This is a genomic window from Kitasatospora sp. NPDC093806, from assembly GCF_040683335.1.
Taxonomy (GTDB): domain Bacteria; phylum Actinomycetota; class Actinomycetes; order Streptomycetales; family Streptomycetaceae; genus Kitasatospora.
The window spans coordinates 1-230686 of record NZ_JBFBDO010000001.1 but is presented as its reverse complement, the minus strand read 5'-3'; the positions used below and the strand labels follow the sequence as shown (position 1 = coordinate 230686).

Annotated in this window: 193 protein-coding genes, 1 tRNA gene and 2 pseudogenes (1 of these 196 cut by a window edge); 113 read left to right on the top strand and 83 right to left on the bottom strand. The window is 73.8% G+C overall.

Going from position 1 to position 230686, the window contains the following annotated elements; genetic code table 11:
* Positions 1 to 1640: the 5' portion of a DEAD/DEAH box helicase gene (locus tag AB0N76_RS00980; protein WP_363552148.1), read on the bottom strand. Its footprint begins 805 nt before the window's first position; the window shows 1640 of its 2445 coding nt (coding positions 1-1640); its start codon is at positions 1638 to 1640; the stop codon falls past the left edge of the window.
* Positions 1641 to 1862: 222 nt separating this feature from the next.
* On the opposite strand from AB0N76_RS00980, the gene bldG reads away from it, so the two are divergent.
* The 10 genes from bldG to AB0N76_RS00930 all read left to right on the top strand — a co-directional run bounded on the left by bldG (position 1863) and on the right by AB0N76_RS00930 (position 18074).
* A complete protein-coding gene (gene bldG, locus AB0N76_RS00975; RefSeq protein ID WP_363552146.1) occupies positions 1863 to 2204 on the top strand; it encodes an anti-sigma factor antagonist BldG in 342 nt (113 codons plus the stop codon).
* Between the two features lie 179 nt (positions 2205 to 2383).
* Positions 2384 to 2803 (top strand): ATP-binding protein, encoded by a 420-nt coding sequence (locus AB0N76_RS00970; protein WP_363552144.1) that lies wholly within the window; start codon positions 2384 to 2386, stop codon positions 2801 to 2803.
* A 96-nt stretch (positions 2804 to 2899) separates the two neighbouring features.
* A complete protein-coding gene (locus AB0N76_RS00965) occupies positions 2900 to 3586 on the top strand; it encodes a small secreted protein (protein ID WP_363552142.1) in 687 nt (228 codons plus the stop codon).
* A 222-nt stretch (positions 3587 to 3808) separates the two neighbouring features.
* Positions 3809 to 5341: a methyltransferase gene (locus tag AB0N76_RS00960; protein ID WP_363552140.1), complete on the top strand. Its 1533-nt coding sequence runs from the start codon at positions 3809 to 3811 to the stop codon at positions 5339 to 5341.
* Between the two features lie 169 nt (positions 5342 to 5510).
* A complete protein-coding gene (locus tag AB0N76_RS00955; protein WP_363552138.1) occupies positions 5511 to 5987 on the top strand; it encodes a DUF3592 domain-containing protein in 477 nt (158 codons plus the stop codon).
* Positions 5988 to 6404: 417 nt separating this feature from the next.
* Complete coding sequence (gene topA / locus AB0N76_RS00950) at positions 6405 to 9278, top strand: type I DNA topoisomerase (protein WP_363552136.1); 2874 nt, start codon at positions 6405 to 6407, stop codon at positions 9276 to 9278.
* Between the two features lie 191 nt (positions 9279 to 9469).
* Complete coding sequence (gene tmk, locus AB0N76_RS00945; protein WP_363552134.1) at positions 9470 to 12964, top strand: dTMP kinase; 3495 nt, start codon at positions 9470 to 9472, stop codon at positions 12962 to 12964.
* 231 nt (positions 12965 to 13195) lie between these two features.
* Entirely contained in the window at positions 13196 to 14407 is a 1212-nt protein-coding gene (locus AB0N76_RS00940; RefSeq protein WP_363552243.1) for a DNA polymerase III subunit delta', read from the top strand.
* 211 nt (positions 14408 to 14618) lie between these two features.
* Positions 14619 to 15827, top strand: coding sequence for a hypothetical protein (locus tag AB0N76_RS00935; protein ID WP_363552132.1), 1209 nt, complete (start codon positions 14619 to 14621; stop codon positions 15825 to 15827).
* Positions 15828 to 16538: 711 nt separating this feature from the next.
* Positions 16539 to 18074 carry an alpha/beta hydrolase gene (locus AB0N76_RS00930; protein ID WP_363552241.1) on the top strand — a complete coding sequence of 512 codons (1536 nt, stop codon included), beginning with the start codon at positions 16539 to 16541 and terminating at the stop codon, positions 18072 to 18074.
* 42 nt (positions 18075 to 18116) lie between these two features.
* Here AB0N76_RS00930 and leuE read toward each other — a convergent pair whose 3' ends face one another.
* The gene (gene leuE / locus AB0N76_RS00925; RefSeq protein WP_363552130.1) at positions 18117 to 18788 is read right to left on the bottom strand and encodes a leucine efflux protein LeuE; all 672 of its coding nucleotides are present in this window, start codon (positions 18786 to 18788) and stop codon (positions 18117 to 18119) included.
* 206 nt (positions 18789 to 18994) lie between these two features.
* On the opposite strand from leuE, the gene AB0N76_RS00920 reads away from it, so the two are divergent.
* The 10 genes from AB0N76_RS00920 to AB0N76_RS00875 all read left to right on the top strand — a co-directional run bounded on the left by AB0N76_RS00920 (position 18995) and on the right by AB0N76_RS00875 (position 37965).
* Positions 18995 to 19071, top strand: a tRNA-Thr gene (locus tag AB0N76_RS00920).
* A 547-nt stretch (positions 19072 to 19618) separates the two neighbouring features.
* A complete protein-coding gene (locus AB0N76_RS00915; protein ID WP_363552128.1) occupies positions 19619 to 21082 on the top strand; it encodes an acyltransferase domain-containing protein in 1464 nt (487 codons plus the stop codon).
* 5 nt (positions 21083 to 21087) lie between these two features.
* Complete coding sequence (locus tag AB0N76_RS00910; protein WP_363552126.1) at positions 21088 to 28782, top strand: cytochrome P450; 7695 nt, start codon at positions 21088 to 21090, stop codon at positions 28780 to 28782.
* Positions 28779 to 31313, top strand: coding sequence for a KR domain-containing protein (locus AB0N76_RS00905; protein ID WP_363552124.1), 2535 nt, complete (start codon positions 28779 to 28781; stop codon positions 31311 to 31313). Before AB0N76_RS00910 ends, AB0N76_RS00905 begins: the two co-directional genes overlap by 4 nt.
* Before the next feature lie 136 nt (positions 31314 to 31449).
* Entirely contained in the window at positions 31450 to 32838 is a 1389-nt protein-coding gene (locus AB0N76_RS00900; protein WP_363552122.1) for an NAD(P)-binding domain-containing protein, read from the top strand.
* Positions 32835 to 35012: an MMPL family transporter gene (locus tag AB0N76_RS00895; RefSeq protein WP_363552120.1), complete on the top strand. Its 2178-nt coding sequence runs from the start codon at positions 32835 to 32837 to the stop codon at positions 35010 to 35012. Before AB0N76_RS00900 ends, AB0N76_RS00895 begins: the two co-directional genes overlap by 4 nt.
* Positions 35013 to 35077: 65 nt before the next feature.
* Positions 35078 to 35563 carry a nuclear transport factor 2 family protein gene (locus tag AB0N76_RS00890; protein WP_363552118.1) on the top strand — a complete coding sequence of 162 codons (486 nt, stop codon included), beginning with the start codon at positions 35078 to 35080 and terminating at the stop codon, positions 35561 to 35563.
* Positions 35560 to 36261, top strand: coding sequence for a 4'-phosphopantetheinyl transferase superfamily protein (locus tag AB0N76_RS00885; protein ID WP_363552116.1), 702 nt, complete (start codon positions 35560 to 35562; stop codon positions 36259 to 36261). Before AB0N76_RS00890 ends, AB0N76_RS00885 begins: the two co-directional genes overlap by 4 nt.
* A gap of 110 nt (positions 36262 to 36371) precedes the next feature.
* On the top strand, positions 36372 to 36788 hold the full coding sequence (locus AB0N76_RS00880; RefSeq protein WP_363552114.1) for a YciI family protein: 417 nt from the start codon (positions 36372 to 36374) through the stop codon (positions 36786 to 36788).
* Between the two features lie 31 nt (positions 36789 to 36819).
* Positions 36820 to 37965 (top strand): DUF6596 domain-containing protein, encoded by a 1146-nt coding sequence (locus AB0N76_RS00875; RefSeq protein ID WP_363552239.1) that lies wholly within the window; start codon positions 36820 to 36822, stop codon positions 37963 to 37965.
* Between the two features lie 61 nt (positions 37966 to 38026).
* Here the strand turns inward: AB0N76_RS00875 and AB0N76_RS00870 are convergent, their stop codons facing one another.
* Positions 38027 to 39238, bottom strand: coding sequence for a GNAT family N-acetyltransferase (locus tag AB0N76_RS00870; protein ID WP_363552112.1), 1212 nt, complete (start codon positions 39236 to 39238; stop codon positions 38027 to 38029).
* A 203-nt stretch (positions 39239 to 39441) separates the two neighbouring features.
* The gene (locus AB0N76_RS00865) at positions 39442 to 40773 is read right to left on the bottom strand and encodes an SgcJ/EcaC family oxidoreductase (RefSeq protein WP_363552110.1); all 1332 of its coding nucleotides are present in this window, start codon (positions 40771 to 40773) and stop codon (positions 39442 to 39444) included.
* Between the two features lie 110 nt (positions 40774 to 40883).
* Here AB0N76_RS00865 and AB0N76_RS00860 point away from each other — a divergent pair, with 110 nt between their 5' ends.
* Genes AB0N76_RS00860 through AB0N76_RS00850 form a run of 3 tightly spaced genes read left to right on the top strand, consistent with a single transcriptional unit; the run spans position 40884 to position 43157 of the window.
* Entirely contained in the window at positions 40884 to 41417 is a 534-nt protein-coding gene (locus tag AB0N76_RS00860; protein WP_363552237.1) for a MarR family transcriptional regulator, read from the top strand.
* Between the two features lie 35 nt (positions 41418 to 41452).
* Complete coding sequence (locus AB0N76_RS00855) at positions 41453 to 42691, top strand: glycosyltransferase (protein WP_363552108.1); 1239 nt, start codon at positions 41453 to 41455, stop codon at positions 42689 to 42691.
* Positions 42692 to 42731: 40 nt separating this feature from the next.
* On the top strand, positions 42732 to 43157 hold the full coding sequence (locus AB0N76_RS00850) for a VOC family protein (RefSeq protein ID WP_363552106.1): 426 nt from the start codon (positions 42732 to 42734) through the stop codon (positions 43155 to 43157).
* A gap of 34 nt (positions 43158 to 43191) precedes the next feature.
* On the opposite strand, the gene AB0N76_RS00845 is transcribed toward AB0N76_RS00850, so the two are convergent.
* Both AB0N76_RS00845 and AB0N76_RS00840 read right to left on the bottom strand, forming a co-directional pair.
* The gene (locus AB0N76_RS00845) at positions 43192 to 43572 is read right to left on the bottom strand and encodes a TipAS antibiotic-recognition domain-containing protein (protein ID WP_363552104.1); all 381 of its coding nucleotides are present in this window, start codon (positions 43570 to 43572) and stop codon (positions 43192 to 43194) included.
* A 126-nt stretch (positions 43573 to 43698) separates the two neighbouring features.
* Positions 43699 to 44118 (bottom strand): MerR family transcriptional regulator, encoded by a 420-nt coding sequence (locus AB0N76_RS00840; protein WP_363552102.1) that lies wholly within the window; start codon positions 44116 to 44118, stop codon positions 43699 to 43701.
* A gap of 113 nt (positions 44119 to 44231) precedes the next feature.
* On the opposite strand from AB0N76_RS00840, the gene AB0N76_RS00835 reads away from it, so the two are divergent.
* A complete protein-coding gene (locus tag AB0N76_RS00835) occupies positions 44232 to 45059 on the top strand; it encodes an oxidoreductase (protein WP_363552100.1) in 828 nt (275 codons plus the stop codon).
* 63 nt (positions 45060 to 45122) lie between these two features.
* Here the strand turns inward: AB0N76_RS00835 and AB0N76_RS00830 are convergent, their stop codons facing one another.
* From AB0N76_RS00830 to AB0N76_RS00815, 4 genes are all read right to left on the bottom strand, one after another.
* Positions 45123 to 45863: a hypothetical protein gene (locus tag AB0N76_RS00830; RefSeq protein ID WP_363552098.1), complete on the bottom strand. Its 741-nt coding sequence runs from the start codon at positions 45861 to 45863 to the stop codon at positions 45123 to 45125.
* Between the two features lie 157 nt (positions 45864 to 46020).
* Entirely contained in the window at positions 46021 to 46485 is a 465-nt protein-coding gene (locus tag AB0N76_RS00825) for a hypothetical protein (RefSeq protein WP_363552096.1), read from the bottom strand.
* Between the two features lie 6 nt (positions 46486 to 46491).
* A complete protein-coding gene (locus tag AB0N76_RS00820) occupies positions 46492 to 47118 on the bottom strand; it encodes a GDSL-type esterase/lipase family protein (protein ID WP_363552094.1) in 627 nt (208 codons plus the stop codon).
* 66 nt (positions 47119 to 47184) lie between these two features.
* Positions 47185 to 48096: a S41 family peptidase gene (locus AB0N76_RS00815; protein WP_363552092.1), complete on the bottom strand. Its 912-nt coding sequence runs from the start codon at positions 48094 to 48096 to the stop codon at positions 47185 to 47187.
* Positions 48097 to 48153: 57 nt separating this feature from the next.
* Between AB0N76_RS00815 and AB0N76_RS00810 the strand changes: the two genes are divergently transcribed.
* The gene (locus AB0N76_RS00810; protein ID WP_363552090.1) at positions 48154 to 48666 is read left to right on the top strand and encodes a winged helix-turn-helix domain-containing protein; all 513 of its coding nucleotides are present in this window, start codon (positions 48154 to 48156) and stop codon (positions 48664 to 48666) included.
* A gap of 135 nt (positions 48667 to 48801) precedes the next feature.
* On the top strand, positions 48802 to 49317 hold the full coding sequence (locus AB0N76_RS00805; protein WP_363552088.1) for a DUF6879 family protein: 516 nt from the start codon (positions 48802 to 48804) through the stop codon (positions 49315 to 49317).
* 110 nt (positions 49318 to 49427) lie between these two features.
* On the opposite strand, the gene AB0N76_RS00800 is transcribed toward AB0N76_RS00805, so the two are convergent.
* The 5 genes from AB0N76_RS00800 to AB0N76_RS00780 form a co-directional block, all read right to left on the bottom strand.
* Positions 49428 to 49868 carry a hypothetical protein gene (locus tag AB0N76_RS00800; protein WP_363552086.1) on the bottom strand — a complete coding sequence of 147 codons (441 nt, stop codon included), beginning with the start codon at positions 49866 to 49868 and terminating at the stop codon, positions 49428 to 49430.
* An 82-nt stretch (positions 49869 to 49950) separates the two neighbouring features.
* Complete coding sequence (locus tag AB0N76_RS00795) at positions 49951 to 50190, bottom strand: DUF397 domain-containing protein (RefSeq protein ID WP_363552084.1); 240 nt, start codon at positions 50188 to 50190, stop codon at positions 49951 to 49953.
* An 82-nt stretch (positions 50191 to 50272) separates the two neighbouring features.
* Positions 50273 to 51106: a helix-turn-helix transcriptional regulator gene (locus AB0N76_RS00790; RefSeq protein WP_363552082.1), complete on the bottom strand. Its 834-nt coding sequence runs from the start codon at positions 51104 to 51106 to the stop codon at positions 50273 to 50275.
* Positions 51103 to 51630: a DUF6879 family protein gene (locus tag AB0N76_RS00785; RefSeq protein WP_363552080.1), complete on the bottom strand. Its 528-nt coding sequence runs from the start codon at positions 51628 to 51630 to the stop codon at positions 51103 to 51105. The genes AB0N76_RS00790 and AB0N76_RS00785 overlap by 4 nt, the downstream gene beginning before the upstream one ends.
* Entirely contained in the window at positions 51614 to 51805 is a 192-nt protein-coding gene (locus AB0N76_RS00780; protein ID WP_363552078.1) for a hypothetical protein, read from the bottom strand. Before AB0N76_RS00780 ends, AB0N76_RS00785 begins: the two co-directional genes overlap by 17 nt.
* Before the next feature lie 301 nt (positions 51806 to 52106).
* Between AB0N76_RS00780 and AB0N76_RS00775 the strand changes: the two are divergent.
* Positions 52107 to 52539: pseudogene (locus AB0N76_RS00775) on the top strand (hypothetical protein).
* Positions 52540 to 52557: 18 nt separating this feature from the next.
* On the opposite strand, the gene AB0N76_RS00770 reads toward AB0N76_RS00775, so the two are convergent.
* Both AB0N76_RS00770 and AB0N76_RS00765 read right to left on the bottom strand, forming a co-directional pair.
* Positions 52558 to 52941 (bottom strand): hypothetical protein, encoded by a 384-nt coding sequence (locus AB0N76_RS00770; RefSeq protein WP_363552076.1) that lies wholly within the window; start codon positions 52939 to 52941, stop codon positions 52558 to 52560.
* Positions 52942 to 53033: 92 nt separating this feature from the next.
* A complete protein-coding gene (locus AB0N76_RS00765) occupies positions 53034 to 53456 on the bottom strand; it encodes a hypothetical protein (protein WP_363552074.1) in 423 nt (140 codons plus the stop codon).
* A gap of 59 nt (positions 53457 to 53515) precedes the next feature.
* On the opposite strand from AB0N76_RS00765, the gene AB0N76_RS00760 reads away from it, so the two are divergent.
* Positions 53516 to 53968: a MarR family winged helix-turn-helix transcriptional regulator gene (locus tag AB0N76_RS00760; RefSeq protein ID WP_363552072.1), complete on the top strand. Its 453-nt coding sequence runs from the start codon at positions 53516 to 53518 to the stop codon at positions 53966 to 53968.
* Positions 53969 to 54550: 582 nt separating this feature from the next.
* Here the strand turns inward: AB0N76_RS00760 and AB0N76_RS00755 are convergent.
* Complete coding sequence (locus tag AB0N76_RS00755) at positions 54551 to 55237, bottom strand: hypothetical protein (protein ID WP_363552070.1); 687 nt, start codon at positions 55235 to 55237, stop codon at positions 54551 to 54553.
* Between the two features lie 346 nt (positions 55238 to 55583).
* Here AB0N76_RS00755 and AB0N76_RS00750 point away from each other — a divergent pair, with 346 nt between their 5' ends.
* A complete protein-coding gene (locus AB0N76_RS00750) occupies positions 55584 to 56087 on the top strand; it encodes an N-acetyltransferase (protein WP_363552068.1) in 504 nt (167 codons plus the stop codon).
* A gap of 192 nt (positions 56088 to 56279) precedes the next feature.
* Here the strand turns inward: AB0N76_RS00750 and AB0N76_RS00745 are convergent, their stop codons facing one another.
* From AB0N76_RS00745 to AB0N76_RS00725, 5 genes are all read right to left on the bottom strand, one after another.
* Entirely contained in the window at positions 56280 to 58787 is a 2508-nt protein-coding gene (locus AB0N76_RS00745; RefSeq protein ID WP_363552066.1) for an FtsX-like permease family protein, read from the bottom strand.
* Entirely contained in the window at positions 58781 to 59560 is a 780-nt protein-coding gene (locus AB0N76_RS00740; RefSeq protein ID WP_363552064.1) for an ABC transporter ATP-binding protein, read from the bottom strand. The genes AB0N76_RS00745 and AB0N76_RS00740 overlap by 7 nt, the downstream gene beginning before the upstream one ends.
* Before the next feature lie 90 nt (positions 59561 to 59650).
* Positions 59651 to 60196: a DUF4097 family beta strand repeat-containing protein gene (locus AB0N76_RS00735; protein ID WP_363552062.1), complete on the bottom strand. Its 546-nt coding sequence runs from the start codon at positions 60194 to 60196 to the stop codon at positions 59651 to 59653.
* 307 nt (positions 60197 to 60503) lie between these two features.
* On the bottom strand, positions 60504 to 61148 hold the full coding sequence (locus AB0N76_RS00730) for a response regulator transcription factor (protein ID WP_363552060.1): 645 nt from the start codon (positions 61146 to 61148) through the stop codon (positions 60504 to 60506).
* Complete coding sequence (locus AB0N76_RS00725) at positions 61139 to 62422, bottom strand: sensor domain-containing protein (RefSeq protein WP_363552058.1); 1284 nt, start codon at positions 62420 to 62422, stop codon at positions 61139 to 61141. Before AB0N76_RS00725 ends, AB0N76_RS00730 begins: the two co-directional genes overlap by 10 nt.
* A gap of 238 nt (positions 62423 to 62660) precedes the next feature.
* Here AB0N76_RS00725 and AB0N76_RS00720 point away from each other — a divergent pair, with 238 nt between their 5' ends.
* From AB0N76_RS00720 to AB0N76_RS00680, 9 genes are all read left to right on the top strand, one after another.
* Positions 62661 to 64337, top strand: a complete 1677-nt coding sequence (locus AB0N76_RS00720) for an NAD(P)/FAD-dependent oxidoreductase (RefSeq protein WP_363552056.1) — start codon at positions 62661 to 62663, stop codon at positions 64335 to 64337.
* Between the two features lie 227 nt (positions 64338 to 64564).
* On the top strand, positions 64565 to 64864 hold the full coding sequence (locus AB0N76_RS00715; protein WP_363552054.1) for a winged helix-turn-helix domain-containing protein: 300 nt from the start codon (positions 64565 to 64567) through the stop codon (positions 64862 to 64864).
* Between the two features lie 18 nt (positions 64865 to 64882).
* On the top strand, positions 64883 to 65116 hold the full coding sequence (locus AB0N76_RS00710) for a hypothetical protein (protein ID WP_363552052.1): 234 nt from the start codon (positions 64883 to 64885) through the stop codon (positions 65114 to 65116).
* 228 nt (positions 65117 to 65344) lie between these two features.
* On the top strand, positions 65345 to 66334 hold the full coding sequence (locus tag AB0N76_RS00705; protein WP_363552050.1) for a TauD/TfdA family dioxygenase: 990 nt from the start codon (positions 65345 to 65347) through the stop codon (positions 66332 to 66334).
* 165 nt (positions 66335 to 66499) lie between these two features.
* Entirely contained in the window at positions 66500 to 68071 is a 1572-nt protein-coding gene (locus tag AB0N76_RS00700; RefSeq protein ID WP_363552048.1) for an amino acid adenylation domain-containing protein, read from the top strand.
* A 122-nt stretch (positions 68072 to 68193) separates the two neighbouring features.
* A complete protein-coding gene (locus AB0N76_RS00695; protein WP_363552046.1) occupies positions 68194 to 68394 on the top strand; it encodes an MbtH family protein in 201 nt (66 codons plus the stop codon).
* A gap of 6 nt (positions 68395 to 68400) precedes the next feature.
* Entirely contained in the window at positions 68401 to 69336 is a 936-nt protein-coding gene (locus AB0N76_RS00690; RefSeq protein WP_363552044.1) for an ATP-binding cassette domain-containing protein, read from the top strand.
* 183 nt (positions 69337 to 69519) lie between these two features.
* Complete coding sequence (locus AB0N76_RS00685) at positions 69520 to 70554, top strand: helix-turn-helix domain-containing protein (RefSeq protein WP_363552042.1); 1035 nt, start codon at positions 69520 to 69522, stop codon at positions 70552 to 70554.
* Entirely contained in the window at positions 70548 to 71288 is a 741-nt protein-coding gene (locus tag AB0N76_RS00680) for an alpha/beta fold hydrolase (RefSeq protein WP_363552040.1), read from the top strand. Before AB0N76_RS00685 ends, AB0N76_RS00680 begins: the two co-directional genes overlap by 7 nt.
* Before the next feature lie 94 nt (positions 71289 to 71382).
* Here the strand turns inward: AB0N76_RS00680 and AB0N76_RS00675 are convergent, their stop codons facing one another.
* The 8 genes from AB0N76_RS00675 to AB0N76_RS00640 all read right to left on the bottom strand — a co-directional run bounded on the left by AB0N76_RS00675 (position 71383) and on the right by AB0N76_RS00640 (position 79674).
* On the bottom strand, positions 71383 to 73938 hold the full coding sequence (locus tag AB0N76_RS00675; protein WP_363552038.1) for an FtsX-like permease family protein: 2556 nt from the start codon (positions 73936 to 73938) through the stop codon (positions 71383 to 71385).
* On the bottom strand, positions 73935 to 74717 hold the full coding sequence (locus tag AB0N76_RS00670) for an ABC transporter ATP-binding protein (RefSeq protein ID WP_363552036.1): 783 nt from the start codon (positions 74715 to 74717) through the stop codon (positions 73935 to 73937). Before AB0N76_RS00670 ends, AB0N76_RS00675 begins: the two co-directional genes overlap by 4 nt.
* Before the next feature lie 66 nt (positions 74718 to 74783).
* Positions 74784 to 75581, bottom strand: coding sequence for a sensor domain-containing protein (locus AB0N76_RS00665; RefSeq protein ID WP_363552034.1), 798 nt, complete (start codon positions 75579 to 75581; stop codon positions 74784 to 74786).
* Positions 75578 to 75811, bottom strand: coding sequence for a hypothetical protein (locus AB0N76_RS00660; protein ID WP_363552032.1), 234 nt, complete (start codon positions 75809 to 75811; stop codon positions 75578 to 75580). Before AB0N76_RS00660 ends, AB0N76_RS00665 begins: the two co-directional genes overlap by 4 nt.
* Positions 75808 to 76125: a winged helix-turn-helix domain-containing protein gene (locus tag AB0N76_RS00655; protein WP_363552030.1), complete on the bottom strand. Its 318-nt coding sequence runs from the start codon at positions 76123 to 76125 to the stop codon at positions 75808 to 75810. The genes AB0N76_RS00660 and AB0N76_RS00655 overlap by 4 nt, the downstream gene beginning before the upstream one ends.
* A 160-nt stretch (positions 76126 to 76285) precedes the next feature.
* Positions 76286 to 76798: a flavin reductase family protein gene (locus AB0N76_RS00650; RefSeq protein ID WP_363552028.1), complete on the bottom strand. Its 513-nt coding sequence runs from the start codon at positions 76796 to 76798 to the stop codon at positions 76286 to 76288.
* The gene (locus AB0N76_RS00645; protein WP_363552026.1) at positions 76795 to 78090 is read right to left on the bottom strand and encodes a cation:proton antiporter; all 1296 of its coding nucleotides are present in this window, start codon (positions 78088 to 78090) and stop codon (positions 76795 to 76797) included. Before AB0N76_RS00645 ends, AB0N76_RS00650 begins: the two co-directional genes overlap by 4 nt.
* 30 nt (positions 78091 to 78120) lie before the next feature.
* Positions 78121 to 79674 (bottom strand): tryptophan halogenase family protein, encoded by a 1554-nt coding sequence (locus AB0N76_RS00640; protein ID WP_363552024.1) that lies wholly within the window; start codon positions 79672 to 79674, stop codon positions 78121 to 78123.
* 233 nt (positions 79675 to 79907) lie between these two features.
* Here AB0N76_RS00640 and sbnB point away from each other — a divergent pair, with 233 nt between their 5' ends.
* The 15 genes and pseudogenes from sbnB to AB0N76_RS00565 all read left to right on the top strand — a co-directional run bounded on the left by sbnB (position 79908) and on the right by AB0N76_RS00565 (position 105347).
* Entirely contained in the window at positions 79908 to 80963 is a 1056-nt protein-coding gene (sbnB, locus tag AB0N76_RS00635) for a 2,3-diaminopropionate biosynthesis protein SbnB (protein ID WP_363552022.1), read from the top strand.
* Positions 80964 to 80976: 13 nt separating this feature from the next.
* Complete coding sequence (gene sbnA, locus AB0N76_RS00630) at positions 80977 to 81948, top strand: 2,3-diaminopropionate biosynthesis protein SbnA (protein WP_363552020.1); 972 nt, start codon at positions 80977 to 80979, stop codon at positions 81946 to 81948.
* A 220-nt stretch (positions 81949 to 82168) separates the two neighbouring features.
* Positions 82169 to 84433 carry an MMPL family transporter gene (locus AB0N76_RS00625; protein WP_363552018.1) on the top strand — a complete coding sequence of 755 codons (2265 nt, stop codon included), beginning with the start codon at positions 82169 to 82171 and terminating at the stop codon, positions 84431 to 84433.
* A 179-nt stretch (positions 84434 to 84612) separates the two neighbouring features.
* Positions 84613 to 85407 carry an AfsR/SARP family transcriptional regulator gene (locus AB0N76_RS00620; protein ID WP_363552016.1) on the top strand — a complete coding sequence of 265 codons (795 nt, stop codon included), beginning with the start codon at positions 84613 to 84615 and terminating at the stop codon, positions 85405 to 85407.
* 156 nt (positions 85408 to 85563) lie between these two features.
* Positions 85564 to 85848 (top strand): annotated as a pseudogene (locus AB0N76_RS00615) (LysR family transcriptional regulator); the annotation flags it as partial.
* 24 nt (positions 85849 to 85872) lie between these two features.
* Positions 85873 to 86712, top strand: a complete 840-nt coding sequence (locus AB0N76_RS00610) for a LysR substrate-binding domain-containing protein (protein WP_363552235.1) — start codon at positions 85873 to 85875, stop codon at positions 86710 to 86712.
* Positions 86690 to 86950 (top strand): acyl carrier protein, encoded by a 261-nt coding sequence (locus tag AB0N76_RS00605; protein WP_363552014.1) that lies wholly within the window; start codon positions 86690 to 86692, stop codon positions 86948 to 86950. The genes AB0N76_RS00610 and AB0N76_RS00605 overlap by 23 nt, the downstream gene beginning before the upstream one ends.
* Positions 86951 to 86975: 25 nt before the next feature.
* Positions 86976 to 88208 carry a beta-ketoacyl-[acyl-carrier-protein] synthase family protein gene (locus AB0N76_RS00600; protein ID WP_363552012.1) on the top strand — a complete coding sequence of 411 codons (1233 nt, stop codon included), beginning with the start codon at positions 86976 to 86978 and terminating at the stop codon, positions 88206 to 88208.
* Positions 88205 to 89329, top strand: coding sequence for a beta-ketoacyl synthase N-terminal-like domain-containing protein (locus AB0N76_RS00595; RefSeq protein ID WP_363552010.1), 1125 nt, complete (start codon positions 88205 to 88207; stop codon positions 89327 to 89329). The genes AB0N76_RS00600 and AB0N76_RS00595 overlap by 4 nt, the downstream gene beginning before the upstream one ends.
* Positions 89326 to 90087: a 3-oxoacyl-ACP reductase FabG gene (gene fabG / locus AB0N76_RS00590; protein ID WP_363552008.1), complete on the top strand. Its 762-nt coding sequence runs from the start codon at positions 89326 to 89328 to the stop codon at positions 90085 to 90087. Before AB0N76_RS00595 ends, fabG begins: the two co-directional genes overlap by 4 nt.
* A 46-nt stretch (positions 90088 to 90133) precedes the next feature.
* Positions 90134 to 90844 carry a DsbA family protein gene (locus AB0N76_RS00585; protein WP_363552006.1) on the top strand — a complete coding sequence of 237 codons (711 nt, stop codon included), beginning with the start codon at positions 90134 to 90136 and terminating at the stop codon, positions 90842 to 90844.
* 151 nt (positions 90845 to 90995) lie between these two features.
* Positions 90996 to 102251, top strand: coding sequence for an amino acid adenylation domain-containing protein (locus AB0N76_RS00580; protein ID WP_363552004.1), 11256 nt, complete (start codon positions 90996 to 90998; stop codon positions 102249 to 102251).
* Positions 102248 to 103069, top strand: coding sequence for an ABC transporter permease (locus AB0N76_RS00575; protein ID WP_363552002.1), 822 nt, complete (start codon positions 102248 to 102250; stop codon positions 103067 to 103069). The genes AB0N76_RS00580 and AB0N76_RS00575 overlap by 4 nt, the downstream gene beginning before the upstream one ends.
* Before the next feature lie 39 nt (positions 103070 to 103108).
* Entirely contained in the window at positions 103109 to 104377 is a 1269-nt protein-coding gene (locus AB0N76_RS00570; RefSeq protein ID WP_363552000.1) for a cytochrome P450, read from the top strand.
* Between the two features lies 1 nt (position 104378).
* Positions 104379 to 105347, top strand: coding sequence for a TauD/TfdA family dioxygenase (locus tag AB0N76_RS00565; protein ID WP_363551998.1), 969 nt, complete (start codon positions 104379 to 104381; stop codon positions 105345 to 105347).
* Positions 105348 to 105425: 78 nt separating this feature from the next.
* Here the strand turns inward: AB0N76_RS00565 and trpD are convergent, their stop codons facing one another.
* On the bottom strand, positions 105426 to 106475 hold the full coding sequence (gene trpD / locus AB0N76_RS00560; RefSeq protein ID WP_363552233.1) for an anthranilate phosphoribosyltransferase: 1050 nt from the start codon (positions 106473 to 106475) through the stop codon (positions 105426 to 105428).
* 171 nt (positions 106476 to 106646) lie between these two features.
* On the opposite strand from trpD, the gene AB0N76_RS00555 reads away from it, so the two are divergent.
* Complete coding sequence (locus AB0N76_RS00555; protein ID WP_363551996.1) at positions 106647 to 108101, top strand: PLP-dependent aminotransferase family protein; 1455 nt, start codon at positions 106647 to 106649, stop codon at positions 108099 to 108101.
* Here AB0N76_RS00555 and AB0N76_RS00550 read toward each other — a convergent pair.
* Together AB0N76_RS00550 and AB0N76_RS00545 are read right to left on the bottom strand one after the other, a co-directional pair.
* The gene (locus AB0N76_RS00550) at positions 107995 to 108615 is read right to left on the bottom strand and encodes an aminodeoxychorismate/anthranilate synthase component II (RefSeq protein WP_363551994.1); all 621 of its coding nucleotides are present in this window, start codon (positions 108613 to 108615) and stop codon (positions 107995 to 107997) included. The genes AB0N76_RS00555 and AB0N76_RS00550 overlap by 107 nt on opposite strands.
* The gene (locus AB0N76_RS00545) at positions 108612 to 110126 is read right to left on the bottom strand and encodes an anthranilate synthase component I family protein (RefSeq protein ID WP_363551992.1); all 1515 of its coding nucleotides are present in this window, start codon (positions 110124 to 110126) and stop codon (positions 108612 to 108614) included. Before AB0N76_RS00545 ends, AB0N76_RS00550 begins: the two co-directional genes overlap by 4 nt.
* A 193-nt stretch (positions 110127 to 110319) precedes the next feature.
* On the opposite strand from AB0N76_RS00545, the gene AB0N76_RS00540 reads away from it, so the two are divergent.
* Positions 110320 to 111621: a class II 3-deoxy-7-phosphoheptulonate synthase gene (locus AB0N76_RS00540; protein ID WP_363551990.1), complete on the top strand. Its 1302-nt coding sequence runs from the start codon at positions 110320 to 110322 to the stop codon at positions 111619 to 111621.
* Between the two features lie 60 nt (positions 111622 to 111681).
* Here the strand turns inward: AB0N76_RS00540 and AB0N76_RS00535 are convergent, their stop codons facing one another.
* Positions 111682 to 113202 (bottom strand): MFS transporter, encoded by a 1521-nt coding sequence (locus AB0N76_RS00535; protein ID WP_363551988.1) that lies wholly within the window; start codon positions 113200 to 113202, stop codon positions 111682 to 111684.
* Positions 113203 to 113331: 129 nt separating this feature from the next.
* On the opposite strand from AB0N76_RS00535, the gene AB0N76_RS00530 reads away from it, so the two are divergent.
* From AB0N76_RS00530 to AB0N76_RS00505, 6 genes are all read left to right on the top strand, one after another.
* Complete coding sequence (locus tag AB0N76_RS00530; protein WP_363551986.1) at positions 113332 to 114321, top strand: AsnC family transcriptional regulator; 990 nt, start codon at positions 113332 to 113334, stop codon at positions 114319 to 114321.
* Positions 114322 to 114517: 196 nt separating this feature from the next.
* On the top strand, positions 114518 to 115396 hold the full coding sequence (locus AB0N76_RS00525; protein WP_363551984.1) for a sterol desaturase family protein: 879 nt from the start codon (positions 114518 to 114520) through the stop codon (positions 115394 to 115396).
* 189 nt (positions 115397 to 115585) lie between these two features.
* Positions 115586 to 125239 carry an amino acid adenylation domain-containing protein gene (locus AB0N76_RS00520; protein ID WP_363551982.1) on the top strand — a complete coding sequence of 3218 codons (9654 nt, stop codon included), beginning with the start codon at positions 115586 to 115588 and terminating at the stop codon, positions 125237 to 125239.
* A complete protein-coding gene (locus AB0N76_RS00515; protein ID WP_363551980.1) occupies positions 125229 to 126509 on the top strand; it encodes a cytochrome P450 in 1281 nt (426 codons plus the stop codon). The genes AB0N76_RS00520 and AB0N76_RS00515 overlap by 11 nt, the downstream gene beginning before the upstream one ends.
* Before the next feature lie 62 nt (positions 126510 to 126571).
* The gene (locus AB0N76_RS00510; RefSeq protein WP_363551978.1) at positions 126572 to 128338 is read left to right on the top strand and encodes an NAD(P)/FAD-dependent oxidoreductase; all 1767 of its coding nucleotides are present in this window, start codon (positions 126572 to 126574) and stop codon (positions 128336 to 128338) included.
* On the top strand, positions 128335 to 129393 hold the full coding sequence (locus AB0N76_RS00505; protein ID WP_363551976.1) for an NADP-dependent oxidoreductase: 1059 nt from the start codon (positions 128335 to 128337) through the stop codon (positions 129391 to 129393). Before AB0N76_RS00510 ends, AB0N76_RS00505 begins: the two co-directional genes overlap by 4 nt.
* 42 nt (positions 129394 to 129435) lie before the next feature.
* Here the strand turns inward: AB0N76_RS00505 and AB0N76_RS00500 are convergent, their stop codons facing one another.
* Positions 129436 to 130005, bottom strand: a complete 570-nt coding sequence (locus AB0N76_RS00500) for a TrmH family RNA methyltransferase (protein WP_363551974.1) — start codon at positions 130003 to 130005, stop codon at positions 129436 to 129438.
* Entirely contained in the window at positions 130002 to 130646 is a 645-nt protein-coding gene (locus AB0N76_RS00495; protein ID WP_363551972.1) for a methyltransferase, read from the bottom strand. The genes AB0N76_RS00500 and AB0N76_RS00495 overlap by 4 nt, the downstream gene beginning before the upstream one ends.
* Positions 130647 to 130859: 213 nt before the next feature.
* On the opposite strand from AB0N76_RS00495, the gene AB0N76_RS00490 reads away from it, so the two are divergent.
* Positions 130860 to 131051, top strand: coding sequence for a hypothetical protein (locus AB0N76_RS00490; protein ID WP_363551970.1), 192 nt, complete (start codon positions 130860 to 130862; stop codon positions 131049 to 131051).
* Positions 131052 to 131060: 9 nt separating this feature from the next.
* On the opposite strand, the gene AB0N76_RS00485 is transcribed toward AB0N76_RS00490, so the two are convergent.
* Positions 131061 to 133544 (bottom strand): lysylphosphatidylglycerol synthase transmembrane domain-containing protein, encoded by a 2484-nt coding sequence (locus AB0N76_RS00485; RefSeq protein WP_363551968.1) that lies wholly within the window; start codon positions 133542 to 133544, stop codon positions 131061 to 131063.
* Between the two features lie 290 nt (positions 133545 to 133834).
* Here AB0N76_RS00485 and AB0N76_RS00480 point away from each other — a divergent pair, with 290 nt between their 5' ends.
* The 3 genes from AB0N76_RS00480 to AB0N76_RS00470 all read left to right on the top strand — a co-directional run bounded on the left by AB0N76_RS00480 (position 133835) and on the right by AB0N76_RS00470 (position 135727).
* Positions 133835 to 134101, top strand: a complete 267-nt coding sequence (locus AB0N76_RS00480) for a UBP-type zinc finger domain-containing protein (protein WP_363551966.1) — start codon at positions 133835 to 133837, stop codon at positions 134099 to 134101.
* A gap of 159 nt (positions 134102 to 134260) precedes the next feature.
* A complete protein-coding gene (locus AB0N76_RS00475; RefSeq protein ID WP_363551964.1) occupies positions 134261 to 134533 on the top strand; it encodes a hypothetical protein in 273 nt (90 codons plus the stop codon).
* Positions 134534 to 134704: 171 nt separating this feature from the next.
* Positions 134705 to 135727, top strand: a complete 1023-nt coding sequence (locus tag AB0N76_RS00470; protein ID WP_363551962.1) for a sigma-70 family RNA polymerase sigma factor — start codon at positions 134705 to 134707, stop codon at positions 135725 to 135727.
* Here AB0N76_RS00470 and AB0N76_RS00465 read toward each other — a convergent pair.
* Positions 135614 to 136012 (bottom strand): STAS domain-containing protein, encoded by a 399-nt coding sequence (locus tag AB0N76_RS00465; protein WP_363551960.1) that lies wholly within the window; start codon positions 136010 to 136012, stop codon positions 135614 to 135616. The two genes, AB0N76_RS00470 and AB0N76_RS00465, sit on opposite strands and share 114 nt — an antisense overlap.
* Before the next feature lie 125 nt (positions 136013 to 136137).
* Here AB0N76_RS00465 and AB0N76_RS00460 point away from each other — a divergent pair, with 125 nt between their 5' ends.
* Together AB0N76_RS00460 and AB0N76_RS00455 are read left to right on the top strand one after the other, a co-directional pair.
* Complete coding sequence (locus AB0N76_RS00460; protein WP_363551958.1) at positions 136138 to 136587, top strand: SRPBCC domain-containing protein; 450 nt, start codon at positions 136138 to 136140, stop codon at positions 136585 to 136587.
* A 62-nt stretch (positions 136588 to 136649) separates the two neighbouring features.
* Positions 136650 to 137141 (top strand): NUDIX hydrolase, encoded by a 492-nt coding sequence (locus AB0N76_RS00455; RefSeq protein ID WP_363551956.1) that lies wholly within the window; start codon positions 136650 to 136652, stop codon positions 137139 to 137141.
* Positions 137142 to 137220: 79 nt separating this feature from the next.
* Here the strand turns inward: AB0N76_RS00455 and AB0N76_RS00450 are convergent, their stop codons facing one another.
* From AB0N76_RS00450 to AB0N76_RS00440, 3 genes are all read right to left on the bottom strand, one after another.
* Positions 137221 to 137979, bottom strand: a complete 759-nt coding sequence (locus AB0N76_RS00450) for a Clp protease N-terminal domain-containing protein (RefSeq protein WP_363551954.1) — start codon at positions 137977 to 137979, stop codon at positions 137221 to 137223.
* 69 nt (positions 137980 to 138048) lie between these two features.
* Positions 138049 to 138756 (bottom strand): class I SAM-dependent methyltransferase, encoded by a 708-nt coding sequence (locus tag AB0N76_RS00445; RefSeq protein ID WP_363551952.1) that lies wholly within the window; start codon positions 138754 to 138756, stop codon positions 138049 to 138051.
* Positions 138757 to 138817: 61 nt separating this feature from the next.
* Positions 138818 to 139264 carry a GNAT family N-acetyltransferase gene (locus tag AB0N76_RS00440; RefSeq protein WP_363551950.1) on the bottom strand — a complete coding sequence of 149 codons (447 nt, stop codon included), beginning with the start codon at positions 139262 to 139264 and terminating at the stop codon, positions 138818 to 138820.
* A gap of 30 nt (positions 139265 to 139294) precedes the next feature.
* On the opposite strand from AB0N76_RS00440, the gene AB0N76_RS00435 reads away from it, so the two are divergent.
* A complete protein-coding gene (locus AB0N76_RS00435; RefSeq protein ID WP_363551948.1) occupies positions 139295 to 139867 on the top strand; it encodes a GNAT family N-acetyltransferase in 573 nt (190 codons plus the stop codon).
* Between the two features lie 42 nt (positions 139868 to 139909).
* Here AB0N76_RS00435 and AB0N76_RS00430 read toward each other — a convergent pair whose 3' ends face one another.
* Positions 139910 to 140110, bottom strand: coding sequence for a hypothetical protein (locus AB0N76_RS00430; protein ID WP_363551946.1), 201 nt, complete (start codon positions 140108 to 140110; stop codon positions 139910 to 139912).
* Positions 140111 to 140151: 41 nt separating this feature from the next.
* Positions 140152 to 140601 carry an ATP-binding protein gene (locus AB0N76_RS00425; protein ID WP_363551944.1) on the bottom strand — a complete coding sequence of 150 codons (450 nt, stop codon included), beginning with the start codon at positions 140599 to 140601 and terminating at the stop codon, positions 140152 to 140154.
* Positions 140602 to 140883: 282 nt separating this feature from the next.
* On the opposite strand from AB0N76_RS00425, the gene AB0N76_RS00420 reads away from it, so the two are divergent.
* Together AB0N76_RS00420 and AB0N76_RS00415 are read left to right on the top strand one after the other, a co-directional pair.
* Positions 140884 to 142197: a helix-turn-helix domain-containing protein gene (locus AB0N76_RS00420; protein WP_363551942.1), complete on the top strand. Its 1314-nt coding sequence runs from the start codon at positions 140884 to 140886 to the stop codon at positions 142195 to 142197.
* A 19-nt stretch (positions 142198 to 142216) separates the two neighbouring features.
* The gene (locus tag AB0N76_RS00415; protein WP_363551940.1) at positions 142217 to 142576 is read left to right on the top strand and encodes a hypothetical protein; all 360 of its coding nucleotides are present in this window, start codon (positions 142217 to 142219) and stop codon (positions 142574 to 142576) included.
* A gap of 70 nt (positions 142577 to 142646) precedes the next feature.
* Here AB0N76_RS00415 and AB0N76_RS00410 read toward each other — a convergent pair whose 3' ends face one another.
* From AB0N76_RS00410 to AB0N76_RS00400, 3 genes are all read right to left on the bottom strand, one after another.
* Positions 142647 to 143387 (bottom strand): tyrosine-protein phosphatase, encoded by a 741-nt coding sequence (locus tag AB0N76_RS00410; protein WP_363551938.1) that lies wholly within the window; start codon positions 143385 to 143387, stop codon positions 142647 to 142649.
* Between the two features lie 99 nt (positions 143388 to 143486).
* Complete coding sequence (locus tag AB0N76_RS00405) at positions 143487 to 144182, bottom strand: VC0807 family protein (RefSeq protein ID WP_363551936.1); 696 nt, start codon at positions 144180 to 144182, stop codon at positions 143487 to 143489.
* A gap of 151 nt (positions 144183 to 144333) precedes the next feature.
* On the bottom strand, positions 144334 to 145032 hold the full coding sequence (locus AB0N76_RS00400) for a hypothetical protein (protein WP_363551934.1): 699 nt from the start codon (positions 145030 to 145032) through the stop codon (positions 144334 to 144336).
* A gap of 398 nt (positions 145033 to 145430) precedes the next feature.
* Between AB0N76_RS00400 and AB0N76_RS00395 the strand changes: the two genes are divergently transcribed.
* The 7 genes from AB0N76_RS00395 (at position 145431) to AB0N76_RS00365 (ending at position 153008) form a co-directional block, all read left to right on the top strand.
* Positions 145431 to 146141, top strand: coding sequence for an RNA polymerase sigma factor (locus AB0N76_RS00395; protein ID WP_363552231.1), 711 nt, complete (start codon positions 145431 to 145433; stop codon positions 146139 to 146141).
* Positions 146138 to 147259 (top strand): hypothetical protein, encoded by a 1122-nt coding sequence (locus AB0N76_RS00390; protein ID WP_363551932.1) that lies wholly within the window; start codon positions 146138 to 146140, stop codon positions 147257 to 147259. The genes AB0N76_RS00395 and AB0N76_RS00390 overlap by 4 nt, the downstream gene beginning before the upstream one ends.
* Positions 147260 to 147659: 400 nt before the next feature.
* On the top strand, positions 147660 to 148307 hold the full coding sequence (locus AB0N76_RS00385; RefSeq protein ID WP_363551930.1) for a hypothetical protein: 648 nt from the start codon (positions 147660 to 147662) through the stop codon (positions 148305 to 148307).
* 67 nt (positions 148308 to 148374) lie between these two features.
* Positions 148375 to 150672 carry a bifunctional polysaccharide deacetylase/glycosyltransferase family 2 protein gene (locus AB0N76_RS00380; protein ID WP_363551928.1) on the top strand — a complete coding sequence of 766 codons (2298 nt, stop codon included), beginning with the start codon at positions 148375 to 148377 and terminating at the stop codon, positions 150670 to 150672.
* Positions 150673 to 150686: 14 nt separating this feature from the next.
* On the top strand, positions 150687 to 152210 hold the full coding sequence (locus AB0N76_RS00375; RefSeq protein ID WP_363551926.1) for a protein kinase: 1524 nt from the start codon (positions 150687 to 150689) through the stop codon (positions 152208 to 152210).
* Between the two features lie 91 nt (positions 152211 to 152301).
* Positions 152302 to 152679, top strand: coding sequence for a hypothetical protein (locus tag AB0N76_RS00370; RefSeq protein ID WP_363551924.1), 378 nt, complete (start codon positions 152302 to 152304; stop codon positions 152677 to 152679).
* Positions 152680 to 152783: 104 nt separating this feature from the next.
* On the top strand, positions 152784 to 153008 hold the full coding sequence (locus AB0N76_RS00365) for a hypothetical protein (RefSeq protein ID WP_363551922.1): 225 nt from the start codon (positions 152784 to 152786) through the stop codon (positions 153006 to 153008).
* Between the two features lie 3 nt (positions 153009 to 153011).
* Here the strand turns inward: AB0N76_RS00365 and AB0N76_RS00360 are convergent, their stop codons facing one another.
* The 4 genes from AB0N76_RS00360 to AB0N76_RS00345 form a co-directional block, all read right to left on the bottom strand.
* Complete coding sequence (locus tag AB0N76_RS00360; RefSeq protein ID WP_363551920.1) at positions 153012 to 154016, bottom strand: iron-siderophore ABC transporter substrate-binding protein; 1005 nt, start codon at positions 154014 to 154016, stop codon at positions 153012 to 153014.
* A gap of 72 nt (positions 154017 to 154088) precedes the next feature.
* Positions 154089 to 154967 carry an ABC transporter ATP-binding protein gene (locus AB0N76_RS00355; RefSeq protein WP_363551918.1) on the bottom strand — a complete coding sequence of 293 codons (879 nt, stop codon included), beginning with the start codon at positions 154965 to 154967 and terminating at the stop codon, positions 154089 to 154091.
* Complete coding sequence (locus tag AB0N76_RS00350; RefSeq protein ID WP_363551916.1) at positions 154967 to 156016, bottom strand: iron chelate uptake ABC transporter family permease subunit; 1050 nt, start codon at positions 156014 to 156016, stop codon at positions 154967 to 154969. The genes AB0N76_RS00355 and AB0N76_RS00350 overlap by 1 nt, the downstream gene beginning before the upstream one ends.
* Positions 156013 to 157041, bottom strand: coding sequence for an iron ABC transporter permease (locus AB0N76_RS00345; RefSeq protein ID WP_363551914.1), 1029 nt, complete (start codon positions 157039 to 157041; stop codon positions 156013 to 156015). The genes AB0N76_RS00350 and AB0N76_RS00345 overlap by 4 nt, the downstream gene beginning before the upstream one ends.
* A gap of 99 nt (positions 157042 to 157140) precedes the next feature.
* Between AB0N76_RS00345 and AB0N76_RS00340 the strand changes: the two genes are divergently transcribed.
* Positions 157141 to 157782 (top strand): HAD family hydrolase, encoded by a 642-nt coding sequence (locus AB0N76_RS00340; protein ID WP_363551912.1) that lies wholly within the window; start codon positions 157141 to 157143, stop codon positions 157780 to 157782.
* On the opposite strand, the gene AB0N76_RS00335 is transcribed toward AB0N76_RS00340, so the two are convergent.
* Positions 157779 to 158015 (bottom strand): hypothetical protein, encoded by a 237-nt coding sequence (locus AB0N76_RS00335; RefSeq protein WP_363551910.1) that lies wholly within the window; start codon positions 158013 to 158015, stop codon positions 157779 to 157781. The genes AB0N76_RS00340 and AB0N76_RS00335 overlap by 4 nt on opposite strands.
* A gap of 482 nt (positions 158016 to 158497) precedes the next feature.
* On the opposite strand from AB0N76_RS00335, the gene AB0N76_RS00330 reads away from it, so the two are divergent.
* The gene (locus AB0N76_RS00330) at positions 158498 to 158881 is read left to right on the top strand and encodes a cold-shock protein (RefSeq protein WP_363551908.1); all 384 of its coding nucleotides are present in this window, start codon (positions 158498 to 158500) and stop codon (positions 158879 to 158881) included.
* Between the two features lie 34 nt (positions 158882 to 158915).
* On the opposite strand, the gene AB0N76_RS00325 is transcribed toward AB0N76_RS00330, so the two are convergent.
* The 4 genes from AB0N76_RS00325 to AB0N76_RS00310 all read right to left on the bottom strand — a co-directional run bounded on the left by AB0N76_RS00325 (position 158916) and on the right by AB0N76_RS00310 (position 162584).
* Positions 158916 to 159761 carry a 1,4-dihydroxy-6-naphthoate synthase gene (locus AB0N76_RS00325; protein ID WP_363551906.1) on the bottom strand — a complete coding sequence of 282 codons (846 nt, stop codon included), beginning with the start codon at positions 159759 to 159761 and terminating at the stop codon, positions 158916 to 158918.
* Positions 159754 to 160593, bottom strand: coding sequence for a futalosine hydrolase (locus tag AB0N76_RS00320; RefSeq protein ID WP_363551905.1), 840 nt, complete (start codon positions 160591 to 160593; stop codon positions 159754 to 159756). The genes AB0N76_RS00325 and AB0N76_RS00320 overlap by 8 nt, the downstream gene beginning before the upstream one ends.
* A gap of 10 nt (positions 160594 to 160603) precedes the next feature.
* The gene (locus AB0N76_RS00315; RefSeq protein WP_363551903.1) at positions 160604 to 161137 is read right to left on the bottom strand and encodes a hypothetical protein; all 534 of its coding nucleotides are present in this window, start codon (positions 161135 to 161137) and stop codon (positions 160604 to 160606) included.
* A gap of 97 nt (positions 161138 to 161234) precedes the next feature.
* Entirely contained in the window at positions 161235 to 162584 is a 1350-nt protein-coding gene (locus AB0N76_RS00310; RefSeq protein ID WP_363552229.1) for an MFS transporter, read from the bottom strand.
* A gap of 677 nt (positions 162585 to 163261) precedes the next feature.
* Here AB0N76_RS00310 and AB0N76_RS00305 point away from each other — a divergent pair.
* Positions 163262 to 164149 (top strand): DUF3027 domain-containing protein, encoded by an 888-nt coding sequence (locus AB0N76_RS00305; RefSeq protein ID WP_363551901.1) that lies wholly within the window; start codon positions 163262 to 163264, stop codon positions 164147 to 164149.
* Positions 164150 to 164323: 174 nt separating this feature from the next.
* Positions 164324 to 167644 (top strand): molecular chaperone Hsp90, encoded by a 3321-nt coding sequence (locus AB0N76_RS00300; RefSeq protein ID WP_363551899.1) that lies wholly within the window; start codon positions 164324 to 164326, stop codon positions 167642 to 167644.
* A gap of 28 nt (positions 167645 to 167672) precedes the next feature.
* Here the strand turns inward: AB0N76_RS00300 and AB0N76_RS00295 are convergent, their stop codons facing one another.
* The 3 genes from AB0N76_RS00295 to AB0N76_RS00285 are packed head-to-tail and all read right to left on the bottom strand — an operon-like array spanning position 167673 to position 170783.
* A complete protein-coding gene (locus AB0N76_RS00295; RefSeq protein ID WP_363551897.1) occupies positions 167673 to 167909 on the bottom strand; it encodes a hypothetical protein in 237 nt (78 codons plus the stop codon).
* Between the two features lie 44 nt (positions 167910 to 167953).
* Positions 167954 to 170449 carry an HAD-IC family P-type ATPase gene (locus AB0N76_RS00290; protein WP_363551895.1) on the bottom strand — a complete coding sequence of 832 codons (2496 nt, stop codon included), beginning with the start codon at positions 170447 to 170449 and terminating at the stop codon, positions 167954 to 167956.
* Between the two features lie 52 nt (positions 170450 to 170501).
* Positions 170502 to 170783 carry a DUF2530 domain-containing protein gene (locus tag AB0N76_RS00285; RefSeq protein ID WP_363551893.1) on the bottom strand — a complete coding sequence of 94 codons (282 nt, stop codon included), beginning with the start codon at positions 170781 to 170783 and terminating at the stop codon, positions 170502 to 170504.
* A gap of 247 nt (positions 170784 to 171030) precedes the next feature.
* On the opposite strand from AB0N76_RS00285, the gene AB0N76_RS00280 reads away from it, so the two are divergent.
* Positions 171031 to 172500 carry an NCS2 family permease gene (locus tag AB0N76_RS00280; RefSeq protein WP_363551891.1) on the top strand — a complete coding sequence of 490 codons (1470 nt, stop codon included), beginning with the start codon at positions 171031 to 171033 and terminating at the stop codon, positions 172498 to 172500.
* 76 nt (positions 172501 to 172576) lie between these two features.
* Here the strand turns inward: AB0N76_RS00280 and AB0N76_RS00275 are convergent, their stop codons facing one another.
* From AB0N76_RS00275 to AB0N76_RS00265, 3 genes are read right to left on the bottom strand one after another with little or no spacing between them, the layout of a single operon-like run.
* On the bottom strand, positions 172577 to 173062 hold the full coding sequence (locus AB0N76_RS00275; protein WP_363551889.1) for a SitI3 family protein: 486 nt from the start codon (positions 173060 to 173062) through the stop codon (positions 172577 to 172579).
* 24 nt (positions 173063 to 173086) lie between these two features.
* Complete coding sequence (locus tag AB0N76_RS00270; protein ID WP_363551887.1) at positions 173087 to 174424, bottom strand: putative T7SS-secreted protein; 1338 nt, start codon at positions 174422 to 174424, stop codon at positions 173087 to 173089.
* Complete coding sequence (locus AB0N76_RS00265; RefSeq protein ID WP_363551885.1) at positions 174421 to 174750, bottom strand: hypothetical protein; 330 nt, start codon at positions 174748 to 174750, stop codon at positions 174421 to 174423. Before AB0N76_RS00265 ends, AB0N76_RS00270 begins: the two co-directional genes overlap by 4 nt.
* Positions 174751 to 174975: 225 nt before the next feature.
* On the opposite strand from AB0N76_RS00265, the gene AB0N76_RS00260 reads away from it, so the two are divergent.
* The gene (locus AB0N76_RS00260) at positions 174976 to 175497 is read left to right on the top strand and encodes a histidine phosphatase family protein (protein WP_363551883.1); all 522 of its coding nucleotides are present in this window, start codon (positions 174976 to 174978) and stop codon (positions 175495 to 175497) included.
* A gap of 15 nt (positions 175498 to 175512) precedes the next feature.
* Here the strand turns inward: AB0N76_RS00260 and AB0N76_RS00255 are convergent, their stop codons facing one another.
* Positions 175513 to 175668, bottom strand: a complete 156-nt coding sequence (locus AB0N76_RS00255; RefSeq protein WP_363551881.1) for a hypothetical protein — start codon at positions 175666 to 175668, stop codon at positions 175513 to 175515.
* A 339-nt stretch (positions 175669 to 176007) separates the two neighbouring features.
* Here AB0N76_RS00255 and AB0N76_RS00250 point away from each other — a divergent pair, with 339 nt between their 5' ends.
* Positions 176008 to 176994, top strand: coding sequence for a LuxR C-terminal-related transcriptional regulator (locus tag AB0N76_RS00250; RefSeq protein ID WP_363551879.1), 987 nt, complete (start codon positions 176008 to 176010; stop codon positions 176992 to 176994).
* Between the two features lie 138 nt (positions 176995 to 177132).
* Here the strand turns inward: AB0N76_RS00250 and AB0N76_RS00245 are convergent, their stop codons facing one another.
* Both AB0N76_RS00245 and AB0N76_RS00240 read right to left on the bottom strand, forming a co-directional pair.
* Positions 177133 to 178632 carry a CHAP domain-containing protein gene (locus AB0N76_RS00245; protein ID WP_363551877.1) on the bottom strand — a complete coding sequence of 500 codons (1500 nt, stop codon included), beginning with the start codon at positions 178630 to 178632 and terminating at the stop codon, positions 177133 to 177135.
* Between the two features lie 376 nt (positions 178633 to 179008).
* Positions 179009 to 179452, bottom strand: coding sequence for a VOC family protein (locus AB0N76_RS00240; RefSeq protein WP_363552227.1), 444 nt, complete (start codon positions 179450 to 179452; stop codon positions 179009 to 179011).
* A 139-nt stretch (positions 179453 to 179591) separates the two neighbouring features.
* On the opposite strand from AB0N76_RS00240, the gene AB0N76_RS00235 reads away from it, so the two are divergent.
* Positions 179592 to 180515 carry a DUF4231 domain-containing protein gene (locus AB0N76_RS00235; protein ID WP_363551875.1) on the top strand — a complete coding sequence of 308 codons (924 nt, stop codon included), beginning with the start codon at positions 179592 to 179594 and terminating at the stop codon, positions 180513 to 180515.
* 23 nt (positions 180516 to 180538) lie between these two features.
* Here the strand turns inward: AB0N76_RS00235 and AB0N76_RS00230 are convergent, their stop codons facing one another.
* Positions 180539 to 180955 carry a VOC family protein gene (locus AB0N76_RS00230; RefSeq protein ID WP_363551873.1) on the bottom strand — a complete coding sequence of 139 codons (417 nt, stop codon included), beginning with the start codon at positions 180953 to 180955 and terminating at the stop codon, positions 180539 to 180541.
* A gap of 227 nt (positions 180956 to 181182) precedes the next feature.
* Between AB0N76_RS00230 and AB0N76_RS00225 the strand changes: the two genes are divergently transcribed.
* The 3 genes from AB0N76_RS00225 to AB0N76_RS00215 all read left to right on the top strand — a co-directional run bounded on the left by AB0N76_RS00225 (position 181183) and on the right by AB0N76_RS00215 (position 183943).
* Positions 181183 to 181764: an SUKH-4 family immunity protein gene (locus tag AB0N76_RS00225; RefSeq protein WP_363551871.1), complete on the top strand. Its 582-nt coding sequence runs from the start codon at positions 181183 to 181185 to the stop codon at positions 181762 to 181764.
* Positions 181765 to 181806: 42 nt separating this feature from the next.
* A complete protein-coding gene (locus AB0N76_RS00220) occupies positions 181807 to 182241 on the top strand; it encodes a MarR family transcriptional regulator (RefSeq protein ID WP_363551869.1) in 435 nt (144 codons plus the stop codon).
* A gap of 412 nt (positions 182242 to 182653) precedes the next feature.
* A complete protein-coding gene (locus AB0N76_RS00215) occupies positions 182654 to 183943 on the top strand; it encodes an MFS transporter (protein WP_363552225.1) in 1290 nt (429 codons plus the stop codon).
* 60 nt (positions 183944 to 184003) lie between these two features.
* Here AB0N76_RS00215 and AB0N76_RS00210 read toward each other — a convergent pair whose 3' ends face one another.
* Positions 184004 to 184522: a GNAT family N-acetyltransferase gene (locus tag AB0N76_RS00210; protein WP_363551867.1), complete on the bottom strand. Its 519-nt coding sequence runs from the start codon at positions 184520 to 184522 to the stop codon at positions 184004 to 184006.
* A 46-nt stretch (positions 184523 to 184568) separates the two neighbouring features.
* On the opposite strand from AB0N76_RS00210, the gene thpR reads away from it, so the two are divergent.
* Positions 184569 to 185159: an RNA 2',3'-cyclic phosphodiesterase gene (thpR, locus tag AB0N76_RS00205; protein WP_363551865.1), complete on the top strand. Its 591-nt coding sequence runs from the start codon at positions 184569 to 184571 to the stop codon at positions 185157 to 185159.
* Positions 185160 to 185184: 25 nt separating this feature from the next.
* Here thpR and AB0N76_RS00200 read toward each other — a convergent pair whose 3' ends face one another.
* On the bottom strand, positions 185185 to 185808 hold the full coding sequence (locus tag AB0N76_RS00200; RefSeq protein ID WP_363551863.1) for a TetR/AcrR family transcriptional regulator: 624 nt from the start codon (positions 185806 to 185808) through the stop codon (positions 185185 to 185187).
* A gap of 84 nt (positions 185809 to 185892) precedes the next feature.
* On the opposite strand from AB0N76_RS00200, the gene AB0N76_RS00195 reads away from it, so the two are divergent.
* Positions 185893 to 186660, top strand: a complete 768-nt coding sequence (locus tag AB0N76_RS00195) for an SDR family oxidoreductase (protein WP_363551861.1) — start codon at positions 185893 to 185895, stop codon at positions 186658 to 186660.
* Between the two features lie 182 nt (positions 186661 to 186842).
* Here AB0N76_RS00195 and serC read toward each other — a convergent pair whose 3' ends face one another.
* Both serC and AB0N76_RS00185 read right to left on the bottom strand, forming a co-directional pair.
* Entirely contained in the window at positions 186843 to 187961 is a 1119-nt protein-coding gene (serC, locus tag AB0N76_RS00190) for a phosphoserine transaminase (RefSeq protein ID WP_363551859.1), read from the bottom strand.
* 202 nt (positions 187962 to 188163) lie between these two features.
* Positions 188164 to 189264: a citrate synthase 2 gene (locus AB0N76_RS00185; protein WP_363551857.1), complete on the bottom strand. Its 1101-nt coding sequence runs from the start codon at positions 189262 to 189264 to the stop codon at positions 188164 to 188166.
* Positions 189265 to 189680: 416 nt separating this feature from the next.
* Here AB0N76_RS00185 and pdxH point away from each other — a divergent pair, with 416 nt between their 5' ends.
* The 5 genes from pdxH to AB0N76_RS00160 all read left to right on the top strand — a co-directional run bounded on the left by pdxH (position 189681) and on the right by AB0N76_RS00160 (position 198778).
* Positions 189681 to 190313, top strand: coding sequence for a pyridoxamine 5'-phosphate oxidase (gene pdxH / locus AB0N76_RS00180; protein WP_363552223.1), 633 nt, complete (start codon positions 189681 to 189683; stop codon positions 190311 to 190313).
* Between the two features lie 251 nt (positions 190314 to 190564).
* Positions 190565 to 192097, top strand: a complete 1533-nt coding sequence (locus AB0N76_RS00175) for a TIR-like protein FxsC (RefSeq protein ID WP_363551855.1) — start codon at positions 190565 to 190567, stop codon at positions 192095 to 192097.
* A complete protein-coding gene (fxsT, locus tag AB0N76_RS00170) occupies positions 192094 to 196224 on the top strand; it encodes an FxSxx-COOH system tetratricopeptide repeat protein (protein ID WP_363551853.1) in 4131 nt (1376 codons plus the stop codon). Before AB0N76_RS00175 ends, fxsT begins: the two co-directional genes overlap by 4 nt.
* Positions 196225 to 196311: 87 nt before the next feature.
* The gene (locus tag AB0N76_RS00165) at positions 196312 to 196491 is read left to right on the top strand and encodes a hypothetical protein (RefSeq protein ID WP_363551851.1); all 180 of its coding nucleotides are present in this window, start codon (positions 196312 to 196314) and stop codon (positions 196489 to 196491) included.
* A gap of 4 nt (positions 196492 to 196495) precedes the next feature.
* Positions 196496 to 198778: an FxsB family cyclophane-forming radical SAM/SPASM peptide maturase gene (locus tag AB0N76_RS00160; protein ID WP_363551849.1), complete on the top strand. Its 2283-nt coding sequence runs from the start codon at positions 196496 to 196498 to the stop codon at positions 198776 to 198778.
* Positions 198779 to 198799: 21 nt separating this feature from the next.
* Here AB0N76_RS00160 and AB0N76_RS00155 read toward each other — a convergent pair whose 3' ends face one another.
* The 5 genes from AB0N76_RS00155 to AB0N76_RS00135 form a co-directional block, all read right to left on the bottom strand.
* Positions 198800 to 199645 (bottom strand): GNAT family N-acetyltransferase, encoded by an 846-nt coding sequence (locus AB0N76_RS00155; protein ID WP_363551847.1) that lies wholly within the window; start codon positions 199643 to 199645, stop codon positions 198800 to 198802.
* A gap of 83 nt (positions 199646 to 199728) precedes the next feature.
* Entirely contained in the window at positions 199729 to 199923 is a 195-nt protein-coding gene (locus tag AB0N76_RS00150) for a DUF397 domain-containing protein (RefSeq protein WP_363551845.1), read from the bottom strand.
* 88 nt (positions 199924 to 200011) lie between these two features.
* Positions 200012 to 200209 carry a DUF397 domain-containing protein gene (locus AB0N76_RS00145; protein WP_363551843.1) on the bottom strand — a complete coding sequence of 66 codons (198 nt, stop codon included), beginning with the start codon at positions 200207 to 200209 and terminating at the stop codon, positions 200012 to 200014.
* Positions 200210 to 200291: 82 nt separating this feature from the next.
* Positions 200292 to 200486: a DUF397 domain-containing protein gene (locus AB0N76_RS00140; protein ID WP_363551841.1), complete on the bottom strand. Its 195-nt coding sequence runs from the start codon at positions 200484 to 200486 to the stop codon at positions 200292 to 200294.
* Between the two features lie 2 nt (positions 200487 to 200488).
* Positions 200489 to 201358: a helix-turn-helix transcriptional regulator gene (locus tag AB0N76_RS00135; RefSeq protein WP_363551839.1), complete on the bottom strand. Its 870-nt coding sequence runs from the start codon at positions 201356 to 201358 to the stop codon at positions 200489 to 200491.
* A 207-nt stretch (positions 201359 to 201565) separates the two neighbouring features.
* Between AB0N76_RS00135 and AB0N76_RS00130 the strand changes: the two genes are divergently transcribed.
* From AB0N76_RS00130 to AB0N76_RS00115, 4 genes are all read left to right on the top strand, one after another.
* On the top strand, positions 201566 to 201949 hold the full coding sequence (locus AB0N76_RS00130; protein WP_363551837.1) for an ATP-binding protein: 384 nt from the start codon (positions 201566 to 201568) through the stop codon (positions 201947 to 201949).
* Positions 201946 to 202086 carry a hypothetical protein gene (locus AB0N76_RS00125; protein ID WP_363551835.1) on the top strand — a complete coding sequence of 47 codons (141 nt, stop codon included), beginning with the start codon at positions 201946 to 201948 and terminating at the stop codon, positions 202084 to 202086. Before AB0N76_RS00130 ends, AB0N76_RS00125 begins: the two co-directional genes overlap by 4 nt.
* Positions 202087 to 202151: 65 nt before the next feature.
* Positions 202152 to 203114 carry a D-glycerate dehydrogenase gene (locus AB0N76_RS00120; RefSeq protein WP_363551833.1) on the top strand — a complete coding sequence of 321 codons (963 nt, stop codon included), beginning with the start codon at positions 202152 to 202154 and terminating at the stop codon, positions 203112 to 203114.
* A gap of 268 nt (positions 203115 to 203382) precedes the next feature.
* A complete protein-coding gene (locus AB0N76_RS00115; protein WP_363551831.1) occupies positions 203383 to 204087 on the top strand; it encodes a hypothetical protein in 705 nt (234 codons plus the stop codon).
* Between the two features lie 30 nt (positions 204088 to 204117).
* Here the strand turns inward: AB0N76_RS00115 and AB0N76_RS00110 are convergent, their stop codons facing one another.
* Both AB0N76_RS00110 and AB0N76_RS00105 read right to left on the bottom strand, forming a co-directional pair.
* Positions 204118 to 205062: a DUF4231 domain-containing protein gene (locus AB0N76_RS00110; protein ID WP_363551829.1), complete on the bottom strand. Its 945-nt coding sequence runs from the start codon at positions 205060 to 205062 to the stop codon at positions 204118 to 204120.
* A 154-nt stretch (positions 205063 to 205216) separates the two neighbouring features.
* Complete coding sequence (locus tag AB0N76_RS00105) at positions 205217 to 205981, bottom strand: SIS domain-containing protein (protein ID WP_363551827.1); 765 nt, start codon at positions 205979 to 205981, stop codon at positions 205217 to 205219.
* A gap of 221 nt (positions 205982 to 206202) precedes the next feature.
* Between AB0N76_RS00105 and AB0N76_RS00100 the strand changes: the two genes are divergently transcribed.
* Complete coding sequence (locus AB0N76_RS00100) at positions 206203 to 206895, top strand: metal-dependent transcriptional regulator (RefSeq protein ID WP_363551825.1); 693 nt, start codon at positions 206203 to 206205, stop codon at positions 206893 to 206895.
* A 450-nt stretch (positions 206896 to 207345) separates the two neighbouring features.
* Here the strand turns inward: AB0N76_RS00100 and AB0N76_RS00095 are convergent, their stop codons facing one another.
* Positions 207346 to 208050, bottom strand: a complete 705-nt coding sequence (locus AB0N76_RS00095) for a bifunctional DNA primase/polymerase (protein ID WP_363552221.1) — start codon at positions 208048 to 208050, stop codon at positions 207346 to 207348.
* Positions 208051 to 208378: 328 nt separating this feature from the next.
* Here AB0N76_RS00095 and AB0N76_RS00090 point away from each other — a divergent pair, with 328 nt between their 5' ends.
* Together AB0N76_RS00090 and AB0N76_RS00085 are read left to right on the top strand one after the other, a co-directional pair.
* Positions 208379 to 209755, top strand: a complete 1377-nt coding sequence (locus AB0N76_RS00090) for a transcriptional regulator (RefSeq protein ID WP_363551823.1) — start codon at positions 208379 to 208381, stop codon at positions 209753 to 209755.
* A gap of 174 nt (positions 209756 to 209929) precedes the next feature.
* The gene (locus AB0N76_RS00085; RefSeq protein WP_363551821.1) at positions 209930 to 211063 is read left to right on the top strand and encodes a hypothetical protein; all 1134 of its coding nucleotides are present in this window, start codon (positions 209930 to 209932) and stop codon (positions 211061 to 211063) included.
* A gap of 88 nt (positions 211064 to 211151) precedes the next feature.
* On the opposite strand, the gene AB0N76_RS00080 is transcribed toward AB0N76_RS00085, so the two are convergent.
* Entirely contained in the window at positions 211152 to 212453 is a 1302-nt protein-coding gene (locus tag AB0N76_RS00080; protein WP_363551819.1) for an ABC transporter substrate-binding protein, read from the bottom strand.
* 255 nt (positions 212454 to 212708) lie between these two features.
* On the opposite strand from AB0N76_RS00080, the gene AB0N76_RS00075 reads away from it, so the two are divergent.
* On the top strand, positions 212709 to 213143 hold the full coding sequence (locus AB0N76_RS00075; protein WP_363551817.1) for a hypothetical protein: 435 nt from the start codon (positions 212709 to 212711) through the stop codon (positions 213141 to 213143).
* 103 nt (positions 213144 to 213246) lie between these two features.
* On the top strand, positions 213247 to 214113 hold the full coding sequence (gene purU, locus AB0N76_RS00070) for a formyltetrahydrofolate deformylase (RefSeq protein WP_363551815.1): 867 nt from the start codon (positions 213247 to 213249) through the stop codon (positions 214111 to 214113).
* A 95-nt stretch (positions 214114 to 214208) separates the two neighbouring features.
* Here the strand turns inward: purU and AB0N76_RS00065 are convergent, their stop codons facing one another.
* Together AB0N76_RS00065 and AB0N76_RS00060 are read right to left on the bottom strand one after the other, a co-directional pair.
* Entirely contained in the window at positions 214209 to 215411 is a 1203-nt protein-coding gene (locus tag AB0N76_RS00065; RefSeq protein WP_363551813.1) for a zf-HC2 domain-containing protein, read from the bottom strand.
* Positions 215408 to 216073, bottom strand: a complete 666-nt coding sequence (locus tag AB0N76_RS00060) for a sigma-70 family RNA polymerase sigma factor (protein WP_363551811.1) — start codon at positions 216071 to 216073, stop codon at positions 215408 to 215410. Before AB0N76_RS00060 ends, AB0N76_RS00065 begins: the two co-directional genes overlap by 4 nt.
* A gap of 586 nt (positions 216074 to 216659) precedes the next feature.
* On the opposite strand from AB0N76_RS00060, the gene AB0N76_RS00055 reads away from it, so the two are divergent.
* From AB0N76_RS00055 to AB0N76_RS00030, 6 genes are all read left to right on the top strand, one after another.
* Positions 216660 to 217205 (top strand): ATP-binding protein, encoded by a 546-nt coding sequence (locus AB0N76_RS00055; protein ID WP_363551809.1) that lies wholly within the window; start codon positions 216660 to 216662, stop codon positions 217203 to 217205.
* 617 nt (positions 217206 to 217822) lie between these two features.
* Entirely contained in the window at positions 217823 to 219124 is a 1302-nt protein-coding gene (locus AB0N76_RS00050; RefSeq protein WP_363552219.1) for an MFS transporter, read from the top strand.
* Positions 219125 to 219146: 22 nt separating this feature from the next.
* Positions 219147 to 219674, top strand: a complete 528-nt coding sequence (locus tag AB0N76_RS00045; protein ID WP_363551807.1) for a GNAT family N-acetyltransferase — start codon at positions 219147 to 219149, stop codon at positions 219672 to 219674.
* A gap of 113 nt (positions 219675 to 219787) precedes the next feature.
* On the top strand, positions 219788 to 220162 hold the full coding sequence (locus AB0N76_RS00040) for a DUF4229 domain-containing protein (protein ID WP_363551805.1): 375 nt from the start codon (positions 219788 to 219790) through the stop codon (positions 220160 to 220162).
* 11 nt (positions 220163 to 220173) lie between these two features.
* Positions 220174 to 221244 carry a LacI family DNA-binding transcriptional regulator gene (locus AB0N76_RS00035; protein WP_363551803.1) on the top strand — a complete coding sequence of 357 codons (1071 nt, stop codon included), beginning with the start codon at positions 220174 to 220176 and terminating at the stop codon, positions 221242 to 221244.
* Between the two features lie 132 nt (positions 221245 to 221376).
* Complete coding sequence (locus AB0N76_RS00030; RefSeq protein ID WP_363551801.1) at positions 221377 to 224736, top strand: SdrD B-like domain-containing protein; 3360 nt, start codon at positions 221377 to 221379, stop codon at positions 224734 to 224736.
* A gap of 118 nt (positions 224737 to 224854) precedes the next feature.
* On the opposite strand, the gene AB0N76_RS00025 is transcribed toward AB0N76_RS00030, so the two are convergent.
* Entirely contained in the window at positions 224855 to 226078 is a 1224-nt protein-coding gene (locus AB0N76_RS00025) for an MFS transporter (RefSeq protein WP_363551799.1), read from the bottom strand.
* Between the two features lie 379 nt (positions 226079 to 226457).
* On the opposite strand from AB0N76_RS00025, the gene AB0N76_RS00020 reads away from it, so the two are divergent.
* Entirely contained in the window at positions 226458 to 227804 is a 1347-nt protein-coding gene (locus AB0N76_RS00020; RefSeq protein WP_363551797.1) for a dicarboxylate/amino acid:cation symporter, read from the top strand.
* A gap of 233 nt (positions 227805 to 228037) precedes the next feature.
* On the opposite strand, the gene AB0N76_RS00015 is transcribed toward AB0N76_RS00020, so the two are convergent.
* A complete protein-coding gene (locus tag AB0N76_RS00015; protein WP_363551795.1) occupies positions 228038 to 228241 on the bottom strand; it encodes a cold-shock protein in 204 nt (67 codons plus the stop codon).
* A gap of 357 nt (positions 228242 to 228598) precedes the next feature.
* Between AB0N76_RS00015 and AB0N76_RS00010 the strand changes: the two genes are divergently transcribed.
* Complete coding sequence (locus tag AB0N76_RS00010; RefSeq protein WP_363551793.1) at positions 228599 to 229501, top strand: menaquinone biosynthesis protein; 903 nt, start codon at positions 228599 to 228601, stop codon at positions 229499 to 229501.
* 122 nt (positions 229502 to 229623) lie between these two features.
* On the top strand, positions 229624 to 230686 hold a 1063-nt coding region (locus AB0N76_RS00005; protein ID WP_363551791.1), incomplete at its 3' end, for a serine/threonine-protein kinase.

The window sequence follows — 230686 nt, the reverse complement described above, 5'->3', positions numbered from 1 at the left end:
TAGCTGCGGCCCCGGTGGAGGTGGACGGCCCCGGTGTGGACGGTGGTGTGGGCGGCGGAGGCGTCCACGGTGCCGAGCAGCCGGCCGGTCGGCGCCTCGACGATCTGCACCGGGTTCCCGCCGCTGCCCCGCAGGTCGACGGCGTCGGCGGCCCGTTCACGGCGGGTCCAGTACCAGGCGTCGCCGCGCCGGCGGAGCAGTCCGCGCCGTTCCAGCACCGGCAGCAGCGGGTCGGCGGAGGGGCCGAACAGTTCCAGGTCGGCGTCGGTGAGCGGGAGTTCGGCGGCGGCCGCGCACAGGTGCGGGGCGAGGACGTGCGGGTTGTCCGGGTCGAGGACGGTGGCCTCGACCGGGGTGGCGAACAGCGCCTCCGGGTGGTGCACCAGGTAGGTGTCCAGCGGGTCGTCCCGGGCGATCAGGACGGCGAGCGCGCCCTGGGCCTCGCGGCCGGCCCGGCCGGCCTGCTGCCAGAGCGAGGCCCGGGTGCCCGGGTAGCCGGCCATCAGGACGGCGTCGAGGCCGGAGACGTCGACGCCGAGTTCGAGGGCGGAGGTGGAGGCGAGGCCGAGCAGTCGGCCGGAGTGCAGGTCGCGTTCGAGTGCCCGGCGTTCGTCGGCGAGGTAGCCGCCGCGGTAGGCGGCGACCCGGTCGGCGAGCGGACGGCCGAGCTGGTCCTGGGCCTGCAGCGCGACCAGTTCGGCGGCGCGGCGGGAGCGGACGAAGACGACCGTCCGGGTCTGCCGTTCGACCAGGTCGGTGAGGAGGTGGGCGGCCTCGGCGGTGGCGGTCCGGCGGACCGGCGCCCCGTGCTCGCCGACGTTCTCGGTGAGCGGCGGCTCCCAGAGCCCGAAGACCATCGGGCCGCGGGGGGACGCGTCCTCGGTGACCGCCTCGGCCGGCAGGCCGGTGAGGCGGTGCGCGGTGACGGCCGGGTCGGCGGTGGTGGCGGAGGCGAGCAGGAAGACGGGTTCGGAGCCGTACCGGGCGCAGATCCGGCGCAGCCGGCGCAGCACCTGGGCGACGTGCGAGCCGAAGACGCCCCGGTAGCTGTGGCACTCGTCGACCACGACGTAGCGCAGGGTCTTGAGGAAGGAGGACCAGCGGGCGTGCGCGGGCAGGATGCCGCGGTGCAGCATGTCCGGATTGGTGAGCACGTACGAGGCGTACTGGCGGACCCACTCGCGTTCCTCGGGCGGGGTGTCGCCGTCGTACAGGGCGGCCCGGACGCGGGGCGGGGCGAGCTCGGCGGCCCGGCGGCGCTGGTCGGCGGCGAGGGCCTTGGTGGGTGCGAGGTAGAGGGCGGTGGCGCCGCGGCCGTTGCGAGCCTCGGTGCCGTCGAGCAGGTCGGAGAGGACCGGGGCCAGGTAGCCGAGGGACTTGCCCGAGGCGGTACCTGTGGCGATCACCACAGTATGGCCGGATTTGGCCAGATTCATCGCCTCCGCCTGGTGGGCCCAGGGCTGCCGGACGCCAAGGGCCTGGGCGGATGCGGTGATCTCGGGCCGGATCCAGTCGGGCCACGGCGCATAACGGGCGGGCCGGGCGGGAAGGTGCTCCGTATGGGTGAGCCGGTCCGACCGCCCACGGGTGGTGGACAGGGTCGTGAGCAGTGCCTCGGGCAGGCTGTGACGCGGCGGCATGAGGACCCAGTGTGTCACCGGCGTGACGGAGAATCGTCCTAAGCCATCGTGCGGGCATGGTCGCAGGTGGTTGAATGTGGCCGTGACGGCCGTACGGCCGGGGGTCGCAGCGCTGAGGCTTGCCACGCGTTGGCTGGGCGTGCCCGGGGTTCGCGACCATGCGGTGGCGGCCGTCCGGCCGAGGATCGCAATGACGTAGCAAGGCAAGGTGCTGGAGGTTCCGTGGACCTGTCCCTGTCGACCCGTAATGTCGGCGATCGCACGGTCGTCGAGGTTGGCGGCGAGATCGATGTGTACACCGCCCCGAAGCTGCGCGAGCAGCTGGTCGAGCTCGTCAACGACGGCAGCTACCACCTCGTCGTCGACATGGAGGGCGTGGACTTCCTCGACTCCACCGGCCTCGGTGTGCTGGTGGGTGGCCTGAAGCGGGTGCGCGCCCACGAGGGCTCGCTGCGACTGGTCTGCAACCAGGAGCGCATTCTCAAGATCTTCCGGATCACCGGCCTGACCAAGGTGTTCCCGATCCACAACTCGGTGGACGACGCGGTCAACGCGACCGACTGATCCGCCGACCCGACTGATCCGGCCGGGTCGGCCCTCGGTGGCCGGCCCGTCCGATCCCTACGCGTCCGGCAGCCGGGGCCCACCGGGCCCCGGGCCTGTCCGGCCGTCCCTGGGCCGGTGGACGCCGGCCCGCAGGGGCCGTACCTCCGGCCCCGGTCGGAGCACCCCGAGGGGGAGAGATGGCAACCGTCGAACTTCGATTCAGCGCGCTTCCCGAGCACGTCCGGACGGCCCGGCTGGTAGCCGCGGCAGTCGCCAGACGAGCCGGGGTCGACGAGTCGGTGCTCGACGAGGTGCGGCTCGCCGTCGGCGAGGCGTGCTCCCGCGCGGTCGGCCTGCACCAGCGCGGTGGCGTCACCGGCGCCGTGCGGGTCGCGCTGGTCGACCAGGAGAAGCGTTTCCTCATCGAGGTCGAGGACGAGGCCGGCCTCGACTCCGTGCCGACCGCCGACGCGGCCGACGGCGCCGACCCGGACGAGGACACCCTGGGCCTCGCCGTGCTCACCGGCCTGGTCGAGGACCTGGAGGTCACCAGCGGTGCCGGGGGCGGCCTGATCCGGATGAGCTGGCCGGTCTCGGTCGACGCGCTCGCGCTCTGAGCCCCGGAAAGCGCTCGGAAGTCTTCGGGAACCGGGGTCGAACGGCGGACGTGTAGGTTCGCAGTTCGACGACCGAAACCGAAAGGGCTTCTCCCGGTGAACAAGCGACTGCTGGCCGTACCCGTGCTCGGGGCGCTGCTCGCGTTCGGCGCCGTCGGCTGCGGCGACGACAACAGCAAGCAGCTGGAGTCCTGGGCGGCGAACGTCTGCGGCGCGGCCAAGGACCCGATCGCCCAGGCGCAGACCGCCCTGGCGGACACCGCCCAGGTGAAGACCGGAGAGGTCCCGGCCGACCTCCAGAAGCGCCTCTCGGCGGACATCGGCCGCCTGGCCAAGACCAACCAGGACATCGCCGCCGCGATCGACGCGGCCGGCGCGCCCAAGGTGGACGACGGCGCGACCCTGCAGAAGGACACCGTCGCCGAGCTCAACAAGGCCGCCGACGGGTACCTGGACGTCCAGAAGAAGGTGGACGCGCTCTCCACCGACGACCGGTCGAAGTTCGCGGACGGGCTGCGCAGCGTGTCCGACCAGGTGCGGCAGCTGGCCTCGCTCTCCACCCAGGCCCAGGGCAAGCTGCAGCGCGGCGAGCTCGGCGCGGCGATGGCCAAGCAGGAGGGCTGCAAGCCGGGTTCCGCGGCCGCCGCCCAGACCTCCGCCCCGGCGGACGGCTCGGCAGGCACCCCGACCGGCGGGGCCACGGACGGCGCGAGCCCGGCGGCGGGCGACCCCGCCGCGAGCCAGGCGCCCAGCGCACCGGCCTCCGCACCCTCGACGAGCTGACCGGCCACTACCGGCCACACCTGACGACACCCGCACCCCCTCGGCCAACCGGCCGAGGGGGTGGTCGGCGTTGTCCAGGGAGATGGGGTGGGGTGAGGGCGGGGCTGCCCGGGGGAGCGGGGTTGGGGGCTGAGGGGGTGCTGGCCGAGGGGGACCGGCGGGAGGGGCGGCCGGGTGGGGGAGACGGGGAGCGGGGGAGGTCCGGCGGGGGACAATGGCGGGGTGATCAGTAGCCCCGTTCTCGACCCGACCCGCCTCGCCAAGCTGCGCGAGGCGCTGCTCGCCGCCTCGTACACCGCCGACGGCTGCCTGGACCTGCTCGGGCCCACCGGGTACGCGGCGCTGGCCCGCAGCGAGGCGGTGCCGGCGCTGCGGGCGACCCGTGGCGGCAGCCCGCTGGAGACGCTGGTGCGGCTGTTCCTGCTGCAGCAGCCCGTGCCGTACCAGGCGGCGGCCGCCGCGCTGCCGGTCGAGGACTGCCTGGCCGACGGCTGGCTGCGTCCGGACGGCGATCTGGTGCGCGCCACCGTGGACGTCCGCCCGTACGCCAACGAGGTGGCCGGTCTGCCGAGTTCGGACGCCTGGGTGGTCTCCGACCTGGGCTGCGCGGTCGGCGGCGCGGGCGGGATCGGTTCCGGGGAGACCGCGCACGGGGTGGCCCGCAAGGACCTGGTGCTCGGGGTGGGCGGCGCGTCCACCACCCTGGCCAACATCACGGTGCGGCGGCCGGCCCGGTCGGTGCTGGACCTCGGTTCGGGCTCGGGCGTGCAGGCGCTGCACGCCGCCCGGCACGCCCAGCGGGTGACCGCCACCGACGTCAACGCGCGGGCGCTGCGCTTCACCGAGCTGACCCTGGCGCTGTCCGGTTTCGACAACGCGGAGACCGCCGCCGGCAGCCTCTTCGAGCCGGTGGGGGACCGCCGGTTCGACCTGATCGTCTCGAACCCGCCGTTCGTGATCTCGCCGGGCGGCCGGTTCACCTACCGGGACGGCGGGATGGCCGGGGACGACCTGTGCCGCAGCCTGGTCCGGTCCGCCGCCGCGCACCTGGAGCCGGGCGGCCACTGCCAGCTGCTGGCGAACTGGCAGCACGTCAGGGGCGAGGACTGGCACGACCGGCTGGCGGGCTGGGTGGCCGGCACCGGTCTGGACGCCTGGATCGTCCAGCGCGAGGTCCAGGACGTCGCCCAGTACGCCGAGCTGTGGCTGCGCGACGGCGGTGACCACCGCGGTCCGGGCGGCGACTACCAGGCCCGGTACGGGGAGTGGCTGGACGCCTTCGAGGCGGGCCGGGTCGAGGGCATCGGCTTCGGCTGGATCACCCTGCGGGCGAGCGGCGCCGAGCGGCCGACCGTCCGGGTGGAGGAGTGGCCGCACCCGGTGGAGCAGCCGCTCGGTCCGCACATCGAGGAGTGGTTCGACCGGCAGGACTTCCTGCGCACGCACGACGACGCGGGGCTGCTGGCGGCCCGGTACGTGCTGGCCGACGAGGTCGTCCAGGAGCAGGTGGGCACGCCCGGGGCGGAGGATCCGGAGCACGTGATCCTGCGTCACAACCGCGGCATGCGGCGGGCCACCAAGGTGGACACGGTGGGCGCCGGGTTCGTCGGGGTCTGCGACGGGACGCTGTCGGCCGGGGAAATCGTGGACGCGATCGCGCACCTGCTGGGCGAGGACCGGGTGGTGCTGCGGGACCGGGTGCCGGAGTCGCTGCGGCTGCTCACCGAGCAGGGGTTCATCCGGCCGGTGGTCTGAGGCCGGTTCCCCCGAGGGGCGCCCCCCAAGGTCGGTCGGCCCGGCCCCGGGGCGGCCGGTTCATCTCTCCGTTTCCCCCGGTTCGCCGACCGGTCGCCGAACGGCTGTCCCTCGTTGGCCCTCGACTGTGAGGCTCTGTCCACAGGCTGTGGACAGAGCTGGGGGCAGGGTGGAGACGACGACGGCGACGGTGGGCGGCGCGATACTCGCCCTCTTCGGCGGCGCGCTCCTGCTGTGGTGCGCCGTCGAAGTGCGCCTGCGCCACCGGGTGCGCCGTCGTGGCGTGCCGACGGTCGCCACCGTGGTCGCCGAGTCCGATCCGCGCGGTGAGCTCGACAGCGCGCCGCTGCTCTCCTACACGGCGGGCTCTTCGGCGGGCTCTTCAGCGGGTTCGTCGGCCGCGGAGGGCTGTGGACAGCTGGTGCTGACCCGCCCGCGCGGCCACACCCCCCTGCGCCGTCCGCCCGGGCTGCCGCCCGGCACCCCGGTCCGGATCTCCTACGACCCGCGCCGTCCCACCCTCGCGGTGCTGGCGGCGGTGGACGGGGGACCCGGGGCGGTCGTCGCCGACCTGTGGTGGGCGGGGCTCGGGCTCGGTTGCCTGGCCGCGGGGGCAGTCCTGCTGCTCGCCGCAGCCTCGCGCTGACCCGCCCCCGAGCGGCTGCCCGGGCCGCCGCCCGGCGGTCCGCCCGGTCCGCCCGGTCCGCCGTCGGACCGGCCCTGAGCAGGGATCACGCCCCTACCACCGGTCCGGCCCCGGCCGCACCGATATTCCGTTGACAGCTTTTGAAATCCGTCATTCCATCCTTCGAAACCCGCCGAAGCCCCCCTCCGCAGGGCGCGATGCGTGGTCGTCGGGTTACCGTTCGAGTGGCGTCGGTCGGCCTTGCCGGTGAAATTGCGGGATCCGTCCGTTTGACAAGGGTGGCCGGGGTACGGTCACACTCCGCTGGTGGGGTCGTCGTACAGCGGCAGCCCCGGGACGGTGGAGGGGTCGGGCGGAGCGCAGCCCGTGCTGCCCGCGCCGACCAGCTCACGTAACGACCGGGAGAGAAGAGCGAAGGTGTCCCCGAGCAGCGAGACCGCGCACGGACAGCGACTCGTCATTGTCGAGTCGCCGGCCAAGGCGAAGACGATCAAGGGCTACCTGGGCCCCGGCTACATCGTCGAGGCGAGCGTCGGGCACATCCGCGACCTGCCGAGCACGGCGGCCGAGGTCCCGGACAAGTACACCGGTGAGGTGCGCCGCCTCGGCGTCGACGTGGACCACGACTTCGCGCCCATCTACGTGGTGAACGCGGACAAGAAGTCCCAGGTCAGCAAGTTGAAGTCGCTGCTCGCGGAGTCCGACGAGCTCTTCCTCGCCACCGATGAGGACCGCGAGGGCGAGGCCATCGCGTGGCACCTCCAGCAGGTGCTCAAGCCCAAGGTGCCGGTGCACCGGATGGTGTTCCACGAGATCACCAAGGCCGCCATCCAGGAGGCGGTGGCCAACCCGCGCGAGCTGAACCAGCGTCTGGTCGACGCCCAGGAGACCCGCCGCATCCTCGACCGCCTGTACGGCTTCGAGGTGTCGCCGGTCCTGTGGAAGAAGGTCATGCCGAAGCTGTCGGCGGGCCGCGTGCAGTCGGTCGCGACCCGGCTGGTGGTCGAGCGCGAGCGCGAGCGGATGGCGTTCCGCTCGGCCTCGTACTGGGACCTGGTCGGCACCTTCGGCACCGGCCGCACCGCGGTGGCCGGCGCCGACCCGGAGAACTTCGGCGCCCGGCTGAGCAGCGTCGACGGCAAGCGGATCGCCAGCGGCCGCGACTTCGGCCAGGACGGCCGGCTCAAGGCCGGCAGCACCAACACCCTGCACCTGGACGAGCAGGCCGCCCGCCAGCTGGCCGCCGCCCTGGAGCAGACCGCGTTCTCGGTGCGCGGCGTCGAGTCCAAGCCGTACCGCCGCTCGCCGTACGCGCCGTTCCGCACCACCACGCTGCAGCAGGAGGCCAGCCGCAAGCTGGGCTTCGGCGCCAAGCGGACCATGCAGGTGGCCCAGAAGCTGTACGAGAACGGCTTCATCACCTATATGCGCACCGACTCCACCACGCTGTCGGACACCGCCATCTCCGCCGCCCGGGCGCAGGTCACCCAGCTGTACGGGGCCGACTACCTGCCGGACGCGCCGCGCACCTACGCGTCCAAGGTGAAGAACGCGCAGGAGGCGCACGAGGCCGTCCGCCCGTCCGGCGACCGGTTCCGCACCCCCGCCGAGACCGGCCTGAGCGGTGACGACTTCCGGCTCTACGAGCTGATCTGGATGCGTACCGTCGCCTCCCAGATGAAGGACGCGGTCGGCCAGTCGGTCACCGTCAAGGTCGGCGGCCGCTCGGCCGACGGCCGGGACGTCGAGTTCTCCGCCTCCGGCAAGATCATCACCTTCCACGGCTTCCTCAAGGCCTACGTCGAGGGCGCCGACGACCCGAACGCCGAGCTCGACGACCGCGAGCGCCGGCTGCCGCAGGTGAGCGAGGGCGACCCGCTGGCCGCCGAGCAGCTCACCCCCGAGGGCCACGCCACCAAGCCGCCGGCCCGCTACACCGAGGCCTCGCTGGTCAAGGAGCTGGAGGACCGGGAGATCGGCCGCCCCTCCACCTACGCCTCGATCATCGACACCATCATCAACCGCCGGTACGTCTTCAAGAAGGGGACGGCGCTGGTGCCGTCCTTCCTCTCCTTCGCCGTGGTCAACCTGCTGGAGAAGCACTTCGGCCGGCTGGTCGACTACGACTTCACCGCGAAGATGGAGGACGACCTCGACCGGATCGCGGCCGGCGAGGCCCAGTCCGTGCCGTGGCTGAAGCGCTTCTACTTCGGCGAGGACGCCGGCGAGGGCGCGGCCGCGGGCGGCGCCGCCGAGGCCGGCAACGGCGACGGCGACCACCTGGGCGGCCTGAAGGAACTGGTCACCGACCTCGGCGCGATCGACGCCCGGGAGATCAGCTCCTTCCGGATCAGCGACGACATCACCCTGCGGGTCGGCCGCTACGGCCCGTACGTGGAGCGCGCCTCCACCGTCGAGGGCGAGCCCGGCCAGCGCGCCGACATCCCCGACGAGCTGCCGCCGGACGAGCTGACCGTCGAACTCGCCGAGGAGCTGCTGGCCCGGCCCAGCGGAGACTACGAGCTCGGCCCGGACCCGGTCAGCGGCAACATGCTGGTCGCCAAGGACGGCCGATACGGCCCGTACGTCACCGAGATCCTGCCCGAGGGCACGCCGAAGACCGGCAAGAACGCCGTCAAGCCGCGCACCGCCTCGCTGCTCAAGACGATGGCGCTGGACACCGTCACCCTCGACGACGCCCTGAAGCTGCTCTCGCTGCCGCGCGTGGTCGGCGTCGACCCCGAGGGCGTGGAGATCACCGCGCAGAACGGCCGCTACGGCCCGTACCTCAAGCGCGGCACCGACTCCCGCTCGCTCACCAGCGAGGAGCAGATGTTCACGGTCACGCTGGAGGAGGCGCTGGCGATCTACGCCCAGCCCAAGCAGCGCGGCCGGGCCGCCGCCGCGCCGCCGCTCAAGGAGCTCGGCACCGACCCGGTCAGCGAGCGGCCGGTCGTGGTCAAGGACGGCCGGTTCGGCCCGTACGTGACCGACGGCGAGACCAACGCCACGCTCCGCAAGGACGACGCGGTCGAGACCATCACCCCCGAGCGCGGCTACGAGCTGCTCGCCGAGAAGCGGGCGCGCGGGCCGGTCAAGAAGACGGCGAAGAAGGCCCCGGCGAAGAAGACGGCCGCCAAGAAGACGACGACCGCCAAGAAGACCACCGCCACCAAGACGGCGGCGGCCAAGACGGCGGCCAAGAAGACCACCACCAAGGCGGCCGCCAAGAAGACGACCACGGCCAAGAAGAGCGCGGCGAGCAAGACCACCGCCACCGACGAGGGCTGACACCCGATCGGTCGCACCGGGCCCGCGTCCGCCCCGGCGGCGCGGGCCCGAACCGTTCCCGGCCGGCCCCCGCCCCGGGCCGGCCCGCCGGTCGACCGGCGTGTGCGGAGTCCGTCACAACCCGGCGACGGCGCCCGCCGGGAGCCGCGCTCCCCTCTTTTGCGCCATGCCCCGCCCGCTACGCTGACCGTATGACGAGCGAGGACCAGCCCACCCCCAGCGCCGCCGCGGACGGCAGAACCGGCCTTCCCGGCCTGCCCGAGGTCGCGCCCGCCGGAACCGCCGGCGAGCGGATCCGCGCCCTGCTGAGGCTGCGCCCCTACCGCCGGCTCTGGACCACCCAGCTGATCGGCGGCACCGCCGACCGGCTCAGCCTGCTGGTGCTGCTCGCGCTCACCGTGATCGCCGCCGCGCTCGGCGGCCGCTTCGGCGACCTGCCGCGCAGCCTCGCCTTCGCCGTCACCGCCGTCCTCGCGGCCCGGCTGGCCGCCACCGCGCTGGTCGGCGCCGCCCTGCTCGGCCCCGTCCACGGGCTGCTCACCGGAGTCCTCGACCGGCGCTGGGCGCTGTTCGGGGCGGACGTGCTGCGCGCCGTGCTGATCGGTGTCGCGCCGTGGTGGATCGTCTGGCTGGGCTCCGGCCCCGAGGCCGCCGGCGGGCGGTCCACCGGCGCGGCGACCTGGGTCCTGCTCGCCACCGTCTTCCTGACCGGTGCCGCCGAGCGGGTCTGGGCGATCGCCAAGGCCGCCGCCGTCCCCGGCCTGCTGCCGCCCGCGGACCCCTACGCCCCGGCCGCCGAGCGGCGCCCGTCCGCCGCCAACCTGGCCACCGTCCGCACCCTGGACCACCGCACCGGCTGGGCCACCGTCCCGCTCGCCGCCGCCGCGCTGGTCGCGCTCACCCTGGTCAACAACGTCTTCGCGGCCCTCGGCTCGGACTGGCTGCGCGCCCACCAGACCACCTTCGCCGCGCTCGGCGCCGCCGCCCTGTTCGCCGCCTCGGCCACCCGGGTGTACCTCCAGGAGCTGCCCGGCGGCCCCGTCCAGGCACCCCCGCACTCGCCGCTGCGCGGCCTGCGCGCCCCCACCGACGCCACCCCCGGCCCCGCCCTCGGCAAGGGCCGCACCGGCGCCGCCCCCTACTTCACCTTCGCGGTCGCCGCCGGGTACGCCACGATGGCCGGCGTCACCGCGCTCGCGCTGCTCACCGCCGCCGAGCACGGGGCCGGGCCGATCGGCTACGGCCTGCTGGTGCTCGCCGCCACCGGGGTTCCCGCGCTCGGGGTCCGGCTCACCCGGGCCACCCTGCCCGGGTTCTCCCGCCGCCGGCTGCTCGCGCTCGCCCTGCTCACCGAGGGCGTCGCGCTGATCCTGGCCGGGCTGGTCCTCGACTTCGTGCTGGTCCTGCTGCTCACCGTGCTCGCCGCGCTCGCCGCCGGGATCGTCATCGCCACCGGCCGCGCGCTGCTCGCCCAGGAGGTCGAGGAGCTCCGGCTGCCCACCGTCACCGAGCACCTGTACGCGGTGCTGCGGGTCGTGGTCGGTGCCGCGCTGCTCGGCGTTCCGCTGATCGCCGCCGCCTACGGGGACGTCGAGTACGGCAGCGTCGAACCCGGCTCCTTCACCTTCATCCACGGCGGGGCGGCCCTCGCGGTCGCCACCACCGGACTGCTCACCCTGGTCCTCGCCGCCGTCGTGCTGCTGCGCACCGACGACCGGCGCGGCACCGTGCCCTTCGGCCGCGACCTGGTCGACGCGGTCCGCGGCGGCACCGGCCCGACCCCGCTCCGGGGCGCCGGCACCGGCTTCTTCATCGCCCTGGAGGGCGGCGACGGCGCCGGCAAGTCCACCCAGGCCCAGGCGCTCGCCGAGTGGATCCGCGGCAAGGGCCACGAGGTCGTCCTGACCCGCGAACCCGGCGGCAGCCCGGTCGGGCAGCGGCTGCGCGCGCTCGTCCTGGACGTCGGCAACACCGGCCTCTCGCACCGCGCCGAAGCGCTGATCTACGCCGCCGACCGGGCCGAGCACGTCGAGAACGTGATCCGCCCGGCGCTCGCCCGCGGCGCCGTCGTCATCACCGACCGGTACATGGACTCGTCCATCGCCTACCAGGGCGCCGGCCGCGACCTGGCCGCCACCGAGGTCGCCCGGATCTCCCGCTGGGCCACCGGCGGGCTGCTGCCCGACCTCACCGTCGTCCTCGACGTCGACCCGACCCGGGCCCGGGAGCGCTTCACCGAGGCGCTCGACCGGCTGGAGTCCGAGCCGACCGAGTTCCACCAGCGGGTGCGGGCCGGTTTCCTCGCCCTGGCCGCCGCCGACCCGGCGCGCTACCTCGTCGTCGACGGGAGCAACCAGCCCGGCACCGTCACCACCGCCATCCGGCACCGGCTCGACCGCGAGCTGCCGCTCTCCGAGCAGGAGAAGGCCGCCCGCGCCGAGCAGGAGCGGCTCGCCCGCGAGGAGGCCGAGCGGCGCGCCGCCGAGGAGGCGCGCAAGCGGGCCGAGGAGGAGGCCGCCGAGCGCAAGCGCCAGGAGGTGCTGGCGCAGCTGCGGGCCGAGCAGGCGGAGCAGGAGCGGCTCGCCAAGGAGGAGGCCGAGCGGGTCGCCGCCGAGGCCGCGCGCAAGGCCGCCGAGGAGGCCCGGAAGCGGGCCGAGGAGGAAGCCCGCCGCCGCGCCGAGGAGGAGGCGAAGCGGCGTGCCGAGGAGGAGGCGCGGCTCGCGGCCGAGGCCGCCGAGCGCAAGCGGCTCGCCGAGGAGGCGGCCGCCCAGGCCGAGCTCCAGCGGCAGCGCGAGCTGGCGCGGGAGGAGCAGCGGCGCCGGGCGGAGGAGGCACTGCAGCGGGCCGAGGAGGCCCGGCTGGCGCAGGCCGCCGCGCTGGCGGCCGCTGCGGCGGCAGCCGCCGAGGCGGCGGAGCGGGCGGAGCGGAGCGGTTCGGCCGCTGCGGGCGCTGTTCCTCAGGCGGATGACGCGGCGACCACCGAGCTGCGGGCGGTGCGGGCCGAGGACGGCGAGGAGGCGACCCGGGAGATCTCCGAGCGGGACCGCCGCGCCGCCGTCCGGGCCGCCGGGGCCGCGGGGGTGGCCGATGTGACGACGACGGCGCCGCTGCCGGTGGTGCCGGAGGACGCGGGCCCGCGCGGTGCGGCCGTGGACGAGACGGCCGTGCTGCCCCGGATCCCGGCGGCGGACGCGGACCGGACGGCGGTGCTGCCGCGGATCGAGCCGGGTGCGGCCGGTGCTTCCGGTGCTTCCGGTGCGTCCGCCGCTTCCGACGGTCGGCTGCCGGCGGGGCTTTGGCGGGACGAGCGGCCCGGTGCCGCCCCCCGTCCGACGCCGCCCGCGGAGCGCCCGGTGGACAGCACGCGTGAGCTGCCGGTGATCGACCCGGAGCAGGAGCAGCCGCCCGCCGACGGCCGGCCGCGGCCGGACTGGGCGGAGGAGACCCCGCTCGACGACCTGCCGAGCCTCACCGACACCCTGCTCGGCTCGCGCGACGAGTGGGCCCGCTGGGGCCAGGGCGACCAGGGCGGCCAGGACGGCGCCGGAGCCCGCGGCGGCCAGGCGGGCCTGGACGCCCGGGACGGCTGGGAGGGTCGTGAGGGCCGCGAGGGCGGCGACGGTTCGGACCGTGGCCGGGACGACGGTGGCAAGGGCAAGGGCCGGCGCTGGGGGCGTCGGGGCTGATCGGCCTGATCGGCCTGACCGGCCTGACCGGTGGCGGCGCCGCTCGGGGTGATCCCGGGCGGCGCCGGGGCTCACCGGGGGCGGGTGTCCGGGGGCGCCGGGGGGTGTCGGGCCGGGCACGTATGCTCGACGGCGGGAACGGGAGGCGTACCCGGGGCGCCCGCGGACCTCCGGTCCCCACCGCCGTCGGCCCGTACCGGGGCGGAGTCCGTACCGAGCTTGGGAGCAGCAGTGGCCGTCTGGGACGACCTGGTGGGCCAGGAGCGGGTGGTCGAGCAGCTGACCGCCGCCGCCCGGGCGGCCGGGGCCACCGCCGCCGCCGGCCGCGGCGCCGCGCCGGAGCCCGGCGGCAACGCCTCGCTGATGACGCACGCCTGGCTGTTCACCGGCCCGCCCGGGGCCGGCCAGACCACCGCCGCCCGCGCCTTCGCCGCCGCCCTCCAGTGCACCAGCCCCGACCTCGCGCTCGGCGGCACGCCCGGCTGCGGCTTCTGCGACGGCTGCCACACCGTCCTCGCGGGCAGCCACGCCGACGTGAAGTACGTCCGCACCGACGGCCTGTCCATCGGCGTCGGCGACATGCGCGACCTGGTCATGCGGGCCTCCAGCTATCCGACCGGCGGCCGCTGGTCGGTGATCCTGGTCGACGCCGCGCACCGGCTCACCGAGGCCGCCGCGAACGCCCTGCTCAAGGGCGTGGAGGAGCCGTCCCCGCGCACCGTCTGGCTGCTCTGCGCGCCGTCCGTGCAGGACGTGCTGCCGACCATCCGCTCCCGCTGCCGCCTGCTGGTGCTGCGCACCCCGGCCGCCGAGGCGGTCGCCGACATGCTGGTCCAGCGCGACGGCGTCGAGCCCTCGACCGCCCGGATGGCCGCGCTGGCCGGCCAGGGGGACATCGAGCGGTCCCGCCGGCTGGCCGTCGACGAGCAGGCCCGGACCCGGCGCGCCGACGTGCTGCGGATCCCGCTGGAGGTCGCCGACATCGGCGGCTGCCTGGCCGCCGCCCAGCGCCTGGTCGACACCGCCAAGGCCGACGCCGAGGCGCTCGCCGAGACCCAGGACGCCAAGGAGACCGACGACCTCAAGGCCGCGTACGGCGCGGCGGAGGGCAGCAAGGCGCCGCGCGGCATGGCCGGGGCGGTCAAGGAACTGGAGAAGCGGCAGAAGAGCCGGGCCACCCGCACCCGCCGCGAGACCCTCGGCGTCGCCCTGCTGGACCTGCTCGGCTTCTACCGGGACGTGCTCGCGCTCCAGCTCGGCTCCGCCGGCGCGCTGGCCAACGAGGACCAGCGGACGGCGCTCGACCGGGTCGCCCAGGCCGGCCCGCCGGAGTCCACGCTGCGCCGGATCGAGGCGGTGCTCGCCTGCCGGCGGGCGCTGGACCGCAACGTCGACCCGCTGCTCGCGGTCGAGGCGATGACGGTCGCCCTGCGCGCGGGCTGAGCCCCCCGGCGCTCCGTCGGATGGGGCTTCCCGCCCCGGACGGTGTCCCACCTTCGAGTGAACGAGCGATACGCGCCGGGCACACCCGCGTGTGACACCCGGGTCGTCCCGCACGCTGGGGGCCGACTGTGCCCCGCCGCCGGGGCCGTCGCGTCCCGTACGGCGCCGGGCCCGACCGGTCGTCCGGCCCTCCTGCGAGGTGGTGCGTCCCATGGTCCGTTCGCTTCTGGTCGTCCCCCTGCTGGCCGCCGCCGGAGGCGGGGTCTGGCTGGCCCGCGGCGCGCTGCTGCGCTGGCGTGACCTGCGGGCCGCCGAGACGTACGAGCTGACGGGGGACCAGCGGCCGATGCTGGTGCGGGCGGCCGGGGCGATGGCCTGCGGGGTCTGCGTCACCGTGTTGACGCTGCTGACGGCGCTGGGCGCGTTCGGCGGGCTGGGTGGGGTGGACGGGCGGACCGGGGAGAACGGGGCGGTGGCGGGGGAACCGCTCGGTGACGCCGGGGGTGGGGGCGGGAACGGGAACGGGAGTGAGGACGGGGTCGGGAGCCGGCAGGCGGTTCCGCCGACCGGTGCCGCTGCTCCTGCTGCTGCTCCTGCTGCTGCTCCCGCTTCCGCTTCCGCTTCCGCTCCCGCGACTTCGGCCGCGCCGGCGCCGGTGGTCAGCCGGTTCGACAGCGTCGGGCGCCCGGGTGGCGGCGAGCTGCTGCAGTCCGCCGTGCCCGGCCCGGACGGGCACCCGCGCAACGTCCGGGTCTGGCTGCCCGCCCAGTACGCCAAGGACCCGAACGCCCGCTTCCCGGTCGTCGTGATGCACGCCGCCACGCCGCGCAAGACCGCCGACGCCGAGGTCCCGGACGTGTTCGAGGGCCTGGCCTCCGCCGCCCAGACCGCCAAGTCCCGGCCGTTCATCCTGGTCGCCCCCGAGGCGCCGAACGGCACCGGCTACCCGTGCGACCTGGTCGCCGCCGCCCCGCAGGCCGTCGCCGACGACACCGCGCTGCGCACCACCATCGCCGCCACCTTCCGCACCCTGCCGCCCGGCCCGGCCGGCTGGGGCACGCTCGGCGTCGAGGGCGGCGCGCCCTGCGCGGCGGCCGCCGGACTCTCCCGCCCCGACCTGTACGGCGCGGCCGCCGCCGTCTCCGGCCGGTACGACGCCGCCGCGCTCGTCCAGGCCGGCGCCGAGGCACCCGCCACCGCGACTCCCCGACTGCTGCTCGCGGCCGGCAAGGCCGACACGGCCGGACTGGACGCCGCCCGCAAACTCCAGGCGGCGCTGCGCGCCGGCACGGGGGCGGCGGCCCGCGCGGAGGTGCGGATCTCGGACAACGCGCAGGACTACACGCCGGAGCGGATCCGCCTGCGGCTGGTCCGCCAGGCGGCCCAGTACCTCGGCGAGACGCTCGGCAAGACCCCCTGACCGGCCGGGCGCCGGAGCCGTCGTGTGGCGTGGTCCAGTCGCCTTGACGCCGCGGGCTGACGCCGCGGGCTGACGCCGCGGGCTGACGCCGCGGGCTGACGCCGCGGGCTGACGCCGCGGGCTGACGCCGCGCGCTGATCCGTCGCGAACCGTCGGGGACGCCCTAGGCTTCCCGGTACCCCGGGTGGCAGTGAGGTCACCGGGCGCGGTCGGTCGAGGGGATCCCACATGCGGGCGGGCAGGCGGGTCGACGTGCGGCGGGGTGTGCGGGGGGATCGCCCGGTGGGGGATCGGGTGGAGCCGTGGGTCGAGGCGCGGGTGGGTGCGCAAGGGGATGGCCTGGTGAGGGGCCGGGTGGAGCCGTGGGTCGAGGCGCGGGTGGGTGCGCAAGGGGATGGCCTGGTGAGGGGCCGGGGGGAGTCGGGGGTTGAGGCGCGGGTGGGTGCGCAGGGGGATGGCCCGGTGGGGAGCCGGGTGGAGTCGGGGGTCGACGTCCGGAGGGACGCGGGTGCGGGTGTGCGCGGAGACGGTCCGATGGGGGACTGGGTGGCCGCGGGGGGCGAGGTGCAGGGGGACGGCCCGGCGAGGGGCTGGGTGAGTGCGGGAGTTGGTGTGCGCGGAGACGGCTCTGCGGCGTACGGTCCGGCGGGTCGGCGGGGTGGCGTGCGGGTGGGTGGGGGAGTGGCGGCGCTGGTGGCGGTGGTCGGGTTGATGGCCGGGGGGTGTGCCGGCGGTGGTGCGGGGGCGCAGGGTGCGGACGCCTCCGGCTCCGCCTCGGCGGCGCCGTTCGTGACGGCGGCTCCGGCCGGGGTCACGGCGTTGGAGCCGTTGCCCGCCGCCGTGCCGCCCGGGCTCGCCCCCTACTACGGGCAGCGGCTCGGGTGGCAGCCGTGCGACGACGGCTACGAGTGCACCACCTTCCGGGTGCCGCTGGACTACGACCGTCCCGCCGACGGCGACCTCACCCTGGCGGCCGTCCGCGCCGGGGCGACCGGGGCGGACCGGTTGGGCTCGCTGCTGCTCAACCCCGGTGGTCCGGGCGGCTCCGCCGTCGAGTACGTGGAGGCCGCCGCCCGCGGCTACGACGCCGGGGTGCGGGCCCGGTACGACCTGGTCGGCCTCGACCCGCGCGGGGTCGGCCGGAGCGCGCCGGTCAGCTGTCTGACCGGCGAGCGGATGGACGCGTACACCGCCGTCGACATCACCCCCGACGACCCGGCCGAGGTGGACGCGCTGGTGGCCGCCGCCCGGGAGTTCGCCGAGGGCTGCGGGAAGCAGGCCGGGGCCCGGCTCGGGCACCTCGGCACGGTCGAGGCGGCGCGCGACCTGGACGTGCTGCGGGCGCTGCTCGGCGACGAGCGGCTCAACTACGTCGGCAAGTCGTACGGCACCTTCCTCGGCGCCACCTACGCGGGCCTCTTCCCGGGCCGGACCGGCCGGATGGTGCTGGACGGCGCGATGGACCCCTCGCTCGACGCGACGACCGGGAACCGCACCCAGGCGGGCGGGTTCGAGACGGCCTGGGCGGCCTTCGCCCGGGACTGCGCCAAGCGCGACGACTGCCCGTTCGGCCGTACCGAGCAGCAGGCGGGCGAGCAACTGGCCGCCCTGTTCACGGCGGTCGACGCGCACCCGCTGCCGACCACGGACGGGAACCGCCGGCTGAGCGAGGCGCAGGCGACCACCGGCGTCATTCAGGCCATGTACGCGGACTTCCTGTGGCCGCGGCTGCGCACCGCGCTCGCCGACGCCCGGGCCGGTGACGGCACCGCCCTGCTGAAGCTGTCCGACGCGTACTACGGCCGCGAGTCGGACGGCTCCTACCCGAACCTGATGTTCGCCAACATGGCGGTGAACTGCCTGGACCTGCCCGCGCCGTTCGCCGGACCGGAGGACGCGGCGCGGGCGGTGCCGGACTTCGAGCGGGCCTCGCCCCGGTTCGGCCGCGACATGGCCTGGATGGCGCTGACCTGCACCTACTGGCCGGTCCCGCCGACCGGGGCGCCGCACACCGTCCGGGCCGCCGGGGCCGCGCCGATCGTGGTCGTCGGCACCACCCGCGACCCGGCCACGCCGTACGCGTGGGCGCAGGCGCTGGCCGGGCAGCTGGAGTCGGGGCGCCTGCTGACCTACGACGGGGACGGCCACACCGCGTACGGCCGCCACGACGCCTGCCTCGACGGCGCGGTCAACCGCTACCTGCTGGGCGGCGAGCCGCCGGAGAACGGGAAGCGCTGCGGCCGCTGAGGCGGGCGCCGGGGTGGCCGGTTCCCGACGGGTGACCGGGCGTCAGACGGAGGTGACCGCGAGCTTGGCGGCGAAGCCCGCGAACAGGGCGGCGACCCCGCCGGTGAGGCCGGCCGAGAGGCGCTTGCGGCGCCGGAAGGCGGTGGCCAGGGTCGTGCCCGCGAAGATCAGCAGGGAGAGGTAGAGGAGGCTGAAGGCCTGCAGGATGCCGCCGAGCAGCGCGAAGGAGAGCACCGGCCGGCCGTAGGAGGGGTCGACGAACTGGGTGAAGAAGGAGAGCAGGAAGAGGATCGCCTTGGGGTTGAGCAGGCTGATCACCAGGGCGCGGCGGAACGGGCGTTCGGTGGACTCCGGGGCCGACGCGTCGGCGGCGGCAGCGGCGGAGGCGGCGTCGTCCGGCCCGGTCCGGTGCTCGCGCCACAGCTGCCGGGCGGCCCGCAGCATGCCGACGCCTATCCAGAGCAGGTAGGCGGCGCCGCCGAACTTGACCACGGCGAACACCGCCGGGTTGGCCTCCAGCAGCGAGGCGGCGCCCAGGGCGGTGAGGCTGATCAGGGTGAAGTCGCCGACGAACACGCCCGCCGCGGCGGTGTAGCCGGTGCGGACGCCCTTGCGCGCGGCGACCGACAGGACGTAGAGGGAGTTCGGTCCGGGCAGGAGGATGATGACGAGGGCGCCGAGGACGTAGGTCGCCAGATCGTTGACTCCGAGCACGATGGGCTCCGGGGGAGTGGGAGAGGGGAGGGGCGCTCATCGTAACGTCGTACGAACCGGCGCCCGGCGGCCGCGAGCGGCGCCCGGAGGCCAGGACCGGCGCCCGACGACCGTGACCGGCGCCCGCGGCCACCCGCCCGCCCCGGTACGGATCACCCACGAACCTGTGTAGACTGGCCCGCGTTGCCACTGCTTGTGGCAGCGGTGCCGCCTTAGCTCAGTTGGCCAGAGCAACGCACTCGTAATGCGTAGGTCATGGGTTCGAATCCCATAGGCGGCTCCACTCGGAGGCCCAGACCGGACAGTGTCCGATCTGGGCCTCTTGGCGTTGTTGGGGAAGAAGATCCTTGATCGATTTCGCCCGGGCCCCGGGGTTTTCATATTAGGTAGCTGACGACTTGTCATGGACCGACCGGCGTCGGAATGTTACCGGCCGGTCGCATTGGAAAGTGCTTGACGGCGCTGGCGGCGGATTCCTAGGGTGAATGCGTATGAGTCGCCGCGCCGGGGCCGATGCGTGGCGATTCAGGGGGCAGCGGGCATTTTTCCGGCAGTGACTGACAATTCACTGCCCACCGGCGGGCGCAGGCAGGGGTGGTGACGGCCACCCCCAACAGGCCTGTGCTGCTTGCCGGTTGCCCGTGTCCCGGGCTGCGCCGAAAGGCATTGTTCCTCGGCTGCCGATCGCTTCTCGAGTTAACCGAAGATTTACCGGAGCCGCCTCACTCGGGTAGTGCGGCATGAATACGGTCTTTCTCGGCCGGAGAAATGCGACGGGCTCGGCCGGTACCGCTGATCACGCAAAAAAGAGTATGGGGGAAGTGTGCATCATGCCTAAAACTTCGATTGCCGTCCTCTTTCCGGGGCAGGGCGCCTATTACGGGCGTGCGCTCGCCGACCTGCGGGACGGGTTTCCCGAGGTCGGACCGGTTCTCGCCGAGATCGGTGACGCGGCCCGGCCGCTGCTGGGCGACCGGGCGGTCGACCAGTTGTTCGCGGACGGCACGCCGGACACGGAGCAGTTGCTCCGGGAGGCCCCGGACGCGCTCCAGCTCGCCATCTACGCCGTGTCCACGGCGACTTTCACCGTGCTGCGCGCCCGCGGGCTGCGCCCCGACGTCCTGATCGGCCACAGCCTCGGCGAGATCGCCGCGCTGGTCGCCGCCGGCGCGTTCACGCCGGCCGAGGGCGCGGAGATCGTCTGCCACCGCAGCATCGCGCTGCGCGAGGCGGGCCTCGGTGACGCCTACATGGCCGCCGTGGGCACCGACGCGGACCGGGTGCAGCAGCTGGTCGAGCTGGTCGGCGACCCGCTGACCGGGATCGCGGTCGAGAACCACGACACCCAGACCGTGCTGTCCGGGCGGGCCGAGACGCTGGACACGGTGGGCCGGCTCGCGGCGGTGCTCAAGATCGACTTCGCCCGGCTGAAGTCGCCCTACGCCTTCCACAGCCCGCTGCTCGGCCCGGCGGCGGAGAAGTTCGCCCAGCGCATCGCGGACATCCGGCAGAAGCCGCTGCAGACCGCGGTCCACTCGCCGATCCTGGGCCGCGCCTACGAGGACCGGGACCGGCTGACCGAGCTGCTGGCCGGACACTTCACCAGCCGGGTGCGGTTCGCCGCCGCGGTGCGCGAGTTGGCCGGGGACGGGGTGTCGGTCTTCGTCGAGAGCGGCGCGCTGGACGCGCTCAGCCGGATCACCGGCCGGATCGTCGGGGCGCCCGTCACCACCATCCCCACCCTGCTGCCCGAGGCGGGCGGGGCCGCCGTGCTGCGGCAGGCCGTCGACCGGCTCGCCGCGATCGGCGCGGTGGAGGCCGGTGCGGCCGGCTCCTCGGCCGACCACCTGCGGAACGCGCTGCTGTCCGACGTCCCGGCGGAGGACTTCGAGGCGTTCTGGAACGGGCGCGGCGGGGACGTCCGGGCGTTCGCGCGGGAGGCGTACCTGACCTACCTGGGCGCGCGGCCCGAGCAGAGCGGCAGTGGGAACGTCAGCGGGAACGGTGCGGCGCCGGCAGCGGGGGCTCCGGCGGCGGCCGTGGACCGGGACGGCCTGGTGCGCGAGCTGGCCGACATCTACGCCGAGGCGCTGGAGTACCCGGCGGAGGTGTTCGAGGAGGGCACCGACCTGGAGGCCGAGCTGGGCGTGGACTCGGTGAAGCAGACCGAGCTGCTGGTGCGGGTGGGCAACCGCTACGAGCTGCCGCCGCGGCCGTCGGACGTGCGCCCGGCCGCGTACAACACGCTGGGCAAGATCGCGGACCTGATCATCGCCTCCGGCGGGGCGGCGTGAGGACCGTGTCCCAGGAGCTGAGCGGCAAGATCGCCCTGGTCACCGGAGGGGCGCGGAACGTCGGCAAGGTCATCGCCAAGCGGTTGGCCGCCGACGGCGCCCTGGTCGTCATCAACCACCTGCACTCGCCCGGGCCCGCGCGGGAGACCGCGGCGGAGATCGAGCGGGCCGGCGGGCAGGCGCACGTGATCCGTGCGTCGGTCGCCGTGCGCGGTCAGGTGGACCGCATGTTCGACGAGATCGAGGAGCGCTTCGGCGGCCTCGACATCCTGGTCAACAACGCCGCGAACGGCGCGCTGGTGCCGGGCGAGGAGGTCACCGAGCAGCTCATCGACCGGGCGCTCGACACCAACCTCAAGGGCGGGCTGGCCTGCGCCCAGCGGGCCGCGGCGCTGATGGCCAAGCGCGGCGGCGGCAGCATCGTCAACATCTCCACGCTGGGCGGCGGGCAGTTCGTGATGGCGAACTACCTGGCCTGCGGGCCGGCGAAGGCCGCCGTGGAGGCGATGACCCGCTACCTCGCGGTGGACTACGCGCGGGACGGGATCCGGGTCAACACGGCCGCGGCCGGGCTGCTGTACAGCGAGGTCGTGGACCTCTTCCCGGACGCCGAGCGGATGCAGCGGGCCACCGTCGAGGCGACCCCGATGGGGCGCCTCGGCCATCCGGAGGAGCTGGCGGAGGTGGTCGCGTTCCTGGCCTCCTCGCGGTCGAGCTGGATCACCGGCCAGCTGATCCTCGCCGACGGCGGCCTGTCCACCGGGCAGGCGCTGCTCTCCCCGCCGCGGGCGGAGGTCCGGCCGGTGCCGGCGACGGTTCCGGTGGCGGAGGGGCGCGGGACGGCGGAGGCGGCGGAGGCGGTCATCGAGGCGGCCGAGCGGGTCGTCACGGCGGCGGAGCCGGTGCCGGTCGCCGTAGTCGAGCCGGTGCCGGTCGCGGTCGCCCGAGTGGAGGAGAAAGCGCCGGAGTTCGACGATGACGATGACGAGATCGCCATCGTCGGCATGGGCATCGTCGTGCCCGGGGCCAACGACCTCGACGAGTACTGGCACGAACTCATGCACGGCGCCGAGCGGTTCGTCGAGATCCCGGCCGACCGGTGGGACAACGACAAGTTCCACTCGGCCGACAAGCGCGACGAGGACAAGACCTACTCCAAGCGCTCGGCGTTCATCACCGACTTCGCGCCGCACCCGCAACTGGCCCGGGAGCTCGCCGAGTCGGGGACCGACCCGGACGCCGTGGAGTCGACCACGCTGTGGCTGCGGCACTCGCTGATGCAGGCCATGGAGGGCGTCGCGCACGCCCCCGAGGACCGCTGCTCGTTCCTGGTCGGCTACACCGCGGACGGCAGCCAGCACCTGGAGGAGGCGACCGTCCGGGCCGGGGTGCTCGGCCGGCTGGCGCCGATCCTGGACGGTCTCGGCCTGTCGGCGGCGGACCGCGCCGAGGCGCTCGGCGCCGTCGAGCGGCGGCTGGCCGGGCACTACTCCCGCAGCGGTCCCGAGCCGCTGCAGTTCTTCCCGCACCGGGTGGGGCTCAACGCGATGCGGGACGTCCTGCCGTCGCACGCCGAGCTGCTGCTCGTCGACACCGCCTGCTCGTCCTCGCTCTACGCGGTGGACCTCGGCCTCAAGGGGCTGCTGGAGGGCCGGCACGACATCGCGGTGTGCAGCGGCTCGTTCGCCGTGGGGCCGCGCGGGTCGATCCTGTTCGCCAAGCTCAACGGCCTGTCGGTGAGCGGCGAGGTGCGCTCCCTGGACAAGGCCAGCGACGGGGTGCTGTTCTCGGACGGCGCCGCGACCGTGGTGCTCAAGCGGCTGGGCAAGGCGCGCCGGGACGGTGACCGGATCCTGGCGACCCTGCGCAGCTTCGGGTCGTCCTCCGACGGCAAGGGCAAGGCCATCTACGCGCCCAGCGCGGCGGGCCAGAAGCTCGCCATCCGGCGGGCGCTGGACCGGCCGGGCATGGACGAGGTGCGGCCGGACTGGATCGTCGCGCACGCCACCGGCACCCCGGCGGGCGACCTGGCGGAGTTCACCACCCTGCGCGAGACGCTGGGCGGCTTCCGGCCGGGGGCGGCCCCGGTGGTCGTCACCTCCAACAAGTCCGTGATCGGGCACACCGGTTGGGCCGCGGGCGTGGCCTCGCTGATCGAGGTCGTGCTGGGCTTCCGGCACGAGGTGATCCCGCCGCAGCACCGGTTCACCGAGACGCCGGCGGACTTCGCGATCGGCGAGTCCAACCTGGTGGTGCCGACCGAGGCGGTGCCGTGGCCGCGGGGCGGGCACCGGCGGACGGCGGCCGTCTCCGGCTTCGGCTTCGGCGGCACCAACGCGCACCTGGTGGTGCAGGAGCCGCCCGCGAAGGAGCGGGCCGCCGCCGCGCTGCCGCCGGTGAAGGAGCGGGAGCAGGAGCGGCCGCAGCGGATCGCGATCGTCGCCCGGACCGCGCACGTGCCGGGCACCGAGACCGCCGACGACCTGGCCTCCTGGCTGGGGCGGGCGCCGGCGCCCGAGGTGCTGTCCTTCGGTGACACCTACCCGCTGCCGTCGTTCAAGCAGGTGCGGATGCCCCCCGGCATGATGCGGGGCATCGACCGCTGCCAGCTGATGATCCTCAAGTGCGCGCACCGGCTGCGCGACAGCCTGGGCTCGTTCTGGGAGGACAACAGCGAGACCACCGGCGTGGTGCTCGGCCACCTGGGGGCGACCCGCAACGCCACGCTGTACGCGGCCCGTTGCTACCTGGACGACCTCACCATCGCGCTGCGGGCGGACGCCTCCCTGGCCTCGGCGCCGTGGCTGCCGCAGGCGCTGGACCTGCTCAAGTCCGAGGTGCGGCGGCTGGTCCCGCCCTCCAACGAGGACTCCTTCCCCGGCATGATGCCGAACGTGATCCCAGCCCGGGTCGCCAACTACTTCGACCTCAAGGGCCTCAACATGACGGTCGACACGGGGTTCACGTCGACCCTGAGCGCGATCGACGTGGCGATCCGCTACCTGCGTCAGGGCGAGCTGTCGATGGCCCTGGTCGGCGGCATCAACGGCAACAGCACCGACGAGGTGCGGCAGTTGCTGGACGACGCGCTGGACACCGAGACCGTGCTGGCCGAGGGCGCGTTCCTGTTCGCCCTGGTGACCGAGGAGACCGCCGCGGCCGCCGGACTGGAGGTCCTGGGCTACCTGGACACCCCGTTCACGGACGCGGAGCGGCCCGCGGAGTCGGCGGAGCCGGTCCCGACCATCGAGTGCGGGGCGCTGCGGACCGCGCGGCCGGCCTGCTACCTGGGCGCCGAGGGCGCGATCGGCATCCTGCAGGCGCTGGCCGAGGAGCCGGCCGAGCGGGACGCGCTGGTCGTCTGCCGCGGTGAGGACGGCGCGCCCGACCTCACGGTGCGGGTGTCGGCCCCGGTGCCGGCCGGCCCGTCCGCGGCCAGTGCTGCCTCCGTCGACGACGGCGGCGAGGTCCAGGTGCCGTCCGAGTTCTACGACGAGCAGTTCTACCGGGGCGACGAGCCGCTGCTGATCACCCGCCAGGTGCCCGGGCTGACCGGGACCCCGGGTGAGCCGGTGCGCGCGGAGCTGCCGTTCTGGCCCGCCGCGCCCACCGTGGTGCTGACCGACCGGCCGGAGACGGTGACCGCCGCCGGCGCCCCGGCGGGCACCCTGGTGCTGTCCACCGTGCCCGCCGACGGGCCGGGCGTCCGGTACCTGCGGGACGCGGACGCGGAGGCCGTCCGGGCGGTGCTGGACGAGGCCGATCCGGAGCACCGGATCCGGCACGTCCGGCTGGTCACCGACCTGTCCGGCGGGCAGACGCCGGAGCCGGTCGGGTCCGAGGCGGTCCAGGCGCTGCACGAGCTGCTGTTCCTGGTGGTGCAGCAGCGGCACGCGGCGCTGGCCGACGAGGCCGGGGGCGCCAGCTGCGTCGGGCTGTTCCTCGGCGCGCTGACCGACGGCACCCCGCACCCCTTCACAGGCATGTTCACCGGTCTGTTCAAGGTGATCCACCTGGAGTACGCGCCGCACTGCCTGGCCTACGCGCTGGTCACCGGCGAGCGGGAGGCCGCGGCCGGGGTCGCCCAGGCGACCCGGGAGTCCGCGTTCCGGCGCGGCCTGCCCACCGCGTACTACGACGGCGGCCGGCGGCTGACCGTCACCCTCGCGGAGGAGCCCGGCGAGCTGGTGCCGCCGGGGGAGGCCGCTCTCGGCCCGGACAGCGTCGTGGTGGCGGTGGGCGGCGGGCGCGGGATCACCGCCGAGCTGCTGACCGAGGTCGCCCGGCACTTCCGGCCCAGGCTGTACGTGCTGGGCAGCAACCCGGTGGACGAACACCCCCGGGAGTACCTGGAGCTGGACGACGAGGCCTTCGCCAAGGGCCGCGCCGACTACATCCGCAAGCAGCTCGCGCTGAAGGCGGGCAACCCCGCGCAGCTCAACCGCGCGTACGAGCGGATCGGCCAGGCGCGGGTGATCCGGGGCAACCTCGCCCGGATGGCCGAGCACAGCGGCGCGGGCGCCGTGCACTACGTGCCCTGCGACGTCACCGACCGCGACCAGGTCACGGCGGCGATGGACCGGATCCACGCCGAGGCCGGGCGGATCGACCTGCTGGTCAACGTGGCCGGGCTGAACCGTTCGGCGCCGATCGCGACCAAGAGCCTGGCCGAGTTCCGGCAGGTCCGGGACCTCAAGGTGCGCGGCTACTTCAACCTCAAGGCGGCGCTGCGCGGCCGGCCGCCCAAGGCCTGGTGCAACTTCGGTTCGCTGCTGGGCATGACCGGCCAGATCGGCGAGGCCGACTACGCCTCGGGCAACGACTTCCTCGGGGCCGCCGCGACCTACCACCACCAGGTGCTGGGCCAGCACGAGTTCACCGTGGGCTGGACGCTGTGGGGCGAGGTCGGGCTCGGTGCCAACGAGCTGACCAAGGCGTACTTCGAGAAGAGCGGCCTGTACTCCGCGATGAGCACCGCGGAGGGCGTGCACCACTTCGTCCGGGAGCTGAACCTGGTGAAGCCGTCGCCGCTCACCGTCCACCTGGGCGTGGCGGAACGGCGGGCGGTGGACCGGCTGCTGCCCGGGTTCCTCACGACCGGGAACCGCGTACCGGAGGAGCCCGTTCAGGCCCCGCAGGAGGAGGAGCCGGAGCGGCCGGCCGGGTTCTACCTCGGGGAGGTCGTGGCGCGCACCGCGGACTCGGTCACCTTCGAGCGGGTCTTCGACCTGGAGACCGACGACTACCTGAAGCACCACCGGGTCGCCGACGCGCCCACCCTGCCGGGGACCTTCGTCACCGAGATCGCCTTCGAGGCGGCCTCCTGGCTGGTGCCCGACCTGAAGGTGTACGCCTTCGAGGACCTGCGCTTCCACCACTTCCTCAAGGTCCGCGAGTCGGACCGGGCCGGACTGCGCAAGCGGATCCACGCCGAGCTGGTCGAGCGCCGGGCCGACCTCGGCCAGGCCGTGGTGGCCGTGCGGATCAGCCACGACGTGGTGGCGCCCAACGGCACCGTCCTGGTCAAGGACCGGCTGCACTTCGAGGTGCGGGTGCTGCTCGCGGGCGACCTGCCCGACGCGCCGCACTGGCAGGCCTGGCACCCGGCCGCCGAGACGCCGGTGCCCGACCCGTACCACATCCCGGGTTCGCCGGTGCTGCTCACCGACCTGTTCGTGTCCACCACCGACACCCGGCTGCACCCGGACGGCAAGCGGGCCACGTACACCCTCGAACTGCCCTCCGACCACCGGGTCTTCGCCGGCTTCGGCATCCCGGTGGTGCTGCTCGACGGCCTCGCCCGGACCGGGGTGCTCGCCCTGGTCGACGGCGACCTGATCCCGCTGGCCGCCCCGCTGGGCATCGGCCGGATCGACGTCTACGAGCACGGCGGGGACTGCCAGGTCGCCGAACGGCACGGCCGGGTCGACCTGTACGCCGTGCTGCCGGGGGCCGAGGCCGACGGGCGCGCGGCGGGCGCCGGCAACCGCTTCGTCGCGGTCCGGCCGGACGGGCGGATCCTGCTCCAGATGAAGGACCTGGACTGGACGCTGATGGGCTATCTCGACCGCAGGAACGGGAAGTTCCTGACCCCGGAGGAGGTGGCCGCGGCGGCCTCCGAGGGACCGACCACGAGTACCGGCAGTACCGGCGGTACCGAGAGCACGGAGGTGGTGGCAGCGATGGGAAAAGCTGAGACCGGCGCGGCGAGCGAGCAGCCGACGCCGGTGACCGCCGCCCCGCAGAACGCCCCGCAGAGCGCGGTGCAGAACGCCGTGCAGACCGCGCAGAGCACCCCGCCCGTGCGGCGGCCGGCCCGGCGCCCCGCCGAGGCCGCCGGCCCGCGCACCTCGCGCCCCGCCCCGGGGCCGCGCGGCCTGCGCAGCGTCCCCGGCAACCTGCGGAGGTTCCAGCGCAACGCGCCGGCCCTCTTCACCGACCTGGGCCGCTCCTACGGCGACATGGTCCGGCTGCCGCTGGGCTTCTTCAACGTCCACCTCAACTACCACCCGGACAACATCCGGTACGTCCTGCTGGACAACAACCAGAACTACATCCGCGGCAAGGGCTACGACGCCTTCAAGATCTTCATGGGGATGGGCCTGCTCACCCTCGACGGGGACGAGTGGAAGCAGCACCGCAAGGTGGTCAACCCGCTGTTCCACCGGACCGCGATCGACAACATGGCGACCACCATGACGGACTCCACCACCCTGGTACTGGACCGCTGGGCGCGGGCGGCCTCCGCCAGCCACGAGGTCGACGTGGTGCCCGAGATGATGGACCTGACCCTCGGCGCCCTCGGCAAGGTCATGTTCGACACCGACCTGCACCCGGTCGCCGACGAGGTCGGGCCGGCGATGGTCACCGCGATCGAGGCGATGGTCTTCCGCGGCACCCTCAACCACCTCACCCCCGAGGTCGTCCCGATCCCGTACAACCGGCGGATCCGCCGGGCCCGCAGGGTCATGTACGACGTGGTGGACGGGATCGTCGAGTCCCACCGGGCGGGCCGGCACGAGGGGCTGACCGACCTGGTCAGCCTGCTGCTGCAGGCGCGCGACGAGTCCGACGGCGAGTGGACCCGGCAGCAGATCCGGGACGAGATCATGACCGTCTTCATGGCCGGTCACGAGACCACCGGCACCGGTCTGGCCTGGGCGCTGTACGAGCTCGCCAAGGACCCGGACGCCCAGGAGCGGCTGCACGAGGAGGTCGAGCAGGTCCTCGGCGGGCGCACGCCCGGCATCGCCGACCTGGAGAAGCTCCCGTACACCCGGATGGTCGCCGACGAGACGCTGCGGCTGCACCCGCCGATCTGGGTCTACCCGCGCGACGCGGTGCAGGAGGACGAGGTCAACGGCTGGCACATCCCGGCCGGCGGCAGCGTCTTCATGGTGCCCTACGTCACCCACCGGCACCCGGACTTCTGGGTCGACCCGGACCGCTTCGACCCGGAGCGGTTCACCGAGCAGAACCGGGCGCAGCAGGCGCGCTTCGCCTACTTCCCGTTCGGCGGCGGTCAGCGCAAGTGCATCGGCAACCAGATGGCGCTGGTGCAGACGCACCTCACGCTGGCGATGGTGGCCCAGCGGTTCCGGCTGCGGGTCGTCCCCGACCACCCGCTGACCCTGGGCACGCTGGTCTCGTTCCGGCCGATGGACGGCATCCGCCTGGTCGTGGAGCCGAGGAAGCGATGACCCTGACCGAACCGACCACCCTGGCCGAGCTGCTGGCCCCGCCGGTGGTGGACTACCCGGACGACGGTTCGGTGCGGCCCGTGCAGCGCCACGTGTGGGAGCCGGTGGAGACCGCCGCGCTCCCGCCGGGCGCCGCCCCGGGCCTGCGCGGACGCTCGATCGCGGTGATCGGCGGCCGGGAGGCCACCGCCGCCGCGGTCGGCGCCGCGCTGACCGCGGCCGGGGCGAGCGCGCACCGCCTCGCCCCGCCCGCCGAGGGCGAGACCGGCGGGTTCGGCCCGTCCACCGCGGCCTTCCACGCCGCGGCCGGGCGGCTCGACGGGATCGTCGACCTCAACGTCGAGGAGTCCTTCGACCGGGCCGGCGCGGACAGCTGGGAGGGCGCCTTCCGGCAGACCGTCGCGCTGCTCCAGGCCTGCTTCCCGGACTGGATCGCCGAGACCGACGCGAACCGGCTGTTCTACCTGCCGGTCACCTGGCTCGGCGGCCGGATGGGCTTCGGCCCGGACCGGGTCGAGCAGCCGCTCGGCGGCCTCTGGGCCGGGCTCGCCAAGGGCCTGCCCCGGGAGCTGCCCAACTGCAACATCCGGATCCTCGACCTCACCGCCGAGCACTCGGCGGAGAGCATCGGCGAGCTGGTCAGCCGGGAGCTGTACCGCTGGGGCGCGTTCGAGATCGGCTACCACGCGGGCCGCCGGTACAGCCTGCGGGCCCGGCACGCGCAGCCCGGTCCGCCGCGCCGGGCGATCCGGCCCGGCGACACCGTGGTGATGTCCGGCGGCGGGCGCGGCATCGGCTTCGCCCTCGCCCGTTCGCTGGCCGAGGACTTCGGCGCCCGGGTGCTGGTCAGCGGGCGCGGGGCGGTCCCCGACGCGGCGAGCGTCCCGGCGCTGGCGCTGGACGACCGGGAGTTCCGGCAGCACCGGGACGAGCGGCTGCGCGAGGCGGTGGCCGGGCGCCGGGTGCCGCAGGTGCGGGCCGCGCTGGAGAAGCTGGCCCAGGAGCGCGAGCTGTGGGCCAACCTGGCCGCGGCCCGCGCGGACGGCCTGCGGATCGAGTACGTGCAGTGCGACATCACCGACCCGGAGCAGGTCGGGCGGCTGGTCGCGGCGGCCGGCGACCGGCTGGTCGGCGTCGTGCACAACGCGGGCCTGGACGTCCCGGTGCGGCTGCCCGGCAAGAGCGAGCAGACCCTCTCCCGGGTGGTCCGGGTCAAGGTGGGCGGCTTCCTCAACCTGCTGCGGGCCGTCGCCGACCGGCCGCCGCTCGCGTTCTTCTGCAGCACCGGATCGCTGACCGGCCGCTGGGGCGGCATGGTCGGCCAGCTCGACTACGGGGCGGCCAACGAGGCGCTGAGCCGGCTCGGCCTGTGGGCCTCGCAGGACGGCGAGCAGCCCGGACGGGAGCGGCGCACGCCGGTCTCCACGGTCTGCTGGCCGACCTGGGAACGGCTCGGCATGATCACCAACTACGAGGCGACGCTGCGCTACATGTCGGCGGTCGACGTCCGCGAGGGCCTGTACCACTGGAAGCGCGAACTGCTCGGCGGCGGCAGCGGCGAGTCCACCTTCATCGGCGACGTCGGTCCGGCGATGCTGCCGTCCGTGCTGCGCGGCTACCGGCAGGACACCGGGCTGCCCGGCATCGAGCGGCTCGCCACCAGCCGGCACTACCTGGGCGAGCCGCTGACCTTCCGGCCGTACGGGGCGCTCTCCACGGCCCACCTGCTGCGGGCCGAGGAACTGCCGTGCTGCGAGGACTTCCGGGTCGACGGGGAGCCCGCGCTGCCGGTCTCGCTGGTCCTGGAGTACCTGCGGGCCGCCGGGGAGTGGGTGCTGCCGGAGCAGGGGGACCAGCTGCGGTTCGCCGAACTGCGGGACCTGGCCGTCGAGTTGGCCGAGCTAAGGATGGGTCCGGGGCGGCGGGCGGCGGAGCTGGTCCGGCACGCCGAGGGGCGCTGGGCGGAGGACGGCAGCTGGCGGGTGGCGGTCACCCTGGAACGGTCCGGACGGCGCCTGGCCGCCGCCGAACTGGTCTTCCAGGCCGAGCCGTTGACCGATGTGCTGCCCGAGTCGCTGACCGGCCGCTGGGCCGAGGGGACGGGTCTCTCGGCTGGCACTGAACTGCTGCCGCTGCCCGGCGGCGGGCTCGGCTGGACCGGGCACGCCTTCCGGCTGGCCGCCTGGCGGCGCGACCCGGACACCGGTCGCTGGTGCGCCACCGCGGACCCGGGCCGGATGTCCGACCTGCTGCTCACCTCGCCGGCCCCCGGCTCCGAACTGCCGCTCAACCAGCTGGAGAACGTGCTGCGGGCCGCCTGGCTCTGCCAGGTCCGGGACGAGCCGGGCCTCGCGGACGCCGCCCGGCGGCTCACCGTGGAGCGGCTGCGCGCCGAGCCGCCGGCCCGCACCGGCGGGACCGGCCTGCTGGTCGGCGCGCCGGACGGCCGCGACTGGACCGGGCACCGCCCGGCCGGTGGCGACCGGGTCGGCCGGTCGCTGCTCCAGCTGACCGGCCTGCGCTTCCGCTGACGGCGCGGCGGCCCGCGCCGCCGCGCCGTTGCTCCGTCGCCTCGACCACGACCACGTGCCGGACGGCACACGACTCCACCACCACCGGGGGGAACCGTTGACCACGATCGTTGACCGGTCCACTGCGTATTGCGTCGTGGGCGCCGGGGCGGGCGGCCTGGCCGCCGGCAAGAACCTGCGGGAGTTCGGCATCGAGTTCGACGTGATCGAACGCGCGGGCGACGTCGGCGGCAACTGGTACGGCGGCAACTCCTACAGCGCCGCCTACGACTCGGTCCACCTGATCACCTCCAAGCCCTACATCCAGTACGACGACTTCCCGATCCCCGCGCACTTCCCGACCTACCTCGGCCGCGAGCACGCGTACAGCTATCTGCGCTCGTACGCCGAGCACTTCGGCGTGTACGAACACGTCGAGTTCGACCGGACGGTGGAGCGGATCGAGCGCCGGGACGGCTCGCCGGACTGGTTCGTCACCCTCGACGGGGGCGAAGTACGCCGCTACGGCGGGGTGGTGATCGCCAACGGCCACAACTGGAGCCCCCGGATGCCCGATTACCCGGGGAAGTTCGACGGCGAGACGATCCACTCCTGCGAGTACCGCGACCCGGAGCCGCTGCGCGGCAAGCGGGTGCTGGTGGTCGGCGGCGGCACCTCGGGCTGCGACATCGCGGTGGAGTCCTCGCAGAACGCGGTCTCGACCGCGCTGAGCATCCGGCGCGGCTGCTACTACTGGCCCAAGTACCTGTTCGGGATGCCGACCGACGTGCTCTACGAGAACGTCCTGAAGTGGCGGATGCCGCGGCCGGTGGTGCGGCTCTTCGGCAACCTCTTCCTGCGCCTGAACAGCGCCGGCCGGCCGGAGCAGTACGGCCTGCCGAAGCCCTCGCACAAGCTGCTGGAGGAGCACTTCGTCATCAACTCGACGCTGCTCTACCACCTCGGCCACGGGGACATCGCCGCCAAGCCGGACATCGCCGAACTCCTGGGCGACCGGGTGAAGTTCACCGACGGCACCGAGGAGGAGTTCGACGTCATCGTGTACGCCACCGGCTACCGGATGACCGAGTTCCCGTTCATCGACCGCAAGTACCTGAACTGGAACGGGCGCACCCCGCAGCTGCACCTGAGCGCCTTCCACCCGGAATACGACAACCTCTTCGTCATCGGCTACTTCCAGACCTCCACCGGCAACTGGCCGATCATGGACTACCAGTCCCAGCTCATGGCCCGCTACCTCCACCTGCTGCGGACCGACCCGCAGCGGGCCGTGTGGTTCAAGCAGGCCAAGACCACGCCGAAGTCCGGGGCCGCGCTCAACGGCGGCATCCGGTACTACGACTCCGAGCGGCACTGGCTCCAGGTCGAGCACTTCTCCTACCGGGCCCTGCTGCGCAAGCTGGTCCGGCGGATGGACGTCCGGCCCCCGGCCGGGGCGGCGGCGGTGCCGGCGGGGACGTCGGCGGGGACGTCGGCGGGTGCTGGAGTCGCGTCGGCGGAGACCCGGCTGAGGAGCCACGCATGATGGACCTGATCGCACGGTCGGCGAACCGGCACGCCCGGCTGATGGTGCTGTGCGGCGTCCTGGTCGCCGTCCTGGCCGCCGTCTTCGGCGCGCCCGTCGTCACCTCGCTGACCGGCGGCAACCCGGACTTCGTCACCCCCGGCTCCGGCAGCGTCCGGGCCGACGACCGGATCGGCGCCGCCACCGGCATCCAGGCCGACGGGGGCGTCATCGCCCTTGTCGCCACCGGTGCCCCGGTGGACGACCCGCGCACCCGGGACGAGGCCGAGAAGGTCGCCGCCCTGATGGCCGGCGACCCCACGTTCGCAGACGTCCTGACGTACTACCGGACCCAGGACCGGAACCTGGTCTCCCACGACGGCCGGCAGACCGCCGTCGTCGGCCGGCTCAAGGACGACGCCGGGAGTCGCTACCAGGACGCCGTCGACCGGCTCGCCGAGAAGCTCGACGGGAACCCGAACGTCCGGCTCGGCGGCAGCGAGGTGGTCGGCAACCAGGTCGTCAGCACCGTCCAGCACGACCTCCAGCGAGCCGAACTGCTGGCGTTCCCGCTGCTGTTCCTGCTCTCGCTGTGGATCTTCCGCAGCCTGGTGGCGTCCGCGCTGCCGCTGGTCATCGGCGGGCTGAACGTCGTCCTCACGCTGCTCGGCCTGCGGCTGGTCGACCAGTTCGTCACCCCGATGTCGATCTTCTCGCTCAACCTGGTCACCGCCCTCGGGCTCGGCCTCGCGATCGACTACAGCCTGCTGATCGTCTCCCGCTTCCGCAGCGAGCTGACCGTCGACCCCGACGTCTCGCGGGCCGTCACCGTCACCCTGCACACCGCCGGCCGCACCATCCTGTTCAGCTCGCTGACCGTCAGCGCCGCGATGGCCTCGCTGTTCGTCTTCCGGCAGCGCTTCCTCTACTCGATGGCCGTCGGCGGCCTGCTGGTCTCCGCCTCCGCGCTGCTGGTCGCCCTGCTGGTGCTGCCCGCCCTGCTGCGGCTGCTCGGCCGGCACATCGACTTCCTGGCCCCGGCCCGCTGGCGCCGCTCGCTCGAATCGCCCGAGGACACCACCGGCGGCTGGTTCACCCTGGCCCGCGGCGTGATGCGGCGCGCGCCGCTGGTCGCGATCGGCGCGAGCGTGCTGCTGATCGCGCTCGGCCTGCCCTTCCTCAAGGTCGCCTTCACCTCGGTCGGCCCCGGCTCGCTGCCCACCGGCGCGAGCAGCCGGGCCGTCGCCGACACCCTGCGGGCCGACTTCCCCGCCGACCCGCTGGAGGCCGTCCAGGTCGTGGTCGCCACCGCCCCCGGCGACCCGGCCGCCGCGCAGGGCCGGGTGGACGCCCTGCGCGGCGGCATCGCCGCACTGCCCGGAGCGGCCGCCGTCTCGCCCGCCCTGCCGCTGAACGGCGACACCTGGCTGATCCAGGTCACCCCCAGGGAGCGCGGCCTCAGCGAGACCAGCCAGGACCTGGTCAAGGAGGTCCGCGCGCTGGGCGGCCCGGCCAGTCCGGATGAGCTGCTGGTGGGCGGGCAGACCGCCACCTTCGTCGACCTCAAGGCCAGCCTGGTCGACCACCTCCCGGCCGCCGCCCTGATCGTCTTCCTCACCAGCATGCTGGTGCTGCTGCTGATGACCGGCTCGCTGATCCTGCCGCTCACCGCCGTCGTGATGAACCTGCTCACCCTCGCGGCGACCTTCGGCATCCTGGTCGTGGTCTTCCAATGGGGCCACCTCGCCGGGCTGTTCGGCACCTCCGCGCAGGACGCCCTGGACGCCACCCAGCCGGTGCTGCTGTTCGCGATGGTCTTCGGACTCTCCACCGACTACGGCGTCTTCCTGCTCGCCCGGATCAAGGAGGCCCGGGACGCCGGCGTCGGCGAGACCGAGTCGGTCGCCCAGGGGCTCGGCCGCACCGGACGCGTGGTGACCGCCGCCGCCCTGCTCTTCTGCGTCGCCCTCGGCGCGCTGGCCACCTCGGAGATCGTGTTCATCAAGGAACTCGGCCTCGGTACCGCCCTCGGCGTGCTGCTGGACGCGACCATCGTCCGGGCCCTGCTGGTGCCGTCGCTGATGCGCCTGTTCGGCCGCTGGAACTGGTGGGCGCCGGCCCCGCTGCGGTGGCTGTACGAACGCTTCGGCCTGCGCGAGGGCGGGGCGCCGCCGCTCGCCGTCGAGAAGCCGTAGAGTTCCTGGCGCGTTCCTGATGCGTTCTTGATGCACCGTCACGACACCGACCCGAGGTGGGAAACGTGTACCACGCCATCGTCCGGCGCAACCTCCGCAACTCCTTCGCCGAGGTCAACCGCGGCAACTACGCCGCCATCGTCCGGCAGTTCACGCCCGACGCGGAGCACTGGTTCTCCGGCTCGCACGCGCTGTCCGGCGGGCGGCACCAGGCGGAGCAGGTCCAGCGGTGGTACGACCGGCTCGCGGAGGTCATGCCCGACCTGCGCTTCGAGCTGAAGAAGGTGGTCGCCAAGGGCTGGCCCTGGGACACCGTGGCGTTCGCCGAATGGGTCGACCACCTCACCGACCGCGAGGGCAACCGCTACTCCAACCAGGGCGTGCACGTCGTCCGGATCAAGTGGGGGAAGATCACCGAGCTGCACATCTACTGCGACACCGAGCTGCTGGAGAACGTCTTGGAGGAGCTCGGCCGGCAGGGCGTCGGCGAGGCCGTCGCGCCGCCGGTCGGCAAGCCCGGGCCGTTCCGCGAGGCGCACGCCGGCACGTGACGAACGGGGGAGGGCAGGTGGAGGCGGGGGTGGAGCGGACGGTCGAGCTGTGGCTGCTGGACGCCGCCGAGCTGGCGGTCGGCCCGGCCGAGCTCGGCAGCCTCGACGCGGAGGAGCGGCGGCGGGCCGGGCGCTTTGTCCGGGACGCCGACCGGCACTGCTACCTGGTCGCCCACGTCGCCCTGCGGCGCGTCCTCGGCCGGCGCCTGGCGGTCGACCCGGCGGCGCTGGTCTTCGGCCGCGAGCCCTGCCCCGACTGCGCCGAGCCGCACGGGCGGCCGCGGCTGGCCGACACCGACGGCACCCACTTCTCGCTGTCGCACGGCGGCGGCCTGGTGCTGATCGGCGTCGCGGCGGCCCCGGTCGGCGTCGACGTGGAACCGCACCCGGGCGCCGACAGCGTCGAGGTCCTCGCGGGCGTCCTGCACCCGGCCGAACAGACCGAGCTCGCGGCCGTTCCGGCGGCCGACCGCCCCGGCGCGTTCGCCCGGCTGTGGACCCGCAAGGAGGCCTACCTCAAGGGCCTCGGCATCGGCCTCGGCCGCCCGCCCGCCGCCGACTACCTCGGCACCGCCGACCCCGCCCGCCGTCCGCCCGGCTGGGCCGTCGCCGACCTCCCGGCCGGCCCCCGGCACGCCGCCGCGCTGGCCCTCGCCGCCCCGTCCGCCACCCCGCGGCTGCACCGCGCGCTGCCCTGAGAGAGGGAAAAAGAATTTCCGGCGGTGATGTCGAGAACCCGTGGCCCGCTCCGTCCCAGGGGTGAGCGCGGCCCACAATGGGTCGCACCAGTCCGGAGGAGAGGGTCGACATGGCCAAGTACCTGCTGCTCAAGCACTACCGGGGTGCCCCGGCCGCGGTGAACTGCGCGCCGATGGACCAGTGGACGCCGGAGGAGATCTCGGCGCACATCCAGTACATGCGCGACTTCGCGGCCCGGCTGGAGGGGACCGGCGAGTACGTCGACGGCCAGGCGCTCGCGCCCGAGGGCACCTGGGTCCGGTACGACGGAGAGGGGCGGCCGCCGGTCACCGACGGCCCGTTCGCGGAGACCAAGGACCTCATCGCCGGCTGGATGGTCATCGACGTCGACAGCTACGAGCGGGCCGTCGAACTGGCCGGGGAACTGTCCGCCGCCCCCGGCCAGGGCGGGAAGCCGATCCACGAGTGGCTGGAGCTGCGCCCGTTCCTGTCCGCGCCGCCGACCATCGACGAGTGCCATGGATGAGTGCCGTGGATGAGTGCCGTGGATGAGTGCCATGGATGACGTCCCGCTCCGGAGCCTGGTGCCGGGCGTGCTCGCCGTCCTCGTCCGCCGCGGAGCCGACTTCGCGGCGGCCGAGGACGCCGTCCAGGAGGCGCTGGTCGAGGCCGTCCGCCGCTGGCCCGAGGACCGCCCGCGGGACCCGAAGGGCTGGCTGGTCACCGTGGCCTGGCGGAAGTTCCTCGACGTCGCGCGCGCGGACAGCGCCCGCCGGCGGCGCGAGGACCTCGTCGAGGAGGAGCCGGCCCCCGGGCCGGTGCCCGCCGGGGACGACACCCTGCAGCTCTACTTCCTGTGCGCGCACCCGTCGTTGACGCCCGCGTCCGCCGTCGCGCTCACCCTGCGCGCCGTCGGCGGGCTCACCACCCGGCAGATCGCTGAGGCCTACCTGGTGCCCGAGGCGACCATGGCGCAGCGGATCAGCCGGGCCAAGCGCACCGTCGCGGGCGTGCGGCTCGACCGGCCCGGCGACGTCGCCACCGTGCTGCGCGTCCTCTACCTGGTCTTCAACGAGGGGTACGGCGGGGACGTCGACCTCGCCGCCGAGGCCATCCGGCTCACCCGGCAGCTCGCCGCCGCGATCGACCACCCCGAGGTGGCGGGACTGCTCGCCCTGATGCTGCTGCACCACGCCCGGCGGGCCGCCCGGACCGCGCCGGACGGCAGCCTGGTGCCGCTCGCCGAACAGGACCGCGGCCGGTGGGACGCGGCGGCGATCGCGGAGGGCGTCGGGATCCTGCAGGCGGCCCTGGCGCGGGACCGGCTGGGGGAGTTCCAGGCCCAGGCCGCCGTCGCCGCGCTGCACGCGGACGCGCCGACGGCGGCGGAGACCGACTGGGTGCAGATCGTCGAGTGGTACGACGAGCTGGTGCGGCTCACCGACAGCCCGGTGGTCCGGCTCAACCGCGCGGTCGCCGTCGGCGAGGCGGACGGCCCGCAGGCCGGACTCGCCGCGCTGGCCGCCCTCGATGCCGCCCTGCCCCGGTACGACGCGGTGGCGGCGTACCTCCACGAACGCGCCGGCGACCCGGCGACGGCGGCCCGGCTCTACACCGAGGCCGCCCGGCGGGCCACCAGTCTCGCCGAACGCGACCACCTCACCCGCCAGGCCGCCCGCCTCAACACCCGGCTACGGGGCTGAGGGGGGCGGTGGTAGGAGTGGGAAGTCGGATCGGCCGACTTCCCACTCCGCCTCGGCGGGGTCAGAACCAGTGGACGGTGTGCGGCTGGCGGTCGGCGCGGAAGAGGGTGTCGGCGAGGGGTGCGGCGGCGGGGTGGTGGGCGCGGATGTGGCCCGCGCGGACCAGGGTGCCGGGGGCGGTGCCGCCGAGGTAGATCGCGCCGAGGTCGCGCACGTCGAGGGAGAGGTCGGGCGCCCGGTCCGTCGGGACGCACTCGGCCCTGCCGTCCCGGACGGTCAGCAGGTGGCGGCCCCGTTCGCCGAGGAACGGGTCGTCGACGTCGAGGACGAGCTCGCCGTCGGCGAACCAGCCGCGCGCGGTCAGGGCGCGCGGGACGTCCAGCAGCCGCACCCAGAGCTGGTCGGTGTCGCCGCTCAGCTCGGCGGCGCGGAAGTCCGCGAGCTGCCAGCGCAGCGGGTGGTCGGGCGTGAAGTGCCGGAACACGATCCGGTCGACCAGGTCGTGCCCGAGCAGGCACCGGACCAGGGCGTGGTGGGCCGTGTCGTCGGTGGCGATGGTCTCGTCGACGGTCAGGGCGCCGGAGCCGAGCTCGTAGCTGGCGTAGCCGTCCGGGACGCCGTCGGCGTCCCGGTGGACGGCGACGTAGCGCGGCTTCGGTGCGATCGGGGGCTTCCCCGCGCCCGAGGCCCACCAGCGGTGCGGCCGGGACAGCGCGCCGGGCTGGGTGCGGCGGTACCGGTCGTAGACCTCCTCCAGGATCTCGCCGCAGTCGGCGCGCGGCAGCAGTTCGACCGAGCCGGTGTCCGCCGGGTGCCCCGCCCGGAGCGGGGTGAGGGCGGCCTGCCGGCGCGGCACCGTCAGCCGCGCCGTGTACGTCGCCGGTCCGTAGCCGAACCGCCCGTAGATGGGCGCCTCGGCGGCCAGCAGGACGGCGAGGAAGTCCCCGCGCTCGCGCAGCTGTTCCAGCTGGTGGCGCATCATGGCGGTGAGCACGCCCCGGCGCCGGTGCGTGGGCAGGACGCCGACCGCGGTCACCCCGGCGGCCGGGGCGAGGGCCCCGCCGGGCAGGGTGAGTTCGAAGGAGTAGGCGCCCGCGGTGCCGATCGGCCGTCCGTCCGGCGCCACGGCGAGCAGGTTGCGGTCCATCTCGTAGACCGACCACCAGACTCCGCCGCCGTCCTCGGCCGGCGTCTCCGGGAACAGTCCGAACGCGGCGTGGAGCGTGTCGACGAAGACCTTGAGGTCCTGGTCGGTCGTGGAACGGATCTCCATCGGTGCTGCTGCCTCCCCTGGACGGCCGGCGCCACACGCCGCGGCGCCCCGGCACAGTGCAGCCTCGGGCATGACGCCGGGTCAAACGGTTTACGGGGGCCGGAACGCCGGTGCCGGCCCGGGGGCAGGGTGTGCCCCCGGGCCGGCCGGGTGGGGGTGCGGGTGAAGGTGGGTGCGCGGGTGAAGGGTGGTGCGGGGGTCGGTCAGGCGACGACGGTGTTCTGGGCGGCGCCGACGCGCCAGGCGCCGTCCTCCTTGACCAGGATGTAGAACGGGCGGCCCTCGGGCCGGTCGGTGATCCGGGTGCCGTCCGGGAGGACCGGCTGCTGGCGGACGTTGACCGCGGCGACGTCGGGCCGCAGGAACAGCACGCGCTCGACGTCGTAGACGGCGGTGGACTCGGCCGTCGCGCCGGGCAGCACCTTCCGGGTGAACTCGGCGATCTCGTCGAAGCCCGACAGCCGCTTGCCGTGGCCGGTGGTCCAGACCGGGTCGGCCCGGCGGAAGACCTCCAGGAAGCCGTCGACCAGCTCGTTCTGCTGGGCGTGCTCGACCTCGGCGACCAGGCGGGCGATCGCGGCCACCTCGGCGTCGGTCTCCGGGCCCTCGGGGGCGCCGAACACCTCGACCGGCCGGTACGAGCCCGCCAGCAGGTCGGCCACGATGCCCGGGCGGCTCGGCCGCCAGCCGAGGGCGGTGCGGGCGGCGGCGCCGCTGACGCTCTGGTCGAGGCCGAGCGCCTCCGCGAACAGCGGGCCGAAGGTCTCGGCGGCCTGCTCCACCGGCACCACCCGCGGGGCGGCGAGCACCCCGGCGGCGCGGCCGGCGGCCCGGGCGATGTCGCGCACCGGGACGGTCGACTCGCCGACGCCGTGCCAGAGGCTGCCGGCCTCGGCCCGCTCGACGGCGGCGACGAACAGCTCGGCCAGGTCGTCGACGTGGACGGTCGGCCAGCGCACGCCCTCCTCGCCGTAGTACTCGGGCGCCCCCTGCGTGCGGGCCCGGTCGACCAGGATGGCGGGGATGCCGCCGCCGCGCCCGTACACGATGGCGGGCCGGACGACGACCGCGCGCACGCCCTCGGCGGCCTCGGCCAGCACCCGCTGCTCGATCCGCGGGCGGTAGCCGACGAGGCCGACCGGGTTGGTGGCGGCCTCCTCGCCGACCTCCTGGGCCGCGCCGGTGGCGCCGAGCACCCAGACGCCGCTGGTGTACACGAGGGGGCGGCCGGTGCCGCGCAGCGGGGTGGCGAGCGCCTCGATGGCGGCGGTGTCGACCTCGGCGTCGCCGCTCGGCGGGGCGAGGTGGACGACGGCCTCGATGTCCGGGGTGACCAGGCCGGCCAGCGAGGCCGGGTCGGCGGTGTCGCCGACCAGCTGGGCGTGCCAGCCGCGGCCGGGCTGCGGCTCGGCGCCGCGGGTGACGGCGACGACCTGGTGGCCGGCGGCGGTGAGGTGGTCGGTGACGGCGGTGCCGATGTAGCCGGTGGCGCCGGTGAGCAGGACCTTCATGACGTTCCCCCCTGTGTCGAACATTTCGATGTCGAAACTATAGGCAGCTTCGATCCGTGATGTCAAACATTTCCACGTCGAAATGTTAGGCTCGGGGCATGACGGACAAGACGGATACGGGCAAGGCGGGCGAGATGGGCACGACGGACCAGGTGGACGCGGCGGACGGCGTCGACCGCATCACCGCGCAGTGGCGCGCGATCCGCCCCGACCTCGACACCTCCCCCATGGCCGTGATCGGCCGGATCTCCCGCGCCTCCCGCCTGCTGGAGCGCGGGATCAAGGAGAACCTGGCCCTCCACGGCGTCGAACCCTGGGAGTTCGACGTCCTGGCCACCCTGCTGCGGGCCGGCGCGCCGCACGTCCTCACCGCCGGCGAGCTGAGTTCGGCCGCGATGGTCAGCTCCGCCGCGCTCACCAACCGGATCGACCACCTGGTGGAGAAGGGCCTGGTCGAACGGGCCGTCGACCCCGCCCACCGCCGCCGGGTGCTGATCTCCCTGACCGACAGCGGCCGGGAGCTCACCAACCGCCTCGTCGAGCACCACCTCGCGGGGGAGGAGCGCCAGCTCGCCGGGCTGACCGCCGTCGAACGCGACCGGCTCACCGAGCTGCTGCGCCGCGTCCTCCTCACCCTCGGCGACCAGACGGGGGATCAGGCTCGGTAGGACCGAGGAGGGGTAGGACCGAGGAGAATCGCGCCATGCGGATTCTGATCATCACCGCCGGATCGCGCGGCGACGTCGCCCCCTTCACCGGTCTCGGGCGGCGTCTGCTGGACGCGGGCCATCAGGTCGCCGTGGCCGCCCACCCGTCCTTCGAGGCGCTGATCGGCGGCTGCGGCCTCGGCTACCGGCCGATGCCGGGAGACCCGCAGCGGCTGATCCGGGACTGGTCCCGGGCCGCGTCGCGGGACGAGGTCCGGGCGCTGACCAGGGCGTACGCGGACGGGCTCGCCGACGGTGTGGCGGAGGCCGTCGGCGGCGGAGCCGATCTGCTGCTCACCGCCTACGGCCCGGCCGGGCTCAGCCGGGCGGCCGGCGAGGCGTTCGGCGTCCCGGCCGTCGGCACCTACCTCACGCCGTCGTTCGCCACCAGGGAGTTCCCGCTGCCCAACGCGGGGAACGTCGACGACCTGGGGCCGGCGGCCAACCTCGCCGCGGGCCGGGACGTGCTGGCCCGCGCGGACGGGGTCTTCGCGGGCTCGGTGGCCCGGCTGCGCGACCGCCTCGGGCTGCCGGGCGAGCCGCCCTCGGTCGCCGGGGACGTCCGGCCGGCCTTCCACGGCTACAGCCCGCTGGTGCTGCCGCGCCCCGCGGACTGGCCGGACGGCGTCGAGGTGACGGGCTACTGGTGGCCCGCCCGGCCGGACGGCTGGCAACCCCCGGCCGCGCTGGTCGACTTCCTCCAGGCGGGGCCGCCGCCGGTGTTCATCGGGTTCGGCAGCATGGCGCCGGGCGAGGGGGAGCGGCTGAGCGCGCTGGTGACGGCGGCCGTGCGGCGGGCCGGTGTGCGCGCGGTGGTGCAGGCCGGGTGGGCCGGGCTGGGGGGCTCCGGCGGTGACGAGGTCCTCGCCGTCGGGGACGTCCCGCACGACTGGCTGTTCCCGCGCACCGCGGCCGTCGTCCACCACGCCGGGGCGGGCACCACCGCGGCCGGACTGCGGGCCGGGGTCCCCGCCGTGCCCGTCCCCGTCATGGCCGACCAGCCGTTCTGGGCCGCCCGGCTGCACCGGCTGGGCGTCGCCCCGCGGCCCGTGCCGTTCGGGGACCTCACCGCCGAAGCCCTCGCCGACGCGATCACGGACTGCCTGGCCGACCCGTCCCACCGCCGCCGCGCGGCCGAACTGGCCCGCGGGATCGCCGCCGAGGACGGCGCCGCCGCACTGCTCGCGCACCTCGATCCGGCGGCCGCCCGAACTGGTCAACGGGCGGACATTTAATGGGAGGTGAGCGCCGACGCCCGCTGTTACGGTGCAGCCCATGGCAACGATCAGGCAGTTCCAGGTCACCTTCGACTGCGCGGAGCCCGAGCGCGTGGCCCGCTTCTGGTGCGAGGTGCTGGGGTACGTCGCCCCGCCGCCGAAGGGGTTCGACAGCTGGGACGCCTACCAGGAGACCCGGTCCGCCGAGGAGCGGGGCTCGTGGTTCGCCTGCGTCGACCCCTCCGGTGTGGGCCCGCGGCTGTACTTCCAGCGCGTCCCCGAGGGCAAGGCGGTCAAGAACCGGCTGCACCTCGACGTGCGCGTCGGCACCGGCCTCGTGGGCGAGGAGCGCCTCGCCGTCCTCGAAGCCGAGTGCACCCGCCTACTGGCCTTCGGCGCCGTCCGCGAACGCCTGCTGTACGACGGCACCGACTCCTGCATCGTGATGCGGGACGTCGAGGGCAACGAGTTCTGCGTGGACTGACCACGCGCCGAGTCGGGCCGCCGCGCGGGAAGTCCTACGCGGCGAAGCCGACGCCCCGTTCGGCGAATATCCGCATCGCGGCACCCAGGAATTCCACCATCCCGGGGTGGTAGGCGTTGTGGAACTCCCGCATCGCCTCGTCCTCCGCGTACAGCAACGCCGTGCCGACGTACGCCTCCCGGGTGGGGAGGTAGAACCGGCAGGTGATGTCGAAGTGCCGGCGGACGAGTTCCTGGATCGGCTGGTCCCCGGGCCGGGAATCGTCCAGGTGAGCCGCGATCTCCCGGTACAGCACGTCCCAGTCCCGGTGGACCTGGTCCTTGTCCACGTGCGACCAATTGCCGGTCTCGGCAAGGCTCTTCGCCTGCTCCTCGGCCAGCGCCCGGCGACACTCGTCCTCGTACTGATTTTCCATGGCACCACTTCTCCTGATTCCCGTGCCTCTTCGGTGAATTCCTCAAGAGGCGGACGACCTGCCGACGGTGATCGACTGTCGGTCCAGGCGGAACGGTGACAGGCGCCTCGCCTGGGAGCAAGCCATTTAGTGCTCGGCGGGTCGGGTGCCATGGGACGGGTTCCAGAGTCGGTCGGCCTCGCCGCGGGCGAGGTGGTCCTCGTAGATCCGCACCTTGTACCGGATCACGTCCAGGGCGCCCCGCAGCTCCCGGAGCTGCGCCTCCACGTGCTCCTGGTGCTCGCGCAGCAGTGCGAGCCGCTCGTTCTCGTTGCCCGCGCCCTGGCGGGCCAGTTCGACGTACCGCCGGATCGCGGGCAGGGGCATGCCGGAGGAGCGCAGCTTCGTGCAGACCGCCAGCCACTCCAGATCCTCCTCGTGGTAGATCCGGCGGCCGTTGGCCAGGCGGCGCACGGGGTTGGCGAACAGGCCCTCCCGCTCGTAGAACCGCAGCGCGTGCACGCTCAGCCCGCTGCGCTGCGCCACCTCACCGATGCTCAGGTCCATGGGCGGCCTCCCCGCGTTTCGGCTCTTGATCTAGACCCGACTCTAGGATCTAGCGTCGTTCCGTCGGCCCATCGGGGCGGTTGGGTCATCGGAACATCGGAACAGGGGAGAGCATGGGTATCTGGTTCGTCACCGGGGCGTCGCGGGGGCTCGGCGCGGAGATCACCCGGGAGGCGCTGGACCGGGGCCACAGCGTGATCGCGACGGCGAGGGACGCGGCGGCCGTGCGCAAGGCGTTCCCGCACGGGCCCGACGGACTGCTGGCGGTGATCGCGGACGTCACCGACCCGGCGCAGCTGGCGGCGGCGGTGGAGACCGGACTGGCCCGGTTCGGCCGGATCGACGTCGTGGTCAACAACGCCGGCTACGGTCTGGTCGGCGCGATCGAGGAGACCTCCGACGCCGCCGCCCGGGCGCTGTTCGACGTCAATGTGTTCGGCGTGCTCAACACGCTGCGGGCGACCCTGCCGACCCTGCGCGCCCAGCGGTCCGGGCACGTCCTGAACATCGGCTCGGTCGGCGGCTTCGCGACCGCGCCGGCGATCGGCCTGTACGGGGCGTCGAAGTTCGCCGTCGAAGGCATCTCCGAGGCGCTGCACGGCGAACTGGCCCCGCTGGGTGTCCGCGTCACCATCGTCGAGCCGGGCGGCTTCCGCACCGACTTCCTCGGCGGCTCCAGCCTGCGGGTGGAGCCGGCCGCCATCGCCGACTACGCGGCGGGAGCGGGACCGGTGCGCGAGGCGCTGGCCCGGGTCGACGGCCGGCAGCCGGGGGACCCGGCGAAGGCCGCCCGGGCCGTGGTCGACGTCACCGAGGCCGCCGAGCCGCCGCTGCGGCTGCAGTTGGGCGCGGACGCGGTCGAGCGCGTCGAGGCGAAGCTGGACCACGTCCGGAGCGAACTCGACCGGTGGCGGCACGTGGCGCTCTCCACCGCCGTCTGAGTTCCGCGGGACCGCGAACCGCACAGGAAGTCGGACGGGCCGACTTCCTGTGCGGGCTGCCCGTCAGGCCTTGCGGATGTAGTACGCGCGGCCGCTGCCGTAGCAGCTGCCGCTGCTGTGCGTGTCCGTGATGACCCACCCGGCGGGGATGGGGGAGAAGGAGCACACCTCGGCGGTGGTCTGGTTGGTGAGCTTGTAGATGCTGTAGGCGACGCCGGTGCCGGCGCAGCTGTTGGTGCTGTACGACCAGGTGACCACCCAGCCCGCCGGGATGGGGGACATGGAGCAGACGCCGCCCATGCTGGTCTGGTTGGCGGTGTTGTTGATGGTGTAGGCGACGCCGGTGCCGGCGCAGCTGTTGGTGCTGTAGGACCAGGTGATGACCCATCCGGCGGGGATGGGGGACATGGAGCAGACGCCGCCCATGCTGGTCTGGTTGGCGGTGTTGTTGATGTTGTACGCGACGCCGGTGCCGGCGCAGGTGTTGCTGCTGTAGGACCAGGTGATCACCCAGCCCGCCGGGATGGGCGACATGGAACAGACGCCGCCCATGGCGGTCTGCCCGCTCGTGTCGGCGATGTTGTAGGCCACGCCGGTGCCGGGACAGCTGCTGCTGCTGTAGGACCAGGTGATCACCCAGCCCGTCGGGATGGGCGCGTTGGAACATATCGTCGCGCCTGCGGCGGCGACCTGCTGCGCCGCCGCCGCCTGGGCCTGCGTGCTCGCGGCGGTCATCATGCCCAGGAACATCAGCACGACCATCACCAGGTGCGGGACGCGGTTCCTTAAGGTCGTGGTCTTCATGGTTGGCCTCGGATTCTCTCGCTGCTCTACGGATGCATTGACGCAGGTGAGATGAGCCATCGGCGCAGTTGTGTGATCATCTCGGCTGAGATGGTGTCAGAGTCATGGCAGCGGCACCAGAGTGTGCGTACGGGGTGAACGTCACCACTGTGGGGCCTCAGTCGCAGACCCCGAAGTGCAGGATGGTGGCCCAGTCGTCGGTGACCAGCAGCAGGTTGCGCCACCAGATGTAGCCGCTGCGCGGGTCGCTGACGTCGCAGAAGCTCCGGACCGGTCCCAGGTGCGCCTCGATGAGGTCGGCGATGCCCTCGGTGAGTTCGCCGGCCAGCCGGACCTGGTCGGGTTCGGTGAGGCGTGCGGTCACCTGTCGGTGGAGGATCTCCCGCCAGGTCCGCCGCGGCTCGAACGGGCGGACCGGCCAGCCCACCCGGTGTCCGGTGGGCCCCGCGTCGTACACGGCCTGGGCGAGGTTCGCCAACCGGTCCGGACCGGGGGCCACGCCGGCCACCGGGACCACGGAGAACAGTTCGAGGGACGACACGAAGATGACGCTGTCGAGCAGTTCCTCAAGCGGTTCGGCGGCGGCGGCCACGGCGTCCGGGGCGTCGAGCGGGTTCGGCATGGGACCTCAGTCTGTCAGCCGGCCGTTGGCGATCCAGTCCCGCCACTGGCCGGCCAGAACGAGGTCGGCCAGCCGCCGGTAGCCGTCGGCGCCCGGGTGCGCGCCGTCGCCGGCCGTGGCCTCGCGGACCCAGACGGGATCGTCGGCCAGGCGCAGGGTGGTGTCGACGAACGGGACGTGCCGCGACGCGCAGAGGGCGGCCATCCCCTCGGCGAGCGCCGCGGTGCGGCGCAGGTGCCCGTCCCCGGCGACGACGACCGGCGGCGGGCCGACCACCAGCGGGAGGACGGCGCGGCTCAGGCTCTCGTCCAGGCTCTCGTCCAGGATCGAGGCCAGGTTCTCCAGGCAGCGCTCCGGGCCGACGCGCACCGCGCCGTTCTCCAGGATGGCGTCGTTGCTCCCGAAGGAGACGACGAGCCGGTTGTCCGCCCCGGGCGCGGTCCGCGGCAGCACCTCCCGCCGCCAGCGCTCCGCGACGTCCTCGGAGGTGTTGCGCCGGACGCCGAGGTTGAACGCCGTGATGCCGCCGCCGCTGGCCTCCAGCACCCGTCCGACCCACCCCCGGTACTCCGGGTCGCCGACCCCCTGGACGAACGAGTCACCGATGAAGCAGATCCGCATGTCCTCGACCATTCGGCCGACCCTAGCGATCGGCCGGGCCCCGGCACGCGTGCGCCCAAGGGGCGGACAGGGCGCGCCCTAGGCCAGACGTGCCACGGCCAGGGCCACCGCGCGGTCGAGCGCGGCCGCGGCGTCGCACGGCACGTCGGGCCGGACGCCGGTGCCCTCCCAGTTGGTGCCCGAGACCGGGTTGACCGCGCGGGCGACCGGCACGCTGAGCTCCAGGTGCGGGTGCACCGTCCAGCCCTCGCGCGGGTGGGCGCCGCCCCGGGTGGTCTCCCCGACGACCTCGGCGCGCCCGAGCTGCTGCAGGTCGTAGGCGAGCTCCTCGCCCGCGGAGAAGGTGTCCGCGCTGGTCAGCACGTAGAGCGGTTTGTCACCGCCGAAGCGGGCGCCCGGCACGAACGGGGGCGTCCAGGACTGCTCGGCCACCTCGCCCTGCCGCGAGAGCATGGTGTTGAGGTGCGTGCGGCCGTCGAGCAGGTAGCCGCAGATGAAGGCGACGGTGTTCGGATCGCCGCCGACGTTGCGGCGCAGGTCCAGCACGAGCGCGTCGGCGGGCGCGACCAGGGAGAGCGCCGCGGCCAGCGGCTGAGCCGCCCAGTCCAGCGGGAACACCATGGGCCCGATCTCCAGGACCGCGACGCCGCCGTCCAGGAGCTCCACGCGCGGGACACCGCCCAGGGAGGCGTCGAACCGCCGCCGCGCCGTGGCGAGCACCGCCGCACCCTGCTCGGGCGGCACCGGCACGGCGTGGTACTTGAGGGCCAGGTGCAGATCGCCGTTGACCGACCGCAGGTCGGAGGTGACCGCGTCGGCCAACCCCTCGGCGGACTCGGCCGGGTAGGCCCCGTCGGCGCTCCGCCGCCGCAGCAGGTCCGCCAGTTGCCGGGCGGCGTCGGGGAAGACGTAGTTCTCGCGGACCAGGTCGGCGATCGACTCGACGACGGCGGTGGCGTCCAGCGCGGCAGGCGATGTGGTGGGGATCATGGGAGGGAGTAGATCAGTGGCTTGCAAAAGCGTCAACCGTACTTAACGCTTGATCTGGTGAGCCATCAACCGGATGAAGACGAAGGCGTCCAGCGAATCAGCGCGCCCCTGCAGCACACCGCACTCGCCCACCCCCTGCGCCAGCGCCTGCTCTTCGCCCTGAGCGCCCGGCCGTCGACGATCAGCCGGCTCGCCGCACAGCTGGGAGTGAACAAGGGCAGCGTCTCCCACCACCTCAGGGTGCTGGGCGAGGCGGGGCTGATCCAGGACGCGGGAACACGACGGGTGCGCGGCGGCACCGAGAAGTACTACCGGCGGTCCGCCGAGCGACTCCTCGTCGACGAACCGCAGGCCGAGGGCACGGCCGCACTCTTCGGCGCCGTGGCCCAGGAGTTGGACCGCTCGCCCGCCGACCACCTCCTGACCCTGCGCCACCTCCGCCTCAGCCCCGCCAAGGCGGCCCGCCTCGCCGGGGCCCTGGCCGCCCTCGTCGACGAGGCGGAGGAGGACCCGGAGGGCGAACCGGTGCACGGCATCCTGGTGACGCTCTACCGGCACGCTGGGGGGTAGGGCCGGTTGGCGCTCCTTGGTCCGGAACGGGAACACTTCGAGGTTCGGGTGGACGGTGGGTTCGGAGCTCCCTAGCCTTCGTGGTGCCGGGCGGCCGGTTCGCCGCCCTCGCCGCTCCGGAGGAGGAGGCGGTCCGTGCTCTTGGATGGTGACGCCTGGCGTCGGCACTTCGACGGGTACCGGCGCGACGCGTTCCGGCTCGAAGCCCAGCCCGTCTACACGATGCCGCGCGAGGCGGAGAACCTCGCCCGGTTCCTGCGGGGCGAGCCCAAGCCGGCGGAGCACAACGCGGCCTGGCACGCGAGGGTCCGGGGTTTCGTCTCCTCGGGCCGGACCATCGGGCGCGTCCGGGTGGTCCGGCAGCCGTTGACGGACTACCAGCGCTACCAGTTCGCCTGGGGCATCCCCGGCAACATCGCCGCCGGTGAGGACATCCGGATCCTCGACATCACCGGGCAGGACCACGGCATCCCGCTCCAGGACTGGTGGCTGTTCGACGACGTCTCTGTCGTGCGGCTGAACTTCCGCCCGGACGGCACCCAGATCAACCGCGAACTGGCCGACCACCACGCGGAGGAGTGCCGCGAGTTGAGGCGGCTGGCACTCGCCCACGCGGTGCCGTTCGCCGACTATCTGAAAGCCCACGGGTGACGCTGGAACCTGATCGGCTCCGGCCGGATCGCACAGGAAGTCGGATCGGCCGACTTCCTGTGCGGGAGGAGGCCGGTGGGCGCATGTGCCGCGGCCGGGCCAGTCCGGGTTCATCCCCGCCGCAATGGGCAGGGTGGGGGTGGCTCGCTGGTGGGGTTGTGGGTACGGGGGCAGGAGACGGCGGCGATACAACGGAGTTGCCGGGCGGGCGTCCAGTACGTCCACATGACGTCGTGGGGGTAGGTGGTGAGGAAGTCCCGGGCGTGGGCCTGTCGCTGGTCCGGGGCGAGGTCGGTGTCCAAGGCGGGGGCGTCGGCGAGTTGCCTGCCCAGCCATGTGAGGGCGTCGGCCGGGTCATCGGTGGTGAGCTTGATGTGGGCGGCCGTTTTGGCGAGCCAGTGCATGACTTCGAGGGGTGGGGTGGGACTATTCCAGGCGGGCCGTCTGCCATTCTGGGGCTCGGGCGGTCGTCGTTCGATGTCCTCGGGCCGCTTGCTGCCCACCCAGGTGTAGCAGTGCCAGTGGAGTTCGGGCCGGTGCCAGTGATCCATACGCGCCCTCCCTTCGCGGATGGGTCGGCCCCGCTCCCGATCGGTTCGGGAGCGGGGCCGAATCCTGCGGGAGCGGATCGGGTCAGACAGCCGTGTCGAACCGGGCAGGCTCGATGCCGGCGGCGGCCAACTCGGCCGTGCTGAACCTCAGCTCGATGCCCGGGCGCTTGGTGTCGCCCATCACCCAGAGCCCGCCGGCCACGCCGGGCACCTCGCGCAGGGTCGCGCAGGTCTCGTGCTCCGACTGCGGGTTGCCGCCGCACGCCTTGTAGGCGGTCAGCTCCGACGGGACCTCGATCTCGTACAGGTCGTTCTGCTGCACGTGCCACCTCCTATGGATCGCCGGTAGCCACGGTGACTCCCGGCGTCGGGCGGGCACCCAACGTAAGTGCAGGAGAGGGGTGTTACGGGATGCTTTCCTGTTCCCTCAAATACTTGTCCCGAATGCCTTCGACCGCGCGACGCATCTCGTCACCGGACAGGGCTCCGGCTGCAAATCCGTCGTACTTATGAATGTATGTCTCCACGTCTCGTGGGTCGGTGACCATCAGCTCGGCATGCACCGTTTCGACCGTGACCATGCGGTCGTCCCGGATGACGAAGGAGTGCGCGGGAACATCGGTCTGCGGGGCGGAGAGCGGCACGATCCGGATGTCCACGTGGGAGAGGCGAGAAGCCGAGATGATCCGGTCCAGCTGCCCGGCCATCATGGCGGCGGGCACGAGGCGCCACCGGAGAACCGGCTCGGTGATGACGAATCGCAGCGTCTTGGTGGCGTCGTAGAGCGACCGCTGCCTAGCGAGCCGGGCTGCGACCGCCCGCGACAGTTGTTCCTCGGTGAGATCTCTTCTCCCGAAAACGGCCCGTACGTATTCCGGGGTCTGCAACAGACCCGGGACGAGGGAGGGTTGGAATACGCGAATCAGTCCGGTGGTGTCGTCGAGTGCTTTGATCTGCTGCTGCTTGCGGTGGTGCCCCAAGCGGCGGATCAGCCGCCAGGCCGTCGCCTCCGTGGCCTCTGCCCGCGCGGCCGCCATGTACTCGGTCTTGACCTCGTCGGACACGCCTATGGCCGTGAGGATGCGTTCCACGTCCACGACGGTGGGTGGCGCCTTGCCGGTCTCGATCTTGCTCAGCTTGCTCGCGGACATGACGGCGCCACGGGCCACGGTCTTGGCTTCCTTGCCGGAAGCCTGCCGGAGTGCCCGCAGCGCCGTCCCGAGCTGCGTTCTGTTCACGCGGCGTACTCGGCCCACCAAGCCGGGAACGGTACGGCGTGTGCCATGGCGGTGTCGCGGTACGCCTTGAACTCGGCGAGGCGGTCGGTGGTGAGGAAGTCGGTGCCGAGGTACGTGCCGTCGCCGTCGTAGTTCATCGCCGCCACGTTCTCGTCGTCGAACAGCCAGAAGTCCGGGGCCTCCGGGATCGGGTTGGCCTGGTCGGTGGTGTCGAGGATGAAGAACTCCTCGCCGGCGGCCATGTTGCGGTGGTAACCCCAGGTGAGCTCGAACCGGAGGTAGTCGGTGAGCGGGCGCGAGAGGATGTGGACCCGGTACATCCGCTTGCCGGCGTCGGTGGCGTCGGTGACCGTCGTGACCCAGCCGGCGGTCCGGTAGCCCGCCGGCTGCGCTTCACCGGCGAGGAAGGCCTGGTAGGCGTCGACGCCGCCGGACCGGCTGTAGTCGTCCAGGGTCTCCAGCCGGAACGCCTCGCGGCTGAACGTCGAGAAGCAGGCCCCGAGGGTCCTAGATGAGGTTGTCACGGAGCGCCTTTCGGATGAGTTCGACCGGGATCTCGACCAGGGCCTCGTGGGCCGGGAGCCGGATGTGGTGCTCGGTCACCCGCTCGCCCTGGACGGCGAGCGTGCCCCGGTCGGTCAGGTACAGCGTCGGGCACTCGCCCTCATCGCAGGAACCCACAAGTCGTGTCAGCTGCACTGCTGCCTCCGCACTCGGTCGGTGTCATGACGATGGTCCCGAGGCCGTTGGGGCGCAGGCAAGAACTTCGTGTTTCCGCTACTGGAAAGCGGCTCGGCATCGAACAGGTGCGCGGTGAGGGGCGGCCGCACCGGCGGCCCCACCCTCGGAGGAGAGCGGGGGGCGGCGGGGGTGCACAGGAAGTCGGATCGGCCGACTTCCTGTGCAGGGGTGCGGAGGGGGAGCGGGGCGGGGCCCTCGTGGCCGTGGTTCCGGTCGCACGCCACCTGTCGGGAGTGGATCACGGGCGTAGGGTGTCGGCATGTCGCTGAGTCACATCACCCTCGCTTTCCGGCCGTTCGATCGAGCTCGTGGAGCTGCGGATGTCTTCGACCTGCGGGGGGATGTTGGAGGGCTATCCGTGCAAGCTCATCAACGACCTGAAGCTCAGTAGCCTCCACCGGCAGGCCGAAAGCGCGTTTCCTTCCGGGCCGGTCCACGTTGTTCCGCCTTCCCGTGAGTATCCGGACCAGACCGCCGGTGGTTTCGGCCCTGTCGAGGTCCTGCCTGCCGTGACCTGCATCGGCAACTTTCGCTCAGCGGCGGTTGCTGCCGAGCTCAACCCGGTGCTGCACCGCTCCGCTCTTGTGGTGGCCTGGTTCCAGCCTGGCCCGGACGTCCCGTCGGGTGAGGGTGCAGATCTCGCGATTCGTGGCATTCACTGGGAGGAACTGGCTGAGGATTACGAGCTCTAGGCGCGGGTCGGGTCGCGGTTATGCGATGACGGTCGCGATGGGGGCGGTTGCCGCGTAGCGGGGGAGGCCGCCGGCGTCGGGGAGTTCGTCCTCGAAGTCGCAGGAGGCGATGGCGTCGTAGCCGCGGGCCCAGGCGGCGGTGAGGAGGCGGGACACCGGTTCGACGAGGGAGGGGCCGCCCGGGGCGGCTTCGGCGTCGATCTTGAGTGGCCAGCCGATGAAGTCGTCGGCGAGTCCGGCGTCCGGGTTCGGGCGGGTGTCGAAGTCCATTCCCTCCGCGCGGACGCCGTAGTAATCGTCGACCTGGCCTCCGAGGATCACGGCGATGAGCTCGGCGAGGAACTGTGGACTGGTGCCTCGGACGTAGATCTGGCAGTTGGAGTAGTCCTTCTCCGCGCTCATACGGCTTCCTTCCGGGCGTGTATTGGTGCGGATCGAGGGGTGGCGGGTGCGCAGGAAGTCGGACCGGCCGACTTCCTGTGCGGGGGTGTTCGTCAGGCGGGCGAGGGTGAGGGTGAGGTGGTGGTGGGGCGGGGGAGGCGGGCGGCGAGGGTGAAGTGGAGGGCGGCGAGGGCGGTGCCGCCGACCGTCATGCCCGGGTTGTGGGCCGCGGCGCCGATGGCCGCGTCGGCGAGTTGGACCGCGCCGCTGACCAGGAGGAGGGGTGTGAGGCCGCGGCCGGTTCGGCTGAGCAGTAGTTGGTACAGCAGGGCGGCGCCGAGTGGCAGGGCGCGGGCCGCGTAGGCCTGGGCGTAGAGGTCGGTGAGCGGGGTGGCGGGGTCGGTGCCGCCGGGCAGGGCCAGTTCCGGGGAGAGCAGGCCGGCGACGCTGAACGCCATGGACAGGGCGGCGCCGGCCGCGTTGGCGATCACCAGGGCGCGGGTGCCCCGGCCGGGGGTGGCGATGGAACGAGACATTGAGTGAGCCCTCGAATCGTTCTAAGTGTGAATGGTTATTGGATGCTAGCGTTCGTTGTGTGAACGATGTCAACCCCCTACCGCTTGCCGCCTCCGTGGTCTTCCGGCTCGGCACGCTCGGCAGTGTCGTCACGGCGCGGTTCACCGCCGCGCTGGCGGAGTTCGGGCTCAAGCCGAAACACGTCGGCCTGATGGTGGCGCTGGACTCCGGCGCACCGCCGTCCCAGCTGGAGCTGGCCCGGATCATGGCGGTGGCACCCAGCCTGGTCGTCTCGCTGGCCGACCACCTGGAGCAGATCGGCGCGGTGGACCGGGTGCGAGATCCGGCGGACCGGCGGCGTCAGGTGCTGGCACTGACCGACGCCGGGCGGGAGTTGCTCGCCGACTGCACCGCGCTCGCGCACCGGCTGGACGAGGAACTCACCGCCTCGTTGGCTGACTCCGAGCGGGAGGCGTTGCGCCGTGTGCTCGGCCTGCTGGGCGCCGAGGCGGGCTTGCCGACGATCGACTGAGGCCGGCCGCCCCGGCGTGCGAGCCTGGGGTGGTGATCGCCGTCGGCTGTCTGAGAGTTGAGGGGTGGGGAGGGGTGGTGCGGCGCATAGGAAGTCGGACCGGCCGACTTTCTGTGCGGGCGGGGTGGTGGGGGTGGGGCGTTGTGGGGTTCCGGAGCAGTGGCTGCGCTCTGCCGTCGGCCGGCCTCTCGCGGGGAGCGAGGGTCGCGGGGGTGCGAGGCGGAGGGGAGGCGGCCGGTGGCGTCGGGTTCGTGGAGCTCGACGCGGTCGGGGTGGGTGGTGGGATCCCTGGGGGTGATTGGGTGCTGCTCTTCTCGGCGGTTCCCGAGTTGGTTGGCGTCCCTGGTCCGGGTCAAGTGAGGGGCGGGGTGCTGGGCTGCATAGGAAGTCGGATCGGCCGACTTCCTGTGCGGGTGGGGGTGGAGGGCTGCGGGGGTCAGGGGCAGGGGTCGGGTCTTGCCGTCCGGTGGTCCCTCATGGGGGAGTGATGGGGTGGCGGAGCGGGTGCGGTGGAGGTGGTTGGCGGAGGGGTGGGGTGCCGGGTGTGGGCGCGGTTCGCGTGGTTGTCATCGGGGTCGATGGTCAGCGGCAGTTTCCGGCGGGTGGGTCGCAGAGTCGGACGTCGGTGACGCCCGGCAGGTCGGTGATCAGGCGGCGCAGGACGGCGAGATCGGCGTCGGGGGTGCGGGGGTCGAAGGCGACGACGAGTCGTACGCGGTCGGCCTCCGGCATGGAGACTCGGGTGGCGCCGTGGCCGAAGCCCGAGCCGTCGAGGAGGAGTTCCGGATGGGGGCCGGCTCCCAGGAGGGGGCTGTCCTTCCGGAGGGTGGCGACGAACGCGTCCGGTTCCCGGAAGTAGGGGGCGATCCAGGTGACGCCGACGGCCCAGGCGACGGAGCCGAGGGTGGCCGTGGCGACCAAGGCGCCGAGCAGGAGTGGCAGGCGCCGGGGTTCGGGTCGTGCGCGGCTCGCCGCGGTGAGGAGGACGACGCTCGCGGGCGTCAGCACGATCAGTCCGAGCGGGGCGCCGAGGACCGAGACGGCGAGCAGTCCCCAGCCGAACACCAGGCAAGCCGGCCGGAAATCGGTGCAATCCTGCGAGAGAAGCGGTGCGGCGGCGGCGAGCGAACCGAGGATCAGCGGAATGCCGATCAACGATTCGACGAAGAGAACCCCCAAGACCAGCGCCGGCGCGGCACACAGCGCCGCCGCCACCGCCAGGACCCGCCCCGCCCGCGGAACCGGCCGGCTCACGCTCAAGGTTTCCATGCCACTCCACCAATATTGAACATGTTCAAACCTGGTGGGGTCACGCTACCAGTGGGCTCCCTGGGGGTGATTGGGCACTGCTCTACTCGGCAGATTCCGAGCTGGTTGGCGTCCCTGATTTGGGTCAAGTGAGGGGCGGGGATGGATGGTGGGGCGCGGATTGGGTGCGGTTGGGAGGAGCGGGGGAGTTGGGGGTGATGGGCTGGGGAGGGAGTTGGGTTGGTCGACTTCCTGTGTGGTGGGGGGTGTTGGTCGTGGCGGCGGCGTTGTGGTGGGGGCGGGGGCTGGTGGTAGGCGGGGGAAATCCAGGGGAGCGGATGGGTGTGCGCTGCTACGGTCGGGCGCTATGAGCTGGCTTCCTGATGACTTCGTCCACCCCGTCCTGGTACCGCTGCCGGGCGGTGGCCATCACCTGCGGCCGATCCGGGAGGCGGACGCTCCGCTCGACTATCCGGCTGTGATGGGTTCGCGGGAGCGGCTGTGGGCCATGTTCGGCCCGGCGTGGGGCTGGCCCGCGGCCACCATGACCTACGAGGCCGACCGGGTCGACCTGTTGCGTCACGAGAAGGAGATCGCCGCACACCAGTCCTTCAACTACGCCCTGTTCGACGCGGCGGAGACCGCTCTGCTCGGCTGCGTCTACATCGACCCGCCGGAGAGGGCCGGCGCGGACGGTGAGATCTCCTGGTGGGTGGTGGACGAGCTGGTCGGCAGCGAGGTCGAGCAGGCCTTCGACGCCCTGGTGCCGCAGTGGATCGCCGCCGACTGGCCGTTCGAGCAGCCGCGGTTCCTCGGCCGCGAGATCTCCTGGTCGGACTGGCTCGCCCTGCCGGAGTATTCCGGCAAGTAAGTGGTTGTCGATCGAACGGCGTCTCGATCGGGTGACTGCGGTGGATTCCGCAGTGGAAGCAGGGTCTCCAGGTAGCTCGGGTGTGCGATCCCGTTCCGAGTGGTTCCCGGAGGCCCTGTTGTACACCTGGATCGCCCGCCAGGCCGGGCAGTTCAGCCCCGAAACCAACCCCGACAACCGGCAGCGCATACCTCACTGACCAGCGAGGACGCTGCTGCGGCCGTCCCCACCCCGCAGGGCGAGGGCGGCCGGGACCACGGCGGCGACGAGCCCGATGGTCGCGCAGACCGCCAGCAGTTCGCCGAGGGCGGCCCACGGCACCACGGCGGGCGTCGGACCGACGAGCTGCCGCAGCGCCGCCCAGGAGCCGCCGATGCTGATCGTCGACGCGATCGCGCCGACGATTGCGCCCGCGCCGACACAGAACAGGGTTTCCACGGCGATCGCACGCAGGACCTGCCCGCGAGTCGCACCCGCCAGGCGGAGCATGGCGATTTCGTGGCGGCGGTCGCCGAGGGTCATGACGAGCGTGTTGGCCAGCGCGACCATCGCATAGAGGATCGACAGGCCGAGGATCATCAGCATGCCGTTCTTCGAACTCTCCTGGTTGGCGTCCGTCGCTGCCGCCGACATCTCCTCCGGGGTGCTGATGCGGGCGCCCAGGTCGGAGACGGCGGATTCCAGGGCGGAAGCCGTGGCTGCTCGGTCGGCGTCAGGCGCGAGGCGGACGATGATGCGGGACGGGAGGGCAGTGGTCCCGGCGTCGGTCGCGTCCAGATAGGCCTGGACGCTGTCCGCTCCCGCCTGGAGTACCGCCGCGACCGTGAAGTGCTTCGGCGTGCCGTCGGCGAGCCAGGCGGCCACGGTGTCTCCGGCGTGCGGGTTGCCCGGCCAGATGGTGTTGACGACGATCGAGCCGGGGCGAAGGTCGGAGACGGAGCCGCTGATGACGGGGAGTTCGGCGACGTCGGCAAGCGATGCGGAGTCGACCGCTGCTGCCTGGAGCTGGAAAGTGCTCGGCCCCTGCTCCTCCGCGTACACCGTGGTCGGGGTGGAGGCGACGGCTGTCACGGAAGAAACAGCGCGCACTCGGTCGACCAGGGTCCGGTTGAGCCCCGGCGTCCCCGCCGGGGAGATCACCCAGTCGGCCCGGGACAGTTGCCGCCCGACCGCGCTCACCTGCGCCGCGTTGATGGTGCCGATGCTGCCCAGCAGGCACCCCGCCAGGCTGACGACGATGACCACCGGGGTCGTCGTCGCCGCCGTCCGGCGGAACGCGGTGAGCGCGCCCTGCCGTGCCGTCGACCAGACCGCGCTGTCGGACAGAGCGGGCAGAGCGGTGACGGCCCGGATGACCGGCCGGGCGAGGACGCCCGCCAGGGTGACGCAGGCGCCGACGATCACCAGGATCAGGGAGGCCGAGGCAGCGGCGTTGGAACCGGCCTCCGGCTGCACGGTCGCGGTGCCGCCGACCGCCACGACGCCCGCCGCCAGCGTGAGCCCGCCGACCACCCAGCGGACCCGGTCGGCCGCCTTCGGCCTGCGCTCCACGCCCGCCTCGCGCAGGGCCTCGCCCGGGCTGATCAGCCCGGCCCGCACCGAGGAGACGACGACCCCGACGACCGCGGTCACCAACCCGATCGCGGCCGCCGCGAACAGCGCCCAGCCGGCGATCGGCACGGCGAAGTCCGCGCCGACGACCCCGTGGTCGACCAGCCAGCCCCGGCAGAGCGGTGCCCCGACCACCCCGAGCGCGCAGCCCGCCACCGAGGCGAGCACGCCCACCAGCACCGCCTCCGCGTAGATCAGCCGCCGCAGCTGCCGCCGGGTCGAGCCGATCAGCCGGAGCAGCGCCAACTCCCGCCGGCGCTGGGCGATCGAGAGCGCGAAGGTCCCCGCGACCACGAAGACCGCGACGAAGCCGGCCACCCCGGCGGCCAGCCCCAGCGGGGTGTCCACGTTGTCCATTCGGCTCAGCAGGAAGGCGTGATGCGGGTCGGCGGCGGCGCGCTCCTTGCCCGTCAGGACGAGGGCGCGGGCGACACCCGCCCCGCCCGCCTCGGCGGCCGCCCGGCGGACGGCGTCGGCCGGGCCGTACGCGGCCAGCGCGTCGACGGCCGGGGAGATCCGGGCCGCCTCGGCGTCGGTGAAGAACACCGCGTGCTCGAACGGCACCTGCCCGGTGACCCCGGTGACGGTCACTGTTCGGGGCCCGGCGGCCGTCAGCAGCGGCAGGGTGCGCCCGATCAGCCCGGCGTCCCCACCGCCGACCACGACCTGCCCGGCAGCCACTGGAGCCGCTCCCGCGGCCAGCTCGTAGCCGCCCGCCTCGGCGGTCGACCAGCCGCGCCCGACCTGGTCGGACGGACCCCCGGCGAGCTGGGCGTAGAAGGTGTGGTCCTCGATCACCCGACCCGTCCGGGCGACCGCGGCGACCACCTCGGCGGTCAGGCCCGGCTGCTGGACGACCGCGGCGTGCTGGACCTGGCCGGAGTCGTCGGTGAGGTCGATGCCGCTGTCCGGCACGACCACGGCGGGCGCGCCGGACCAGCGCTGCCGCGCCTGGTCGGCGACCCCGGCGGTGGCGCCGATCACCAGGAGCGCCGTCGCCATCAGGCCGACGCCGAGGGCGAGCGCGACGAAGGTACCGACGAAGGACGTCCAGCGAATCCGGAGGGTGGAGAGGGCGACGGTCAGCATCCCAGTACCTCCAGGTCCGGCTCCAAGCCCGACTCCAGGCTCGCCATCCGGGTGGCGATCCGGTCGGCCGTCGGGTGGTCGAGCGAACCGGCGAGGCGGCCGTCGGTCAGGAAGACCACGCGGTCCGCGTACGAGGCGGCGACCGGGTCGTGGGTGACCATGACGACCGCCCGCCCGGCGTCGTCCGCCAGGCCGCGGAGCAGGGCGAGCACCTCGCGGCCGCTCCTGGTGTCCAGCGCGCCGGTCGGCTCGTCGGCGAGGACCACCGCCGGACGGCTGATCAGCGCACGCGCTATCGCCACCCGCTGCTGCTGCCCGCCGGACAGCTCGCCCGGCCGGTGACCGGCCCGCTCGGCCAGGCCGACCGAGGCCAGCGCCGCCAGTACCTCGCCCTTCGCCGGACGCCGGCCCGCCAGCTTCGGCGGCAGCGCGACGTTCTGCGCGGCGGTGAGGGAGGGGAGCAGGTTGAAGGACTGGAAGACGAAACCGATCCGCTCCCGGCGGAGCACCGTGAGGTCCCTGTCCTTGAGACCGCCGAGCTCGGTGCCGTCGACCAGGACCCGCCCGCCGTCGATGCCCTCCAGCCCGGCCGCCGCGCGCAGCAGGGTGGACTTGCCCGAGCCGGACGGGCCCATGACGGCCGTGAAGGTGCCGAACGGGAAGCCGAGGCTCACCTCGTCGAGGCCGACGACGGGCTCGGGGCCGGAGCGGTAGGTCTTGGAGACGGAGCGGAGTTCGACGGCGAAATCCGTGCCTCGGGCTGCGGTGCTCATGGCAGCAAGTACATCGGCCGGCCCGGTGGCCGGACAATGAAGTGCACTTCGCTCTTTCAGGTGTAGTCCACTACACCCCAACGGCGATGGCTAGTGGATGACGATGCCGCCGTTGCCGGTGCGGACGGTGAGGGTGCGGGTCGCGTCGCGGCCGAGCGGGAGGGTCACCTGCGGGGGAGCGCCGCCCGCGCTGCGGGCCTCGATCGAGTACTCGGCGCCGCCCGGCACCGACAGGTCGGCCCCGCCGTCGCCGGTGGTGATCTCGACGCCGGCCGGGGGCGCGGCGAAGGCGGCCCGGACGCCGCCCGACCCGGTGGTGATCCGGGCACTGGGCGAGCGGCTGTCGGTCACCGTCACCTCGCCCGAGTCGTTGCGCAGCGTCAGCGGACCGGCCGAGCCGAGGACCCGGATCGGGCCGGTGCGGCTGGTCACGTCCAGCGGCCCGCCGAGCCCGGCGGCCGTGATCTCGCCGCTGACGGAGTCGACGGTGGCGGCCAGCCCGGCCGGCACGGTGACCCGCAGCTGGAGCGAGCACTCGGTGCCGCACTCCGCGTGGACGGTCACCTCGCCGTCGGCGGCGGCGACCGCGACCCGGGGCGCCGTCCCGAGGTAGCTGCCGGTCGCCGTGACCCGCACCACCGAGTCGTCGCCGGGGATGAGGGTGACGCCGGCGCTGCCGGCGGAGATCCGCAGCAGGGTGCTGTCGGCGGCGTCGGCGCGCAGCGTCTCGGCGTAGCCGCGGTCGGCGGCGAGCAGCGTGACGATCCCCCAGCAGGCGGCGGCGACCGAGGCGGCCAGGACGGTGAGTCCTGCGCTGATGATCCAACGCGGCCGGGCGGTTGGTGGGGGTGGAGGGGAGGTTGCCGGCGGGAGTGGAGGGGTGGCCGGGGAGGTAGGGGAGGTGGCCGGCGGGGGTGGGGGGGAGGTGGGAGGGGTGCCGATGTCAGGCTCCCAGGTAGCGGAGGACGGCCAGCACCCGGCGGTGTCCGCCGTCGACCTTCGGCAGGTCGAGCTTGGTGAAGATGTTGTTGATGTGCTTGCCGACGGCGCTCATGCCGATCGTCAGCGACTCGCCGATGTCGGTGTTCGACGCGCCCTCCGCCATCAGCTTGAGCACGTCCAGTTCGCGGGCGCTGAGCGCGGCCAGCGGGTCGCGCCGGCCGCCGCGGACCAGCAGCTGCTTGACCACCTCGGGGTCGAGCACGGTCTCGCCGGCGCCGACCCGCTCCAGCGCGGCCACGAAGTCGTCGACGTCGTCGACCCGGTCCTTGAGCAGGTAGCCGATGCCGCCGCCACCGTTGCCGACCAGCTCGACGGCGTACCGCTCCTCGACGTACTGGGAGAGCACGAGCACACCGGTCTCCGGCCACCGGGCGCGGATCGCGAGCGCGGCGCGCAGCCCCTCGTCGACGAAGGTCGGCGGCATCCGGACGTCGGTGACGACGACCTGGGGGCGGTGTTCGGCGACGGCCCGCAGCAGCGCCTCGCCGTCGGCGACGGCGGCGGCCACCTCCAGCCCGGCCTCGGTGAGGAGCAGGACGATGCCCTGCCGGAGCAGGGCGGAGTCCTCGGCGATCACTACCCGCATTGCACGTCCACTTCGATCAGGGTCGGTCCGCCGGCCGGGCTGGTCACCCGCAGCCGGCCGTCCACGGCGGCCACCCGGCCGGCCAGGCCGGACAGTCCGCTGCCGCCGGCGGGGTCGGCGCCCCCGCGGCCGTCGTCGCCGATGGTAACGGTGAGCCGGTCGCCGGCCCGGCGGATCTCCACCCAGGCGGTCCGGGCCCCGGAGTGCTTGGCGACGTTGGTGAGCGCCTCGCTGACCACGAAGTAGGCGATCGCCTCGACCGCGGCCGGGGGCCGGGGTTCGGCCCGGACGTCGAGCCGGACGGGGACGGGGGAGCGGGCGGCGACGGCGGTGAGCGCGGCTTCGAGGCCCCGGTCGGTGAGCACCGGCGGGTGCAGGCCGCGGGCCAGGTCGCGGAGTTCGGCGATGGCGGCGCGGGCTTCGGCGCGGGCCTGTTCGACGAGCTGCCGGGTGTCGTCGTCGCCGTTCTTCCGTAGCCGGGAGACTGCTCGGCCGAGGGTCATCGACAGGGCGACCAGCCGCTGCTGGGCGCCGTCGTGCAGGTCGCGTTCGATCCGGCGGCGCTCGGCCTCGACGGCGCGGACGAGCTGGGCCCGGCTCTCGGTGAGCTCCTCGACCCGCCGGGTCAGGGCCAGGTCGCGGGGCGGGGCGAGCAGGGTCCGGGCGAGCGCGGTGTCGGCCCGGATCAGGGCGCGCACCAGCAGCGGGGAGCCGAACAGCCCGGTGAGCAGCGCGGCGGCCGCGACCAGCAGGGCGGTGCCGGTGTCGTCGACGGTGAGCGGGCCGAGCACGGCGTGCCCGTCGGGCAGCCGGGACCGGTAGACGGGCAGGGCGGCGAGGGTGAGCGGCGCCGCCCAGGCGAGCACCACGCCGCCGTTGGTGAGGACGGAGAGCGGCAGCAGGGCGAGGAAGTAGCCGGCCTGCCGCCAGCTGGAGCGGCTGGTGGCCAGGGCGCGGGCCGAACGCAGCAGCGCGGGGGAGAGCGCGGGGCGCGGCGGGGCTGGGAGGTCGAGTCCGCAGGTCGCGGCGTGCCGGGCGCGTTCGGCGGCGGCGAGGCGGTGCAGTGCCCAGCCCGCGGCGACGATGACCGGCAGACCGGTCAGTGCGACGGGCAGCAGGCAGACGCCGATCAGCAGCGCCAGCAGGACGGTGAGGCCGGCCAGGGCGGCGAGGCCGTCGGTGGCGAGGTGGGCGCAGGCGCTCCAGAGGGTGGGGGTGGCCGGGTACGGGCGCGGTCCCCGCGATGGCCGTGCGTCACCGCTCGCCGTTGCCACCCGTCACTCCCCCGACCGCTCCCCGAATCCGGCGGACCTGACTTTAACCGGGGAGCCAGAGATTTGTTGAGGGTGAGGGGTGGGGGAGAGCGGGGGGTGAGGGGCGGGGCCGCGGGCGCGGGCGACGGGCGGGGGCGAGGGGCCGAGGCAGGAGCCGCCACCCGCTGTCGGTGGCGTGTCAGTGGCGTGTGCGTCCAATGGGTCCGGTCTGTCGGTGCCCGAGAGGGGAGGAGCGGCGATGTCGTTGCAGGACGACTGGGATGCCGTGGTCATCGGTTCGGGGATCGGAGGGCTGGTCTGCGCCGCGTACCTCGCGGCCGGCGGCCGCCGGGTCCTGGTGCTGGAGCAGTACGACGTCGCGGGCGGCAACAGCCACGTGTTCCGCCGCCGCCGCTCCTACGAGTTCGACGTGGGCGTGCACTACCTCGGGGACTGCGGGCCGGGCGGCGTGCTGCCGGCGATCTTCGCCGGGCTCGGCCTCTCCGACCGGGTCCGCTACCGCGAGATGGACCGGAACGGCTTCGACCGGATCGTGGTCCCCGGCGTGGAGATGGACATGCCCGCCGGCTGGGAGCCGTACCGGGCCCGGCTCAAGCAGGCGCTGCCCGCCGACGCGGCCGGCATCGACACCTTCATCGACGTCTGCGCCGCGGTCGGCGAGGAGATCCACTCGGCGATGCTGGCTGCCGAGGACCTGACCGTGGCCGACCTGATGGTCCGCACCCCGGTCTCGGTCCGCTGGGGGCGCCGCACCCTGGCCGAGCTGTTCGACCACTGCGGGCTGTCGCCGCGCGCCCGGACGGTGCTCGCCGCCCAGTCGCCCAACTACGGGCTGAGCCCGCGCCAGGCCACCGTCTCGATGCACGCCTCGGTCACCGACCACTACGTCCGCGGCGCCTACTACCCGCTGGGCGGCGCCCAGCAGCTGGTGGCCTCGCTGGTCGAGGTGCTGGAGTCGCACGGCGGCGAACTGCGGACCCAGGCCCGGGTGGAGAAGGTCCTGGTGGCGGACCGCAAGGTCACCGGGGTCGGGCTGGCGGACGGGACGACGGTGCGGGCGCCGCTGGTGGTGTCCAACGCCGACTACCGGCGCACCGTGCTGGACCTGGTCGGCGCCGAGCACTTCCCGAAGAAGCTGGTGACGAAGACCCGGGAGGCCGTCATGGGCCTGCCGTTCGCCACCCTCTACCTCGGGCTGGACCGGGAGCTGGAGCGCCCCAACGAGGCCAACCTGTGGTGGTACCGGGGCGAGGACATCGACGAGTACTACGCCTCGCTGGGCCGCGGCGAACTCGACCCGGTGCCGTTCCTGTTCGTCTCCTTCGCCTCGCTGAAGGACCCGGAGTCGACCACGGTGTGCCCGCCGGGGCACACCAACCTCCAGGTGATGACGCTCTGCCCGCCCGGCACCGAGTGGTGGGGCCTGGAGCGCGGCCCCGCCGACGGTGGCTCCTACCGCCGGGACGCCGGCTACCAGGCGCGCAAGCAGAAGCTCACCGAGGCGATGCTGGCGGCCGCGGAGGAGGCGCTCGGCCCGATCCGCGAGCACATCACCCACCTGGAGGTCGGTACTCCGATCACCCACGAGCGGTACGTCCGTTCGACCGGCGGCACGCCGTTCGGCCTGGCCGAGTGGGGCGGGGTGGGGGCCCGCCCCGACACCCGCACCAGCGTCGACGGCCTGTACGTCGTCGGGGCGAGCACCCGCTACGGCAGCGGTATCACCGGGGTCGCGGTCGGTGGGGTCGCCTGTGCCGCACAGATCATGGAGCGCCGGCTGATCCACGAGGTGCACACGGGCGCGGTGCTGTCCGACCCGGACCTGTTGCCGGAGCGCCCGGACGGCTGGGACCCGCTGGCCGTCTCCCGCGGCTCGGCCCGGCGCACCGCCCGCGGCCTGCCCCGCCTGGGCTAGCCCCGCCTGGGCTAGCCGCGAGGCAACCGACCGGGCACCCGCGCCCGTGGACCGCGACCAGCGGTGCACGGGCGCGGCGGCGTTCCCGGCCCCGACCCCGTCCCGGCCTCCCGCCCCCGGGCCGCTGACCAGTGCGGACGCGGCTTTGCGCGTGTTTGACACCCCTTCCCGGGATGGGAAAGGCTTGGCGGACAGGCTTTTCCGGCAGACGCGAGGGGGTGTGACCTTTGACCAGCGAGGAACTCTTGGCGTTGCTCGCGGCCGTGGGGCACGCGCAGCGTCTGCGGGTGATCGCCGAACTCGCCGAGGGCCGGATGTACGTGAGCGAGCTCGCCCGGCGCCTGGGCGTCTCCCGGCCGCTGCTCTACATGCACCTGGAGCGGCTGGAGACGGCGGGCCTGGTCGTGGGCCAGCTGGAGCTCAGCCCGGACGGGAAGGCGCTCAAGTACTACGAGCTGGCCCCGTTCGACGTGCGCCTGAACGCGGACACGATCCTCGCGGCACTCCGCGAGGACAGCCAGACGTGAACTGAAGGGGACAAGTACATGACCGGCGCCCTCATCGCCATCGCGATCGTCCTGATCGTCATCGGCGGCATCACCACCAGCACGGTCGCGTACTTCAGACTCCAGCGGCACCGTTCGGACGCCGCGGCGATGGCCGAATACCGTCGCCTGGCCGAGGAGGCCGTCGCCAACCAGCAGGCGCTGAACGGCAAGTTGACGGAGCTGCACACCCGGGTGGAGGCCGTCGAAACCCTGCTGCGCAGCGTCGAGTGACCCGCCGGTAACCCACTGGCCTGCGACTTTCACGGGTCGCTGAATGACGTGGTCCGGCTCTGCGGCGCTCCCTAGACTCACGAGTGTTCCCGCCGAGCCGGCCCGCTTGTCCCGTGGGGCGGACCTGCCAGAGCCCTGCTCTGCCGGGTTCCAGCGTGGCATCGGCAGTCCACCGGCGGTGGACGCCGCGGCGGCCTTGCCTGCCACCACGAGGGAGAGTGATCAGGAATGTTCGGCCCTGGCGTCGACTTCTACCCGGAGACCTTCCCCCCCACGGTCCGCTGCACGGTGCCGGGCACCGATCCGGCGGCCTGGGCCGCGCGTCACCGGGCCGGCCTGGACGAGCTGCTGCACGAGCACGGGGCGGTGCTGCTGCGCGGCTTCGCGATCGAGGAGGCGGGCGCCTTCGAGGCGGTGGCGTCCTCGCTGGTCGACCAGCTGTACGGCGACTACGGCGACCTCCCGCACGAGAAGGACACCGACCGGGTGTACGGGTCCACCCCGTACCCGGCCGAGCAGTCGATCCTCTTCCACCACGAGAGCTCGCACATGGCGCAGTGGCCGAGCCGGCAGTTCTTCTGCTGCCTGCGGCCCTCCGAGGAGGGCGGGGCCACCCCGATCGTGGACGGCCGCAAGGTCTACGCCGCGCTGCCCGAGGAGCTCCGGGACCGCTTCGAGCGGCTCGGCATCCGCTACGTGCGGAACTTCATCACCGGCCTGGACATCGCCTGGCCGGACATGTTCGGGACGGACGACCGGGCCGAGGTGGAGGAGCGCTGCCGGGCCCAGGACGTGGAGTGCGAGTGGCTGCCGGACGGCTCGCTGCGCACCCGGCAGTGGGCGCCGGCCGTGGTGCGCCACCCCCGGACCGGCGAGCCGGTCTTCTTCAACCAGCTGTTCCTGCACCACACGGCCTGCCTGGAGCCGTCCATCCGGGAGCTGATGAGCTCGCTGTTCGGCGACGACGAGGCCGCGTACCCGCGCAGCGCCTCGTTCGGCGACGGCTCCCCGATCGACGACGCGACGGTGGCCCTGCTGCGCGAGGTCTACGACGGGCTGGCGCAGCGGTTCCGGTGGGAGCGCGGCGACCTGGTGGTGATCGACAACATGCTGGTGTCGCACGCCCGGGACCCCTTCGTCGGGGACCGCAAGATCATCGTCGCGATGGGGGACATGGTGGTCCGCCGCGAGGCGGTCGCCGGACGCAGGGCCGACTGAGGCCCCGCGCGGAGCCGACCGAAGCCCTGAGCGGAGCCGACCGCGGCCCCGAACCGAACAGTCCACCGAACCGCAGTCCTCGACGTCGCGGGGCCGGGGCTCGCTGCCCGGCCCCGCGACGCGTGTGCACGGAAACAGCCGTCGAACGAAGGAGGAGGAGCGGCGTTGGCTCCGACAGTGGAACACCCGAGTGTGATCGAGGGCGAGAACCGGCCGGTCGCGGCCGGCTCGGTCGTCGAACTGGTGCGCCGGTACGCGCGGCAGACCCCGCACGCGCCGGCCGTCGAATCCGCCGGCAGCATCCTGACGTACAGTCAACTCTGGCTCTGGGTGCGGGAGATATCCGCCGCGCTGGACGAGGCCGGGGTCTCGGCGGGGGACCGGGTGCTGCTCCGGGCCGACCGGACGCCGGGCGTGATCGCCGCCGCGCTGGCCGTGATGTCGCTGCGCGCCGCGTACGTGCCGGTGGACCCGACCCACCCCGCCGACCGGATCGCCGCCGTGGTGGCCGGTGCCGATGCCCGCGCCCAGGTGCACGACCGGGCCGGCGCCGCCGGGCGGCTGCCCGGGGCGGACGTGCCGTCGATCGACGTGCACGAGCTGGCCGGCCGGGCGCTGTCCCAGGAGCGCGAGCTGCCGCAGCCGGACGACATCGCCTACGTGGTGTTCACCTCCGGCTCCACCGGCACGCCCAAGGGCGTCATGATCGAGCACGGCTCGCTGGTCAACTACGCCTCCTGGTGCGGCTCGGTGGTCGGCGCGGACACCGCCGACAGCCCGCTGTTCGCCAGCCTCGGCTACGACCTGGCGATGACCTCGCTCTGGGTGCCGCTCGCCCAGGGGCGCCGGGTGGTGACCGTGGCCGGACTGTGGGACCAGGAGACGCTGTTCGGCGAGCGCGCGGAGCCGTACGGCTTCGTCAAGCTGACGCCCTCGCACGCCCGGTTCTTCGACGTGCTGGCGCAGCCGCCGGTCTACCGGCAGGCGACCCGCACCCTGATGTTCGGCGGCGAGGGGCTGGACCCGGCCCTGGTCCGCTCGCTGGGGGAGCGGATCGACGGCGTGCGGCTGGTCAACCACTACGGGCCCACCGAGACCACGATCGGCTGCTGCGCGCACGTCTTCGACAGCACCCGGATCCCCGGCACGCCCACCGTGCCGATCGGCCGGCCCGCCTGGAACACCCGCGCCTACGTGGTGGACGAGCAGCTGCGCCCGGTCCGGACCGGCACGCCGGGGGAGCTGGTGGTGGCGGGCCGCGCGGTGGCGGCGGGCTACCTGGGCGGCGTCGGGCGGGAGAAGTTCGTCGACGAGAAGGAGCTCGGCGGCGCGTCCGGCCGGGCCTACCGCACCGGTGACGTGGTCGAGCTGCTGCCGGAGGGCGCGCTGCTCTACCTCGGGCGCCGGGACGACCAGTTGAAGGTCAACGGGCACCGGGTCGAGCTCGGCGAGCTGCGCCACCACGTGCTGGCCGTGCCGGGGGTCGCCAACGCCGCCTTCGACGTGGTCCGCGGGCCGGTGGACAGCCTGGAGGTCTTCGTCCTGCCGGCCGCGCCGTACGCCGGGGACCCGGCCTTCGGCGACGTGGTCCGCCGGGCGCTGGCCGAGGTGCTGCCGTCCGCGCTGGCGCCCAACGACGTGTTCGTGGTGCCGGAGATCGTCTTCAACGCCAACGGCAAGGCCGACGTCGCGGCCACCCGCCGACTGCTCGGCCGAACCTCCCCCGACCTGCCGTGACGGGTCTGTGAGCGGTCCGCGGGTGGCACTCTCAGGGGACCGTCAGTGCCGTGTCAGCGCTCCTCGACACGATGATCGGGACATGACGGCACCACCCACGACGAGATCCGGAGTGCTGCGACGTGACGAATCCCTTTGACGACCCGGACGGCACGTTCCTGGTACTGGTGAACGACGAAGGCCAGTACTCCCTGTGGCCGGCCTTCGCCGAGCGCCCCCAGGGCTGGACGGTGGCGCTCGACGAGGGCCCGCGGGACTCCGCGCTGGCCTACGTCGAGGAGCACTGGACCGACCTGCGTCCGCGTAGCCTGCGCGAGGCGTAGGGCGCAGTGGACGCGATCCGGGCCGAAGGGGTCCGCAAACGCTACAAGAACAAGCAGGCGCTCAGCGGACTCGACCTGGCCGTGCCCGCCGGGACCGTCCTCGGCCTGCTCGGCCCGAACGGGGCCGGCAAGACCACCACGGTGCGGGTGCTCACCACCCTCCTCGAACCCGACGGCGGGCACGCCCGGGTGGCCGGGTTCGACGTCGTCAAGGAAGCGCGCGAGGTCCGCCGCCGGATCGGCCTGGCCGGCCAGTACGCCGCAGTGGACGAGCTGCTCACCGGCCGGGAGAACCTGGTCCTGATCGGCACCCTGCTGCACCTCGGCCGCAAGGCCGCCCGGGAGAAGGCCGGACAGCTGCTGGAGGAGTTCAAGCTGGTGGACGCCGGCGACCGGCCGGTCAAGGAGTACTCCGGCGGCATGCGGCGGCGCCTCGACCTGGCCGCCTGCCTGGTGGCGGCGCCCTCGGTGCTCTTCCTGGACGAGCCCACCACCGGCCTCGACCCGGTGAGCCGGATGGCCCTGTGGACGGCCGTGCGCCGACTCGTCGCCGACGGCGTGACGGTGCTGCTCACCACGCAGTACCTGGAGGAGGCGGACTACCTCGCCGACCGGATCGCCGTGGTCGACGAGGGCCGGGTGATCGCCGAGGGCACCCCGGACGAGCTCAAGCGCAAGACCGGGCCGGACCGGCTCCACCTCGCGCTGGTGCGGCCGGAGCAACTGCCGGCGGCGCTGGCCGCGATCCGCCGGGTCACGGTCGCCGAGACCACGGTGGACGAGGAGCGGCACGAGCTCGCCGTCCAGCTCGACCACGGCGTGGGCGGCATCGCCGCGGTGGCGGTGGCCCTGCAGGAGGAGGGGGTCGAGATCGCCGACTTCGCCCTCCGCCGGCCGACGCTGGACGACGTCTTCGTCAACCTGACCGGCCAGAAGGTCTGACCGGCCGGCCCGCCTCACCGGCCGGTCGGACCGGCCGGCGCACCGCCCGATCCACCTCGACCGATCCGCGGCCGACCGGCCGAACCTGACTCAGTGACAGCCGGCCCGCGGTCCCTGCGGCATGCCCATCGACCGGGCACCCGCGCTCCCGCACCGGCCCTGGCCTCCGGGGGGAGAGCGCAGATGTTACGAATCCACTTCACCGCCGGCGACCTCGCACGGGTGCGGCTGAGCCCCACCGCCGGCCCCTACGCCGAGACGGTGTTCGCCCTCGGCCTGCTCACCCGCGGCGGCGGTCCCGGCTACGCCCGCTGGCGCCGGCAGTCCGCCGCCCGGCTGCCGCAGCTCGCGACCCTGCCCGAGGCCGTCCCGGGGGCGCTGCTGCGCCCGGGCGCGCCGGACGGGCCCGGGGCCGACCCGGCCCGCCGGACCGAGCGGCTGCGCCGGGTGACGGAGAGCCTGCCCGAGGTCTGGCGGGTCGCGGTGGCGCCGTACTGGGACCAGCTGCTCGGCTGCCTGGAGGCGGACTGCGACGCCCGCGGCCGGATCGTGATGACCGGCGGGGTCGAGCGGCTGCTCGCCACCCTGCACCCCAAGATCCGCTGGAACGCGCCGGTGCTGGAGATCCACGGCGCACCCGACGAGGACGTCCGGCTGGACGGCCGCGGCCTGGTGATCAGCCCCTCGGTGTTCCTCGGCCACCAGCCCGGCCAGCTGATCAACGACGACCAGGAGGACGGCCAGCTGCTGCTGGCGGTCTCCGCGCTGCTGGACGCCGAACGGGCGGCCGAACTGTGGGGCGAGCGGGAGGCGGGCCGGCAGTCGCTCGGCGCGCTGGTCGGGCAGACCCGGGCCGCCGCGCTGCGGGCACTGCGGGCCAGCTGCACCACCAGTCAGCTCGCCGACCGGCTCGGCATCTCGGTGGCCGGAGCGAGCCAGCACACCGCGGTGCTGCGGCAGACCGGGCTGATCACCACCCGGCGGGTCCGCAACACCGTCTTCCACTCGGTGACCCCGCTGGGCGTGGCGCTGCTGGACGGCCGGACGGCGCGGCCGGCCCGGTCCGGCGCCGGGCGGTCGGCCGCCCGGCTCTCCCGGGAGCACCCGGCCCCGGCCTCGCACCTGTGGCCGCACCCGTCGCACCCGCCGCACGGCGCGGTCGCGCCGGTCGGTCCGGTCGCGCCGGTCGGCCCAGCGCGGGAGAGCGAGCGGTGGTAGCCCGCGAGGGCCCCGACCTCGAAGTGCTCCGGGCCGGCACCGGCGGGTTCCGGCTGATCTGCGTGCCCTTCGCCGGCGGGTCCACCCGCTCCTTCGCCCGGCTGGCCCGCAAGTGCGACCCGGACTGGACGGTGATCGGCGTCCAGCCGCCGGAGCACCCGCCGCGGCCGATCCGCCCGGGCGGCGGGATCGACGCGCTGGCCCGCTGCTACCTGGACCTGCTGGACGGCGAACTGCGCGGGCCCGGCCTGCTGTTCGGGCACAGCCTGGGCGCCGCCGTGGTGCACGCGATGGCCCGGCAGCGCGGGGCGGACTGGCCGGACGGGCTGCACCTGGTGCTCTCCGCGCCGCCGGAGCCCGGCCGCAGCTCGGACGACCTGCTCTGCCTGGACGACCGCCGGCTGTTCGCCGAGGCGGGGCGCCGGGGGATGCTGCTGGAGCTGGAGATCTCCGAGAAGTTCGCGGTCTCCTACATCGTGCCGGTGCTGCGCCGGGACCTCACCTTCGTCGCCGCCGCGGGCTGGCGGCCCGGCCCGGTGACGGCCCCGGTGCACCTGCTCGGCGGGACCGCCGACCGGGTGAGCCCGCCCGCGCTGCTGCGCCGGCTGGAGCCGCTGGTCGGCGCGCGCAGCAGCCGGCTGCTGGAGGGCGGCCACATGTTCGCCGTCGACCACCCGGCCCGCACCGCCGATGCGTTGGCCGACATCGCCCAGCGGCTGCTTCCGGTGACCTGAGCCGGTCCCTCCCCGCCCCGAACCTCACATGCCGGAGCCCCGGCCACCCCCGTCGCGGGGGTGGCCGGGGCTCCGTCGTGCCCGTCCGGTCCGGCTACTCCGGGCTGCCGGCCGCTTCGGCGGGGCGGCCGCGGAGGGTCAGGGTGGTGCAGAGGAGCGTCGTGCCGAGGGTGAGGGCCACCGCCGCGCCGATCACCGTGGGCAGGATCCACAGCGGGCCCTCCGGCACCGGGGAGCCCAGCACGCTCAGGCTGAGCGGGATCAGCGTGGCCGCCGCGACCACCAGCCCGAGCAGCACCCCGGATCCGGCGACCAGCACGCTCTCCACCGTCATCATCCGGATGATCTGCTGCTTGCTGGCCCCGATCAGCCGCTGCAGCATGAACTCCCGGCGCCGTTCGGTGGTGGCCAGCACCTGGGTGTTCACCAGCGCGATGGTGGCGTAGCCGATCACCATGGCGACCACCAGGAAGGACATCCAGGTCTGGGTGTCGGCCTCCTTGGCGTGCCCGGCCTCGACGGTGGCCCGGGTGGCCACCCGGAGCCCGGGGTGCCTGTCGCCGAGCGCGGCCAGCGAGGCCCGCAGCCTGCCGGTGTCGGTGCCCGGCGCGGCGCTCACCAGGATCTGCTGGACGGTGCCCTCGTCGGTGTGCGCGGCGAGCAGCCCGGCGGGCAGCAGGGCGGTCTCGTAGCCGCGCCGGGCGTCGACGGTGGCGACCACCCGCAGGGTGACCCGGGTGCCGTCGCCGAGCCGCATCGGCACCTGGTCGCCGACCTTGTGGCCGCCGAGCCCGGTGGGCAGGGCGACGGTGTCGCCGGTCAGTGCGCCGAGGTCGCCGGAGGAGACCCGGTAGCCGGTGGTGGCGGCCACGCCGGCCGCGGTGACGCCCTGGAAGAGCACCTCGGTGGGCTCCAGCCGGTCGTCCCGGTCGTCGTTCTTCTTCTTGCCCGCGGGCGGCTCCGGCGGCGCCAGGTAGCCGGCGCTGGAGAGCTGGGCGGAGGCGGCCGCGACGCCGGGCACCCGCCCGACCTCGTCCACCAGGGAGAGCGGCAGCCCGCCGGTGGCGGAGGCGACCACCAGGTCGGCCTTGAGGTTGTCGGTGAACGCCTCCTGGGCCCCGGCGGTCTGGGTGGTCTGGAGGTAGATCATCGCGGTGGCCAGCCCGGAGGCGAGCATCACCGGCAGCACCGCCGCCGCCGTCCGGCTGGCCCGGGCCCGGGTGTTGAGGGTGGCGAGCCGGCCGGCCAGTCCGGTGAAGGCGCGCAGCGGCGCCCGCAGCACGGTGGCGGCGAGCTTGGCCATGCCGGGGCCGAGCAGGCCGAAGCCGGCGGTCCAGAGCATCGCCCCGGGGATCGCGGTGGAACCGGCCTGCGGGCCGTCCATGTTGGCGGTGACCAGGCCGAGGGCGGCGCCGCCGACCAGGAAGAGCACCGCGAACACCAGCCGGGTCCAGTTGAACCAGCGGCGCTGCAGGCTGGCCTCGGCGAGCGCCTCGGTGGGGCGGGTGCGGGCGGCGCTGCGGGAGGCGATGAACGCCGCGCCGAGCGCGGTGATCAGGGCGACGCCCGCGCCGGCGGCCTGCGGGACCCAGCCGGCCCGGAAGGCGATGCTCTCCGGCACCACCCCGGCCGAGGCGAAGGCGTCCAGCAGCAGCCGGCCGACCCAGGGGCCGGGAACGGTGGCCAGCGCGGTGGCGATCACGGCGAGGAACAGCGTCTCGCCGAGGACCAGCCGGCGCAGCTGGCCGGGGGTGGTGCCGATGGCGCGCAGCAGGGCGAGTTCGCGGCGGCGCTGCTGGATGGAGAGGCCGAGGGTGCCGGCCACCACGAAGACCGCGACCGAGGCGGACAGGCCGCCGAACACCGCGGACAGCGTGATCAGGGTCTGGCCGCGCTTGATCACCTCGGGGTTCTCGGCCCGGCCGCGCTCGTCGCCGGTCAGCACCTTGAGCGGCTGGCCGGAGCCGGCCAGCGCGGCGGCGACGGCCTTCTTGACCGGGCCGGGCGCGGTGTCGGGGGCGGTGAGGACGCCGATCGAGTCGGCCTGGCCGGGGTGGCCGGAGACCTTCCCGGCCTCGGCGTCGGAGACGAACAGCGTGCGGTCGGCGGCCGGCCCGTCGACCAGGCCGGTGACCTGGAACTCGGCGGGTTCGCCGCGGACCACCAGCCGGACCTTGTCACCGGGCTTGACGCCGGCCGAGGCGGCCAGCGCGGTGCCGAGCGCGATCCGGCCGGGCTGCTCCGGCGCCGAGCCCTCGGCGAGCCGGTAGGGCGCGAGCCGGGCCGCGGACCAGTTGAAGCCGGTGGCCTTCGGCGCGGACCCGCCGCCGTCGGCCAGCAGCGCGGCGCCGAAGGAGAGCCCCGGGACGGTCTCGGTGACCCCGGGGACGCTGCCGATCCGGGCGGCGAGGCCGGCGTCGATCCGGATCCGCTCCTGGAAGGTGTCGCGCCGGGTGCCGGCGTAGGACTGGTCGCCGGTGACCACGACCGGGGCGGCGGCGAGCCGCTCCGGCGGCGCGGCATTGTGGATGCCGGTCTCCATCAGGGCGCCGCAGCCCATGACCAGGGCGGCGCCGAGGAAGAGCGCGATGAACGACCCGACGAAGCCGCCCTTGTGGTGGCGCAGGGTCTGGAGCGCGAGCCTGATCATCGGTGGGCTCCGCGCGGCGAGTTCTGGGCCCAGGCGCCGAGCTGGGTCATCCGGTCGGCGACCTCGTCCGGGGTCGGCCGCTCCAGGACGCCGACGATCCGGCCGTCGGCGAGGAACAGCACCCGGTCGGCGTGGGCGGCGGCGATCGGGTCGTGGGTGACCATGACGACGGTCTGGCCGGCCCACTGGACGGCCTCGCGGAGCAGCTGGAGCACCTCGCGGGCGGTGTGGGTGTCGAGGGCGCCGGTCGGCTCGTCGCCGAACACCACGGCGGGGCGGGTGACCAGGGCGCGGGCGATGGCGACGCGCTGCTGCTGGCCGCCGGAGAGCTCGCCGGGCCGGTTGCGCTTGCGGTCGGCCAGGCCGACCCGCTCGATCACCTCGTCGACCTCGTCCTTGCGCGGCTTGCGGCCGGCCAGCCGCAGCGGCAGCGTGACGTTGTCGACCACGTCCAGCGCGGGCAGCAGGTTGAAGGCCTGGAAGACGAAGCCGATCCGCTCCCGGCGCAGCTTGGTCAGCTCCTTCTCGCCGAGCGAGGTGAGCTCCACGCCGTCCAGCCGGACCGAGCCGGAGGTCGGCCGGTCGAGCCCGGCGGCGCAGTGCAGGAAGGTGCTCTTGCCGGAGCCCGACGGGCCCATCACCGCGGTGAAACTGCCCCGGGGCAGGCCGACGGTGACGTCCTCCAGGGCGGCCACCGTGTTCTTCGAGCCCTTGTAGATCTTGCGGACGGAGTCGAGCCGCACGACGTCCTCGGGGTGCGGGTTCGGTGTCCCGTTCATCTTGTACTGCCCCTTCCGGGCGGTTCGGGTCGTGGTACGCGGCGGGCGGGTCGGCCGGGCCGGGGGTCAGCCGTGCCGCAGGGCGGCCAGCGGCCCCGGTTCGGCGAGTACGCGCTTGGCCGGTGCGAGCGGATCGGTGGGCGGGCGGAGCAGGGTACGGGCGACCCGCAGGTGCAGCCGGGCGGCGGCGACCAGGGGCCGGCTCCAGAGCGCGGCGAGGAGCAGGCAGAGCAGGGCGGCGCCGAGCGCGGCGGGCCAGCCGTCGATCCACAGCGCGGGGCCGTCGACCGGGCCGAACCGCACGCCGGCCGTCACCGTCCCGTCGGCGCGGGTGGAGTCGACGGCGTGGAACCAGAGCGGCAGCGAGACCCCGGCCAGCAGGACCAGCCAGACCAGCAGGGCGACCGCGTCGAGCAGCAGCAGGACCGGGAAGAGCAGGATCAGGCAGGCGCAGTCGCGGCCCAGCGCGGCGTCGCCGAGCCGGGCCGGGAGCCGGGCGGTCAGGTCGAGCCCGGTGAGGTCGCGGTAGCGGTAGGGGATCGGGTCGGCGACCAGGACGGCGCGGCCGCGTTCCACCTGCGCGCAGCAGCGGACGGCCCAGGCGGAGCCGGCCACCAGCAGCACGGTGAAGCTGAACAGGCTGAGCACGACGCCGACCAGGACGGCGGTCAGGGCGACGGCGAACAGGGCGGGGCCGGTCACCAGGTAACTGGCGAGGTAGCCGCTCGCCCGCCAGGGGGCGGCGGAGCACAGGGTCCGCAGCGGGCCGTGGGCCGCGCCGAGCCGGTCGCCGCGCAGCCGCGGGTCGGCCGGTTCGGGACGGCGCGGCGGCCGGGGGCGGCCCGCTCGGCCGCGGCGGCTCACTCCACGCTCCGCAGCAGGGTCTCGACGGCGGCCAGCCGGTCGTGCAGTTCGGTCAGCCGGCCGTGTAAGACCTCCTGGTTGGCGACGGCCTCCTCGGCGAGGCGCCGGAACTCGGCCATCGCGACGGCGTCCGAGCGGTGCCGCTGGAGCTTGAAGAAGGCGACCGTGCCGGTGGTGATGCCGATCGTGATGATCAGTACGAGGGTGATGGCGATCGCGGCGCCGGTCATGTGCTCGTCCCTTTCCCGTCTGGCTGCTCCCCGCCGAGTGCCGCGAGGATCGTGTCCGCATTCAGGCGCACGTCGAACGGTGCCAGCTCGTAGTACTTGAGCGCCTTGCCGTCCGGGCTCAGCTCCAGCCGGCCCGCGACCAGACCGGCCGTCTCCAGCCGCTCCAGGTGCATGTAGAGCAGCGGCCTGGACACGCCCAGCCGTCGGGCCAGTTCACTCACGTACATCCGGCCGCCGGCCAGTTCGGCGATCACCCGGAGGCGCTGCGCGTGGCCCAGGGCCGCGAGCAGCGCCAGAAGCTCCTCGCTGGTCATCGTCAACCACCCCAAGCTCCCCTACCTGTAATCTGGAACTTACATATGGCGCAGAGAGCTGTCAATGGCGATGCGGACGGCCCGGGCCCGGACGGCGCGAAGGTCCGGCTCGTGGTGCCGAGCCGGACCTTCGAACGCGCTTTCCTGGGGTGACGCCGCGTCAGACCTGTGACCAGGAACGGAACTGGCGCAGACCGTAGAGCAGCGGCGGCTGCGGCTGCGGGTGGGTGATCCGCCGGGCCTCGCCGAACACCGTGACGTGGTCGCCGACCCGCTGGGTCAGCACCACCTCGCAGTCGGCCACCGTCCGGGCGTCCCGCACCAGGTGCGGTCCGGCCGAGTCCGGCACCGGCTCCCAGTCGATCAGGTCGAAGCGGTCCGGGTTGCCGGAGGCGAACAGCTGGGCGGTCTCCCGGGCGCTCTCGTGCAGCAGGTTCACCGCGAAGGCGCCGGACTTGACGATCGCCTCCAGGGTCGGGCTGCCGAAGCGCAGGCAGACCAGCAGGGTGGGCGGGTCGAGCGTGACGCTGCACATCGAGGAGCAGGTCATCCCGCGCGGCACCCCGTCCAGGTAGGTGGTGGTGACCGACACGCCCGTCGGGAAGCCGCTCATCATGGTCCGGAACTCGTCGGCCGTCACCTCGGCGGCGGACTGCAGGGTGGAGTCGGTCATCGTGCACCGCTTTCCTGGTCTACGGGAAGGTGGACGGGGGTCGGCCGGACCGGGGCGACGGGGGCCCGGCGGTCGACCAGGTTCAGCAGCGGCCCGGTCATGACGGTGGTCGTCACCGCCATCGTGATCAGGGCCAGCACCATCGGAGCCGTCAGGATCCCGGCGGCGTAGCCGGCCTGGATCACGATCAGCTCGGTCAGGCCGCGGGTGTTCATCAGCACGCCGATCCGGCGCGCGGTGTGCCGGTCCTCGCCGCCGAAGCGGGCGCCCAGGTAGCCGCCCAGCCCCTTGCCGAGGCAGCCGAGCAGCACGGTCACCAGGATCAGCGACCAGGACGCGGTGTCGAAGGCCCGGTTGAGCACGGTGATCCCGGTGGCCGCGAAGAAGGTCGGCACCAGCATCCGGCCGGCCCTGGTCACCGAGGCGACCGCCCGGGCCCAGGGCGCGGACTCGTCCCCGGGGATCGCCAGGCCGACCGCCGCGGCGCCGAGGATCGCGGTCATCCCCAGCTCCTCCACGGTGAAGGCCACCGCCAGGGCGGCCGTGCCGAGCGCGGTCGCGGCGGCCACCGGCAGCCTCGCGCAGAACTCCTGCGCGGCCCGGGTCCGCAGCAGGAACCGGATGGCGAGCGCGCACCCGCCGCCGAACAGCAGCGCGAGGGCGGAGCGCAGCGAACCGGCCGGGTCGCCGGCGCCCAGGCCGATCGCCACCGTCAGCAGCAGCCAGCCCAGCGCGTCGATGACGATCGCCGAGGACAGCGCCAGCCGTCCCGCCGAGGACTCGCTCATGCCCCGGTCGGCCAGGATCCGGGCCAGCACCGGGACGGCGGTGATGGACATCGTCACCGCGGTCATCAGCAGGAAGGCGGGCATCGGCGAGCCGCCCCGGGCCGCGTCGTCGCCGGTGACCAGCACCCAGCCGACCAGCAGCACCCCGGTGAGCAGCGGTGGGAGGAGAGATCCCGCCGAGACCCACGCGGTGGCGCGGCGCGGTGGCCGGTTCGGCCCGATCCGCAGTTTGTGGGCCAGGCCGACCAGGAAGAGCACCAGGCCGGCCTTGGCCACCAGTTTGACGTCGTCGAGCACCGGTGCGGGAAGTGCCGCGTCGAAGGCGCGGTCACCGAGCAGGGCGAGCGCGGCGGGCCCGGCCAGCAGGCCCGCCAGGATCTCCCCGATCACCCCGGGCTGGCGCAACCGCTCGGCCGCGCTCCTGCCCAGCTTGGCGATCAGCAGGACCACGGCCAGCGCCGCGGCCAGGTGTGCAATGCGAAGCAGGAGCCCGAGGACGTCCATGCCGAGCGATCCCTTCCGGTCGCGAGCAGGTCAGCGCATCTGGGCCGCGAAGTAGTCGTACGCCTTCGGCAGGACCTGGGCGAGCCGGTCGGTCTTCTCCCGGATGAGCCGGAACTCGCGCTCCGCCGCGGACGGGTCGGACAGGGCCAGGGCGGGCGAGGGCTTCAGCTCGATCCCACCGGTCCCGAGCAGGATGCACATGTACGAGTACGGGGGCAGCCCGTGGTAGCGCGGGAACACCGTCTCAGAATCGGGCAGCTGGGTCTTCCACTGCTCGATCCGCTCGGCCAGCGAGTCGGGGATCTGCCGGGTCTTGGTGTCCCGCCAGTACTGGTTGTCGGCGCGCTTGGCCCCGACGTAGTGCAGCACCAGGAACTCCCGGACGCCGTCCATGACGTTGGCGATGGCGCTGTTGTAGAGGTCGCGGTGGGTCGGGTTCCAGTCCTCGCCCGGGAAGTTCTTCACCAGCTGCTCGATCGCGTGGTGGATGAAGAAGATGCCGGTCGACTCCAGCGGCTCGACGAAGCCGCTGGCCAGGCCGATCGCGACGCAGTTGCGCGACCAGGAGTTGCGGCTGCGGCCGATCCGCATCTTGATGTGGTTGGCCTGGACGTCGTCGGCGGCGGGGCCGACGAACTTGCGCAGGGTGGCCTCGGCCTCCTCCGGGGACAGGTAGTCCTTGGCGTAGACGTAGCCGGTGCCGACCCGGCCCATCAGCGGGATGGTCCAGATCCAGCCGGCGTCCTGGGCGGTGGCGGTGGTGCAGGGGCGGATGCCCCGGCGCTCCATGTCCATCGGGACCTGGAGGGCGACCGCGCTGTCGTTCGGCAGGGTGTCCTGGTAGGAGATGAACGGCTCCTCCAGCGCCTTGTTCAGCAGCAGGCCGCGGAAGCCGGTGCAGTCGACGAACAGGTCGCCGGTGACGTCGCCGTGCTCCTTGGTGCGCACGCCGCTGATGAAGCCGCGCTCGTCCAGCTGGACGTCCTGCACGTCGTCGACGATGTGCTTGACGCCGCGCTCGACCGAGTAGGTGGTCAGGTACTTGGCCAGCAGCGCCGCCTCGAAGTGGTAGGCGTACGGGAACTGGGTCTTGCCCTGGTGCTCGGACATGGTGAGACCGGCCATCTCGTCGGCGGTCTCGTCGAACGGCTGGTCGATCAGGGTGCCGTCGAGCATCCGGGGGCTGAGGCCCTGGTCGATGACCGAGGCCATCACGAAGCAGTCCTTGTCGAACCGGTCGGTCGGGCCCTGCTGGAGCCACCAGTCGGTGAGCGGGAAGCCGTTGACCGACCGCATCTGCTCGAACGGGTGGTAGAAGTAGTGCCCGGGCTCGCGCCAGTTCTCGAAGCGCACCGCGAGCTTGTACGTGGCGTTGCACGCCGGCATCCAGTCCCGCTCCTTGAGTCCGAGGAACTCGAAGAAGTGCCGGATATCGCTGAAGGTGGCCTCCCCGACGCCCACCGTGCCGACGTTCCCCGATTCCACCAGGGTGATGTCGATCCGCTCGCCGAATGCCGCCTTGAGATACGAGGCGGTCATCCACCCGGCCGTTCCCCCGCCGACGATCACTACCTTGTTGAGCATCGCTTACTCCCGTCGCTGGCCTTGCCTGCGAATTCCCTGTGGTGGCGCCACCGAAAACGAAGCCTAGGTTTGCCGGCAAATCCTGGCTACGTATTTCAGGCACCCGTGAAAGTCGCAGGTCGCCCCGGGGGCCGGCGGCCGGCGGGCCGGGCGTCAGCGCGCTGTCAGTGCCGCTGGCCAGTATGGCGGCGTCGGCGGTGCCGCAGGGCACTCGAACTGCAATGGAGTTCTGCATGACACAGCAAGGACAGGTCCCGCCGTTCGCCGTGATCCCCGGCGCGCAGGTCCACCAGGTGCTGTCCGGCCAGGAGAAGCGGACGGTCGAATTGGTGGAGGCGGCCTATCGGCTGCACGGCGAGGGTGCCACGGTGAATCCCCCGTCGTACTTCCTGCGATTCCCCGACCGACCCTCCTCGCGCATCATCGCCCTGCCCGCCTCGCTCGGCGGTGAATCCCCGGTGGACGGGCTGAAATGGATTTCCAGCTTCCCGGAGAACGTTTCCGCGGGAATCCCCCGGGCGTCCGCGGTGCTGATCCTCAACGACCACGCGACCGGCTACCCGCTGGCCTGTCTGGAGAGCTCGATCGTCAGCGCGGCGCGGACCGCCGCCTCGGCGGCGCTGGCCGCCGACCGGCTGACCCGGGAGCGTGAGCGGCCCCGCCGGGTGGGCTTCATCGGCACCGGCCTGATCGCCCGCCACATCCACACCTACCTGGCCGCGACCGGCTGGGAGTTCGACGAGATCGGCGTGCACGACCTGTCCGCCGAGTCGGCGGAGGGCTTCCGCGACTACCTGGAGCGCTCCGGGACGGCCGGCCGGGTCGCCGTGCACGAGCGGGCCGAGGACCTGGTCCGCGGCTCCGACCTGATCGTGCTGGCCACCGTCGCGCCGAGCCCGCACCTCACCGAGCCGGCCTGGTTCGACCACCACCCGGTGGTGCTCAACGTCTCGCTGCGCGACCTGGCCCCCGAGGTGCTGCTCGACGCGGTGAACGTGCTGGACGACGTCGAGCACTGCCTGAAGGCCGACACCTCCCCGCACCTGACCGAACAGCTCACCGGCAACCGGGACTTCGTCGACGGGACGCTGTACGACGTGCTGACCGGCGCGCTGCGGGTGCCGGCCGGCCGGACGGTGGTCTTCTCGCCGTTCGGCCTCGGCGTCCTGGACCTGGCGGTCGGCCGGCACGTCCTGGACGAGGTGCGCCGCGGCGGCGGGCTCAACGTCGTCGAGGGCTTCTTCCACGAGGTCGACCGGTACGGGCGCGTCGCCGCGGCCGGCTCCTGAGGCGGGTGGGCCGATGTCCGTGATCACCGCGCCGGAGGACTTCCACGTCGACGACCTGTTCGTGGACCTGGGCCCGACCCTCGGGGCCCCGCTCTTCCTGAAGTGCGAGGCGTTCAACTTCGCCGGCTCGATCAAGCTCAAGGCCGCCGCGGCGATGGTGGCCGACGCCGAGGACCGGGGCGCGCTCGGCCCCGGCTCGGTGCTGGTCGAGTCCTCGTCGGGGAACCTCGGTGTCGCCCTGAGCCTGATCGCGGCCAGCAAGGGCTACCGGTTCCTGTGCGTGACCGACACCCGCTGCAACCTCACCACCCGGCGGATGATGGAGGCGATGGGGGCGCGGGTCCACACCGTCACCGAGCCGGACCCGGAGGGCGGCTTCCTGGGCGCCCGGCTGGACTACGTGCGCAAGCTGTGCGCGGGCGACAGCCGGTACCTGTGGCTGAACCAGTACCTCAACGAGTACAACTGGATCGCCCACCACCGGACCACCGCGCCGTCCATCGCCAAGCAGTTCCCCGACCTCGACGTGCTGTTCGTCGGCGCCGGGACGACCGGCACGCTGATGGGCTGCGCGCGCTACTTCCGGGAGTCCGGCCGCCGGGTGACCGTGGTGGCGGTGGACTCGGTCGGCTCGGTGATCTTCGGGGCCCCGCCGGGACCGCGGATGATCCCGGGGCTCGGCGCCGGCGTCCGGCCGCCGCTGCTGGACGAGTCCTACGTGGACGACGTCGTGCACGTCCCGGAGCCGGACGCGATCCGGATGTCCCACCGGCTGGCCTCCCGCGGGCTGCTGCTTGGCGGCTCGACCGGCACGGTGCTCGCCGGGGCGGTCGGCTGGCTGGCCGAGCACCGCGGGGACGAGCCGACCACCGCGGTGGCGATCGCACCGGACCTGGGCGAGCGCTACCTCGACAACGTGTTCCGGACCGACTGGGTGAACGAGGTCTACGGGGAGCACGTCCTGGACCTCGATCCGATCGGCTGACCAGCCCCCGACCGTCACTCGAAAAGCCCATGTCATCACGGTGGGCGACGTCAGACCCGCGACCCCCGCCTACCCCCAGGCGGGGGTCGCGCCGTGTCCAGGCTCGAATTCCCGTTCGGCGGACGGGAGTTCGAGGTGGGCGGCCGAACCGCGACGTTCTGGCCGAGTTTCGACTTTCAGTTGACCCTCCGGCCCAACACCTGTCATTCTCGACTTACACATGGTGGACGTGACGATCGGTAAGGAGCATGGGCCAGTGAAGAAGCAGCCGATCACCGTGAGGGTGGCGTGCTGGAGTGCGTTGCACCCCGGCAAGGCCATCGCCGGTTGGTTCGCGTTCGTCGTGCTGTGCCTCGCGGTGGGCATCGCGGCGGGGACGAACAACGCGGTGGCCAAGGACTACTACGTCGGCGAGTCCGGCCGGGCGGACAAGATCGCCGCCGCGTCCGGCCTCCAGCACAAGCCGGCCGAGCAGGTGATGATCTCCGCCAAGTCCGGCACGCTGGACAAGGCCAAGGCCGACGCCGTCGCGGCGGACATCACCGCCCGGATGGGCAAGCTGGCCGAGGTCGAGCAGGTGGCCGCGCCGGTGAAGTCCGCCGACGGCCGGATGACCATGGTCGAGGTGACCATGAAGGGCCCCGAGCTGGAGGCGAAGAAGAACGTCGCCCCGCTGCTGGAGCAGACCGAGCAGGTGCAGAAGGCCAACCCCGACCTGGTGGTCGAGGAGACCGGCAGCGGCTCGGTCAGCAAGGGCCTCAACGAACAGCGCAGCTCCGACCTCGCCACCTCCGAGGCGATCACCTTCCCGGTCACCCTGATCACCCTGGCGGTGGTCTTCGGCTCGGTGCTGATGGTCGGCGTCCCGCTGCTGCTGGCGATCTCCTCGATCATGGCGGCGATGGGCCTGTCCATGGTGATCTCGCACGTCATGCCGGACGCCGGCGTCGGCAACAACGTCATCCTGCTGATCGGCATGGCGGTCGGCGTCGACTACGCGCTCTTCTACCTCAAGCGTGAGCGCGAGGAGCAGAAGAACAGCGGCGGCAAGCTCAGCCCGGAGGCCGTGGTCGAGATCGCGGCGGCCACCTCGGGCCGGGCGGTGATGGTCTCCGGCGTCGCCGTGATCATCTCCACCGCCACCCTGTACCTGGCCACCGACATCATCTTCTCCTCGCTGGCCACCGGCGCCATCGTGGTCGTCCTGGTCGCCATGGCCAGCTCGATGACCGCGCTGCCCGCCCTGCTGGTGAAGATCGGCCACCGCGCCAACCGCCGGGCGGCCCGCCGCGCGGCCAAGGACGCCTCCCGCGGCACCGCGCCGAAGGCGGCCAAGCCGCGCAAGGCGGAGCTGGGCAAGGCCTGGACCGCCGTGCTCCGGCCGGCCAGCGAGAAGCCGGTCGCCACCCTGCTGATCTCCTGCCTGGCGATGGGCGCGCTGGCGCTGCCGGCCTTCGGGATGCAGCTGCGGGTGCTCAACCGCGACACCCACTCGCGGCAGATCCCGGCGATGCAGACCTACGACCGGCTGAACGACGCCTTCCCGCACCTGCGGGTCCAGCACACCGTGGTGGTCAGCGCGGACCCGGGCCAGGCCGGCGCGGTCGGCGCGGCGCTCCAGGAGCTCGGCCGCAAGGCGCAGGCCGACCCGGTGTTCGCCAAGGGGGTGCAGCCGCAGCTGCAGACCTCGGCCGACAAGCGGGTCAGCCAGCTCACCCTGAACGTGCCGTTCCGGCAGAGCTCGGACGAGGCCGGCGCCTCGCTGGACCACCTGCGCGACGACTACGTGCCCGCCACGGTCGGCAAGCTGTCCGGCGCGGAGTTCGGGGTCACCGGTGACTCGGCCCGCGACGCCGACTACCTGACCCACCAGAACGACAAGCTGCCGCTGGTGGTCGGCTTCCTGCTGCTGCTGACCTTCCTGATGACGGCCGTGGTGTTCCGCTCGGTGGTCATCGGCCTGGTCGGCGTGGTGCTCAACCTGATCTCGGTCGGCGGCTCGCTCGGCCTGCTGGTGATCTTCTTCCAGTGGGGCCTGGCGTCCACCCTGTTCGGCTTCGACGAGAGCGCCACCAACGCGATCGGTTCGCGGGTCCCGCTCTTCCTCTTCGTGATCCTGTTCGGCCTCTCGATGGACTACCAGGTCTTCGTGGTCAGCCGGATCCGCGAGGCGGTGCTGAGCGGGATGCCCACCCGGCAGGCGGTCCTGGACGGCATCGCCCGCTCGGCCAAGGTGGTCACCAGCGCCGCGGCGGTCATGGTGACGGTCTTCGCGAGCTTCATGTTCCTGCACCTGGCGGAGATGAAGCAGATCGGCTTCAGCCTCGCGGTCGCGGTCCTGCTGGACGCCTTCATCATCCGGGTGATGATCCTGCCGGCCGCGCTGACCCTGCTGGGCCGGCTGGCCTGGTGGCCCGCGAAGCTCCCGCGCCGGGGCGACGACCCGGCCGCGCCGGTGCCGGCCACGGTGGGAACGGGTGTCTGACCACACCCCCAGAGACTGGCGTCGGACCGGGGCCCCCGCCCGGTCCGGCGCCGCCTTTCGTGGCGGCCCGGGCAGCGGCCATACCATCCGGTCCGCCGCCGCTCGGCGAGATGGTATTTCCCCGCACCTGACAAATTCGACACGATGGGCCAGAGCTTACGACGACGGGGGTCCTGGCCATGGAAATTCTACTGCTCGGTTCGCTTTCGCTGTCCGTGGGGAATCGCCGCTGGGCGGTCGCCTCGAAGCGGGTCGGGGCGGTGCTGACGCTGCTGGCCGCGGCCCCCGGATCGGTGGTCACATTCGACCGGCTCATCGACGAGTTGTGGGCGGAGCAGCGTATTGCCAATGCCCGGAACGCGTTGCAGGCGAATATCGGCCGGCTGCGCAAGCTGCTCCAGTCGGTGACCGGCTCGGACGAGCTGGTCCGCACCGTCGGGCACGGCTACCTGCTGGACGTCCCGGCCGAGGCGGTGGACGCGCACCGCTTCCTCGTCCTGGCGGAGACCGGTGCCGAGCTGCTGGGCCACCACCCGGCGGAGGCGCTGCCGGTGCTGGAGCGGGCGCTCGGCCTGTGGCGCGGTCCGGCGCTGCAGGACGCGGTGAACTCCTGCGAGGGGATGCGCTGCCGGATCCAGGCGGCCCACTTGGAGGAGCGCCGGCTGACCGCCTACGAGGACCTCACCGAGGCCAAGCTGGCGCTGCGTCACAACCGGGTGTCGATAGCGGGCTTGCGGGAGGCGGCCGCCGAGCACCCGGAGCGGGAGCGGCTGAGCGAGCTGCTGATGCTCGCGCTCTACCAGGAGGGCCGGCAGACCGAGGCGCTGGACGTCTTCCACGGCGCCCGGCGGCGGCTGGTGAGCGATCTGGGACTGGAGCCCGGGCGGGCGATGCACCGGGTGTACCAGGCGATCCTGGAGCAGGACGAGGTGCTCGGGGAGCCCCGCCGGGCGCTGGGGGCGAGGATCGCCTAGCCCGAGGGAGGCCGGCCGGGAGTCCGCCGAGCGGACACCGGCGCGCGCCGAGCGGACGCCGCCGCGGGGGGACCCGCGGCGGCATAAACAATCGTCCACCAAGATCCGTAAAAGTCTCTTGGTGGACGATACAGGTATGCCCTGCTAGCATCGTGAATGCTCTTGCCGACATGCGGGAGAAAGTCTGGAATTACGTTTCGGGCGGTCGGCGGGGGCCTTCCGGTTCTTCGACGAGCGATTCCGCTTGGCCAGGGGGGCAGTGTGAATGTTGAACTACGCCATGCCAGGGTTGTCGCGACGATTTCCAATAATCGAAGTATATCCAAAGCGGCGGCCGAGCTCAAGATTCCACAACCTTCGCTCACGGCCCAGTTGCGAAGAATCGAGAAAGCGATGGGCGGGGAGCTCTTCATCCGCTCGCGCTCAGGAGTCGTCCCAACCATTCTGGGCGAGCGATTAATCCCCATGATGCTGGACCTCGTCGAGCGCGCCGACGCGCTGATCGCCGAGGCCTCCGCGACCGTCTCCGACATCCTCTGCTTCGGCAACGCCGAGTGGACCCCGCCGACCCTGCGGGGCGCGCTGCAGGCCGCGGTGCCCGGCAAAGAGGTGCGGACCGAGACGGTCGGACCGGACATCGCCGTCGCGGCCCTGCTGCGCGGAGCGCTGACGGCGGCGCTGGTCCCCGACGCCGGCATCGGGCCGCCGGAGAGCGAGCCGGAACCCGCGCTGGCCCGGGTGGTGGTGGTCCGCGAACCCGTCTGGGTGGCCCTGCCCAAGGGGCACCCGCTGGCCGAGCGGCCGATCGTGGGCGTCGCCGACCTCGCCGCGCTGAAGTGGGTCCGCTTCACCCGGGACCACTGGTTCCACCGGGTCGAGTCGGCCCTGTTCGAGGGCTTCGGCGTCACCCCGCAGCTGCTCCACCGGGTGGCCAGCCACGCCGAGGCGATGAGCTGGGTGAGCGAGGGCGGGGCGGCCGCGCTGGCCACGCCGACCGGGGCCAACAGCGACGTCCGGCTGGTGCCGCTCGCGGGCACCCGCCGCACCGAGATGCAGCTGATGTGGCGCAACGGCTCGATCAGCCGGGCCACGGTCGGCCGGCTGGCCGACACGGTCCGGCAATACTACTGCGAGTACGCCCGATCGATCCCCCGGTACTGGTCCTGGATCGCCGAACACCCGGAGGATTTCGCCGAATTGGGCGGGTATCCGACCAGCCCCGTCAGCGCCCGGTCAGCGGTGGGTCAGGGCCTTGTCAGGGCGCTCGACCAGCATGGCCGACATGAGCCTGAACACCGACGTTGAGCGTCGCGCCAAGATCAAGGAACTCGTCTGCGACATCCTCGAGATCGAGGAGGACGAGGTCACCGACACCAGCCTCTTCAAGGAGGACCACGACGCCGACTCGATGGGCGCCATCGAGATCCTGTCCCAGCTGGAGCGTGCCTTCGGCATCGACATCGACCAGGCCGAGCTGTCCCGGATGGTCAACCTGAACGGCGTGGCCGCCGTGGTGGAAGACGCCCTGGCCGCCAAGGCGTAACTCGGGTCTCGGGACGGGAGTGCACGTGCACGAGAACGAGCAACGGCCGCGCCGCGTCGTCATCACCGGCCTCGGCGTGGTCACCAGCATCGGCCTCGGCGTCCCCGCCTTCCTGGACGGCCTGCGGGCCGGCCGGAGCGGGGTCAAGCCGATCACGGCCTTCGACACGACGGGATTCGCCCACTCCAACGGGTGCGAGGTCGACGACTTCGCCCCGGGGGAGTGGATCCACCGGTTGGACCCGGACGAACTGGGGCGCGCCACCCAGTTCTCGGTGGCCGCCGCCAACATGGCGGTGGCCGACAGCGGGCTGAGCCCCGAGGAGCTCCGGCGCCGCCGGGCGCTGGTCTCGGTCGGCACGACTGACGCGGAGTCCCGCGACCTGGACGTGCTGGTCGGGCAGCAGCTGGAGCACGGCCCCGAGTCGTGGTCGGCGGACGTGGTCCGCCGGACCCAGGCCGGTGGGCTGTCGCTCGGCATCGTCCGCGAACTCGGCCTCACCGACGTCGAGGCGCTCACCATCCCGACCGCCTGCTCGGCCGGCAACTACGCCGTCGGCAGCGGGTTCGACGCGATCCGGGACGGCGACGCGGAGATCGCGCTGTGCGGCGGCGCCGACGCCGTCTGCCGCAAGACCTTCTCCGGCTTCTACCGGCTCGGCACCATCGCCCCGGACGCCTGCCGGCCCTTCGACAAGGACCGCAAGGGCATCCTCACCGGCGAGGGCGCCGGCATCCTGCTGATGGAGAGCCTGGAGTCGGCGACCGCCCGCGGCGCGCGGATCTACGCCGAGGTGCTCGGGTACGGGCTGAACTGCGACGCGCACCACCCGGTCGCGCCGGACCGGGACAGCCTGGCCCGCTGCATGGAGATCGCCCACCGCAACGCCGGGGTCAAGCCGGAGGACATCGACTTCATCTCCGCGCACGGCACCGGCACCAAGGCCAACGACGTGACCGAGGCCGGCGCCATCCGGCAGGTGTTCGACGCACCGCCGCCGGTGGTCTCGATCAAGTCGATGATCGGGCACGCGATGGGCGCGGCCAGCGCGCTGGCCTCGGCCGCCTGCGCGCTCGCCATCTCGCACGGCTTCATCCCGCCGACCATCAACCACCGGGAGACCGACCCGGAGTGCGGCGTGGACTGCGTGCCCAACGAGGCCAGGACCGCCGAGCTGAACATGGTCCAGAACAACGGGCTCGCCTTCGCGGGCAACAACGCCGTGCTGATCCTCGGCCGGTACCGGGAGGCGTCGTGACCACCGCACCGCAGACCGCCACCGACCGGGCCGGGCTGGTCTTCACCGCCTGGTCGGCGGTGTCCCCGTACGGGGTGGGCAGCGAGCCCTACCGGGACGGCGTGCTGGCCGGCCACTCCGGCGTCGGCGAGCTGGACCGGGAGGCCCACCCCGGCCCGTTCGCGCGGGCCGGCCTGATCCCGGACTTCAGCGCCGCGAAGTACGTCGGCAAGAAGGGCACCCGCAACATGGACCGGGTGACGGCGATCACCGTCACCGCGGTCGGGCGCCTGCTCGCCGACTGCGGACCGGGCCTGACGGAGCGTCCGGAGCAGATCGCGCTGGTGCTCGGGACCGGCTCCGGCAGCCTCCAGAGCACCATGGACTTCACCAAGGGCTCGCTCACCGGCGAGCGGCCGTACCACGTGGAACCGGCCAACTTCCCGAACGCCATCATGAACCGGGCCGCCGGGCAGAGCGCCATCTGGCACGGGCTCAAGGGTCCCAACACCACCATCACCGGCGGCCGGCTGGCCGGCCTGCTCGCGCTCAGCTACGCCGCCCGGCTGCACCGCGGCGGCCACGCCACCCGGGTGCTGTGCGGCGCCGCCGAGGAGTACTCGGAGCAGCGGGCCTGGATCGAGTGGCACGGCCGGGTGGGCGAGGACCGCGAGACCCCGCTCGGCGAGGGCGCCTCGGTCTGCCTGCTGGAGCGCGCCGAGGACGCGGTCGAGGCCGGGCGCACCCCGCTGGCCCGGCTGCTCGGCACCCGGTTCCGCGCGTTCGCCGAGCGCGGCGACGCCCGCGCGGCGCTCGCCGGCTGCGTCCGGGACGCGCTGGCCCGGGCCGGCGTGACCCCCGCGGACGTCACCCTGGTGGCGCCGCTGGGCGCGGGCGACGGCTTCGACACCGTCGAGGAGCAGGCGCTCGACGACGTGCTCGGGGCCTCGGCGGAGCCGGAGTGGATCCGCTGCCGGCCGCTGCTCGGCGACACCGCCGGCGCGGCGACCGGGCTCCAGCTGGCCGCGGTGCTGGCCCGGGCGGAGCTCGGCGGGCTGACCCCGGACGGGGTCGCGCTGGTCACCGGCATCGAGCGGGACGGCCAGGTCGGCTGTGCCGTGATCGGCGGGTGGGCGCGGTGACCGGGACGACGGACGGGTCGGCGGCCCGCAAGGTCGCCCTGGTGACCGGCGGCTCCCGGGGCATCGGCGCCCACGTGGTGGACCGGCTGGCCCGGGACGGCTACGACGTCGCGTTCTGCTACCGGTCGGACCAGGACGCGGCGGAGGCCGTCGCCAAGGAGGCGACCGGCCACGGCGCCGCGGTGCTGGCCCGCAAGGTGGACGTGGCCGACGCCGGCGAGGTGCGGACCTTCGTGAAGACGGTCGAGAAGGAGCTGGGGCCGCTGCACACGGTGGTCTCCTGCGCCGGCATCGTCCGGGACAACCCGCTGGTCATGCTCTCCGAGGCGGACTGGGACGCGGTGCTGCGGACCAACCTGGACGGCACCTACCACGTCTGCAAGGCCGCGGTCTTCGCGATGATGAAGCGCCGCACCGGCTCGCTGGTCACGCTGTCCTCGGTGGCCGGCGTGTACGGCAACGCCACCCAGGCCAACTACTCGGCCTCCAAGGCCGGACTGATCGGCTTCACCAAGGCGGTGGCGAAGGAGGCCGGCCCGTACGGGATCCGGGCCAACGTCGTCGCGCCGGGGTTCATCGAGACCGACATGATCTCCGGACTCGCCGAGGGCTACGCCGGGAAGATGGCCGAGCGCATCCCGCTGGGTCGGTTCGGCCGGCCCGAGGAGGTCGCGGACCTGGTCTCCTTCCTGGTGTCCGAGCGCGCGTCCTACATCACCGGCCAGGTGTTCGGCGTCGACGGCGGACTCGTCGTCTGAGGCCCGCCGGCCCTCTTCCTCCCGTCCTCAAAAGGGGTTCTTTGGCATGGCCAAGAAGACCAAGATTCCGCGGTTCTACTTCTCCCTGCGCAGCCCGTACTCCTGGCTGCTCCACCGGGAACTGACCACCCGGCTGCCCGACATCGCCGAGGGCGTCGAATGGGTGCCGTTCTGCGAGCCGGACGCCAAGACCACCGAGATGCTGGCCGAGTTCGGCGGCGAGTACGTGGTCGGCGAGATGACCCGGGCCAAGAACATGTACATCCTCCAGGACATCGGCCGGCTCGCGAAGGACCGGGGCATCGACATGACCTGGCCGGTGGACCGGGACTCGGTCTGGGAGGTCCCGCACCTGGGCTACCTGGTCGCCGAGGCCAAGGGCCAGGGCCGCGCCTACATCGCCGCCTGCTACCAGGCCCGCTTCCTGGAGGGCCGCGACATCTGCGACCCGAAGGTGGTCGGCGAGATCGGCGATTCGCTGGGCGTCGACGGCGACCTGGTCGCCGGCGCGGTCGACGACCCGGACCTGCGCGCCGAGGGCACCCGGCTGCTGGCCCAGGCCGGCACCGACGGGGTCTTCGGGGTGCCGTTCTTCGTCCACGGCTTCACCCGCTTCTGGGGTCTGGACCGGCTCGACGACTTCGCCGCCTACATGCGCGGCAAGGGCCTCGCCGCGACCTCCCTGCCGGAGCCGTACAACGGCGCCGTGCGGCTCGGCCCGTCGATCGACGACGGCCACGCGGGCGGCTGCGGCTGACCCGCCGGCACCGCACGCCAGTTGGGCAAACACCGCCGGGGCGCCAGGACGGCGCCCCGGCACATTCTGCGTCAGTTGCAGGTCAGCGAGGTGTCAGCGGGCGCGACAAGCATCGTCCGTACCGCCGGGTGACCTTGTCGAGGGGATAGCTATGGATGACGTTCGGACGGCCGGCCTGCCACTCACCGCGGGCCAGCAGGACATCTGGTTCGACGAGAAGATCACCGGTGGCGGCGCCAGCTACAACACGGCGATCTTCTGGGACATCCAGGGGCCGCTGGACCGGGACCTCTTCCTGACCGCGCTCGGCCGGCTCGTCGAGGAGTCCGAGTGCCTGCGCACCCGGTACTTCGAGGTCGACGGCGAGCCGCGGCAGATCGTCGAGCCGCTGCCCGAACCGCCGCTGGCGATCACCGACGTGAGCGCCGCGGCCGACCCGTTCGAGGCCGCCCGCGACGGCATCCGCGCCGACATGGCGATCCCGTTCGACATCGCCTCCGGCGAGCCGCTGTTCCGGCTCAGCGTCTACCTGCTGGCCGAGGACCGGATCGTCTTCTGCCTGAACAACCACCACCTCGCCTCCGACGGCTTCAGCTACGTCATCTACTGGCAGCGGCTGTCCGCGATCTACGCCACCCTGCTGGAAGGCGGCGACCCGGACGAGGGCCGGTTCGCCCCGCTGCAGACCCTGATCGACGCCGAGGCCGCGTACGTCGACCACAAGCACCACGCCCGCGACCGGGCCTACTGGGAGCAGCGGCTCACCGACGCGCCCGAGCCGATCACCTTCTCCCGCCGGGACGCCGAGCCCGCGCAGACCTTCCTGCGCGAGCAGACCGTGCTGCCGGTGGAGATCGCCGAGAAGATGCGCGCCATCGCCTGGGAGATCCGGGCGACCTGGCAGAGCGTCGTGGTGGCGGCCGTCGGCGCCTACACCCAGCGGATCACCGGCGCCCAGGACGTGCTGCTCTCGCTGCCGGTCACCGCCCGGGTCGGCGGCACCATGCAGGTCATCCCCGGCATGGTGGTCAACTACGTGCCGCTGCGCCTTGCCGTGCACCCCGGCCTGACCCGCGGCGAGCTGCTCGCGGCGGCGTACAAGGAGCTCGCCGGCGGGCTCAAGCACCAGCGCCTGCGGGTCAGCCGGATCCGCCGCGGCATGGGCCTGTCCAGCGACGACCGCCGGGCGTTCGGGCCGTTCGTCAACATGATGCCGCAGATCGAGAAGCTGTCGATCGGCCCGTGCGAGGCCGTCATGCACAACCTCTCCACCGGCCTCATCGACGACTTCGAGTTCACCCTGGCCGACAAGGGCGAGGCGGGCATCGCCCTCGACCTCAGCGGCAACGAGGCCCGCTACGACCGGGACGAGCTGCGCGACCACCTCACCCGCTTCCTCACCTTCCTCGACCGGTTCGTCTCCGCCGACGCGGACACCCCGCTCGCCGCGCTGGACCTGCTCGCCCCCACCGAGCGGGCCGAGCTGACCGCCGCGCTCACCGGGCCGGTCCGCACCGAGCCCTACCTCGGCGTGGTCGACCGGGTCCGCGAGCACGCCCGGCAGCGCCCCGACGCGGTCGCCGTCACCGACGACGGCGGCGTGCTGACCTACGCCGAACTGGCCGGCCGGGCCGGCGCCGTGTCCGAACTGCTCGCTGGCGACAGCGGCGTGGTCGCCATCCTGACCGAGCCCGGCCGGGACTTCCTGGTCGCCGAGCTCGGCGTGCTCGGCACCCGCCGGGCCTTCCTGCCGCTCGACCCGCGCGCCCCGCTGGCCCGGCTGACCGACCTGCTCGCCGACAGCGGCGCCACCGCCGTCCTCGCCGACCGGGCCCACCGCGAGCTCGCCGAGCGGGCCGGCGTCCAGGTCGGCCGCCCGGTCACGGTGCACGAGCTGGACGGCGCCCGGGTGGCCCCCGAGGCCCTGGCGCCGGTCGGCGACGACCCGCGCGACCTCGCCTACGTGATCTACACCTCCGGCTCCACCGGCCGCCCCAAGGGCGCCCTGGTGGAGCGCGGCGGCATGGTCAACCACCTGCTGGCCAAGGTCGAGGACCTCGCCCTGGACCAGGACGCCGCGGTGGTCCACAGCTCCCCGGTCACCTTCGACGTGACGGTCTGGCAGACCCTCTCCGGCCTGGTCGCCGGCGGCCGGACCCGCCCGGTCCACCGGGACGTCCAGGCCGACCCGGACGCCCTGTTCGGCACCATCGCCGCCGAGAAGCTGACCGTGCTGGAGGTCGTCCCCTCGCTGCTGCGCGCGACCCTGGACGCCTGGGACGCGGCCGGCCGCTCGCCCGCCCTGCCCACCCTGCGGGTGCTGATCTCCAACGGCGAGGCGCTGCCCGCCGAACTGTGCGCGCGCTGGTCCGGCTACCACCCGGCCGTCCCGGTGGCCAACATGTACGGGCCCACCGAGTGCTCCGACGACGTCACCCACGAGTTCGTCCGGCCCGGCGAGACCGTCGACGGGCCCACCGCGCCGATCGGCCGCCCGGTCCGCAACACCACCCTGTACGTGCTCGGCGACGACCTGACGCCGGTGCCGCGCGGCGTGCCCGGCGAGCTGTTCATCGGCGGCGCCGGCGTCGGCCGCGGCTACCTCGGCGACCCGCGCCGCACCGCCACCACCTTCCTCGCCGACCCCTTCGCGGGCGGCGGCGCCCGGATGTACCGCACCGGCGACCGGGTGGTGCTGCGCGGCGACGGCAAGCTGGAGTTCCTGGAGCGGCGCGACCACCAGCTGAAGATCCGCGGCCAGCGGATCGAGCCCGGCGAGGTCGAGTCGGCGCTGCGCACGCTGGCCGGCGTGGGCGACGCGATCGTGGTCGGCGTGCCGGACCGGGCCGGGCACAAGCGCCTGGTCGGCTACCTGGCCCCGGAGGCCGCCGGCGACGAGGCCGCGGCCGCCGCCGCGCTGGACACCGACGCGCTGCGCGCCGAGCTGGCCGCGCTGCTGCCCGGCCCGATGGTGCCCTCCGTGCTGATCGCGCTGCCCCGGCTGCCGCTGACCGCGCACGGCAAGGTGGACCGCAAGGCGCTGCCCGCCCCCGCGTTCGAGCGGACCGAGACCGGCCGGGCCGCGGCCACCCCGCAGGAGGAGGTGCTCTGCCAGGTGCTGGCGGAGGCCCTCGGCCTGCCCCGGATCGGCCCGGACGACAACTTCTTCGCGCTCGGCGGCGACTCCATCACCGTCATCCAGGTGGTCAGCCGGGCCCGCAAGGCCGGCCTGGCGGTCACCCCCCGGGACGTCTTCCGGCACCGCACCCCGGCCGGCATCGCCGCCGTGGTCCGGGCGGCCGAGCCGGCCGCCCCGGAAGCGGAGGCGGACGGCGTCGGCGCCGTCGAACTCACCCCGGTGATCGACCAGTTGCGCGAGGAGCTCGGCCGACTGGACGGCCCCGCCCGGGAGTTCGCCCAGTACGCGACCGTCACCCTGCCGGCCGGCGCGCGCACCGAGGAGCTGCTGCCCGCGCTCCAGGCGGTGCTGGACCGGCACGACGCGCTGCGGCTGCGGCTGACCGAGCCGGTCCCCGGCCTGTGGTCCGCCGAGACCCTGCCGGTCGGCGCCGTCCGCGCCGAGCAGGTGCTCCACCCCGCCGCGGCGGACGCCGACTTCGAGGGGCAGCTGGCCGCCGCCCGCGCCCGGCTGCGCCCCGAGGAGGGGCTGCTGGTGCAGGCCGTCCGGCTGCCCGGCGAGGGCCCGGCCGACCGGCTGCTGCTGGTGATCCATCACCTCGCCGTGGACGGCGTCTCCTGGCGGATCCTGCTGCCCGACCTGGCGGCCGCCTTCGACGCCGCCCGCACGGGCACCGCGATCCGCCTCGACCCGGTCGGCACCTCCTTCCGGCGCTGGGCCAAGCTGCTCTCCGAGGAGTCCCGGGCCGCCCACCGGGTCGCCGAACTCCCGTTCTGGGCCGAGCAGTCGACCGCCGAGCGGGCCCCGGTCGCGGACCGCCGCACCGACCCCGCGCGGGACGTCCACCGCACCGCCGGCCGGCTGCGCGTCGAGCTGTCCGCCGACCGCACCGCCGAGGTGCTCACCCGGGTGCCCGCGGTCTTCCACGCCGAGGCCAACGAGGTGCTGCTGACCGCGCTGGCGCTGGCCGTCGGCGACTGGCACCGCAAACACGGCCGCACCGGCCGGCGCACCCTGGTCGAGCTGGAGGGCCACGGCCGCGAGGACGTCTTCCCGGGCGTCGACCTGTCCCGCACGGTCGGCTGGTTCACCAGCGTCCTGCCGCTCGCCCTCGACCTCGGCGAGCTGGACTGGGCCGAGGCGTTCACCGGCGGCGCGGCCGCCGGCACCGCCCTCAAGCGGATCAAGGAGCAGCTGCGCGCGCTCCCCGACCACGGCCTCGGCCACGGCCTGCTGCGCCACCTCAACCCGCAGACCGCCGGGGTGCTCGGCCGGCTCGGGACCCCGGAGATCGGCTTCAACTACCTGGGCCGGTTCGCGGCCGGCAGCGGCGGCGCCTGGTCGGTCGAGAGCGGCGGCGCCGGTCTCACCGCCTCGCCCGACACCCCGCTGCGCTACGCCGTCGACCTGGTCTCGATCACCGAGGAGCGGCCCGGCGGCGCCGTCCTGGTCGCCGACTGGACCTGGGCCGAGGGCCTGCTGTCCGAGCAGGACGTCCGGCAGCTCGCCGAGGGCTGGTTCCGCGCCCTGGAGGCGCTCGCCGCGCACGCCGCCCGGCCCGGCGCCGGCGGCCGCACCCCGTCCGAGTTCCCGCTGGTCGCGCTGACCCAGCCGGAGATCGAGGCGTACGAGCGGGAGTTCGAGAACCTGGCCGACATCCTGCCGCTCTCCCCGCTGCAGCGCGGCCTGCTGTTCGCGGCCGAGTTCGACCGGCACGGCATGGACGCCTACACGCTCCAGGTGGTGATGGACTTCGGCGGGCCGCTCGACCGCTCGGCGCTGCACGCCGCGGCCGGCGCGCTGCTCGCCCGCAACCCCGGCCTGCGGGCCTCCTTCCACAGCCGCGACCTGGGCGACCCGGTGCAGATCGTCTCCGCCGAGGTGCCGCTGCCGTGGACCGAGGTCGACCTCACCGGCGTGCCGGCCGAGGAGCAGGAGGACGAGGTCCGGCGGCTCACCGACGAGGAGTGGCTGCGCCGCTTCGAGGTCGAGCGGGCCCCGCTCACCCGGTTCACCGTCTACCGGCTCGGCGCCGAGCGGCACCGGGTGGTGTGGACCGCGCACCACATGCTGGTGGACGGCTGGTCGCTGTCCGCGGTGCTGGCCGGCGAGCTGGTCGAGCTGTGGGCGAACGGCGCGGACGTCGCGGCGCTGGCGCCGGTGGTCCCGGCCCGCGGCTTCCTGGAGTGGTCGGCCGCGCAGGACAAGGCGGGCGCCCGCGAGGCCTGGCAGAAGGAGCTGGCCGGCATCGACGAGCCGACCCGGCTCGGCCCGGCCGACCGGGGCCAGGTCTCGGCGCTGCCCGGCACCTGGGAGAGCGAGCTGGACACCCGGCTGACCGACGCGCTCGGCGGCTGGGCGAAGGCCCGCGGACTCACCATGAACACCGTGGTCCAGGGCGCCTGGGCGATCACCCTCGGCCGGCTCACCGGCCGCCGCGACGTCACCTTCGGCGCGGTCTACTCGGGCCGCCCGGCCGACCTGCCCGAGGTCGACCGGATGGTCGGCGCCTTCCTGCACACCCTGCCGGTCCGGGTGAACCTGGACCCGGGGCTGAGCGCCGAGGCGATGCTGGCCGACCTCCAGGACCGCCAGCTCGGCCTGGAGGAGCACCACCACCTCGGCCTGGCCGAGGTGCAGCAGGGCGCCGGCATCGGCGAGCTGTTCGACACCGTGGTCAGCTACCACAACTACCCGGCCGGCGTGCTGGACGGCATCGCCGAGCGGATCCCCGGCCTGCGGCTGCTGGGCTGGGAGGCCCGGGTCGTCGCCGAGTACCCGCTGGCGCTGAGCGTCTTCCCCGGCGAGCGGATCCGGCTGGAGGCCCAGTACCGGCCCGACGTGTTCGGCCCCGAGGAGGTCGCCGCCACCGTCCGGCGCTTCGTCCGGGTGCTGGAGGCCCTGGTCGCCGACCCGGCCACCCCGCTCGGCCGGCTGGAGACCCTGGACGAGACCGAGCGCGGCCAGCTGCTCGGCGACTGGTCCGGCGCGGCCCGCGCGCAGCAGCCGACCGAGCTGCTCACCACCGAGCTGTTCGAGCGCCGGGCGGCCGCGGCCCCCGACAAGACCGCCGTCCTGCTCGGCACCGAGGAGACCGGCTACGCCGAGCTGAACCGCCGGGCCAACCGGCTGGCCCGGCGGCTGACCGGGCTCGGCGTCGGCCCCGAGCGCACCGTCGCGGTGCTGCTGCCGCGCTCCGCCGACCTGGTGGCCGCCGCCCTCGGCGTGCTCAAGGCCGGCGCGGCCTACCTGCCGGTCGACCCCGGCTACCCCGACGACCGGATCGGCTACATGCTGGCGGACGCCCGCCCGGCCGTCCTGCTGACCGACGCCGCCACCGCGGCCCGGGCGGCCGAGCACGGCTGGCCGGCCGGCGAGGTCCTGCTGGTCGACGACCCGGAGACGGCCGCGCTGGCGGACGGCGACCTCACCGACGCCGACCGGACCGCCCCGCTGCGGGCCGGCCACGCCGCCTACGTCATCTACACCTCCGGCTCCACCGGCCGCCCCAAGGGCGTCGTGGTCGCCCACACCGGCCTGCTGGCGATGGTCGCCAGCCTGGTCGAGCGGTTCGGCCTGGACGAGGAGACCCGGGTCCTGCAGTTCGCCTCGGCCAGCTTCGACGCCTCGGTCTGGGAGTTCATGCTGGCGCTGCTCAACGGCGGCACCCTGGTGATCGCCGACGACGAGTGCCGGGCCCCCGGCCAGCCGCTGGTCGACCTGCTCAACCGGGCCCGGATCAACCTGGCCGGCCTGCCGCCGGTGGTGGTCGGCGGACTGCCCGAGGGCAGCACGCTCCCCGCCGACCTGCGGCTCGCGGTGGCCGGCGAGGCCGTCCCCGCCGAGGTGGTCGAGCGCTGGGCCGACAAGGTCCGGCTGTTCAACGGGTACGGCCCGACCGAGGCGGTGGTCGCCTCCACCGTCGGCGGCCCGCTGGAGGGCGACGGCCGCCCGCCGATCGGCCGGCCCACCACCGCGCACCGGGTCTACGTGCTCGACCGCGACCTGGTGCCCGTCCCGGTCGGCGTGGCCGGTGAGCTCTACGTCGGCGGCGGCCTGGCCCGCGGCTACCTGGGCCGGCCCGACCTCACCGCGCAGCGCTTCGTCGCCGACCCGTTCGGCCCGGCCGGCGGCCGGCTCTACCGGACCGGCGACCTGGTCCGCTGGCTGCCCGACGGCCAGCTCGACTACCTCGACCGCGCCGACGACCAGGTGCAGCTGCGCGGCTTCCGGATCGAGCTCGGCGAGATCGCCTCGGCCCTGCTCGCCCAGCCGGGCGTGGAGCAGGCCGTGGTGACGGTCCGGGAGGACGACGGCGAGCGCCGGCTGGTCGCCCACGTGGTGGTCGCCGACCCCGCGGTCACCGGACTGCTGCGCGAGCGGCTGGCCGAGTCGCTGCCCGAGTACATGGTGCCCTCGGCGGTGGTCGCGCTGGAGGCGCTGCCGCTGACCGCCCAGGGCAAGCTCGACCGCAAGGCGCTGCCCGCCCCCGAACTGGGCGGCCGGACCGAGGGCCGGGCCCCGCGCACGCCCACCGAGGAGATCCTCTGCGGCCTGTTCGCCGACGTCCTGGACGTCGAACGGGTCTCCGTGGACGACGACTTCTTCGCCATCGGCGGGCACTCGCTGCTCGCCACCAAGCTGGTCAGCCGGGCCCGCAGCGCGCTCGGCGTGGAACTGCCGATCCGCGCGCTGTTCGAGCAGAAGACGGTCGCGGCGCTGGCCGGCTACCTGGCCGGCGCGGCCACCGCCCGCACCCCGCTCGCCCCCGCACCCGAGGGCACCGAGCCGCCGCTGTCCTTCTCGCAGCAGCGGCAGTGGTTCCTCAACCGCCGCGAGGGCGACAGCGGGGCCTACAACTCGCCGGTGGCGCTGCGGCTCAACGGCCGGCTCAACGCCGAGGCGCTCCAGGCGGCGCTCGCCGACCTGGCCGAACGGCACGAGGTGCTGCGCACCGTGCTGCCCGAGGTCGACGGCGTGCCCACGCTGCGGGTGCTGGACGCCGCCGCCGGGGCGCCGGTGCTCAAGGCCCGGCACACCACCGCGGACGGCCTCGCCGCCGCGCTGGCCGCCGAGGCCGACCAGGGCTTCGACCTGACCGCCGAACCGCCGCTGCGGGTCCGGCTGTTCGACCTCGGCCCGGACGAGCACGTGCTGCTGCTGGTCTTCCACCACATCGGCTTCGACGGCTGGTCGATGGCGCCGATGCTGCGCGACCTGGCCGCCGGCTACCGGGCCCGGTCCGCCGGGCACGCCCCGCAGTGGCGGCCGCTGCCGGTCCAGTACGCGGACTTCGCGGTCTGGCAGCGCGAACTGCTCGGCTCCCCGGAGGACCCGGACAGCCTGGTCGGCCGGCAGCTCGACTACTGGCGGGACGCCCTCGCCGGGATCCCCGAGCAGCTGGAGCTGCCCACCGACTTCCCCCGTCCGGAGGTCGCCGGCACCGAGGGCGACGAGGTGATGTTCGACCTGGACCCGGCGCTCTACGCGCAGCTGGTCGAGATCGCCCGGAACACCGGCACCACCGAGTTCATGGTCCTGCAGGCCGCGTTCTCCACCCTGCTCGGCCGGCTCGGCGGCGTCACCGACGTCCCGCTCGGCATCACCGTCGCCGGCCGCACCGACGAGGCGCTCGACGACCTGGTCGGGGTGTTCATCAACTCCCTGGTGCTGCGCAGCGACCTGAGCGGCGACCCGACCTTCCTGGAGCTGCTGGACCGGCTCCGGGAGAGCGACCTGGCCGCGTTCTCGCACCAGGACGTGCCCTTCGAGCAGGTCGTCGAGGCGGTCCGGCCGAGCCGCTCGCTGGCCCGGCACCCGCTGTTCCAGGTCGTGCTGAGCATGCAGAACAACGAGGAGGGCCGGCTGGACCTGCCCGGCCTGCGGGCGAACCTGGAGTTCATGCCCACCGACCGGGTCAAGGTCGACCTGGTGCTGCAGATCGTGCCCTGGCCGGAGACGAACATCGTGCGCGGCCTGCTCGGCTACCGCACCGACCTGTTCACCCGGGGCACCGTCGAGCGGATGACCGAGCAGTTCGTCCGGCTGCTGCACGCGGTGGCCGCCGACCCGCGGGCCCGGCTCAGCACCCTGCCGCTGCTCTCCGACGCGGAGCGCGCGCAGGTGCTGGACGGCTGGAACGCCACCGACCACGCCGGCCCGGAGCGCACCCTGCCCGAGCTGTTCGCGGAGCGGGCCGCCCGGACCCCGGACGCGCCCGCCGTCACGGCCGGCGCCCAGCGGATCACCTACGCCGAGCTGGACGCCCGGTCCAACCGGCTGGCCCGCCGGCTGATCGAGGCCGGCGCCGGACCGGAGCGGTTCGTCGCGCTGGCCGTGCCGCGGCCGATCGACCGGGCCACGGCGGCCCTCGCGGTGCTCAAGTCGGGCGCGGCGGTGCTGCCGGTCGAGGCGGACGAGCCGCCCGCCCGGATCAAGGCGCTGCTCGCCGAGCTCGCCCCGGTCGGCCTGCTGACCACGGCGGGCCTCGCCCCCCGGCTGCGCCCGCTGCAGCTGCCCACGGTGGTGCTGGACGCCCCCGAGGTGCTCGCCCAGTCCGACGGCCCGCTGGCCGACGGCGAGCGGACGGCGCCGCTGCGCCCCGAGCACGCCGCGTACGCGATCCGCGCCGAGGGCGCGGACGGCCGCCCGGCCGCCCTGCTCGTCGAGCACCGCGCGGCGGCCGAACGGGCCGCCTGGGCGGAGCACGGCGGCGCCGAGGCCGGACTGCTCGCGGTGCTGACCGAGGGCGGCGCCGCCGCGGCCGAGCCGCTGCCCGCCGACTGGGCTGGACCGGCGACCTTCGGGCCGCGCGAGGCGGCGGCCTGGAACAGCCGGCGCTACGTCCTGGACGAGTGGCTGCGGCCGGTGCCGCCCGGAGTGGTCGGCGAGGTGTACGTCGCGGGCGCGGTCCTGCCGCGCGGCTACGCCGGACGCCCCGGCGACACCGCCCAGCGGTTCGTGGCGAACCCGTACGGCCCGGCCGGCTCGGTGCTGCTGCGCACCGGCGAGCGGGCCAAGTGGGACCCGACCGGGGTGCTGCTGGCCCCGGGCGAGGCGGCGGTGCAGCCGGCCGCCCCGGAGGCGGACGAGCCGGCCACGGCCGAGGCGCCGCTGACCGAGGCGGAGCGGGCGCTCTGCGGGATCGTCGCCGAGGTGCTCGGGAAGCCGGAGTTCGAGACGGGCCTGAACTTCTTCGACCACGGCATGGACAGCATGAAGACGCTGCGGGTGGTCAGCCTGGCCCGCAAGGCCGGGCTGGAGGTCAGCATCGCCGACGTCTTCGCCCACCAGACGGTCCGCGAGCTGGCCGGTTCACTGGCCGGTTCGCCGGCCGAGGAGGAGCCGGCCGCGGCACCGGAGGCGACGCCGGAACGGCGCGGCAGCACCGACATCATGGCCGAGGCGATCGAGACGATCGCGGCGGCCGACGGCCACGACGACGAGTCCGACCCGTTCAGCCCGATGCTGCGGATCGAGCGCGGCGGCGACCGCCCCGCCCTGTTCTGCCTGCACAGCGGCGTCGGCTTCGCCCTCTCGTACCTGCCGCTCACCCGCTACCTCGACCCGGCCCAGCCGGTCTACGGCGTGCAGGCGCCGTGTGTGGTCGGCGACGCCCCGCTGCCGGAGAGCATCGAGGCGGCCGCGGCCGGCTACGTCGAGTCGATCCGCGCCGTCCAGCCGGAGGGCCCGTACCACCTGCTCGGCTGGTCGCTCGGCGGCATCCTCGCCTACGAGGTCGCCGTCCAGCTGCGGGAGGCCGGCGCCGAGGTCGGCCTGGTGGCCAACCTGGACGCCTACCCGCGCACCGGCCTGGCCGACGAGCGGGACGAACAGGCCCTGCTCGGCTGGCTGCTGGAGGGCATCGGACACCACCGCTCGGAGTTCGGCGACCGCGAGCTGACCATCGAGGACGTCTACCAGGCGCTGCGCCGGGACAACAGCCCGATGGCCCGGATGGGCGAGCGGCGGATGGCCCGGATGGCCGACCTGATGCGGCACCACCAGGGCCTCAACACCCGCTACCGGCCGCGTGGTTACGACGGGCGGATGACGATGTTCGTGGCCACCCGGGCGACCGGCTGGGGCGCGGAGGGCAGCGACCCGACCGAGCTGTGGCGGCCGTTCTTCGACGGTCCGATGGACGTCCACCGGATCGACAGCACGCACGACGACATCCTCGGCCCGGAGCCGCTGGCCCAGGTCGGCCCGGCGGTCGCCGCCGAACTGGCGCGGCTGCACGACGAGTCCAAGGGTGGGAAGGCATGAGTACGACCCTCGTGGTCGGCGGGCCCACAGGCCTGCGGGCGGTCCTGGTCGAGGTCGGCGCGGTGGCCGGACGCCGCCTGCGCCACCTCGGCCGGGCCCCCGGCCGGGTGATCGGCGTGGCGCTCAGCCCGCTGGTCTCGATGGTGATGCTCGGCTACCTCTTCCGGGACGCCGTGACCCTGCCGAGCGGCGGCGACTACGCCGAGTACGTGTTTGCCGGCGGCGCCGTCCAGGTCGGCCTGGCCTGCGTCGGGCCGACCGCGATCTCGGTGGCCATGGACCTCAGAGGCGGGCTGGTCGACCGGTTCCGGTCACTGCCGATCAGCCGCTCCGCGGTGCTCTTCGGGCACACCCTGGCGGACCTGCTGGTCGGGGTGCTGGGGCTGGCGATCGTCACGGTCGCCGGCCTGCTGCTGGGCTGGCGGCCGAGCGGCGGCGTGCTGCCGATGCTCGGCGGGTTCGGGCTGATCGTGGTCTTCGCCTACGTGATGATCTGGCTCGGCGTGCTGCTCGCGATGACGCTGCGCGGGGTGGAGACGATCAGCGTGGTCACCCCGTTCATCGTCGTCGTGCTGCCCTTCCTCTCCAACGCCTTCCTCGCCCCGCAGAACATGCCGGCCGTGATCCGCCCGGTCGCGGAGTGGAACCCGGTCAGCGCGGTGATCTCGGCCTGCCGCGAGGCCTGGGGCAACCCCGCCCCGACGGCCGGCGGCTTCCCGGCGGAGCACCCGGCGGTGGTGCTCGTCGTCTCGCTGGGCGTGCTGTTCACCTTCTGCTCCGCGGTGAGCCTTCACCGCTTCCGCACCGCGGGCTCCTGAGCCCCGAGACTGCCTGAGCCCCGAGACTGGGAGTAAGCCATGACCATGCAGCGGACGTCGGACCCGACCGCCCCGGTGTCGGGTCCGCCGGACCCGGCCGACGTCGAACTCACCGACCTCGACCTCACCGACCCGCAGACCTTCCTCGACGTCGACCTGACCGCGATGTGGCGGCGGTTCCGGGCGGAGAGCCCGGTGCACTGGCACCCGCTGCCCGGCGGGAAGGGCTTCTGGGTGCTCTCCCGGTACGAGGACCTGCTCACCGTCTACCGCGACAACAAGCAGTTCACCTCCGAGACCGGCAACGTGCTCACCACCCTGCTGCAGGGCGAGGACTCGGCCTCCGGGAAGATGCTCGCCGTCACCGACGGCCCGCGCCACCGCGACATCCGCAACCTGATGCTCAAGTCCTTCGCGCCGCGGGTGCTCGCCCCGGTGGTCGAGGGCGTGCACCGGCGGACCAGGGAGCTGATGACCGAGGTCCTGGAGCGCGGCCGGCTGGACTTCGTCACCGACGTCGCGGACCACATCCCGATCAACACCATCGGCGACCTGATGGACATCCCGCTCGCCGACCGCGCGCAGCTGGTCGAGTGGAACACCCAGACGCTGTCCCGGCACAGCTCCGAGGACAGCGAGCTGGAGGAGCTGCTGGCCCGCAACGAGATCCTGCTGTACTTCTCCGAGCTGGCCGCCGAGCGCCGCCGCAACCCCGGCGAGGACGTGCTCAGCGCGCTGGTCACCGGGCTGGTCGACGGCCGCCCGCTGAGCGAGGAGGAGGTCGTCCTCAACTGCTACAGCCTGATCCTCGGCGGCGACGAGTCCAGCCGGATGTCCGCGATCGGCGGGCTGATCGCGCTCGCCGAGAACCCCGACCAGTGGCGGGCGCTGAAGGAGGGCACGGTCACCGTCGACAGCGCCGTCGAGGAGGTGCTGCGGTGGACCACCCCCGCCATGCACTTCGGCCGCCGCGCGCTGGTGGACGTGCCTGTGGGCGACCAGGTGATCAAGGCCGGCGACGTGGTCACGCTGTGGAACAGCTCGGCCAACTTCGACGAGGAGGTCTTCGACGACCCGTTCGCCTTCGACCTCGGCCGCAACCCGAACAAGCACGTCGCCTTCGGCCACGGCCCGCACTACTGCATCGGCGCCTTCCTCGGAAAGGTGCACGTGAACGCCGTGCTGGACTCGCTGCGCAGCATGGTCTCCCGGGTCGAGGTGCTCGGCCCGCCGACCCGGCTCTTCTCCAACTTCGTCGCCGGATACAGCGGCCTGCCCGTCGAACTGACCGCCGAAGGAGCCCGCTGACATGACGACCGACCAGGAGTACCGCGAAGAGCTCAGAGTGGCCGGCGGGACCACCATGGGCGTCCTGTGGGCCGCCCCGGCCGGCGGGCCGGGCGCGGCGGACGGGGCGGAGGGCCTGCGGCTGCGGGCCGAGGAACTGCTCGCCGAGCACGGCGCGGTGATGATCCACGGCCTCGGGATCGCCGACGCGGAGGAGTTCCACGCCGCCGTCGACCGGTTCGGCGACCGGCTGATCCGCAGCTACCGGGGCGGCAACACCCCGCGGGTGGCCGTCTCGGACGGGGTCTTCACCTCCACCGAGTACCCGGCGCGGTTCGAGATCTCGCTGCACAACGAGCTCTCCTACGCGCACAGTTGGCCGCGCCGGCTGTTCTTCGGCTGCCTGCTGGCGGCGGAGACCGGCGGGGCCACCCCGGTGTGCGACGGCGCGGCGCTGCTGGCCGCGCTGGACCCGGAGCTGCGGGCCCGGTTCGCCGCCGGGGTGACCTACCGGCAGTACCTGCACGGGGGTTACGGCCTCGGCAAGTCCTGGCAGGCCACCTTCGAGACCGAGGACCGGGTGGAGGTGGAGGGCTTCCTGCGGGAGTCCGAGGCCGAGTTCGCCTGGACCCCGGAGGGCGGGCTGCGGGTGATCCAGCACCGGCAGGGGATCCTGGAGCACCCGGTCACCGGCCGGCCGGTCTGGTTCAACCAGGCCGACCAGTGGCACCCGTCCAACCTGCCCGAGGGTGAGGCCGGGACGCTGCTGTCGCTCATCGACAGCACCGACGACCTGCCGCACTGGGTCACCTACCGGGACGGCAGCCCGATCCCGGACGAGGACCTGGCGAAGGTCCGGGAGGCCGCCCGGCGGCACCGGCTCTCGGTGCCCTGGCAGGACGGCAGCCTCCTGGTCGTCGACAACCTGCGGGTCCTGCACGGCCGCGAGGCCTACACCGGGGCGCGCCGCGTCCTGGTCTCGATGACCTGACGCGCCCCGCGTGCCGCCGCCTCCGGCCCTCAGGGCCTGTCTTCACACGCCCGGCAGGTGGGGGTGTGGAGACAGGCCCTATGCCTGGGCGGCGGCCGTCCAGCGCTTGAGCACGTCGGCGGCGGCCCCGGAGTCGACGGCCTCGGCGGCCCGCGCGTACCCGTCGGCCAGCCGCTCGGTCACCGGGCGCACACTGGGGGAGAGCGCGGCCAGCCCGGCCGCCGCCGACAGCAGCACGGCGTCGCGCACCGGCCCGGGCGCACCGTCCAGCATCGCCCGGGCCACCGCGGCGTTGTGGACCCGGTCCCCGCCACGCAAGGCCTCGGGGGCGGCCGGCGCGATCCCGAGGTCGCGCGGATCGAAGGACTCGGTCCGCACCTCCCCGTCGGCGACCGACCAGACGGTGGAGGTGGTGGAGACCGTGAGTTCGTCCAGCCCGTCGTCGCCGCGGAACACCAGGGCGCTCACCCCGCGGCGCGCCAGTACCCCGGCGAGCAGCGGGGCCGCCCGCAGGTCCGCGACGCCCACCGCCTGCGCGGCCGGCCGGGCCGGGTTGGCCAGCGGGCCGAGCAGGTTGAACACCGTCCGCACGCCCAGCTCCTTGCGGGTCGGCGCGGCGTGCCGCAGCGCCGGGTGGAACACCGGCGCGAAGCAGAAGGTGATGCCGACCTCCTCGACCAGCTCGGCGACCCGCGCCACCGGCAGGTCCAGGCCCACCCCGAGCTCCTCCAGCACGTCGGCGGAGCCGCACGCGGAGGAGGCGGAGCGGTTGCCGTGCTTGACCACCCGGGCCCCGGCCCCGGCCGCGACCAGCGCCGACATGGTGGAGACGTTGACGCTGTCCGAGCCGTCGCCGCCGGTTCCGACGATGTCCACGGCCGGCCCGGCCACGTCCAGCGGCAGGGCGTGCCGGTACATCGCCCGGACCAGCCCCTCCAGTTCGGCCACCGTCTCGCCCTTGGCCCGCAGGCCGACCGCCAGCGCGGCCACCCGGGCCGGCCCGGCGGCACCGGACATCACCTCGTCCATCGCCCAGGCGGTCTGCTCCGCCGACAGGTCCCTGCCGTCCAGCAGGGCGCCGATCAGCTGCGGCCAGGTGGGGTTCGCGGGCACGGACGCCACGGGGATCCTCCTCGAACGGTGCCGGGCCCTCGCCCGGTCGGGTCTCTGCCGATCTGTGCCGTATCTCTCCCGCCCAGTCTGCGCAGCGGCGGGTAGACCCTTCCAGACCAATGCCCCACCGGACGTACGGTCCACTTCGGGTGGACCTTCGAGCGGACCTTCGAGAGGACGAGGACGATGAGCCTGCAGATGGCCCTGGAGGTCGAACGGAGTTCGGACGACTCCCTGACCTCGCAGATCCAACAGTTCATCAAGAACGAGATAGCCGCCGGCGTGCTCCATCCGGGCACCCGACTACCGTCCAGCCGCCGGCTGGCCAGCGATCTGGACGTGTCGCGCAGCGTGGTGGTCGAGGCGTACGGCCAACTCGTCGCCGAGGGCTACCTGGAGGCCGCCCAGGGCTCCGGCACCCGGGTCGTCGACCACCTGCCGGCGAGCGGCGCCGTGGTGCCCGCCCTGCTCGACGAGGGCTGGGTCCCGGCCGTCCGCTGGGACCTGCGCCCCGGCGCGGGCAACACCCCGGCCTTCCCCCGCCGCGAATGGCTGGGCTGCTACCAGCGCGCCCTCCAGGGGGCCGGCCCGGAGAGCCACGCCTACCCGCCGCTGGCCGGCATGGCCGAGCTGCGGATCGAACTCGCCCGCTACCTCGGCCGGGCGCGCGGGGTGCGGACCACGCCCGGTGAGGTGCTGGTGGTCTCCGGCTTCGCCCAGGCGCTCGGACTGCTCTGCGGCGTGCTGCCGCAGTTCGGCATCACCGAGCTCGGGATGGAGGACCCGGGCCACCCCGGGCAGCGGCAGTTCGTCCGGGAGAGCGGGCTGCGCCCGGTGCCGGTCCCGGTCGACGAGGACGGCATCGACGTCGACGCGCTGGCCCGGACCGGCGTCCGGGCGGTCGTGGTCACCCCGGCCCACCAGTTCCCCACCGGCGTCGGCCTCACCCCGGCCCGCCGCGCCGCCCTCGCCGCCTGGGCGCGCGAGGTCGACGGCTGGGTGATCGAGGACGACTACGACGGCGGCCTCTGGTACGAGCGCGGCGGCCGCCCGCTCGCCCTGCAACGGCTCGACCCCGAACGGGTGGTGTACGCGGGCACCGCGAGCAAGACGCTCGCCCCCGGCCTGCGGCTCGGCTGGGTGGCCGCGCCGCCGCAGCTGCTCGGCCCGCTGCTGCGCCACCGCGCCCGGCACGACCTCGGCACCGAGAGCCTCACCCAGCTGGCCTTCGCCGAACTGCTCCGCAGCGGGCTCTTCGACCGCCACCTGCGGCGGATCACCACGCTGTGCCGCAGCCGCCGGGAGGCCCTGGTGGAGGCGGTCCGCAAGCACCTGCCCGGCACCACCGTGCTCGGCGCCCGGGCCGGACTGCACGCCTACCTGCGGCTGCCCCCGGGCACCGACGAGGCGGCGCTGGTGGCCGGGGCGCTGCGCCGCTCCGTGCTGGTGCGCGGCGCGGCGGGCTTCCACGTCCGGCGGCCGTGGGACGCGCCCGCCCTGGTGGTGGGCCACGCCCACCTGCCGCGTTCGGCGCTCACCGAAGCCGTACGCCACCTGGGATCGGTCGGGCACTGGTTCGAGCCGTCGGCGAGCCCGCGTCCAGGAAGTTCCGCAGCATCTGCAGGCCGCCGGTGGTCATGATGCTCTCCGGGTGGAACTGCACGCCCTCGATGGGCAGTTCGCGGTGCCGCAGACCCATCAGATAGCCGTGGTCGGTCGCGGTGGCGGTGGTCTCCAGCTCATCGGGCAGCGGCTCGGAGACGATCAGCGAGTGGTACCGGGCGACCTCCAGGGTGTGGCCCAGGCCCTGGAACAGCCCGGCCCCGTCGTGCCGCACGGTGCTGGTGCGCCCGTGCATCACCTGGTCCGCCACCTCGACCCGGCCGCCGTACGCCAGCGCGATCGCCTGGTGTCCGAGGCAGACGCCGAGCAGCGGGACCCGGCCCGCGAAGGTGTGCACCAGCTCGACGTGGCCGGAGTCGGACGGGTGCCCGGGGCCGGGCCCGAGCACCACCGCGTCCGGGTCGAGCAGGGCCAGCTCCTCGGGCGTGCGGGTCAGCGAACGGACCACCGTGGTGTCCGCGCCCAGCGTCCGCAGGTACTGGTCGATGATGTGGACGAAACTGTCGTACGCGTCGATCAACAGCACCTTCATGCCGTCAGCTCCTCACCGGTCAGGGCCCAGTAGGCGGCCGCGAGCTTGGCCAGCGTCTCCTGCCACTCCGCCTCCGGGAGGGACTGCGCGACCATGCCGGCCGAGCTCTGGCTGGAGTACACCCGCCCGTCGTACTCGATGGTCCGGATGCACAGCGCCAGATCGGCCCAGCCCCGGACGTCCACCAGGCCCACCGCGCCCGCGTAGGCGCCGCGCGGCTCCCGCTCCAGCGAGTCGATGATCTCGCAGGCCCGCTTCTTGGGCGCGCCGGACATGGTGCCGGCCGGGAAGGTGGCCTTGACCGCGTCCCAGACGTCGGTGCCCTCGGTGAGGGTGCCGCCGACCGTCGAGACCAGGTGGAAGACGTGCGAGAAGCTCTCCACCGCCATCAGCTTCTCCACCGGCCGGGTGTTCGGGACGCAGACCCGGCCGAGGTCGTTGCGGCACAGGTCGACCAGCATGATGTGCTCGGCCTGCTCCTTGACGCTCTCCCGCATCTCCTTGATGCGCTGGGCGTTCTCCGCCTCGTCCGGGCCGCGCCGGGTGGTGCCGGCGATCGGACGCATGGTGATCTCGTCGTCCTCGATCCGCAGGAACAGCTCGGGGCTCGCGCCGATCAGCATCCGGTCGGCCCGGGGCATCAGGTACATGTACGGGGAGGGGTTGCGGCCGCGCAGCCGCCGGTAGACCTCGACCGGGGTCAACGCGGTCTCCACGTCGATCCGGTGGCCGATCTGGATCTGGTAGATGTCGCCGACCCGGATGTGCTCCAGACAGCGCTCGGCCCACTCCAGGAAGGTCTTGCGGTCCACACTGTCGCGCACCGACAGCGGGACGGGCGCCGCGGGCACCCCGGCCGGCGCGGCGGTGGCGGCGGCCGCCGTCCGGGCCAGCGCCGGGACGTCCACCGGCTCGGCGGCGGCGGGCAGTTCGGGGCCGGTCGCGGTGAGGTGGTGGACCAGGCCGGTCACCAGGTCGTACCGGACCACGTCCCGGAACAGGGTCAGCGTGACCTCCGGGCCGTTGGGCTCCTTGGTGCGCGGCGGCAGCGTCTCCATCAGCCAGGTCGACTCGTAGGAGAAGGTGGTGAGGAAGCCGAACGCGTAGTCGGAGGACGGCAGTCCGGTGTCCACCCGGAACGCCTGCTGGGCCCGCGCGAGCAGGCTCCACAGCTGGCCCGGGGCGGTGAACAGCAGCCGGGTGGTCCCCGGCTCGGGGTCGGCGGCGACGGACAGCCCGATCCCGGGCGCCGCGGCGGCCAGTGCGGCGCCCAGCGCGGGCAGGCCGTCGACGTCCACATGGCCGTCGTACACCCGGATTTCGCCCAGCCGGCCGAAGCCGACGGTGGCCGAGCGCAGGTCGGCGGCGGCGCCGTCCACGCTCTCGAAGAGGAAGACGTCCCGCTCCGCCAGGGTGCGGCGCAGGCCGGTGTAGAGGTCCAGCGGGTCGTGCGGCGGCAGTTCGCTCGCGGTGACCCGCACCGTGATCGGCGTCCAGTCCGGCGTGGCCATGAAAGCTCCGTTCCGTCTCGGTTGAGCGGTGACCGGTGGACAGCACAACAGTTCGCCGGTCCGGGCGACCAGACCAATCCCGGGGCACCGGTGCGGTCCACTCGGCCTCCGCTTGACCCGTGCGGCGACGGTGAATTCAAGTGGATCCGCCGATGCTCGACCGTGGCTTACGACCGTGGACGGAGAAGCACCGATGAACCAACAGCCGGACTGGCCCGACCAGGTGGCGCTGCGCGCGGTGACCGCGCGCCTGGCCGCCGCCCCACCGCTGGTGTTCGCCGACGAGTGCGACCAGCTGCGCCGCCGACTGGCCGCGGTCGCCCGCGGCGAGGCCTTCCTGCTCCAGGGCGGCGACTGCGCGGAGACCTTCGAGACCACCGGGACGGAGGCGGTCCGCGGCAAACTCAGAACCCTGCTGCAGATGGCCGTCATCCTCACCTACGCCGCTGCCGTGCCGGTGGTGAAGATCGGCCGGATGGCCGGGCAGTACGCCAAGCCCCGCTCCAGCCCGGTCGAACAGCGCGACGGGCTCACCCTGCCCTCGTACCGCGGCGACGCCGTGAACGGGCGCGAGTTCACCGCCGAGGCCCGCCGGCCCGACCCGGAGCGGCTGCTGCGGATGTACGAGTCCTCGGCGACCACCCTCAACCTGGTCCGCGCCCTCACCGGCGGCGGCTTCGCCGACCTGCGCCAGGTGCACGACTGGAACCGGGGCTTCGTCACCGGCTCCCCGGCCGGGGAGCGCTACGAGCGGCTCGCCGACGAGATCGAGCAGGCGCTCGACTTCATGCAGGCCTGCGGCGTCGACACCCGGGAGCTCAGCACCGCGGACTTCTTCGTCGGGCACGAGGGCCTGCTGCTGGAGTACGAGGAGGCGCTGACCCGCAGCACCGAGTCCGGCCGGGAGTACGCCACCAGCGCCCACTTCCTCTGGATCGGCGAGCGCACCCGGGCGCTGGACGGCGAGCACGTCGCCTACTTCTCCCGGATCAGCAACCCGATCGGGGTCAAGCTCGGCCCGACCGCCGACCCGGACACGGTGCTCGCGCTGCTCGACAAGCTGGACCCGGCCCGCGAGCCCGGCCGGCTGACCTTCGTGGTCCGGGCCGGCGCGGACCGGGTCCGGGACGTGCTGCCGACCCTGGTGGAGAAGGTCGCCTCGGAGGGGGCCCGGGTCTGCTGGGTCTGCGACCCGATGCACGGCAACACCTTCACCGCGCCGAGCGGCCACAAGACCCGGCGCTTCGACGCCGTCCTCGACGAGGTGGTCGGCTTCACCGAGGTCCACCACGCGCTCGGCACCCACCCCGGGGGCATCCACGTCGAACTCACCGGGGACGACGTCACCGAGTGCATCGGCGGCGGGTACGAGGTCCGCGCGGAGGACCTGCGCCACCGCTACGAGACCGCCTGCGACCCCCGCCTCAACCACGGCCAGTCCCTGGACCTCGCCTTCCGCCTCGCCGAGCTCTACCGCGCCACCCGCCCCGCCTGACCGCGGTCGCCTTGGAACCCGGTGCCGCCCGGCCGCAGTGCGCCGGGCGGCACCGGGTTCCTACCGTCGAGCCGGGGTCCGGGCGGCGGTCGGCACCGGCTCCGCAGTCGCCGGGACCGGGCGGGGGCGGAGGAGGAGGGCCACCAGGGCGGCGCCGACCAGGGCGGTGGTGGCGGCGGTCAGCAGGGTGTGGTCGAGGGCGGTGGCGAAGGCCGTGCGGAGCAGGTCCTCGGGCAGGCCCGGCTGGGGGCGGCCGGCGCTCAGCGCATGGGCGGTGGCGGCGGGGTCGGCGACGGCGTCCGGGTGGCCGGTCAGCGCGGAGCGCAGGCCCCGGTGCAGGACGAGGCCGAACACCGCGATGCCGAGGGCCTGGCCCAGCTGGCGGAAGGTGTTGAGGGCGCCGCCCGCCATCCCGCCCCGCTCCGGCGGCACCGCCGCCATCGCGGCGGCGGCGAGGACCGGGCTGACCGCGCCGACGCCGAGCCCGGTCAGGGCCAGCCCGGGGAGCAGGGCGGCCCAGCCCGAGGAGGCGTCCAGACCGGTCTGCAGCAGCCCGCCGAGGCCGATCACCGCCAGCCCGCCGGCCAGCGGCACCGCCGTCGGCAGGCCCGCCAGCCGGCGGCCCGCCACGGCGGAGACCAGGAAGGCGGTGACGCTCATCGGCAGCAGGGTGAGCCCGGCGGCCATCGGCCCCCGGCCGAGCACCGACTGGAGCCAGAGCGAGGTGTACGGCAGGTAGGAGAACGCGGCGGCGGAGTAGACGGCGCCGCAGAGCAGCACCCCGGTGAAGGCCGGTCGGCGGAACAGCGCGAGGTCCAGCAGCGGGTGCGCGGCGCGTCGCTCGATCAGCAGGAAGGCGGTGAGCGCGGCGACCGCGACCGCCGCCGCGCCGAGCACCGCGGGGGAGGTCCAGCCGTCCGCGCCGCCGCGGATCAGCACCAGGACCGCCGCGCCGGCCGCGAGCGTGAACGCGACGGCGCCGGGCAGGTCGAGCCGGCCCGCCCCGGGATCGCGGGACTCCGGCAGGGTGCGCCGGGCGAGGACCACCGCGACGACCGCCACCGGCAGGTTGACCAGGAAGATCGACCGCCAGCCCAGGTACTCGGTGAGCAGTCCGCCGGCCACCGGCCCGACCGCCGCCGCCGCGCCGCTGACGGCGCCCCAGACGCCGAACGCCACCGCCTTGTCGCGGCCCTGGTAGGCGAGGTTGAGCAGGGCCATCGCGGTGGCGAACATCGCCGCGCCGCCGCCCGCCTGGACGATCCGGGCGGCCACCAGGGTGCCGCCGTCCGGGGCGAGCCCGCAGCCCAGCGAGGCGAGCGCGAAGACCACCAGGCCGGCCGTGTAGACCCGGCGCCGCCCCACCCGGTCGGCCGCCGCGCCGAGGCCGAGCAGCAAAGCGGCCAGGGCCAGCGCGTAGCCGTCGAGCACCCACTGCAGGCCGTCGAAGTCCATGCCGAGCCCGGCGCCGATGTCCGGCAGCGCCACGATCACGATGCTGACGTCGGTCAGCAGCATGAACACCCCGAGGCTGACCGCGACCAGCGGCCCCCACTTCCGCATCCCCGTCCCCGTTCCCATCCCCGTGCTCCTCCGCTTCCGTCCCGGCCCGTGCGACCGGACGCCCCGTCACTCTCGGCCCTGGGGCGACCGGTGCGCCGCCCGGGCGGGCGGTTCCGACGGAATCCGACACCGCCTACCATCCGGGTGATGGAAACCGTGACGCTGGACGGGCTGGACCGGGCGCTGCTGCACGCCCTGCAGGTGGACGGCCGGGCGCCGTTCCGGCGGATCGCCGAGGTGCTCGGGGTGTCCGACCAGACGGTGGCCCGCCGCTACCAGCGGCTGCGCGCCGCCGGGGTGGTGCGGGTGGTGGGCCGGACGGACGCCCGGCGGCTCGGCGAGGTGGACTGGCTGACCCGGATCCGCTGCGTGCCGGACGCGGCGACGGCGATCGCCGAGGCGCTGGCCCGGCGGCCGGACACCTCCTGGGTGAGCCTGCTGTCCGGCGGCGAGATCGTCTGCAACGCCCGCTCGCAGGTCCGGCCGGAGCGGGCGGAGCTGCTGCTGGGGAAGCTGCCCCGGACGCCGCGGGTGCTCGCGGTGAGCGCGCACTACCTGCTGCGCACGTACGTCGGCGGGCCGGTGGCGTGGAGCGGGCGGACCTCGGCGCTGAGCCCGGAGCAGGTCGGCCGGCTGCGCGCGGCGGCGGCGGCGGTGGCGGGGGCGCCGACGGCGGCGCCGGTGATGTCGGTGACGCCGGACGAGCTGGACCGGGCGCTGCTGGCGGCGCTCGCGGTGGACGGGCGGACGCCGCTCGCGGAGCTGGCGGCCCGGACCGGGGCCTCGGAGGCGACGGTGCGCCGGCGGCTGGCCGCGCTGGTGGCGGACGGGCTGCTGTTCTTCGACGTGGACGTGGAGACCCGGCAACTGGGCTTCGAGATCGAGGCGTTCTGCTGGCTGACGGTGGCGCCGGGCCGGCTGGCGGCGGTGGGGCGGGCGATGGCGGAGCAGCCGGAGGTGGGGTTCGTGGCGGCGACCACCGGGCCGACCAACCTGGTGGCGGGGCTGGTCTGCCGGGACATCGAGGCGTTCTACGACTACCTGACGGAGCGGCTGGGTGCCCTGGAGGGGGTCGGCGGGCTGGAGACGGCGCCGGTGCTCCGGAGCGTCAAGCGCTCCGGAGTGATGATCCGCTGATCGAATAACCCTTTTCTCTCGGCATATTGGCCGGAATCACATGCCTTCTGGCAGATAGTTTGTCTACCTATCATCAGACAAATTAAGCATCGTGCGAATTCTGCCGAAAATAGCTCGCCATGCCTTCCGGGCGCCCTTAGTATCGGAACGAACACTTTCGGTGATCGTTCGGATGTGGACTGCGAAGGGGGACGTCATGGACGGGCAGCTTCGAACCGTGCTGCGTCATGTCGCGTACCCGTCCCTGCTGTTCATGCTGGCGGCCATATCGGTCGCGACCCTGCGCCTGCGCTGGGACCTGGGTCGGGTGAGCCAGCTCTTCCTGATCGGGACCATTGCCTACATGGCCCTGCTGGAATGGCTGATCCCGTACGAACCGGAATGGTCGCCGAGCGGGCGCGAGTGGGGCTGGTACGGCGTCTACTTCGTGCTGACGATGATCGGCGGGGCACTGTCCCAGGTGCCGGTGGCCGCCGTCGTCGGCTGGCTGGCGCCACCCCGTCCGGCCCTGCCACTCTGGGTGGAGATCCCGGCCGCGCTGCTGCTCGGCTCGCTCGCCAACTACCTGATCCACCGCTGGTGCCACACCAGCCCCCGGCTCTGGCGGCTGCACGGCGTGCACCACGTGCCCGACAAGGTGAACGTGGGCAACAACGGCGTCAACCACCTGCTGGACGTCCTGCTCACCCAGGGCGTCGTCCAACTCGCGCTGGCGCTGGCCGGGTTCTCGGTGCCGGCGGTGTTCGTGGTGGGCCTGTTCGTCGTCGCCCAGGGCTACTTCGTGCACGCCAACATCGACGTCCGGCTCGGCGTGCTCAACCACGTCCTCGCCGGGCCGGAGCAGCACCGGCTGCACCACAGCACCGACCTCGCGGAGGCCGGTCACTACGGCTCCGACCTCTCGGTCTGGGACCACGCGTTCGGCAGCTTCACCTGGCGGCCCGGCCGCCGGCCGGCCGCGGTGGGGCTGGTGGACCCGGCCGACTTCCCGGCCACCGCCGAGGTGGTCGCCAGCCATCTCCAGGCCTGGCGGAGGCCGACCCTGGCCGACGACTCGCCCACCCGCCCGACCTGACGCCCCGGCCCGGCCCACCCGCCTGGCCCACCCGCTTCGCCTTTCAAGACCCCTCCCCACCGGCTCGTCCCTCCGGCCGACCCGGTTTCCGGCCTGCCCGGGAACCGGTGCGCGGCCGCTGTCCCCCTGCGCGGGCGGCGTTCCCGCACCCCGCCGCCCGTGCGAACGCAGCGACCCAAGGACTCGACCATGACGGATTCCCGCTTCGTCACCGCCCCGGCCTCGCCCCGCCCCTCCGATACCGCCGCCCCGCCCGCTCCGGCCGCCGCCGGACCCGGCCACGGGCGCGAGAAGATCGCGATCATCGGCATCGGCTGCCGCCTGCCCGGCGGGGCCGGCGACCACCGGTCGTTCTGGCAGAACCTGGTCGACGGCAAGGACTGCATCACCGAGACCCCGCGCAGCCGGTACGACGTCGCCACCCTCGGCAGCCGGGACAAGGCCAAGCCCGGCCGGCTGGTCGGCGGCCGCGGCGGCTACATCGACGGCTTCGACGAGTTCGACCCGGCCTTCTTCGGCATCAGCGGCCGCGAGGCCGACCACATGGACCCGCAGCAGCGGAAGCTGCTGGAGGTGGCCTGGGAGGCACTGGAGGACGGCGGCCAGCGGCCCGCCGAGCTGGCCGGCCGCGAAGTCGGCGTCTACGTCGGCGCGTTCACCCTGGACTACAAGATCGTCCAGTTCTCGGACCTCTCCTTCGAGGGCCTGGCCGCGCACACCGCCACCGGCACCATGATGACCATGGTGTCGAACCGCATCTCGCACTGCTTCGACTTCCGCGGCCCCAGCGTCTCCCTCGACACCGCCTGCTCCTCCTCACTGGTCGCCGTCCACCTCGCCGCGCAGAGCCTGCAGCGCGGCGAGGTGGACCTCGCGCTGGCCGGCGGCACCCTGCTGCACATCGCCCCGCAGTACACGATCGCCGAGACCAAGGGCGGCTTCCTCTCCCCGCAGGGCCGCTCGCGCACCTTCGACGCCGCCGCCGACGGCTACGTCCGGGCCGAGGGCGTCGCCGTGGTCGCGCTCAAGCGGCTCTCCGACGCGCTCCGCGACGGCGACCCGATCCACGCCGTCGTCATCGGCAGCGGCGTCAACCAGGACGGCCGCACCAACGGCATCACCGTGCCCAACCCGGACGCCCAGGTCACCCTCATCGAACGGGTCTGCGCCGAGGCGGGGATCACCCCCGGCGACCTCCAGTACGTCGAGGCGCACGGCACCTCCACCCCGGTCGGCGACCCGATCGAGGCCAACGCGCTGGCCCGGGCGCTCGCCGTCGGCCGCCGCCCCGGCGACGCCTGCTACGTCGGCTCGGTGAAGACCAACATCGGGCACACCGAGTCGGCCTCCGGCCTGGCCGGGCTGATCAAGTCCGCGCTGGCCCTCAAGCACCGGCTGATCCCGCCGCACATCAACCTGGAGCGGCTCAACCCGGCGATCGACCCGGCCACCCTGCCGTACCGGATCCCCACCGAGCCCACCCCCTGGCCGGACCACCGGGGCCCGGCCCGGGCCGGGGTCAACTCCTTCGGCTTCGGCGGCACCAACGCGCACGTGCTGCTGGAGGCCGCGCCCGAGCCGGTGCCCGCGGCCGTCGCCGAGCCGTCCGTCGAGTCGTCCGTCGAGCCGTTCGCCGAGTCGTCCGTCGAGCCGTCCGCGACCCCGGCGGACGCCGTCGACCAGCCCGCCTGGACGGTGCTGCCGCTCACCGCCCGCGAGGCCGCCGCGCTGCCCGAGCTCGCCGCCGGTGTCCAGGCCGAGCTCGCCGGCGTCCGCGGCGGCACCCCGGCCCGCCCCGCCGACCTCGGCCACACCCTCGCCCACCGCCGCCAGCGCCACGACGCCCGGCTGGCGATCGTCTACGACGCCCGCGAACACGCCGCCCGCGCCTCGCTCGACGAGGCGTTCACCGCCCACCTGCGCGGCGAACCGCACCATCGGGTGGTCACCGGCCACCGCCGCGAGGCCCGGCACCGCCGGCTCGCCTGGGTCTTCACCGGCATGGGCCCGCAGTGGTGGGGCATGGGCCGCCGGCTCTACGCCACCGAACCGGTCTACCGGGAGGCCGTCGACCGCTGCGCCGAGCACCTCGCCGAGCTCACCGGCTGGTCGCTGACCGAGGAGCTCGCCGCCGACGAGGCGCACTCCCGGATGGCCGAGACCTGGCTCGCCCAGCCCGCCAACTTCGCCGTCCAGGTCGGCCTGGCCGCGCTCTGGCGCAGCCGGGGCGTCCACCCGGACGCGATCGTCGGCCACTCCACCGGCGAGGTCGCCGCCTTCCACGAGGCCGGCGTCTACGACCTGGCCGACGCCGTCAAGGTCGTGGTCCACCGCAGCCGGCTCCAGCAGAAGCTGGCCGGCACCGGCGGCATGCTCGCCGTCGCGCTCACCGAGGCCGAGGCGCTGCGCCGGCTCCGCCCGTACGGGGACGCGGTCTCGGTCGCCGCCGTCAACAGCCCCAGCTCGCTCACCCTCGCGGGGGACGAGACCGTGCTGGCCGAACTGGCCGCCGCGCTCACCGCCGAGCAGGTCTTCGCCCGGCAGCTGACCGTCGAAGTGCCCTACCACAGCGCCCGGATGGAGCTGATCAAGGACGAGCTGCTGGAGTCGCTCGCCGACCTCAAGCCCCGCCCGGCCCGGGTCCCGCTCCACCTCACCGGCCGCACGGGCACCGCGCACGGCACCGAACTGGACGCGGACTACTGGTGGGACAACGTCCGCGACACCGTCCGCTTCCGGCAGGCGGTGGAGCGGCTGACCGACGACGGCTACGGCCTGTTCCTGGAGATCGGCCCGCACCCGGTGCTCGGCCGCTCGATCCAGGAGACCGTCGAGGCCCACCCCGGCACCGCCGACCGGCCCGCGCTGCGCACGCTGCCCTCGATCCGCCGCCAGGAGGACGAACGGGCCACCTTCACCGCCTCGTTGGCCGAGCTCTTCACGCTCGGCGTCGAGGTCGACTGGACGGTGCTCCAGCCCGCCGGGCGGACCGTCCCGCTGCCGCGCTACCCGTTCCGGCGGGACCGCCACTGGGTCGAGCCGCGGGCGGTCGAGCAGGTCCGGCAGGGGCGGGTCGACCACCCGCTGCTCGGCCGTCGCCTCCCCGGCGCCGAACCGGCCTGGGAGGCCCGGCTGGACGCGGAGGCGCTGCCCTACCTGGAGGACCACCGGATCCAGGGCGACGTGCTGTTCCCGGCCGCCGGCTACCTGGAGATGGCCGTCCAGGCCGTCCGCGCGCTGACCGGCGGCACGGACGCCGCGCTGGCCGGCATCGAGCTGCGCAAGGCGCTGTTCCTGCCCGACGAGGAGAGCCGGGCCGTCCGGCTCACCCTCTCCGCCGAGCACGGCGCCTTCACCGTCGCCACCGGCGACGGCCCCGACCGCACGGTGCACACGGTCGGCACCGTCCGCCCCGGCCAGCGCCGCCGCCCCGCCCGGCCGCTGGACGTCGCGGCGGTGCGCGACCGGGCGGTCCGCCGGCTCGCCGGGCCGGACTGCTACACCGCGCTCGCCGCCCTCGGCTACCACTACGGCCCCGCGTTCCAGGGCATCGAGGAGGTCTGGATCGGGCCCGGCGAGGCGCTGGCCCGGATCCGTCCGACGGCGGCGGTGGCCGGGCAGGGGCAGCACCACCAGGTGCACCCGGTGGTGATGGACGCCTTCTTCCAGACCCTGCTGACGCCCCAGCTGCTGGCCGGGCGCCCGGACGGGGCGGGCATCCGGCTGCCGGTCACGATCGAGGAGGTCCGGCTGGACGCGGTCGGGGACCGGACGCTCTGGGTGCACGCCACGATCACCCGGGACGCCGGCCACGAACTCGTCGGCGACCTGGCGGTGCACGACGAGCACGGCGCGCCGCTTGGCGGGATCACCGGCTTCCGGGCCGCCGACGTCGAACAGGCCGCCACCGCGGTCGGCCTGGGCACCATCGACGGCTGGCTCGCCGAACCGGTCTGGACCGAACTGCCGGCCGTCGCCGACGTGCCCGGCCCGCTCGCCGAACACCCCGACCACTGGCTGCTGTTCGCCGACCGGGGCGGCGTCGCCGAGGCGCTCGCCGCGCGGATCACCGCCCGCGGCGGCAGCTGCGCACTGGTGGAGCCCGGCACCGGCTACCGGCCCGCCGAGGGCGGCCGGCCGGCCACCGTGGCGCCCGGCTCGGCCGCCGACCTCGCCCGACTGCTGGCCGACCGGCGGGCCACCGGCGCACCCGACCCGGCCGCCGTCGTCCACCTCTGGAACCTCGACCGGCCCGAACTGGCCGCCGCCGACCACGCCACCGTCGCCGCCCACACCGCCCCGGGCGCGTACAGCCTGGTCACCCTCGCGGCTCTGCTCTCCGCCGAACTCCCGGCCTGCCGCCTCCACGTCGTCACCCGCTCCGCCCAACCCACCACCCCGGACGACCCCGTCGAACCCCTGGCCGCCCCCGCCTGGGGCATCACCCGCGTCCTCCGCCACCAGGAACTCCCGGCCCACCAGGGCAAGCTGATCGACCTGGGCCCCACCGGAACGCTCACCCCACCCCCGCCCCCCGCCTCCGACGCCCACCCGGCACCCACCGAGGCCCCCGCCTCCGGCTCGGCCGCCGCCGCGACTCCCGCTGATGCCTTCGCCCCCACCTCCTCCGCTGCCCCCGCTGCGAGCGTGGCCGGGGCGGCCGTCTCGCTCGAAGCGGATGCGTTGCTGCGGGAGTTCGCGGTGGCCGACGAGGATGAGGTCGCGTTGCGCGGCGGCCGGCGGCTGGCCTGCCGGTTGCGGGCGGCGGAGGGGTTGAGCCGGCCGTTGGTGCCGAGTCTGCGGGCGGACGGCGCGTACCTGGTGACCGGGGCGTTCGGGGCGCTCGGGCGGCTGCTCTGCCGGACGCTGGTCCGGCGGGGGGCCCGGCGGCTGATCCTGGTCGGCCGCAGTGCGCTGCCGCCGCGTGAGCGGTGGCGCGAGCTCGACCCGGCGAGTCCGGCCGGGGAGCGCGCGGCGTTCCTGCGCGAGCTGGAGGCGCTGGGCGCCGAGCCGATCCCGGCGCCGCTGGACGTCACCGACGAGGCCGCGCTGGGCGCCTGGCTGGCCGAGTACCGGCGGCTGGACCGGCCGCCGATCCGCGGCGTCTTCCACCTGGCCGGGCAGGTCCGGGACACCCTGGTGGGCGAGTTGGACCGGGCGACCTTCGACGCCGTGCACGGTCCCAAGGTGCTCGGCGGGTTCGCGCTGCACCGGCAGCTGGCCGGCGAGCCGCTCGACCACTTCGTGCTGTTCGCCTCGATCGCCTCGCTGCTGACCACCGCCGGCCAGACCAACTACGCCGCCGGGAACGCCTTCCTGGACGCCCTCGCCCACCACCGCCGGGCTCTCGGTCTGCCCGCGCTGAGCCTCGACTGGGGCCCCTGGGCCACCGGCATGATCGAGGAGCTCGGCCTGATCGAGCACTACCGGCACAGCCGGGGCATGAGCTCGCTGGCCCCGGAGACCGGGATGGCGGTGCTGGAGCGGGTGCTCGGCCAGGACCGCGCCCAGCTGCTGGTGGCCACGGTGGTGGACTGGCCGGTGTTCCTCTCCTGGTACCCGGCCCCGCCGCCGCTGGTTGCGGACCTGGCCGCCGCCGCCCGGGAGGCCGCGCCGGCGGCCGAGCAGACCGGCCTGCTGGACACCCTGCGGGCGGCCGGCGAGCCGGAGCGGCTGGCGCTGCTGACCGAGCGGTTCACCCTGCTGGCCGCCACCGTGCTGCGGGTGCCGGCCGAGCAGATCGAGCCGTCCGCCGGGCTCGGCGGGCTGGGCCTGGACTCGCTGCTGGCGATGGAGCTGCGGGCCCGGCTGAGCACCGAACTCGGCACCACCCTGCCCGTCGTCGCCCTGCTCGGCAACGCGCCGGTGGCCGAGCTGGTGGCCCGGCTGCACGAGTCGCTGGCCGAGCTGCTGGCCGAGGACCCGGCGGGCGAGGGCGCGGCGGAGGTGGAGCTGTTCGAGGACGAGTCGGCCCACCCGCTGACCCAGAACCAGAAGGCGCTCTGGTTCCTCAAGCAGCTCAACCCGGACGGCTTCGCCTACAACATCGGCGGCGCCGTCGAGGTGCGGGTGGAGCTGGAGCCGGAGCTGATGGCGGTGGCCTTCCGGGCGATGGTGGAGCGCCACCCGAGCCTGCGGGCCAACTTCGTGCTGGACGGCGGCCGGGCGGTGCAGCGGATCTCGGCCGCGGTGGAGCCGGACTTCGGGGTGTTCGACGTCGAGCACCTGGAGTGGGACGAGATCCACGCGATGATCGTCCGCGAGTACCGCCGGCCGTACGACCTGGAGCGGGACCCGCTGGTGCGGTTCCGGCTGTTCCGGCGCGGTCCGGCCCGCTGGGTGATCATGAAGGCGGTGCACCACATCGTCTCGGACGCGATCTCCACCTTCACCTTCATCGAGGAGCTGCTCGCCGTCTACGAGGGGCTGCGGCAGGGCCGTCCGCCCGCGCTGCCCCCGGTGACCGCGCGCTACCTGGACTTCCTCAACCGCCAGAACGCCTTCCTGGCCGGCCGCGAGGCGCCGAGGATGCTCGACTACTGGCGTTCGCACCTGCCGGCCGAGGTCCCGGTACTCAGCCTGCCCACCGACAAGCCGCGCCCGGCGGTGCAGACCCACAACGGGGCCTCCGAGTTCTTCGTGCTGGACGAGGAGCTGAGCGCACGGGTGCACGCGCTGGCCCGCGAGCACAACGTCACCGTGTTCATGGTGCTGCTCGGCGCCTACTACCTGCTGCTGCACGCCTACGCGGGCCAGGACGACGTCATCGTCGGCAGCCCGGTGACCGGCCGCACCGACGAGGAGTTCGCCGGCGTCTACGGCTACTTCGTGAACCCGCTGCCGCTGCACGTCTCGCTCGCCGGCGAGCCGACCGTCGCCGAGCTGCTGGACCGGGTGCGGACCACCGTGCTGGGCGGGCTGGACCACCAGGAGTACCCGTTCGTGCTGCTGGTGGAGAAGCTCGGGCTGCAGCACGACCCGAGCCGCTCGGCGGTCTTCCAGGCGATGTTCATCCTGCTCCACCACAAGGTGGCCACCGAGAAGTACGGCTACCACCTGGAGTACATCGAACTCCCGGAGGAGGAGGGGCAGTTCGACCTCACCCTGTCCGCCTACGAGGACGAGGCCGAGCGCCGCTTCCACTGCGTGTTCAAGTACAACACCGACCTCTTCCTGCCCGCGACGATGGCCCGGCTGGCCGGCCACTACGTCAACCTGCTCTCCGCGCTGACCACCGCCGGGCCGGAACGGGCCGCCACCGGGCTGGAGTTGCTGGGCCGCGAGGAGCGGGCGGTGGTGCTCCGGGAGTGGAGCGGCGCCGACCGCCGGGTGCCCTACCGGGAGCCGGTGCACGAGCTGGTGCTGCGGGCGGCGGCGGCCGATCCGGCGGCGCCCGCGGTGGTGGCGCCGGCCGAGTCCGGGCCGACCGCCCGGCTGAGCTACGGCGAGCTGGCCGAGCGGTCCGGGCGGGCGGCGGCCCGGCTGCGCGCGCTGGGCGCCGGGCCGGGCACGGTGGTGGCGCTCTGCCTGGAGAAGTCGCCGGAGCTGATCGTCGCCCTGCTCGCGGTGCTCCGCACGGGGGCCGCGTACCTGCCGCTGGACCCGGGGCACCCGGTGGACCGGCTGGCGTACATGGTCGAGCACGCCGGCGCGGGGCTGCTGGTCGGGGACGACCGGGAGCGGCTCGGCGGGCTGCCCGCCCGGCTGGTCACCACCGCCGAACTCGACGGCGCCGAACTCGGCGGCGGCGACGGCGGGTTCGAGGACGTTCCGGTGGCGCTGGACGACCCGGCCTACGTCATCTACACCTCCGGCTCCACCGGCCGTCCCAAGGCCGTCCGGGTCGGCCACGGCAACCTCGCCTCGGCGTACCAGGCCTGGCGCGCCGAGTACCGGCTGGACACCGACGCGCGGGTGCACCTCCAGATGGCGAGCCCGTCCTTCGACGTGTTCACCGGCGACGTGGTCCGCGCGCTCTGCTCGGGCGGCGCCCTGGTGCTGGTCGGCCGGGAGCTGCTGTTCAACACGGCCCGGCTGGACGAGGTGATGCGCGCCGAGCGGGTGGACGCGGCGGAGTTCGTCCCGGCCGTGGTCCGCACCGTGCTGGACCACTGTGAACGGACCGGCCGGGACCTGGCGTTCATGCGGCTGCTGGTGGTCGGCTCGGACGTCTGGAAGGTCGAGGAGTACGAGCGGCTGCGGGCCCTGTGCGGCCCGCAGACCAGGCTGGTCAACTCCTACGGCCTGACCGAGGCCACCATCGACAGCGCCTACTTCGAGGGCCCGGCGGACGGGCTGGAGCCGAGCCGGATGGTCCCGATCGGGCGGCCGTTCCCGAACAGCTCGTTCCACCTGCTGGACGCGCACGGCCGGCCCGTCCCGCCGGGCGTCACCGGCGAGTTGTGGATCGGCGGCGACGGCGTGGCGCTCGGCTACGCGGGCGACGAGGAGCAGACCGCCCGCCGCTTCGCCACCCTGCCGCTGGGCGGCGCCGACGGCACCGAGCCGGTCCGGCTCTACCGCACCGGGGACCTCGCCTGCTGGGACGCCGACGGCGGGGTGCACCTGCTCGGCCGGGCCGACTCGCAGATCAAGGTCCGCGGCCACCGGATCGAGCTGGGCGAGATCGAGACCCAGCTCGCCGCCTGGCCCGAGCTGGAGCGGGCGGTGGTCACCGTCCGGCCGGACCGCGGCGGCGAGCACGTGCTCTGCGCGTACTGCGTGCCCGCGCCCGGGCGGGTGCTGGACCGGCGCGAACTCCGCCGCCACCTGGCCAGCTACCTGCCGACCTTCATGATCCCGGCGCACTTCGTCGAGCTGGCCGCGCTGCCGCTGACCGCCAACGGCAAGGTCGACACGGCCGCGCTGCCCGAGCCCCGGACGGACGCCGACGAGCAGGCGGTCGAGCCGCCGGTCACCCTCTACGAGCTCCGGATGGCCGAGCACTGGCGGGCTCTCCTGGGCATCGAGGAGCCGGGCCTCCAGCACGACTTCTTCGAGTCCGGCGGCTCCTCGATCAAGCTGATCGAGCTGATCCACGGGCTGCAGGCCGAGCTCAACATCCGGATCCCGGTCAGCCAGCTGTTCAAGGTCACCACCCTGCACGGGATGGCGAAGACCGTCGAGCACATCATCACCGGCCGGATCGAGGGCGCCCAGCCGTACCTGTGGTTCAACCAGGAGCAGCAGCAGACGCTGTTCTGCTTCCCGCCGGCCGGCGGGCACGGCCTGGTCTACCGGCAGTTCGCGGCGCACCTGCCGGAGTACCGGATGATCGCCTTCAACTACGTGACCGGGGACGACAAGGTCGACCGGTACGCGGACCTGGTGGAGGCGCTCCAGCCGGAGGGGCCGTGCGCGCTGCTCGGCTACTCGCTCGGCGGCAACCTCGCCTTCGAGGTGGCCAAGGAGCTGGAGCGGCGCGGCCGGGCGGTGCCCAATGTGGTGATCATGGACTCGCACCGGATCCCGGAGTCCTTCGACCTCGCCGACGAGCACGTCCAGGCCTTCGAGCGGGAGCTGGCCGAGCACCTGCGGCGGCACACCGGTTCGACCGCGGTCGCCGAGGAGACCCGCGAACAGGCCCGGGACTACCTGCGGTTCTGCAGCCGCACGCCCAACCTCGGGGTGGTCACCGCCGCGCTCAGCGTGATCTCGGACGACGAGAAGGTGGCGCTCTACGACGCCGGCCGGCACGGCGCCTGGCACGGCAGCTCGGCCACCCGCACGGCGGTCTTCCAGGGCTTCGGCACCCACGCCGAGATGCTCGACCGCGACTTCATCGCCCACAACGCCGGGCTCGCCCGGTCGATCCTCACCGGAGCCACCGCCCATGCGTCCTGAGACCGCCCTCGGCCTGCCCGTGCCCAACGCGCCCGCCCCCGGCCTGCCCGTCCCCGCGCGGGAGGCGGACCCGTCCGCGCTCGGCCGGCCGGAGCCGCCGCTGGCCTACCCCTTCGAGCCGAACGGGCTCGAACTCGACCCCCGCTACGCCGAGTTGCGCGAGCGCCCGCTGATCCGGATCCGGATGCCGTACGGCGACGACGCCTGGCTGGTGACCAGGTACGAGGACGTCCGCACGGTGCTCGCCGACCCGCGGTTCAGCCTGGCCGCCGCGATGGGGGAGGACCAGCCCCGGATGCGCCCGGTGGCCCGCACCGGGGCCGGCCTGTTCTCCACCGAGCCGCCCGAGCACACCCGGCTGCGCGCGCTGGTGGCCCGGGAGTTCAGCGCCCGCCGGGTCGAGGGGCTGCGCGAGCGGGCCCGCGAGCTGGCCGACGAACTGCTCGACGCCATCGTGGCGGCCGGTCAGCCGGCCGACCTGGTCGAGGACTTCGCCATCCCGATGCCGACCACCATCATCTGCGAGGTGCTCGGCATCCCGGCCGCGGACCACCGGATGCTCTGGGAGTGGGCCGAGACGGTCCTCTCCGCCGTCACGCCCGCCGAGGTGCTGGCCGTGGAGGGCCGGGCGTTCATCGACCACATGGCCGGCGTGCTGGAGCTGCGCGGCCGCGAGCCCGGCCCGGACCTGCTCACCACACTGGTCCGGGCCTGCCGGGAGCAGGGGCTGATCAGCGAGGAGGAGCTGCTCTCGATCGCCTGCGATCTGCTGATCGCCGGCTTCGTCTCCACCACCAACCAGATCGGCAACTTCTTCCACCAACTGCTGGTGAACCCGGAGGAGGCGAAGCGGCTGCGGGAGCGGCCCGAGCTGATCCCGCGGGCGGTCGAGGAGCTGATGCGGTACGTGCCGCTGCTCACCGGCTTCAGTCTGCCCCGGTACGCGACCGCCGACGTGGAGCTGGGCGGCGTGGTGATCCGGGCCGGCGAGGCGGTGATGATCGCCACCGCTGCCGCCAACCGCGACCCGGAGGTGTTCGAGGAGCCGGAGCGGCTGGACCTGGACCGCCCGGTCAACCCGCACATCGGCTTCGGCCACGGCGTGCACTACTGCATCGGCGCCCACCTGGCCCGGCTGGAGCTCCAGGTGGCGATCGAGCGGGTGCTGACCCGGCTGCCCGGCCTGCGGTTGGCCGTCCCCGAGCCCGAACTGCGCTGGAAGCAGGACGCGATGGTGAACGGCCTCCAGGCGCTCCCGATCGCCTGGTGAGCACCGTGAACACCCGAGGCGCCACCCGAGGCACCACCCACGGACCGACGAGGAAGGCTGGCATGACGACGAGGGCTGTGATGACGAAGGACGGCGGTACCAGACCCCGCCGGGAGACGATGATCATCGTCGGCGGCGGTCTGGGCGGCCTCTCCACCGGGTGCTACGCCCGGATGAACGGCTACCGGACCAGGATCTTCGAGATGCACGAGATCCCCGGCGGCTCCTGCACCGGCTGGGACCGCAGCGACTTCACCTTCGACTGGTGCATCAGCTGGCTGCTCGGCAACGGCCCGGGCAACGAGATGTACCAGATCTGGCTCGAACTCGGCGCCCTCCAGGGCAAGGAGATGCGGCACTTCGACGTGTTCAACATCGTCCGGGGCCGGGACGGCCGGGCGGTCCGCTTCTACTCCGACCCGGACCGGCTGGAGGCGCACCTGCTCGGCCTCTCCCCGGCCGACGCCGCGCCGATCCGGGAGTTCTGCGCGGGCATCCGGACCTTCCGCAAGGCGCTGGCGGTCTACCCGTTCCTCAAGCCGGTCGGCCTGATGGGCCGGCTGGAGCGCTGGCGGATGCTGGCGTCCTTCCTCCCGTACTTCAACACCATCCGCAAGTCGATCACGGTGCTGATGACCGACTACGCCCAGCGGTTCCGGGACCCGCTGCTGCGCGAGGCGTTCAACTTCATCCTGTACGAGAAGCACCCGGCCTTCCCGGTGCTGCCGTTCTACTTCCAGCTCGCCTCGCACGCCAACCAGGCGGCCGGGGTGCCCGAGGGCGGTTCGCTCGGGCTGGCCCGGTCGATCGAGGAGCGGTACCGCAAGCTCGGCGGGGAGATCACCTACAACGCCAAGGTCGAGGAGATCCTGGTCGAGCGGGACCGCGCGGTGGGCGTGCGGCTCAGCGACGGCCGGGAGTTCCGCGCGGACGTGGTGGTCTCCGCCGCCGACGGCCACACCACGGTGATGAAGCTGCTCAAGGGCAAGTACCTGAACGACACCTACCGCAGGCTGTACACCTCGCTGATCGACGAGCCGGGCCAGCTGTCGCCCGGCTACGTGTCGCTCTTCCTGGGCCTGCGCAAGCCCTTCCCGGAGGGCGACCCGTGCACCACCTACCTGCTGTCGGAGCGGGAGTCGGCGGAGCTCACCGGGATCCGCTGCCCGTCCATGAACGTGCAGTTCCGCACCCGGCACTACCCGGAGCTGGCGCCGCGCGAGTCGACGGTGGTGTTCGCGACGTACTTCTCCGAGATCGGCCCGTGGCGGGCGCTGCACGAGGGCCCGGAGCAGTCCTCCCGGGTGCGGCGCGGCGAGGAGCTGCACACCCTGCCGGTGAAGCACGGCCGGGAGTACATGGCGGCCAAGCGGCGGGTCCGCAACGGCATCGTCGGCTTCCTGGACGAGCGGTTCCCCGGCTTCAAGGACGCGGTGGCGGTGGCCGACGTGTCCACCCCGCTCACCCAGGTCCGCTACACCGGCGTCTACGACGGCACCTTCCCGGGCTGGAACCCCTTCGTGGAGGGCGCGGAGACGGTGGAGGAGGAGATCAAGAAGAGCGGTCCGGTGCTGCCCGGGCTCTCGGACTTCTACCTCTCCGGAGTCTGGGCGACCATCGGCGGGCTGATCCGGGCGGCCGCCGCCGGGCGGCACGTCGTGCAGTTCATCTGCCGGGACGACGGGCTGGAGTTCACCGCCGAGATCGACCGCAGCGCGCCGCCGCCGACGCACCTGCTGATCCCGGTGGGCCGGGTGCCGGAGCAGGCCGGGACGAGTACCGACAGTGGAAGCGACGTGGAGAACGTGGAGACGGGAGCGCTGGCATGAGGATCGAGAAGTGGGTCGTCCGGGAGCACCTGGACGGCGTGCCCGATGTGAACCGGGTCTACGAGAAGGTGGTCGAGGAGGTCGGGATCGACCTGGCCCCGGACGAGATGCTGTTCCGCACCCGGTACGTCTCGGTGGACCCGTACCAGAACGGCCTGGCGCTGGAGACGCCGATCGGCCACCACATGGGCGCGGACTCGATCATGGAGGTGGTGGAGGCCGGTCCGGAGGCGGCGTTCCGGGTCGGCGACCTGGTGCAGGGCTTCGGCGGCTGGCGCAGCCACGTCGTCCACAACGGCGCCGAGGAGCTGTGGAAGACCGGCATCTTCCCGATGGTCTTCCCGGCCTACCGCCGGCTCGACCCGGCCTGGTACGACGAGCGGCTGCCGGTCTCCACCGCGCTCGGCATCATGGGCGCGCCCGGGATGACCGCCTGGGGCACGCTCTCCTGGTTCCTGGACGTCCGGCCCGGCGACACCGTGGTGATCAGCGGCGCCTCCGGCTCGATCGGCACCCTGGTCGGCCAGCTGGCGAAGCGGGCCGGGGCCGGCCGGGTGGTCGGCACCACCGCCTCGCCGGGCAAGGCCGAGTACCTGCGCGAGCTGGGCTTCGACGACGTGGTGCGCTACGACCAGACCGACGACGCCGAGAAGGCCCGGCAAGCGCTGCTGCTGGCCGCGCCGGACGGGGTCGACCGGTACTTCGACAACCTGGGCGGCACGATCACCGACGCGGTGTTCACCATGCTCAACGTGGACAGCAAGGTGGCGGTCTGCTGGCAGTGGGCGACCACGGTGAACGGCGAGCTGACCGGGCCCCGGCTGCTGCCGTACATCATGTTCCCGCGCACCACGATCCGCGGGATCTTCGCCCAGGAGTGGTTCACCGAGCCGCTGCTGGAGCGGATGCACCGGGAGCTGGGCGGGCTGGTCCGCAGCGGGGAGATCCGCTACCACCAAACCGTGCACAAGGGGTTCGACGAGATCCCGCGGGCCTACCGGAGCCTCTACCTGGACCGGGAGGCCAACCGGGGCAAGGTGCTGGTCGAGGTGTGAGCCGGTCCCGGGCGGGCGGGAACGCCCGCCCGGGCAGACCGGTCAGTCCTCGTCCGGGCCGCCGGCGTCGGAGCTGTCCGGGGTGCCGGTGAGCGCGTAGCCCTGGCGGCGCGCCTCGTAGCAGGCCACCGTCGCGGCGGCGGAGACGTTCAGCGAGCCGACCCGGCCCAGCTGCGGCACGAACACCACCTGGTCGCAGAGTTCGAGCGCGTCGGCGGTCACGCCGCGGTCCTCGTGGCCCAGCACGAAGGCGACCGCCGGGGTCAGCTCGGCGGCGAACATCGGCACCGCCTCGTCCGCCAGCTCCAGGCCGACCACCTTGAAGCCGTCGCCCTTCGCCGCCGCCACCGCGTCCGCGACGGTGGGGAAGTGCTCCACCTTCAGGTACTTGTCGGTGCCCATCGCGGCCTTCTGCGCGCCCGAGGAGCGCACCGAGGGGGTGTCGCCGGTGAGGTACAGCTTCTCCGCGCCCATCGCGGCGGCGGTCCGGACGATCGAGCCGACGTTGAACGGCGACTGGAGGTTCTCCAGGATCATCGCGAGCCGGAACTCGTTGCCACGCCGCCACGAGCGGTGCAGCCGCTTCAGTTCGGTCCCGCGGAGCTGCTTCACGACGTCGTCCCTCGTCCACTCTCGGGGCCCTCGCCCGCCGTCGGGCGGGGCCGCGCTTCCAGAATCCGGAACCCGTTGACCGAGGCCACACGGGTGGTCGGGTAACCCTGCTCGTTCAGCCACTTCTGCAGCGAGTCCGAGCCCAGGTGCTTTTGCACCACCAGGAACGCCGAACCGTCCGGGGTGAGCCGGCCGAGCCACTGCTCCAGCAGCCGGCGCAGCGCCGCCTTGCCGATCCGGATCGGCGGGTTGGAGTAGATCGCCGCGAACCGCTGGTCGGCGGGGACCTCCTCGGGCAGCGCGGCCTGCACGTTGCCCAGCCCCAGCGCCTCGGCGTTGTGCCGGACCAGCTCCAGGGCGCGGTTGTTCACGTCCACCGCCCAGACCGGGAGCCGCTTGCGCCGGGTCGCCCAGGTCAGCGCGATCGGGCCGTAGCCGCAGCCGACGTCCAGGATCGGGCCGCGCACCCGGGGCGGCGGGGCGTGCTCCAGCAGGATCCGGGTGCCCGGGTCCAGCCGGGTGCGGGAGAAGACGCCCGCGTCGGTGGTCAGTTCCAGGGTGAGGTCCGGCAGGGTGACCGTGATCGGACGGCGCTCGCTGGCGACCTCGGGTGCACCGCTGAAGTAGTGCGAGCCGGACATGGTTTCCCCGTCGTTCGTAAGGGCCTCGGGGCCACCGGGAGGTGTGGGTAAGCCCTGCTGGTACGGCACCGATCGTACCCCGGTGGCCGGGAGGCCCGTCCGCGCGCACGGCCCGTACGGCGCGGCCGCCGTCGCGCCCGGGCGGCCGCCGACGGATACTTCCAGTACCCCCACCGGGCCGGGGGGAGCCTCCGAACAGCGAGGACGGACGCCATGCCGCAGAACCACGAGGACTACCTGGACGAGGTCGACGAGGCCGTGGAACCGGAGGGAGCGGCGGAGGAGGACGAGTACGACGAGCTGGCCGAGCGCCGCGCGCTCGGCGCGGACCCGGCCACCGACGTCGCGGACGTCGCGGAGCAGAGCCGGGTCGTCCAGCTGGACGAGGACGAGTACCGGGAGTAGTCCCCGCAGCTACAGCGCCCCGCGGCGCTGGAGCCAGCCGAACGCCGCCCAGCCCGGCAGCACCGGCAGGACGAGCGTGAGCAGTCGGAAGAGCGCGACGGCGGCCAGCGCCCCGCCGCCCTCCATCGAGCCGACCAGCTCCAGCCCCTTCGCCAGCATGCCGTCCACGACCCCGGCCCCGCCCGGCGTCGGCGCCGCGCTGCCGGCCGCGTTGCCGACCAGGAACACCACCCCGACCGAGGCGAAGGCCGGTTCCCGCCCGACCGCCCGGGCGCAGCAGTACAGGCAGGTGATCAGGGTGATCGACACCAGCAGCTGACCGGTGAAGCCGATCGCCAGCCGGCCCGGGTTGCGCAGCAGCTCCACCAGCCGGGGCAGCACCTCGGTGGTCAGCGGCCGCAGCCGCGCGGCCAGCCAGCGCCGGGCCGGCGGCACCGCCCAGACCGCGGCCAGCAGGGCGCCCGCCACCGCGAGGCCGCCGGCCACGGTCGGCAGCGCGTCCAGTTCCGAGCCGCCGGGCTCCACGCCGGTCAGGTAGACGAAGGCGCCGAGCTGGAGCAGGTGCAGCACCAGGCCGAGCAGCTGGCCGACGCCGACGCTGGACAGCGCCTGCGCGGTCGGGATGCCGGCCCGCTGGAGGAAGCGGGTGTTCAGGGCGACGCCGCCGACCCCGCCGGGGGAGACCAGCTTCACGAAGGAGCCGGCCAGCTGGACGAGCACGGCGTTGCGGAAGTCCAGCCGCTCCGGGACGAAGCCGACGAAGCCCATCGCCGAGACGACGTGGCTGGCGGCGGCCGCGAGCAGGGCCAGCACGAGCCAGAACGGGTCGGCGTCGGCGACGGCGGCGATCGGGTTCTGCTCGCTGACGAAGAACTGGGGCAGCAGCAGCCAGCCGGCCGCCACGCCGCCGACGACGACGAGCAGGGTGCGGGGGCGCAGTCGCTCCAGCTTGACCGGGCGGACCGGCGCCTGCGGGCGGCTGCGGAGCACCTCGGCGCGGATCTCGTCGAGCAGGTCTTGGACGGGCCCGGCCGGTGCGGGGGTCTGGTCGTGCCGCCCGGGGGCCTTGTCCCCCTGGGCCGGGGTGCTGCCGCGCTGGGCGGGGGTGCTGTCGTGCCGGGCGCCGGCCTTGTCGGGCCGGGCGGGGACGGCGGCGGTGCGGCGGGCGGCGGCGGCCCGCTTGAGGGCGTGCCGGGTCTCCCGGGCCAGTGCGATCGGCTGCAGCAGCGGCAGCGCCGCGCCGACCGCGTCCGGGCCGAGCACCGCCACCGCCGCGCGGACCGACCGCTCGGCGCCGACCCGCAGGGCCAGCGTGGTCAGCAGCTGGGCGATGTCGGCGCGCAGCACCAGTTCGCTGGCCGCGATGTCGCCGTCCGCGAAGCCCAGCAGGTGCACCGCCCCGGCGCCGTCCACCAGCAGCGCGGACGGCACCAGCGCCCGGTGCGAGATCTCCCGCCGCTGGAGCAGCGCCAGCTGGCCCCAGGCGTCGGCGAGCAGCGCGTCGGTGAGCTCCTCGTCGGCCAGCTCGTCCAGGGTGCGGCCGGGCAGCCGCTCGTAGGCGACCAGCGCGGTGTCCGGGCCGAGCTCGGCGGTGGCGGCGATCCGGCAGGTGCGGACCCCGGCGGCGACGGCCGCGTAGGAGACCAGCGCCTCGTGCTCCAGCCCGGTGCGCAGCGAGCGCAGGGCGCGCGGGTGCGGGGCGGTGCGCAGCCGCAGCCGGCGCCAGGCCCGCTGCACCAGGGCGGCGGTGACCGCCTGCCGGTCGAGCAGCTGGACGTCGAGTTCGGGGCGGCCGGAGGTCTGGCGGACCAGGTAGCGGTCCGGGCCGGCCGGGGTGGCGGCGACCGGGCGCAGGCCCGCCCCGCGCAGGGTGTGCAGCAGCTGCGCGGGCCCCGGCGTCGGGTTGGGGGCGCCGACGGCGTAGCGGGTGCCGTGGGCGGCCGTCCAGCCGATCAGCAGCCCGAGCAGCAGGGCGGTCGGGGTGGCGACCCCGCCGGCCAGCCCGGCCAGGGCGGCGAGGGTGAGGGCGATCCGGGGCACCCGCCGTTCGCGGGCGCCGGAGGCGATGAGGAAGGCGAGGACGGGGGCGAGGTAGCCGTACACCGGCTCGGTGTGGGTGAGCGGGTCGCCCGGCAGCGGCTGGGTGAGCGCGGAGACCAGGGAGAACGGTGCCGAGCCGTCGATCCAGAGGTCGAGGGCGAGCGAGCCGCCGTACGCCAGGACGGCGGCCAGCAGGCCGTCGGCGAGGTGCTGGAGGACGTGCCGGCGGTCGCGGGTGCCGTCGAGCAGCCGGCGGGCGGCCGAGTAGCCGGGGACGAGGAGCAGCGCGGCGGTGGTGAGGCCGGTGGCGAGGCCGCCGAGCGGGTGCGGCACCAGGCGGGCGGCGTCGGCGACGTCGGCGGCGATGCCGTTGGTGGTGGCGCGGGCGTAGTCGGCGAGCAGCAGGGTGAGGGCGATCGCGGCGAGGCCGGCCAGCAGCCGGATCAGCGCCACGGGCTGCCGGACCCGGCCGGTGCGGGCTATGCCGGGGGGTGTCGGCGGGTGCTGCTCGGTGGTCGCGGGTGTCGCCGTCGGTGCCGATGACGGTGCCGATGACGGTGCCGCCGTCGGTGTCGTCGGTGCCGTCGCCGGAGCGGGCACCCCGTCGGCGGTGGGGGCACCGCGGGTGCCGCTGCTCGTTCTCCCCGTCACGTTGACCACGGATGGCATGCTCCCATGCGGGGCCGTCCGGCCGGGGCGTGTCTCGGGGCGCGGGCCGGGCCGGGCGTCACTACTCTGCGTCCATGAGCGCCTGCGAAGACCTCGCCGCCGCACCCCGGGACATCGCGGCCCTGCCGCCGGCGGACGGCTGCGCCGACTGCCTGGCGCAGGGGCGCCGGGACTGGGTGCATCTGCGGGTCTGCCTGGACTGCGGCCACATCGGCTGCTGCGACTTCTCGCCGCAGCGGCACGCCACCGCGCACTTCCACAACAGTTCCCATCCGGTGATCCGGTCCTACGAGCCGGGTGAGGACTGGCGCTGGTGCTACGTCCACGAGCTCATGGGTTGACGTCCCGGCGGTCATGGGTTGAGGTGTAATCCAGGGCCAATCGGGACATAAGGCCCGTATGCCCGTACACCTGTACGGCCCCCGGCCGACGTCCGGCGATCGTCCGACGATCGGGTCGACGTCCGTCCGGCCGGCGGGGCCGCCGAAGGGAGGCCGACGATGACCAAGCGAACACCCGGCAGCACCCACAAGCTCCGCCGTGGCACCCAGGAACTGCTCGAACGGCGGGGCATGGCGATGAGCCCCACCCCCGTCCCGCCACGGCTGGGCGGCGGCGGTCCACAGGCCGGCGCCGGCGCGTACGCGAGCACGTCCGCCTTCCGGCACGGCGGCCGGGACTCCGGGGCGGCGGTCATGCACTCCGCGCCCGCGCAGCACGCCGAACTCAAGGGCCACCGCCACCGCGGCGCCGAGAAGCACAGCGCGCACTGAGGGCACTGAGCGCACCGACTGTCCCGCCCTCCTGGTCGCCGCCCTGGTCACCGCCCTGAGCTCGTGTCAGGACGGTGGCCAGGGGGGATCGGTGGCGTTGTCGGTGGCCTGCGGTACCTTCGTGCCGATCGACGGAGCGGTGACATTGGGGGCAGGGCGATGGCCGAGCTGATGACGGATTCGGTGACCGGGTCGGTGACCGAGTCGGTGACCGAGGAGCCGGTCGAGCTCCAGCTGGAGCGGTACCGGACGGAACTCACCGGCTACTGCTACCGCATGCTCGGCTCCGTCTTCGAGGCCGAGGACGCCGTGCAGGACACCATGGTCCGGGCCTGGCGCGGGTACCGGGGCTTCGAGGGCCGGGCGGCGCTGCGCTCCTGGCTCTACCGGATCGCCACCAACGTCTGTCTGGACGCGCTGAACGGCCGCAACGGCCGGGCCCGTCCGATGGACCTCTCCGGCCCGTCCACCGTGGCCACCGCCTCCGGCGCCCAGCTGCCCGAGGTGCACTGGATCGGCCCGGCGCCGGACGGCCGGGTGCTGCCCGAGAGCGGGGACCCGGCCGAGGTGGCCGCGCAGCGCGAGTCGGTGCGGCTGGCCTTCGTCGCGATGCTCCAGCGGCTGGCGCCCCGGCAGCGGGCCGTGCTGATCCTGCGCGAGGTGTTCGGCTGGCGGGCCAACGAGGTCGCCGAGCTGCTCGGCGTCACCGTCGCCTCGGTCAACAGCGCGCTCCAGCGGGCCCGGGCCGCGATCGCCGCCGACCCCGCGGCCGCCCGGCCGGCGCCCGTCCTGGACGAGGACCACCAGGCGCTGCTGGCCCGGTACGTCACCGCCTTCGAGGCGTACGACATGGACGGCCTGGCGGCACTGCTGCACGAGGACGTCACGCTCAACATGCCGCCGTACGAGATGTGGCTGGCCGGGCGCGGGGAGATCCGCGACTGGATGCTCGGCCCGGGCTGCGGCTGCCGGGGCTCCCGGCTGGTGCCGGTCACGGCCAACGGCAGCCCGGCGTTCGCGCAGTACCGGCCGGGTGCGGAGGGCGGGCACGAGCCGTGGGCGCTGATCGTGGTGGAGGTGTCAGAGGGCCGGATCACGGGGCTCACCAACTTCCTCGACACCGATGTGCTGTTCCCGCTGTTCGGGCTGCCGCCGCGGCTGGCGGCCGGGCAGGAGCTGCCCGAGGTCGGGTAGCCCCGCGCCGTCCGGTTCGACCGGGAGGACGCCCCCGTCGATCGGGAGGCCGCCCCCGTCGACCGGGAGGACGTCGGCCAGCCCGCTGAACGCGATCAGTTCGCGCAGCGGGCCGCCGGCGTTGCGCAGGGCCAGCCGGACGCCGTGCCGGGCGGCGGCGCGTTTGAGCCGGGCCAGGGCGTCGACGACGGCCAGGTCGGCGGTGCGCAGGGCGGCCAGGTCGCAGGTGAGGTCCTTGGATTCGGTGTTCACACAGCTGAGACCGGCCGGGCGGACCGCTCTCATCGGCCGGTCCGAAGTTTTTTGGAAAACTTCGCCGAGGAGCGATGAGTTTCCGATGAGCCCCCGGTCTAACTCTTCGAAAGCGCGGCACCGAGCGGCGCACACTTCGAACAGAGGACAGCGACACCATGACCGAGAACCTCGGCACCGTGACCATCACCCGCGAGCTGCCCGCCGCCCCGGCGGACGTCTTCCGCGCGTACGTCGAGCCCGAGCAGTTCGTCCGCTTCTGGGGCCCGGTCGGCACCCACGTGCCGCTGGCGACCGTGACCATCGAGCCGCAGGTCGGCGGGCGCTTCGACAGCACGATGGTGATGGACGAGACCGGCGACGAGTACCCGGTGCGCGGCCGGTTCACCGCCATCCGCGAGGGCGAGCTGCTGGAGTTCCTGGAGGAGGGCGTCGGCATCCTCGGCCGGATCACCCTGGTCGACCTGGGCGAGGGCCGGACCAAGGTGATCATGCAGCAGGAGAACGTCCCGGCGATGTACCTGGGCCCGGAGGCCGAGGCCGGCCACAACTCCTCCTTCGACCGGCTGGTCGCGCACCTGGAGGAGCGCGCCGCGGGCCGGAGCTGAAGCGGCGGCGGGCGCGGCTGGCAGAGTGGGGCCCTGTTGCCCCGCGATCGAGGAGGTCCGCCGTGCCGGCCGAACCGTTGAAGTCCCGTGAAGAGTGGTTGGCCTCGCTGCCGCGCGTCTACGCGGCGGCGGGGTGCGTCCTGCGGGACGAGTCCGGGCGGATCCTGATCGTCAAGGCCGGGTACCGGGAGCACTGGCAGTTCCCGGGCGGGACGATCGACCTGGGGGAGGGGCCGGCCGAGTGCGCCGCCCGGGAGCTGGAGGAGGAGACCGGGATCGTCCGGTCGGCCGGGGAGCTGCTGGCGATCTCCTGGACCCACCCGTCCGGTGAACTCGACCATCCGGCCGGGCACTTCCTGTTCGACTTCGGCACCGTCCCGGACGGCACCCCCGTGACCGTCCCGGCCGGCGAACTGGACTCCCACCGCTGGGCGAGCGACGCCGAGGCGCTCGAACTGCTGGGCCCGGCGCGCTCGTTGCGGCTGCGCGCCGCACTGGAGGCGAAGGCCGACGGGCGGGTGCGGATCGTCACCACGCACGTGTCGGGCTTCTGAAGTCCTCCGTGCGGCACGGGAGTTCCGGGGCCCCGCCCGTCCCTGGGCGCGTTGTCCCGGGGCCCCGGAACGGTCCGGGTCAGGCCTGCTCGCCGCCGTCCTCCGCGCTCGACGCGATGAACGCGGCGAGCAGCTCGGTGACGAAGGTCTCGACCTCCGCCTTCTCCACGCCGAGGTCGTCGAGCACCCCGGCGCCGTTCTCCAACTCCAGCAGGGCGAGCAGGATGTGCTCGGTGCCGACGTAGTTGTGGCCGAGCTTGAGCGCCTCCCGGAAGGTCAGCTCCAGCGCCTTCTTGCCCTGCGCGTCGTACGGGATGAGCGCCGGAACCTCGGCGGCGGCGGCCGGCAGGGCGGCGGTCGCCGCCCGCCGGAGCGCCTCCGAGGTGACGCCCTGGGCGGACAGCGCCTTGACGGCGAGGCCCTCCGGCTCGGCGAGCAGGCCGAGCAGCAGGTGCTCGGCGGTGATCTCGGCGTTGCCGGCCTGGCGGGCCTCCTCCTGGGAGACGATCACCACGTTGCGGGCCCGGTCGGTGAACCGGCCGAAGCCCTGGCTCGGGTCGAGGTCGTTGGGGGCGCCCGGGTCCTTGGGGACGAAGCGCTTCTGGGCGGCCTGCTTGCTGACGCCCATGCTGCGGCCGATGTCGGTCCAGGAGGCGCCGGAGCGGCGGGCCTGGTCGACGAAGTGGCCGATCAGGTGATCGGCCAGCTCGTCGAGGTGGTCGGCGGCGATGACGGCGTCGGAGAGCTGGTCGAGCGCGTCGCTGTGGATCTTCTTGATCGCGTCGATCAGGTCGTCGAGACGCAGGGACGTGGTCTTGGGAACGATCGGATTCTCCATAGCGTCAACCTTAGGTTGTCGATCCGGGATCGTCAACCATCAGTTGACGCTATGGAGAGTTGATCTCTTTCAGTCCTTCTTCTCCCAGACGTACGCCGCCGAGACCGGGTGGCTGCGGTACTTCTCCCACTTCGGCTTCAGTGCGATCCACCCGTCGTCCACCACCGCCTCGCGCATCTCGACCAGCGTCCAGCCCGCCGCCAGACCGGCGGTGAGGTGGTCGGAGACCAGGTGGACGTGGGTGGTGATGGCGACGTCCGAGCCGTCCGCGCCGGTGAAGTGGGTCGGCATGCCGGCCGCCATGATGAAGTACGGGTGCAGGCCCACCAGCACGCAGCGCCCACCCGGACGGGCCAACCGGAACGCCTCCCGGTAGTACGGGCCGAGGTCGGCCAGGTGCTCGTCGATCAGCGAGGAGACCACCAGGTCGTAGGCGCCGGCGGCCAGCCCGGTGGCGGCCACGTCGCCCTCGGTCAGGCTGTCGTGGGCACCCCGCTCCTTGGCTCGCGCGAGCATCTCGGGCGTGAGGTCCACCCCGTCCAGCACCAGGCCCTCGCCGGCCCGGCCGCGCAGCCAGGCCCCCGTCCGCCCGGTGCCGCAGCCCAGGTCGGCGGCCCGGCGGACGTCCGCCCAGGCGGGAACGGCGAGCCGGTCGAGTACGGCGAGGTCCATCGCGTCCTCGACGGTGTCCTCGTAGGTGGCCACCCAGCCGGCGTAGCCGGTCCGGACGTCCACGGTGGGGTAGTTACGGGTGTCGAAGTCGGAGAAGTCCACCATGCGGGCAGTATCGTCCGCACTCCCGACCGCCCGCGAACGGTTTTCCGACTCTCCTCCCGTCTCAGAAGGTCAACTTGAACCCGTCGTGACTGCGGTCGAACCCCAGCGAGGCGTAGAACCGGTGCGCCTCGGTACGGCGCTTGTTGCTGGTCAACTGGACCAGCGTGCAGCCGCGCGTCCTGGCCCGCTCGACCGCCCGCACCATCAACTCGCGCCCGAGCCCGGCACCCCGGCGGTCCGCCCGCACCCGGACGGCCTCGATCAGCGCCCGCTCCGCGCCGCCCCGGCCGAGACCCGGGATGTAGGTCAGCTGGAGGCACCCGAGCACGGTGCCGTCTCCCTCGTCCAGCACCATCACCTCGTTCCGGGTATCGGCGTCGATGTCGTCGAAGGCGCGGGCGTAGGCTTCGCTGATCTCGACGGTCGCGGGGTCGGTCACCCCGTCCTCGTCGATGAGCAGCGCGACGATGGCGGGCAGGTCCTGGCGGGTGGCGGTACGGAAGATCACGCCCGGAGTGTGACAGACGGGAGCAACGGCATGCGGATACTCACCCTGCCCGAGGCCGAGGTGCCCGGCGAACTCAAGCTCCAGGTAGCCGCGTTGCAGCACCAGGCCTGGCCCGACCCGGCCGGCCCCACCGCCGCCCCCGTCCATGACCCGGCCCTGCACCCGCTCTCCCTGCTCCTCCTCGACGGCGACCGCGTGGTGGCCGCCCTGGACATCCTCTCCAAGCCCCTCCATCACGCCGGCCGGACGTACGCGGCCAGCGGCCTGAGCGCCGTCGTCACGGACCGCGCCGTACGCGGCCGCGGCCACGGCCACCACCTCGTCACCGCCGCCCGCACCACCATCGAACGCAGCGGCGCCGACCTCGCGATCTTCACCTGTGACCGCGAGCTGCTCCCCTTCTACGAGCGCGCCGGCTTCTCTCTCCTCCCCGGCACCACCCTCATCGGCGGCACCCCCGAAGCCCCCTTCCCCAGCGACCAGGAGGGCTTCGACAAACTCACCGTCGCCACCTTCCTCACCCCTCAAGCCCGTCACCACCGCCCTGACTTCCTCCACACCCGCATCGCCCTCCACCCCGGCGAAATCGACAAACTCTGGTAGCCCATCGCGAGCGTGGAGTAGGAAGTCGGCCCGTCCGACTTCCTACTCCGGCGGCACTGCACGACGTCGTCGGCGGCCGATGAGGATCTGGCGGCAACGCCAGCGAGTGGCCCAGGACTCGGCCCGCCCCATGCCGGCCATCAGGGCGGATGTGAAGAACAGCCACCAGACCAGTCGGCCGACGGCGGGCTGGTCCGGATCCACCAGGCTGGAGGCTCCGTAGGCGATGGTTGTGGCTCCCATGAACACTCCGGAGAACACGAGGAGTTCGACTCGGCTCGGCTTCATGCCACCCGCCCGGTGAAGGTGCCCCATCCGTGGACGAGCTCATCGGTAGGGCCGGCCTTGAACTCGCACCAGACGATCTTGCCCGCGCCCCGCGCTTCCCAGCCCCAGTCGTGGGACAGCGACTCCACCAGCAGCAACCCCCTGCCGCGCGTCGCAAGCTCGCCCGGCGAATCCGCGTCGGGTAGGAGGGGAGAGCTGTCGGCCACCTCGATGCGCACCCGTCCGCCGGTCCAGCGGACCGCGACACGGCACCGGTCACCGGTGTGCTCGACGGCATTGGCGATCAGCTCGCTGGTGCACAGCTCCAGTTCTTGGAGGGCATCCTCGGACAGCGCGACCCGCCAGGTCCGGACGATCTCCGAGACCAGTCGACGGGCCGCCGGTACGGCTTGGACGTCCGCGTCGACGCCCCATTCCTGTGGCACCGGGAACGATGCCGTGTTCATCGGGCTGATCATCTCGGCCGGTCCGGCACATCAAGGGGCTTGGCGAACAAGGGAGCCTCCGGCTTGAACTCGGGCAAGCGATCCCGCGCGGCGGGATCGCTTGCAGAAAAACAAGCGCTCCCCCCTGCTGTGATCGACTGGTCGACCAATGAGGTCATCTCCAGGAAAACAGCTGGCAGTTAGCAAGAACCAGAGCGTTCCTGGTGCAGTCCTGACGCATACTCAATGCATCAGGGGCCCTGGCCTGGGCTGATGTCTCAGTAGAGCGAAGGGGCAGGCGGGATGGCGCTCATCAGGCGGCAGCTAGCACGGCGGCGGAAGGCCGTCGGCTACAGTCAGGAGTCCTTCGCGGCGGCACTGGGCGTTGATCGTTCGACGGTCGCCCGCTGGGAGCGAGGCGAAACTGAGCCGCAGCCGCATTTTCGACCCAAGCTTGCCGAGCTTCTCGAAGTCACCACCGCCGAGCTCGAAGCACTTCTGTCACCGCTGCACCACGACAACGTGTCGCCAACTGTCGTTCTTTCCGATGAAAGAACCCCATCCGCCAGTCTCGTTATGTCCCAGATCTACTTCGATGCGAGTGACGTTGATGATATGAACCGTCGAGAGTTCCTACAGATACTGAGCATCACAGGAGCCCTGGCCGCGTTGCCGCCGGGCGAAGGAGTCGCGGCGGCCGGGAGCCACACCGGATCGCTTTCCATGGCTGATCTTGACCGGTATGAGCAGCTCAACACGCACCTGTGGCAGGCCTTCTCGATGGCGCGCTCAAAGACTGCAACCTACCCGCTGGTTCGCGATCAACTTGGTGCACTGGTCGAAGGGTTCGATCGGGTTCAAGGCGAGGACGCACACCGTCGCCTTTGCATGCTCTCGGCGGATCTGTTCCAGCTGATCGGTGAGGTCTTCTTCGACAGCAACCGGTATACCGACGCCGCCCACTGCTACCACCTTGCCGCCAGTGCTGCCAGGGAGGTCAGGGCGCACGACCTCTGGGCGTGCGCCCTGACTCGGCATGCGTTCATCAGTCTGCATGAACGACGGTTCGGCAAAGCGGTGTCGGTGCTCAATGCGGCCACCGCGGTGGCTCGGCGGGGTGATGGGCAACTATCGACCCGTCATTGGGTGGCCGCCGTCCAAGCGGAGGCGTTCGCCGGCCTTGGCGACCTTGATTCGTGCGGTCGGGCTTTGGAACTCGCCGGTCAGGTGCATGAGGTGGGAGGCGAGGTTCACAATGGGGGGTGGCTCCGATTCGATGGCTCTCGTCTGGCCGAGGAACGTGGCACCTGCTTCGTGCGGCTCGGGCGCCCCGACCTCGCGGAGGAAGCCCTGGGTGAGGCACTGGCTCAGCAGCTGTCCCCGCGTCGCAGGGGAAGCGTCCTCACGGATTTGGCCATACTCGGCGTCCAGCGCCAGGACACCGACCTGCTCCTGACGCATGCGGAGGAAGCTCTGGATCTCGCCCAAACGAGCGGATCGGGCTATATGAGCCACAAGCTGCGGGAACTGCACGAGCATCTTGAGCCGTTCAAGGCCGACCGGCGCATCTCTGCTCTGAGTAGCCGGATCGCCGGCTTGCCCACGACCGCATCCTGAGATGACGAGAGGACCGAGCATGCAGAACGAGGACGGCCGTATCTTCCGTGAGGCGTGGATCGCCGGGGTGGTGAAGCACTACCCCGGCGAGCCGAAGGCGGGGTATGTCGCGCCCTGGGAGGAGACGCCGGAGTGGGAGCGGCAGGCGGCTGCGGCGGTGTTCGGGCAGGTGCGGGACTTCGTGGCGGTGAGTGGCGGTCGGACCGGCAAGCTGAGCCGGGAGCAGAAGGGCCGCTTCGTCGCGCTCTGCTGGATCGCGCAGATCCACAAGCACATCGCGGATCCGAAGCCGAGCTACGTCGCTGACTGGGACGCCCTGCCGAAGTGGCAGCAGGAGACGGACGCCGACATCTTCGAGCACATCGAGCGGACGGTCTGAAGCGCGCGGAGTAGGAAGTCGGCCCGGCCGACTTCCTACTCCTGGAGTCTGCCTGCCCTGCCTTTCCTGGTCACGCGCCCAGGAGGCGGGAGCGGACGGCGGCTATGGCGGTGGTGGTGACGCCGGCGGTGAGGAGGTAGGGGGTGGGGGAGAAGTCGGTGAGGGTGGTGGTGACGGCGGCTTCGGCGGTGGTGCCGGCTTCGGCGAGGACGGCGTCGATGCGGCGGTACTGGTCGGGGAGGCCCAGCATGCCGTAGAGGGGGCGGACGTTGGGGGCGCTCTGCAGGTAGTCGGCGACGATCTCGGCGGGTTCGACGTCGGCGAGGGCGAGCAGCAGGAGGGCGGCGAGGCCGGTGCGGTCGCGGCCGGCGCCGCAGTGGACGACCAGGCCGCCGGGGCGGGCCTCGGCGATGGTGGTGATCAGCCGGGCGGCGGCGTGCGGGCAGTGGTCGAGGTAGGGGCGCAGGGCGAGCGGGGTGCCGTCGAGGTGGCCGTAGGTCTCCCACCAGGCGGGGCCGGCGAGTTCGTCGAGCGGGACGCGGATCAGGTCGACGCCGTCGGGGAGCGGGAGGAGCGGCTTGTACTCCTCGATGTTGCGCAGGTCGACGATGGTGCGGATGCCGTGGTCGAGGAGGGCGTCCCAGCCTTCGGCGGTGAGGCGGTCGAGGTTGTCGGCGCGGACGACGGCGCGGTGGGCGGTGCGGGCGCCGGTGGTGGTGCGCAGTCCGCCGAGGTCGCGGACGTTGAGACAGCCGTCCCAGACCAGGGTGCGGTCCTCGGTGGCGGTGGTCTGCGCGTCTGCCCGGCTCATCGGTTCCCCGTTTCCTCGACGGGGGCCCGTTACCCCCTCGTTATATGGACTATCGGTGGGGAGGGATGGTTCCTGGGATGGTCGGACGATACGAGTGGATCAGGCGGCGGTCTCGGCGGTGACGAGCTTCGCCATCGGCTCCGCGGCGTGCTGGCCGAGCACCGAGCCGGCGGCGATCGCGGCGACCAGCAGCGCGGTGGACAGCCAGGCCATGGTCGCCACCGGCAGGGTGAAGGCGCCGACCACCCGGGCCGCGCACTCGGTCAGCAGCGCGGTGCCCCAGATCGCGGAGAAGGTCCGCTCGTGGCGGCGGAAGGCGCGCGAGCCGTCCGCCCGGCCGGCCGCCAGCCGGTCCCAGGCGGCGTCCCGGGCCGCGTCGCCCTTGGTGAGGAAGGGGCGCAGCGCGGCGGACATCAGCGGGCGGGCGGTCAGCGCGGAGCCGAGGACGGCCAGCGCGAGGCCGCCGCTGAGCACCGCGTCCTTGGCGAGCATCAGCCGGGCGTCGCCGCTGACGGTGGTGAGGGCCAGGCCGAGCAGGTTCACGCCGAGCATCAGCGCCGCGAACAGGTTGAGCGAGCGCTCCCGGAGCAGGCCGAGGGCGGTCCGGGCGGCCGGGATGGTGCCGCTCCAGGCGAGCGCGGCGAACTCGCTCATCCCGAAGGCCGAGTGCAGCAGGTAGAAGCCGGCCAGCGGGGCGGCGATGTCGAGGGCGAGCGGGCGGAGCGCGGTGGTGAGCGGGTTCGGGGCCTTGGCGACGGTGGTGGTGCCGGCGGCGGTGGCTGCGATCTGGCTCATGGTGGGTCCTCCCCGGACGGACTGGTGAAGCGGGCTGCGGCGCCCCTTCGTCGTGCCTCCAGTCTTCCGAGCCGGCCCCCTTGCGCAGCAGTGTCGTCCGTTGCCCGATCCGCATGACAGTTGTCATGGTGCGGAGGGTGACGGCGACCGGTCAGCGGTCCGGGGCGGCGAAGTCCCAGAGCGGCCGGCCGAGGGTGTCCAGGCAGCGGACGGCGGCGAACCGTTCGTCCCCCGCCGAGAGGAAGCCGTGGGCGACGCCGCGCAGCACCGTCCGAGCGGCGGCGTCCGCCCGCGTCCAGGCGCCGATGAGCACGAGCAGCCCGTCGGTCAGCTCGGCGCGCTGGATCCGGGCCACCGGGACGGCCAGCAGGGTGGTGTTGACCTGCTCCAGTTCGGCGGGGGTGAGGTAGGGCGCGCCGTCGACGGCGTCCCGGTCGCGTTCGGCCCGGCGGCGCAGCTCGGGCAGGCCGTAGTGGCGGACGGCGGCCACCGAGTCGTCCAGCGCGACCCGCCAGCGCGGCCCGGGCAGTACCTCCCACCAGACGTCCTCGCCGACCGGCAGCACCTCGCCGATCCGGGCCCGCCAGGACTCGATGCCGTAGACGGCGCGCGGGTCGGGGCGCAGCCGGGGGAAGGCGGCGGCGGTCCAGGCGGAGCGGCGGACCAGGCTCAGGTCGAAGGTGTAGCGCACCCGGCCGTCGGTGCGCTGTTCGACCAGGCCGAGCAGGGCCCAGTGGGTCTCGTCGGGGAGATGGAAGGTCCGGGGTCCGCCGGTGAGGCCCAGGAGGCGGAGGGCGGGCGCGAGGTGGTCGCGCAGCCCGCGCTCGTAGAGCTCGTGGGCGGGGGACATGGCGGTTCCTGGGGTCGGGCGGAGGAGCGGGAGGTCCGGGGCGGCCGGGGCGTACGGCGGGGAGGGCGTGCGGCGGCCCGGCGGCCGGACGGATCGTCCACCTACAACGTAGGCAGGAGGGCGGCTGTAGGGCCGCAGGCGAAGGCCAGCAGGCCGTGGGACCTTCGCCCCGAAGGCGGGTTGCCTTGGTCCGGTATGACCGGCGCACACCGGTCGGTGGGTAACGGTCCGGGTTCGCCGGGCCGGGGCGTTCGCCTGAATGGCGCATCATGTGGCGGGTGCAGAGTGCAGAACGCCCCGGAGCGGGCACCGACAGCCCCGTCGGCCGGTCCGGACCGGTCCCGACGTCAGGCCCGCCACCAGGTCCGCCCACGGGTGCGGCCGCCACCCCCGTCGATCTGACCGCGGCGGTCCGGGCCGCGCAGGACGGGGACGAGGAGGCCTTCCGGCTGTTGTTCCGCAGCGTGCAGCCGGGGCTGCTCCGCTACCTGCGGGTGCTGGTCGGGGGCCGGCCCGAGGACGCCCAGGACGCCGAGGACATCGCCTCCGAGGCCTGGTTGCAGATCGCCCGCGACCTGGGCTCCTTCACCGGGGACGGGGACGGCTTCCGGGGCTGGGCCGCCACCGTCGCGCGCAACCGGGCCCTCGACCACCTGCGGGCCCGGCGCCGCCGGCCGGTCGCCGACCTGCCGTTCGACTTCCTGTTCGACCGCGACTCGGGGGACGACACCGCGGGCGCGGCGCTCGCCGCCGTCGGCACCTCGGACGCGCTGGCGCTGATCTCCCGGCTGCCGCGGGACCAGGCCGAGGCGGTGCTGCTGCGGGTGGTGCTGGGGCTGGACGCGGAGAGCGCGGCCGAGGTGCTCGGCAAGCGGTCCGGCAGCGTCCGGATGGCCGCGCACCGGGGGCTGAAGCGGCTCGCCAAGCTGCTGGAGCAGTCCTTCGCACCGGGGGTGACGGGGGTGGTCGGGGTGGGTGTCCCGGCGGCCCGGACGGTGCGGGACGGCGGTCGGACGGGTGCTCGGGAGGGCGCCGGAAGATCCGCGAAAAAAAATTCTCCGCAGGGTGTGACAGAACGCCGGGCCGCGACGCTGAAGGACATGAGATGAGCACCAACCGACCCCGTCGGATCGACCGTGACACCGCCGAGCAGCTGCTCGCCGGTGCCGTGGGCGGCCCGTCGGCCGGGCAGGACGCCTCGCTCACCGGTTCGGACGGCAGCCCTGGGTATGCGGGGATTGCCCGTGTGCTCGCCGCCGCGGCGGCTCCGGTGACGCAAGGCGAACTGGCCGGGGAGGAAGCGGCCCTGGCCGCGTTCCGGGAGGCCCGTCTCGCGCCCGTCCCAGCAGTACTCGCACCCGCACCCGTCCGGAGACGATCGATGGCAACCGCCGCGCTGACGAAGGCCTTCAGTACGAAGGCCGTCGCCGTCGTGCTGGGGGCCACGGCGCTCGGTGGGGTCGCGGTCGCGGCCGGGACGGGCAACCTGCCGTCACCGCTGGGAGGCGGTTCGGGCGAACCGGACCACCGCCCGGTCGCCCCGATCGCCTCCGGCCCGGCGTCCGCACCGGGGACGCGGTCCGGTGGGACGGCCGCCGCCGGCTCGACGGTCTCGCCGTTCGGGTCCGGTCCGTCGGGTGGAACCACCGGCTCCGGCCCGTCCGCCGGGGCCGACCGGCCGACGGTGCCGAACGCGCCCGCCGCACCGTCCGCGCCCGGCCGCGGGCAGTCGAACGGCGCGGTCCCGGCCGCGCTCTGCAAGGGCTTCACCGAGCGGGTGGGCAAGGGCGAACGCCCGCGCCAGCTGGCCACGGACCCGCAGTTCGCCGCCCTGGTGGCGGAGGCCGGCGGTCCGGACAAGGTGGAGGACTACTGCGCGCGGGAGCCCAAGGGGCCGGGCGACGACGGCCACACGGGCGACAAGAGCGACAAGAGCGGCAAGAACGACAGCAGCGACAAGGGCGGCTCCCGGCCCAACGGGAACGGCGCGGGCTCGGCCACCGGCTCCGGCGACAAGAGCCCCGGTGACTCCGGCTCCGGTTCGGCGTCCGGTGAGAAGAGCGGCGGTACGGGCAAGGAGCCCAAGGCCGCCACCGCACCGGCCTCGACCGGCTCGGGTTCCGGCTCCGGGCCGGGCCTCTCGGCCGCGCCGCCGGCACCGTCCGGCAGCGCGCACCCGAAGACCGACCGCACCGACAAACCCGACGACACCTCGACCAAGAGGTGACCCAGTTCTCCGGATGGGCGGCGAGCAAATCCCCCCGGGCCCGTCGCTCATCCGGACTGCACCACCCGTACCACCCGCACCAGCCGTAGGACCCGCACCACCTGCACACCCCGCTCCACCCGCTTCACCCGCTCCACCCCGAAGACCCCGAGTGGCCGGCCGGCCCCCCCGTGCCCGCCGTCCACCCGGCCGGCCCGACCGGACCGGCAGGCGCTCACCCCGGACGCGCCGCCGGACCGCAAGGCCGGACCCTCCGGTCCGCCCGCCCGCAGTCAGGGCGGACCGGGAACCCTCCGGGCCGCCCGCCCCGCAGTCGGGCGGCCCGGAACCCGCCGGCCCGCCCGCCCGCAGTCAGGGCGGGCCGGCACCCCGCTCGACCAGCACACACCTGGACCCGACCGTGACCGTCACCTTGCACGACCACGAGCCGGCGGCCGGGGATCCGCTGCCCGGTTCCCCGGCCGCCACCCCCTTGGGGGAGGCCGCCGAGACCACCACCGCCCCGGTGTTCGTGGACTCATCCGGCCGCCGACAGCGCCGGGTCCGGCGGCTGGGACTGCTGCTCGCAGTCCCGGCCGCCGGCTACCTGGCGCTGTTGACCAGCACCGTGCTCGGCGGTCCCACGGTCAGCGCGCCGTTCCTGCCGCTGCCGGCCGCGCCGAGCGCCGCCGCGCCCGCGCCGGAGCCGGCCGAACCCGCGCCGCCCCCGGTGCCGGAGATCACCGGCGAGCCCGGGCCGGACAGCGTCCAGCCCACCGCGGGCCCGCACGCCGCCCGTCCGACGGGCCCGGCGGGCACCGTGGCCACCGGCAAGCCCAGCGCCCCGGGCCCGGAGCCGCCCGCCCCGCCGCCCGCCCCGCCGGCCGGCCCCGCCCCGGTGACGACGGGCGCGCCGACCCCGGGCGGCAACGCCAACGGCGGCGGCAACGGCGCCACCGCCGCCCCCGGCCACGGCCGCCCCACCGACGCGCCCGGCAACTCGGGGAACGCCGGCAACTCCGGCAACGCCAACGGCGGCAAGCCCGCCAAGCCGACCCCCACACCCTGACCCCGGCTCCCGAGTCACTCCGGCACCCGGTCAACGGCCCCGGCCCTCCCGAAAGCAGCACCGCACCGTGAGCGCACCCCGCCGAAGAGCCGGCCGAGCCCCCGCCGCCCCGCCCCGCGACACCCGGGGGACCGCCCAGCCCCGGCGCAGGGGCCGTCGCGGCGTCGTCCGCCAGGGCCCGCTGCGCGCCCACTGGCTGCTGTTCACCGCCGTCCTGCTGGCCCTCGCCGCCGCCCTGCTGCTCCAGGGCTACACCCAGCACCTCTTCGACGCCCGCCCCGACCAGTCCGCCCGCCCGGCCGGCCGGGCGACCGTCCCCGCGGAGGTCCGCACCGGCGGCCCGGTGATCGACGCCGGCGGCCCCCGCCCGCGCAGCGCCGCCCCCGCCCGCGGCACCATCGCGCTCACCTTCGACGACGGCCCCGACCCGCGCTGGACCGCCGAGGTCCTGGACACCCTGCGCCGGTCCGAGGTGCACGCCACCTTCTTCGTGGTCGGCACCCAGGCCGCCGCCCACCCCGAGCTGGTCCGCCGGATCGTCGCGGAGGGCCACCAGCTCGGCGTCCACACCTTCACCCACACCGACCTCGGCGCCCAGCCGGCCTGGCGCCGCTCGCTGGAGCTGCGCGAGACCCAGCTGACCCTGGCCGGCGCCGCCGGGGTGACCACCGCGCTGCTGCGCCCGCCGTACTCGTCCACCGCCGAGGCGCTGGACGACCCCGGCTGGGACGCCGTCCGGCAGGCCGGGCGGGAGGGCTACCTGACCGTGCTCAGCACCCGGGACAGCGAGGACTGGCGCCGTCCCGGCGTGGAGGAGATCGTCGGTGCCGCCACCGCCGGACGCGGCGACGAGGGCCAGATCGTGCTGCTGCACGACGCCGGCGGCAACCGCTGGCAGACCGTCGCCGCGCTGGACGGCATGCTCGCCCAGCTCAAGGCGCGCGGCTTCCGGTTCAGCACGGTGAGCGAGGCCGTCGGCCTGCCCGACCCGGTCCGCAAGGCCGGCGCCGCCGAGCACTGGCAGGGCCTCGCGCTGATCCAGGTGCTGCGGGCCGGGGGCTGGACGCTCACCGTCCTGGGCTGGCTGCTCTGGGCGGCCGGGGCGGTCAGCGTGCTGCGGGCGGTCGCCGTGCTGGTCGCCGCCCGCCGGCACAAGCGGCTGCGCCGCCGGCACCCGTGGGGGCCGCCGGTCACCGAGCCGGTCAGCGTGATCGTGCCCGCGTACAACGAGGCGGCGGGCATCGAGGCGGCGGTCCGCTCACTGCTCGCCTCCGACCACCCGGTCGAGGTGATCGTCGTCGACGACGGCTCCACCGACGGCACCGCCGACCTCGTCGAGGCGCTGCGGCTCCCGTACGTACGGGTGCTCCGGCAGGCCAACGCGGGCAAACCGGCCGCGCTGAACACCGGCATCGCGGCCGCCCGGGCGGAGCTGCTGGTGATGGTCGACGGCGACACCGTCTTCGAGCCGGACGCCGTCCGGATGCTCGTCCAGCCCTTCGCCGACCCGACCGTGGGCGCCGTCTCCGGCAACGCCAAGGTGGTCAACCGGGGCGGGCTGCTCGGCCGTTGGCAGCACATCGAGTACGTGGTCGGCTTCAACCTGGACCGCCGGCTGTTCGACCTCGCCGAGTGCATGCCCACCGTGCCCGGCGCGGTCGGCGCCTTCCGGCGCTCCGCGCTGCTGGCCGTCGGCGGCGTCGCCGAGGAGACCCTCGCCGAGGACACCGACCTCACCATGGCGCTCTGCCGGGACGGCTGGCGGGTGGTCTACGAGGAACGGGCGCGGGCCTGGACCGAGGCGCCCGCCTCGCTGGGCGCGCTCTGGCGCCAGCGCCACCGCTGGTGCTACGGCACCCTGCAGGCGATGTGGAAGCACCGCGGCGCGCTGCGCCAGCGCGGGCAGGCGGGCAAGCTGGGGCGGCGCGGGCTGCTCTACCTGCTGGTGTTCCAGGTGCTGCTGCCGCTGCTCGCCCCGGTGGTGGACGTCTTCGCGCTGTACGGGCTGGTGTTCCTGGATCCGGTGCGGATCGCCGGGATCTGGGCGGCGTTCCTGCTGGTCCAGTTGCTGATGGGGGTCTACGCGTTCCGGCTGGACCGGGAACGGCTCGGGCCGCTCTGGAGCCTGCCGCTGCAGCAGTTCGTCTACCGGCAGCTGATGTACCTGGTGGTGATCCACTCGGTGTTCACCGCGCTGGCCGGGTCGCGGCTGCGCTGGCAGCGGATGCAGCGCTACGGCAGCCTGCGGGTGCCCGCGCGGCCGGACCAGCCGGTCTTCGTCGACTCGGCCCCCGGACCGGTCGCCGTCGGCGGCTATCGTGCACACGAGCACGACACGGTCCGGGACCCCGGGCAGGGCTTCTGAGGGGAGCGGTTCCAGTGATCGGACGGGCGCTGAACGGGCGTTACGAACTCGTGGAGATACTCGGCGTCGGCGGCATGGCCACCGTCTGGCGCGGGGTGGACCACGTGCTGGGCCGTCAGGTGGCCGTCAAGGTCCTCAACGGGGGCCTCGCCGACGACCCGCGGTTCGCCGAGCGGTTCGGCCGGGAGGCGCAGCACGCCGCGATGCTGGTCCACCCGAGGATCGTCATGGTCTTCGACTCGGGCGTGGACCAGGGCGCGCCGTACATCGTGATGGAGCTGGTGCAGGGCCGTTCGCTGGCCGCGCTGCTGGCCCAGCGGCCGGGGCTGCCGGTCGAGCAGGCGGTCGGGATCGCGGCGGCGGTCTGCGAGGGCCTGGCGCACGCGCACGCCGCCGGGCTGGTGCACCGGGACATCAAGCCCGGCAACATCATGATCACCGACGACGGCGGGGTGAAGGTCGTCGACTTCGGCATCGCCCGGGCCGGCTCCTCGCACAACCTCACCCAGACCGCCTCGGTGCTCGGCACCGCCGCCTACCTCTCCCCGGAACAGGCCACCGCCAGCCCGCTGGACGGCCGCACCGACCTGTACGCGGTCGGCTGCGTGCTCACCGAGATGCTCACCGGCGCGACGCCGTTCACCGCCGAGACGCCGGTGGCGATCGCCTACAAGCACGTCGGCGAGCAGCCGCTGCCGCCGTCCGCCCGGCGCCCCGGCCTGCCGCCCGCGCTGGACGCCGCGGTGCTGCGGCTGCTCGCCAAGAACCCGGCCGCCCGCCCGCCGGACGCGACCGCGGCGCGCGCCGAACTGCTCGCCTGCGTCCCGGGGTTGATGGTCTCCGACCCGACCGCCGAACTCCTCGCCGCGGCCCCGCTGCCGCCCGCCTTCCCGGTCCCCGACCAGCAGCACACCACCCTGCTGCCGCCCACCCCGCGCGACGTCCCGGCGGCCACCTCGGTGATGGCGGCCGTCCCGGCGGCCCCGCTGCCGATGCCGGAGCCCGTCCAGGAGAACCGCCGCAAGCCGCTTGTCCTCGGCGCGCTCGGCCTGGTCGGCATCGCCGGCGCCGCGATGCTCGCCCTCACCGCCTTCGACGACCCGGCCGCCCCGGCCGCCAAGCCCGCCGCCGGCGCCCCCGCCACCACGGCCGCCGCCACCCCCACCCAGCCGCCGGCCGCGACCCCCACCCCGACCGCGTCCGCCACCCCCACCACCGCGGCCCCCACCACCCCGCCCGCGCCGCACAACCAGACCCCGCTGGTCCAGATCAACGCCCTGCGCCAGAGCATCGCCCAGACCCAGGTGGAGAAGGACCGCAACCGCCAGATCGACCTCCTGCGCACCCTCGACGAGGCCACCGCCCGCCTCAACGAGGGCCAACCCGACGAAGCCGCCCGCGAGTTGAGGGGCGCCCAGAAGACCGTCCGCGACCTCGCCAAGAAGCACGCCATCGACGGCCAGACCTACCAGAACTGGAACTCCCGCCTCTCCTCCCTCATCACCTCCCTCAACGCCTCGGCCGACGCGGAGGACTGATTCCCCGACGAGTGGCCGGTTCCGGTCGTGGACGGGATCGTCCAGGTCTGGACCCTGTCGGTGAATTGCCCCGTTCGGCACGCTCGATCCCATGTATCTCGTTCACGCCGCTCTGCGTCGCCCGGCGGACGGGCGGGCGCTTCCGCCCGGGGTCCGTGGTCTGCTGCTGGCCGCCCGCTGTCCCGGGGAGGGGATCGAGCACGTCGTCGTCCACCGGGAGGCCGTGCCGCACCCCGTGCTGGGGGTGTTCCTGCTCGCGGGGTCGCTGGTCGAGGCGGAGCGGCGGGTCGCGGTGTTCTGCGACCGGGTGCTGGCCGGGGTGCCGGAGCTGGCCGGGTGGCGGGTGGAGCGGGCGGAGGCGCCGTTGGTCGGCCCGTTCTACGAGCGGTTGCTGGCCGCGCCCGGTCCGGCTGGCCGGAACGGTCCAGGGACGTTTCCGTCCACCGGGGAAGCCTTCCCGGGGGCCTGAGCGGCGAGCAGAGTAGGGGATGTCGGAGGGAGCGCCACCGCGGGGCGCGAACACCGGAAGCCCGAAAGCCGCCAGCAGGTCACCACCCCGAAGAGGAGCCCGTCATGTTCCGCACCGTCACCGTCAAGGCCGCCGCGGTCACCGCCCTCGCCCTCGCCCTGACCGGTCTCGTCCCCGCCGTCGCCTCCGCCGACATCATCTGGGACGGTCCGGGCGCCACCCCCACCGCCCCGGTGACCGCCCCGGCCACCCCCAAGGCCGCGCCCGTCGCCCCCGCCGTCGCCCCCGCCGCCGCGTCCGCCGCCGCGGACGACATCATCTGGGACTGACGCTCAGGCGCCGAGGAAGCGCTGCAGCTCGGTGAGCACGTAGTTGGCCCCGGTGTAGCCGATGCCCTGGAACCACAGCTGGTCGTCCACCGGGAACGCCCGGTGCCCCTTGACCGCCTCCAGGCCCTGCCAGGCCGGACTCGCCAGCGCGGCGGTCCTGCCGGACCGGACCGGGTCCCCGTAGGTGCCGTACAGCAGCAGGTCGCCGTCGGCCTTCGCGAGTTGGTCGGCCGGGACCTCCAGGTCGAACTGGTCGACGTTCTGCGCGTCCGGCCGCCCGAGGCCGACCTCGGTGAGCAGTGAGCCCGGGAAGTTCTGCTTCCCGTACAGCCGGATCCCGCCGCCCTCGACGAACCGCACCAGGCTGACCTTCCGCCCGCCCGCGCGGGCGTTGGCGAGCGCGGTCACCACCTGGTTGACGTGCCGCTGGTACGAGGCCGCGAACGCCGCCGCCGCGTCCTGCCGGCTGAGCGCCTGGGCGTGCGTCTGCGCGTCGGCCTTCCAGTTGGCGCCGGTGCCCTGGGTGAGGACGGTCGGGGCGATCGCCCGCAGCGCGTCGTACCGGGCGCCGTCGCGGGCCTGGTCGGAGAGGACGAGGTCCGGCCGGAGGGCGCGGATCGCCGCGAGGTCCGGGTCGCCGACCGGTCCGACGGAGGAGATCGGGGCGAGCCGGGAGGCGGGCCAGTAGTCGGGGAGGGCCGGATCGGCGGCCGCCCGGGCCGCGCCGACCGGGGTGATGCCGAAGGTGAGCGCGGAGTCCAGTTCGGCGGTGCCGAGGGTGACGACCCGCATCGGCGCGCCGGGCACGGTGACCGGCCCCATCGCGGTGGAGACGGTGACGTCGGGCAGCGGGGTGGGGGAGGGCGCCTCGGCGGCGACGGCCGCGAGGTCGACGGGCGGGGGCGCGGCGCGCCGGGTGGTGCAGCCGGTGAGCGCGCCGGTGGTGAAGGCGGTACCCCCGAACCCGCCGAGCGCGGTCAGCAGGGTGCGGCGGGAGATCGGGGGCATCGGCAACCTCCGGCGGCGGACGAGGGGGACGGCAGCGCGTCGATTATGTCCGAATCGAAGCGGGAAAAGGCGTTAAATGTCCGCCTTGACCGCCCATGGCGCGCCCGGCACCACCAGCGGCGTCCCGGTCACCGGGTCCGGCACCACCACCGAGTCCAGCCCGAACACCTCGCGCACCAGTTCCGCCGTGACCACCTCGGCCGGCGGTCCCTGCGCGACGATCCGCCCGTCCCGCATGGCGACCAGGTGGTCGGCGTACCGGGCCGCCTGGTTGAGGTCGTGCAGCACCGCGACGACGGTCCGCCCGCGCTCGACGTTGAGCCGGCGCACCAGGTCCAGCACCTCCACCTGGTGCGCGATGTCCAGGAAGGTGGTCGGCTCGTCGAGCAGCAGGATGTCGGTGCCCTGGGCGAGCGCCATGGCGATCCAGACCCGCTGCCGCTGCCCGCCGGACAGCTCGTCGACGCCGCGCTCGGCCAGCTCGGCGGTGGAGGTGCGCTCCAGCGCCTCGGCGACCGCCGCCTCGTCCTCCGCCGACCACTGCCGCCACCAGCTCTGGTGCGGCTGGCGGCCGCGCGCCACCAGGTCGGCCACCGCGATGCCCTCGGGGGCGGTCGGCGACTGCGGCAGCAGCCCGAGCCGCCGGGCGATCAGCTTGGTGGGGACGCGCGCCAGCTCCTCGCCGTCCAGCAGCACCGCGCCGCGGGCGGGCTTGAGCAGCCGGCCGAGCGCGCGCAGCAGGGTGGACTTGCCGCAGGCGTTCGGGCCGACGATGACGGTGACCCGGCCGTCCGGGATCCGCAGGTCCAGCCCCTCGGCGACGGTGCGGGCCTCGTAGGCGAGGGTCAGGTCCCGGGCTTCGAGCCGATGGGCCGGCTCCGGCTGACCGGGCAGCCCCGGCTGGGCGGGAGTCCCCGGCTGAGCGGTCGGCTCCGGCTGGGCGGCGGGCATCAGGAACCTCCACGGCGGGATCGGAGCAACAGCCACATCAGGTACGGCGCGCCGACCAGCCCGGTCACCACGCCGACCGGCAGTTCGACGGGCGCCAGCAGCCGGCGTGCCACCAGGTCGGCCAGCACGACGACCAGCGCGCCGGTGAGCGCCGAGCAGAGCAGCGGGATCTGCGCGGACCGGGCCAGCCGGACGGCGATCTGCGGGGCCATCAGCGCGACGAAGTCCACCGGCCCGGCCGCGCCCGCCGCGCAGGAGGCGAGCACCACGCCGAGCAGCGCCATGCCGAGCCGGATCCGGTCCAGCCGCAGGCCGAGGCCGACGGCGGTGGCGTCGTCGAAGGAGATCGACCGCTGCGCCCGCGCCGCCCAGAGCGCCACCGGCGCGGCGGCCAGCAGCACCCAGGCCAGCCAGCCGGCCTGCTGGTAGCCGGAGCCGTTCAGGCTGCCGGTCATCCACACCTTGGCGGCCTGCGCCTGGAAGCCGTCGCCCTTGGTCAGGAACACCGAGGTGAGCGAGGAGAGCGCGACCGAGATCCCGATGCCGATCAGGACGAAGCGCTGCGCGTGCAGGCCGCGCCGCCAGGCCAGCAGGTAGACCAGCAGGCCGGCCGCAAGTCCGCCGGCCACCGCCGCGTACGGCACCTCGCCGGTGGAGCCGACCACGCCGTACGCCAGCAGGCCGACCACGGTGGCGGTGGCGCCCCAGGAGACGCCGACCACGTCGGGGCTGGCCAGCGGGTTGCGGGCGACGGTCTGGATCAGCGCCCCGGCGAGCCCCAGCGCGGTGCCGACCAGCAGGCCGACCACCACCCGGGGCAGCCGGAACTCGCCGACCACCAGCTGGTGCGGACTCGGCTGCCCGAGCACCACCTTCAGCACCTCGCCCGGCGCGACGGTGGACTCGCCCAGGCAGAGCGAGGCGACCGCGGTGGCGGCCAGCACCAGCAGCAGGCCGAGCGCGGCCAGCGCCGAGCGCCGGTGCAGCAGGAACGAGGCGCGCCCGGCGCGCAGCACGGTGTAGCCGCGCAGCGGCACGGTCGCGGTCACGCCGCCACCACCTTCCGCCGCCGGACCAGCGCGACCAGCACCGGCACCCCGACCAGCGCGGTCATCACCCCGGCCGGCACTTCGGACGGCGGGAAGAGGACGCGGCCGAGCGCGTCGGCGAGCAGCAGCAGCGCCGGGCCGAGCACGGCGGAGAAGGCGAGCACCCAGCGGTGGTCGGCGCCGGCCACCGCGCGGGCGGCGTGCGGCACGGCCAGGCCGACGAAGGCGATCGGGCCGGCCGCGGCGACCGCCGAGCCGGTCAGCACGGTGGCGCCGAGCGCGCCCACCGCCCGGACCGCCCCGGTCTTCGCGCCGAGCCCCTTGGCGGTGTCCTCACCGAGCGCCAGCGCGTCCAGGCCGCGGGCGACCGCGAACACCAGCACCGTGCCGACGGCCAGGAACGGCAGCAGCTGCCAGGCGACGTCGGCGGTGCGGCCGGAGAGCGAGCCGACGTGCCAGAACCGGAACTGGTCCATGGTGGCCGCGTCGGTGGTGAGCACGAGCGTGTTGAGCGAGGCGATGAAGGCGGACATCGCCGAGCCGGCCAGCGCCAGCTTGACCGGGGTGCTGCCGCCCCGGCCGCGGCCGGCGAGCGCGTAGACCACGACGGTGGCGAGCACCGCGCCCGCGAAGCCGAACCAGACGTACCCGGTGAGGGTGGAGATCCCGAACACGGAGATCGCCACCACCACGCCGGCCGCCGCGCCCTGGCTGACACCGAGGATGCCGGGGTCGGCGATCGGGTTGCGGGTGACGCCCTGCATGACGGTTCCGGCCAGGCCGAGCGCGGCGCCGACCGCGAGGCCGACCACCGTGCGCGGTACCCGCAGCTCGCGGACGACGACGGCGTTGGTGGTGTCCCCGCCGTGCAGCAGGGCGTCGAGCGTCTCGCCGAACGGGATGCTCCGGCTGCCGACCGCCAGGCTCAGCAGCACCGCGGCGGCCAGTACGGTCAGCGCGGCGGTGAGCCCCAGTATTCGGCGGCGCAGCAGGCCTCGTCTGCCGGGCGCGGTGGTGTCGGTCATGGCCTCTCCCGCAGATAGCTCAGGCAAACCTAAGTTCCCCGCGGAAGCCGGGGCAAATCGCCCCGCCAGGCCGGTCGGACGGTTGGATAGCCTGACGCCATGCCTGTGACCTCGGACGCCCCGCTCACCGTCGGCTTCGACCTCGACATGACGCTGCTGGACACCCGGCCCGGAATCCGGGCCACCTACCTGGCGCTGTCCGCCGAGACCGGCGTGCACGTCGACGCCGACCTGGTGGTCACCCGGCTCGGCCCGCCGCTCCTCGACGAGCTGCGCAACTGGTTCCCGGAGCAGGGCCTGGACGCGGTCGCCGACCGCTACCGCACGCTGTACCGCGAGTACGCCTTCGCGCCGACCGTCGCGCTGCCCGGCGCGCACGCCGCGCTGGACGCGGTCCGCGCGCACGGCGGCCGGGTGGCCGTGATCACCGGCAAGTACGAGCCCAACGCCCTGCTCCACCTGGAGCACGCGGGGATGCGCGCGGACGCGGTGGTCGGCGACCTCTGGGCGGAGACCAAGGGCGAGGCGCTGCGCGAGCACGGCGCCACCGTCTACGTCGGCGACCACCTCGGCGACATCCGGGGCGCCCGGTACGCGGGCGCCGTCGCGGTGGGCGTGACCACCGGCCCGTACGGCGCCGAGGACCTGCTGGCGGCGGGCGCGGACGTGGTGCTGCCCGACCTCACCGGCTTCCCGGCCTGGCTGGCCGGCCACCTCGGGGCGGCCGGCGCGGAGGGCTAGGCCTCGGCGCGGGCCCGGCGGCGCTGGGCCCGCGCGGAGAGCAGCAGCCCGGTCAGGGCGACCAGGAAGCCCAGCGGCATCAGCATGCTGAGCCAGTACGCGGCCGTCGGCAGCGGCGTCAGGTGCAGGAACAGCGGGACGAAGGTGACCAGGGTGGCGAGCGCGCCGAGCCCGAAGACGATCGTTCCGGTCTTGACGTAGACGTCGCCGCGGTCGGCGCTCTGGCTGCTCACGGGGCTTGCTCCTCAACGGCGGGGCGGGCGGGGTCGACTGCCGTCCCAGTCTCGCAGAGCCGTCCCGTCCGCCGTCGCCCGCGGGGCGCCCGGAACCGCTTCGCAGGCGAGCGGCCCGGTCACGTTGCGCAGTTTTCCGGGCGCTGGGAGTTTTGATCCCTGCTGGGCGGGGGTATGCAGGCTGTGCCGAGGGGTGCGATCAGTGCGCCCCGCTCTCTCCGACCGGGGGTGTGAGCCAGTGGAATGCGCCGAGTCGCGCCCCGGCCATGCCCGTCCCGGGTCGCCCGTGGCCGCCAGAGCTCCGCACGGATCTTTCGCGGAACACGGATGAGACAGTGACTGACCGTTAGTCTGCTCCTTACAGTCTGCTGACCGTACGCACCTCGCCGGGTGCGTCCCCCCAAGGTCGGCCGGCACTCCCACCACCCAGTGATCCCCGGCCAGGGCCGGGATCCCTCACACCCACATCGAGGACTTTCGAGATGCCCACCGGCCAGGTCAAGTGGTTCAACGAGACGAAGGGCTTCGGCTTCCTGTCGCGCGACGACGGCGGCGACGTCTTCGTCCACACCAAGGCGCTGCCCACCGGGATCACGTCGCTGAAGCCGGGCCAGCGGGTCGAGTTCGGCGTGGTCGCCGGGCACCGGGGCGACCAGGCGATGCAGGTCCAGCTGCTGGAGGCGCTGCCGTCGGTCGCCGCCGCCCAGCGCAAGACCCCCGACGACATGGCGGCGCTGGTCCAGGACCTCATCACGATGATGGACGCGGTGCTGCCGGGGCTCCAGCACGGCCGCTACCCGGCCAAGCCGGCCGGGCAGAAGCTGGCCGTCCTGCTGAGGGCGGTGGCCGACCAGTTCGACGTCTGACGGCTCCCGGGGGCCCGGCGGCCCCCGGGGGAGCTCAGAAGTCCAGCGCGCCCGGGCCGAGCGGGGGCACCAGCCCCTCCGCGGCGGCCCGGGTGAGCAGGGCCCGCACGGCCGCGTGGCCCTCCTCGCCGAGGTCCGCGGTGAACTCGTTCACGTAGAGGCCGATGTGCTGGTCCGCGACGGCCGGGTCCATCTCCTGGGCGTGCGCCAGCACGTACTCCCGGCTGGCCGCGGGCTCGTCCCAGGCCTGCCGGACGGACGCCCGGATCGCCGCGGTGAGCTCGCGCAGCCGCTCGGCGCCCAGCGAGCGCTTGGCGATGATCGCGCCGAGCGGGATCGGCAGGCCGGTCTCCCGCTCCCAGGCCTCGCCCATGTCGGCGAGGCAGCGCAGCCCGTACTCCTGGTACGTGAACCGGGCCTCGTGGATGACCAGACCGGCGTCCACCCGGCCGTCCCGGACGGCGGGCATGATCTCGTGGAACGGCAGGACGACGACCTCGCCCAGGCCGCCCGGCACGGCGGTGGCCGCCCAGAGCCGGAACAGCAGGTAGGCGGTGGACCGCTCGGAGGGGACGGCGACCGTCTTGCCGGTCAGGTCCTCGCCGCCCTCGGGGCGGGTCAGCACCAGCGGGCCGCAGCCGCGGCCGAGCGCGCCGCCGCAGGGCAGCAGGGTGTACTCGTCCAGCACCCAGGGCAGCGCCGCGTAGCTGACCTTGAGGACGTCCAGTTCGCCGCGCTCGGCCAGGCCGTTGGTGACGTCGATGTCCGCGAAGGTGACCTCGGGGGCGTCCGCGCCCGGGACCAGGCCGTGCGACCAGGCGTGGAAGACGAAGGTGTCGTTGGGGCAGGGCGAGTACGCGATGCTCAGCCGTTCAGCCACGGCCGGCCTCCTTCGGCTCGTCGGCGCGGTCGTCTGCGCGCTGGTCGGCGTCGTCGTCGACACCGGGGTGGGACTTCAGCAGTTCGGGGTAGGGCAGGGCGGCGAAGGCGCGCTCCAGCGCGGCCAGCGCCTCGCCGATCCGCCAGGCGGCCCGGTCGCGCGGGCCCACCGGGTTGGAGACGGTGCGCAGCTCGAACGCCGGCACCCGGTGCCGGGCGGCCGCCTCGGCGACCCCGAACCCCTCCATCGCCTCGGCCACCGCGTGCGGGTGGCGGGCGGTCAGGGCGGCGGCGCGCTCGGCGCTGCCGGTCACCGTCGAGACGGTCAGCACGGTGCCGGTGACGACGCCGCCGTCGGCGGTGGCCGTCAGGGCCTCGGCGGCGAGCGCCACGGCGGCCGGCGCCGGGGTGTGCCGGACCGTCCCGAAGCCCAGCTCGGTGACGTCGGCGAAGCCCTCGGGCGTCTCGGCGCCCAGGTCGGCGGCCACGATCCCGGTGGCGAGCACGGTCGAGCCGATCGGCGCCCGCGGGGCGAAGCCGCCGGCGATCCCGGCGGAGACCACCAGTCGGTAGCGGTCCGCGGTGAGCGCGGTGGCGGCGGCCGCGGCCGCGGCGCCCGGGCCGACCCCGCCGGCCAGCACGTCCACCGTCACGCCGGACGGGTGCGCGACCCGGTCGAGCCCGCCGCCGGGCAGCGCCACCCGGACCGGGTCGGCGGCCGGACCGGCGGTCAGGCCGCGCAGTACGGCGGCGGCCTCGGCCGGCACCGCGACGACGACGAGCAGCCGGGCCCGCGCGGGGCCCGACTGCTCGTCGGAAACTCGTACCGTCACCGGTCGACCGTCAGTCGGCCTGGGTGTTCAGCTGGAAGTACCACACGCCGTAGATCGCGTCGGGGGCCTTCGGGTCGGTCTCGACCACGGTGATCAGGGTCTTGCCGGAGGCGTTCAGCGCCTTGCTCGCCGGGACGGAGCCCGAGTAGGTGGCGTCCTTGGCCGCCGAGGCCAGGATGAACCGGCCGCCCTGGCCCTGCTGGCCACCGTTGGTGTTGGCCCACCAGCCGTGCTCGGCCACCTCGGGGCTCACGCCGACGCCGATCCGGTCGCTGACCGTCACGTCGGACTTCGGGAGGCTGCCGTCCTCCAGGGCCTTGCCGGCCTTGTCCTGGCACTCCTCCTGCTGCTGCTCGGTCAGCGGCTGGCCCGCGTTGAAGCAGAACGGGTCCGCGACCAGCGAGGAGTTGCCGACCACCAGGGTGGCGCGGTGGTCGCTGATCTCGTGCTGGTTCGACGCGTACGCGATGGACCCGCCGACCGTGCCGGCGGCGATGACGACGACGGCGCCGAGGCCGGCGACTGCGCGGGTGCTGAGGCTCATGCGTCAGAGGCTACCGGGCTTTCCCGATCACGCTACGCGGGGGTCGGCAACCGCGTGTTGTGGCCCGGTATGTCCCCGACCGCGTTCCAATGGGCCGCTACGCCACCCGGGGCGCGGCCGGGTGGTGCCGCACGCCCACCCGCAGGAGCGAACGGACCGTCCAGAGCAGCATCGCGCCGAGCACGGCGGCCGCCACCGAGAGGCCCAGCCCGCCGTTCAGCGGCAGCAGGATGCCGACCGCGCCGCCGGCCACCCAGGACAGCTGGAGCGCCGTCTCGGAGCGGGCGAAGGCGGAGGTCCGCACCGACTCCGGGACGTCCCGCTGGATCAGCGCGTCCAGCGACAGCTTGCCCAGCGAGGCCGCCATCCCGGCCGTCCCGGCGACCAGGACCACCGTCGCCGCCCCGTACCAGAGCGCGGCGGCGGCCGTGGCGCAGCCGGCCACCAGCAGCATCACGGTGACCGTCACCTCCGGGCCGCGGGTGCGCAGCAGCGAGCCGAGCAGCGACCCGAGCGCGTTGCCCGTCCCGGCGGCCAGCGCCACCAGCCCGAGCGCCAGGGTCGGCCGCAGGCCGCCGATCGGGTCGTCACGGAGCAGGAACGCCAGGAACATCACCAGGAAGCCGACCAGCCAGCGCATCGCCGCCATCGCGCGCAGCGCCAGGATCACCGAGGGGCCGACGGTGCGCAGCGAGGCCCGGGGCTTCTGGGCGGCGGCCGCCGGTTCCGGGGCGGGCGGCGGCGCGGCCTTGCCGTGCAGCAGGCCGTGGTGCCCCGGCGGGTGCTCCTCGGCGTGCAGCACGGCCCGCTGCTCGCCCTTCGCCGAGTCCACCGCGTGCGGCAGGTGGAAGGCCATCAGGGTGCCCGCCACGAAGACCAGGAAGGCGCCGCGCAGCGGCCAGCCCGGGCCGATCAGGTGCAGCAGCCCGCCGACCCCGGCCGCGACCATGGTGGCCAGCAGCCCGGCCAGGGTGACCCGGGAGTTCGCCTTCACCAGGGACAGCCGGCTGGGCAGCAGCCGGGGCACCACCACGCTGCGCACGACCCCGTACGCCTTCGAGGCGACCAGGACGCCGAGCGCCTCCGGGTAGAGCGCCAGTCCGCCGCCGACCACCACGCCGGCCATCGTCCAGGCGAGCACCGCGCGGGCCAGCATCGACATCGCCATGGCGGCCCGGCGGCCGTGCGGCAGCCGGTCCAGCAGCGGGCCGATCACCGGGGCCAGCAGGGCGAACGGGGCCATGGTGACCAGCAGGTAGAGGGCCACCCGGCCGCGGGCCTCGCCGGTCGGGACGGAGAAGAAGATGGTGGAGGCGAGCGCGATGGTGATCAGCATGTCGCCGAAGGCGTTCAGCGCGTGCAGCTCGATCAGCTTGGCCAGGCCGGACTCGCCGGCGCCCTCGGCGGCGGTGGCCCGGCGGATCCGGCGGCCGGTGCCGTGCACCACCTTGCCGGTGCGGGAGCCGGCGGCGGAGGCGGTGCGGACCAGGAAGTGGCGGCGGGGTTCCCCGTCCGCCGGCTCGGGCTCGCCCGGTTCCGGGGACTCGTCCGCGGTGGGACCGGGCTCGGGCTCGGTGACCTCGGGAGTGGCCTCGGGTCCGGTGGAGGCGGGCCCGGTGGCGGCGGGTCCGGTGGGCTCGTCGGCCGGGGCGGCGGGCAATGGAGAGGGGTCCACCGGCTGCGGTTCGCCCGCAGCGTGGACCGGAGGCTGCTGTCGCGGCACGGCGTTCGCCTCGTCGGGACTGCCGGCCTGCGAGGCACGCAGTGCGTGCTGCGACGGGTGTTCGTCCGCCACATGCCCATCCTGCCCCAGAATCGCGGCGGTGACGCGGGATTCCGCTTCGCGCGGCGCGGCCGGAACCGTCCTCGGACACCCTCCGCGGGGCTCGCGGACGCTCCCGGACCCGCCCCGGACTGTGCCCGGTGGCCGACCGGCGGGTAGCCTGCCCAGGAGCCGCCCGAGGGCCCGACCGGCGCCGGCCGGACCTGACGAGCGGCGCGGCCGGTATCCGGGGCGGGCCGCGGTCGCGCAGAATGGACGAGGGCAACCGAGCCGCGACGGAACGGGCAACACGCCGTGGGTGACAGAAGAACTGGGAGAGAATCGACGCCGTGAGTGCTGCGATGCGAAGCCGTACCCCTGATCGGCTCTGTGCCGAGGCCGTCGAACTCGCCCGCCAGGCCGCCGAGGAGGCCGTCGGCGCGGAAACCGTCGGCGCGCACCTGGGCGCCCAGGCGGAGGCCGACCGCGTCGTCACCCACACCTTCGAGTGCCTCGACGCGGCATACCGGGGCTGGCACTGGGCCGTCACCGTGGCGCGCGCCCCGCGCGCCAAGAACGTGACGCTGGACGAGGTCGTGCTGCTGCCCGGCTCGGACGCGATCCTGGCCCCGCAGTGGGTGCCGTGGAGCGAGCGGCTGCGCCCGGGCGACATGGGCCCCGGCGACCTGCTCCCCACCGACGCCGACGACCTGCGGCTCGAACCGGGCTGGACCGGCGAGGACGAGCCCGCGCCGAACTCCGCGGTGGCCCAGGCCGCCCAGGAGGACGTGCTGGTCTCCGACGCCGACTCCGACGTCCAGCAGGCCCCGGCCCGCGCCCGGATCGGCGCGGTCGCCGACGAGCTGGGCCTGGGACGCAGCCGGGTGCTCTCCCGGCTCGGCCTGCACCTGGCCGCCGACCGCTGGGAGAAGGCCCACGGCTCGCAGACCCCGATGGCGCAGTCCGCCCCGGCCTCCTGCGTCAGCTGCGGCTTCCTGGTCCCGATCGGCGGCTCGCTCGGCCAGGCCTTCGGCGTGTGCGGCAACGAGTTCGGTCCGGCCGACGGCCAGATCGTCTCCTTCGCGTACGGCTGTGGCGGGCACTCCGAGGCGGCCGTCATCCCGGCCCCGCCGGCCCCCGCCGAGCTGATCCTGGACGAGCTGGTGGTCGAGCCGCTGGCGCTGCACCCGGACCGGCTCTCCGGCTCGGTCGAGCCGGACGCCCCCACCGAGGAGCTCGGCCACTCCTGAGCCGCGACAGCCGCGCCGGCCGCGATGTCTGCGACCTCGGCCCGTCCCACTCCGGTGGGGCGGGCCGACGCCGTTCCGCCCCCCGGTGGCCGGGGGCGTGTCCGGGTCGGCCGTTCCGGCAGGGAAGAATGCCCCTCGTAGTGCACAACAGGGCGGCGGAAGGCGGCAGGTCCAGTGGAACCTCGGATCATCGGCAGCGGCACGGACGAGCACCTCACCGACCCCTTCGGCAGCGCCGGACTGCGTCGGCGGGTGCTGGACGCCTGGGCCGCCTCCCCGGCCCGGTTCCGGGAGGACGCCAACGCCGAGGAGGAACTCGCCCTCGGCGGTTACCGGGACCGGCTGGTCGTCGAGCTGGCGCAGAACGCCGCCGACGCCGCGGTCCGGGCCGGGCGCGGCCCCGGCCGGCTGCGGCTGACCCTGGCGGACGGCGTGCTGGCCGCCGCCAACACCGGCGCGCCGCTGGACGCCGCCGCCGTCGAGTCGCTCTCCACCCTGCGCGCCTCCTCCAAGCGGGAAGGCGTCGTGGAGGGTGCCGGGCAGAGCACCGTCGGCCGGTTCGGCGTCGGCTTCGCCGCCGTGCTCGCGGTGACCGACGAACCGGCCGTGCTCGGCGGCGCCGGCGGGGTGCGCTGGTCGCTCGGCGAGGCCCGCGCGCTGGCCGAGGCGCAGCCCGCGCTCGCCGACGAGCTGCGCCGCCGGGACGGCCACGTGCCGCTGCTGCGGCTGCCGTTCGCCGCCGAGGGCCCGGCGCCCGAGGGCTACGACACGGTGGTGGTGCTGCCGCTGCGCGACGCGGCCGCCGAGGACCTCACCCGCCGGCTGCTGGCCGGCATCGACGACGCCCTGCTGCTCACCCTGCCCGGCCTGACCGAGGTCGTGGTGGAGACCGCGGAGGGCACCCGGACGCTCACCCGGACCGCCGCCGAGCCGCGGCCGGACAACATTTCCCAGGTCACCATCACCGACGACGGGGGAGCGCGGCCGCGGCGCACCGTCTGGCAGACCGCCGGCGCCGCCGGGGCGCTGGCCCCGGAGCTGCTCGCCGACCGGCCCACCGAGGAGCGCGCCCGCCCGTACTGGACGGTGACCTGGGCGGTGCCGGTGGCCGAGGACGGCGCCCCGCAGCAGCCCGGGATCGCGCCGGTGCTGCACGCCCCGACGCCCAGCGACGAGCCGCTCGGCCTGCCCGCGCTGCTGATCGCCTCCTACCCGCTGGACTCCACCCGCCGACACGTCGCGCCCGGCGCGCTCGCCGACTTCCTGACCGAGCGCGCCGCCGACGCCTACGCCGACCTGCTGCGCGCCCGGGGCGGCGACCTGGGGTCGCTCGGCCTGGTGCCCGGCCCGCTCGGCCAGGGCGCGCTGGACAACGCGCTGCGCGGCGCGGTGCTCTCCCGGCTGCCCGGCACGCCGTTCCTGCCGCACCCGGCGCCGGTCGAGGAGGGCACGCCCGCGCTGCGGCCGCGGGACGCCACGCTGCTGGAGGGCGCGGACGGCTCGGTGGTCGAGGCGCTGGCGCCGATCTTCCCCGGCCTGCTGCCGGCCGGCCTGGAGCGCCGCACCGAGCTGCGGGTGCTGAACGTGCGCCGGGTGCCGCTCGCCGAGGTGGTCGACCAGCTCGGCGGCCTGGACCGGGAGCCCGCCTGGTGGCGCAACCTGTACGCGGCGCTCGGCGGCGCCGACCCGGAGGCGCTCGGCGCGCTGCCGGTGCCGCTCGCCGACGGGCGGACCGTCACCGGCCCGCGCCGCGTCCTGCTGCCCTCGGACGACGCCGACTGGGCGGCCTTCCCCGGCTACCCGGAGGCGCTGGCCGACGCGCTCGCCGTGCTCGACCTGCGGCTGGCCCACCCGGAGGCCGCGCACCCGCTGCTGGCCAAGCTGGGCGCCGGCGCCGCCACCCCGGCCGGGGTGCTGGACACACCCGAGGTGCGGGCCGCGGTCGCCCGCTCGCACGAGCTGGCCGAGGACGACCCGGACACCGCCGCCGACCTCGCCGAGGCCGTGCTGTCCCTGGTCAAGGCGGCCGCCCCGGCGCCCGGCGAGCACCCCTGGCTGGCCCGGCTGGCCCTGCTCGACGACGAGGGCGAGCCCGCCCGCGCCGGTGAACTCCTGCTCCCGGACAGCCCGCTGGCCGCGCTGGCGCGCGAGGACGAGGCCGGCTGGGTGGACGAGGAGCTGCTGGAGCGCTGGGGCCCGGAGGTGCTCGCCGCGGTCGGCGTGCCGGCCGAGTTCGTGCTGGTCCGCGCCGAGGACGTGGTGCTCGACCCGGACGACCTGGAGCGGCTCGACCCGACCGCGCCCGCCGACCGGGCGGCCGGCGGCCACCCCACCGGGCTGATCGACGAGGCGCCGGACGGCCTCGCCGACTGGGCGGAGGAGGTGCTGGAGACGCTGCACGCCGACGACGCGGACGCGCTGGGCGTCCCGCCGGTCGCCGCCGAGCTGCTCGCCGTCCGCGACCTCGACCTGGTCGACGACGACGCCTGGCCGCAGGCGCTGGCCGCGCTGGCCCGCCCGCCGTACCGGGACGCGGTGGTCACCCCGGTCCGCGCGCTGCTGCCGGACGGCTCGTACGCCGACCTGCCGCCGTACACCGCCTGGTGGTTGCGCGACCACCCGGTGCTGGACGGCCGCGAGCCCGCCGGGCTGCGCGCGGCCGGGGCCGACCCGCTGCTGCGCGGCCTCTACGACGAGGCGCGCACCACGCTGGACGAGCAGTTCCTGCACGCGCTGGGCGTGCGCACCACGCTGGCCGCGCTGCTCGCCGAGCCGCACGGGCCGGACGAGGTGCTGGACCGGCTCGCCGACCTGGACGCCGAGGTCGGCCACCGCCAGCTGCACGGCATCCACAGCGCGCTGGCCCGGGTCGAGGCGTCCCGGATCGAACCGCTGGACGTGGTGCGGGCGGTGCCGCCGCTGGACCGGACCATCGGCCGCCGGCCGGACCGCACGGTGGTCGTGGACGCCACCGAGGCGGTCGTCGCCGACGCCCCCGACCTGGTCCAGCTCCTGCACGACCACCCGCTGCTGCCGGTCGCCCCGGCGCTCGCCGCAGACCTCGCCGAGCGGCTGCACGTCTCGCTGGCCAGCGAGGTGGCCGGCGGGCGGGTGCTCTCCGAGGGCACCCTGCACCGGGTCCCGGCCGTGGTGCGGGAGCTGCTGCCCGGCTGCCCGGTCGCGTACGAGGAGCACGAGGAACTGCTGGTGGTCGGCCCGGACGGCGAGGAGGCCGCGGTGGACTGGCGCTGGGACACCGGCGCGCAGGCGCCGGAGGCGCCGTACGACCCGGAGTCGGCCGAGGAGGCGGACGAGGACGACGAGTTCGAGGTGCCGCCGGTGCCCGGGCTGCTGCACGCCGCCACCCCGGAGGGGCTGGCCGCCGGGCTGGCCTGGTCGGTGGGGCAGTGGCACCGCCGGTTCGAGGTACTGGCCGCGCTCAGCGAGCCGGACCGGGCCTACGAGCTGTCCGCGGCCCGGGACTTCGAGGGCTGAGCCGCCCGCTGCTCCGGTACCCGCCGCGTCAGGAGCGGGTGCCGGAGCGGGTCCGGCCGCGTTTGGTCAGCCACAGGTAGATCCGGAGCGTCAGCAGCACCCAGACCGCGAACAGGACGGCCACCGCCGCCTTCTCCTGCCCCGGCCCGGTCTCGACGCCGGTCAGCGCGGCGATCGCCCCCGCGGCCAGGCCCAGGACGCCGACGAACAGCAGGCTCCCCAGGAAGGCGGTGAACGCCTCCAGCTCCCCGCCCCTGCGTGCCATCCGCCGCCCCCTGGCGCTCGTTCCGCTTCGTTCCGCTTCGTGGGTCAAGCATCCAGTCTGCGGCGCATGATCCGCCAGACCACTTCCAGCACGAGTCCGGCGGTCACCGCGATGCCGACCCCGATCCACGGGTCGCGGGTGCCGGACAGCGAGAGCTGGAAGAAGTCGGAGAGCGCGGGCACGGTCAGCACCAGCGTGAACGCCCCGCCCATCGTGCCGATCAGCAGCAGCCGCCACCAGTTGTACGGGCGGGCGACGATCGCCAGCACCCAGATGGCGACCAGGAACAGGGTCAGGGTGGCCACGCTGGTGTCCGACTTGAGGTCGGTCGCGTGGTCGGCGCGGGCCAGCGCGTACGCGGTGAAGGTCGCGGTGCCGGCGATCACGCCGCCGGGGATCGCCAGCCGCAGCACCCGGCGGACGAAGCCGGTGCGGGCGCGCTCGTTGTTGGGCGCGAGGGCGAGGAAGAAGGCCGGCACGCCGATGGTCAGGGTGGACAGCACCGTGGAGTGCCGGGGCAGGAACGGGTACGGCGAGTGGGTGATGATCACCAGCAGCGCCAGCAGCACCGAGTAGACCGTCTTCACCAGGAAGAGCCCGGCCACCCGCTCGATGTTGCCGATCACCCGGCGGCCCTCGGCGACCACCGAGGGCAGCACCGCGAAGGAGTTGTTCAGCAGCACGATCTGGGCGACCGCCTTGGTCGCGTCGCTGCCGCTGCCCATCGCCACGCCGATGTCCGCGTCCTTGAGCGCCAGCACGTCGTTGACGCCGTCGCCGGTCATCGCGACGGTGTGCCCGCGCGACTGCAGGGCGCCGACCAGCTCGCGCTTCTGCTGCGGGGTGACCCGGCCGAAGACGGTGGTCCGTTCGGCGGTGTCGGCGAGTTCGGTCGGCTCGGCGGGCAGGGTGCGGGCGTCCACCGGGTGCTCGGCGCCGGGCAGCCCGAGGTGGGCGGCGACCGCGCCGACCGAGACGGCGGAGTCGCCGGAGATCACCTTGGCCTCGACCTGCTGGCTCTCGAAGTAGCGCAGGGTGTCGGCGGCGTCCTCGCGCAGCCGCTGCTGGAGCACCACCAGGGCGAGCGGGTGGAGTCCGGCGGCCGGGTCCGGGGCGTCCAGCGGGACGGGGGTGCGGCCGAGCAGCAGCACCCGCAGGCCCTGCGCGCCCAGCTCGTCCACCTCGACCAGGGCGGGGTGGCCGGCCGGCAGCAGCACGTCGGGCGCGCCGAGCAGCCAGCTGGCCTCGCCGCCCTGCGGTTCCAGCAGCTGGACGCCGCTCCACTTGCGGGCGGAGGAGAACGGCATCGCCTCGATCACCCGCCAGCCGCCGTGCCGTTCGTTGCCGGTGCCGTCCTTGCTGCCGCCGTTGCCGTAGGCGTCGATGACGGCCTGCATGGACGGGTTGGGGCGGGCGTCGGCGCCGGCCATCACGGCCAGGGCCTGCTTGACCGTCTCCTTGAGCGCGCCGTCCGGGCCCGCGCCCTCCGGCTCCGTGCCCTGAGGGCCCTCGCCGTTCGCCAGGACCCGCAGGTCGACGACGTCCATGCCGCCCTCGGTGAGCGTGCCGGTCTTGTCCAGGCAGACGGTGTCCACCCGGGCCAGCCCCTCGATCGCGGGCAGCTCCTGCACCAGGCACTGCTTGCGGCCCAGCCGGATCACGCCGATCGCGAAGGCCACCGAGGTCAGCAGCACCAGCCCCTCGGGCACCATCGGCACGATCCCGGCGACCATCCGGCGGACCGCCTCGCGCCAGTCCCGGCCCTCCACCGCCAGCTGGCTGATGATCAGGCCGATCGCGGTGGGGACCAGCAGCCAGGTGATGAACCGCAGGATGCTGTCGATGCCGCTGCGCAGCTCCGACTTCACCAGGGTGAACCGGCTCGCCTCCTCGGCCAGCTGCGCCGCGTACGCCTCCCGGCCGACCTTGGTGGCGGTGAACGCGCCCGCGCCGGCCACCACGAAGCTGCCGGACATCACCAGGTCGCCGGGCTGCTTGAGGACCGGGTCCGGCTCGCCGGTGAGCAGCGACTCGTCGATCTCCAGGCCGTCCGCCTCGGTGACCTCGCCGTCGACGATCACCTTGTCGCCGATGCCGAGCAGCACGGTGTCGTCCAGCACGATCGCGCCGACGGCGATCTGCTGCACGGTGCCGTCCCGGCGCACCTGCGGCTTCGCCTCGCCGATCAGCGCGAGGCTGTCCAGGGTCTTCTTGGCGCGCAGCTCCTGGATGATGCCGATCGCCGTGTTGGCGACGATGACCAGGCCGAACAGGCCGTCCTGGATCGGGCCGACGACCAGGATGATCCCGAACATCACGCCGATGATCGCGTTGAAGCGGGTGAAGACGTTGGCCCGGACGATCTCCTTCGCCGAGCGGCTGGAGCGGACCGGGACGTCGTTGACCTCGCCGCGGGCGACCCGTTCGGCCACCTCGGCGGCGGTCAGCCCGCCGCGCCGGCCGGGCAGCAGCCCGAGCGGATGGGCGCCGTCGGGCCGGTCGCCGGGCGTCTCGTCCGGGGGCTGCGCAGGCTGCGTCATGGCACCGACTCTACGGGCGCCTTATGTCCGATGCGTGCTACTAAAGGACTATTCAGTCCGACCGGGTGGCCGGGTCCTGAACCTCGGCCTCGCGGGCCCGGGCGCGGGCGATCGCGTCCCGGCGGGCGCGGCAGTACCAGAGGCCGATCAGCCCGAGGCCGCCACCGGCCAGGCAGATCCACGGCCAGTTGGCGTGGTCGTTGTCGGAGAGGGTGTCCCAGAAGGGGAGGAGCACCAGGAAGGCGACGAACCACAGCACCGTGCCGCCGCCGACGATCGCGACATCGTTGGCCTCCAGCGGCGGGGGCGAGGGGTGCAGTGGCGTCTTGGGCATGGGCCCTAGGGTACGGTGCGGCGGGCGCCTGACCGATCTGGTGCGCCACTTGTCCGCATCTGATCTGGTCTACGCGCGAAGATAGCGTGCGAGCGATTGCGGAACCCATACTTGTGTCCCCGGTCGGCCGCGGCATGTCCAGGACACCGTGCTTCGTGCCCGTCCCAGTGCCAGCCCCGCCGGGCCGCCCGGCCACCGTCGCTCCGGGTGGGTCCCCCTCTCCTCAGCCCCCACCAGAGGACGCAGCATGCCTGTGGCCCAGCCGACCACCGAGTCGCCCGAGCCCGCCCAGCCCTCCGCCGACGCGCCGAAGCCCCCGTCCGGCGCGCTGGACCGCTACTTCCGGATCAGCGAGCGCGGCTCCACCCTGCCGCGCGAGATCCGCGGCGGCATCGCCACCTTCTTCACCATGGCGTACATCCTGGTGCTGAACCCGATCATCCTGGCCAGCGCCACGGACCTGAACGGCACCCACCTGGACAGCGCCCAGCTGGTCACCGCCACCGCGCTCACCGCGGGCCTGACCACGCTGCTGATGGGCGTCATCGGCAACGTCCCGATCGGCCTGGCCGCCGGCCTCGGCGTCAACACCATCGTCGCCCTCCAGCTCGCGCCCAAGATGACCTGGCCGGACGCCATGGGCATGGTCGTCCTGGCCGGCTTCGCGATCATGATCCTGGTCGCCACCGGCCTGCGCGAGCGGGTCATGAACGCCGTCCCGCTCGGCCTGCGCAAGGCCATCGCGATCGGCATCGGCCTCTTCATCAGCCTCGTCGGCCTGGTCGACTCCGGCTTCGCCAGCCGGATCCCCGACGCCGCCCACACCACCGTGCCGCTCCAGCTCGGCACCGGCGGCCACCTGACCGGCTGGCCGGTCCTGGTCTTCGTGCTCGGCCTGCTGCTCACCCTGGTCCTGATGGTCCGCAAGGTGCCCGGCGCGATCCTGGTCTCGATCGCCGTGATGACCGCCGTCGCCGTCGTCATCGACAAGTTCGCCGACATCCCGGCCCTCAACTGGGGCCTCACCGTCCCGGCCTGGCCCGGCAACCCGGTGGCCGCCCCCGACTTCGGGCTGGTCGGCGAGGTCAGCCTGTTCGGCGGCTTCGAGAAGGTCGGCGTCCTCACCGGCGCCCTCTTCGTCTTCACCGTCCTGATGTCCTGCTTCTTCGACGCGATGGGCACCATTCTCGGCGTCGCCGACGAGGCCCACCTGCTGGACGAGAAGGGCGACCTGCCCGGCATCAACAAGGTCCTGATGATCGACGGCATCGCCACCGCGGCCGGCGGCGCGACCTCCTCCTCCGCCAACACCTGCTTCGTCGAGTCCACCGCCGGCGTCGGCGAGGGCGCCCGCACCGGCTTCGCCTCGATCGTCACCGGCGCCCTCTTCGTGGTGGCGCTCTTCCTCACCCCGCTCGCCACCATGGTCCCCGCCCAGGCCGCCACCCCCGCCCTGGTCACCGTCGGCTTCCTGATCCTGGCCAACTCGATCAAGGAGATCGACTGGGCGGACTACACCATCGCGATCCCGGCCTTCCTGACCATCGTGATGATGCCGTTCACCTACTCCATCACCAACGGCATCGGCTTCGGCTTCATCGCCTTCTGCGTCCTGCGCCTCGCCGCCGGCCGCGGCCGCGAGGTCCCGGTCGCGATGTACGCGGTCTCCACCGTCTTCGCCTTCTACTACCTGATGCCGGCCCTCGGCCTCCTCTGACCGCCCCCGGCATCGCCGCGGCCCCGCACTCCTCCCCGGAGCGCGGGGCCGCGGTCATGGTCGGAGGCGGCGGTACTCAGTCCTCCTCCGAGAACTCGTGCGTCTCGCGACGGTACGGCTGAGGGACGGCGGCCAGCCGCGGCGGCGTCCAGAGGTCGTCCCGTTCGTTGAGGCTGAGTTCGCCACCACGTCGCAGCAGCCAGATGACCTCGTAGTGGTACTGCAGCACCGCGTCTCCCGGCAGACGGGTCAGCAGGCCCGACACCAGCCGGACGATGTCGTCCTCCTGCCCGGAAAGGTCATCGGCCTTGTCCGGCCTGAACGCCACCGAGACGGTCGGCGTGACCTTCAGGTCGGTGATCAGCGGATTCCACGGCTTGGGATTGGTGGCGAACACCCGGACCCAGGTGCCGAACCTGGTGTCGACGCCTTCGGTGAGCAACCGCTCCGGCTCTGTGGTCGCATCGAACAGCCGGAGGCCCTGTGCGATGTCGTTCAGCGTATGGGCCACCTCGGCGACGGACAGCGGCGTGGCCAGATTGAAGCTGTGTGAGATTGACATGCCTGGAGATCCGTTCGGCGTGTACTAGGGATAGATGTGCACAATGTTGCCCTGCTTGTCGATCACCACGGCTTCCTCCAGCCCTTCGATCGGCCAGTCGTGGAGCTGGGACTTGAGAGCCGGGACGCCCACGGGTGAGTCCGCGAGGTTAACCACGATTCGTCCGGTCTGGCCTTCGTTGATCTTCTCCTCGATCCGTGAGCCGATGTTGCGGGCGCTTCTACTCGATGGTGAGACGCAGTCGAAGATCTCACCTTCGATTCGGTAATCAGGATTCTTTCGCCCGGGAACCGACGGATTCTGTTCGACGTGGTACCCCTGTTTTGCCAGGATCTGAGCCGATTCGTTCTCGCGCTGAAGTGCGAGTCGGTTCTCGGGTGATTCGTCCGGGTTGACCTTCGTCGTGGGTCCATTCGGTGTGGCATTGGGGTCGGGGGTCCTCGACGGCTGGGTGCGGATTTCACCGGCGCCCTGGCCGCCTCCACCATTGCCCTCCATGTGGACCCGGTCCGGCCCCATCGCATCCTGCGCGATCTGGCTCGCGCCGAGGCCTGCCATGCCCGCGCCGGTGGCGATGAGTCCTGCGGAGAGGATGTTGACGGGGACACCGACCACCGCACCCGCGCCGGTGAGGTCCAGGCCGACGCCCAGGACTTCGCCTCCGGCGCCGAGGGTCGCGAGGCCGAGGCCGCCGGCGATCTCCAGCACCGCGCCGGGATCGTGGATCATCGCATTGCCCACGGAGGCCAGGTCTTCCACGGCGGTCTTCCCGACGTCCAGGAGGAAGTCTCCGGCGTCGGAGAAGAAGTCTCCGACCTTGTCCAGCCAGCCCGGCTCCTCGGGGGCCTTGTCGCGAGCCTTTGCGATCTTGTTCGCGGCGGTGTCGCCGGCGTTTTTCACCTGGTTCCTGGCGGTGCTCAGCGTCTGTCGCGCGGCAGCGCGCGTGGCCTCGCCGGGATCGGAGAACGGCAATTCGTGCCCGGCGTTCCGCTCTGCGTCCTGGTGTTCGGACCTGGCTCTGCCCGTGGCGGTCTGGCCTTCGCGCCACTGCCGGATCGCGTCCGCGGCTTGGCCTTGAGCCCATGCCAGCACTGATTGGTAAGCGGCCAAGGCCGTGGAGGCGTCGTGGAAGGAGTCGCCGGCCTCCAGCCACTTCTGGGGTTCGCCGTGGAAGGCCTGGCGGAACGCATCGCCCGCTTTCCCCGACCAGCCGTCGACGGTGTCGATGCGTCGGAGGCCCTCGCCGGTGGAGTGCAGGGTGTCGCCATAGCTTTTGAGCCATGCGACGGTCGAGGCAATCGATTCGATATTGCCCGGTATGAGTTCCTTCGGGTCGGTGGCCTGTCCGAGGTCCGTCGTCACTGCTCCGCCGCCGGGTCCCTGGCGTCGGAGGAAGCCAACGTGCCGCCCAGTTGGCCGACGAGCTGTCCGTCGATCTCGCGGTAGGCCTTCACGCTCGCGTTCAGTCGCTGGGAGACCTGGGCGGCATCCTTGGCCAGATTCTCGACACCGATCTCCCAGCGGGTGCAGAAGTTTTCCAGGACGTCGGCCAGGTGTCCGTGTCCGATTTCTTCTTTCCGGGGGTCGAGATCGCTGACCTTTCTGAATCGAAGCTTCGTCAGGGTGCCGGTGATTCCGGAGGCCGCTTTCTCCAGAGCCGCCAGGTCGACCTTGAATCCCTCGGCCATGAGTTGACCCCTCCGCCGGTCTCCGTGGCTGTCAATCGACTGTCGGATCGGTTGACGCTAGCACGAACGATTCGGTCGCAGTGTGGGAATTCCGACGCGGCTGGCGGAGATTTTTACAGCAGGGCATTGAAGTTGCTGGTGGGTCTAATGGTGGAGTTGTGACGTGGCGCTGTTCCGGGGGCCGGTAGCGTCGGGGGACAGGCCGGCGAGGGTGAGGAGAGTGGGATGGGTGCTGGGGTGGTGCGGAGGATCGTTGTGGTGCGGCATGCCAAGGCGGTGGCGCACGATGCCGTCAGGGACCACGGACGGCGGTTGGCGGAGCGGGGGCGGCGGGACGCGCCGGCGGCGGGGCGGTGGTTGGCGGAGCAGGGGGTGGTGCCGGAGCTGGCGATCGTGTCGACGGCCGCGCGGACCCGGGAGACCTGGGAGCTGGCCGGTGCCGAGCTGGGCGGGGCACCGCGGACGGTGTTCGACGAGCGGGTGTACCTCGCGGACGTCGAGGAGCTGCTGGCCGTGCTCCGGGAGGTGTCGGCGGAGGTCGGCACCGTGGTGGTGGTCGGCCACAATCCCGGCGTGCACGAGCTGGCCGAGACGCTGGCGGGCGAGGGGGAGGAAGACCTGCTGGACCGGATGGACGCCAGGGGCTTCCCGACCTCGGCCGTCGCGGTGCTGGAGTTCGACGGCTCCTGGCGGGGCGTCGGACCCGATGTCGCCAGGCTCACCGGTTTCCGGACCCCGCGGGGGTGAGGGCGGAGTCGGGTATCAGCCCCAGATCAGGTCCGCCATCGGCGCGACGACGACGGCCGGCCGGGCCTGGGTGTGCGCGGCGGTCTGGGTGGTGGTGGCGGCGAGACCGGCGAGGGCGACGAGGGCGAGGGTGGTGACCGCGGCGGCCTTGGCGATGACGGTGCGGAGCATGGTGGTGGTCCTCTCGAATGCGAAGCAGTGGGTTCTCGGGGGGCGCGTCCCGCGGTGACGTTTCCTCCGGTCCGTCGTCCGGGGCTGTCCCCTTCCGACGACCACTAGCTTCGTCGTGGCTCGGGCCGGGGGGAAGGGCGGAGAGGTGGACGGAAGCGGCCCTGGACCGTTTCGGTCAGCTCGGCCGGAAGCGGACGCCGGTCGACCGTGGAACCCGGGAGCCCCGCTTGGGGCGCGGTCCAGAGGGTCAACGTCAGGCAAAGTCCCTGGTCAGCGGCCTGTCGTATGTGGAAGGATCAATTCCGTATCGAACACGGGTTTCACCACGGGGGAGCGGGGATGCTGACCGCATTGGGCCTGGACAGCGCTTCGGAATCGGTCTACCGGGCGATGCTCGCCTATCCGGGTGACGGTGTGGCCGGCCTGGCCGCGCGCCTCTCGCTCGGCGAGGAGGACATCCGGGACGCCCTGGACAACCTGAGCGAGCTGGCCCTGTTGCGCCCGTCGGCCGAACGGCCCGGCGAGCTGCGCGCGGTCTCCCCGGACGTCGGGATGGAGCTCCTGATGGCCCGCCAGCAGGCCGGTCTGGCCGCCGCGCAGGCGCGGATCGAGGCCTCCCGTGCGGCGGCCGCCCAGCTCATCGCCGATTTCGCCGATCTGCGGCCGGGGGTGAGCACGCCGGACATCGAGCAGCTCGTGGGCCTGGACCAGATCCGTGACCGGCTGGCCCGCTTCTCCCGGGAGGCGCGGGAGGAGGTGATGACCTTCGCCCCGGAGGGCGGGCAGAAGCCCCAGAACATCGAGGCGGCCAAGCCGCTCAACCTCGTCCTGCTGGAGCGCGGGGTGCGGATGCGCACCGTCTACCTGGACAGCGTCCGCAACAGCCCGCACACCGTCGAGTACGTGAACTGGCTGGCCTCCCGAGGGGGACAGGTCCGGACCGTCCCGTCGCTGCCCACCCGGATGATCGTCGCCGACCGGTCCGTCGCCGTCATCCCGGTGCGCAGCGACGACACGGCGGCCGGAGCGGTGGTCCTGACCGGGCAGGGGATGCTGACCGCGCTGTGCGCACTGTTCGAGAGCGTCTGGGAGGGCGCCCAGCCGCTGGGGGTCGCGGCCCGGCCGGACGGGAACGGGCTCACCGCCCAGGAGCGCACCACGCTCGGCCTGCTCGCGGCCGGGCACACCGACGACGCCATCGCGAAGCGGCTGGGCGTTTCACCGCGCACCGCCCGTCGGGTCGCCAACGATCTGATGGAGCGTCTCGACGCCCGCAGCCGTTTCCAGGCCGGGGTGCACGCGGTCAACGCCGGCTGGCTGTCGTAGGCCCCGCCCCCGAGCTCCTGCACGCCGGTCGGTGCCGGGCCGCTCGGCCGCGGCCCGGGCACGGAACGAGGGCGCGAACCGGTGGTCGGTTCGCGCCCTCGTCGTTCAGTCACGGGCCGCAGTCGGCGCCCGGAATCGTCAGGCCGTCACGCTCGCGGTGATGCCCTTGACGCCGACGGCGCCGCCGGGCACCTCGATCCAGCTGCCCCACGTGCCGGCGGTCCGGTCGGCGTCGCGGGTGTAGACGCGGCCGTCCGCGGCGACCGCGTAGACGTGGGTGGTGTTGCCGGTGGTGGCGCTGGTGAGGGCGATCAGGTTGGTGCTGTCCATCTTGGTCCAGCTGCTCCAGGAGCCGGCCTTGTAGTCGGCGTCGATGTTGTACATCGCCCCGTCGGCGCCGATGATCTGGATGTGCGAGTTGTTGTCCGTCACACTCGCGGTGATGCCCTTGACGCCGACGGCGCCGCCGGGCACCTCGATCCAGTCGCTCCACGTGCCGGCGGCCCGGTCCGCGTCACGGGAGTAGACGTGGCCGTCCGCGGCGACCGCGTAGACGTGGTCGGTGTTGCCGGTGGTGGTGCTCGCGAGCGCGGTCAGGTTGGAGCTGTCCATCTTGGTCCAGGTGCTCCACTTACCGGCGCCGTAGTCGGCGTCGATGGTGTACATCGCTCCGTCGGCGCCGATGATCTGGATGTGCGCGCTGTTGCCGCCGGCGGTGGCGCTGATCGCCTTGACGCCCACGGCGCCGCCCGGCACCTCGATCCAGTCGCCCCACGTGCCGGCGATGCGGTCGCCGTCACGGGTGTAGACGCGGCCGTCCGCGACGGCGTAGACGTGGGTGGTGTTGCCGGTGGTGGCGCTGGTGATCGAGGTCAGGGTGGAGTTGTCCATCTTGGTCCAGCTGCTCCACTTGCCGGCCTTGTAGTCGGCGTCGATGTTGTACATCGCGTTGTCGGCGCCGATGATCTGGATGTGCGAGTTGTTGCTCGTCGGGGTGGCAGGAGTGGTGGTGCCGCTGGGAGCGGGGGCGGGGGCCGGAACGGGGGTGTTCACCGCGACCGGGGAGATGTACCCGCTGATGGTCTGGCCCCAAGGCGCGCTGCCCACCGCGTAGTTGCTGGTGCTCTCGGTCTGGACTATGCCGTCCGCGTAGGTGCGGTGGCCCTCGTTCCCGCCGACCATGGTCACGGTGCCGTTGCCGACGGCGGTGACCAGCGCGACGTGGTCCGCCCAGTCGGCACCGGGCCGGTAGTTGAACACGACGGCGTCGCCCACCCGCGGGGTGTTGTGCAGGGTGCCGAAGGTCTTGCCGTAGTCGTAGAAGTCGCGCGCCGCACCGCTGAGGTAGCTCAGGTTGGCGGCCCCGGCGCGGGCCCAGGCCCAGCCCGCGAAGTCGGCGCACCAGGCGTGGGCCGCGTGGCCGCCCCGGCCGCAGGAGTTCGACGTCCGGTCACCGCTGGTGTAACCACCGTGCGCGCACGGGCCGTTGCCGATCTCGGCGGTGGCGGCGGCGGCGACCGACGAACCGGTGTCGGCACTGGCCGGCGTTGCGACGAGGCCGCTCAGTGCGAGGCCGGCCGTGGCGGCGGTGAGGGCGACCGAGCGGGAGATACGGGACGGCTTGGCGGTGGAAGGCATGGGACTCTCCGTGATCGGGACAGGACGTACCTGTGGCAGGGCGCGAAGGGGGTGAGGTGGCCGAACTGGACACCGGGACGGTGAGAGTCACTCGACCTGAAGGCCTGAACCCGCCTGCGACGCCCCTTCTGGCGCGTCGTCCGGCTTGTCGGCCCGGTGTCTCTCCCGCTGACAACGACAAGCTTCGTCGCAGCTCAGCAGCAGTGAAAGGGGCTGAGCCGGGACGGAAGCGGCCCTGACCGGATCCGTCCACGGCGGCCTCACGGACCTTCGGCGCGGTGCCCCCGAGGGGCGGAGGGCGGCCGGTCCCGATCAGTGCCGGCCGCATGACGAGGCCCCCCTCGCACGGTGTCGCGAGGGGGGCCGTCTCCGGTTGTCAGTGGACGCAGAACTCGTTGCCCTCCGGGTCCCGCATGACGGTCCAGGAGCCGCCGGGTTCGCTCACCTCGCGCAGGACGGTGGCGCCGAGGGTCAGGAGGCGGTCGACGGTGGCGGGGCGGGCGTCGGGGCCGGGGTGGAGGTCGAGATGGAGGCGGTTCTTGCCCTGCTTCGGCTCGGGGACCCGCTGGAAGAGGAGACGGCGGCCGAGCCCGGTGCCGGTGGCGGGGTCGTGCGGGTCCTCCGGGTGGCGGACGGCGGCGAGGGCGTGCCAGGCGGGCCGGCCGTCGACCTCGGTGAGCAGGTCGGGGGTGATCCGGCCGGCCGCGAGGAGGCCGTCGATCAGGGTGCTGTGGTCCTCGACGGTGTAGTCGAGGGCGGCGGCCCAGAAGGCGGCCTGCCGGTGCGGGTCGGCGCAGTCGATGACGAGCTTCCAGTGCATGGGCATGTAACCAGTTATATGGGTTACGAGGTCGGGCGGGCAAGGATCGTCGAGGGGGTGTGTCAAGAATCGGATCGTGTAGGGGAGTTGGCGAAGGGCATACTCCGGGGACGGGAGACGGGCGAGGGGGAAACCGCTGATGGTGCGACAGGATCCGCCGACGGGGGTCGAGGAGCAGCTGCTGCCGGAGCTGTTCCGGACGGCCGACCAGGCGTCGCTGGAGGGCCAGCGGCAGACGCTGCGCTGGTACCGGGGGCTGATCTCGATGCTGGTGGTCGCGGCGGTGGTCGGCTCGCTGCCCGGGCCGGAGCACCGCGGGGACGCCGACCTCACGCCGCTGTTCTCGGTGGTGGCGTTCCTGGTCGCCGGCTACTTCTGGTCCCGGCTGCGCCGCAGCAACCCGCAGGCGCGCTGGTACGAGGCGCGGGCGGCGGCCGAGTCGGTGAAGACGCTGGCCTGGAAGTACTCCGTGCGGGCCCGGCCGTTCGAGGGGGACGCGCGGTCGGGTGACGTCGACCGCGGCTACCTGCTGCAGGTGGAGGACGTGCTGCGGGCGTTCGAGGACCCGCGGATCGTGCCGCCGGGGACGGTCACCGAGATCACCGAGGAGATGCGCCGGGTGCGGGCGGAGTCGCTGACCGCCCGGCGGACGCTTTACCTGCGCACCCGGGTGGAGGGGCAGCGGACGTGGTACCGCTCGCGGGCCGAGTCCTGCGAGTCGCAGGCGGTGTCCTGGGGACTGGCGGTCGCGGCGCTGATCATCCTCGGCGCGGCGGCGGCGATCGCGCAGGCGACCGGGGCGCTGCCGCTGCACGTCTTCGGGGCCAGCTCGGCGGCGGCCGCGGCGGTGATCGCCTGGACGCAGCTGAAGCAGCTCCGGCCGCTGGCCGCCGCGTACCAGCTGGCGGCGCGCGAGCTGGAGAACGTCGGCAACCAGCTGTCCGACCTCGACCTGCGGGCGCCGGACGCCGAGCAGCGCTGGGCGCGGATGGCGGCCGAGGCGGAGGACGCGGTCTCGCGCGAGCACACCACCTGGCGGGCCCGCCGGGCCTTCCCCCGGTAGCGGCGGGGCGGCGGGGGAGCGGCTCAGGCCTCCAGGGGGGCTAGGCCGAACGGGTGGCCGGCCGGGTCGATCAGCACCCGGAGGGTGCGGCCGTGCTGGTAGGTGGGCTCGGTCGCGCCGAGCGCGAGCGCGCGGGCGGTGGCCTCCTCCAGGTCGTCCACGTAGAAGTCCAGGTGGAAGTGCTTGCCGCCGTCCGGCTCGGTCCACGGCTCCGGCCGGTACCCGGTGACCCGGCCGAAGCCGAGCGGGCTGCCGCCCTCCGGGTTGTCCAGGATGGCGAACCGCTCGTCCACGTGCCGGGTCTCCCACCCGAGCAGCTCGCCGTAGAAGGCGGCCAGCGCGACCGGGTCGGCGCAGTCGATGGTGACCATGGCGAGGCGGGCGAAGCCGGTGCCGTTCTGCTCGGCCTGCGCGGCCTGTGCGTCGGCGACGTCGGACATTTCTGGTCGGCCCTTCTGCTGAGGGGTGGTGCGGCGCCGGGGGTCCGCGTGGACCGGGCCCCAGAACCAGCATCGCACCGGGAGTCACGGAGGGCACGGCCAGCGCTGTCCGGGGCACGGCGCCGGTGTAAGGCCGGGTAGGGTTCCGGGCCTGTCGATGGGACTGTGCACGGGGTCTCGGCAACGGTCGAGCCGACAGCCCATCAGCCCGTCCGGGGGAGAACCGCATGCTGGTGAACATCGACTGGCGGGCCGTCGAGCGCACGGGCGAGGACCCGGGCGTGCCGAACTGGTCGATGCTGCGGCTGCGGGCGGAGGCCGCCGCGGAGCTCTGGCCGGGCGACCCGGAGGCCGCGCGGTTCGCCACCGAGGTCGGGGTGCCGTTCGCCCGCGGGCTGTTCCGCCTGCTGCCGGAGCACGCGCGGCGGCGGCCGGAGAACCCGGACCGGGCGTTCGCCCGGGAGCCGCTGACCGAGTCGCTGGTGGAGACCGCGCACGGCCGGCTGCGCCAGCTGGGCGAGCTGTTCGGCGGGTTCGTCTTCGTCAACCTGGACGACGGGACGATCTGGGTCTGCGACCCGGACTCCGAGGTCGAGTACGAGCTGATCCACGGGGACGTCTCCTCGTTCAGCTACCTCGTCTACAAGGTCGAGGTGGAGCGGCCGCTGGACGAGGAGCGCCCGACGCCGTACGACTGGGCCGACGCCGAGGAGTTCGTCCGGGAGGGGATGGCCCGCTGGGACCCGCTGCCGTTCGAGCGCGGCGCCCGGTTCTGGGAGGCGTTCCTGGACACCTGGGCCACGATGTAATCCAATTTTCTTTAGCGAGAGTAATGACGTAGGCTAAAGAACATGCCCGAGATGTCCGAGCAGGACCTCGCAGCGATCAGTCAGCTGCGGTCGTCCGCCATGCGCCTCTCCCGACGGCTCCGCCACCAGCGGGTCGAGGAGTCGCTCAGCCCTACCGAGATCGGGGTGCTGGGCACCCTCGCGCGGTGCGGGAAGGCCACGCCGGGTGAGCTCGCCCGGAAGGAGCACGTACAGCCGCCCTCGATGACCAGGATCGTCGCGATGCTGGAGGAGAAGGGCCTGGTGCGGCGCGAGCCGCACCCGGAGGACCGCCGGCAGGTGGTCGTCAGCAGTACCGAGGAGGCCGAGGCGATCCTGGCGGAGTCCCGCCGGCGCCGGAACGCCTGGCTCGCCGAGCTCGCCCAAGGGCTCGACGAGGAGGAGTGGGCGCTGCTCCGCGAGGCCGCGCCCGTGCTCTACAAGCTCGCACACCTCTAGGCAGACCTGATCCGGTAGCCGCCGGAGGACGAAGGAGAACCGCATCACCGCAGGACCGACCACCGAAACCAGGAGCGCGACGGCCGTCCCACGGGCCGCCGCGCCGCGAGGGGAGACCACCGTGACACCGCCGGCCGCAGCCAGCGCCGCCGCCATCCGTACCCGGACCGACGACCCGACGACCGACCCCGCCGCGAGCAGCACCGCGGCCGCCGACGCCCAGGCACCCGCCCCCACGGGGCTGCCCGGCAGCGGCGACGACGACCCCGACGAACGCACCGCGGCGGACGACCCCGCCGCTCCCGGCCGCAGCCACGCGGCCACATCCCCCGCCGGGGCGACCGGCCCGACCGACCGCACCCTGACCGACCGCACCGGCCCGACCGGAGCGAAGTTCACCCGGCCCGGGGGGATGTTCTCCGCACTGCGCGTTCGCAACTACCGCTACTACTTCGCCGGCCAGGTGGTGTCCAACACCGGCACCTGGATGCAGCGGATCGCCCAGGACTGGCTGGTGCTCAGCCTCACCGGCAGCCCGCTCGCGGTCGGCATCACCACCGCCATGCAGTTCCTGCCGATGCTGCTGCTCGGCCTGTTCGGCGGGGTGCTCGCCGACCGGATGCCCAAGCGCCGGCTGCTGGTCTACACCCAGGGCGCGATGGGCCTGCTCGCCGCCGGACTCGCCGTGCTGACCATCGGCGGCGTGGTGACCCCGTACTACGTGTACGCCTTCGCGCTGCTGCTCGGCCTGGTCACCGTGGTCGACAACCCGACCCGGCAGGCCTTCGTCTCCGAGATGGTCGGCCCGAAGGACCTCGCCAACGCGGTCAGCCTGAACGCCGCCAACTTCCAGACCGCCCGGCTGGTCGGCCCCGCCGTCGCGGGCCTGCTGATCGCCGCGGTCGGCAGCGGCTGGGCGTTCGCGGTGAACGCGCTCTCCTTCGCCGCCGTGATCGGCGGGCTGCTCGCCATGCGGACGAGCGAACTGCGGTCGACCGAGCCGATCGCCCGTGAGAAGGGGCAGCTGCGGGAGGGCCTGCGGTACGTGAAGGAGCGGCCCGAGCTGCTCTGGCCGATGGTGCTGGCCGGGTTCATCGGCACCTTCGGCTTCAACTTCCCGACCCTGCTGGCCGGTTTCGCCACCGACACCTTCCACGTCGGCGCCGGGCAGTACGGCCTGCTGAACACCGCGATGGCGGTCGGTTCACTGGCCGGCGCGCTGCTCGCGGCCCGCCGCGGGGTGCCCCGGCTGCGCCGACTGGTGGCCGCCGCGCTGGCGTTCGGGCTGCTGGAGGTGGTGGCCTCGGTCGCGCCCGACTACTGGACCTTCGCGATCCTGCTCACCTTCATCGGGGTGTTCGGGCTCAGCTTCAACACCTCGGTCAACTCGGCGTTGCAGCTGGGCACCGAGCCCGCGATGCGCGGCCGGGTGATGGGCCTGCTGGTGCTGGTGTTCACCGGCGGGACGCCGATCGGCGCGCCGATCGTGGGCTGGGTCACCGCCTCGTACGGGCCCCGGCTCGGGCTGCTGGCCTGCGGACTGGTCTCGGCGCTGGCGGCCGGCACGGTCGGCCTGGTGCTGGCCCGCAGTGCCGAGCTGCGGCTGCGGCTGGACCTGCACCCGGGCCGCGGCGGCCGGGTGGTGGCCCTGGTGCCGCGCCCCGGTGCCGGCGTGAAGTCCGGGCTGGCCACGGCCTGCTGACGTGAGGCCGGTTCCGGGCCGCCGATGGCGGCGGCCCGGAACCGGCGAACCGGCGAACCGTCAGAGCCGGATCTCCAGCACCTGGCCGGGCCAGACGCCGTTCGGCTGCGCGACCTCGAAGGACTCGGTCTCGGTGAAGCCGAGCGCCCGGTACTGGGCGACCAGCCGGCGGTCGGCGCCCCCGTAGCAGTCCACCCGGACCAGCGAGATGCCCCGGCGGCGGGCCTCCGCCAGGACGTCGGCGATCAGCGCGGCGCCGATCCCCGAGCCTTTCCGGGAGCGGTCGGTGACCAGGTTGCGGACGAACAGCTCGCGCTCCGCCACCGCGGGGACGTACGAGCCGGGCTCCTCGGCGACGACGCAGGCGCCGACGGTCCGGCCCTCCTCGTCCACCGCGAGCCGGAGCAGGAACGGTTCGGCGCCGTACGCGGTGACGTGCTCGATCCTGGCCGGGACGGTGCTGAAGGGCTGGTCGCCCCATTGGCCGGTGCGGCCCCGGGCGGCCAGCCAGGCCACGGCGCCGTCGAGCAGGGCGAGGAGATCGGGGATGTCCGCGGGACCCCCGGTGCGGATCTTCATGGAGATCGTTCTAGCCCAAACCGCCGTCCGGGGGAAGATGGGCCCCATGAGGCTCTTCGTGGCGGTACTGCCTCCGGTGGAGGCGTTGCAGGGGCTGGTCGACGCGGTGGCCCCGGTGCGCGGGCTGCCCGGCGCGGACCGGCTGCGCTGGACGGCGGTCGAGGGCTGGCACCTGACCCTGGCCTTCCTCGGCGAGCAGCCGGCCGAGGGGGTGCCGGAGCTGGCGGCCGGACTGGCCGCGGTGGCCGAGGTACACCCGGTGCACCGGCTGCGGCTGGCCGGTGCCGGACGCTTCGGCGACCGGGTGCTCTGGGCCGGGGTGGAGGGCGAGACCTGGGCGCTGCGCCGGCTCGCCGAGGCGGTGAACGAGGCCACCGCCGGGGCGACCGGGGAGGTGGACGCGTTCGCCTTCCACCCGCACCTGACGCTGGCCCGCGCCGGTTCGACCCGCGGCCACCGGCGGGCGGTGCAGCGGGTGGCCGCGGCGGAGCTGGACGGGCTGGCGCGGGCGCTGGACGAGTACCGGGGGCCGGAGTGGGAGGCCGCCGAGCTGCACCTGATGAAGAGCGAGCACGACGGCGGCGGCGCGCACTACGAGACGGTCCGCTCCTGGCCGCTGGCCCGCTGGGGCGAGTAGCCCGCCGGCCCGCCGGGGCGCGTGGTCAGGCGGGCCAGATCCGCATCGCGTCGGCCGCGACCTGCTCCAGTTCGGCGCGGGTGGCGCCGTCGCGGGCGCGCTGCGACATGCCCTGGAGCACGACGGCGGTGAAGTTGGCCAGGGCCGCCGGGTCCGTCCCGGGGGGCTCGTGGCCGGCCGCGACGTCGGCGCGGATCCGCGACTCCAGGGCGCGGACGTTGGCGTTGCGCAGCTCCCGGACGGCCTCGGCCACCTCGGGCGAGGTGCAGTTGACCGTCGAGCTGATCATCAGGCAGCCCCACGGGTGCTCGGGGTCGGTCGCCTCGGCGGCGGACTCGTGCAGCATCCGGGCGATGCCGGCCCGGGCGGTGGGCTCCTCGTCCATCGCCCGGGTGGAGTACGCGCCGTAGGTCTCCCGGTAGCGGGCGATCACCTCGTCGAAGAGGGCGCGCTTGTCGCCGAAGGCCGCGTACAGGCTCGGCGGGCGGATGCCCATGGCGGCGGTGAGGTCGGCGACCGAGGTGGCCTCGTACCCGCGTTCCCAGAACAGCCGGAGGGCCTGCTCCAGGGCGGCCTCGCGGTCGAAGGAGCGGGGTCTGCCGCGCTTCGCGGTGGCGGTACCGCCGGTCGTCACGCTCGTCGTCGCCATGCCGAGATTCTATATCGAGCACTACAGAAGGCGTGCTACGGTTCATTTCGTTAGCGACCGCTACAGAAATGGGAGGGCATCGTCATGAGCAGGCTCGCGGGGAAGACGGCACTGGTCACGGGCGGCAGCCGGGGCATCGGGCGGGGCATCGCCGAGCGGCTGGGGCGGGAGGGCGCACTGGTCGCCGTCCACTACGGCCGGGACGCGGCGGCGGCCGAGGAGGCGGTCAAGACGATCGAGGGGGCCGGTGGCCGGGCCTTCGCGATCGGTGCCGAGCTGGGCCTCCCGGGGGACGCCGAGGCGCTGTGGACGGCCTTCGACGCCGGACTGGCCGGGTACGACGGGGGCAGCGGGCTGGACATCCTGGTGAACAACGCCGGGATCGGCCTGGACGGGCGGATCGGCGAGGTGGCCGAGGCCGACTTCGACCGGGTCTTCGCCGTCAACGCGAAGGCGCCGTTCTTCCTGATCAAGCACGGGCTCGGCCGGCTCCGCGACGGCGGCCGGATCGTCAACGTCTCCTCGGGTGTCACCCGGGTGGCGTTCCCACCGGCGGTCTCCTACGCGATGACCAAGGGCGCGCTGAACACCCTGACCCTCACCCTCGCCCAGGAGCTGGGTCCGCGCGGGATCACCGTCAACGCGGTGTCGCCGGGCATCGTCGCCACCGAGATCAATCCCTGGCTGGAGGACCCGCGGGCGCATGCCGTGGCCGCCGCGCACTCGGTCTTCAACCGGGTGGGCGAGGCCGGCGACGTCGCCGACGTGGTCGCCTTCCTGGCCTCGGACGACGCGCGCTGGGTCACCGGGCAGAACCTGGACGCCACCGGCGGGTCCAACCTCGGCGTCTAGCCGCGGGCCGGGCGGGGGTACGCTCGTTGACCGTGGATCCCAAGACTCGAATGCGTATCGTGACCGGCGCCCTGGTGCTGCTGCTCGTCGTCGTGCTGGTCAGCTCGCTGGTCGGCAAGTAGCCGTGAACGTGCGGAGGGCCACCGCCCGCAGGCGGTGGCCCTCACGCGTCGGTCAGCCGGTCAGAGCTGCTCGACCACGTAGTCGATGCAGGCGGTGAGCGCCTCGACGTCGGCCGGGTCGACGGCCGGGAACATCGCGACGCGCAGCTGGTTGCGGCCCAGCTTGCGGTACGGCTCGGTGTCGACGATGCCGTTGGCGCGCAGCGCCTTGGCGACCGCGGCGGCGTCCACCGCGTCGTCGAAGTCGATCGTGCCGACCACCTGGGAGCGCTCGGCCGGGTTCGCCACGAACGGGTTGGCGAACGAGGACTTCTCGGCCCAGCCGTACAGCCGGGACGAGGAATCAGCCGTACGGGCGACGGCCCAGTCGAGCCCGCCGTTGCCGTTCAGCCACTCCAGCTGGTCGGCCAGCAGGAACAGGGTGGCGATCGACGGGGTGTTGTAGGTCTGGTCCTTCGACGAGTTGTCGATGGCCGTCGGCAGGTCGAAGAACGGCGGGATGTACCGGCCGGAGCCGGCGATCTCGGCGGCGCGCTCCAGCGCGGCCGGGGAGAAGGTCGCCAGCCAGAGGCCGCCCTCGGCGGCGAAGTTCTTCTGCGGGGCGAAGTAGTAGACGTCGGTCTCGGTGATGTCCACCGGCAGGCCGCCGGCGCCCGAGGTGGCGTCCACCAGGACCAGCGAGCCCTGGTCGGCGCCGACCGGGCGCTTGATCGGCATCGCGACGCCGGTCGAGGTCTCGTTGTGGGTGAGGCCGTAGACGTCCACGCCGGCCTCGGCGACCGGCAGCGGGTGGGTGCCGGGGGCGGTCTTGATCACGCTCGGCTCGGCGAGCCAGGGCGCGGCCTTGACCGAGGAGGCGAACTTGGAGGAGAACTCACCGAAGTCGAGGTGCTGGGACTTCTCCCGCACCAGGCCGAAGGCCGCGATGTCCCAGAAGGCGGTGGAGCCGCCGTTGCCGAGCACCACCTCGTACCCCTCGGGGAGGGAGAAGAGGCTGCTCACGCCCTCGCGCACGCGCTTGACCAGGTTCTTCACCGGGGCCTGGCGGTGGGAGGTGCCGAGCAGGGAGGTCTCGGTGGCGGCGAGGGCACTCAGGGCCTCGGGGCGCACCTTGGACGGGCCGCAGCCGAAACGGCCGTCTGCGGGCTTGATGTCAGCGGGGATCTGGATCTGAGCCACGGGCCGCAGCCTACCGGCCGGGGCGGCCCGGAATCGACGGGAGTCCGCCCGCTGAGATGCCCCCGTCCCACCCGCGAGCTGCGGAAACAGCGGGTCCGGTTCGGTATCCGGACCCGCTGTTCGAGCAGCTGTGCGTCAGCGCGGGACGGCCTCGGCGCGGGAGGCCGTAGCGGCGCGGGACGGCGTCAGCGCGCGATGGGCGTCAGTGCGCGATGGCGTCGTAGCCCTCGATGTCGCGCGGGCTGCGCGGGCCGGGGCCGATGTAGCGCGCGGCGGGGCGCACGAGCCGGCCGGTGCGCTTCTGCTCCAGGATGTGCGCCGACCAGCCGGCCGTCCGGGCGCAGGTGAACATCGAGGTGAACATGTGCGCCGGGACCTCGGCGAAGTCCAGCATGATGGCGGCCCAGAACTCGACGTTGGTGGCCAGCACGCGGTCGGGGCGGCGGTTGTGCAGCTCCTCCAGCGCGGCCTTCTCCAGCGCCTCGGCGACCTCGAAGCGCGGCGCGCCGAGCTCCTTGGCGGTGCGGCGCAGCACCCGGGCGCGCGGGTCCTCGGCGCGGTAGACGCGGTGGCCGAAGCCCATCAGGCGCTCGCCCTTGTCCAGCGCGTTCTTGACCCAGGCGGTGGCGTCGCCGGTGCGCTCGATCTCCTCGATCATGCCGAGCACCCGGGACGGCGCGCCGCCGTGCAGCGGGCCGGACATCGCGCCGACCGCGCCGGAGAGGGCGGCCGCGACGTCGGCGCCGGTGGAGGCGATGACCCGGGCGGTGAAGGTGGAGGCGTTCATGCCGTGCTCGGCGGCGGAGGTCCAGTAGGCGTCGATGGCCTTGACGTGCTTCGGGTCGGGCTCGCCCCGCCAGCGGATCATGAACCGCTCGACGACCGTCTCGGCCTTGTCGATCTCGCTCTGCGGGACCATCGGCAGGCCCTGGCCGCGGGCGGACTGGGCGACGTAGGAGAGCGCCATGACGGCGGCCCGGGCGAGGTCGTCGCGGGCCTGCTCGGCGTCGATGTCCAGCAGCGGCTTGAGGCCCCAGACCGGGGCGAGCATCGCGAGCGCGGACTGCACGTCGACCCGGATGTCACCGGAGTGGACCGGGATCGGGAACGGCTCGGCGGCCGGCAGGCCGGGGTTGAACTTGCCGTCGACCAGCAGGCCCCAGACGTGGCCGAAGGAGACGTTGCCGACGAGGTCGTCGATGTCGACCCCTCGGTACCGCAGGGCGCCGCCTTCACGGTCGGGTTCGGCGATCTCGCTCTCGAAAGCGACGACACCTTCGAGCCCGGGTACGAAGTCGGACATGCACGGCTCCTTCAGTTCTGCGATCGGCGGGCCGCCGTGGTGGGGAGGCACGCCAGTGACCGAATGGTGGTTGGCACTCGGTGCCAGCGTGACAGGCACGGGGTGCATTGCGCCATACACCACGGTGGTGATGTTTCCCGCGGGCCCGCTTGACTTTTTGCCCGGAACCCCGTCGGAACCGCGAAATCTCCCGGACCAAACGCGCGCCTCCGGACAAATCGCCGCACGAAGGACGGCCGGTTGGTGGCGGGACACCTTATCTCCCACCGGGGTTTGTCCGGAGGTAGCGGTGCCGGTTGCTTGTCGTACGGGATGATGTTGACGTGCAGACCCCGGACCGCGCCCAGTCGACGCCCCTGACCCCCGCCACCCGGATCCTGGCCGACGAGGCCCGCCCCGGACCGGACCTCACCATGATGCGCAAGCACTACGCGCACGAGGGCCTGGTCGAGGAGCAGCTCGTCGCCGAGCCGATCGCCCAGTTCAACCGGTGGTTCCACGAAGCGGACGAGGCCGGGGTGGTGGAGCCCAACGCGATGGTGCTCTCCACCGCCGACGCCGAGGGGCGGCCCAGCGCCCGGACCGTGCTGCTCAAGGGGATCGACGCCCGCGGCTTCGTCTTCTTCACCAACTACGGCTCCCGCAAGGGCACCGAGCTGGCCGCCAACCCGCACGCCGCGCTGCTCTTCCCGTGGATCGCGCTGGCCCGCCAGGTGATCGTCCAGGGCCCGGTGGAGAAGGTCGGCCGGGACGAGACCGCCGCCTACTTCCGCACCCGCCCGCACGGCTCCCAGCTCGGCGCCTGGGCCAGCGAGCAGTCCAGCCCGGTCGCCTCGCGGGAGGTGCTGGAGCAGCGGTACGCGGAGCTGGAGCGGCGCTACCCGGAGGGCGAGGGGGTGCCGGTGCCGCCGTTCTGGGGCGGTTACCGGGTGGTGCCGACCAGTGTGGAGTTCTGGCAGGGGCGGGAGAACCGGCTGCACGACCGGCTGCGGTATGTCGCGGACCAGGCCGCCCCGACGGGCTGGCAGGTGGAGCGGCTCTGCCCGTGAGGGCACCCGCGCGCTGCCCGTAGCGCCGCCGGATCCGGCCCGTTGCGCCGGCGGATCAGGCCCGTTGTGCCGCCGGGGCCGGGTCCGTTGCGTCACTGGGCCGGGCCCGTTGCGCCACTGGGCCGGGCCCGTTGCGTCGGCGGATCCGGCCCGTGACGACACCCGGACAACTTCCTCCGGACACCGGCTGACCGCCCGTCAGCCCGCCAGTATGGTGGGGGGCGTTCGCTGGCCTCGTAGGGGGTTCTTGGGTGCGGCCGTACTTCTTCTTCAGTTACGCGCGACGGGACCACCTGGCCGGGGGCGCGTTCGTCGACCAGTTCTTCGCCGACCTGCGGGACGAGCTGGCGCGGATCGAACCCGAGGCCGGACCGGCCGAACTGGCCTACCGGGACACCGAACGGCTGCGGGTCGGCGACGACTGGGAGCAGCAGCTCTCCCGGATGGTCGGCGCCAGCCGCACCATGGTCGCGCTCTACTCGCCCGCCTACTTCGCGAGCGCGTACTGCGGCAAGGAGTGGACCGCCTTCGACCACCGGATGCGCCGCCACCGCGAGCAGACCGGCGAGACCGTCGCGGCCCTGATCCCGGTCCTGTGGGAGCCGCCGCCCGCCGACCTGCCCGCCGAGGTGCTGCGGATCCAGTACGTCCAGCACGACTTCGGCGAGGAGTACGCCACCGGCGGGCTGCGCCACCTGCTGCGCACCGACCCGCACGGGGCGGCCTACCGCAAGGTCGTGCAGGTGGTCGCCGAGCGGGTGCGGGAGGCCGCCGGCTGGCGGGTCGTCGAACTGCGGGACCTCGACCTGGCCCGCGTCGAGGGCTGCTTCCCGGTCCCGGAGGCCGCGCCGCCCGCGACCCGCAGCAGCCTGGTCCGGCTCTTCGTCGCCGCCCGCCGGGCCGGGGACGGGATGGCGGACGGGTCGGCGGGCGGCCCGGTCGCCGGTCCGCTTCCGGGGCAGCGGCCGGTGCCGGCGGACGGCGGCGGGGACGGGGCGGCGGACGGGCGGTACCACGGCGGCTGGTACGGGCCGCACCCCCGGGACTGGGCGCCCTTCCACCCGCCCCGGCTGCCCTCGCTCGCCGTCCAGGCCCAGCAGGTGATCACCCGGGCCGGGCACAGCACCAGCCTGGAGACGGTCGGCCCCGACCTCGGCCGCGCGCTCGACACGGCCCGCGAGAACAACGAGGTCAGCGTCCTCCTGGTGGACCCGTGGGCGGCCGGGACGGAGCAGTTCCGGCGGCCGCTGCGCGACTTCGACCAGCAGAACCACCCGGTCACCGCCGTCCTGCTGCCCGACAGCACCGACGATCCGCCCGCCGGTCCGGCGCGCGCCCGGCTCTGGGAGGGGGTGCGCGCGGTGTTCGCGCGCACCTGGCTGCACCGGTCCGGGCCCGAGCCGCTCTTTCGCATCCACGTCGGCCGGGAACGCTTCGAGCGGGAGCTCCTCTCGGCCGTGACCGTCGCCCAGAACCGGCTGCTCGACCAGACCGACGAGGACCCGGCCGCGACCCGGGCTGAGTTCGGCCTCGACCTGGAGCCCCGGCCGATCTTCGGGCTGGCCGTCCCGGCCCGGTCGCCGGCCCCGCACGGGGAGCCCGGCCCGAACGGGACGGCCGGGACGGCCGGTGCTGCCGGGCCCGCCGGTGCCGCCGGGTCCGCCGGTGCCGCCGGTGCCGCCGCGCGGCCCGGACCGCCCGTGCCGCGCGCCGAGACCGTGCCCCGCGCGGAGACCGTGCCCCTGCCCGCCCACGCGCCCAGCGAAGGAGAGACGGACCGATGAGCGCCGAGCACGCCGCCCTCGCGGACCACGGGTCCGCCGCCCTGGCGACCCCCGCCACCGGCACGGTCGTCACCTTCTACTCCTTCAAGGGCGGCACCGGCCGCACCATGGCGCTGGCCAACCTGGGCTGGATCCTGGCCAGCCAGGGTCTGCGCGTCCTGGTGGTGGACTGGGACCTGGAGGCCCCCGGCCTGCACCGCTACTACCACCCGCTGCTCGTCGACCCCGAACTGCACGCCACCGACGGGCTGATCGACATGCTCCGGGCCTACGTCGACGAGGCGCTGCCCGGTCCGGGCCGCGACCCCGGCCCGGACCCCCGGGAGTGGCTCGCCGAACCCGGCCGGCTGGAGCGCTACCTGTGCGGCCTGGCCCTCGACCTGCCGGACGGCGGCCGGCTCGACCTGATGCCGGCCGGCCGGCAGAACGCCGCCTACTCGGCCGCCGTCACCAGCTTCAACTGGCGCAGCTTCTACACCCGCGCCGACATCCGGGGCGCGGAGTTCCTGTACGCGCTGCGCGAGCAGTGGACCACCGCGTACGACTACGTGCTGATCGACAGCCGGACCGGGGTCAGCGACACCTCCGGCATCTGCACCGTGCTGATGCCCGACACCGTGGTGGACTGCTTCACCCTCGGCGCCCAGAGCATCCGCGGCGGCGTCGACGCGGCCCGTGCCATCGTCGACGCCGACGAGCGGGACATCCGGGTGCTGCCCGTCCCGATGCGGGTCGAGGACGCCGAACGGGCCGGGCTGGCGGCCGGCCGCGACCTCGCCCACGACGCCTTCGACCCCTACCTGGACCGCTGGCTCAGCCCCGAGCGGCGGGCGGACTACTGGCGCGACGTCGAGGTGCCGTACAAGCCGTTCTACGCCTACGAGGAGGTCCCGGCCACCGTCGTCGACCGGCCGCAGCAGGGCCGCAGCCTGCTCGCCGCGTTCGAACGGCTGGCCGACTGGCTCACCGGCGGCCGGGTCCGCGCCCTGCGGCCCGTCCCCGACCTGGCCCGCCGCCGGCTGTACGCGGCCTACCTGCGCACCGGCCGCACCCGCTCCCGCCAGGTCCACATCAGCTACGCGCCCAAGAACCGGATCTGGGCCGAGTGGATCGCCGCCACCCTTCAGGGCTTCGGCTACCTGGTCACCCTGCACAGCGCCGCCGTCCCGCTCGAACCCGGTCCGCCGCAGGCCGCCGCGGTGCCGGAGGCCGCCGGGCCGCTGGACGGCGACGGCCGGCTGCTCGCCCTGCTCAGCCCCGAGTACGCCGTCCTGCCGCGCGGGCGGGAGATCTGGCGCCGGTTCACCACCCAGGACCCGGCGGGCGACTCCGGCGGCCTGCTCGCCGTCCGGCTCCGCGACCGGCCGGCCGACGGGCCGGGCGGCGACCACCCCGGCGAGCGGGCGGGGGAGCGGGCCGAGGCGGAGTCGCCGCAGTTCGCCGGGCACCGGGCGCTCGACCTTGCCACCGGGTCCGCCGAGCAGGCGGAGGCCCAGCTGTTCGAACTGATCGGCCCGCCGCCCGGCGCCGGGCGCTGGATGGAGACCGGAGACGCCACCCCCGCCCCGCCGGCCCGCTTCCCGGTCGCCCGCCCGTCCGTCCAGGACGTGCCGCCGCAGCTGCCCACCTTCACCGGCCGGATGCGGCTGCTGGAGGCGGTCCGCGACGGTTTCACCCTCGGGACCGGCGCCGGTGGCGAGACCGCGCCCGTCCAGGTGCTCTACGGCATCGGCGGGGTCGGCAAGTCGCAGGCCGCGATCGAGTACGCGCACCGCTTCGCCGCTGGCTACGACGTGCTCTGGTGGGTGCCCTCCCAGCAGCCCGCGGTGATCCCGCAGAAACTCGCCGAACTCGCCCCCAAGCTCGGCCTGGAGAGCGAAGGCGACGTCACCCGGACCGCCCGCGCCGTCCTCGACGCGCTCGCCAGCGGCCGGCCCTACCGCCGCTGGCTGCTGCTCTTCGACAACGCCGAGGACCCGGAGCTGCTCGACCCCTGGATCCCGGCCGCCGGGCCCGACGGCCACGTCCTGGTCACCTCGCGCGACCGGCGCTGGGCGCGCCGGCCCGGCCGCACCGAGGTCGAGGTGTTCGACCGCGCGGAGAGCGTCGAACTGGTCCGGCACTTCAACACCGGGGTCGCCCGCGCCGACGCCGAACGGATCGCCGAACTCCTCGGCGACCTGCCGCTCGCCGTCGGCCAGGCCGCCGCCTGGCTGCAGGAGACGCCGATGCCGGCCGGCACCTACGCCGACCTGCTCGACGAGACCCTCACCGAGATCCTCGACCGCACCGTGCGGGCCGGCGTCGGCCCGGCGGCGGAGGAGGGCGGCGGCGGCGCCAGCGTCACGGCCGCCACCTGGCGGATCGTCGGCTCCGACCTGCGCCGGATCAACGCCCCGGCCGCCCGCCTGCTGGAGGTCTGCGGCTTCCTCGGCCCGGAGGCCATCCCGATCTCGCTGCTGTACAGCCCGCCGGTGATCGAGGCGATCGGGCTCCCCCCGGGCACCTCCGACCAGCGGCTCGCGGTCGGCGAGATCCTGCGGACCGTCAACCAGTTCAACCTCGCCCGCTACGACCAGGCGGCCGGGACCCTCGTCGTGCACCGGATCGTCCAGGCGCTGCTGCGCGAACAGGTCACCGAGGCCGACCGCGACCGGCTCCGCGCCGCCGCCCACCGGGCGCTCGCGCTCGCCGACCCCGGTGAGCCCGAGGCCCCGGCCAACTGGCCCCGGTACGCCGAACTCCTGCCCCACCTGCGGCCGTCCGGCGCGCCCGAATCCACCGATCCGGCGGTCCGTCAGTGGATCGTCAACTCGGTCCGCTACCTGTGGCAGCGCAGCCTGCACGAAGCCGGGCGGGAGCTGGCCGAGCACGTGCTCGACCGGTGGCGGGCGGCCGGGCCGCTGGACACCGAACGCGACGTCAAGGTTCAGCTGCTGCGCGTCCAGCTCGCCAACATCCAGCGGGCGCAGGGACTGGCCGGGAAGGCGTACGAGACCGACCGGGACGCCCTGGAACGGCTGACCGCCCTCCTTGGGCGTGAGCACCGGGACACCGTCCAGGCCGCCACCAGCCTCGGCGGGGACCTGCGGCACCTTGGCCGCTACCAGGAGGCCCGCGAGCTGGACGAGGAGACCCTGGCCGTCGCCCGCCGGGTGCTCGGGCCAGACGACCAGCGCACCCTGATGATCGAGAACAACCTGGCCGCCTCCGTCCTGTTGGTCGGCGACTTCGCCGGGGCGGTGGCCGGGCAGCAGGTTGCCTATGCGCGGAAGCTGGAGGTGCTGGGCAAGCGGAACCCGTACACGATCCTCGGAGCCATGGCCTACGGGCACGCGCTGTACGAGGTCGGACGGCCCGTCGAGGCGCTGAGCCGACTGGACAAGGCCGTCCGGCGCAGCCGGGAGGTGCTCGGCGAGGACCACGACAACACCCTGCGCAGCCGGCGCTACCGGGGCGCCGTGCTGCGTCGGCTGGGCCGGGCTCCGGAGGCACTGGCCGAGGCCGAGGACGTCCACCGGCGGCTGCTCGACCGCTATGGCGCGGACCACCCCGGCACCGCGGCCGCCGCCGACAGCCTGGCCGCCGCGCTCGGCGCGCTCGGGGAGGTCGAACGGTCCGTCGAACTAGCAGAGGAGTCGTACCGCTACCACCGCGACCACCTCGGCGCCGGTCACCCCACCGAACTCCTGGCGGTCGGCAACCTCGCCGTGGCGCTCCGCAGGGCCGGCCACGCCGAGGAAGCCCGGGCGCTCTCCGGCGAGGCGCTGGACGGCCTGCGCGCCGTCCTCGGCGACCGCCACCCGTACGTCGCGGCCGCCCGGCTCAACCGGGCCGTCGACCTGGCCGGCGCGGGAGAGCACGGAGCCGCGCTGGCCCTCTCCGAGGCCGCCGCGGCCCTGCTGGTCGAGCGGCTCGGCCCGGACCACCCGGACGCCCTGGCGGCCGCTGCCAACACCGCCCTGACGCTCGCCGTCCTCGGCGAGCCCGGTCGGGCGGCGCAGCTGTACGAACGGACCCTGGCCCGGGCGCTGGCGGTGCCGTACCTGGGCGCCGGGCACCCGCTCACCCAAGCGATCCGGACAAAGCGCCGGCTGACGGTCGAGATCGAGCTGCCACCGGTGTGATGCCCGCCCCCGGCGGACATGCTGTGCGGTGGGTTCCGGGCCTCCGCCCGGAATCCACTCCAGCCTTTCGGAGAAGGGGAGTCGAGCATGGAAGCCACTGGTGGCAGCGGCATCATGGTGGACCCGGAGGTGGCGGCGGAAACCGCCCGGCGACCGGCGCTGGACGAGCTGGCGGAGCTCGGCGCGGGGGAGCTGACCCGGCTGCTGGAGCAGGCGCTGCCCGGCGTCGGAGCGCGGGCCGTGTCGCCGTTCAACTCCTCGGTCTGAACGGGTGCCCCCGGCGCGGCCGTTCACCCAGGTCGTCCTGAAGGTCCACAGTCGGTGCGACCTGGCCTGCGACCACTGCTACGTCTACGAGCACGCCGACACCGGCTGGCGGTCCCGGCCGCGGGTCGTCGCGGACGCCGTGCTGGTCCGGGCCGCCGAGCGGATCGGCGAGCACGCCGCCGCGCACGGGCTGACCGGCGTCGGGGTCGTGCTGCACGGCGGCGAGCCATTGCTGGCCGGCCCGGAGGTGTTCCGGCGGGCGGCTGGGCTGCTGCGGGCCGCGCTGCCCGCCGTGTGCGAGCTCGACCTGCGCGTTCACACCAACGGGGTGCGGCTGGACCCGGCCTGGTGCGCGCTCTTCGACGAGCTCGGCATCCGAGTCGGCGTCTCGCTGGACGGCGACCGGGCCGCCAACGACCGCCACCGCCGGTTCGCCGACGGGCGCACCAGCCACCCGCAGGTGCTGCGCGCCGTCGGGCTGCTGCGCGAGCCGCGGTTCCGGCACCTGTACGCGGGGCTGCTCTGCACCGTCGACGTCGAGAACGACCCCGCCGCCGTGTATCGGGCGCTCGCCGAACTGGCGCCCCCTGCCGTGGACTTCCTGTTGCCGCACGCCACCTGGGAGCAGCCACCGGCGCGCCCCGCCGGGCTCGGCGCGAGGCCGTACGCGGACTGGCTGCTGGCCGTGCACACGCTCTGGGAGGCGGACGGTCGGCCGTTCGCCGTCCGCACCTTCGACTCGGTGCACCGCACGCTGTCGGGGCTGTCCAGCCTGACCGAGGCGCTCGGCCTGGAGCCGGTCGACCTGGTGGTGCTGGAGACGGACGGGGCGTACGAGCAGGCCGACAGCCTGAAGACGGCCTACGACGGCGCGCCCGCCACCGGGATGGACGTCTTCCGGCACAGCCTCGACGAGGTCGCCCGGCACCCGGGGATGGCCGCCCGGCGAGCGGGCCTGGACGGGTTGAACGCCACCTGCCAGGCTTGCCCGGTGGTCCGCTCCTGCGGCGGCGGCCTGTACGCCCACCGCTACCGGGACGGGTCCTTCGACCACCCCTCGGTGTACTGCGCGGACCTGCTCGCGTTGGTCGAGGGCCTGGCCGCCCGCAGCGGCCGTGTCGCCGTCGTCCCATCTCCCGCTCCGCCGATCGCCGCGCTCGGCCTCACCGATGCCCAACTCGACGAACTCGCCCTGGGATTCGGTGGACCATCCACCATTCAGGCGCTCGCCGACTCCCAACTCTCCATCACCCGGGCGATGCTGGCCGCCGTCCACGACTCCTCCGGTGCGGCCGGCTCGGCCGCCTGGGAGCTGCTCACCGAGCTCGACGCCACCGAACCGGCCATCGTGGACGCGGTGGTGGCCCACCCGTACGTCCGCGCCTGGGCCGCCCGACGGCTGAGCGGCGACCCGGGCGCCGGCCTCGGCCCACTGGCCGGGCTGGCCGCCGCCGCGGCCATCCGGGCCGGGCGCGGGGAGACGGTGGCCGTGCCGGTCCGGGAGGGGTTCCTGCACCTGCCGACGCTCGGACGGCTGGCGGTCGGCGGCGGCGTCCGGGAGGCCCGGGTCACTGTCGGCGCGCTCGCCTCGGACAACCCTTGCTGGCAGCCAGTCCGCCGGGTCCGCCTGTCCGGCGGCCGTGCGCTCGCCCTGGAGGACACGGACCCACAGCGCGCCGTCCACCAGTGGCCGGTGGCGGACCGGTTGGACGATGACGAGTACGCGGGCTGGGCCCGGGATTTGCGGGCGGCCGCCGACCTGCTCGACCGCGACCTCCCCGAGTACGCGGCCGGCCTTTGGGCCGGGTTGACCACCGTCACCCCGCTGCGGCCGGGGGCGGATGGGACGGACGTCAGCTCGGCGGCCCGGCAGGCCTTCGGCGCGGTCGCGATCGCCCGCCCGCGAGAGGTGCCGAAGCTGGCGGAGTTGCTGGTGCACGAGTTCCAGCACGTGAAGCTGGGCGCGGTCCTGGACTGGGTGGAGCTCTACGACCGGAGCGATACGCGACTTTTCGAGGCCTTCGGCCTGTCGCCGCGCCCGATCGGCTCCCTGTTCCAGGCCGTGTACGCCCACCTGGCGGTAACCGCCTTCTGGGGCACACAGGTTGAAGCGGGCCTGGAGTCGGCCCGCCCTCGCTTCACCCACTGGCGCACCCTGACCGACCAAGCCGTCGATCTGCTCGCCGACAGCGACGCACTCACCCCCCTGGGCCACCGATTCGCGCTTGGGGCAAGGCAGTCCGTCGACGTGTGGTTGCTCGCCTCCCGTCACCACCCTGCGCGATGAAGGCGCTTGGCTGAGATGGAGTCAGGCCGTCGTCGTGCAGACGAAACCGAGGTCGGCCAAGCCCTCGGCCTGGCACAGTCGGTCGGAGGCACCGCCGGCGGTGGTCTGGAGCAACTGGTAGTCGGCGCCGTGGGTGCCGCCCCAGTGCATGGCGGCGCGCCACAGCTGCCTGCCGAGGCCCAAGCCCCGGTACTCGGGCAGCACGCCGAAGTACTGCGGCAGCAGCCGGGCCTTGCCGACCGGGTCGGGCAGGGTTTCCATCGGCCCGATGGCGCCCACCACCCGGTCGTCGCGGACGGCGGTCAGCACGAGGCCGACGCTGTCGATCCGGGAGTACAGGAAGGCGAAGCCCTCGTCGGCCAGCTTCTCGGCGAAGGCCCCGAACGTGGCGCGAACGGGGCCGGGTAGCGCGTCCAGGTGCTCGATCCCGTCGACGGCCGGGGCGGGGTGGTCGAAGGTGCGGAGCTGGACGCGGGTGGACGCGGCCACCGGGTCGGGCTGGGCCTGGAACCACACAAGGCGGGCGGCGGCGGCATCGTGGAGGGCGGCGAGTTTGGCGGCCGTCTCCCGTGCCTCTGCGCGGTGCTCGGAGCCACCGTAGAGGTGGACGTGAAGAACGCCGCGGCCGGTGAGAGTGGGGAGCAGGGTCCGAAGCCGGTCTTGGCGGACGTCACCGACGAGGAGGCGCTCGTCCTTCCGGTCGGACCAGCGGCGGTCCTTGTCATGGGGGAGGAATTCGCCGGTGGCAGCGACCCGGGCGATGGCGTCAAGCAGGCCGGCGCTGACGGCGTCGGGGTGCAGGGGCCCGAGGGTGGGCAGGTACGGCACGGACATCACGGGGCGCAGCAGGTCCCAGGACAGCTCCACGCTCGCACCCTACTCGGGCCCCGGGCAGGGCCCAGGCCCCGGCGCGAAGCTGCCGGGGCCTGAACGGAATCGACCGGGTCTGGTCAGCGGGTGGGGTGATCGAACTCTCCGGCCTTGGCGGCTTGGAACCAGGCGGTGAGCTCGGCCCTGGTGGTGGTGATGACGGCGGCGGGGTCGTCGCTCTCGCGGATGTGGACGAGTTCGCCGGCGGACGCGATCTCGACGCATTCGGCTGCGTCTCCGCTGTAGGTCGATTTCTGCCAGCCGAGTCTCTCCACGGTCAGTTCTCCAGCGCTGGAAGCAGGCGAGGCCAAGGTGTTCCGGGCTGCTCCCGCGCCGCGCGGGAGCAGCCCGGCAGTTGGGCGGTCAGTGGGTGAGGTGGTTGAATCGGCCGGCCTTGGCGGCTTGGATCCAGGCGGCGAGCTTGGCCTTGGTGGTGGTGATGACGGCGGCGGGGGCGTCGGACTCGCGGATGTGGACGAGTTCTCCGTCGGATGCGATCTCGACGCAGTCGGTGTCCTCCCCACTGAAGGTTGACTTCTGCCAGTTGAGGCTTTGGGACATGACGTCTCTCCTCAAGTTGAACTTGTGGCGGACGTGCTGGGCTGCTCCCGCGTGGGCGCGGGAGCAGCCTGGACCGGGGTGGTTAGAGGGTGAGGTGGTCGAATTCGCCGGCCTTGGCGCCCTGGATCCAGGCGGCGAGCTTGGCCTTGGTGGTGGTGATGACGGCGGCGGGGGCGTCGGACTCCCGGATGCGGACGAGTTCTCCGTCGGAGGCGAGCTCGACGCAGTCTATGTTTTCCCCGCTGTAGCTCGACTTCTGCCAGTTCAGCTGCTTCACGGTTACCTCCCCAGGAGTTTGTAACGGACGTGCTGGATCATGCCCCACGAGTCGCGCAAGGAGGGCGACGGCCCGGGCGCGCCAGGGTCCAGGGGTGGGAGAGCCATGCCCTTGATTCGGTCGAACTTTCGTCGGAACGCGGCCACCCCCTCAGGGTCTCCCAGGTAGGTCGAGCCGTGTGGATTTTCCAGCACAACGGTATCCAAGCGGGAGTGCGGTCCGTGTACCAGCATGAACGGGGTGTCCGTCGATGCATAGACCGTGCAGTCGAACGGGAGGATCTGGATCGTCACGCGAGGTAGGCGTGCCATGTCGATCAGGTGGTTCAGCTGGTCGCGCATGACAGCCGGTCCGCCGTACATCATGTGCAGGGCCGCCTCGTGGATCACTGCGTGGAAGGGCGGGGCGTTCTCCGCAATTATCACCTGCTGCCGTCGGACCCTGAACTCAACCTTCTTGTCGGCGAATTCGTGGATCACCTCGCTGTACGCCCTGGTCTGGAGGAGGCCGGGGATCAGGTGCGTCTGGTAGTTGCTGAACGCGGTGCCAGCGGCCTCGAACTCGGCCAGATCGAGAGCTCCTGGCACAACATGGGACCGATACTCGGTCCACCAGCCTTTGCCATTGCTCTGGCACATGGTGACCATGCTGGCCCGGAAGTTGGGGTCACTGACGCCACAGGCGTCGAGCCAGAGGTTGAGCCGCTCAAGGTTGAGGCCGAGCCTGCCGGCCTCGGTGTGGCTGACGGCGGGGCCCTTCATGCCGAGCACGTCGCCGATCTCGGCGGCGGACAGGCCTGCGGCATTGCGCAATCTTCTGAGCTCATCGCCGAATCGGCGCTGACGTTCGCTGATGTCGGTCCTGAACCCCACGGACGTGCCTTTCTGCGCGGACGAGCGACCTCGAAGCCGAAGCCTACCGACAGTGTAGGCGTGCACACAGAGGGTGTTGCATGGTTGAGGGATTCTCGCCTACAGTTGCTATGAACCCGCCGGACGGTTTGTCAGTAATGACTGTCTTCACGGCAGTTGGTACCGGCTGCCCGGTGTGCCCCTACCTACACCGCAGGGAGTCTCCCCGTGTGTAACCCCAACCTCAACTCCCCCTCCCTCGCTCTCTCCCGGCAGTCGTTGCGCGACGCGATGGCGCGCGCCGGGTGGGACGACCAGCGCATCTTCGACGCCGAACTCGCGCTCGTCGAACTGATCGTCAACGCCTGGCGGCACGGGCGGACCGCCGCGCCGGCCGTCGTGATCGTCATCCTCTGCCGCACCCTCCGGGTCTCGGTCGGCGACGAGAGCCACGCCCTCCCTGAACAGCGACGACCCGCCGATCCCACCGAACTCACGGAGTCCGGGCGGGGCCTCCAGCTGGTCGCGGGGCTCACCCACCGATGGGGCTCGGAGCCGCAGAAGAGAGGCAAGCACGTCTGGTTCGAGCTGGACCTGGACCCGGCCGCGTGAGCACGGTCATCGCCCTCCTCGTCCTCGCCTCGGCGCTGGTCGGGGCGATCGGCGAAGTCCTGACGCGAGCGCTGCGGGATCGCGTCGACCGGGCGGGCAGCACGGCCGACGAGCGCCCGCCGGCCGGACGAACGTAGGTGCCATTAATGGCACCGAGCCCTCGCTCCCAGCCGGGCGAGGGCTCGCCACGTACACTCCGGGCGTGAATGAGCTGCCCCCCGTCCTGGTCACCCGCCGTCTCGCGCCCGGCGTCGTCGAACGGCTCACCGGCCACCACGCGGCCACCGTGCACGACTCCGAACTGCCGCTGTCGCGTACCGATCTCCTCGCCGCCGTCCGTGGCCGGCGGGCCCTGGTCACCACCCTCGACGAGCGGGTGGACACCGAACTGCTGGACGCGGCCGGTCCCGGCCTCCGGGTCGTCGCCAACCACGCCGTGGGGTACCACAACGTCGATGTGGCGGCCTGCGCCGAGCGCGGCATCACCGTCACCAACACCCCCGGGGTGCTCACCGCCGCCACCGCCGACATGGCCTGGGCCCTGCTCCTCGCCGCCACCCGCCGGCTCGGCGAGGGCGAGCGACTGGTGCGCTCCGGCGAGCCCTGGGCCTGGGCGCCGACCTTCATGCTCGGCCTCGAACTCACCGGCACCCCGCTGGGCGTGCTCGGCATGGGCCGGATCGGGCAGGCGGTGGCCCGCCGGGCCAAGGGCTTCGACATGCCGGTCCGCTACCACAACCGCAACCCGCTGCCGCCCGAGCAGGCCGACGGCGCCGAGTGGCTGGAGCTGGACGAACTGCTCGCCACCTCCACCGTCCTGGTCGTCACCTGCCCGCTCAGCGAGGCCACCCGCCACCTGCTGGACGCCCGCCGGCTCGCTCTCCTGCCGCCCGGCGCGGTGGTGGTCTCGATGACCGCCGGGGTCGTCGACGAGGAGGCGCTGGCCGCCGCCCTGGAGTCCGGCGCGCTGTTTGCCGCCGCCGTGGACAACTTCGAACGGGAACCCGCCGTCCCCGCCGCCCTGCTCGCCCAGGACCGCGCCGTGCTCGCCCCCCACCTGGGCAGCGCCACCGTCCGCACCCGTCAGGCCATGGGCAGCCTCGCCGTCGACAACGTCCTCGCCGTCCTCGCCGGCAAGGACCCGCTCACCCCGGTCGCCCGCTGACGCGTGTGTTCGCGCCCTCGCGGCCGTACGGTCGCGAGGGCGCTAAGAGGGACCCCGGCGTCATGGAACTCGCGGGTCAGGCGGGCACGGACCGGTGCCGAGGGGGACCCTGGCAGGTTTAGGTGTCCCGGATGGCCGGATGCGAACGGTTCGCCCGAAGGGGGGAGGGGCAGCTTCGGAGTCGACGGTTCCGGGTGGCGAGCGAAACCCGTCGCCTCCGGTTCCGTTTGTTCTGTAGCAGTAGGAATTGACTATCAGGGGAGTATCCGTGAGGTATCGCCAGATCGCCGGCGTCGCCGCCGCCGCGGCCGTGACCGTTCTGCTCGCACCGGTCGGCAGCCCTGCGGCGGCCGCCGCCGAACCGCAGCCGCGGGCGGCTGCCGCGTGCGTCGCCTATACGAAGGTGGAGGCCGTCGCCTACTCGAAGTTCTCCGACGGGACCTTCCGCCGGGCCGCGGGGACGGAGAACTCCGTCAAGAAGGACACCTGCTTCATCGAGCTGGACGAGAACCGCTACCCGCCGGGCTGGTACACGGGCTGGGACGGCTACTGGGAGCTCGCCAAGGAGAGCGACAAGGGGGCCGTGTACAAGCAGTTCGGCTACGGGGTGGTCCGCAAGGAGGCCAACGGCTACAAGGAGGGCTACCTGGTCGACCTGGCCCAGCTCCGCGACGTCGCCGAGAACGTCAACTGCGACGCCAAGGCCACCAAGAACCTGTCCCGCGCCTGGCGGGCCAAGATCCGCGTCTACGGCGAGCCCAACCGGCAGCTCACCGATTGGATCAGGACCTGGAACGAGGTCACCGGCTTCACCGACGAGGGCGGACGCTGGCGCGAGGGCCAGTGCATCAAGCTCACCGGCAGCGCCTCGAAGTGGGACGGCCACACCTTCTACGAGACCCCCGTCTCCGGCGGCGGGGGCGGCCACCTCGACTGGGTCCGTGACGACGAGGTGCAGCTCCTGCGCAAGTGACACCGACGGCTCCGCCGGCCGGGACCGGGCTCAGTGGGCCCGGTCGGCGGAGCCGTGGGCCTCGCGGCGGGCCTGCCAGGTGGTGTGTTCGCGGGAGACGGCGTCCTCGGCGTCGCGGGCGAGGCGGGCCCAGAGCTCCTCGGCGTCGGGGGAGCCGACGTCGAGGTGGGCGAGCTGGGCGCGGATCTGGGCCAGTTCGTCGGCGGCCAGCCCGTACGCGGCGGCGAGCGGGCGGTACTGGCGCAGCTGGGCCCAGGCGGTGACCGAGGCGGCCACGGCGGAGACGACGCCGAGCGCGTCGAAGGAGAACCCGCCGAGCGCCCGCAGCACCGCCAGCACCAGCCCGAGCAGCGGCAGCACCACGCCGGCCACGCCGGTCCAGAAGCCGGCCCGGGCGCAGTAGCGCGCCTTGGAGCGGTACCAGTCGTGCTGGACCTCGATCCGTTCGCGCAGGTAGACGTCCCGGCGGACGGCGAGCGGCCGGCCGCGCAGGCCGCGCATCGCCTCGGTGATCTGGCTCTCGGCGGGTCGGCCGGCCAGACCGGGGCCGACCGCGCGGCTGCCCCGGAAGGCGTGCAGCACCTGGCCGAGCTGGAGGCCGTAGAGGCCCTCGGCGTCCGGCAGCGGGCGGGGCGGCGGCTGGACGGCGTCGGCGCGGACGGCGAACTTCCAGGCGAGGGTCTTCACCGACTCGGCGGCGGCCCGGCCCTCGTACCAGAGGCCCTGCGGGTTCTGCCGGCTGATCACCGCGGACAGGCCGATCGCGCCGAGGTAGGCGACCGCGGCGAGCCAGGCCCAGGGATCGCCGTCGGCGGAGCCGGCCGTCGCGGCGGCGACCAGCAGCATCAGCTCCCACGCGGAGAGCCGGACGGCCCGCCGCTGGCCCTGCTGGGAGGCGGAGTCGGCCGCCCAGAACAGTTCGGGCAGCAGCTCGCGCTCCCGCGCCCGGCCCATCGCTTCCGCACCCGACGCCATCCGCGGTCCCCCACCCGTCGCTCCGGTCGCAGACCTTCTGCCCCGGCGCCGGGGCCGGTACGCCTCCACCGGGGCCGCCCGTCCGCGTGCGGCTGGACGGTGGCGTAGGCGGGCTCGTACGGCCGGCCCCGGCGGGCCGGGACGGTCGGCGTAATCAGTGGGTGTAGAAGATCCGGTCCGCGTTGTCGGCCATCTGCTTGGCGTTCCACTCGGTGCCGCCGGGGACGTTGCCGGAGCGGAAGAGCGGCGGGGTGGCGCCGGTGCCGTCGAGGGCCGCGTCGGCCAGCCGGCCCACCGCGGCGGCGATCACGGCCTGCATCAGCGCGCTGGTGACGATGGTGGAGACGGGGCCGAAGGTGGTCTCGGCGCCGGGGTGGGTCAGCTCGCCGTCGCCGACCGCGATCTTGCTGTCCAGGACGACGTCGCAGTGGTCCTTCAGGTACGTGCCGGACGGGTGCCCGGACGCGACTTCGCCGGGGTAGGCGAGCGAGGTCAGCCCGATCACCCGCAGGCCCCGCTCCCGGGCGTGCTGGGCGAGTTCGACCGGCATCACCTGGCGGCCGGAGAGCGAGATCAGGAAGAGCAGGTCGCCGCTGGTGGCGGGGGTGTGGTCGAGGGTGGCGGTGGCCAGGCCGGAGACCCGCTCCAGCGCGCTGGACAGCGGGGCCGGCATCACGGTGACCCCGGCCATCCCGGGGACCTCCAGCAGGTTGATCGGCACCAGCCCGCCGGCCCGGTAGACCACGTCCTGGGCGGGCAGCGAGGAGTGGCCGGCCCCGAAGGTGAAGATCCGGCGGCCCTCGGTGATCGCCTCGGCGAGCAGCGCGGCGGCCGCCTCGATGTTCTCCGCCTCCTCGGTCCGGACCCGCTGGAGGTGGGCGATCGCGGCGTCGAAGTACCGGCCGACCAGCTCGCTCATCTGCTGCCTTCGCTCTCTGCCGGGGTGGGGCCCGGCCGGGTGGGGCGGCCGTGGGGGTCCGGGCCGCTGACGGAGAAAGCTACGGCGAGCACCGTCCTTCCTCACCGGTGCCGCTGTCAACAGGAAGGAAAAGCCGCTCCCGGAGCCTCGGCGCGGGCCCGGTTGTCGGTGCGGTACGTCAGAATTGGCGGTGAGGACACCGAGGAACGGAGCCAGCGGCGATGTCTGGGCTGATCGACACCACAGAGATGTACCTTCGCACCATCCTGGAGCTGGAGGAGGAGGGCATCACCCCGATGCGCGCCCGGATCGCCGAGCGCCTGGAGCAGAGCGGTCCCACGGTCAGCCAGACGGTCGGCCGGATGGAGCGCGACGGGCTGCTGCGGGTCGCGGGCGACCGCCACCTGGAGCTGACCGAGGAAGGGCGCCGGCTGGCCGTGCGGGTCATGCGCAAGCACCGGATCGCCGAGTGCCTGCTGGTCGACGTGATCGGCCTGGAGTGGGAGCAGGTGCACGAGGAGGCCTGCCGCTGGGAGCACGTGATGAGCGAGACGGTCGAGCGCAAGGTGCTCGCCATGCTCGGCCACCCCACCCAGTCCCCGTACGGGAACCCGATCCCCGGCCTGGACGAGCTGGGCGACGCCAAGGCGGAGGGCGAGGGCTTCGACGCCGAGCTCGTCCCGCTGGACACGGTGCGCCCGGGCGACGACGGGGCCAACGTCGTGGTCCGCCGGATCGGCGAGCCGATCCAGACCGACGGCGACCTGATGCGCACGCTGCGCCGGGCCGGGGTCCGGCCGGGCTCCACGGTGCGGGTGACCGCCGGGGTCGGCGGGGTGCTGGTGGGCTCCGGTGACAACGCCGCCGAGCTGGGCAAGGACATCGCCGCGCACGTGTTCGTCGCGCAGGCCTGAGCGGCGTCCACCGGCTGAACGGGGCGAACGAGCAGGGCCCGGTGCTCCCCGTGCACCGGGCCCTGCTCGCCCTCCCCGCTCCCTCCCGCCTGCCCGCGCCACCGGCCTCCCCGAACCCGGCCGGTGCCGCGGCCCCCGCCTTCCCTCCCGTCCCCTCCGGTCCCTCCCGCCCCGCCTCGCCCGGCTTCCCCGTCCGAGCGCCCCGTCCGGCGGCCCCTCACACCGGAATTCCTCCCCTCGGCCGATCATGGCAATCCTTGAGCGTTGTCACTCGTACGAGGGGCTTTCGCCGTTGACCAGCGGGTACACCGAAGCCTTATCCGGACATGCGTATGACGGGCCCCGCCTCCGGTGGGAGGCAAGGCCCGTCACTCGCGCGCGGGGTCTCGCGCGTCGCGCGCCCTCACCCGATCGGCGGAGGGCGGCTGTCCGTGGGAGTGCCGCCGGCGGTCAGCGCACCGCCGCGGCCGTCGGCTGGGCGGACCGCGCCGCGGCCGCCGGGGCCTCCCGCCCGCAGGCGTAGGCCAGCGGGCTGATCAGCTCGGTGGCCTCCGGCAGCCAGCGGTTGAGCTCGGAGGGCGAGCGGGCCCACTGCGCGAAGCCGCTCGGGCCGACCCGGGACGGCGGGGCCACCGTCCAGTCGCCCTCGCCGCGGGCCACCAGGTCCAGCCGGCCGGGCTGCCAGCCGATCTTGCCGAGCATCTCCGGCAGCTTGGCCGCCACCCCCGGCAGGACCAGGAAGTGCAGCCGCCGGCCGGCCCGGCCGGGGGCGGCCGGGACGACCGCGACCGGGCCGAGCTGGAGGCCCATCCGCTCCATCCGGGCGAGCGCCAGGCAGCCGGCCATCTCCGGGACGTCCAGCACGTCGAAGGACCGGCCGGTGGGCAGCAGGATCGACGCCTCCGGGCGCTCCGTCCACCAGCGCCGCACCGCGCCGGGGCCGGCGCTCGCCTTGCGCGCCCAGTCCGTGTCGATCGGGTGGGCGCCGGGCAGCGGGCAGCGCGGCTCGCCGCAGGAGCACCGGGCCGGCCCGTCGCCGTCGATCAGCCAGGCGCCCGGGGCGACCTCCCAGTGACGGTTCTCGGCGTAGCCGACGGCTTCGATGAGCAGCGGGGGCAGTCCGGCGTTGCCGCCCTGGTCGGGGGAGTCGGGGATGTCTTCCACGGGCTGCTCAACTACCGTGCGTGAGGCGGGTTACGGTCGGGTCCGGGCCGTTCCGCCGTGTGGTGGCAATTCACCCGAACCGGTGAGGCGATCCGTGCGGAAGCGCGCCGGGGGGAGGCGAGGTGGGCGCAATGGGGGCGCACGGGAGCATTTGCCCGGGCGCGTGGGGGGTGGGGATCGTCACCGTGGGTATCCCGCTGGCGTTGCTGATCGCTAACCTGGTGTCAGATTCCTTTGACGGTCGGACAGTCGGCAACAGAGATCAGCAGAAAGCGTCGCCCGCCGGCCGGGACCGGAGGGTGTGGGGAGGCGAAGCCCAATGGCCGCGAGACCACTTGTCGCACGACAGCCCAACGAGCGGTTGCAGCAGCTGATCCAGGAGGCCAGCTGCTCCAATGCCGGTCTGGCACGGAGAGTCAACCTCTGCGGCGCCGAGCACGGTCTGGACCTGCGCTACGACAAGACCTCCGTCGCGCGCTGGCTCCGTGGCCAGCAGCCGCGCGGACAGGCGCCGGCGGTGATCGCCGAGGCGCTCGGGCGCAAACTGGGGCGCGGGGTGTCGGTCGAGGAGATCGGCATGGCCGACGGCAAGAACCTCAGCTCCGGTATCGGGCTGCAGTTCGCGCCGACCCTCGGCGCCGCGCTGGAGCAGGTCTGCGAGCTGTGGCGCAGCGACGTCGGCCGCCGCGACTTCCTGACCGGGGCGACGGTGGCGGCCTCCGCGCTGGTCGAGCCCAGCCGGGACTGGCTGATCACCCCGCCGGACCCGGTGGTGGCGCGCACCGGCGGCACCCGGGTCGGCCCGACGGACGTCGCGGCGATCAAGGCGACCACCGCGATGCTGGTCGACCTGGACCACCGCTTCGGCAGCGGCCACGTCCGCCCGGTGGTGGTGCACTACCTCAACAGCGTGGTCTCCGGCCTGCTCGGCGGCTCCTACCGGGAGGAGACCGGCCGGCAACTCTTCGCGGCCGTCGCCCGGTTGACCGAGCTCGCGGGCTACATGGCGGTGGACACCGGGCAGCCCGGGCTGGCCCAGCGCTACTACATCCAGGCCCTGCGGCTGGCCCAGGCCGCCGACGACCGGGGCTACGGCGGGTACGTGCTGGCGGCCTCGATGAGCCACCTGGCGGCGACCCTCGGCAACCCGCGCGAGATCGCCCAGCTCGCCCGCGCCGCCCAGGAGGGGGCCCGGACGGTCGCCACCCCGACGGCGATGGCCATGTTCTACGCGGCCGAGGCGCGCGGGCACGCCCTGCTCGGCGACGCCAAGGCCTGCGAGGCGGTGGCCGCCAAGGCGCTGGAGATGATGGAGAAGCGCCGCCCGGAGGACGACCCGGACTGGATCGCGCACTTCGACGACGCCTACCTCGCGGACGAGCTGGCGCACTGCCACCGCGATCTGGAGCAGGCCGGGCCGGCCGAGCACTACGCCCGCCGGGCGCTCGACCTGCACCCGCCGACCCGGGTGCGGCGCCGCGCGGTGGACCTCGTGCTGCTGGCCACGGCGCAGCTCCAGCAGCGGGACGTCGAGCGGGCCTGCGAGACCGGTGCGCAGGCGGTCCGGCTGCTGAGCGGGCTGCGGTCGAACCGGGGCGTGGAGTACCTGGACGAGTTCCGGCGCCGGCTGGAGCCGTTCCGGGAGCAGCGGGTGGTCCGCGAGTTCCAGGCCCGGGCGGAGGCCGAGGCCGCCTGAGGAAGGCGTCGGTGGGGAGCGTGCGGGGTCGGTGAGGGACGGGCCGCCCACGTGGTCGGCCGGTTCGGTGAACCGGTAGCGTGGGCGCGACGTCCAAGGAACTGTGATGCTCCCAAGAACCGACGAGATGTGGTCCGCCGTCAGCGCGCGGTCGTGCACAGGTGAGGAATCGCGTTGAGCCAGCGCCGCTCGTACCCCAACTCGGGTGACTTCAACCTGGACGACCTGTTCCGCCCGGAGCCCGGCCAGCCACCGGCCCAGCCGCAGGGGCAGCCGCAGGGGCAGCCGCAAGGCCAGCCGGGTCCGCCCCAGGGCCCGCCGTCCGGGCAGCCGGAGTACTTCGGTGACAGCGCGCTGCCCACCCAGGCGATGCCGGTCCACCCGGGGGCCCAGCCGCCGGCCTGGGGCGGCGCACCGCAGCCCGGCTACCCGGGGGCGCCGGCCGAGGCGGCCCAGGCGACCCAGTACCTGCCGCCGTACCCCGGCGCGGACCCGCAGGCGGCGGGCGGCTACCCGGCCGCGCAGCCGGGATACGCCCAGGCCGCGCCCGGCTACCAGGGCTATGAGGGCTACGAGGGCTACCCGCCGGCCGTCCCGGAGCACCAGGGGGCGCCGGCGTACCCGGCGCCGGAGGCCCCGGCCGGGCGGGACGGCCGTCGCGGCGGCCGTTCGTCCGCCAAGCTGATCGTCGGCGGGGTGCTGGCGGGCGGCGTGGCGGCGGCCGTCCTGGTCGCCGTGCTGATGGGCGGGGACGAGGACAAGGCCGGCACCGACAAGCAGGCCGCCCCCGCGGTCACCGGCACCGGCACGTCCGGAGCCGCCGCGCCGAGCGCCGGCCCGTCGACGGCCACGGTCGACCCCGCGGTCAAGGCCCAGGCCCAGGCGCTCTCCGACCTGCTGGGCACCGCCAACGACAGCCGGCAGGCGGTGATCGGCGCGGTCGGTTCGGTGCAGAAGTGCGAGAAGCTGCCCGAGTCGCAGCAGGCGCTGACCGCCGCCGCCGGCCAGCGGCGCGACCTGCAGACCAAGCTGGGCCAGCTGAAGACCGACAAGCTGCCCGGCGGCCCGCAGCTGGTCGAGCAGCTGAACGCGGCCTGGGCGGCCTCGGCGACCGCGGACGACGAGTACGCGGCCTGGGCCGGTGACGCGCAGGCCGGCTGCGAGCCGAAGAAGACCGACAACGCGCACTACAAGAACGCCGTCAACGCCAGCGGCACCGCGACCAACGCCAAGAAGCAGGCCTCCGGGCTCTGGAACACCGTCGCCGGCCAGACCGGCCTGCCCACCCGCACCGACGGCGACCTCTGAGTCCGCCGGGCCCGCGGAGCTCCACGGCGAAGGGCCCGACCGGTGCGGTCGGGCCCTTCGCCGTGTCCTGGCCGTGCGGTGCGGCGGATCAGGCCGGCGGCTTGCTCCCGGTGAGCACCCAGCGGACGTCCACGAAGCCGGGGCGCTGCAGGGTCAGCTGCCCGCCCTTGACCACCTGGTAGCTGACCCAGGTGTTCACCAGCCGGGGCGACTCGGTGCTCGGCAGCATGTTGGTGGTGCCCCAGTTCAGCGGCGGGGTGAGCCCGACGTCGATCTGGTCGCCGCTGTCCAGCAGCGCCGTGACGGTCTTGCCGGAGACCGGGCGACCGGCCGCGTTCAGCCGCTCGGAGATCTGCCGGAACACCTCGTAGGCGACCCAGGTGGTCTGCACCCCGGGGTCGGCGGCGTCGATGGTCTTGCCGCCCGCGGTGTCGGCGCGGATCACCGCGCGCAGCCCGTCCCAGGTCTTGGCCGATTCCGGCGGGTACCAGCTGGTGACCATGGCGCCGGCCAGCGGGCCGTTGTCGCCGCCGGTGGAGTCGACCACCGACTGCTGCACGCTGCCGATCACCGAGGCGACCTTGGTGTTCTTGGCGCCGATCCGGCGGAAGGAGTCGAGCAGGTTGCCGGTCGGCTCGGCGCCCAGCGCGCTGGTCACGCAGTTGCCCGGCTGGTCGGTGCCGACCGCCTTGCGGACGACCGGCGTGTAGTCGCTGGACTTCTCCGGCGCCTTGACGTCCAGCAGCTTGATCCCGGCCGGCTTGAGCGCGTTGCCCAGGTAGCCGAGCAGGTTGTCGCCGGCCGGGGTGTCCGGGCGGATCAGCGAGACGGCCTTGCAGCCGGCCTCCACCAGCTGCCGGCCGCTGCCGCCGATCAGGGCGGGCATGCCGCCGCCCACCGGGTAGGAGAGCGGGCTGCTGAACTCCGGCTGGGACAGGCCGTAGCCGCCGATCAGCGGGATGCCGGCGCGCTCCAGGACGGGCATGAAGTCGTCGCCGAACTGGCTGTAGGAGCCGAGGACCGCGACCGCCTTGGCGTCCACCGCCTGCTGCGCGCAGGCCTTGGCGCCCTCGGAGGTGTTGTGCTCGTTGCAGGTGATCACCTGGAGCCGGCGGCCGTTCAGGCCGCCCTTGACGTTGATGTCCCGGCCGATCGCCTCGGCCAGCGCGGTCATGCCCGGGCGGTCGGTCGAACCGGTGCCGGACGGGGCCCAGGTCATCACGGTGAGGTCGCCGCTGCCGGTGGCGGCGTCGGCCGGTCCGCCGCACGCGGAGGCCGAGAAGAGGGTTGGGAGCAGTGCCGCGGCGGTCGCCGCGGCGGCGATCGGGCGCCGGCGGCGCCGTCCCGCGTTCGGGTGCATGGCCTGGGACGAGCCCGTTCGGCTGGTCATCGGTCTTTCCCTCCCTGGGCGCTGTGCTGCGCACCGGATCCAGCCAATCCCCGGCGTCACAAGGCGAGAGGGCGGAAAAGCCAACAGTCGGCCAACGGCGACGGAACTCCAGGGGGGAACGCGTGTAGATCGGGAGTGGAGCGCCAACGGTGGGGGAACGTACGATCGTCGACCATGTCCGCCAGCACAGAATCTTCGTATCGGTCTGCCCGAAACCCTTCTCGTCCGGGCCACCGCTCCAGCACGATGGGCGGCATGCCGCTCAACGACCTGCCCTGGTGGCGCTGGCGGGCCCGCCTCCGCTCGGCGCTGCACATGCTGTCCGACCCCGGCTTCCAGCAGCAGACCTGGCTGACCGGCCGCGAGGGGTACGGCGACGTGACCGACGCCGTCTACCGGCTGGTCGAGGACACCTGGCTGGACCGCTGGTCGGCCGAGAAGTACGTCGGCACGATCTTCCGGGACTCCGCGGAGGCCACCGTGGTGGACGTCGCGGTGCTGCGGGTGGTGCGGATCCTGCACGAGGTCGGCGCGGACGCCCCGGCCTCCGCGTACCTGGAGCACCACGGCTGGCCGGAGGCGGTCCGGGCGGCCCGCGAGGCGCACGTGAAGCTCGCGGTCAACGACGGCGAGGACCCGGACGCGCCGCCGCGCTCGCTGGACGTGCTGCGGATCCTGACCCAGGTCTGAGCGGCGCCGTCCCGGAGTACGGGCAGCGGGGTGGGGGGAATCCCGGAGTGTGACACGCTGGGCCACTCATTCCAGCACGAGCTCAGGACGGGATACCCCCACCGTGGAACAGCAGCCGGTCAGCGCCCAGTACGTCCTCACGCTGTCCTGCCCGGACAAGCAGGGCATCGTGCACGCGGTCTCCAGCTACCTCTTCATGACCGGGTGCAACATCATCGACAGCCAGCAGTTCGGTGACGGGGCCAGCGGACTGTTCTTCATGCGGGTGCACTTCACCGCCCCCGAGCCGGTGGGCGTGGACAAGCTGCGGGCCAGCTTCGCCGCGATCGGCGACTCCTTCGGGATGGACTGGCAGATCCACTCCAACGCGGAGAAGCTGCGGATCGTCCTCATGGTCAGCAAGTTCGGGCACTGCCTGAACGACCTGCTGTTCCGCACCCGGATCGGCGCGCTGCCGGTGAAGATCGCCGCGGTGGTCTCCAACCACACCGACTTCCGCGACCTCACCGAGGGCTACGGGATCCCGTTCCACCACATCCCGGTCACCCGGGAGACCAAGGCCGAGGCCGAGCAGCAGCTGCTCGACCTGGTGGCCAAGGAGGACGTCGAGCTGGTCGTGCTGGCCCGCTACATGCAGGTGCTGTCGGACGGCCTGTGCACCGCGCTCTCCGGCAAGGTGATCAACATCCACCACTCCTTCCTGCCGAGCTTCAAGGGCGCCAAGCCCTACCACCAGGCGCACGCCCGGGGCGTGAAGCTGATCGGCGCCACCGCGCACTACGTCACCGCCGACCTGGACGAGGGCCCGATCATCGAGCAGGAGGTGGCCCGGGTGACCCACGACGTCACCCCGGACCAGCTGGTCGCGCTCGGCCGGGACGTCGAGTGCCAGGCGCTGGCCCGGGCGGTGAAGTGGCACAGCGAGCACCGGGTGCTGCTGAACGGCGGGAAGACCGTGGTCTTCGCCTGACCGCCTGACCGCCTGACCGCCTGAGGGCCTGACGGTCCCGGACGCTAGTGACCGCCTGACCGCCTGACCGCCTGAGGGCCTGACGGTCCCGGACGCTAGGGCCGGGAGAGCAGCGGGGTCGCGCGCAGCACCTCGCGGATCGCGGCCCGGTCGCCGTGCTCGCCGACCGGCAGCCGGTCCGGGTCGCGGTGCGCGGCGGCCAGCTGGCAGAACTCCAGCCCGTCCAGCACCATCGAGGCCACCGGCTCGCCGCCGGGCGGGCCGGCCTCCGGACCGTCCAGCGGTATCAGCCACTCGCCGGCCGCCGGGCCGTCGATCACCAGCCGGACCCGTCGTCCGGTCCGGCCGGCGGATCCGTCCGGCCGCCCGTCGGCGGCCCCGACCCCGGCGGGCTCGGGGTGCGCCGCGCGCCGGCCGGCCAGGGCGGGCGGGAGCATCCGGACGGCCAGGTCGATCATCTGCCGCAGGTGCTGCGGGGCCGGCGGGTCGTACGGGTAGGCGACCGCCCGGGCGACGTCCTCGCCGTGCACGTAGCACTCGAAGGCCCGGTCGACGAAGGCGTCCCGGAGCGGGACGGTCGCGAAGCCGAAGTCGACCGGGGTGTTGCCCTGCGGGGCGAGCGCGGCGGAGCGGACCAGCGCGTGGCAGTGCCGGCGCCACCGGGCGCGGACCCGCTGCGGCGGCAGGCCGGCCTGCTCGGCGGTGAGCCGGGCGGTCCGTTCGGTGATCCGCTCGGCGGCCAGCGCCCAGTGTGGACCGGTCTGCGCGGGCACCCGGGGGAGCGGCGGGACGGCCTCCTGCGGCGGGACCCGGCGGTCCGGCACCGGCGCGGCGGTGCCCGGCACCGGGTCGGGCAGCCCGAGGGCGACGGCCAGGTAGCCGTCCACGGCGGCGAGGTGGCAGAGCACCTCGGCCGGGCGCAGGTACTCGGTGCCGCCGTGCCAGGGGAGTTCGGCCACCTCCTGCCACTCCTCCGGGCCGAGGTCGCGGAGCAGGGCGTCGAGCTTGGCGGTCTCGGCGGTGTACGGGGCGCCCCAGGCAGGGACGGGCAGTTCGGCCGGCCGCCGGGTCAGGCACCAGTCGAGCACCTGCTGGCGGAGCGGGCCGGGCTGGTCCAGCGGTTCCTCGACGGAGAGCCAGCCCGCGGCCTCGCGCAGCCGGCCGGCCTCCTCGGCGCACTCCGGGCAGGCGTCCAGGTGGAGTTCGAGTTCGGCGGCCTCGCGGGGCGGGACGGCGCCGAGGGCCCAGGCGCCGAGCAGCGAGCGCAGGGCCTCGTGCTGATCGTCGGTGATCGTCACGCTCCGCCGCCCTCCTTCCGCTGCCAGCCGTCGCGTCCCCTGTCGCAGTCCCGCGGGTCGTCCGCCCCCGCCGGGCCGTCCGCCCCCGGTTCGCCGGGTGCGCCGGGCGGGGGCGTGCGTCGCTGCCGGGCACGCTCCTCCGCCAGCTCGGTGGCGAGCAGCTCCAGGCCGAGCCGCATCCGCTGCTTGGCGGTCTGTTCGCTGATTCCGAGCCGACGGGCCGTCTCCTGGTAGGTGCGGCCGTCGTAGTAGGACTCCGCGATGGTCTCACGCAGCGGTTGCGGCAGCGCGGCGACCACGTACTGGACCCGGGCGGCGGTGGCCACCGTGCGGATCTCCTCCTCGGCGCTGCCGGCGAAGCCCGCCTCGGCGGCGCGGCGGGCCCGCAGCCGGTCGACCGCGCGCCGGTGGGTCAGCGCGCCGAGCCAGGAGCGGAGCGAGCCGCGGGCCGGGTCGAAGGCCTCGGGGTGCTCCCAGACGTGGGCGAATATCTCCCGGGTGAGCTGCGCCGCGGCGCTCTGGTCGGCCAGTATCCGGCCCGCCAACCCGTGGACCATCGGCGCGAGTTGGTCGTACAGCTCGCCCAGGGCGGTCTCCTCGCCGCGGGCCAGCCGCCGTTGCAGCTGCTCGTCCCGGCGCGGTTCGCCGCCGGTGGTGGCCATCGGTCACCACCCCTCCTGCCGGACCGACCGCTGACCCGTCCACGGTATCCCGCGCCGTTCGGGCGGTGGCGGGATTCGGTGAAGAACGGAGGGCCGCGGTCCGGAGCCCGAGCCGGGCTTCGGATCGTCGGATCGTGGGATCTGCCGTCGATCCCGCGGTTGGGCTGTTCGAAGGGGGGTGGACATATGTCGCACGGGTGGTTCGCGAGTGGCGGGCGCGGCGCCGGGGGCGGACGGCGGTAGGTTCGCCTCTGCGTCCTCGGCCGGTCGGCCCGGGCCGGGCGATCGCCGGTCCGAAGCTCGCCAGAGTGAGCGGGACAGTATGCCCTGCCCCGTCCCCCGATCGCTGGAATATGCCCGAAGCGCTTGCTGCAGTCGGTCCGCCGAATCATCCTGAGGCGTACTCGTGTCGCGGCCGGTGCGCGACGGACGAGGTGGCGCGGGCCCGCCGCACCGGTTGTGACGTGCGGCGACCCGGTGACGGGCGATGGCCCGACGGACGGCGGCCCGGTGGGTGCCCGGGCGGGCCGGGCGACCAGGGCCCGGTCGAGACGATGGCCGAACTGCGAGTGCAGGTGGTGGAGCGGTGCAGGTTCTTCAGGTACAGCTGGCGGTGCAGGCGGATCCCGCCGAGGTCGGCCGGGCCCGTCGGTGGGTCCGCTCGCGGCTGCTCAACCACGGCGTGGACCCGGACGCGCCGATCGCCGAGACGGTGGTGCTGGTGGTCTCCGAGCTGGTGACCAACGCCGTGGTGCACACCGGCTGTCCGGCGGTGCTGCGGCTCTGCTTCCCGCTGGGCGAGCCGCCGGGCGGGACGGCGGGTGGGGCGGCGGGCGGGACGGCGGGGGCGTCCCCGGACGGACCGGGGTGCGCCCGGGTGCGCGAGGCCGCGACCGTCGGCCCGCTGCGGGTCGAGGTCGCGGACGCCAGCCAGGCGGCCCCCGCGCCCCGGCACGCCGGACCGGACTGCGACGCGACCAACGGGCGCGGCCTGGAGCTGGTCGAGCTGCTCTGCGACCGCTGGGGCTGGTACCCGGACGGCTCGGGCAAGCGGGTCTGGTGCGAGATCAGCCCCGACGCCCGCCCGGCCGACCCGCTCGCCGCCGTCGACTGGGCCGCCCTCGCGCAGTGACTCCTGATGGCGCTCGGCTCGCCTCCGGGCCGCTCTGATCCGGCGCCGACACTCCTCACTCCGGCACTCCCTCCTGCGTCGGTCGCTGGTCGCTGGTCGCTGGTCGCTGGTCGCTGGTCGCTTTCGGCACCGGCGCGGCCCTTCGGCTCGCTCGCGCAGGCCCGGCGATCACCGGGCCGAAAGCTGACGCAACCATTCCGAATTTCGGACTACCCATTGACGTGACGTATCCGACTGATCACGCTTGGGTGCAGCGCTCCGTTGCGAGGGGACGCCGAGGGAACACCCGAACGCCGCTGCGGTGCTGCTGTCCAGGGGGATCACGTCAGCAGGGGGGCCGTGGGTCCCGGCCGGTCGTGCGCTGGCTCCTTGGCGAGTGCGGAGGGCGTGGCACGGGTTCAGGGCCCGTGCACCGCGGTCGGATGGCGGCCGACCGTGCCGCGCTCGGGGTGCGTGCGGCCGGTCGCCGTCCGATCCACCCACCGCGGGCGGTCCTTTTCGGCCACCCCGGTCCGGTGGCCCGAAACCGATGAAAGCTGGCAGTCCCGCCACTCGTGACCCACCGGCCCCTTCGGGAGACTCGCCGGGTGAACGAATGCTCGAATGCCCCCGCGGACGTGGCCCCCGCCCCGACCTCCGGTCCTCTCCCCGCCCGCGGTCCCCGGCTGCACTACGCCTGGGTGGTGGCCGCCGTCTCGCTGCTGGTGCTGCTCGGTTCGGCCGGATTCCGCTCCACGCCCAGCCTGATGATGGACGCGCTGCACACCGAGTTCGGCTGGTCGATGGGCACGATATCCGCCGCCACCTCGGTCAACCTGACCCTCTACGGCCTCACCGCGCCGTTCGCCGCCGCCCTGATGGACCGGTTCGGCGTCCGGCTGGTCGTGGTCTGCGCGCTGCTGACCATCTCGGTCGGCTCGGGACTCACCATGCTGATGCGCGAGCCGTGGCAACTGATGCTCTGCTGGGGCGTGTTGGTCGGCCTGGGCAGCGGCTCGATGGCGGGCGCGTTCGCGACCACGATCACCGGCCGCTGGTTCCGGGCCCGGCAGGGGCTGGTCACCGGGGCGCTGACGGCGGCCGGCGCGGCGGGCAACCTGGTCTTCCTGCCGCTCGGCGCCTGGCTGGTGGAGGAGCACGGCTGGCGCTCGGCCGTCGTGGTGGTCTCGCTGGCGGCCAGCGCGGTCGCCGTCCCGGTGCTGCTGCTGATGCGCGAGCGGCCCGCCGACCTCGGCCTGCTCCCGTACGGGGCGACCGAGGGGGAGCCGGCCCCGGCGGTCGGCGGGCGGGCGCTGGCCCGTTCGCTGCGGGTGCTCCGGGAGGCCGCCCGGAGCCGGGCGTTCTGGCTGCTGGCCGGCTCCTTCGCGATCTGCGGCGCGACCACCGCCGGGCTGGTCGGCACCCACTTCATCCCGGCCGCCCACGACCACGGCATGCCGGTCACCACGGCGGCGAGCCTGCTGGCGCTGGTCGGCGTGTTCGACGTGGTCGGCACCATCGCCAGCGGCTGGTTCACCGACCGCTTCCCGGCCGAGCGGCTGCTGATCGTCTACTACGCGCTGCGCGGGCTCTCGCTGTTCCTGCTGCCGCAGCTGTTCGCGGGCTCGCTGGAGCCGCCGATCCTGGCCTTCATCGTCTTCTACGGGCTGGACTGGGTGGCCACCGTGCCGCCGACCGTCGCGCTCTGCCGCCGGCACTTCGGCGAGGACGCGCCGATCGTCTACGGCTGGGCGCTGGCCGGCCACCAGATCGGCGCCGCGGTGGTCGCGGGCCTGGCCGGCTTCGCCCGGGACGCGCTCGGGAACTACGACCTCAGCTGGTACGCGGCCGGCGGGCTGTGCGCGGTCGCGGTGCTGCTCTGCCTGGCGCTGCGGACGGCGACGGCCGGGCCCGAGCGGACCGTTCCGGCGTTGTCGTAAGGGGCGGCTAGGCTGCGGGACCATGACGCTGATCTTCACCCTCGACCCCGAACTCGACCCCGGGCTGCGCGCCGAGATCACCGCCCTGTGGACGGCCGCCAGCAACGCGGGCGGGGCGGTCGGCTTCGTCCGGCCGGTGACCGAGGAAGAGGTGTGGGTCGCCGCGGAGAAGCAGTTCGCCGGGATCGCGCCGGCCGGGCCGGACCGGCTGCTGGTGGCCCGGGAGGCGGAGAGCGGGCGGCTCGCCGCGCTGCTGGTCTTCGAGTCGATGCGGTTCGAGCCGATGGACCACTGGCGGCTGCTCACCCGGGTGATGGTCCACCCGGACTTCCAGGGGCGCGGCTACGGTTCGGCGCTGCTGGCCGAGACCGAGCGGGTCGCCCGGGAGTGGGGGCTGGCCGGTCTGCGGCTCTACCTGCGCGGCGGGCTCGGGCTGGAGTCGTTCTACGGCCGCAGCGGCTACGTCGAGGTCGGCCGGGTGCCCGGCACCATCCGGGTCGGGCCCGGCGACGACCGCGACGACGTCACGATGTGGCTCGACCTGCGCTGATCGGGCCGGACCGGCGGGCGGGGTCGGAGGGGTCCACCCCTGCCGGTCCCGTCAGGCATGCTTCACTGGGAGACCGGCCCGGTCCCCCCAGCGCAGAGAAGGATGTGTCCCCGGTGAGCAATGTGAGCAAGAAGCCGAACGCCACGCTCCGCTACACCTCCATGCGGGTCTCCATCTTCCTCGCCTGCCTGCTGATCGCGCTGCTGCTCGGACACTTCGGGGTGATCCCGGTCAGCGGCGAGGCGGGCGTGATCTTCCTCTTCCTGCTGGCCGCGATCGTCTCGGCGCCGCTCAGCTACGTCCTGCTCAGCCGCCAGCGCGACGAGATGTCGGCCGCGATCTCCGGCAAGGTGGACGGCATCCGCACCCGGACGGCCTCGAAGATCGCCGCGCAGAACGCCGAGGAGGACGCCGCGGACGACGCCGCCCGCGCCGCGGCCGCCCGGGCCGCCGCCCCCGGCTCCGCCGCCTCCGCCCCGCAGAACTGACCCGCCCCGCCGTGCCGGAGAAGCAGCCCGAGCGGCCGGAGCAGCCCGAGCGGCCGGCCGCCGGGACCTGGCCGGCCCCGGTCCGCCGCCCCACCGGCCGGGACGTCGCCCGGCTCGCCGGGGTCTCGCAGGCGACCGTCTCGCTGGTGTTCTCCGGTTCCGAGGCCGGCCGCCGGGTCTCCGAGGCCACCCGCGAGCGGGTCCGGGAGGCCGCCCGCGGCCTCGGCTACCGCCCGCAGGCGGCCGGCCGGCAGCTGCGGCTGGGCCGCAGCGGCATGATCCTGCTGGCCGTGCCGAACATCCTCGGCCCGTTCTTCGGCCGGGTCCTGGAGGGCGTCCACGAGGAGGCCGGCAAACACGGCCTGGCCGTCGTGGTCAGCTCCGGCTGGGGGAGCGCCACGCTCGCCGAGGCCGCCACCACCAGCCGCTTCGACGGCCTGCTGATCTGCTCCCCGGACGACAGCCAGCTCGGCGACCTGCCCGCCGACACCCCCGCCGTCTTCCTGGACGCCGACCCGGGCACCGACCGGGCCCGGCCGACCGTCGAGCTGGACGTGGCCGGGGGCATGCGGGCCGCCGTCGAGCACCTGGCCGGGCTCGGCCACCGGCGGATCGGCCGGCTCCGCTCCACCCACGCCGCCTACACCTTCCGGGTCCGGCAGGCCGCCTTCGAGGAGGCCGTCCGCGCGCTCGGCCTGGACGTCCTCGAACTGGGCGTCAGCCTGAACGAGGGCCAGTCCGCCGCCCGCGAGGTCGCCCACCGGCTGCTCGCCGACCCGGCCCGACCGCACGCGGTGATCTGCGACGACGACGTGGTCGCCTCCGGCGTCTACCAGGCCGCCGCCGAGCGCGGGCTGCGGGTGCCCGGCGACCTCTCGGTGGTCGGCATCGACAATGTCCCGGTGGCCGCGCTGCTCGCCCCGCCGCTGACCACCGTCGACCTGCCGGGCGAGGAGCTCGGCCGGGCCGGGGTGGCGGCGCTCGCCGGGCTGCTCCGGGGCGAGCCGGTCGCCCCGGTGGCGCCGCTCGCCACCTCGCTGGTGTTGCGCTCCTCCACCGCGCCGGGGCCGGTCGGGAGCTGACCGTCGGGCCGACCGCCGGTCGTCCGTCCGCGTCAGGGTTCGTCCGTTCGGGCTGATCCGGACGGGTGAAAGATCGTCATACCGCCTCGCGGCGACACGTTGAGTGGATTAACGGACGATGAGATTCCGCCTATGCGGACGTCCAGACCCAAACTCCCACGGCTCCCCGGGCCGTCGCGCCTGCCGCGCCTCGCCGCCGCGCTCGGCCTGATCGGCGGCACCCTGCTGACCGGTACCCTGACCGCCCCGCCCGCCCAGGCCGCCGTCTCCTTCACCAAGACGGTGGACAAGCCCAACCCGGTGCCCGGCGAGAACGTCACCTACACGCTGCGCTACACCTGCTCGGTCACCGAGTGCGCCAACGGCCAGATCAGCGACGTCCTCCCGGCCGGGATGGAGTTCGTCGGCTGGACCCCGGACGCCTCCACGGTCGACGTCCCCAACTCCACCGTCCCGGCCGCCGGAAGCCAGGGCGGCACCCTCACCGCCAAGCTGCTGACACTCCCCCCGGGCACCACCGCCACCATCAACGTGGTGCTGCGCTACCCCAACTTCACCACCCCGAACGGCACCCAGAGCACCAACTCGGCCACCCTCACGGCCGACGGCGAGATGCCGCAGACCGGCACCGCCACCACCACCGCGGTGGTCCAGCCCAGCTACACCACCACCAAGGGCGTGCAGACCAGCAGCCAGGACGGCCGCTCGGTCACCTACCAGTTCAGCGCCTGCTCCACCGCCAATGTGCCCAACGTCGACCTGGACAGCAGCCGGCTGGTCGACACCCTGCCGGCCGGCGCGGTGGTCGACACCAGCCGCTCGCCGGGCTGGGTCAACGACCCGGCCGGCTCCACCACCTGGGTCTTCGACATCGGTGCCTTCCGGGCCGGCAACGGCCAGGCCGGCTGCCGGGTCCCCGGTGTCCTGGTGGTCAACTACCCCGACCCGACCTTCCCGAGCGGCACCACCTCCACCAACACGGTGACCCTCCAGGGCGATCCGCTGGGCCCCGACGCGCAGCGCGACCTGTCCACCGCCACCGCCGAGACCCCGACCTTCCAGCCGCCGGTCACCGGCGTCCAGATCGGCGCCTCCAAGGTGTGGCAGGACCGGACGGTCTCCGGCGACCTCTCCTCGTTCAGCCTGCGGGTGAGCAACAACGCCGACCCGGTCACCAGCCTGGTGCTGACCGACCCGGGCACGGGCACCACCGCCAACCTGTACAACTGGCTGATCCCGCAGTCCATCCAGCTGGAGGCGTGGAACCCCACCAGCATCAACCTGGCGCTGGAATACCGGCTGGACGGCGACCCGACCTGGCAGGCCTTCACCCCGGGCAGCCCGCTGAACGGTTCCAGCAGCCGGCGGATCACCTTCGCCGCGGGCGCCGGCGACCCGGCCAACGACGTGCTCGGCATCCCGGCCGGCCGCTACCTCGACGGCCTGCGGTTCAGCTGGACCGGCCCGATCCCCAGCGGCTGGAGCCCCGGCAACTCGGTCCAGGTGCTCGCCCAGGTCATCACCCCCGGCCACGACGGCCGGCCGGCGCCCGTCCCGCTGCACAACTGCCTCGACGCGGTCGGCACCGACGCGGGCGGCGCCACGGCGACCGCCAACGCCTGCGCCGACAACACCGTCACCGCCGCCACCAACCTGGGCGCGACCAAGACCACGGTGTCCGGCGCGGTGCTCTCGCCCGGCGGGATCGCCACCTTCCAGATCGCCCCGTACAACCGGACCGGCCGCACCCTCGACCGGCCGCTGGTCCTCTACGACCTGCTGCCGCCCGGCATGGTGTACGTCGACGGCAGCGCCCGGCGCGACCCGGCCTACGCCGAGTCGGTGGCCCCGGAGTCGGTCGCGATGCTCCCCGGGCCGGACGGCCGCCAACTGCTCAAGCTGACCTGGCCGGCCGGCAGCCCCGACATGATGTACCTGAACGACCACCGGGCCTACCGGACCCTGATCGACGTCCAGGTGGCCGGCAGCGCCAAGCCCGGCACCCTCACCAACGACGTGTACGTCACCGCCGAGGGCGCCGGCGACCCGGTCGCCTGCTTCTACTTCGGCAGCGACAGCGGCGCGGTGGACGCCCAGGACATCGACAAGGACGGCGACACCACCGAGACCATGTGCCGGGCCTCCTCGCAGGTCGAGGTGCAGGTGCCGGCCGTGCTGCGGTCGTACAAGGAGGTCAAGGGCGACCTCGACCCCGACTACGCCAGCACCGGCACCACCCGGCCCGGCGGCGGCATCTCCTACCGGCTGACCGTCCGCAACGACTCGGCCGACCCGGTCACCGAGTTCCTCGCGTACGACAAGCTGCCCACCCCCGGTGACGGCTACGTGCTGCGCCCGGACGTCCCGCGCGGCTCCGCCTGGGCGCCGTCCCTGGTCGAGCCGCTGACCTCCAGCGACCCGACCGTGGTGATCGAGTACACCACCTCGCCCAACCCCTGTCTGCCGGCCGACTTCGCCGTGCCCGGCCCGTGCGACGCCGCCGCGCAGTGGAGCACCGCGTTCCCCGGCCCGGGCGTCACCACCTGGTTCCGGGTGCACCGGCCGGGCACGCTCGCGCCCGGGGAGAGCTTCATGCTCACCTGGCCGATGGTCGCCTCGTTCGACGCCGGCCCGGACGAGTTCGCCTGGAACAGCTTCGCCTACACCGCGACCGACGCCAACGGCCGCCCGTTCCTGCCCGCCGAGCCGGCCAAGGTCGGCGTCGGCATCGACCAGGCCGTCCCGCCGGCCAACGCGCTGGGCGACTTCGTCTGGAGCGACCTGAACGCGGACGGCATCCAGCAGCCCGGCGAGCCCGGGGTGCCCGGCGTCCGGGTCGAACTGCTGGACGGCGAGGGCCGGGTGGTCCGGGACAAGGCCGGCAACGCGGTCGCCACGGTGACCGACGCGAGCGGGCACTACCTGTTCGAGCGGCTGCCGGACGGGGTGTACGCGGTGCGGTTCGACCTCACCACGCTGCCCAAGGACGCCACGGTGACCAAGCGGGCCGCGGGTACGGACCGGGCGCTGGACTCGGACGCGGACCCGGCGACCGGGGTGACGCAGACCGTCACGCTGGCGGGCGGGGCGCGGGACCTGGACCTGGACCTCGGGCTGGTGCTCCCGCCGGAGCCCTCCCCGTCGCCCTCGCCCTCGCCGTCCCCGTCCCCGTCCCCGTCGCCGTCGCCGTCGCCGTCGCCGACGGTGACGCCGACCCCCTCGCCGACGGTGACCCCGACGCCGAGCCCGACCCATTCGCCGGAGCCGACGCACTCGCCGACGCCCACCCACTCGCCGGAGCCGACCCACTCGCCCGAGCCGACGCACTCGCAGCACCCCGAGCCGACCCACTCGCACCACGGCCACGGCGGTGAACTGCCCGACACCGGTGGCGGACTCGGCACCCTGCTGGGTGTCGTCGGGGCCCTCACCCTCGGCGCGGGCCTGCTGCTCGCCCTGGTCGCCTGGGGAGGTCGCGGCCGCCACAGCTGAGCAGTGAGCGGTAGGCACAACTGAAAAAGTGACAGCGCCCGTCGGCCAGACCACCGGCCCGGCGGGCGCTGCCACGTCCATGGGGGGAGCTCCGCGCGGGAGCGGGGTTCAGCCGAGTTCAGCCGACCGGCACCGGTTCGGCGAGCCGGGCGGCGGCCACCGGCGCGGCCGCCGGGCGGAACCAGCGGCGGGCGCCGAACAGCAGCACCGCGCCCAGCCCGATCCCGCCCGCCGCGCAGAGCGCCACCGAGCGCAGCGACCCCTCCGCGAGGTGGCCGGAGACCGCGTAGCCGAGCGAGTTGCCGGTCGCGAACAGCGTGACCAGCCAGGCGAAGGCCTCGGTCACGGTGCCGACCGGGGCCAGCTCGGCGACCAGCACGAAGGCCGCCGCCAGCAGCGGGGCCAGCGCGATCCCGGAGAGGAAGGCCAGGGCGGCCATCGCGGCCGGTCCCGGGACCAGCACCAGCGGCAGGTAGCTGACGGCCATGCCGAGCGCCATCACCCAGGTGCGGCTCGCGGTGGAACTGCGCCACTTCACCGCGCCGTAGCCGAGCGCGCCGAGCAGGCCGCCGAGCGCGGCCAGCGCCAGCAGGGTGCCCGCGCCGCCGGGCAGGCCGTTCGTCTCGTGGGCCTCCGCGTACGCGATGAACAGCACGTTCTGCGCGCCGACCGCCCAGCCGGCGCCGGCCAGGCCGATCAGCAGCAGGACCAGGCCGGGGGAGCGGAGCGGGCCGAGCAGACCGGCCGAGTGCTCGCGCGGCGGGGCCTGCCAGGCCCGGGCGGGAGCGGTGGTGGCGACCACGAGCGCCCCGGCCAGGCCCAGTCCGGCCGCCACCCAGAGCGCCACGACCGGGCCGACGGTGCCCGCGATGCCGGCCACCGCGAGCGGTCCGGCGACGTAGAGGATCTGCTGCGAGGCGGAGTCGAAGGCGTAGGCGGTGTCGAGCTGCTCCTCCTCGACGACGTCCGGCCAGAGTGAGCGCAGGCAGGGTTCGAGCGGCGGCATCGCCAGTCCGGCGATCGCGGCGCCGAGCGGGGCGGCCAGCGCCGAGCCCGGGGCCAGCGCGAGCAGGGCGTACCCGGCGCCGGCCACCACGGCGGCGGCGAGCAGGACGCGCGGCTGTCCGGTGCGGTCCACGATCCGGCCGAGCACCGGTCCGCCGATCGCCGCCGCGATCGCGTAGGCGGCGGTGGCCAGCCCGATCCGGCTGTACGGCGCGTCGGCCTCGCGCAGGGCGAGGGCGATGACCAGGGCGGTCATGCCGGCCGGGAGGCGGCCGAGCAGGGTGCCGAAGAGCAGGCGGCCGACGTGCGGGGCGCGGAGCAGGGCGAGGTAGCCCATGGGCGGGGTTCTCCGGTCTGGGCGGCTGGCGGGCGGGGTCACCGTCCAAGTTATACGTATAACCGTTGACCGGTCAAAAGGATGAGGTGTCCGGAACTCAAACAACTACTTTGAACATCTCAAACCTTTGCTGCTAACGTGTCGGCCATGACCACCTCAGACGCACTCCGGACGCACGGCCTGGGCTCGCAGCCCGGCGCCGCCCGCGGGTGCCGTCTGCCCGGTGCTGTGGACAGCCCGCGCGCCTGTCGCGCCATGAGCTGTATTCCGGCGGCACGCCCCTGACCGGGGCCGGTACCTCCCCGTCCGGCCACCGCGCCGTGCCGCCGTTCCCGCCCCGCCTCACCGTCAGCAACGCCTCCCCCGGAGCCGCACCGTCATGTCCACAGCGCCCGAGGCGACCTCGTCGCCGTCCGTCTTCGCGAGAATCCGCAGGACCCCGTTCTGGGCCCAGATCGTCGCCGGCCTCGTGCTCGGCGCGGGTCTCGGCTACCTGGCCCGCGAGGCCGACATCTCCTGGCTGGCCACCACCCTGGAGACGATCGGCAAGACCTTCGTCCAGCTGCTGAAGCTCGCCGTCCCGCCGCTGGTCTTCACCGCGATCCTGGTGAGCGTCGCCAACCTGCGCAACGTCACCAACGCGGCCCGGCTGGCCGTCCGCACGCTGCTCTGGTTCGCCGTCACCTCGCTGATCGCGGTCGCCATCGGCCTCGGCCTCGGCCTGCTGACCAACCCCGGCGAGGGCACCAGCCTCAAGACCGAGGGCCTCAAGCCGCCGAAGTCCACCGGCAGCTGGATCGACTTCCTGACCGGGATCTTCCCGACCAACATCGTGACCGCGTTCACCGAGGTCGAGGTCCTGCAGATCGTCTTCCTGGCGATCGTGGCCGGTGCCGCGATCATCAAGCTCGGCGCCAAGGCCGAGCCGGTCCTCAAGCTCAGCGAGTCGGTGCTGGAGCTGGTCCAGACCGCGCTGTGGTGGGTCATCCGCCTGTCGCCGCTCGGCACCCTCGGCCTGATCGGCAAGTCGGTCGCCAAGTACGGCTGGGACCTGCTGGAGCCGTTCGCGACGCTGACCGTCGACATCTACGTCGGCTGCGCCCTGGTGATGTTCGGCGTCTACTCGCTGCTGCTGCGGTTCGCCGCCGGGCTCAACCCGCTCAACTTCTTCAAGGGCGCCTGGCCGGCCATCCAGCTGGCCTTCGTCTCCCGCTCCTCGGTCGGCACCCTGCCGGTCACCCGCCGGGTCACCGAGCGGCTCGGCGTCCCGAGCGAGTACGCGAGCTTCGCCGTCCCGTTCGGGGCGACCACCAAGATGGACGGCTGCGCCGCGATCTACCCGTCGCTGGCCGCGATCTTCGTCGCCCAGGTGTACGGCATCGACCTCGGCATCAAGGACTACGTGCTGATCGCCTTCGTCTCGGTGATCGGCTCGGCGGCCACCGCCGGTCTCACCGGTGCGATCGTCATGCTGACGCTGACCCTCTCCACCCTGGGCCTGCCGCTGGAGGGCGTCGGCCTGCTGCTGGCCATCGACCCGATCCTCGACATGATGCGCACCGCGACCAACGTCGCCGGTCAGGCGCTGGTGCCGATCCTGGTCGCGGCCCGCGAGAAGACCCTCGACCTGGCCGCCTACAACAACCCGACCGGCGACCTGCTCGACGGTCCGGCGGCCACCGTCCCGGTCCAGGCCTCCGGCACGACGGCCACCGCCACGGCCTGACGCCGAGCGGCCTGCCGCTCCACGACGCCGACGGGCCCGCCCCCACCCGGGGAGCGGGCCCGTTGGCGTGCGCGCGCCCGGCCGGTGGAGCGCCGGGGAAAAGGCAGGGGAAAAGGCAGGGGGCCCACCGAGAACGGGGGCCCCCTTGGGTACTGCTTCTGTGCTCATGGTGACGGCCGGGCGGCCGTCGGCGGACCCGTGGGGGTCCCGAGCGATCAGATCATCAGAGGATGTCAGACAAGAGTGACGTTCTCCGCCTGCGGGCCCTTCGGACCCTGGGTGACGTCGAAGCTGACCGCCTGGTTCTCCTCCAGCGAGCGGAAGCCGCTCGCGTTGATGGCGGAGTAGTGGACGAAGACGTCGGGGCCGCCGCCCTCCTGAGCGATGAAGCCGAAGCCCTTCTCAGCGTTGAACCACTTGACGGTTCCCGTGGCCATGCCGTTCTCCTTGCGAGGGACGTGTCGGGTGCCACACCGTGTGGCAACCGGTCCGCTGCGCTGATCGCCCTGCCTCCGGACGGGTCCGGAGTTTTTCGATATTGCTGAAAAACTACAAAAAGCCTGCGGTTACATGCTCCGCAGGCTTCAAGTACTGCAAGGGGAATCAAACTGCAACTGAGGGCAACGCTAGCATGCGGCTGCTGTGACGACCAGGGGTGACTTGCGGGCTGGACCGCGCGTGTCGTAAGGCCGTTGGGGACATCGACACGGTGCGTGTCGGAAGGCCGGTGCGGGGCTTCCGGAACACCGGGCATACCCTGCGGGGAAGCGCACGAACAGCAAGGGAGCGGCGCAGTGGCAGCACCGGACGCCGAAACGCGGGAGCCCCGGGAGAACACCCCGGTACGGCCGCGGGTCGGGCACATTCAGTTCCTGAACTGCGTACCCCTCTACTGGGGCCTGGCCAGGACCGGCAATCTGCTCGATCTCGACCTCACCAAGGACACCCCGGAGAAGCTGAGCGACCAGCTGGTCGACGGCTCGCTCGACATCGGCCCGATCACCTGTGTGGAGTACCTGCGCCACGCGGACGAACTGCTCGTGCTGCCGGACATCGCGGTGGGCAGCGACGGCCCGGTGATGTCCTGCGTGATCGTCAGCAAGGTGCCGCTGGCCGAGCTGGACGGCCGGCGGGTCGCCCTCGGCTCCACCAGCCGGACCTCGGTCCGGCTCGCCCGGCTGCTGCTGGAGGAGCGCGAAGGGGTGCGGCCGGTGTACTTCGCCAGCCCGCCCGACCTGGACGCGATGCTCGCCGACGCCGACGCGGCCGTCCTGATCGGGGACCCGGCGCTGCGCGCCTGCCTCGGCCAGGCCGCCGCCCAGGGCCTCACCGTGCACGACCTCGGCGAGATGTGGAAGGAGTGGACCGGGCTGCCGTTCGTCTTCGCGGTCTGGGCCGCCCGCCGCGACTTCGCCGAACGCCGCCCCGAGCTGACCGCGGCGGTGCACCGCGCCTTCCTGGAGTCCCGGGACCTCTCGCTGGTCGAGGCCCGCGAGGTGGCCACCCACGCGGCCCGCTGGGAGGCGTTCGACGCGGGCGTGCTGGAGCGCTACTTCAGCGAGGCGCTGGACTTCTCGCTCGGCGAGCGGCAGCTGGCCGGGGTCGCCGAGTTCGCCCGGCGGGTCGCCCACGACAGCGGGTTCGAGCCCGACGTGGCGGTCCGGCTGCTGGAGCCGGCCCCGGAACCGGTGGCCTGAGCCCCGGGTTGTGGCGGTATCCCCCGGTTGTGCCGTGCCGCGGCCCCGCCGCCCGATAACGTCTGCACGCGAGACGACGGCCCCGGCGGCGGGGCCGGCCGGGTGACGGGAGCGTGCGGGGGATGCAGGCACTGGGAGCGGAGGACCCGCGCCAGGTGGGCGGGTACCGGCTGCTGCGGCGGCTCGGCTCGGGCGGCATGGGCCGGGTCTACCTCGGCCGGACGGCGGGCGGGCGCACCGTGGCGGTCAAGGTGGTCCGCGGCGAGCTCGCCGAGGACACCGAGTTCCGGGCCCGGTTCCGGCAGGAGGTGGCCGCCGCCCGCCGGGTCGGCGGGGCCTGGACGGCCCCCGTCCTGGACGCCGACACCGAGGGCGAGCACCCCTGGGTGGCCACCGGCTACGTCGCCGGACCCGCGCTCGGCGGCGCCGTCCGCGAGTACGGGCCGCTGCCCGAGCCGGCCGTGCGCACGCTCGGCGCCGGGCTGGCCGAGGCGCTGGAGCACGTGCACGGGCTCGGGCTGGTCCACCGCGACGTCAAGCCGTCCAACGTGCTGCTCACGCTGGACGGCCCCCGGCTGATCGACTTCGGCATCGCCCGGGCCCTGGACGCCAGCAGCGGGCTCACCCAGTCCGGGTTCGTGGTGGGCTCGCCCGGCTTCATGTCCCCCGAACAGGCGAACGGGCGGCCGGCCGGGCCGCCCAGCGACGTCTTCTCGTTCGGCGCGGTGCTCGCCTACGCGGCCACCGGGGTGCACCCGTTCGGCGAGGGGGTGAGCGCCGCCGTCCTGCTCTACCGGGTGGTGCACGAGGAGCCCGACCTGTCCGGGCTGGCCGCGGGGCCGCTGCGCTCGATCGTGCTCGACTGCCTGGCCAAGGACCCGGCGGCCCGGCCGACCCCGGGCCGGCTGCGCGAGCTGCTGGACCCGGACGGCTCGGCGGTCGGCCGACTGGGGCGCGGCGGCTGGCTGCCGCCGGCGCTGGCGGCGGCGGTCGGGCGCAGCGCGGTGCAGCTGCTCGACCTGGAGGCGGAGGACGGCTCCGGCGGCGCGGCGGCCGAGCGGACGCCGACCTTCGTGCCCGGCGGGGTGGTGCCCGGGCCGGGGGAGGGCGGCGACGATCGGGCCCAGGGTGGGGGCGAGCAGCGACTCGCCGACCCCGAAGAGGGCGTAGATCGAGACGATCGCG

Bases quoted from the DNA above. Each gene is read 5' to 3' on its own strand.
- AB0N76_RS00745 (WP_363552066.1), bottom strand. From the start codon at position 58,787: ATGCTGACCGTCGCCCTCTCCACCCTCCGGATTCGCTGGACGTCCTTC.
- AB0N76_RS00390 (WP_363551932.1), top strand. From the start codon at position 146,138: ATGAGCACCAACCGACCCCGTCGGATCGACCGTGACACCGCCGAGCAG.
- AB0N76_RS00340 (WP_363551912.1), top strand. From the start codon at position 157,141: ATGCCTGTGACCTCGGACGCCCCGCTCACCGTCGGCTTCGACCTCGAC.
- AB0N76_RS00355 (WP_363551918.1), bottom strand. From the start codon at position 154,967: ATGCCCGCCGCCCAGCCGGAGCCGACCGCTCAGCCGGGGACTCCCGCC.
- AB0N76_RS00090 (WP_363551823.1), top strand. From the start codon at position 208,379: ATGGCCGCGAGACCACTTGTCGCACGACAGCCCAACGAGCGGTTGCAG.
- AB0N76_RS00585 (WP_363552006.1), top strand. From the start codon at position 90,134: ATGGCCAAGAAGACCAAGATTCCGCGGTTCTACTTCTCCCTGCGCAGC.
- pdxH (WP_363552223.1), top strand. From the start codon at position 189,681: ATGCGCAAGCACTACGCGCACGAGGGCCTGGTCGAGGAGCAGCTCGTC.
- AB0N76_RS00870 (WP_363552112.1), bottom strand. From the start codon at position 39,238: ATGGAGATCCGTTCCACGACCGACCAGGACCTCAAGGTCTTCGTCGAC.
- AB0N76_RS00515 (WP_363551980.1), top strand. From the start codon at position 125,229: ATGCGTCCTGAGACCGCCCTCGGCCTGCCCGTGCCCAACGCGCCCGCC.
- AB0N76_RS00750 (WP_363552068.1), top strand. From the start codon at position 55,584: ATGAGCTGGCTTCCTGATGACTTCGTCCACCCCGTCCTGGTACCGCTG.
- AB0N76_RS00575 (WP_363552002.1), top strand. From the start codon at position 102,248: ATGAGTACGACCCTCGTGGTCGGCGGGCCCACAGGCCTGCGGGCGGTC.
- AB0N76_RS00970 (WP_363552144.1), top strand. From the start codon at position 2,384: ATGGCAACCGTCGAACTTCGATTCAGCGCGCTTCCCGAGCACGTCCGG.
- AB0N76_RS00475 (WP_363551964.1), top strand. From the start codon at position 134,261: ATGACCAAGCGAACACCCGGCAGCACCCACAAGCTCCGCCGTGGCACC.
- AB0N76_RS00280 (WP_363551891.1), top strand. From the start codon at position 171,031: ATGCCTGTGGCCCAGCCGACCACCGAGTCGCCCGAGCCCGCCCAGCCC.
- AB0N76_RS00460 (WP_363551958.1), top strand. From the start codon at position 136,138: ATGACCGAGAACCTCGGCACCGTGACCATCACCCGCGAGCTGCCCGCC.
- AB0N76_RS00490 (WP_363551970.1), top strand. From the start codon at position 130,860: ATGCCGCAGAACCACGAGGACTACCTGGACGAGGTCGACGAGGCCGTG.
- AB0N76_RS00435 (WP_363551948.1), top strand. From the start codon at position 139,295: ATGCGGATACTCACCCTGCCCGAGGCCGAGGTGCCCGGCGAACTCAAG.
- AB0N76_RS00915 (WP_363552128.1), top strand. From the start codon at position 19,619: ATGCCTAAAACTTCGATTGCCGTCCTCTTTCCGGGGCAGGGCGCCTAT.
- AB0N76_RS00295 (WP_363551897.1), bottom strand. From the start codon at position 167,909: ATGGCACGCAGGGGCGGGGAGCTGGAGGCGTTCACCGCCTTCCTGGGG.
- AB0N76_RS00540 (WP_363551990.1), top strand. From the start codon at position 110,320: ATGAACCAACAGCCGGACTGGCCCGACCAGGTGGCGCTGCGCGCGGTG.
- AB0N76_RS00895 (WP_363552120.1), top strand. From the start codon at position 32,835: ATGATGGACCTGATCGCACGGTCGGCGAACCGGCACGCCCGGCTGATG.
- AB0N76_RS00565 (WP_363551998.1), top strand. From the start codon at position 104,379: ATGACGACCGACCAGGAGTACCGCGAAGAGCTCAGAGTGGCCGGCGGG.
- AB0N76_RS00625 (WP_363552018.1), top strand. From the start codon at position 82,169: ATGGTGGACGTGACGATCGGTAAGGAGCATGGGCCAGTGAAGAAGCAG.
- AB0N76_RS00365 (WP_363551922.1), top strand. From the start codon at position 152,784: ATGTTCCGCACCGTCACCGTCAAGGCCGCCGCGGTCACCGCCCTCGCC.
- AB0N76_RS00230 (WP_363551873.1), bottom strand. From the start codon at position 180,955: ATGTCCGACGTCGCCGACGCACAGGCCGCGCAGGCCGAGCAGAACGGC.
- AB0N76_RS00410 (WP_363551938.1), bottom strand. From the start codon at position 143,387: ATGAGCCGGGCAGACGCGCAGACCACCGCCACCGAGGACCGCACCCTG.
- AB0N76_RS00720 (WP_363552056.1), top strand. From the start codon at position 62,661: ATGTCGTTGCAGGACGACTGGGATGCCGTGGTCATCGGTTCGGGGATC.
- AB0N76_RS00820 (WP_363552094.1), bottom strand. From the start codon at position 47,118: ATGGTCGAGGACATGCGGATCTGCTTCATCGGTGACTCGTTCGTCCAG.
- AB0N76_RS00370 (WP_363551924.1), top strand. From the start codon at position 152,302: ATGTATCTCGTTCACGCCGCTCTGCGTCGCCCGGCGGACGGGCGGGCG.
- AB0N76_RS00670 (WP_363552036.1), bottom strand. From the start codon at position 74,717: ATGAACGGGACACCGAACCCGCACCCCGAGGACGTCGTGCGGCTCGAC.
- AB0N76_RS00420 (WP_363551942.1), top strand. From the start codon at position 140,884: ATGGCGCTCATCAGGCGGCAGCTAGCACGGCGGCGGAAGGCCGTCGGC.
- AB0N76_RS00405 (WP_363551936.1), bottom strand. From the start codon at position 144,182: ATGAGCCAGATCGCAGCCACCGCCGCCGGCACCACCACCGTCGCCAAG.
- AB0N76_RS00480 (WP_363551966.1), top strand. From the start codon at position 133,835: ATGAGCGCCTGCGAAGACCTCGCCGCCGCACCCCGGGACATCGCGGCC.
- AB0N76_RS00220 (WP_363551869.1), top strand. From the start codon at position 181,807: ATGCCCGAGATGTCCGAGCAGGACCTCGCAGCGATCAGTCAGCTGCGG.
- AB0N76_RS00545 (WP_363551992.1), bottom strand. From the start codon at position 110,126: ATGGCCACGCCGGACTGGACGCCGATCACGGTGCGGGTCACCGCGAGC.
- AB0N76_RS00430 (WP_363551946.1), bottom strand. From the start codon at position 140,110: ATGGGAGCCACAACCATCGCCTACGGAGCCTCCAGCCTGGTGGATCCG.
- AB0N76_RS00075 (WP_363551817.1), top strand. From the start codon at position 212,709: ATGCCGCTCAACGACCTGCCCTGGTGGCGCTGGCGGGCCCGCCTCCGC.
- AB0N76_RS00020 (WP_363551797.1), top strand. From the start codon at position 226,458: ATGTCCACAGCGCCCGAGGCGACCTCGTCGCCGTCCGTCTTCGCGAGA.
- AB0N76_RS00530 (WP_363551986.1), top strand. From the start codon at position 113,332: ATGGAAACCGTGACGCTGGACGGGCTGGACCGGGCGCTGCTGCACGCC.
- AB0N76_RS00525 (WP_363551984.1), top strand. From the start codon at position 114,518: ATGGACGGGCAGCTTCGAACCGTGCTGCGTCATGTCGCGTACCCGTCC.
- thpR (WP_363551865.1), top strand. From the start codon at position 184,569: ATGAGGCTCTTCGTGGCGGTACTGCCTCCGGTGGAGGCGTTGCAGGGG.
- AB0N76_RS00110 (WP_363551829.1), bottom strand. From the start codon at position 205,062: ATGGCGTCGGGTGCGGAAGCGATGGGCCGGGCGCGGGAGCGCGAGCTG.
- AB0N76_RS00030 (WP_363551801.1), top strand. From the start codon at position 221,377: ATGCGGACGTCCAGACCCAAACTCCCACGGCTCCCCGGGCCGTCGCGC.
- AB0N76_RS00800 (WP_363552086.1), bottom strand. From the start codon at position 49,868: ATGGATCACTGGCACCGGCCCGAACTCCACTGGCACTGCTACACCTGG.
- AB0N76_RS00305 (WP_363551901.1), top strand. From the start codon at position 163,262: ATGCGAAGCCGTACCCCTGATCGGCTCTGTGCCGAGGCCGTCGAACTC.
- tmk (WP_363552134.1), top strand. From the start codon at position 9,470: ATGACGAGCGAGGACCAGCCCACCCCCAGCGCCGCCGCGGACGGCAGA.
- AB0N76_RS00520 (WP_363551982.1), top strand. From the start codon at position 115,586: ATGACGGATTCCCGCTTCGTCACCGCCCCGGCCTCGCCCCGCCCCTCC.
- AB0N76_RS00865 (WP_363552110.1), bottom strand. From the start codon at position 40,773: ATGTTCGACACAGGGGGGAACGTCATGAAGGTCCTGCTCACCGGCGCC.
- AB0N76_RS00450 (WP_363551954.1), bottom strand. From the start codon at position 137,979: ATGGAGAATCCGATCGTTCCCAAGACCACGTCCCTGCGTCTCGACGAC.
- AB0N76_RS00250 (WP_363551879.1), top strand. From the start codon at position 176,008: ATGCTGACCGCATTGGGCCTGGACAGCGCTTCGGAATCGGTCTACCGG.
- AB0N76_RS00245 (WP_363551877.1), bottom strand. From the start codon at position 178,632: ATGCCTTCCACCGCCAAGCCGTCCCGTATCTCCCGCTCGGTCGCCCTC.
- AB0N76_RS00285 (WP_363551893.1), bottom strand. From the start codon at position 170,783: ATGCCCAAGACGCCACTGCACCCCTCGCCCCCGCCGCTGGAGGCCAAC.
- AB0N76_RS00260 (WP_363551883.1), top strand. From the start codon at position 174,976: ATGGGTGCTGGGGTGGTGCGGAGGATCGTTGTGGTGCGGCATGCCAAG.
- AB0N76_RS00645 (WP_363552026.1), bottom strand. From the start codon at position 78,090: ATGGACGTCCTCGGGCTCCTGCTTCGCATTGCACACCTGGCCGCGGCG.
- AB0N76_RS00240 (WP_363552227.1), bottom strand. From the start codon at position 179,452: ATGCACTGGAAGCTCGTCATCGACTGCGCCGACCCGCACCGGCAGGCC.
- AB0N76_RS00495 (WP_363551972.1), bottom strand. From the start codon at position 130,646: ATGTCCGGCTCGCACTACTTCAGCGGTGCACCCGAGGTCGCCAGCGAG.
- sbnB (WP_363552022.1), top strand. From the start codon at position 79,908: ATGACACAGCAAGGACAGGTCCCGCCGTTCGCCGTGATCCCCGGCGCG.
- AB0N76_RS00685 (WP_363552042.1), top strand. From the start codon at position 69,520: ATGTTACGAATCCACTTCACCGCCGGCGACCTCGCACGGGTGCGGCTG.
- AB0N76_RS00710 (WP_363552052.1), top strand. From the start codon at position 64,883: ATGACCGGCGCCCTCATCGCCATCGCGATCGTCCTGATCGTCATCGGC.
- AB0N76_RS00330 (WP_363551908.1), top strand. From the start codon at position 158,498: ATGCCCACCGGCCAGGTCAAGTGGTTCAACGAGACGAAGGGCTTCGGC.
- AB0N76_RS00200 (WP_363551863.1), bottom strand. From the start codon at position 185,808: ATGGCGACGACGAGCGTGACGACCGGCGGTACCGCCACCGCGAAGCGC.
- AB0N76_RS00080 (WP_363551819.1), bottom strand. From the start codon at position 212,453: ATGACCAGCCGAACGGGCTCGTCCCAGGCCATGCACCCGAACGCGGGA.
- AB0N76_RS00655 (WP_363552030.1), bottom strand. From the start codon at position 76,125: ATGACCAGCGAGGAGCTTCTGGCGCTGCTCGCGGCCCTGGGCCACGCG.
- AB0N76_RS00830 (WP_363552098.1), bottom strand. From the start codon at position 45,863: ATGAAGACCACGACCTTAAGGAACCGCGTCCCGCACCTGGTGATGGTC.
- AB0N76_RS00880 (WP_363552114.1), top strand. From the start codon at position 36,372: ATGGCCAAGTACCTGCTGCTCAAGCACTACCGGGGTGCCCCGGCCGCG.
- AB0N76_RS00045 (WP_363551807.1), top strand. From the start codon at position 219,147: ATGACGCTGATCTTCACCCTCGACCCCGAACTCGACCCCGGGCTGCGC.
- AB0N76_RS00835 (WP_363552100.1), top strand. From the start codon at position 44,232: ATGGGTATCTGGTTCGTCACCGGGGCGTCGCGGGGGCTCGGCGCGGAG.
- AB0N76_RS00855 (WP_363552108.1), top strand. From the start codon at position 41,453: ATGCGGATTCTGATCATCACCGCCGGATCGCGCGGCGACGTCGCCCCC.
- AB0N76_RS00875 (WP_363552239.1), top strand. From the start codon at position 36,820: ATGGATGACGTCCCGCTCCGGAGCCTGGTGCCGGGCGTGCTCGCCGTC.
- AB0N76_RS00605 (WP_363552014.1), top strand. From the start codon at position 86,690: ATGAGCCTGAACACCGACGTTGAGCGTCGCGCCAAGATCAAGGAACTC.
- AB0N76_RS00025 (WP_363551799.1), bottom strand. From the start codon at position 226,078: ATGGGCTACCTCGCCCTGCTCCGCGCCCCGCACGTCGGCCGCCTGCTC.
- AB0N76_RS00415 (WP_363551940.1), top strand. From the start codon at position 142,217: ATGCAGAACGAGGACGGCCGTATCTTCCGTGAGGCGTGGATCGCCGGG.
- AB0N76_RS00815 (WP_363552092.1), bottom strand. From the start codon at position 48,096: ATGATCCCCACCACATCGCCTGCCGCGCTGGACGCCACCGCCGTCGTC.
- AB0N76_RS00360 (WP_363551920.1), bottom strand. From the start codon at position 154,016: ATGCCCCCGATCTCCCGCCGCACCCTGCTGACCGCGCTCGGCGGGTTC.
- AB0N76_RS00570 (WP_363552000.1), top strand. From the start codon at position 103,109: ATGACCATGCAGCGGACGTCGGACCCGACCGCCCCGGTGTCGGGTCCG.
- AB0N76_RS00705 (WP_363552050.1), top strand. From the start codon at position 65,345: ATGTTCGGCCCTGGCGTCGACTTCTACCCGGAGACCTTCCCCCCCACG.
- AB0N76_RS00840 (WP_363552102.1), bottom strand. From the start codon at position 44,118: ATGGACCTGAGCATCGGTGAGGTGGCGCAGCGCAGCGGGCTGAGCGTG.
- AB0N76_RS00730 (WP_363552060.1), bottom strand. From the start codon at position 61,148: ATGCGGGTAGTGATCGCCGAGGACTCCGCCCTGCTCCGGCAGGGCATC.
- AB0N76_RS00400 (WP_363551934.1), bottom strand. From the start codon at position 145,032: ATGTCCCCCGCCCACGAGCTCTACGAGCGCGGGCTGCGCGACCACCTC.
- AB0N76_RS00580 (WP_363552004.1), top strand. From the start codon at position 90,996: ATGGATGACGTTCGGACGGCCGGCCTGCCACTCACCGCGGGCCAGCAG.
- AB0N76_RS00470 (WP_363551962.1), top strand. From the start codon at position 134,705: ATGACGGATTCGGTGACCGGGTCGGTGACCGAGTCGGTGACCGAGGAG.
- AB0N76_RS00210 (WP_363551867.1), bottom strand. From the start codon at position 184,522: ATGAAGATCCGCACCGGGGGTCCCGCGGACATCCCCGATCTCCTCGCC.
- AB0N76_RS00610 (WP_363552235.1), top strand. From the start codon at position 85,873: ATGATGCTGGACCTCGTCGAGCGCGCCGACGCGCTGATCGCCGAGGCC.
- AB0N76_RS00195 (WP_363551861.1), top strand. From the start codon at position 185,893: ATGAGCAGGCTCGCGGGGAAGACGGCACTGGTCACGGGCGGCAGCCGG.
- AB0N76_RS00640 (WP_363552024.1), bottom strand. From the start codon at position 79,674: ATGCTCAACAAGGTAGTGATCGTCGGCGGGGGAACGGCCGGGTGGATG.
- AB0N76_RS00015 (WP_363551795.1), bottom strand. From the start codon at position 228,241: ATGGCCACGGGAACCGTCAAGTGGTTCAACGCTGAGAAGGGCTTCGGC.
- AB0N76_RS00935 (WP_363552132.1), top strand. From the start codon at position 14,619: ATGGTCCGTTCGCTTCTGGTCGTCCCCCTGCTGGCCGCCGCCGGAGGC.
- AB0N76_RS00275 (WP_363551889.1), bottom strand. From the start codon at position 173,062: ATGTCAATCTCACACAGCTTCAATCTGGCCACGCCGCTGTCCGTCGCC.
- AB0N76_RS00445 (WP_363551952.1), bottom strand. From the start codon at position 138,756: ATGGTGGACTTCTCCGACTTCGACACCCGTAACTACCCCACCGTGGAC.
- AB0N76_RS00060 (WP_363551811.1), bottom strand. From the start codon at position 216,073: ATGGCCACCACCGGCGGCGAACCGCGCCGGGACGAGCAGCTGCAACGG.
- AB0N76_RS00675 (WP_363552038.1), bottom strand. From the start codon at position 73,938: ATGATCAGGCTCGCGCTCCAGACCCTGCGCCACCACAAGGGCGGCTTC.
- AB0N76_RS00770 (WP_363552076.1), bottom strand. From the start codon at position 52,941: ATGAGCGCGGAGAAGGACTACTCCAACTGCCAGATCTACGTCCGAGGC.
- AB0N76_RS00845 (WP_363552104.1), bottom strand. From the start codon at position 43,572: ATGGAAAATCAGTACGAGGACGAGTGTCGCCGGGCGCTGGCCGAGGAG.
- AB0N76_RS00235 (WP_363551875.1), top strand. From the start codon at position 179,592: ATGGTGCGACAGGATCCGCCGACGGGGGTCGAGGAGCAGCTGCTGCCG.
- AB0N76_RS00255 (WP_363551881.1), bottom strand. From the start codon at position 175,668: ATGCTCCGCACCGTCATCGCCAAGGCCGCCGCGGTCACCACCCTCGCC.
- AB0N76_RS00555 (WP_363551996.1), top strand. From the start codon at position 106,647: ATGAGCCTGCAGATGGCCCTGGAGGTCGAACGGAGTTCGGACGACTCC.
- AB0N76_RS00425 (WP_363551944.1), bottom strand. From the start codon at position 140,601: ATGAACACGGCATCGTTCCCGGTGCCACAGGAATGGGGCGTCGACGCG.
- AB0N76_RS00740 (WP_363552064.1), bottom strand. From the start codon at position 59,560: ATGAGCACCGCAGCCCGAGGCACGGATTTCGCCGTCGAACTCCGCTCC.
- AB0N76_RS00510 (WP_363551978.1), top strand. From the start codon at position 126,572: ATGACGACGAGGGCTGTGATGACGAAGGACGGCGGTACCAGACCCCGC.
- AB0N76_RS00345 (WP_363551914.1), bottom strand. From the start codon at position 157,041: ATGACCGACACCACCGCGCCCGGCAGACGAGGCCTGCTGCGCCGCCGA.
- AB0N76_RS00620 (WP_363552016.1), top strand. From the start codon at position 84,613: ATGGAAATTCTACTGCTCGGTTCGCTTTCGCTGTCCGTGGGGAATCGC.
- sbnA (WP_363552020.1), top strand. From the start codon at position 80,977: ATGTCCGTGATCACCGCGCCGGAGGACTTCCACGTCGACGACCTGTTC.
- AB0N76_RS00225 (WP_363551871.1), top strand. From the start codon at position 181,183: ATGCTGGTGAACATCGACTGGCGGGCCGTCGAGCGCACGGGCGAGGAC.
- AB0N76_RS00315 (WP_363551903.1), bottom strand. From the start codon at position 161,137: ATGAGCCTCAGCACCCGCGCAGTCGCCGGCCTCGGCGCCGTCGTCGTC.
- fxsT (WP_363551853.1), top strand. From the start codon at position 192,094: ATGAGCGCCGAGCACGCCGCCCTCGCGGACCACGGGTCCGCCGCCCTG.
- AB0N76_RS00550 (WP_363551994.1), bottom strand. From the start codon at position 108,615: ATGAAGGTGCTGTTGATCGACGCGTACGACAGTTTCGTCCACATCATC.
- AB0N76_RS00185 (WP_363551857.1), bottom strand. From the start codon at position 189,264: ATGTCCGACTTCGTACCCGGGCTCGAAGGTGTCGTCGCTTTCGAGAGC.
- AB0N76_RS00650 (WP_363552028.1), bottom strand. From the start codon at position 76,798: ATGACCGACTCCACCCTGCAGTCCGCCGCCGAGGTGACGGCCGACGAG.
- AB0N76_RS00100 (WP_363551825.1), top strand. From the start codon at position 206,203: ATGTCTGGGCTGATCGACACCACAGAGATGTACCTTCGCACCATCCTG.
- AB0N76_RS00755 (WP_363552070.1), bottom strand. From the start codon at position 55,237: ATGGAAACCTTGAGCGTGAGCCGGCCGGTTCCGCGGGCGGGGCGGGTC.
- AB0N76_RS00660 (WP_363552032.1), bottom strand. From the start codon at position 75,811: ATGACCGGCGCCGCGATCGCCATCACCCTCGTACTGATCATCACGATC.
- AB0N76_RS00850 (WP_363552106.1), top strand. From the start codon at position 42,732: ATGGCAACGATCAGGCAGTTCCAGGTCACCTTCGACTGCGCGGAGCCC.
- AB0N76_RS00860 (WP_363552237.1), top strand. From the start codon at position 40,884: ATGGGCACGACGGACCAGGTGGACGCGGCGGACGGCGTCGACCGCATC.
- AB0N76_RS00825 (WP_363552096.1), bottom strand. From the start codon at position 46,485: ATGCCGAACCCGCTCGACGCCCCGGACGCCGTGGCCGCCGCCGCCGAA.
- AB0N76_RS00105 (WP_363551827.1), bottom strand. From the start codon at position 205,981: ATGAGCGAGCTGGTCGGCCGGTACTTCGACGCCGCGATCGCCCACCTC.
- AB0N76_RS00535 (WP_363551988.1), bottom strand. From the start codon at position 113,202: ATGGGAACGGGGACGGGGATGCGGAAGTGGGGGCCGCTGGTCGCGGTC.
- AB0N76_RS00465 (WP_363551960.1), bottom strand. From the start codon at position 136,012: ATGAGAGCGGTCCGCCCGGCCGGTCTCAGCTGTGTGAACACCGAATCC.
- AB0N76_RS00290 (WP_363551895.1), bottom strand. From the start codon at position 170,449: ATGACGCAGCCTGCGCAGCCCCCGGACGAGACGCCCGGCGACCGGCCC.
- AB0N76_RS00265 (WP_363551885.1), bottom strand. From the start codon at position 174,750: ATGGCCGAGGGATTCAAGGTCGACCTGGCGGCTCTGGAGAAAGCGGCC.
- AB0N76_RS00145 (WP_363551843.1), bottom strand. From the start codon at position 200,209: ATGTCCCAAAGCCTCAACTGGCAGAAGTCAACCTTCAGTGGGGAGGAC.
- AB0N76_RS00905 (WP_363552124.1), top strand. From the start codon at position 28,779: ATGACCCTGACCGAACCGACCACCCTGGCCGAGCTGCTGGCCCCGCCG.
- AB0N76_RS00215 (WP_363552225.1), top strand. From the start codon at position 182,654: ATGTTCTCCGCACTGCGCGTTCGCAACTACCGCTACTACTTCGCCGGC.
- AB0N76_RS00930 (WP_363552241.1), top strand. From the start codon at position 16,539: ATGGCCGGGGGGTGTGCCGGCGGTGGTGCGGGGGCGCAGGGTGCGGAC.
- AB0N76_RS00505 (WP_363551976.1), top strand. From the start codon at position 128,335: ATGAGGATCGAGAAGTGGGTCGTCCGGGAGCACCTGGACGGCGTGCCC.
- AB0N76_RS00165 (WP_363551851.1), top strand. From the start codon at position 196,312: ATGGAAGCCACTGGTGGCAGCGGCATCATGGTGGACCCGGAGGTGGCG.
- AB0N76_RS00765 (WP_363552074.1), bottom strand. From the start codon at position 53,456: ATGTCTCGTTCCATCGCCACCCCCGGCCGGGGCACCCGCGCCCTGGTG.